The organism is Actinocrinis puniceicyclus (genome assembly GCF_018283645.1).
GTDB classification, from domain to species: Bacteria; Actinomycetota; Actinomycetes; order Streptomycetales; family Catenulisporaceae; genus Actinocrinis; species Actinocrinis puniceicyclus.
Genome location: NZ_JAGSXH010000001.1, coordinates 1 through 167,886 on the forward strand (window position 1 = coordinate 1; position 167,886 = coordinate 167,886).

Annotated in this window: 149 protein-coding genes and 2 pseudogenes; 63 read left to right on the forward strand and 88 right to left on the reverse strand. The window is 71.0% G+C overall.

Annotated elements, in window-relative coordinates:
* The 3 genes from KGA66_RS00005 to KGA66_RS00015 form a co-directional block, all read right to left on the reverse strand.
* Positions 1-1,289 (reverse strand): glycoside hydrolase family 10 protein (locus KGA66_RS00005; protein WP_211463082.1); only part of this gene is annotated, 1,289 nt, incomplete at its 3' end.
* A 403-nt stretch (positions 1,290-1,692) separates the two neighbouring features.
* Positions 1,693-2,403, reverse strand: a complete 711-nt coding sequence (locus KGA66_RS00010) for a hypothetical protein (protein ID WP_211463084.1) — start codon at positions 2,401-2,403, stop codon at positions 1,693-1,695.
* Between the two features lie 40 nt (positions 2,404-2,443).
* Positions 2,444-2,728, reverse strand: a complete 285-nt coding sequence (locus KGA66_RS00015; RefSeq protein ID WP_211463086.1) for a hypothetical protein — start codon at positions 2,726-2,728, stop codon at positions 2,444-2,446.
* Positions 2,729-2,942: 214 nt separating this feature from the next.
* Between KGA66_RS00015 and KGA66_RS00020 the strand changes: the two genes are divergently transcribed.
* Positions 2,943-3,923 (forward strand): quinone oxidoreductase family protein, encoded by a 981-nt coding sequence (locus KGA66_RS00020; protein WP_211463088.1) that lies wholly within the window; start codon positions 2,943-2,945, stop codon positions 3,921-3,923.
* Between the two features lie 26 nt (positions 3,924-3,949).
* On the opposite strand, the gene KGA66_RS00025 is transcribed toward KGA66_RS00020, so the two are convergent.
* Positions 3,950-4,945: a threonine ammonia-lyase gene (locus KGA66_RS00025; protein WP_211463090.1), complete on the reverse strand. Its 996-nt coding sequence runs from the start codon at positions 4,943-4,945 to the stop codon at positions 3,950-3,952.
* Between the two features lie 132 nt (positions 4,946-5,077).
* On the opposite strand from KGA66_RS00025, the gene KGA66_RS00030 reads away from it, so the two are divergent.
* The 3 genes from KGA66_RS00030 to KGA66_RS00040 all read left to right on the forward strand — a co-directional run bounded on the left by KGA66_RS00030 (position 5,078) and on the right by KGA66_RS00040 (position 7,380).
* Positions 5,078-5,434 (forward strand): ArsR/SmtB family transcription factor, encoded by a 357-nt coding sequence (locus KGA66_RS00030; RefSeq protein ID WP_211463091.1) that lies wholly within the window; start codon positions 5,078-5,080, stop codon positions 5,432-5,434.
* Complete coding sequence (locus tag KGA66_RS00035) at positions 5,431-5,961, forward strand: SRPBCC family protein (RefSeq protein ID WP_211463092.1); 531 nt, start codon at positions 5,431-5,433, stop codon at positions 5,959-5,961. Before KGA66_RS00030 ends, KGA66_RS00035 begins: the two co-directional genes overlap by 4 nt.
* Before the next feature lie 261 nt (positions 5,962-6,222).
* Positions 6,223-7,380: an ArsB/NhaD family transporter gene (locus KGA66_RS00040; protein WP_211463093.1), complete on the forward strand. Its 1,158-nt coding sequence runs from the start codon at positions 6,223-6,225 to the stop codon at positions 7,378-7,380.
* Between the two features lie 10 nt (positions 7,381-7,390).
* Here KGA66_RS00040 and KGA66_RS00045 read toward each other — a convergent pair whose 3' ends face one another.
* The 4 genes from KGA66_RS00045 to KGA66_RS00060 form a co-directional block, all read right to left on the reverse strand.
* Positions 7,391-8,383, reverse strand: a complete 993-nt coding sequence (locus tag KGA66_RS00045; RefSeq protein ID WP_211463094.1) for an LLM class F420-dependent oxidoreductase — start codon at positions 8,381-8,383, stop codon at positions 7,391-7,393.
* Between the two features lie 111 nt (positions 8,384-8,494).
* Positions 8,495-9,208 carry a PaeR7I family type II restriction endonuclease gene (locus tag KGA66_RS00050; RefSeq protein WP_211463095.1) on the reverse strand — a complete coding sequence of 238 codons (714 nt, stop codon included), beginning with the start codon at positions 9,206-9,208 and terminating at the stop codon, positions 8,495-8,497.
* Positions 9,209-9,271: 63 nt separating this feature from the next.
* The gene (locus tag KGA66_RS00055; protein ID WP_211463096.1) at positions 9,272-10,948 is read right to left on the reverse strand and encodes an Eco57I restriction-modification methylase domain-containing protein; all 1,677 of its coding nucleotides are present in this window, start codon (positions 10,946-10,948) and stop codon (positions 9,272-9,274) included.
* Between the two features lie 246 nt (positions 10,949-11,194).
* Positions 11,195-12,091: an RCC1 domain-containing protein gene (locus KGA66_RS00060; RefSeq protein WP_211463097.1), complete on the reverse strand. Its 897-nt coding sequence runs from the start codon at positions 12,089-12,091 to the stop codon at positions 11,195-11,197.
* A gap of 580 nt (positions 12,092-12,671) precedes the next feature.
* Between KGA66_RS00060 and KGA66_RS00065 the strand changes: the two genes are divergently transcribed.
* The 7 genes from KGA66_RS00065 to KGA66_RS00095 all read left to right on the forward strand — a co-directional run bounded on the left by KGA66_RS00065 (position 12,672) and on the right by KGA66_RS00095 (position 17,319).
* Entirely contained in the window at positions 12,672-13,154 is a 483-nt protein-coding gene (locus KGA66_RS00065; protein WP_211463098.1) for a Na+/H+ antiporter subunit E, read from the forward strand.
* Entirely contained in the window at positions 13,151-13,414 is a 264-nt protein-coding gene (locus KGA66_RS00070; RefSeq protein WP_312886645.1) for an MrpF/PhaF family protein, read from the forward strand. Before KGA66_RS00065 ends, KGA66_RS00070 begins: the two co-directional genes overlap by 4 nt.
* Before the next feature lie 5 nt (positions 13,415-13,419).
* The gene (gene mnhG / locus KGA66_RS00075; RefSeq protein WP_211463100.1) at positions 13,420-13,779 is read left to right on the forward strand and encodes a monovalent cation/H(+) antiporter subunit G; all 360 of its coding nucleotides are present in this window, start codon (positions 13,420-13,422) and stop codon (positions 13,777-13,779) included.
* On the forward strand, positions 13,776-14,072 hold the full coding sequence (locus KGA66_RS00080; protein ID WP_211463102.1) for a Na(+)/H(+) antiporter subunit B: 297 nt from the start codon (positions 13,776-13,778) through the stop codon (positions 14,070-14,072). The genes mnhG and KGA66_RS00080 overlap by 4 nt, the downstream gene beginning before the upstream one ends.
* The gene (locus tag KGA66_RS00085; protein ID WP_211463104.1) at positions 14,059-15,090 is read left to right on the forward strand and encodes an MnhB domain-containing protein; all 1,032 of its coding nucleotides are present in this window, start codon (positions 14,059-14,061) and stop codon (positions 15,088-15,090) included. The genes KGA66_RS00080 and KGA66_RS00085 overlap by 14 nt, the downstream gene beginning before the upstream one ends.
* Entirely contained in the window at positions 15,087-15,455 is a 369-nt protein-coding gene (locus KGA66_RS00090) for a sodium:proton antiporter (protein ID WP_211463106.1), read from the forward strand. Before KGA66_RS00085 ends, KGA66_RS00090 begins: the two co-directional genes overlap by 4 nt.
* A gap of 88 nt (positions 15,456-15,543) precedes the next feature.
* Positions 15,544-17,319, forward strand: a complete 1,776-nt coding sequence (locus tag KGA66_RS00095; RefSeq protein WP_312886647.1) for a complex I subunit 5 family protein — start codon at positions 15,544-15,546, stop codon at positions 17,317-17,319.
* 120 nt (positions 17,320-17,439) lie between these two features.
* Here KGA66_RS00095 and KGA66_RS00100 read toward each other — a convergent pair whose 3' ends face one another.
* Complete coding sequence (locus tag KGA66_RS00100; RefSeq protein ID WP_211463108.1) at positions 17,440-17,841, reverse strand: hypothetical protein; 402 nt, start codon at positions 17,839-17,841, stop codon at positions 17,440-17,442.
* Positions 17,841-18,809 carry a TIGR03557 family F420-dependent LLM class oxidoreductase gene (locus tag KGA66_RS00105; RefSeq protein WP_211463110.1) on the reverse strand — a complete coding sequence of 323 codons (969 nt, stop codon included), beginning with the start codon at positions 18,807-18,809 and terminating at the stop codon, positions 17,841-17,843. Before KGA66_RS00105 ends, KGA66_RS00100 begins: the two co-directional genes overlap by 1 nt.
* 179 nt (positions 18,810-18,988) lie before the next feature.
* Between KGA66_RS00105 and KGA66_RS00110 the strand changes: the two genes are divergently transcribed.
* Complete coding sequence (locus tag KGA66_RS00110; protein WP_211463112.1) at positions 18,989-19,504, forward strand: DUF1360 domain-containing protein; 516 nt, start codon at positions 18,989-18,991, stop codon at positions 19,502-19,504.
* A gap of 54 nt (positions 19,505-19,558) precedes the next feature.
* Here the strand turns inward: KGA66_RS00110 and KGA66_RS00115 are convergent, their stop codons facing one another.
* The 4 genes from KGA66_RS00115 to KGA66_RS00130 form a co-directional block, all read right to left on the reverse strand.
* Positions 19,559-20,116, reverse strand: coding sequence for a ferritin-like domain-containing protein (locus KGA66_RS00115; RefSeq protein ID WP_246506767.1), 558 nt, complete (start codon positions 20,114-20,116; stop codon positions 19,559-19,561).
* Positions 20,117-20,314: 198 nt separating this feature from the next.
* Entirely contained in the window at positions 20,315-20,836 is a 522-nt protein-coding gene (locus tag KGA66_RS00120) for a DUF5709 domain-containing protein (RefSeq protein ID WP_211463115.1), read from the reverse strand.
* A 5-nt stretch (positions 20,837-20,841) separates the two neighbouring features.
* On the reverse strand, positions 20,842-22,779 hold the full coding sequence (locus KGA66_RS00125) for a transketolase (RefSeq protein WP_211463117.1): 1,938 nt from the start codon (positions 22,777-22,779) through the stop codon (positions 20,842-20,844).
* Between the two features lie 117 nt (positions 22,780-22,896).
* On the reverse strand, positions 22,897-23,514 hold the full coding sequence (locus tag KGA66_RS00130; protein WP_211463119.1) for an endonuclease: 618 nt from the start codon (positions 23,512-23,514) through the stop codon (positions 22,897-22,899).
* Positions 23,515-23,603: 89 nt separating this feature from the next.
* Here KGA66_RS00130 and KGA66_RS00135 point away from each other — a divergent pair, with 89 nt between their 5' ends.
* Together KGA66_RS00135 and KGA66_RS00140 are read left to right on the forward strand one after the other, a co-directional pair.
* The gene (locus KGA66_RS00135; protein WP_211463121.1) at positions 23,604-24,083 is read left to right on the forward strand and encodes a hypothetical protein; all 480 of its coding nucleotides are present in this window, start codon (positions 23,604-23,606) and stop codon (positions 24,081-24,083) included.
* Positions 24,084-24,218: 135 nt separating this feature from the next.
* Positions 24,219-24,500: a hypothetical protein gene (locus KGA66_RS00140; RefSeq protein WP_211463123.1), complete on the forward strand. Its 282-nt coding sequence runs from the start codon at positions 24,219-24,221 to the stop codon at positions 24,498-24,500.
* A gap of 135 nt (positions 24,501-24,635) precedes the next feature.
* Here KGA66_RS00140 and KGA66_RS00145 read toward each other — a convergent pair whose 3' ends face one another.
* From KGA66_RS00145 to KGA66_RS00155, 3 genes are read right to left on the reverse strand one after another with little or no spacing between them, the layout of a single operon-like run.
* Complete coding sequence (locus KGA66_RS00145) at positions 24,636-25,784, reverse strand: enolase C-terminal domain-like protein (RefSeq protein WP_211463125.1); 1,149 nt, start codon at positions 25,782-25,784, stop codon at positions 24,636-24,638.
* Positions 25,781-26,773, reverse strand: a complete 993-nt coding sequence (locus tag KGA66_RS00150) for a sensor histidine kinase (protein WP_211463127.1) — start codon at positions 26,771-26,773, stop codon at positions 25,781-25,783. The genes KGA66_RS00145 and KGA66_RS00150 overlap by 4 nt, the downstream gene beginning before the upstream one ends.
* Positions 26,770-27,153, reverse strand: coding sequence for an STAS domain-containing protein (locus tag KGA66_RS00155; RefSeq protein WP_211463129.1), 384 nt, complete (start codon positions 27,151-27,153; stop codon positions 26,770-26,772). Before KGA66_RS00155 ends, KGA66_RS00150 begins: the two co-directional genes overlap by 4 nt.
* A gap of 277 nt (positions 27,154-27,430) precedes the next feature.
* Here KGA66_RS00155 and KGA66_RS00160 point away from each other — a divergent pair, with 277 nt between their 5' ends.
* On the forward strand, positions 27,431-27,868 hold the full coding sequence (locus KGA66_RS00160; protein WP_211463131.1) for a hypothetical protein: 438 nt from the start codon (positions 27,431-27,433) through the stop codon (positions 27,866-27,868).
* Between the two features lie 57 nt (positions 27,869-27,925).
* Here the strand turns inward: KGA66_RS00160 and KGA66_RS00165 are convergent, their stop codons facing one another.
* On the reverse strand, positions 27,926-28,912 hold the full coding sequence (locus KGA66_RS00165; RefSeq protein ID WP_211463133.1) for an ATP-dependent DNA ligase: 987 nt from the start codon (positions 28,910-28,912) through the stop codon (positions 27,926-27,928).
* 203 nt (positions 28,913-29,115) lie between these two features.
* Between KGA66_RS00165 and KGA66_RS00170 the strand changes: the two genes are divergently transcribed.
* The 3 genes from KGA66_RS00170 to KGA66_RS00180 are packed head-to-tail and all read left to right on the forward strand — an operon-like array spanning position 29,116 to position 30,123.
* Positions 29,116-29,442: a PadR family transcriptional regulator gene (locus KGA66_RS00170; RefSeq protein ID WP_211463135.1), complete on the forward strand. Its 327-nt coding sequence runs from the start codon at positions 29,116-29,118 to the stop codon at positions 29,440-29,442.
* Entirely contained in the window at positions 29,439-29,795 is a 357-nt protein-coding gene (locus tag KGA66_RS00175; RefSeq protein ID WP_211463137.1) for a DUF1048 domain-containing protein, read from the forward strand. The genes KGA66_RS00170 and KGA66_RS00175 overlap by 4 nt, the downstream gene beginning before the upstream one ends.
* Before the next feature lies 1 nt (position 29,796).
* Positions 29,797-30,123, forward strand: a complete 327-nt coding sequence (locus KGA66_RS00180; protein ID WP_211463139.1) for a DUF1048 domain-containing protein — start codon at positions 29,797-29,799, stop codon at positions 30,121-30,123.
* A 229-nt stretch (positions 30,124-30,352) separates the two neighbouring features.
* Here KGA66_RS00180 and KGA66_RS00185 read toward each other — a convergent pair whose 3' ends face one another.
* On the reverse strand, positions 30,353-31,486 hold the full coding sequence (locus tag KGA66_RS00185; RefSeq protein WP_211463141.1) for a glutathione-independent formaldehyde dehydrogenase: 1,134 nt from the start codon (positions 31,484-31,486) through the stop codon (positions 30,353-30,355).
* Between the two features lie 184 nt (positions 31,487-31,670).
* Between KGA66_RS00185 and KGA66_RS00190 the strand changes: the two genes are divergently transcribed.
* Complete coding sequence (locus KGA66_RS00190) at positions 31,671-32,258, forward strand: hemerythrin domain-containing protein (RefSeq protein ID WP_211463142.1); 588 nt, start codon at positions 31,671-31,673, stop codon at positions 32,256-32,258.
* A gap of 154 nt (positions 32,259-32,412) precedes the next feature.
* On the opposite strand, the gene KGA66_RS00195 is transcribed toward KGA66_RS00190, so the two are convergent.
* The 9 genes from KGA66_RS00195 to KGA66_RS00235 form a co-directional block, all read right to left on the reverse strand.
* Entirely contained in the window at positions 32,413-32,964 is a 552-nt protein-coding gene (locus KGA66_RS00195; protein ID WP_211463143.1) for a type 1 glutamine amidotransferase domain-containing protein, read from the reverse strand.
* A gap of 317 nt (positions 32,965-33,281) precedes the next feature.
* Positions 33,282-33,455, reverse strand: coding sequence for a hydrophobic protein (locus KGA66_RS00200; protein ID WP_211463144.1), 174 nt, complete (start codon positions 33,453-33,455; stop codon positions 33,282-33,284).
* Between the two features lie 116 nt (positions 33,456-33,571).
* Complete coding sequence (locus tag KGA66_RS00205) at positions 33,572-33,712, reverse strand: hypothetical protein (RefSeq protein ID WP_211463145.1); 141 nt, start codon at positions 33,710-33,712, stop codon at positions 33,572-33,574.
* Positions 33,709-33,975, reverse strand: coding sequence for a DUF4235 domain-containing protein (locus KGA66_RS00210; RefSeq protein WP_211463146.1), 267 nt, complete (start codon positions 33,973-33,975; stop codon positions 33,709-33,711). Before KGA66_RS00210 ends, KGA66_RS00205 begins: the two co-directional genes overlap by 4 nt.
* 84 nt (positions 33,976-34,059) lie before the next feature.
* Positions 34,060-34,572, reverse strand: a complete 513-nt coding sequence (locus KGA66_RS00215) for a mycothiol transferase (RefSeq protein WP_211463147.1) — start codon at positions 34,570-34,572, stop codon at positions 34,060-34,062.
* A gap of 197 nt (positions 34,573-34,769) precedes the next feature.
* On the reverse strand, positions 34,770-35,810 hold the full coding sequence (locus KGA66_RS00220) for a PfkB family carbohydrate kinase (RefSeq protein WP_211463148.1): 1,041 nt from the start codon (positions 35,808-35,810) through the stop codon (positions 34,770-34,772).
* Positions 35,807-36,217 carry a ChaB family protein gene (locus KGA66_RS00225; RefSeq protein ID WP_211463150.1) on the reverse strand — a complete coding sequence of 137 codons (411 nt, stop codon included), beginning with the start codon at positions 36,215-36,217 and terminating at the stop codon, positions 35,807-35,809. Before KGA66_RS00225 ends, KGA66_RS00220 begins: the two co-directional genes overlap by 4 nt.
* Before the next feature lie 190 nt (positions 36,218-36,407).
* Entirely contained in the window at positions 36,408-36,743 is a 336-nt protein-coding gene (locus KGA66_RS00230; protein ID WP_211463152.1) for a hypothetical protein, read from the reverse strand.
* Between the two features lie 234 nt (positions 36,744-36,977).
* A complete protein-coding gene (locus KGA66_RS00235; protein ID WP_211463154.1) occupies positions 36,978-37,967 on the reverse strand; it encodes a hypothetical protein in 990 nt (329 codons plus the stop codon).
* A 638-nt stretch (positions 37,968-38,605) separates the two neighbouring features.
* Here KGA66_RS00235 and KGA66_RS00240 point away from each other — a divergent pair.
* Positions 38,606-40,552: a putative Ig domain-containing protein gene (locus tag KGA66_RS00240; protein WP_312886648.1), complete on the forward strand. Its 1,947-nt coding sequence runs from the start codon at positions 38,606-38,608 to the stop codon at positions 40,550-40,552.
* A gap of 304 nt (positions 40,553-40,856) precedes the next feature.
* Positions 40,857-42,221: a ricin-type beta-trefoil lectin domain protein gene (locus KGA66_RS00245; protein WP_211463156.1), complete on the forward strand. Its 1,365-nt coding sequence runs from the start codon at positions 40,857-40,859 to the stop codon at positions 42,219-42,221.
* A gap of 182 nt (positions 42,222-42,403) precedes the next feature.
* Here KGA66_RS00245 and KGA66_RS00250 read toward each other — a convergent pair whose 3' ends face one another.
* Positions 42,404-42,904 carry an Lsr2 family DNA-binding protein gene (locus KGA66_RS00250; RefSeq protein ID WP_211463158.1) on the reverse strand — a complete coding sequence of 167 codons (501 nt, stop codon included), beginning with the start codon at positions 42,902-42,904 and terminating at the stop codon, positions 42,404-42,406.
* 558 nt (positions 42,905-43,462) lie between these two features.
* Positions 43,463-43,588 (reverse strand): annotated as a pseudogene (locus KGA66_RS00255) (transposase); the annotation flags it as partial.
* A gap of 145 nt (positions 43,589-43,733) precedes the next feature.
* On the opposite strand from KGA66_RS00255, the gene KGA66_RS31315 reads away from it, so the two are divergent.
* Positions 43,734-44,525 carry an ArsR/SmtB family transcription factor gene (locus tag KGA66_RS31315; RefSeq protein ID WP_211463162.1) on the forward strand — a complete coding sequence of 264 codons (792 nt, stop codon included), beginning with the start codon at positions 43,734-43,736 and terminating at the stop codon, positions 44,523-44,525.
* A 50-nt stretch (positions 44,526-44,575) separates the two neighbouring features.
* Here KGA66_RS31315 and KGA66_RS00265 read toward each other — a convergent pair whose 3' ends face one another.
* From KGA66_RS00265 to KGA66_RS00295, 7 genes are all read right to left on the reverse strand, one after another.
* Positions 44,576-45,919 (reverse strand): glucarate dehydratase family protein, encoded by a 1,344-nt coding sequence (locus KGA66_RS00265; protein WP_312886649.1) that lies wholly within the window; start codon positions 45,917-45,919, stop codon positions 44,576-44,578.
* Positions 45,920-46,205: 286 nt separating this feature from the next.
* Positions 46,206-47,417, reverse strand: coding sequence for a glycoside hydrolase family 3 N-terminal domain-containing protein (locus KGA66_RS00270; protein WP_211463166.1), 1,212 nt, complete (start codon positions 47,415-47,417; stop codon positions 46,206-46,208).
* Positions 47,418-47,514: 97 nt separating this feature from the next.
* Entirely contained in the window at positions 47,515-48,150 is a 636-nt protein-coding gene (locus KGA66_RS00275; RefSeq protein ID WP_246506769.1) for a GTP-binding protein, read from the reverse strand.
* Entirely contained in the window at positions 48,131-48,484 is a 354-nt protein-coding gene (locus KGA66_RS00280) for a DUF742 domain-containing protein (RefSeq protein WP_211463168.1), read from the reverse strand. The genes KGA66_RS00275 and KGA66_RS00280 overlap by 20 nt, the downstream gene beginning before the upstream one ends.
* Positions 48,485-48,635: 151 nt before the next feature.
* Positions 48,636-49,058 carry a roadblock/LC7 domain-containing protein gene (locus KGA66_RS00285; protein WP_246506770.1) on the reverse strand — a complete coding sequence of 141 codons (423 nt, stop codon included), beginning with the start codon at positions 49,056-49,058 and terminating at the stop codon, positions 48,636-48,638.
* A gap of 10 nt (positions 49,059-49,068) precedes the next feature.
* A complete protein-coding gene (locus tag KGA66_RS00290; protein WP_211463170.1) occupies positions 49,069-52,050 on the reverse strand; it encodes a nitrate- and nitrite sensing domain-containing protein in 2,982 nt (993 codons plus the stop codon).
* A gap of 152 nt (positions 52,051-52,202) precedes the next feature.
* Positions 52,203-53,363: a transposase domain-containing protein gene (locus KGA66_RS00295; protein WP_211463172.1), complete on the reverse strand. Its 1,161-nt coding sequence runs from the start codon at positions 53,361-53,363 to the stop codon at positions 52,203-52,205.
* Between the two features lie 142 nt (positions 53,364-53,505).
* Here KGA66_RS00295 and KGA66_RS00300 point away from each other — a divergent pair, with 142 nt between their 5' ends.
* The 3 genes from KGA66_RS00300 (at position 53,506) to KGA66_RS00310 (ending at position 56,339) form a co-directional block, all read left to right on the forward strand.
* On the forward strand, positions 53,506-54,357 hold the full coding sequence (locus KGA66_RS00300) for an ABC transporter ATP-binding protein (protein WP_369015774.1): 852 nt from the start codon (positions 53,506-53,508) through the stop codon (positions 54,355-54,357).
* A complete protein-coding gene (locus tag KGA66_RS00305; RefSeq protein WP_211463174.1) occupies positions 54,332-55,198 on the forward strand; it encodes an ABC transporter permease in 867 nt (288 codons plus the stop codon). The genes KGA66_RS00300 and KGA66_RS00305 overlap by 26 nt, the downstream gene beginning before the upstream one ends.
* A gap of 85 nt (positions 55,199-55,283) precedes the next feature.
* Entirely contained in the window at positions 55,284-56,339 is a 1,056-nt protein-coding gene (locus KGA66_RS00310; RefSeq protein WP_211463176.1) for an ABC transporter substrate-binding protein, read from the forward strand.
* A 109-nt stretch (positions 56,340-56,448) separates the two neighbouring features.
* On the opposite strand, the gene KGA66_RS00315 is transcribed toward KGA66_RS00310, so the two are convergent.
* The 3 genes from KGA66_RS00315 to KGA66_RS00325 all read right to left on the reverse strand — a co-directional run bounded on the left by KGA66_RS00315 (position 56,449) and on the right by KGA66_RS00325 (position 58,093).
* Complete coding sequence (locus KGA66_RS00315) at positions 56,449-57,225, reverse strand: class I SAM-dependent methyltransferase (protein WP_211463178.1); 777 nt, start codon at positions 57,223-57,225, stop codon at positions 56,449-56,451.
* A 68-nt stretch (positions 57,226-57,293) separates the two neighbouring features.
* On the reverse strand, positions 57,294-57,899 hold the full coding sequence (locus tag KGA66_RS00320; RefSeq protein ID WP_211463180.1) for an HAD family hydrolase: 606 nt from the start codon (positions 57,897-57,899) through the stop codon (positions 57,294-57,296).
* Between the two features lie 35 nt (positions 57,900-57,934).
* The gene (locus tag KGA66_RS00325) at positions 57,935-58,093 is read right to left on the reverse strand and encodes an LPXTG cell wall anchor domain-containing protein (RefSeq protein WP_211463182.1); all 159 of its coding nucleotides are present in this window, start codon (positions 58,091-58,093) and stop codon (positions 57,935-57,937) included.
* Between KGA66_RS00325 and KGA66_RS00330 the strand changes: the two genes are divergently transcribed.
* On the forward strand, positions 58,092-58,424 hold the full coding sequence (locus tag KGA66_RS00330) for a hypothetical protein (RefSeq protein WP_211463184.1): 333 nt from the start codon (positions 58,092-58,094) through the stop codon (positions 58,422-58,424). The two genes, KGA66_RS00325 and KGA66_RS00330, sit on opposite strands and share 2 nt — an antisense overlap.
* A gap of 485 nt (positions 58,425-58,909) precedes the next feature.
* Here KGA66_RS00330 and KGA66_RS00335 read toward each other — a convergent pair whose 3' ends face one another.
* Positions 58,910-59,398, reverse strand: coding sequence for a MarR family winged helix-turn-helix transcriptional regulator (locus KGA66_RS00335; protein WP_211463186.1), 489 nt, complete (start codon positions 59,396-59,398; stop codon positions 58,910-58,912).
* A 129-nt stretch (positions 59,399-59,527) separates the two neighbouring features.
* On the opposite strand from KGA66_RS00335, the gene KGA66_RS00340 reads away from it, so the two are divergent.
* A complete protein-coding gene (locus tag KGA66_RS00340; protein ID WP_211463188.1) occupies positions 59,528-59,935 on the forward strand; it encodes an organic hydroperoxide resistance protein in 408 nt (135 codons plus the stop codon).
* Between the two features lie 426 nt (positions 59,936-60,361).
* Entirely contained in the window at positions 60,362-62,596 is a 2,235-nt protein-coding gene (locus KGA66_RS00345; protein WP_246506771.1) for an exo-alpha-sialidase, read from the forward strand.
* A gap of 119 nt (positions 62,597-62,715) precedes the next feature.
* On the opposite strand, the gene KGA66_RS00350 is transcribed toward KGA66_RS00345, so the two are convergent.
* The 3 genes from KGA66_RS00350 to KGA66_RS00360 form a co-directional block, all read right to left on the reverse strand.
* Positions 62,716-63,051 (reverse strand): YnfA family protein, encoded by a 336-nt coding sequence (locus KGA66_RS00350; RefSeq protein ID WP_211463356.1) that lies wholly within the window; start codon positions 63,049-63,051, stop codon positions 62,716-62,718.
* Positions 63,052-63,103: 52 nt separating this feature from the next.
* On the reverse strand, positions 63,104-63,505 hold the full coding sequence (locus KGA66_RS00355; RefSeq protein WP_211463190.1) for an STAS domain-containing protein: 402 nt from the start codon (positions 63,503-63,505) through the stop codon (positions 63,104-63,106).
* A 114-nt stretch (positions 63,506-63,619) separates the two neighbouring features.
* A complete protein-coding gene (locus KGA66_RS00360) occupies positions 63,620-64,063 on the reverse strand; it encodes an Hsp20/alpha crystallin family protein (protein WP_211463192.1) in 444 nt (147 codons plus the stop codon).
* A gap of 112 nt (positions 64,064-64,175) precedes the next feature.
* On the opposite strand from KGA66_RS00360, the gene KGA66_RS00365 reads away from it, so the two are divergent.
* A complete protein-coding gene (locus tag KGA66_RS00365; protein WP_211463194.1) occupies positions 64,176-64,862 on the forward strand; it encodes an HSP18 transcriptional regulator in 687 nt (228 codons plus the stop codon).
* A gap of 70 nt (positions 64,863-64,932) precedes the next feature.
* Here KGA66_RS00365 and KGA66_RS00370 read toward each other — a convergent pair whose 3' ends face one another.
* Positions 64,933-65,766: an SDR family NAD(P)-dependent oxidoreductase gene (locus tag KGA66_RS00370; protein WP_211463196.1), complete on the reverse strand. Its 834-nt coding sequence runs from the start codon at positions 65,764-65,766 to the stop codon at positions 64,933-64,935.
* Positions 65,767-65,896: 130 nt separating this feature from the next.
* On the opposite strand from KGA66_RS00370, the gene KGA66_RS00375 reads away from it, so the two are divergent.
* On the forward strand, positions 65,897-66,733 hold the full coding sequence (locus KGA66_RS00375; protein ID WP_211463199.1) for an SAM-dependent methyltransferase: 837 nt from the start codon (positions 65,897-65,899) through the stop codon (positions 66,731-66,733).
* Positions 66,734-66,810: 77 nt separating this feature from the next.
* Here the strand turns inward: KGA66_RS00375 and KGA66_RS00380 are convergent, their stop codons facing one another.
* Positions 66,811-67,485 carry a hypothetical protein gene (locus KGA66_RS00380; RefSeq protein ID WP_211463201.1) on the reverse strand — a complete coding sequence of 225 codons (675 nt, stop codon included), beginning with the start codon at positions 67,483-67,485 and terminating at the stop codon, positions 66,811-66,813.
* A gap of 486 nt (positions 67,486-67,971) precedes the next feature.
* Positions 67,972-68,826, reverse strand: a complete 855-nt coding sequence (locus KGA66_RS00385) for an NAD(P)-dependent oxidoreductase (RefSeq protein ID WP_211463203.1) — start codon at positions 68,824-68,826, stop codon at positions 67,972-67,974.
* Positions 68,827-68,989: 163 nt separating this feature from the next.
* Here KGA66_RS00385 and KGA66_RS00390 point away from each other — a divergent pair, with 163 nt between their 5' ends.
* The 3 genes from KGA66_RS00390 to KGA66_RS00400 all read left to right on the forward strand — a co-directional run bounded on the left by KGA66_RS00390 (position 68,990) and on the right by KGA66_RS00400 (position 71,197).
* A complete protein-coding gene (locus KGA66_RS00390; protein ID WP_211463205.1) occupies positions 68,990-69,424 on the forward strand; it encodes a helix-turn-helix domain-containing protein in 435 nt (144 codons plus the stop codon).
* A 35-nt stretch (positions 69,425-69,459) separates the two neighbouring features.
* Positions 69,460-69,885, forward strand: coding sequence for a VOC family protein (locus tag KGA66_RS00395; protein ID WP_211463207.1), 426 nt, complete (start codon positions 69,460-69,462; stop codon positions 69,883-69,885).
* A 211-nt stretch (positions 69,886-70,096) separates the two neighbouring features.
* On the forward strand, positions 70,097-71,197 hold the full coding sequence (locus tag KGA66_RS00400) for a pectinesterase family protein (protein WP_211463209.1): 1,101 nt from the start codon (positions 70,097-70,099) through the stop codon (positions 71,195-71,197).
* Positions 71,198-71,310: 113 nt separating this feature from the next.
* Here the strand turns inward: KGA66_RS00400 and KGA66_RS00405 are convergent, their stop codons facing one another.
* The 10 genes from KGA66_RS00405 to KGA66_RS00445 are packed head-to-tail and all read right to left on the reverse strand — an operon-like array spanning position 71,311 to position 79,702.
* Entirely contained in the window at positions 71,311-72,156 is an 846-nt protein-coding gene (locus tag KGA66_RS00405) for a DUF6390 family protein (RefSeq protein WP_211463211.1), read from the reverse strand.
* Positions 72,144-72,425: a HypC/HybG/HupF family hydrogenase formation chaperone gene (locus tag KGA66_RS00410; protein WP_211463213.1), complete on the reverse strand. Its 282-nt coding sequence runs from the start codon at positions 72,423-72,425 to the stop codon at positions 72,144-72,146. The genes KGA66_RS00405 and KGA66_RS00410 overlap by 13 nt, the downstream gene beginning before the upstream one ends.
* Before the next feature lie 29 nt (positions 72,426-72,454).
* Entirely contained in the window at positions 72,455-72,559 is a 105-nt protein-coding gene (locus KGA66_RS32405) for a DUF6893 family small protein (RefSeq protein ID WP_438822009.1), read from the reverse strand.
* A 7-nt stretch (positions 72,560-72,566) separates the two neighbouring features.
* Complete coding sequence (locus tag KGA66_RS00415; RefSeq protein WP_211463215.1) at positions 72,567-73,112, reverse strand: hydrogenase maturation protease; 546 nt, start codon at positions 73,110-73,112, stop codon at positions 72,567-72,569.
* Positions 73,109-74,449: a hypothetical protein gene (locus tag KGA66_RS00420; protein ID WP_211463217.1), complete on the reverse strand. Its 1,341-nt coding sequence runs from the start codon at positions 74,447-74,449 to the stop codon at positions 73,109-73,111. Before KGA66_RS00420 ends, KGA66_RS00415 begins: the two co-directional genes overlap by 4 nt.
* Positions 74,436-75,101 (reverse strand): DUF6084 family protein, encoded by a 666-nt coding sequence (locus KGA66_RS00425; RefSeq protein WP_211463219.1) that lies wholly within the window; start codon positions 75,099-75,101, stop codon positions 74,436-74,438. Before KGA66_RS00425 ends, KGA66_RS00420 begins: the two co-directional genes overlap by 14 nt.
* Positions 75,098-75,883: a DUF5947 family protein gene (locus tag KGA66_RS00430; RefSeq protein ID WP_211463221.1), complete on the reverse strand. Its 786-nt coding sequence runs from the start codon at positions 75,881-75,883 to the stop codon at positions 75,098-75,100. The genes KGA66_RS00425 and KGA66_RS00430 overlap by 4 nt, the downstream gene beginning before the upstream one ends.
* Positions 75,880-76,758: a NifU family protein gene (locus KGA66_RS00435; protein WP_211463222.1), complete on the reverse strand. Its 879-nt coding sequence runs from the start codon at positions 76,756-76,758 to the stop codon at positions 75,880-75,882. Before KGA66_RS00435 ends, KGA66_RS00430 begins: the two co-directional genes overlap by 4 nt.
* Before the next feature lie 52 nt (positions 76,759-76,810).
* Positions 76,811-78,592: a nickel-dependent hydrogenase large subunit gene (locus tag KGA66_RS00440; protein ID WP_369015776.1), complete on the reverse strand. Its 1,782-nt coding sequence runs from the start codon at positions 78,590-78,592 to the stop codon at positions 76,811-76,813.
* Between the two features lie 39 nt (positions 78,593-78,631).
* A complete protein-coding gene (locus KGA66_RS00445; RefSeq protein WP_369015777.1) occupies positions 78,632-79,702 on the reverse strand; it encodes an NADH-quinone oxidoreductase subunit B family protein in 1,071 nt (356 codons plus the stop codon).
* A gap of 547 nt (positions 79,703-80,249) precedes the next feature.
* Between KGA66_RS00445 and KGA66_RS00450 the strand changes: the two genes are divergently transcribed.
* The 9 genes from KGA66_RS00450 (at position 80,250) to KGA66_RS00490 (ending at position 87,691) form a co-directional block, all read left to right on the forward strand.
* Positions 80,250-80,897, forward strand: a complete 648-nt coding sequence (locus KGA66_RS00450) for a YceI family protein (protein ID WP_211463225.1) — start codon at positions 80,250-80,252, stop codon at positions 80,895-80,897.
* Positions 80,894-81,187, forward strand: coding sequence for a muconolactone Delta-isomerase family protein (locus KGA66_RS00455; protein ID WP_211463226.1), 294 nt, complete (start codon positions 80,894-80,896; stop codon positions 81,185-81,187). The genes KGA66_RS00450 and KGA66_RS00455 overlap by 4 nt, the downstream gene beginning before the upstream one ends.
* 86 nt (positions 81,188-81,273) lie before the next feature.
* A complete protein-coding gene (locus tag KGA66_RS00460; protein ID WP_211463227.1) occupies positions 81,274-81,699 on the forward strand; it encodes a hypothetical protein in 426 nt (141 codons plus the stop codon).
* 17 nt (positions 81,700-81,716) lie between these two features.
* Positions 81,717-82,841, forward strand: coding sequence for an extracellular solute-binding protein (locus tag KGA66_RS00465; protein ID WP_211463229.1), 1,125 nt, complete (start codon positions 81,717-81,719; stop codon positions 82,839-82,841).
* A 1-nt stretch (position 82,842) separates the two neighbouring features.
* Positions 82,843-84,813 carry an ABC transporter permease gene (locus KGA66_RS00470; protein WP_211463231.1) on the forward strand — a complete coding sequence of 657 codons (1,971 nt, stop codon included), beginning with the start codon at positions 82,843-82,845 and terminating at the stop codon, positions 84,811-84,813.
* On the forward strand, positions 84,810-85,901 hold the full coding sequence (locus KGA66_RS00475; protein WP_211463233.1) for an ABC transporter ATP-binding protein: 1,092 nt from the start codon (positions 84,810-84,812) through the stop codon (positions 85,899-85,901). Before KGA66_RS00470 ends, KGA66_RS00475 begins: the two co-directional genes overlap by 4 nt.
* A 38-nt stretch (positions 85,902-85,939) precedes the next feature.
* Positions 85,940-86,278 (forward strand): hydrogenase maturation nickel metallochaperone HypA/HybF, encoded by a 339-nt coding sequence (locus KGA66_RS00480; RefSeq protein ID WP_211463235.1) that lies wholly within the window; start codon positions 85,940-85,942, stop codon positions 86,276-86,278.
* The gene (hypB, locus tag KGA66_RS00485; protein WP_211463237.1) at positions 86,271-87,179 is read left to right on the forward strand and encodes a hydrogenase nickel incorporation protein HypB; all 909 of its coding nucleotides are present in this window, start codon (positions 86,271-86,273) and stop codon (positions 87,177-87,179) included. Before KGA66_RS00480 ends, hypB begins: the two co-directional genes overlap by 8 nt.
* Positions 87,180-87,271: 92 nt before the next feature.
* On the forward strand, positions 87,272-87,691 hold the full coding sequence (locus KGA66_RS00490; protein WP_211463240.1) for a nitroreductase/quinone reductase family protein: 420 nt from the start codon (positions 87,272-87,274) through the stop codon (positions 87,689-87,691).
* Positions 87,692-87,755: 64 nt separating this feature from the next.
* Here the strand turns inward: KGA66_RS00490 and KGA66_RS00495 are convergent, their stop codons facing one another.
* Entirely contained in the window at positions 87,756-88,355 is a 600-nt protein-coding gene (locus tag KGA66_RS00495; RefSeq protein WP_211463242.1) for a TetR/AcrR family transcriptional regulator, read from the reverse strand.
* A gap of 94 nt (positions 88,356-88,449) precedes the next feature.
* Between KGA66_RS00495 and KGA66_RS00500 the strand changes: the two genes are divergently transcribed.
* Positions 88,450-89,274, forward strand: coding sequence for a class I SAM-dependent methyltransferase (locus tag KGA66_RS00500; protein WP_211463244.1), 825 nt, complete (start codon positions 88,450-88,452; stop codon positions 89,272-89,274).
* Between the two features lie 255 nt (positions 89,275-89,529).
* Here KGA66_RS00500 and KGA66_RS00505 read toward each other — a convergent pair whose 3' ends face one another.
* Complete coding sequence (locus tag KGA66_RS00505) at positions 89,530-89,937, reverse strand: hypothetical protein (protein WP_211463245.1); 408 nt, start codon at positions 89,935-89,937, stop codon at positions 89,530-89,532.
* A gap of 386 nt (positions 89,938-90,323) precedes the next feature.
* On the opposite strand from KGA66_RS00505, the gene KGA66_RS00510 reads away from it, so the two are divergent.
* From KGA66_RS00510 to KGA66_RS31915, 3 genes and pseudogenes are all read left to right on the forward strand, one after another.
* Positions 90,324-90,818, forward strand: coding sequence for an NUDIX hydrolase (locus KGA66_RS00510; protein WP_211463247.1), 495 nt, complete (start codon positions 90,324-90,326; stop codon positions 90,816-90,818).
* A gap of 165 nt (positions 90,819-90,983) precedes the next feature.
* Entirely contained in the window at positions 90,984-91,799 is an 816-nt protein-coding gene (locus KGA66_RS00515) for a hypothetical protein (protein WP_211463249.1), read from the forward strand.
* 3,467 nt (positions 91,800-95,266) lie between these two features.
* Positions 95,267-96,250 (forward strand): annotated as a pseudogene (locus KGA66_RS31915) (DnaJ C-terminal domain-containing protein); the annotation flags it as partial.
* A gap of 83 nt (positions 96,251-96,333) precedes the next feature.
* On the opposite strand, the gene KGA66_RS00525 reads toward KGA66_RS31915, so the two are convergent.
* The 3 genes from KGA66_RS00525 to pflB form a co-directional block, all read right to left on the reverse strand.
* A complete protein-coding gene (locus KGA66_RS00525) occupies positions 96,334-97,494 on the reverse strand; it encodes a cation:proton antiporter (RefSeq protein WP_211463251.1) in 1,161 nt (386 codons plus the stop codon).
* 117 nt (positions 97,495-97,611) lie between these two features.
* On the reverse strand, positions 97,612-98,436 hold the full coding sequence (gene pflA, locus KGA66_RS00530) for a pyruvate formate-lyase-activating protein (RefSeq protein ID WP_211463253.1): 825 nt from the start codon (positions 98,434-98,436) through the stop codon (positions 97,612-97,614).
* Positions 98,437-98,648: 212 nt separating this feature from the next.
* Positions 98,649-100,925 carry a formate C-acetyltransferase gene (gene pflB / locus KGA66_RS00535; RefSeq protein ID WP_211463255.1) on the reverse strand — a complete coding sequence of 759 codons (2,277 nt, stop codon included), beginning with the start codon at positions 100,923-100,925 and terminating at the stop codon, positions 98,649-98,651.
* 580 nt (positions 100,926-101,505) lie between these two features.
* On the opposite strand from pflB, the gene KGA66_RS00540 reads away from it, so the two are divergent.
* From KGA66_RS00540 to cydD, 4 genes are all read left to right on the forward strand, one after another.
* The gene (locus KGA66_RS00540; protein ID WP_211463257.1) at positions 101,506-102,129 is read left to right on the forward strand and encodes a hypothetical protein; all 624 of its coding nucleotides are present in this window, start codon (positions 101,506-101,508) and stop codon (positions 102,127-102,129) included.
* Between the two features lie 265 nt (positions 102,130-102,394).
* A complete protein-coding gene (locus tag KGA66_RS00545) occupies positions 102,395-103,801 on the forward strand; it encodes a cytochrome ubiquinol oxidase subunit I (RefSeq protein ID WP_211463259.1) in 1,407 nt (468 codons plus the stop codon).
* A 24-nt stretch (positions 103,802-103,825) separates the two neighbouring features.
* Positions 103,826-104,905: a cytochrome d ubiquinol oxidase subunit II gene (gene cydB, locus KGA66_RS00550; RefSeq protein ID WP_211463261.1), complete on the forward strand. Its 1,080-nt coding sequence runs from the start codon at positions 103,826-103,828 to the stop codon at positions 104,903-104,905.
* Positions 104,902-108,507: a thiol reductant ABC exporter subunit CydD gene (cydD, locus tag KGA66_RS00555; protein ID WP_211463264.1), complete on the forward strand. Its 3,606-nt coding sequence runs from the start codon at positions 104,902-104,904 to the stop codon at positions 108,505-108,507. Before cydB ends, cydD begins: the two co-directional genes overlap by 4 nt.
* A gap of 168 nt (positions 108,508-108,675) precedes the next feature.
* Here the strand turns inward: cydD and KGA66_RS00560 are convergent, their stop codons facing one another.
* On the reverse strand, positions 108,676-109,557 hold the full coding sequence (locus KGA66_RS00560) for a universal stress protein (RefSeq protein ID WP_211463266.1): 882 nt from the start codon (positions 109,555-109,557) through the stop codon (positions 108,676-108,678).
* A 173-nt stretch (positions 109,558-109,730) separates the two neighbouring features.
* Positions 109,731-110,633, reverse strand: coding sequence for a universal stress protein (locus tag KGA66_RS00565; RefSeq protein ID WP_211463267.1), 903 nt, complete (start codon positions 110,631-110,633; stop codon positions 109,731-109,733).
* A gap of 256 nt (positions 110,634-110,889) precedes the next feature.
* Here KGA66_RS00565 and KGA66_RS00570 point away from each other — a divergent pair, with 256 nt between their 5' ends.
* Both KGA66_RS00570 and KGA66_RS00575 read left to right on the forward strand, forming a co-directional pair.
* Positions 110,890-111,621: a CBS domain-containing protein gene (locus KGA66_RS00570; protein ID WP_211463268.1), complete on the forward strand. Its 732-nt coding sequence runs from the start codon at positions 110,890-110,892 to the stop codon at positions 111,619-111,621.
* Between the two features lie 27 nt (positions 111,622-111,648).
* The gene (locus tag KGA66_RS00575; protein ID WP_211463269.1) at positions 111,649-112,161 is read left to right on the forward strand and encodes a flavodoxin domain-containing protein; all 513 of its coding nucleotides are present in this window, start codon (positions 111,649-111,651) and stop codon (positions 112,159-112,161) included.
* 44 nt (positions 112,162-112,205) lie between these two features.
* Here KGA66_RS00575 and KGA66_RS00580 read toward each other — a convergent pair whose 3' ends face one another.
* The 6 genes from KGA66_RS00580 to ppdK are packed head-to-tail and all read right to left on the reverse strand — an operon-like array spanning position 112,206 to position 118,238.
* A complete protein-coding gene (locus KGA66_RS00580; RefSeq protein ID WP_211463270.1) occupies positions 112,206-112,424 on the reverse strand; it encodes a HypC/HybG/HupF family hydrogenase formation chaperone in 219 nt (72 codons plus the stop codon).
* Positions 112,425-112,430: 6 nt separating this feature from the next.
* Positions 112,431-113,009 carry a hydrogenase maturation protease gene (locus tag KGA66_RS00585; protein WP_211463271.1) on the reverse strand — a complete coding sequence of 193 codons (579 nt, stop codon included), beginning with the start codon at positions 113,007-113,009 and terminating at the stop codon, positions 112,431-112,433.
* Positions 113,010-113,015: 6 nt separating this feature from the next.
* Complete coding sequence (locus tag KGA66_RS00590; RefSeq protein WP_211463273.1) at positions 113,016-114,380, reverse strand: Ni/Fe hydrogenase subunit alpha; 1,365 nt, start codon at positions 114,378-114,380, stop codon at positions 113,016-113,018.
* Positions 114,377-115,273, reverse strand: a complete 897-nt coding sequence (locus KGA66_RS00595) for an NADH-quinone oxidoreductase subunit B family protein (RefSeq protein ID WP_211463275.1) — start codon at positions 115,271-115,273, stop codon at positions 114,377-114,379. Before KGA66_RS00595 ends, KGA66_RS00590 begins: the two co-directional genes overlap by 4 nt.
* Before the next feature lie 5 nt (positions 115,274-115,278).
* On the reverse strand, positions 115,279-115,437 hold the full coding sequence (locus KGA66_RS00600; RefSeq protein WP_211463277.1) for a hypothetical protein: 159 nt from the start codon (positions 115,435-115,437) through the stop codon (positions 115,279-115,281).
* Positions 115,434-118,238, reverse strand: coding sequence for a pyruvate, phosphate dikinase (gene ppdK / locus KGA66_RS00605; RefSeq protein ID WP_211463279.1), 2,805 nt, complete (start codon positions 118,236-118,238; stop codon positions 115,434-115,436). The genes KGA66_RS00600 and ppdK overlap by 4 nt, the downstream gene beginning before the upstream one ends.
* A 499-nt stretch (positions 118,239-118,737) precedes the next feature.
* Between ppdK and KGA66_RS00610 the strand changes: the two genes are divergently transcribed.
* On the forward strand, positions 118,738-119,151 hold the full coding sequence (locus tag KGA66_RS00610) for a pyridoxamine 5'-phosphate oxidase family protein (protein WP_211463281.1): 414 nt from the start codon (positions 118,738-118,740) through the stop codon (positions 119,149-119,151).
* A gap of 218 nt (positions 119,152-119,369) precedes the next feature.
* Here the strand turns inward: KGA66_RS00610 and KGA66_RS00615 are convergent, their stop codons facing one another.
* From KGA66_RS00615 to KGA66_RS00630, 4 genes are all read right to left on the reverse strand, one after another.
* Positions 119,370-122,027 carry a WD40/YVTN/BNR-like repeat-containing protein gene (locus tag KGA66_RS00615; protein WP_211463283.1) on the reverse strand — a complete coding sequence of 886 codons (2,658 nt, stop codon included), beginning with the start codon at positions 122,025-122,027 and terminating at the stop codon, positions 119,370-119,372.
* A gap of 566 nt (positions 122,028-122,593) precedes the next feature.
* Positions 122,594-123,019 (reverse strand): hypothetical protein, encoded by a 426-nt coding sequence (locus KGA66_RS00620; RefSeq protein WP_211463285.1) that lies wholly within the window; start codon positions 123,017-123,019, stop codon positions 122,594-122,596.
* A gap of 232 nt (positions 123,020-123,251) precedes the next feature.
* Entirely contained in the window at positions 123,252-124,064 is an 813-nt protein-coding gene (locus KGA66_RS00625) for a class I SAM-dependent methyltransferase (protein WP_211463287.1), read from the reverse strand.
* Positions 124,065-124,066: 2 nt separating this feature from the next.
* On the reverse strand, positions 124,067-124,507 hold the full coding sequence (locus KGA66_RS00630) for a hypothetical protein (protein ID WP_211463289.1): 441 nt from the start codon (positions 124,505-124,507) through the stop codon (positions 124,067-124,069).
* Between the two features lie 470 nt (positions 124,508-124,977).
* Between KGA66_RS00630 and KGA66_RS00635 the strand changes: the two genes are divergently transcribed.
* The 5 genes from KGA66_RS00635 to KGA66_RS00655 all read left to right on the forward strand — a co-directional run bounded on the left by KGA66_RS00635 (position 124,978) and on the right by KGA66_RS00655 (position 131,863).
* Positions 124,978-126,009, forward strand: a complete 1,032-nt coding sequence (locus KGA66_RS00635) for an LLM class flavin-dependent oxidoreductase (RefSeq protein ID WP_211463291.1) — start codon at positions 124,978-124,980, stop codon at positions 126,007-126,009.
* A gap of 455 nt (positions 126,010-126,464) precedes the next feature.
* Positions 126,465-127,685 (forward strand): cation:proton antiporter, encoded by a 1,221-nt coding sequence (locus KGA66_RS00640; protein WP_211463293.1) that lies wholly within the window; start codon positions 126,465-126,467, stop codon positions 127,683-127,685.
* A gap of 98 nt (positions 127,686-127,783) precedes the next feature.
* The gene (locus KGA66_RS00645; protein WP_211463295.1) at positions 127,784-128,599 is read left to right on the forward strand and encodes a hypothetical protein; all 816 of its coding nucleotides are present in this window, start codon (positions 127,784-127,786) and stop codon (positions 128,597-128,599) included.
* Between the two features lie 5 nt (positions 128,600-128,604).
* Entirely contained in the window at positions 128,605-129,498 is an 894-nt protein-coding gene (locus KGA66_RS00650) for an ATP-binding protein (RefSeq protein WP_211463297.1), read from the forward strand.
* A gap of 1 nt (position 129,499) precedes the next feature.
* Positions 129,500-131,863: an ATP-binding protein gene (locus KGA66_RS00655; RefSeq protein WP_211463299.1), complete on the forward strand. Its 2,364-nt coding sequence runs from the start codon at positions 129,500-129,502 to the stop codon at positions 131,861-131,863.
* A gap of 78 nt (positions 131,864-131,941) precedes the next feature.
* On the opposite strand, the gene KGA66_RS00660 is transcribed toward KGA66_RS00655, so the two are convergent.
* The 7 genes from KGA66_RS00660 to KGA66_RS00690 all read right to left on the reverse strand — a co-directional run bounded on the left by KGA66_RS00660 (position 131,942) and on the right by KGA66_RS00690 (position 143,388).
* Entirely contained in the window at positions 131,942-132,958 is a 1,017-nt protein-coding gene (locus KGA66_RS00660; RefSeq protein ID WP_211463301.1) for a hypothetical protein, read from the reverse strand.
* A 38-nt stretch (positions 132,959-132,996) separates the two neighbouring features.
* Positions 132,997-136,797 (reverse strand): FxSxx-COOH system tetratricopeptide repeat protein, encoded by a 3,801-nt coding sequence (gene fxsT, locus KGA66_RS00665; protein WP_211463303.1) that lies wholly within the window; start codon positions 136,795-136,797, stop codon positions 132,997-132,999.
* A 38-nt stretch (positions 136,798-136,835) separates the two neighbouring features.
* Complete coding sequence (gene fxsA / locus KGA66_RS00670; protein WP_246506799.1) at positions 136,836-137,084, reverse strand: FxSxx-COOH cyclophane-containing RiPP peptide; 249 nt, start codon at positions 137,082-137,084, stop codon at positions 136,836-136,838.
* An 84-nt stretch (positions 137,085-137,168) separates the two neighbouring features.
* On the reverse strand, positions 137,169-138,560 hold the full coding sequence (locus KGA66_RS00675; protein WP_211463307.1) for an HEXXH motif domain-containing protein: 1,392 nt from the start codon (positions 138,558-138,560) through the stop codon (positions 137,169-137,171).
* Complete coding sequence (locus KGA66_RS00680) at positions 138,557-139,777, reverse strand: FxsB family cyclophane-forming radical SAM/SPASM peptide maturase (RefSeq protein ID WP_211463309.1); 1,221 nt, start codon at positions 139,775-139,777, stop codon at positions 138,557-138,559. Before KGA66_RS00680 ends, KGA66_RS00675 begins: the two co-directional genes overlap by 4 nt.
* A 173-nt stretch (positions 139,778-139,950) precedes the next feature.
* Positions 139,951-141,126, reverse strand: a complete 1,176-nt coding sequence (locus KGA66_RS00685) for a glycosyltransferase family 4 protein (RefSeq protein WP_211463311.1) — start codon at positions 141,124-141,126, stop codon at positions 139,951-139,953.
* Positions 141,127-141,303: 177 nt separating this feature from the next.
* Positions 141,304-143,388 (reverse strand): glycogen debranching N-terminal domain-containing protein, encoded by a 2,085-nt coding sequence (locus tag KGA66_RS00690; protein WP_211463313.1) that lies wholly within the window; start codon positions 143,386-143,388, stop codon positions 141,304-141,306.
* Between the two features lie 284 nt (positions 143,389-143,672).
* Here KGA66_RS00690 and fxsT (KGA66_RS00695) point away from each other — a divergent pair, with 284 nt between their 5' ends.
* Together fxsT (KGA66_RS00695) and KGA66_RS00700 are read left to right on the forward strand one after the other, a co-directional pair.
* On the forward strand, positions 143,673-146,618 hold the full coding sequence (gene fxsT, locus KGA66_RS00695) for an FxSxx-COOH system tetratricopeptide repeat protein (protein WP_211463315.1): 2,946 nt from the start codon (positions 143,673-143,675) through the stop codon (positions 146,616-146,618).
* A gap of 117 nt (positions 146,619-146,735) precedes the next feature.
* Complete coding sequence (locus KGA66_RS00700) at positions 146,736-147,587, forward strand: hypothetical protein (protein WP_211463317.1); 852 nt, start codon at positions 146,736-146,738, stop codon at positions 147,585-147,587.
* Between the two features lie 28 nt (positions 147,588-147,615).
* Here KGA66_RS00700 and KGA66_RS00705 read toward each other — a convergent pair whose 3' ends face one another.
* Both KGA66_RS00705 and KGA66_RS00710 read right to left on the reverse strand, forming a co-directional pair.
* A complete protein-coding gene (locus KGA66_RS00705) occupies positions 147,616-147,870 on the reverse strand; it encodes a hypothetical protein (protein ID WP_211463319.1) in 255 nt (84 codons plus the stop codon).
* Between the two features lie 147 nt (positions 147,871-148,017).
* Positions 148,018-155,853, reverse strand: a complete 7,836-nt coding sequence (locus KGA66_RS00710) for an RHS repeat domain-containing protein (protein ID WP_211463321.1) — start codon at positions 155,851-155,853, stop codon at positions 148,018-148,020.
* Between the two features lie 221 nt (positions 155,854-156,074).
* Between KGA66_RS00710 and KGA66_RS00715 the strand changes: the two genes are divergently transcribed.
* Together KGA66_RS00715 and KGA66_RS00720 are read left to right on the forward strand one after the other, a co-directional pair.
* Positions 156,075-157,049, forward strand: a complete 975-nt coding sequence (locus KGA66_RS00715) for a hypothetical protein (protein WP_211463324.1) — start codon at positions 156,075-156,077, stop codon at positions 157,047-157,049.
* A 134-nt stretch (positions 157,050-157,183) separates the two neighbouring features.
* A complete protein-coding gene (locus KGA66_RS00720; RefSeq protein WP_211463326.1) occupies positions 157,184-157,495 on the forward strand; it encodes a WXG100 family type VII secretion target in 312 nt (103 codons plus the stop codon).
* 117 nt (positions 157,496-157,612) lie between these two features.
* Here KGA66_RS00720 and KGA66_RS00725 read toward each other — a convergent pair whose 3' ends face one another.
* Together KGA66_RS00725 and KGA66_RS00730 are read right to left on the reverse strand one after the other, a co-directional pair.
* Entirely contained in the window at positions 157,613-158,308 is a 696-nt protein-coding gene (locus KGA66_RS00725) for a dienelactone hydrolase family protein (RefSeq protein WP_369015778.1), read from the reverse strand.
* A gap of 291 nt (positions 158,309-158,599) precedes the next feature.
* Positions 158,600-159,004 (reverse strand): hypothetical protein, encoded by a 405-nt coding sequence (locus KGA66_RS00730; RefSeq protein ID WP_211463330.1) that lies wholly within the window; start codon positions 159,002-159,004, stop codon positions 158,600-158,602.
* A 162-nt stretch (positions 159,005-159,166) separates the two neighbouring features.
* Here KGA66_RS00730 and KGA66_RS00735 point away from each other — a divergent pair, with 162 nt between their 5' ends.
* Positions 159,167-159,454: a hypothetical protein gene (locus KGA66_RS00735; protein WP_211463332.1), complete on the forward strand. Its 288-nt coding sequence runs from the start codon at positions 159,167-159,169 to the stop codon at positions 159,452-159,454.
* Between the two features lie 36 nt (positions 159,455-159,490).
* Here KGA66_RS00735 and KGA66_RS00740 read toward each other — a convergent pair whose 3' ends face one another.
* The 3 genes from KGA66_RS00740 to KGA66_RS00750 all read right to left on the reverse strand — a co-directional run.
* Entirely contained in the window at positions 159,491-163,918 is a 4,428-nt protein-coding gene (locus KGA66_RS00740) for an FtsK/SpoIIIE domain-containing protein (RefSeq protein WP_211463333.1), read from the reverse strand.
* A gap of 65 nt (positions 163,919-163,983) precedes the next feature.
* Positions 163,984-165,753 carry a hypothetical protein gene (locus tag KGA66_RS30730; protein WP_211463335.1) on the reverse strand — a complete coding sequence of 590 codons (1,770 nt, stop codon included), beginning with the start codon at positions 165,751-165,753 and terminating at the stop codon, positions 163,984-163,986.
* 24 nt (positions 165,754-165,777) lie between these two features.
* Positions 165,778-167,886 (reverse strand): right-handed parallel beta-helix repeat-containing protein (locus KGA66_RS00750; RefSeq protein WP_211463337.1); only part of this gene is annotated, 2,109 nt, incomplete at its 5' end.

A 167,886-nucleotide genomic window follows, 5' to 3' on the forward strand; every position in this document is an offset into this window, starting at 1 on the left:
AGGGTCAGCTCGTTGGAGGAGTTGTGCGTCCAGGTCTGGTTCGCCGCACCGTTGCAGGTGTAGATCTGCTGCTGGGTGCCCAGCGTCGTGGTGCTGTTCGGGTCGTCCAGGCACTTGCCCGCACCCACCGCGTGCAACGCACCCGTGCTACCGCCGCCGCCACCACCGCCGCCACCACCGCTGGACGAGCCGCCCCACGCGGTGAGGGTGGAGTTGTAGGCGGGCTTGGGCTGGTAGTTGCTGTCGTACATGGTCGCGGCGCCGTACCCGGAGAAGGTGCCCGGGATCCAGGAGTCGGCGTCGCCGACGCCCCATTGCGAGACTCCGACGCAGCGCGAGACGCTCAGGCACCACTTGACGATGTTGCCGTAGTCGGTGGCCTGCTGCTGGAGGTTTCCGCTGGAGGCCGGCAGCGGGATGCGGTCGTCCAGTTCGGTGACCGCCACGTCCAGGCCCAGGGCGGCGAAGCGCTGCATGTTGGCCTGCATGCTGCTGGGCACCTGGCCGACGATGAAGTGGCTCTCCAGGCCGATGCCGCCCAGCGGTACGCCCTGCTGCAGCAGTTGCTGGGCGAGGGTGTACATCGCGTTGCTCTTGGAGTTCTCGCCCTCGATGTTGTAGTCGTTCAGGTACAGCTTGGCGTTGGGGTCGGCGGCGTGCGCGGTCTTGATGGCGTCGGCGATGTACGCCTCGCCGCCGCCGAAGGCGTTGTAGAACACGTCCTGGCGGTAGGAGCCGTCCTCGTTGAGGGGCTCGTTGACCACGTCCCAGGCGTAGATCTTGCCCTTGTAGTGGGTGACCTCGGTGGTGATGTGGGACTCCATCACGCCCTTGACCTGGCTCAGCGGCAGGCTGGAGACCCAGCCGGGCAGCTGGGAGTGCCAGACCAGGTTGTGGCCGCGCACGCGCATGTTGTGCGACTGCGCGAAGTTGACGATGCCGTCGCCGGGCCCGAAGTTGTAGGAGCCGTTGGACGGCTCGGTGGTGTCCCACTTCATCTCGTTGCCGGGGGTGACCATGTCGAACTGGGTGCCGGCCAGGTTGGTGATCGTGGAGTTGTTCACCATGTTGCCGGTCAGCTCGGTACCCATGTACCGGCTCTGCGCCTCGGCCGCCGCACGCAGCGTCGAAGCGGCCGAGGCCGAGCCGGCCAGAGCCACCGCGCCGGCCGTCGTCGCGACCGCGGCGACGGTTCCGGCCGCGTACAGGGCACGCAGCTTGCGCCGCCGACCGGAGGGGCCGGGCTGGGGCCGACTCGCTCCGATACCGGCGCCGATGTCGATATCCATTGGGCTAGTCCCTTTCCGCCCCGGCCGTACGCCGTCCATAGCGCTGACGCGGACGGCTCTCGTGGCTGGCTACGGCCGGCGAACGTCTCGAAATCTTTCGGTATCACGGCAGGCTCGCCGCGACGCGGTGACGTTAGGACCGGGCGTCGGAAACCGTCAAGGCTCTGGTCTCGTTGGCCGAAAGCTTTCAGGGCGTCAGCTGGAAAGTTTCACGCCACGTGATGGGATTACTTCCGGTGTGCCGCGGCGGGAATCGATCGCGCGCGACGAGGCGAAGCGAAGCGGGCGGCGGCGGCGGCGCGCCCCGGCGTAGCCGCCGTGGCATGCACACCGCCGCCGCCCTGCGCTGTCAGGGATCTGTTTCGCGCCTCGGCGCCCGCGACGAGCGCGGTTTCCCCGCGGGTTACTTCAGTTCGGCCCGCACCTTCTTCGCGTCGTCGCGAGCCTGCTTCAGATCCTTGCGCGCACTCTTCGCCGCGTCCACCAGCGGGGTGATGGCGCCACGGATCGCGGTGGCGTCCGCGCCCGGCTGGATCGCCAGCAGCGTGGCCGTCTTCCCCGACTCGGCCTGCTCGGCGTTCTGGACCCGCGTCTGCAGGTCGGCCAGCTGGGCCTGCTCGGCGGCGGTGGCGCCGCCGGGCTGCTTCGCCACCCGCTCGGCCAGCTTGTCGTGCACCTTCCGCAGCGCGGAGACGGCCGCGGCCTCGATATCGAACGCGTCGGTGAGGTGGACCTTCGGCACGACCAGCATGTACACCCGGTACTGGTCCACCATGACGGTCTCGTCCGCGCGCACCGCCGCGACCGCGCTCTCCGCGGCGACCTTGCCGCGCAGCGCGGTCAGGCCACTGACATCAGAGGTCAGCAGGCTGCCGAGCGCGGAGCGGTCGGCGCTGGTCAGGTGTGCCGCGTTGGTCACCGCGAGCTGGAGCGCGCGCAGGGTCTCCAGCCGTCCGTCGATGCGCGCGGTGGCCAGCGCCTTGACCGCGTCGAGGCCCAAGCCGGACCGGGCCGCGGGCGCGGGTGTGCTCTGTGCCTGGGCGGGCAAGGCGATCCCGGCGGCCAGCACCGCCGTGGCGGTGGTCGCCACACCGAGGCGTGTAAGGGTCTTCACGATGGATTCCCGTCTTCGTAACGTCGTGCGGCGGCTTCGGTCAGCCGCCGTCGGAGGGGCTCTGGGTGGCCTGCGCGAGCGCGGAGTCCAGCCCGGAAAGCTGGCCGTCGACCGCGCTGAGGTCGGAGTCGACGCCCGCGCCCGCGGGTGTGGTGCCGTCCGGCGCGCCGGCGGGCACCGCGCCGACGCCGGCCGTGCTCGTGACCGAGCCCGCGGGCTGTGACGCGACGGACTGCGCGCGGCAGCCGGCCAGCACACCCGCCAGCGCCGTGGCGCACAGGACCGACGTGGCCGCCGCAACCGCTCTACCGGTCGCTCGTTTCACCATTCCTCCAACCGAATCGCTCTGGACACCACCGACTATCGCGGGCCGGGTGTAAGAGCCCGGTAAACGCTCCCGGCGCGATGACGGCGCGGTTCTTGCGCCGGGGCTCGCCGCTTATGATCGACAGCACGGCGGACGGCGGACGGCGGCCGGCGAACGTCGGCTGGCCGGCGGCTGGACTGCGGCGGGAGCGGGAGAAGGAGAGGGGCGCGGCATGCGCGCGGTGATGGTCGAGCGATACGGCGGGCCCGAGGTCCTCAAGCCGACCGAGCTGCCCGAGCCGCAACCGCGGCCGGGCCAGGTTTCGATCGAGGTGGCGTACGCGGGAATCAACTACGCGGACGTCATGGCGCGCCGGGACGGCTACCAGGTCTCGGCGCTGCCGTTCGTGCCAGGACTGGAGCTCTCCGGCACGGTGCGCGCCCTCGGGTCCGGTGCGACAGGGTTCCGGCTCGGTCAGCCGGTGGCCGCGTTCGTCCCCTCCGGCGGATACGCGCAAGTCGCGGTCGCCGGCCTCGCGAGCGTGTACCCGCTGCCGGAGGGCACCGATCTGCGCGAGGCGGCGACCTGGCTCGCGGTGCTGCCGACCGCGTACGCGCTGCTGCACCGGATCGGCCGCCTCGCCGCCGGTGAGACAGTGCTCGTACACAGCGCGGCCGGCGGTGTCGGCACCGCGATCGGGCAACTGGCGCGCGCCGCCGGGGCCGCGGCCGTCTACGGCGTCGTGTCCTCGCCCCGGAAGGTGGCCTTCGCGCTCCGCTTCGGCTACGACCGGGTGTTCGTCGGGGACCGGTACGCCGCGGCGCTTGCGGAGGCGACCGGCGGACGCGGCGTCGACCTGATCCTCGACCCGGTCGGCGGCGAGACGCTGCGCACCGGGCTGTCGCTGCTGGCCCGCTTCGGCCGGCTCGTCTCCTACGGCAACGCGGGCGCGCAGGAGCCGTGGCGGGCCGGGCCCGGCGAACTGTACCCGCGCGCGCTGAGCGTGTCAGGGTTCTCGCTGCGCGCGATCAGCCGGGAGGAACCGGCGCTGCTGCGGCAGATCACCGAGAGCGCGATCCGGGCGGCGCGCGCCGCGGCCGTCCAGACCCCGATCACCGGCGAATACGCGCTCGAAGAGGTCGCCGAGGCGCACCGGATGCTCGAATCGCGGGCGACGACGGGCAAGCTCGTCGCGCGTGTCGCAGAGCACTGACGGTCTCGGCCACCGAGGGCCCCGGTTCAGGCCGGCAGCGGGGTGCCGAGCACCGCGGACAGTTCCGCCTCGCTCACGTTGCCGCCGCTGCAGATCAGGCCCACGTTCCTGCCCGCGTACTGTTCGCGGCGGGCCAGCAGCCCGGCCAGCGCGGCGGCACCCGCGCCCTCCGCCATCGTGTGCGCGGCGACGAGCATGAGGCGCTGCGCGGCGCGGATCTCCGTGTCGTCGAGCAGCAGGAAGTCGGCCAGCAGCGCTCGCATGATGCGCTGCGGGAGGTGGAACGCCTCACCGGTGGACAGGCCCTCGATCACGGTCTTGTTCGGCCGTTGCACGGGTGAACCGCCGCGCCAGGACTCGTATGCGGCCGGGGCCTGCGCCGACTGCACGCCGATCACACGGCAGTCCGGCGCGACGGCTCGCGCGCTCAGGCACGCCCCGGCCGCGCCCGTGCCCGAGCCGACCGGCACGAACAATGCGTCGAGCCTGGGCGCGACCTCGAACATTTCCAGCGCCGCGGTCGCCACACCCGCGATCAGCTTCGCTTCGTTGCCGGAGTCGACGTAGCGCGCCCCCGACTCGGCGGCCAGTTGCGCGGCGATCCGGCGGCATTCGTCGAAGTGCTCGCCGCGCAGCACGAGTTCGGCGCCGAGCGCCCGCACCGCCGCGGCCTTGACCGGGTTCGCGCTCTGAGGCATGACGATCGTGCACGGCGCCCCGAACTGCCGCGCGGCGTATGCGACCGACTGGGCGTGGTTGCCGGTGGAGGCCGCGACCACTCCCCCGGCGCGCTGCCCCGGCGAGAGCGAGGCGAGCAGTGTCAGCCCGCCGCGCACCTTGAACGCCCCGACCGGCTGGGCGTTCTCGTGTTTGATCCACACCGTCGCGCCGACGGCCTCGTTCAGAACGGGATACGTCCAGGCGGGCGTGGGCGGCAGATGCGCCGCGAGCACCCGGCGCGCCTCCAGGACGTCGGTGAACGTCGGTTCGTCGGGAAGCGCGGCGCTGTGCGATGTGGTCATGCCGTTCATCCTCTTGAGCGCCGTGAGCGGTTGTCCACCGGTTTCGCGCAGCCCTGGGCAGCCCTGGGACCGCTTTCGCGCGACCTGCGGACCATCCTTGACACGGCCGGGACATTGCATAACCATTTGGTTATGGAAACGGCGACCCTCTCCGAGGTGGAGCTCGACGCGGCGTTCACCGCGCTGGCCGATCCGACCCGCCGGGCGATCATCTCCCGGCTGGCTCGGGGGGAGGCCGGGGTGCTGGAGCTGACCGAGCGGTTCCCGATGAGCCAGCCGGCGATCTCGAAGCACCTGAAGGTGCTGGAGGCGGCCGGGCTGATCTCGCGGCGCAGGCAGGCGCAGCGCCGCCCGTGCCGGCTCGAACCGCTGCGGCTCAAGCAGCTGGCCGACTGGGTCGGCTCGTACCGCGAGTTCTGGGAGGCCGGTTTCCAGCGCCTCGACGATTACCTGGACGATCTGCAACAACAGGAGGAACAACCGCGATGAACGCTCAGCACACGGCGCCACAAACCGCGACGCACACGGCGAGCGCGCACCCCGCCCTCGAACTCGAGATCCCGCCGGGCCTGCCGGTGATCAACTACCGGCGCTTCGTCAAGGCCCCGCCCGACCTCGTCTTCACCGCCTTCACCGATCCGCGGCACCTGCGCAACTGGTGGGGCCCGCGGCGGATGGAGCTGGTGGTGTGCGAGGTCGATCTTCGCGTCGGCGGCGGCTACCGGTTCGTCTCGCGCGCCCCGGACGGACAGGAGTTCGGTTTCCACGGCGAGTACCGCGAGATCGACCGGCCCAACCGACTGGTGAACACTTTCGTGTTCGAAGGCGCCCCGGACCACTACGCCGTGGACACGGCGGTGTTCGAACGGGTCGAGGGCGGCACGCTGATCCGCGGCGAATCGGTGCACGACAGCGTCGAGGCGCGCGACGCACACGTGGCCGCCGGCATGGAGCCGGGCATGATCGAGACCATGGATCGACTCGACGACCTCGTCGCCGCCGCGCAGACGGTATAGCACCGGCCCAGGCCAGACCGGGCACGGGTTTCCGCATCGTCACCGCGGCCGCCACCGCCTCGGTGCATGGCGCCGGGAACGCGGGGCAATAGACGGCGCCCGATCCCGCGATCCCTGACTTGGCGGACGATGAGTGAATCACCGACGGAACGTCAAGGGCCGGTTTCGGTAGAGCCGGCCGCGGTTTCGGTAGAGCCGGACATACGGCGGGATCCTCCGGCCGCTGAGCGCTCCCGCCGTCCTCGCCTGCATCCCCTTGACGTGTTCGCGCTGGCGCTGCTGGTCGCGGGCGCGCTGTGCGTGGCCACCGGCGCCCTCTCCCGGCCCGACACCTCGGCGATCCTGCACCGGATCCTGCCGCTGCTGCTGTTCCTCGGCACGGTGATCATCCTGGCCGAGCTGACCGGCCGAGCGCAGACCTTCGACGTGGTCGCCACCCGGCTGGCGATCGCCGGGCGCGGGCGCTACGGCCTGCTGTTCGCGCTGTGCGTGCTGATGGCCGTGGTCACCACGGTGGGCCTGAACCTGGACACCACCGCCGTGCTGCTGACCCCGATCATGCTGGCGATGGCGGCGCGGGTCGGGCTGCCGCTGCTGCCGCTGGCGATGACCACGGTGCTGCTGGCGAACACCGCGAGCCTGCTGCTGCCGGTCGGGAACCTGACGAACCTGCTGGCCGCGGACCGGGTCACGCTCAACGCGGTGGATTTCGCGGCGCGGATGGCCACCCCCGAGGCCGCGAGTGTCGCGGTGACCATGGCGGTGCTCTGGTTCGGGTACTGGAGCCGGTCCAGGCGCGGCGGGGCGGCGCGCTACGAACTGCCCGAACCGTTCGCGCCGCGCGACCGGGTGCTGTGCGTGGTCGCCGGGGCGGCGTGCATGCTGTTCGTCGGCGCGATCCTGCTGGGCGCGCCGCTCGGCGCCGCCTCCGCCGCGGCCGCGGCCGTCACGGTCGCGGCCTTCGCGCTGCGCGAGCGCGCGGCGCTGCGCTGGTCGCTGCTGCCGTGGCGGCTGCTGGCCACCGTCACCGGGATGTTCCTGGTGGTGCAGACGATCACGGTGCACGGCCTCGGCTCGCTGGTCGCGCACCTGGTCGGCGCATCGAACTCGTTTCCGGGCCAGATGCGCGCCGCCGGCACCGGGGCGCTGCTGGCGAACCTCGTCAACAACCTGCCAGCCTACGTCGCGGGCGAGAGCGCGGTGCCGGCGGCGAACCACGGTCAGTTGCTCGCGTTGCTGATCGGGGTGAACGTCGGCCCGGTGATCACCGCCTGGGCCTCGCTGGCGACGCTGCTCTGGTACGAGCGATGCGCCGCGTTCGGGCTGCGCATCCCGAAGCGGCGCACGCTGGTCAACGGCGTGATCCTCGCGGTCCTCGGCGTGTTCGCGGCCACCGCCGCGCTGGCCGTGACCGGGTGAGCGACGCGGGCTACGAGGCCGGCAGTTCCGGCACGACCTGCTTGACGAACAGTTCGATGCCTGACTTGTCGTAGGCGGCCTCGGCGAAGTTGAGGATCGCGTATGTCATGCCGAAGCCGCGCGCCTCGGTCAGGTTCTCCACGATCTGCTCGGGCGTGCCGACCAGGGGGCCGGTGGTGAAGTTGTTCATCGTCTCGTCCAACTTCTGCTCGTTCAGGAACGGCGCATACCGGCTGCGGATCCAGGCGAGGCGGTCCTGCACGTCCTTCTCGGTCTCGCCGATCACGACGTTGTAGTTACCGGAGCGCACAATCGCGTCGAAGTCGGTGCCGACCTCGCGGCAGTGCTCGGCCAGGATCTGCGACTTGCGCTTGAAGACCTCGGGCGTCGCGTCGAAGTTGGTGTATTGGGCGTACTTGGCGGCGATGCGCAGGGTCTTCTTCTCGCCGCCGCCGGCGATCCACAGCGGGATGCCGCCCTCCTGCAGCGGCAGCGGCCGGCTGATTGCGCCGTCCACCTGGTAGTGCTTGCCGTCCAGGGTCGCGGTGCCCTCGGTCCACAGTTGGCGCATGATCTGCACGCCTTCGTCGAGCATCCCGAGCCGGTCGCCGGCCGTCGGGAAGCCGTAGCCGTAGGCGCGCCACTCGTGCTCGTACCAGCCCCCGCCGATACCCATCTCGGCGCGGCCGCCGGAGATCAGGTCCACCGTCGCGGCGACTTTCGCCAGGTAAGCCGGGTTGCGGTAACCCATGCAGGTGCACATCTGGCCCAGCCGCACTCGGCTGGTCGCGGCGGCGAACGCGGCCATGAGCGTCCACGCCTCGTGCGTGGCCTGGTCAGTAGGCACCGGCACGGTGTGAAAGTGGTCGTATACCCAGATCGATTCGAAGGGGCCGTTCTCGGCGGTGCGGGCGACGTCGAGCATCGCGTTCCACTGCTCGGCGGGGTCGATCCCGGTCAGGTCGAGCCGCCAGCCCTGCGGTACAAAGAGTCCTAAGCGCATGGTCCCAGACTAGTGAGGAAGATCCGGTAAGAGCCACTGCCGCTCCCGGGGATGTCACGCTGTCGTCGTCCCCGGCTTCGCCTGGCGCTCGTCCAGTTGTCAGGGCGCCTCTCAAGGCTGCGGAATCGTGCGCTGCCCGACGACTCGAAGCTGTCGAGGCAGCCCGAGATCCGAGAGATACGAGATGCGCGCGTTGATCGCGGCTGCGAAATGCCGCCAGTCCAGCGAGTCGACAATCTCGTTCGGCGATGGATCTCGCGGCGAAGAGGTGATGTAACACGCTGCGTCATATAGGCCCTCAGCTATAAGGCGCTGACAGAAGATCGCGAATCTCTGCTGATACGACTTCCCGTGCCAGATTTCTTCGACGGGGAACGCGCCGTCTCCGTTGCGCACCGGCGTGCGGGAGCCTTCAGCGTCCTGCATTATGAAGAAGTAGCCAAGCCACGGCCTCTCGCCTGGGTACAGCTCGGCGAGCGCGGCGCGTCGAATGTCTACGGCACTGCCGAGAGCTTCCTCGACCCGGTTGTTGTAGTTGTTGCCGAACGATGGGCCGCCAAGTGCCTTTAGTTCGAAGGCTGCGACGAGGGTGTCGCCGTGCACGACGACTACGTCCCACTGCTTCTGAGGGCGGTAATAGCCTGGCAGCTCGAGACGCTGCTGCGTAGTGACCCGGATGTCCTCGGCCGGGTAGCCCGCTTCCAGGAAGAACTTGGCAAGCAATGCCGCGATCGCGTCGAAGTGCTTGCCGGCGCGCACGGCGGCGGCTGTTCCCGCGGCGACGACATCTTTGATCGCTGAGAGTTGTTGCTGTGTCTCCTTCACTCTCCAGTACGCTGCGACCGCGTTTTCGAAGTCCTCTCGGGTGACTGTCACTCGTCGCCCCTTCTAGTCCGGTAGTTCGTCGAGTCCGTAGACGCGTAGCGCTGCCTCAGTTGCCGCCTTCACATCGCGGCGGTCGAACGCGTCCGCGAGGGCGGCGCGGTCCCGTTCGTCAAGCTGCCCGGGATCGGGCACGCGGATTCTGCGCAGGTACTGAGCTTGGAAACGTAGCGTCCCGCCTCGCATCTTCACCGCGTAGGCGTCGATGAACGCTTCCGCCACGCCGGAGAGCAGCAGGCCGCCGAGCACACGCAGATCCCAGGTCCGCGAGGTGATGTAGTACAGGTTGTGATGCGGGTAGAAACCGCCCTCGTCCAGGACCGGGTGAATTGTCAGCTTCATGTCCGGAAACAGAAGCTTCGCGCGGCCCGTGAGCCGATGATTGACCTTGTCAATGGTTTTGTACCACCGGTCAGGCTGCTTGCCCGCGACATAGCGCTTGGACAGCGCGGGCCGGTGTCGTTCGAAGTACTCGGCAAGCCGTGGATGGTCGCGCAGGTCGACAAGCTGACCGTCGCAGTCCCAAGGGTTGACGAGGTAGGCGCCCTGCCAACGCAGGTAGCCGCTGAGCGTGTCTTGAACCATTGCCAACGGCAGCAGGCGATCCGTCTCGACGAGATCGCCATCACGGGTGATGAAGATCCCGTCCGCGCCCGTGGCGACACCGATGCCGACTTGCGTGCCGGTCGTCTCGTCCTCGAGCAGACGAAAACGGTCGCTGAGGTCTTCGAGCATCGCCAGACGGGCCGGAGAGGCGGCGGGCCAGGAGTCCTCGCCGGGAAACCAGTGCGGCAGGCGCACTGCGTGGAATGCGCTTGCTTCGATGCGTTCCTGCGCGCTTTCCAGCGTCCAGGCCACCAGGCGCTTCGCGTCGTCAGAGCCGAAAGCGCCGCTCGCGGTGGCAGCTACCGCAGTGCCCTGCACGGATTTGCTGATGATCGTGATTGCTGGATACGCCGACACCTGCTCGTGAAACGCGTCGACGCTGTGCATGCTGAGCACGAGGTCGACGCTGTAGCGGCGGGTGACCAGCCGGCGCAGTCCGCGCCCGTACTGGTTACGCATCCACCGATCAGCGCAGATGAACCCGAGCCGGCCGTTTGGCTTGAGAGCGGCCAAACCGACCTCGTAGAAGCCGACGTACACGTCGGCTCTGCCCTCCATCAAGACGCAGGAGCGCCGATAGGCGGCCATGCGTGCGACGGGCACATCTTCCAGGCGGATATAGGGCGGATTGCCGACGATGAAGTCAGCCGGTTTCAGGTCGCGGCCCTGCAACAGGTAGTCGCCTTGACGGACCCACGCCCGTACAAGCTTGCTGACATCGTCCGGGTTCCAACCGTCCCGGGTGAGCACTTCGGCGACCGCGTCTCGGCTCCGCGTGACGTTGTGGTCAAGCAGTTCCAGCGCTTCAACGGCCGATTGAGCGTCGAGTAGAGGTCTGTGGTGCTTGCGACACGACGCGCTCAGGCGCTCGGCGATGGGGCCGAGAAAAGCCCCGCCGCCGCAGGCGGGCTCGACGATCCGCATCGCGGCCAGGTCGCGCTCGACCGTGTAGCCGACGAAATCGAGAATGGTCTCGACCACCCACCGGCGCGTGAAGACCTCGCCGTGCTCGACCGCATCCAGCATAGAGGGTGGCACCGCAAGATCATCGATCGCGAAGAGGGCGTCACCGTGCACGCAGTGACCCTACAACCACGCCACCCACAGCCCGGTGAGTGCTGGAGTGATGCTCCGTCCGCTCTGCCGAAATGATCAGGCGGCGGCGGAAACCGACGCCGCCATCTCCTCTGGCGCTACTCGATCACCTGGACCAGGCCGCGTCCGTGACCGGCCGACCCTCGCCGCGCGACGCGGGAACCGCGGCGCGTGAGCCGACTCGGGCGCAACGCCTGTAAGGACTGGAATCAGAAGAGGTCTCCGGGCTCACGGATGACGGTGTGTCAGTTCACGTTGGTGCGGCCGGGAGGCCTGGGGAAGCTGGACTCCGGACCAGGCATCGACCCCGCACTGTGTGTCGGCGTTGTTCCCTGCGGCCACGACTGTGCCATTGGCGCGCAGGCCAAGGGTGTGCGTTGAACCGGCCGCCACGGCGACAATGTCGTGCCAATCGCCGACTTTGCACTGTCCGTAGCTGTTGTCTCCCGCCGCGAGGACCCTTCCGGACGCGGTGACCCCGATGGTGTGGTAACTGCCCGCGCTGAGCGCCACCACGTCTTCCCACTCGTCGATCTCGCACGCCCCGGTTGTCCGGTCTCCGGTCGCGACGGCCCGTCCGTCGTGCCTGAGGCCGACGGTGTGGAGATACCCGGCCGCAATGGCGGTGAGGTCGCACCATTCCTCAACGGCACACTGCCGTCGTCGGTTGGTCCCCGCAGCCAGTGCTGAACCGTCCGACCGGACACCTACCGAGTGCCAGTCGCCACATGAGAGGGCGACCATCTCGCGCCAGGACTGCACGTCGCACTGTCCTTCTGAACTCCGGCCGACTGCCAGCACGCGGCCATTCGCGAGTAGCCCGAGCGTGCGGCGCCAGCCCGCGGCCACCGCCGTGACTCCTCGCCATCCGGCGACATCACACTGCCCGTCGCCGTTCCAGCCCGTTGCCAGCACGGTGCCGTCCGACCGGAGTCCGACCGTGTGGGACCTTCCGGTGTTCGTCGCGGTGTGGACATTGCCGGCTACGACCGAGACGATGTCTTCCCATCGCTCGACACGACATTCAGCGGCTGTGCTATTGCCTGTGGCGAGAACGGTTCCGTCCCAGCGCCGCCCGACCGAATGACGCCTTCCAGCGGCCAGCGCCGACGGGTTAGCGAGCATTCTGCCTGCCTCGAGTCGACCGACGCCCGGGACAGATCCAGCATGCAGACCGCCGCCCCAGAGACCTCATCCTGATTCCAGTCCTAAGCCACGCATATCAGAACACAGTCAGACAACCGCTTGCCACACCGGCGTCGAGCGGGCGTCAGTAAGGCAGCTGCCGGCGCCCCGACGGAGTACGCAGATCCAGGGGCGCGAGTTCATGCCTTGACGAGCGCCGCTTGTGGATACGGACCCGGCGGCCCTGTTCAGCGGTCTCGATGCGTCGCGTCATCGCATTCGTCTCCTGTTCGAGCGGTTGCGGACGCTTGCATGCCCGGGTACGCGACCCGGAAACCCGTCTGGGGCGTACGGACGGTGTATGGACCGCGTTTGGACCGCATGGCCCATACGGAGCAGGCGCGTGTACACGATCACCGGGAGGGTAGTGGTGCTGACCGGCATGGACAAGTCGAGGTGAGATGAGGCGCGCCGCTGGAGGTGGCCCTTGTATTCGTCGCATCCCCATTCGTCACAGCCCCATACGTCACGACCCGCCGTGCGTTACGCCGGCCGCGTTCTCGCACTCGCCGCCTGGTGCATGATCGTCTGGATCCTGCTGACCTGGACCGTGACGCTCGAACAGTACCTGTTCGGCGTCGGCGTCTCGCTCGCCGTCGCCCTGGCGCTCGCCCCGCTCGGTCCCGTCATCGGCCCGTGGGCCTTGCTCTCCCCTGGCCGCCTGTGGCGGACCCTCGCCCTGCTGGCCACCTCACTTCGCCGCATCGCCACGGCGAACGTCCGGCTGGCCGCGCGGATCTGGGCGCCGAGCCGCCCGCTGCGCAGCGGCATGGTGATCACCCCCACGACGCAGCGGACGGTGTTCGGTCTGACCGTGGTCGGGCTGGTGACTTCGGTGGTGGTGGACACCCAGCTGGTCGACGTCGACCGACGGCGCCGGCAGTTGCAGTACCACGCGGTCGCGGTGCCGCGACCCGGTGAGCAGAACGCCCGCGCGCAGATCAACGGACCGGTCGAGCGATTCCTGCCCGGCGGCCGGCAGGAGAAGGAGGAGCACTCGTGAGTACGTCGCTGTACGGCGTCATCGCCCTCGCCGAGACGGCCATCGGTCTGCTGCTGATGGTGCGGCTCGCCATCGGGCCCACCATCTCGGACCGCATCGTCGCGCTCAACACCCTGTCGACGCAGGCCGCGCTCGCCGTACTGTTCTTCGCGGCCTTCGCCGACCGGACGATCTACCTGGACGTCGCGCTGTGGCTGGCCTCGTTCAGTTACCTCGGCGCGATCGTGTGGGCGCGCTACCTGGAGCGGGGGCTGCTGTGAAGACCGTGGCGTTCCTGGTGACAGCCGGCATCGGACTCGCGTTCTCGCTCTCCGGCGCGGTGGGGATCCTGCGCATGCCGGACCTGTACAGCCGCATCCAGTGCTCGTCGAAAACAGTGACGATGGGCGCACTGCCGGCGCTGATCGCGCTGGTCGTCGGCGAGGGGATCGACAGCGGCTACGCCAGCCGGGCGCTGCTCATCGCGGTGCTGCTGCTCGTGGTGAACCCGACCGCCTCACACGCTCTGGCGCGCGCGGCTTACAAGTCGGGCGTGCCGATGTGGAGCGGTGCGGTCCGTGACGAAGTCGCCGGGCGCGAGGATTCGCAGCGGCGGCGCGAGCAGGATTGCGCAGGCCCCGAGTGACGCTCTTCTGGACTCTCGACTACCTGGTGCTCGCGCTGATCGTGATCGGGACCGTGCTGGTGGTCAGGCTGCGCAACCTCAACGGCGCCGTGATGGCGCTCTCCGCCGTCGGCACCATGCTCTCCCTGATCTTCGTCGTGCTGGGCGCGCCCGACGACGCGCACTCCGAGGTCGTCGTCGGCGCGATCGCGTTGCCGGTGCTGTACCTGGTCGCCATCGGCAAGGCGCGCACCGACGTCGCGGGCGGCGGCGAGATGCAGGAGGAAGGCGAGTCGCACCATGACGGCGACTGACGAACGCGGTCAACCCATCCGCGGGGAGGCCGTCGAAGCCGAGCCGAAGCATCGCATCGTGGTCGGCCTGCTGCTCACCGCGGGCACGGCCGTGGCGCTCGGCGCCGCGCTGCTCGACATCCCGCGGGCGAACGCGCACCTGTCCGAGGTCGCGCGGTACGCGCTCCAGGTCTCGCTGCCGAGCTGGAACCTCACCGAACCGGTCAACGAGGTCGTCTACGGCACCCGTGGCTTCGACACCTTCGGCGAGACCTTCCTGCTGCTGGCGGCTGTTGTCAGCGTCGTGCTGCTCTCCCGCCCGCGGGAGCCGAGGACCGGCTACTTCGGCGAGGACGTCGCGGGAAAGCGCGAGCAGTCCGAGGTCGATCCGTCCGAGAAGCCAGGCGCGGACGAGCGCGAGGCGCGCAGCGCGGAGAGCGGCGAGATGGACGAGGATTCGCCCGCGGCCGGGCGAAGCGGCACGCAGCGGCCGAAGACCCCTGACAACGAACGGGTGGGCGGCCGCGGACCGGAGCGCGCCGAGGCGATGGCGGTCGTGGTGCGCGGCGGGGTGCGCGCCGCGACACCCGTCCTCGCGGTGGCCGGGTGCTACCTGGTGGCCTGGGGCTACTCCCCCGGCGGCGGCTTCCCGGGCGGCGCGGTCGTCCTCGGCGTCGTGCTGCTGGTCTACTCGGCCTTCGGACGGGGGCGGATCGCGAGGGTGATCAAGCCCTCGGTTGTCGAGACCGCCGAAATGGCCGGAGCCGCGCTGATCATCCTGACGGAGGCGCTCGGCCTTGCTCTCAAGGGCTCCTTCACGGCCAACTGGCTGCCGCTGACGCCGCCGGGGACCATCCGCTCCGGGGGCGTCGTGCAGCTGTTCTCCGCCGGGGAGCTCGTCGAGGTCGGCACGGGCCTGATCATCGCGGTGTTCGCGCTGCTGGCGATGAGCCACGACTGGGCCCGCGACACCTCGTCCGGCGAAGAAGGCGACGAAGGCGACGAGGGCGGCGGCCGTGAGGGGGGCGCGAAGCAGTGATCCTAGCCAACTACCTGGTGGCCGGGTTCGTGTTCTGCGCCGGCCTGTACACGGTGCTGACCCGCCGCAACCTGATCAAGATCGTGATGGGCCTCTCGCTGATGGAGGGCTCCACCTACCTGCTGTTCATCTCCATGGCCTACCGGGCCGGGTCGACCGCCCCGGTGCTGGTGAGCCCGCCCGCCGGGCGAAGCGCACACGACCTGGTACGCGGGAACGTCGCGGATCCGGTGCTGCAGAACTTCTGCCTGACCGCGATCGTCATCGGCGTGGCGGTCACCGCGGTGTTCCTCGCCATCGTGGTGCGGATCGCCCAGCACTACCGCACCCTGGACGCCGACAGGATCAGGGAGCTGCGAGGGTGAACCAGGAGCCTGAGAGGGTGGTCGGTCCGGTTTCGGGTCCGCGGTCGCAGGCGCAGGCGCGGTCGCGGTCGGCGCGAGGGGCCCGGCGGTGAGCGTCGGGGTGACCGTGGCGGCCGCCGGATCGCTGCTGCCGGTCCCGGTCGCGCTCCCGCTGACCGGCGCGGTGCTCGCCCCGCTGCTCGCCCGGGTGTTCAAGCGCCTCGCGCTGATCGTCTCGGCGGTCGCGCTGCTCGGCTCGCTGGCCGTGCTGGCACTGATCGCGCCGAAGGTGTACGGCGACGGCGGCGGCGTCCTCGCGCACTACATGGGCGGCTGGGGTCCGGTCCACGGCGCGGTGCTGGGCATCGCGTTCGCCGCCGACCCGTTCGGGATGACCTTCGCGCTCGCCTGCGCCGGAATCAGCACGCTGCTGGTGGTGTACGCGCTCTCCGAGCTCGGCGGCCTCGGCGAGCGCGAACTGGGCGCCTACGCCTGCCTGTTCCAACTCCTCGTCGCCGCGCTGATCGGGTCGGCGCTGACCGCGGACCTGTTCAACCTGTTCGTCTGGTTCGAGGTCGCGGCCCTGGCCAGCTACGGGCTGACCGGGTTCTTCCTGGAGCGGCCGATCGCGCTGGAGGCCGCGTTCAAGATCGCGGTGCTGACCACGATCGCGGCCTTCGCGGTGTTCGTCGGCGCCGGTCTGCTGTACTCGGGCGACGGAGCGCTGAACCTCGCGCAACTGCACGACGCGCTGGCCGCGCACGTCGGCACCGCCGACCTCGTCGCGCTGGGACTGCTGACGGCCGGGTTCGCGACGAAGGCGGGGCTGACGCCTTTCCACGGCTGGCTCGCCGACGCGCACACCGCCGCGCCGGGACCGGTCTCGGCCCTCTTCTCCGGGCTCATGGTCAACCTGGGCGTCGTGGCGGTCGGGCGGCTGGCGTTCCAGGTCTTTCCCACCTCCCGTGTCCCGATCCTGGGCGTGCTCATGGTCATCGGGATCGTCTCCGCGCTGACCGGGGCGACCCTGGCGCTCGCGCAGGACGAACTCAAGCGCCTGCTGGCGTACGACACGGTCTCGCAGACAGGCGTGCTGGCGATCGGTCTGGCGACCCGTTCGGCCTCCGGTATCGCAGGCTCCACATACCACCTGGTCAACCACGCGCTGTTCAAGTCGCTGCTGTTCCTGTGCGCCGGCTCGATCGTGCACCGCACCGGGATCACGAAGCTGTCCGAGCTGGGCGGCCTGCTGCGGCGCTGGCCCGCGGTCGCGGCGGCGTTCATGGTCGGGGCGGCCTCGATCGCGGGCATCCCGCCGCTGGGCGGCTACGTCTCGCTCAGCCTCATCCACCGCGGCTTGACCGAAAGCCATCAGTACGTGCCCCTGGCGCTGATGCTGCTGGCGCAGCTGATCACCATCGCGGCGCTCGGGCGGGCGGCGTGGCTGGCGTTCCTGCGCGAGCGCGAGGAGGACTACGAGCGCGAGCAGCCCCTGCAACCCGGGATGCTGATCGGGCTGAGCGGCCTGGCCGTGTGCTGTTTCGCCTTCGGCGTGCTGCCGGGCGCCGTGATCGACCACGTGATGGCCCCGGCGGCGTCCGGGCTCTTACACGCCCGGCAGTACGCGCACGCCGTGCTCGCCGGATCCGGCCGGCTGCCGCCGGTGAGCGTCGTGTTCGACTACACGGATCTGACGGAACTGACCATCGTCGTGGTCAGCCTCGTGCTCGGCGCGTTGCTCGCGTACGGGTATCTGCTGCGTTCGAAGGAACCGCTGCCCGTGCGGGCCCTGCGCGCCGTGCACACCGGATCGGTGAACGATTACGCGGCCTTCGTTGTGGCCGGGGTGATCGCCGTGATCGCCGCGCTGCGCTGGGCCGGATAGGCCGTGTTGGAGAAGTAGCGTCGGATTAGGCCGCGGCGTCTGGCGCGTGCGTTCGCAAGGCGGCGCAGCATCCTCATACCGGGATGCTTTTCGGCTCTGCGACTCGGGGACCGTTCGCGCCTACGTGTGTGCGTCGTCCGTCATGGAGCCGCTTTCGTCGTCGTCCGGCGCAGGCATCTCGTACCGGTAGTCGCTCCAGACGTGTGTGAGCATGCCGATTATTCCGGTGAGCACGACGATCCCGACGGCGATCCAGATCAGCACCCTGGGTCCGACGGTCAGTCCGACGCCGCCGAGGATGAAACCGGCCACGACGATCCCGCTCGCGATGTACCCCGCCCGTGTGCCGCTGTGCCCCACGCTGTTCTCCCAGGTCTCACCGCCGAGCACGTTGGCGGAATCCGCGAGTTTCTTCTCGTGTCCCTGCGCGCCATGCGCGCGCTGCGCGACATTGTGGATCTCGCGCCCGGTTTCCCCGGCCTGTCCGTAGACGCGCGTGGCTCTGCTCGTATCGTGGCTCATTACGCGCGCATACCCTTCAGCCTCGGCAGGATGCGTTCCGCGTAGAAGTCGAAGAATCCGCGCTGCTCCGGGCCGATCTGGTTGATATACACCTCGTCGTACCCGGCGTCGGCATACTCGGCGAACCGGCGCAGGTGCGCCTCCTCGTCATCGCCGCACACCAGCGCCGAGGCCACCATCTGCGGGGTGACCAGCTGCTGCGCCTGTTCGAAGTGCCTCGGCTGCGGCAGCACCTGCGCCAGCTCGCCGGGCAGCTGCTCGTTCGCCCACCGCTCGTGCGCCGTCTTGACCGCCGCGTCCCGGTCCGGCCCCCAGCACACCTTGTAGCCGCCCTGGGCCGGCTTACCCCGGCCTCCGTGTTCGCGGAACACGCCAAGCAGTCGGGAGTCCGGTTGGGTGCCGACGTATCCGTCGCCGACGCGTCCGGCCATCCGCGCCGACGCGGGACCGAATCCGGAGACGTACACGCGCACGGGTTCCTCCGGCAGCGTGTAGAGCCGAGCCTGGTCGACGGTGTAGTAGGTGCCGCGGTGGTTGACGACGTCCCCCTTCCACAGCTCCCGCATCACCTCTACCGCTTCCTCCAGCATTTCGCGCCGCACCTTCGAGGTCGGCCACGGCCCGCCGAGGATGTGCTCGTTGAGGGCTTCACCGGTCCCGACACCGAGCACGAAGCGCCCGCCGGTGAGCACGGCCGCGGTTGCGGCGGCCTGGGCCACGATCGCCGGGTGCATACGGATGGTGGGGCAGGTGACGGCGGTGGTGATGGGCAGGTCCACGGCCTGCGATAGGGCACCGATGGTGCCCCACACGAAGCTGCTTTGCCCCTGAGCATCGTTCCACGGGTGATAGTGGTCGGAGATCCAGAGCGCTTCGAAACCCGCGTCCTGGGCCATGCGCGCCTGCTCGACCAGTTCGCGCGGACCGAACTCCTCGCTGGACAGGAAGTACCCGATCTTCTTGACCATCGAATTCTCCTTCGATCACCGATGCCTGCCGGAACGTCCCGGCGTCGCCTCGCCCGCGTGTACCCGGGTCCGCGGCGGGTAGTCGGCGCGGCAGTACTTTTCAGCCCGGAAGGCGATCAACCCGAATTCCACGCCGATAACGCCATGTATCGGCGGCGAAGCAACGGAAGGCAGGCGCAATGGCGCAGAAGACGGACCAGGCGGAGCGGGCGGAGCGGGCGCTGCGCGAGGTCGAGCAGGAGTACACGCAGGGAGCGCAATTCCCGCTGCGCAGCTACGTAGGCGCCATGGGCACCTACACGGCGGTCGTGGCCGCGCTCGCGGGGATCGCGCGGGCGACGCGTCGGCCGGTGCCGAACCCGGGCCCCTGGGACGTGGTGTTGCTCACCGGCGCGACCCACCGACTCAGCAGGTTGATCTCCCGCGACCCGGTCACCAGCCCGCTGCGCGCGCCCTTCACCCACCTGCGCGGCACGCAGGGTCCGGCGGAGCTGAAGGAGGAGGTCCGCGGCACCGGCGCGCGCAAAGCCGTCGGCGAACTGCTGACCTGCCCCTTCTGCACCGGCATGTGGATCTCGACCGGTCTGTGCGCGGGCCTGGTCTTCGCACCCGGCGTGACCCGCCTGGCCGCGGGCGGGCTGACCGCGCTGACCGGCTCGGACTTCCTGCACTTCCTGCGCGCCAAGCTGATGTGAGATGTCGTCCGCCGGCCGGCCGCGAGCAGCGCGAGCTGATCGGGCCGGCCCCGCTCAGCTTTGTTCGAGCAGCGAGAGCATGTCCTCGGCGTGCTCCTCCTCGGTGGCCAGGATCTCCTCGAAGACCCGCCGCGTGGTCGGGTCGCCGTCGCCGAGCCAGGCGATGATCTCCGTGTAGGCGGCGACCGCGATGCGCTCCGCGACCAGGTTCTCCTCGATCATCGCGCGCAGTTCGCGCGCGGTGACGTACTGGGAGTGGGCGCGGCCGGTGAGCGTCTGCGGGTTCATGTCCGGCACGCCGCCGAGCTGCACGATGCGCCCCGCGAGCATGTCAGCGTGCTGCTGCTCCTCGTCGGCGTGTTCGAGGAACTCCTGCGCGACCGGGGTCGCGTTCAGGCCGGTGGCGGCGAAGTGGTGCTGCCGGTAGCGCAGCACGCAGACCAGTTCGGTCGCCAGCGACTGGTTCAGCACATCGAGGACCCGGTCGATGTCCGCGCCGTACGCGGCCGTCACCGGGCCCTTGTCCATCTGCTCGCGCGCCTTGGCCCGCAACGTCTCGATATCGCTGAGAAAAGGCTGGGCGGGGTTCATCGTCTCCTGGTCCTCCTGCATGTACGCGATCCTCCTCGGTCGGTTCGGCAACCACCGTCGGCTACCCCCGGCTCCATCGGTCAATCCGCCCATCCGGCTTGCGCGGCCACATCCGCGCACGTGCGCGGATCCGCCGGCAGGCGGCATGGACCCCGGCGAGCGTGCGCAGGTCCGCGCCGGACGGCACGAACAGTCCGGCGCTTCGAGTCGCCGGCGCGCTCACGTGTCACGGGTCAGCGGGTCCTGCCAGCTCTCGGCGGCTTCCGCGTCCCGCTCGCGGGTGTCACGCACGTCCGCGTCGGCGATGTGCATCGCCGCCTCCTCGGCGCTGGCCGCTCCCCCGTCGATGCCCATGTCGCGCGCGAGGTAGTTGGGGCTGCTGACCGTGTGCGCGCCCTCGTCCTCGGCGACCAGACGACCGGCGCGCCGGTCGGGTTCCAGCTGGTCCGGGTCCGGCGGGGCGTCCGATTCCGGCTCCGGCCGGTTGTCCAGCGAGGCGGGCTCGCCGAAGTCCGGCTCCTCCTCGGCCAGGCGCTGGTCCAGCGGCGCGCCGGTGCGCGCCTCGTTGAACGTCACGCCGTACCTCTCGGACGCGGGCCTGCGCTCGGGCGGGCTGATACCGGTGTCCAGCGGGTCGCTCGCCAGGTCGTCGGTCTCAAGGCTGTCGCCGGGCTGCAGGACGCCGTCGTCCTCGGGCACGTCCTGCGGCTCGATCGGGTTCTCGCTCTGGTCCGTTGTCATGGTCCTCACTCACTTCTCGGGGTGGGCTTGCCGCCGGGCCGCTCGTCACGCTCCAGGAATGCGCGCGCAGCCTGGACGATGTGCGCAGCGCTGATCCCGGCGGCGTCCAGTGCCGCGGCGGTCGAGGCGGAGCCGGGCAGCGAGTCGACGGCCAGGTGCGCGAACCGGGCCGCGCCCGGCGCCGTCCCGCGCCGCGCCAGCACGGCGGCGACCGCCTCGCCGATGCCGCCCTCGGGATGGTGGTCCTCGACGACCATCAGCAGCCTGGTCTGCTCGGCGCAGCGGCGCAGGCTCGCCTCATCGAGCGGCTTGACCGAGTACAGATCGACGACACGCGTCGCAATGCCCTGCTGGGACAGTCGCGTCGCGGCCTCCAGGCATTCGTGCAGGGTCACCCCGGCGCCGACCAGTGTCACGACGTCCTGCGGGCTCTCGCCCCAGACCTTGCACCCGCCGACCTGGAACCGCTCGTCCGGGCGGTAGAGGACCGGGTAGGCGCCGCGCGTCGTCCGCAGGTAGCTGATACCGGGCAGGTCCGCCATGGTGAGGGTGAGCGCCGCGGCGCTCGTCGCGTCGGACGGGTAAAGGACCGTCGAACCGTGCACCGACCGCATCATCGCGATGTCCTCCAGCCCCATCTGCGAGGGGCCGTCGGCGCCGATCTCCACCCCGCAGTGCGAGCCGACGACGCACACGTCGGCCTGTGAGATCGAGGCCATGCGCAGGAAGTCGTGCGCGCGCGTCAGGAAGGCCGCGAAGGTGGCGGCGAACGGGCGGTATCCGCGCACCGAGAATCCGACCGCCGTGGCGATCATCTGCTGCTCGGCGATGTACATCTGGAAGTAGCGGTCCGCGTGTTCCTTCTCGAAGTCCTCGCCGTACGTCGAGTTGCCCACCTCGCCGTCGAGGGCGACGACGTCGGGTCGCGCGCCGAGGGCGGCCAGCGCCCGGCCGTACGCCTTGCGGGTGGCGACCTGCTCGCCGAGTTCGAAGCGCGGCGCCTCGATCGGCTGTCGCGGTCGGGCCGCGCCTACCGGTACCCGGGGCGGCGTGACCGCGTCGGGCAGCGGGCCGCGCGCCCGGATCGCGCTGACACCGCCGAGTTCCCCGACCGCGCGCCGTGCCATGTCCTCGGGCAGCGGCTTGCCGTGCCAGCCCGGTTTGTCTTCGATCTCTGCGAACCCGCTGCCCTTGACGGTCCGGGCGATGACGACGGTGGGACGGTCGGCGAGCGTCACGGCCTCGTACGCGGCGGTGATCTCGTCGGCGTCGTGGCCGTCGATGGTCAGCGCGCGGCAGCCGAACGCGGTCACCCGGTGCGCGTACCGCTCGGTGTCCCAGCCGAATTCGGTCGCGCCCGTCTGCCCGAGCCGGTTGACGTCGATGATCGCGGTGAAGTTGGCCAGGCCGTAGTGCGCGGCCTTGTCCAGCGCTTCCCACACCGAGCCTTCGGCCATCTCGCCGTCCCCGCACAGCACCCACACCCGGTAGGGAAGCCGGTCGAGCTTGCGCCCGGCCAGCGCGATGCCGACGCCGTAGCCGATGCCCTGCCCGAGCGAGCCGGTGGCCACGTCCACCCACGGCAACACCGGGGTCGGGTGGCCCTGGAGCCGGCCGGACCGGCGGTAGGTGTCCAGCAGTTCTTCCTCGCTGATCACCCCGGCGGCGCGGTACATCGCGTAGAGCAGCGGCGATGCGTGGCCCTTGGACAGGATCAGGTGATCGTTGGCCGGGTTGTCCGGCTCGTCCCAGTCGTAGCGCAGGTGCCGGGCCATGAGCACCGCCATCAGGTCGGCGGCCGACATGCTGGAGGTGGGGTGCCCGGAGCCGGCGGCGGTGCTGGCCCGCACCGCATCGACGCGCAGTTGACGCCCCAGGGCGTAGAGCGCGGCCCGGTCCGCCGCGGGGCCAACCATCGGCAGGTCGCTTCCGATCGCATTCATGCCGTACCCGCTCTCATGCTCGTCGTCTGTGTTGGGTCCGGTCGCTACCGGTCCGGCGGTACCCGGACGAACCGAAATGATTCGCCCCGGCCGCCCGACTCACGGCTCTTTCATCCTTCAGAGCGTGACGCGCACGAGGGCGGCCGCCAGTCGCGGCAGGTCGCTCTCGGCCACGAGCGCGGCCAGCCGCGCCGGATCGGCGGGCAGCCCGACCGCACCGGCGCCTTGCAGGGCCCGTTTGTCGAAGGTGGGCCGCAGTTCCGGCCACAGTCCCTGCGCCTCGCGGCAGAAGATCTCGGCACCGACCGGACCGATCCGAGGCACCTCTCGCAGCAGGCCGCGGATGCGGCGCGCGTCGTGGCCGGCTTCTGCGCGCAGTTTGCGCAGGTCACCGTGCCAGCGGTCGAGGACGAGCTGCGCGCCCTCGCCCAGGGCCGTCGCGGTGCTCTCGTCGTAGCGGCGGTAGTTCGCGCGGCCGAGCGCGTCAACGCGCTCCTGCCAAGTGGCGTCGAGCATCGCTTTCGGGCTGCGGTAACCGGCCGCGAACAGCTCGCGCGCCGCATCGACCGCGGTCTGCGCGCGGATGCGGATCGCGGACAGCACGCACACCACCAGCAGTTGGTAGAGCGGCGCGGGCGAGTCGTGCAGGCGGACTCCGGCTTCGTCGCAGAACGTCCGTCCGTGTTCCCGCAGCAGTTCGCCGGCTTTACGGCGCTGATCTTCGCTCTCGGGCATCAGTTCCTCCGATCGGGTCGCGCGTGGAGGCCACGCCTCCGGGTACCCGGTCTCGTCCGGCCTGCACGTGTCGGCCGGACGCGTGACGAGTGGAGCGAACGACGATCGAGGAGAACACCGTGCCGGGAGGCGAGAACGCCGTGCCGAATCACGATCGCGCAGGGTCGCAGGAGAAGACGAGCGTGCAGGAGAAGACGAGCGTGCCGGAAGAGACGGCCGCGCCGGAGGAGAACGCCGCGTTCGGCGGGCAGGAGGGTGCCGCACCGGCGGGCGCCGGGTCCGGCGATCAGCTGCCGCCTCTTGAGGACGCGGGCACGCCGGAGGCGAAGTACGGGGCGCACGGGGACACGGACGCGCAGGAGGAGATCCGGGGTGAATGGCGGCGCGCAGGCGAGATGCAGCGCGAGAGCGATCACCTGCGCGAGGTGCTCGATGATGCGCGGGTCGCGGTGCAGAAGGCGGAGGACGCGGACTCGATGGCGTCCGGCGGGCTCGGGGTGCGGCCACAGGACGTGCAGGACGAGGGATCCGGGCGGGCTGACCGGGACGAGCAGGACAAAGAGCGGTAGCGGGCGCGGGCGCGGGCTCCGCTTCGGGGACGGTCCGGAGGAGGGTCACGAGGAGGGTCACGAGGTAACACGAATAGGTGATTTTTCACCCATTCACACGCTTATCGGCCAGGCAGCCGGTGTTGGCGTCGCGCTTTGAGCGCAGGCGCGCTCAAAGCATGCGCGCCAAGCATCGAGCTGCCGACGGATCGGTTACTAGTCCGTCTTGAGCAGTGCGCTTCACGCAACGGACAGACCAGCGGAACGATCACGGCCGGGCCGCCCGGACCGGGCAGCTTCAGTTGCCCGCCCGGCCAGACGATGTACCTGGTCGCGGTCAGCTACTCCGGTCTCAACTTGACCGGTGAGAACGGCGACACGATCCACCCCACACCCGACCCGGTCTCGCTGAGCGGCCTCATGATCAAGATCCAGTGAGCCACACCCGCGCCGAGTGATCAGCGCTCGGCGCACATGGAACTGACTCGCGCCGGCCCTCCCCTCCGCGGGAGGACCGGCGGGATGCGGGTGCGGGGCCCGCTGGCAGGCGGACACTTCAGGCAGGCGACCACTTCAGGCGACCCGGTACCGGTTCGCCACCGCGCTGCGCAGTTCCAGGCCGAGACCGGCGGCGGTGTTGTCGCCGGGACGGATCGCGCCGCCGCCCGGATCGAGCGTCCCGTCAAAGAACATTGATTCGATGCGGGTGTGGTCGTGGAACCACTCGAGGTGGCGCAGGTTGGGCACCGAGGCCGCGACCGCCGCGTGCGCGTGCGGGGCGCAGTGCCCTGAGATCTGGAGTCCCAGCGCCTCCGCGAGCGCCGCGGCGCGCTGCCAGACGGTGATGCCGCCGCACCGGGTCACGTCCGCCTGGAGGCAGTCCACCGCGCCCGCGCTCGCCATCCGCGCGAAGTAAGGCAGGTCGTAGCCGTACTCCCCGGCCGCGACATCCGGGATGATCGCGTCACGGATCTCGCGCAGCCCGGCCAGATCGTCCGAGCTGACCGGCTCCTCGAACCAGGTCACCCCGAGGCCGGCGAGCACGCGGCCGACCCGGATCGCCTGCTTGCGGGTGTAGCCGCCGTTCGCGTCCACGTACAGTTCCACCCCGTCGCCGACGATCCTGCGGGCCTGCTCGGCGCGCGCCAGGTCGCGCCGCTCGTCGCCGCCCCACGACTCCCCGATCTTGATCTTGACCCGCCCGATGGCCTGCTCCTGGGTCCAGTAGCGCAGTTGCTCCTCAAGCTGTTTCTCGCCGTAGGTGGTGAAGCCGCCGCTGCCGTACACAGGTACGTCCGGGCGCGCGGCGCCGAGCAGCCGGACCAGCGGCAGACCGAGAATGCGCGCCTTCAGGTCCCACAACGCGATGTCGACCGCCGAGACCGCCATCGCGACCAGGCCGGGCTTGCCCGCGTTGCGCACGGCCCGGCACATCGCCTCGTTCGCGGCCGGCACGTCCAGGGCGCTGCGTCCGCGCACGACCGCGGCCAGTTTGTCGCTGATCACGTTGGTGATCGCCGCCAGGCCGTAGGTCCAGCCGAATCCGGTGACCCCGGCGGCGGAGGCCCGTGCCATCACCATGGTGGTCGAGTCCCAGGTCAGCGTGCCATCGCCCTCGGGGCTGTCGGTGGGCACGGTGAACGCGGCCGTGCTGATCGCCTCGATCGGGACGTCCGCGGCGACCGGCACGCCGACGCCGTGCGAGGCCGTGGGCGCGGTCATATCCGGCCGGTCCGGGCTTCGATATGCACGCGCACCGTCGTCCCGTCCTGCGCGGTGGACCTGATCCGCACCAGGTCGCACAGCAGGTTCGCGATCCACAGCCCCGCGCCGCCGTCGCTGCGCGGATCGGGTTTGCGGCGGCCCGCGAGCGGATCGGTGATCAGGCCACGGTCGCGCACCTCGCAGATCAGCTCGCCGCGCTCCCGCCACAGGCGCAGCGTGCCGGTGCCGCCTCCGTGCTTGATGCTGTTGCAGGCCAGCTCGTTCGCGACCAGCACCAGGTCGTCCACCCGGTCCGGCGCGACGTGCTCGTGCGCCGCGCAGGCCGCGACGGCCTGGCGGATGCGCGGCAGGTCGTTCATGCCGAAACCGGTCTGGTAGAGGGTGCCGGTCGGCTCGGACCACGGGGTTGTGTACATAGCCGCCTGGGTGAATTGCGCGTTGGGCTGCCGGGCTTCGGCACTGGTCGGGCGCCCGTCGATCATCGCCGGGTGCGTGTGACGGGCCGTGGCGACGACGTCTGGACCGAGGCTGGACACGTCGTACGGGCACACCAGCCACCACGGCGGCCCGTCGTCGAACGCGGTGTTGAGCAACGCCTCGTGCAGGTGGCATTCGGCCAGTTCCGCCTCGCTGCGGCCCCGCCAGATCGGCTCACCCACGCCCCGGAAGGCCCGAGCCGTCCGCGCGTGCCGGGCGGCCCACTCCTGCCAGACCGGGATGATGCGGGCCGGGTTGCGGCCGACCGTTTCCATGTCGACGAACTGCACGCGCCGCGTGTCCGCGCCCAGGGCGTCGCGCAGCATGCCCGCGCGCGGTTCGATCACGGCGACCATGACGGGCTCGTCGGCTGCCAGCGCGTCCCGCACGAACGCCGCGGTGCGCTCGACGAACTGCTCGGCTCCGGCGTACAACAGCGCCTCGTGCCGGAACCGGCCGGGCTGGGGCGCTTCGCCGCCGTGCGTCCGGGAAAGCTGGTCGATGGTCATGTGCTGAACTCCACGTTCGGGGCGGCGGCGTGCAGGTCCAGCAGCGACCAGGCTCGTCGCAGCGTCTCGTTGGCGCCGTTCACGGTGACGGGCGTCCCCAGTCCGCAGGCGGTCCGGGCTATCGCCCTGAGACTCGCCACGTCGATGAAGCTGAGTTCCCCGCAGTCTAGAACGAGGCCGCCGCCGGCTGCGGAGACGCTACGCATCGCGGCCCGCAGCACGGGTTCCGTACTCAGGTCGGCCTGCCCGGACAGGTGCCAGAGGTTGCCCCCGGAGTTCCAGATCCGAAGCCGGGAGACGACGGAGGCGCCATCGCAGTCTTCGGATACCTCTGTGCCGACGGGGCGCGCGCAAGCGCCCTGGGACTTCGAGGGCTGCATGTCCGGACCTCCTGCGTGCAGCGCGTTCTGGGATTCGCCGGCGCTGCGGTTACCCGCATCCCGCCGGAATATGCGGTCGGACTGTGCGGCGGAGCATGCGGCCGGAGTATGCGCCGGAAACCGCGGCCCGCCCGGGGTGCCGCCGAGCGGGGCCGCCGCCGGCGGCGGGAATCAAGCCGCTGTTGCCAGGACGTGGAAAACTGGACGAACCGGGTACCCGCCTGCGCGCTTCCCGTGCCGTGGTGGACGTCGGCGCGCCAGGCGAAAGGAGCGGATCATGGGCCACGGGGCTGATCTGGGCACCGAGTTGGACGCCGACCGCCGGTTGATCGAGCTTGCCGCGGATCGTTGCGAGGCCGAACCCGACCCGGCCCGTCGGCGCGCGCTGGTCGCGCAGTTCGCGGACGCGGTCGGGCAACACGTTCGACTGACGTCGAAGTGCCTGGCCGGAGCGCTGCGCGAGTACGTCCCCGGCGGTGTCGAGCTCTCCCGCCACACCGAGCGCGTGCGCGACCAGGTCGACTGGACGCTCGGCCGCGTGGCCGAGCAGAACGGGCGCGGCGGCGCCGGCGGCGAGCTGGTGCGCACGCTCGCGCTGCAGACCCGCGGGCTGCTCGACGAGGAGCGCAAGCGCCTGCTGCCCGCACTCGAACAGGCGGTGACCTGGCACGTACTGGAGGATCTGGGCGAGAAGGTGCGCGCCGGGCGGCACTGAGGGAACTGAGGGAACTGATGAGGACATCTCCCGGACCCGGGGCCGGTTCGAGATCGATCAGCCGTCGGCCACGGGCTGGAGTTCCGCGGGGGTGAGGTCCGGACGTGTGCGCAGGAAGCGGGCGGGCTGGCGCCAGCGGCCGGCCGAGTCCACGGTGGCGGGGGCGCTGACTTCGACGACCGTGTTCGGATCCACCAGGGTCACCGGATAGGCGGCACCGGGCTCGAAGGCCCGGGTCAGCAGCTGGTCGCGCCACGGGTGCGCGGGACCGGCCCCCGCGAGCTCCGGGGCCAGTTCGGCCGCGGCGGGTGCGTGCAGCGGCACGGTACGGCCGAGGAAGCGCAGTTGCCGATCCGGTCCGGGAAGACCGACCAGGAGCGTGTCGGGGTGTTCCGGTGTGCCGGTGATGGCGCCGATGACGACTTCGATCGAGTCGCGTACCCGGTACTTGCGCCAGGCGCGCCGGCCCGGCAGATACGGCTCGTGCAGAGCCTTGAAACAGATGCCTTCGATACCCAGGCCGGTCCACGCGGTCAGCCAGAGCGCGGCCTCGGCGGGATCGGTGGTCGAGGGGCACAAGGTCCACGGCGGGGTGAGCGCGAACTCGGCGAATAAGCGCTCGAGCTCGCGGCGGCGCACCAGGTACGGCTCGCGCAGGAGCGAGCGATCGCCGAGATAAAGCAGGTCGAAGGCTACATAGTGGGCCGGGTGCCGCGCCGCCAGCGTGCGAACGGCAGCACGGCGCCGGCCCTGACGCTTGAGTAAGAGCTTGAAGTCGAGTCGGCCCTCGTTCCAGATGACCAGCTCGCCGTCGAAGGCGACGTCGCCCAGCCCGGCAGGCAGCGCGAGGGCGGCATCGACGATCTCCGGGAACGACTCTGCCAGGCTCCTGCCACGCCGTGAGACGAGCTGAACCCTTCCGCCGGCGCCGCGGGCGAGCAGGGAGCGGAAACCGTCCCACTTCGGCTCCGCGGCCCACCCGGTCGGCAGCCGGGGGGAGGCGGTGGGAGCGGCCAGCATCGGCTCTCCCGGCAGTTGCGTCACCCTCGACAGCTAACACGAGCCGTATCCGAGCGCACCCCGCCTGCCGCCGTCCGGGCGAAAGTCGGTTCGAGCACCTCAGCGGGCGTTTGCTCTGGGCTCGCGCCTCCGGGCTGGTCGTTCACTGGGCACGGCCATCTACTCGGTGGTACCGTATAGTGGTACTCGGTACTACCGAGTACCACGAGGGTCGAGTTGGAGGCGTGATGGACGACCTGACGGAGATGCTGAAGGGCACGCTCGAAGGCTGCGTGCTCGAAATCATCGGCGGCGAGGAGACCTACGGCTACGCCATCACACGCCGGCTGAACGAGCTCGGCTTCTGCGACGTCATCGAGGGGACGGTCTACACCATCTTGCTGCGGCTGGAGCGCAACGGACTGGTCCAGGTGACGAAACGACCATCCGAGGTGGGCCCGCCGCGCAAGTTCTACGCGCTCAACGACGCCGGACGCGAGGAGCTCGCGAAGTTCTGGGCGAAATGGCAGTACGTCTCATCACGCATCGACAGGCTCAAGGAGGGCGGGAGATGAACTTCTGGGAGACCATCACCGGCAGCGATCTCACCAGGGAATGGAAGTCGTTCGAAGCCCGGGCCGAACCGCTGCCGGAGGACTACCGGGCAGCGTGGGAACAGGTCAAGGGGCACCTGGTCCCCTACGCGGGCTTTGCGGGTCGCAGCCTGATGCCGATCCTCGACGCCGCGCTGGGACTGCTCGAAGAAGCTTCGGCGGACGGGCAGAGCATCCACGAGGTGCTCGGCGACGACATCCCCGGCTTTTGCGCGGCCCTGGCCGGCGCAGAAGGGGCCCGCACCTACCGCGACCGTTGGCGCGAGCAGTTGAACCGGAACGTCGCGAGGAAACTGAGCAGGCTGGGAGGCTGACGTGGGCATCCAGGACATCATCGAGGGCAAGAAACACTGGCGGGCGCACACGGCTCGGGTCAAGGCGCTGCCGCCGGACTACCAGATCGTCTACAAGGAAATGCAGAGGTACCTGTTCAAGGTCGGACCGATCGACCTGCCCGACGGGAACCTGCTGCCCGGAATCGTCGACTTCTTCGAGGAGGGCGCCGCGGCCGGCAAGGGAGTCCTGGAACTGATCGGCAGCGACATCGCCGCCTTCTGCGACGACCTGATCAAGGACTCGCCTACCCACGCGGACGTCTATCAGGCCCAGAAATCCGCGCGGTCGCCTCGCCCCGGCGATTGACGCACGCGGCCTCAGCCCACGTAGCGGCGGGCCGGCGACCGGCGCTGCGGTGGTTCCAGCAGCCGCGGATCGCCGCATGACGAATGACGCATGACGCATGAGGCATGAGGCATGACACATCGGCCGGACCGAGCGGTGCGGTCCGGCCGATGCCGGTCACCTGAATCAGCTGCCTGTCGGCGCTCTGATGACAGTTCCCTGTCAGCCGCCTGTCAGCCGCCTCCCGCGGTCACGGGTGCAGCACCACCTTCGTCCAGCCCTCGTCGCGGTGATCGAAGTGCCGGTAGGCGTCCGGGGCGTCGTCGAGGCCGACGTGGTGCGAGACCAGGAACGACGGCTCCGCGCGCCCGGCGTGGATCAGGTCGCGCAACTGCCGGTTGTACGCCTTCACGTTCGCCTGACCGCTGCCCATCGTCAGGCCCTTCTGGAAGAAGGTGCCCAGGTCGAACGCGACCCGGCCCTGCCTGCCCAGTTCGTCCGGCGAATGCGGGTCGCTCGGCACGTAAACGCCGACCACGCCGATCGTGCCGGTGGCGCGCACCGAGCGCACCACATTGTTGATCACCATGTCCGGGTGCTCGTCGCCGCTCGGGTCGTGCGCCTGCCAGCCGACGCAGTCGCAGCCCTTGTCCGCGCCGCGACCGCCGGTCAGCTCCATGATCCGCTCGACCGGGTCGCCCTCGTTCGCGTCGACCGGCACGGCGCCGATCTTCTCGGCCAGCCGCAGCCGGTCGCGCTGGTGGTCGACCAGCAGGATCTGCGCCGCGCCGCGCAGCGAGGCCGAGTAGGCGGCCATCAGCCCGACCGGGCCCGCACCGAAGATCGCCACCGAATCGCCGGGGCTCACCCGCGCCAGCTCGGTCGCGTGGTAGCCGGTCGGGAAGATGTCCGCGAGCATCACGTAGTCGTCCTGGCGTTCCTGCGCGTCCTCGGGCAGGCGCAGGCAGTTGAAGTCGCCGAACGGCACCCGCAGCAGTTCGGCCTGGCCGCCGTTGTACGGCCCCATCTCGGCGTATCCGTAGGCGCCGCCGGCCATGCCGGGGTTCACCGTCAGGCAGAAGCCGGTCAGGCCGCGCTCACAGTTGCGGCAGAAGCCGCAGGCGATGTTGAAAGGCAGACACACCCAGTCGCCGACCTTGATCCGCACGACCGCCGACCCGACCTCGATCACCTGTCCCAGGTTCTCGTGGCCGAGGATCTTTCCCTCCTCCACGCTCGTGCGGCCCTCGTACATGTGCAGGTCCGAGCCGCAGATGTTGGTGGCCGTGATGCGGACCAGGACGTCCGTGGGCGCTTCGATCCGCGCGTCGGGCACCTGCTCGACCGCGACCTGCCGTTCGCCCTTGTACACCAAAGCCCTCATGCTCACGTCCCTTCGGGGTGGTTGCTTTCGTCGGTTTGTGCTTCGTCAGCCGCCCGGCTGCCCACCGCGATGCGGCACAAACAGGCCAATCCGTCATTTCATCTCATCCACCGCTTCGGACCGTTTGATCCATCAAGGCCGGGTACCCGGCGGGTCGCGAGTACCCCACCAGAGAGGGAGCACTATGAAGCACGCAGAGAGGGAGCGCATGGAAGCCGCGAGGCTGCCCGAGGGCAACATCGTCGGACTCCTGCTCGAACAGCACGCCCGTATCCGCGAGTTGTTCATCGCCGTCAAGGCGTCTACCGGCGATCAGAAGCAGCGCAACTTCGACGAACTGCGCGAACTGCTGGCGGTACACGAGGTCGGCGAGGAAATGATCCTGCGGCCCGTGTCGAAGGACACCGCGGGCAAGGAGGTCACGGACGCGCGCAACCACGAGGAGGACGAGGCGACGCACGTCCTGGCGCGTCTCGAAGGCATGGACGTGCACAGCGCCGAGTTCGACGCGGAGTTCTACCGTTTCGAGCAGGCGGTATCCGACCACGCCGAGCACGAGGAGAACGAGGAGTTCCCGACCCTGCTGGCGCAGCGCACCGAGGCCGAGCTCAAGCGGCTGGGTGACCGGCTGCTGCGGGCCGAGAAGGCGGCCCCGACGCATCCGCACCCGAGCGCCGCAGGCTCTCCCGCCATGGTGAAGGCGGCCGGCCCGTTCGCGGCGATGCTCGACCGCGCCCGCGACGCGGTCAAGAAGAGCTCCGAGGATCACTGACCGGCGGCGGATCGCTGACCGGCGGCCGAGCCGGCGAGCGAGCGCAACACGACACGACCGGGGCCGGTGGCGGGAGATCGCCACCGGCCCCGGTCGTGCGCGCGCGCCGAATTCGCCGAACACCACAGAATGACCGCGCCGCTGTGCTCGGGGCCTACGGGATGCGCTCGAGGTACGCCTCACAGAACGCCTTCAGGTCGTCCGGTTTGCGGCTGGTCACGAGGCTGCTGGGCCGGCTCGTGCAGACCACCACCTCCTGGTCCACCCAGGTCGCGCCCGCGTTGCGCAGGTCGGTCTGGAGGCTCGGCCACGAGGTGAGGGTGCGCCCGTCGAGGGTGCCGGTCTCGATCAGCGTCCAGGGGCCGTGGCAGATCGCCGCCACCGGCTTGCCGGCCTCGACGAACCTGCGCACGAAGGCGACGGCCTCCGGCACGGTGCGCAGCTTGTCCGGGTTCGCCACCCCGCCGGGCAGCACGAGCGCGTCGAACCGGTCGGGATCGGCGGCCGAGAGCGGCTCGTCCACGTCCCACTGCGCGGCCCGGTCGAGATGGTCGAACAGATCGACCTTGCCGGGTCTCGGGGAAACCAGCACGGGAGTCGCCCCGGCGTCGAGCGCCGCCTGCCACGGATCGCGCAACTCGACCCGCTCGGTGCCCTCGTCCGCGACGAGGAAGGCGATGCGGCGACCGGTGAGGTCCTTGGTCATGAGAGTCACTCCGTCCGGTTGGTCGGGATGAAAATGGGACAGACGCGGGCACCGCACGGTTCGCGGTCCCGCGCGGCTACCCGAGCGCCGCGACGGCCAAACCAGGCAATCCGGGCTCTGGTATCCAGGCGCGGACGCGGACGCGCGGCGCCCGTCCGGGAAGCAGCGCTCATTATCGCGGCTCGGGCGCCGAGCGCCGAGCGGCCGTCCGGAAATCCGCCGCATACCGGAATGCATTTCGAAAATTGTGCGCGGGCGCGCGGGAACGGCCGACCCGGAAGACCGGACCGGCCGCGTTTTCCCTACAGCAGGTTTGATTACCAGCGCCCGTACCAGCGGCGGCGGCCACCGGACATCTCGCCGCCCCGGAAGCCGAAGCCCACCAGCCAGGCGACGAAGACGATCAGCGCGATCCACCACAGCACGTGGACCGCAAAGCCGAGGCCGCCGAGAATCAGCGCCAGCAGCAGAACGAGCAGAACGACACCCATCTGAGTTCTCACTCCTTTGATCACGTGCGTGATCGGATCTCTTGTATTGCGCCGTGCCTTCCGCCGCTCGGATAACCACTTCACGCGGAACCAAACAGGTGTGCGTGGGAGCGTTTTCAAAATGCACGCCGCGCGGCGGCGTCCCCGTTACCGGTGGTGGCCGCACCGGCTGCCGCGAGATCGATCATCGGCTGACCGGCTGCCGGCGCCGCGGTATCGCGGGCGATGACGACGTGGAACCCGGCACCGGCGGTCACGCCGGCCAGGTACCGGTCAAGCGGCGCACACCGGCCGCGCCGCCACGGTCCACCGCGGCCCGGACCAGGGCGAAGATCGTGCCCTGCAGCGCGGAGGCGACCAGCACCTCGCGCCAGCCGCGATCCTCGTCGGTGGGTTCCGGGGCCTCGCGCTGGTGGTCGACCAGCCGCCACACCCGCTTGAACACCGCGCCGGCCACCATGCCGCCGCCCATGCCGATGGCCATGCTGAGAGGTTTGTAAGCCGCCTTGCTCAGGTTCACCGCGTTCTCCTCACGTGCCCTATCAGAGACGTCAGGCTCCCCGCGTCACCTCTCGGCGGCCGATCAAACCACCCCTTCGAACCGTCAGGGGCGCCGCTCCAGCACCCCACGGATGAAGGCGGCCTGGCCGGCGTGCTGCAGGGTGTCGGAGACGACGCTGACAAGTCGGACGCCGAGGCTCACCGGCGGATCCCAGGACTCGTCCACGATGCGGTCGAAGTCCCGGTCGGCCAGGCCGCGCACCTGCTCGATCGTCTGCGCGTACACCGCGTCGTAGTAGCCGGTCAGCAGTTGCGCGGACTCGATCCGCACCGCCGCCACGTCCTCGGACTTGTGGCCGTATCCGATCGCGTTCGGTTTGAACGGCAGGTCGAAGCGCTCGTGCCAGCCCTGCGCGGTCCATGCCTGCTCGACGTCGAGGGCGTGCGCGACGTGATCGTCCTGGACCCGGGTCAAGTGCCACAGCAGCCAGCCGATCGAGTTCGCGTCCGGGTCGAGCCGGTGCGCGAGTTGCTGCGCGGTCAGGCCCTCGGCGGCCCTGTGGACGACCTCCTGGACGCGACCGAAGGCGTCGACGATCAACTGCGCACCGTTCACGCTGGCTCCCTCTAAAAGGTGCTTGGCACACGCCGGGCGGTATACCCGGCCGTACTGGTGTGCCGCGCCGGAAATCCGTCAGTGTTCGATCAGAACGTTACCCAATCTCGTCGTCAGAGGCGGAGCGCGCCGGGGGCTTGCGGCGGTGTATCCGCCCTCCGGCCGCGCCCGCGGCGGCGCGTGCCGGAGTGTCCGCGTCATCGGGTGACGGGCGAGACGACGGGCAGCATGGCCAGCCGCGCTTGCAGCGTCTCGGCGGTCATCCGCGGGCGGCCGCCGCTGTGCTGCACGGTGAGCCCGGACGCGGCCACCGCCCAGCGCCCCGCCTCCTGCGGCGGTTCACCGAACGCGAGGGCGCTGGTCAGGGCGGCGACGAAGGAGTCACCGGCGCCGGTCGTGTCCATCGTGTCGGTGTCGTCGAGGGGGTAGAAGACGTGGCCGCCCTCCCAGGCGAACAGGTTGCCCTCACCTTCGACGGCGAGCGCCACCAGTTCTGGGCCGCCGGCGGCGTCCACCAGATCGCCGGCCGCGCGCACGGCGTCTTCCACGCCGTGGATCTGGCGGCCGGTAAGCAGCTCGGCCTCGTGGGCGTCCGCGCGCAGCACGTGCGCGTTTCGCAGCAGGGCCCTGCGGTGCTCGGGACGTGGCGCACCGTCGAGGACGACCCGGCAACCGGACGCGCGGGCCAGCGCGGCGGCGGCGAGGCAGGCCGCGGCGGGCTGCTGAAGCTGGATCACGGCCGAGTCCGCGCCCGTCAGCAGGCGGGCCGCGGCCTCGACGTCGGTCCGGGTCAGCCGCACCGCCTCGGGCAGGTCTTCCAGGTAGCGCCAGCGGTGCTCACAGTCCAGGACCTCGACGATCAGTCCGGTGGCGGTGCCGGTGCGCCGCACGACGCAGGAGACGTCGATGCCGTCGGCGCGCGCCTGCGCCAGCACCTCGTCGCCGGCCCGGTCGTCGCCGAGCACCGCGACCAGCGCCACCGGTACGCCGAGCCGCGCGAAGGACACCGCCTGGTTCGCGCCCTTTCCCCCGAGCACTTCGCGATGCGTATGCACGACCGCGGACGTGCCCGGCTGCGGTAGTTCGTCCACGGGCAGCACCAGGTCCCGCCCGGCCTGACCGAAGACGACCACCTCCGGCTTCGGCTGCGCTTCGCCGTCGGTGGGGTCGGCCTCGGTGGGCTCGGCGTCGGCGTCCGCGGCTGCGGCTGCGGCTGCGGCTGCGGCTGTCCCGGTCAACGCGAACTCGGCTGCTTCGCGCGTGTCTCGCCCCGGTTGGCCTTGCGGATCGCGTCAAGCAGCTCACCGCGGCGCATCGTGGAACGGCCGGAGATGTCGAGCTTCTTGGCGATGTCGTAGAGGTGCCGCTTGCTGGCGTGCTCGTCCACTCCCTCGCCGCTGCGGCCGCCGGCCCGGCGCGGCCTGGCCGACCGCGGATCGGACGGTCCCTTGCGGCCGCCCTCCTTCTGCTCCCAGTGGTCGCCCACCTTCTCGAAGGAGTGCTTGAGCGCCCCGAAGGCGACGCGGTGCGCGCGCTCGCCCTCGCCGTACTGATCGACGGCGCTGTCATGCGCCTCGATCCAGGTGCGCTGCGCCTTCGCCGGAGAGCGGCGCAGCGTCGACGGCAGTTCCCGGCGTCCCGGCATGTCGCTAACCTCCTGTCGATCCTCGGTCGCGGTGGCTGCGCACCGAGACCGGCGGTATCACCCTGATCAGCGCCGAGTGCCCCCTACGTGCGTGCGGAAACCGCCTCCCGGAGACCGCGAAGCGCCCCGCCCGGGCGCCACCGGATGCCTCAGAGGCGCTGGCGCGCGCGGTGCTGTCCGCCGCTGCGCGCTACCGCACGACGATAGTCACCTGCCACTTCGTTCCGTCCGGAAGGGAACTGGCCAATGTCGTGGACCCGGGATGCGCGCCGACGAACACGCCCGGAGTGACGTTCACCGGGGGTGTGAACACTCCCGAGTTCCCGTAGCCGACCACCGCGCTGTCACCGACCGCGATCCGTGCCCAGCGGGTTCCGGCCGCGGCGTTCGCCGGCGCGGTGAGGAAGACGTCCAGGATCTGTCCCGGCGCGAGGCAGAAGGACCCTGAATCGCTCTCGCTCAGGCTGCCGGCGGCGTGTGGCAGGGTCGGTGCTTCAGGCGCCTTACATGAAGGGGCACTCGACACGGCCGCGGATGGCGTAGCAGAGCTCGAACATCCGGCCGCGGCGAGCGTGCCGCATGCGAACAGCAGCAACGAACAGAACCTTGCAGCCGCCGCGCCGATGCGGGGTTGACGATTCGCCATATGAGGTTCCTGAGCTTTCTACCGGCGTCTAAAGGCGCCGGGCGGCGACGTGTGCCGCCGGCCCGGTACTGCGGGCCGGCGGCACACGCTGTGTGGATCGAACCGGGCGGATCGTCAGTGCTGGTTGGTCGCGCTGGTGTAGTAGGTCACGCAGTTGCCGGCGCCGCCGTTGTAGTTGTTGCTGAACTCCGACTGCACGGCGAAGTACGCGCCGTTCATGCCGATGATCGCGGACTTGCCCTGTCCGCTGGAGATCCAGGCGCACTTGTCACCGGTCTCGTAGCCGGCGTTGTCCAGCCAGCCGCTGCCCGCCTGCGGGTCGGTGAGCGTCTCGGCGTACTCGTGGCCGCCGACGATCGTGACGCCCTCGGTCGAGCCGCTCACGCCGTTGCTCGTCGCGACGAAGTTGGCGCCGCAGCCCGAGCCGGCGTCGGTGATGTACGGGAAGTTGGTGTAGGGCACGTCGGCGCCGCTGGAACTGGCGGTCACGTCGTGCCAGGCGCAGTACTGGGTCTTGAAGCCGGAGGGCACCACGCCGTGCGGCGAGTCCACGATGATCTGGATGTTGTCACCGGACACGCCGAAGTGGGACGCGGCACGCTTGGCCTCGGCCGCCAACTGCGAGTCGGAGGGCCGCTTCGGCGCCGAGGACGCGCTGTCCAGCCAGGTGCCGGCGACCGGGTTGCTGGAGGGGTGCCCGACGTGGGTGCCGGAACTGCCGCACTGCGTGGTGCCGACGGACACGCCCTCGCAGTACTGCGTCTGCGAGGTGAAGTAGGTGTCGCCGCTGCCGTAGGCGTGCTGGAAGAACGACAGCTGCAGGGCCGCCTCGCGCGAAGGGTCACTGGTCACCGTCGAACCGGTGCCCCACTGGTTGCCCCAGTACACGATGTAGATCTTCGGGCTGGTCACGACGGTCCCCCCGCCGTACGCCAGCAGGCCGCTGCCGCTGGCCGCCTTGGCGGCGACATGCTGGTGCGCGCTCGCGACGAGCGCGGCCTTGTGGCCGGTGGAGGTGGCTGCCTGGGCCGGAACCGCGAAGGCGGCGAGGGCTGCCGCGGTGGCGGCCAGCCCGACGGCGCCGGTGGATATGCGGTGGCGCATGAGTCTTCTCTCCTTGTCGGAAGACGTGGAACACTGAGGCGATGGCCTCGCGGCCTATCAAAGGTCTGGCTGCGGCTCCCGGCAATGCGTAATTCACCAATAGTTCGCCGCGTCTTGGCAAAGACCTGACAAAGTCGTTGCCCGGGTGCACGTACGGCGATCACAGCCCCACGCGCAGTCGACGTCGGCGCCGCGCCGCGATGACCGTGCGGAAATCCGCTGGAAACCAGTGGTCTGGGACCGAAGGTAAAAGGAACGCCTGTTTCGTCAGGTATCGTTGACCGGCACATGGCGCGGCGCTAATTTCCACCTCAGTGCCCGGCTAAGCCGGTCGCGGCGGTCGTCGCGGCCATACCCACCCACGAGCACTGATTTCTACCGACGACCGCCCCGCAGGGATCCTCCCGAACGGGGCGGCGGCGCACGCCAAGCGGTCGGATCGGGCCCGACTGCACCACACCCACACGTCACTTCCGTCCTCCCCGAGTGTTCCTCCGACGTTGGCACGCGCCAAACCGATCGGGCCGGGTCCCAGGGTCATGCGGTGATCCCGCAGCCCCGGCGACGCGTGCCCGGACTCCCGTGCGGCCGGACGCACCCACATGCGCCGCCGCCACCCGAGATAAGGGGATATGCAGGTGACCCACCCACCGCAGGCCGCTACGCACCGCCGCAGCCTGAGAGTCACGCTGGCCGCTGCAGCCGGCTTCGCCCTGGCCACCGGAATGACGGTGACCGCGCTCGCCCCGGCCGCGTCGGCCGCGACCTCGAGCCCCGCCTCCGCTTCCGCGGTGGCCAATCCGTACTCCCCCGCCTATCAGCACCCGTACCGCCACGGCGTCCTGCCGACCATCGGGCAGCTGGCCAAGATGAAGCAGTATCAGGCCACGCACCCCGCGGCGACCACGGCCACCGGCCCCGAGACGCTGTCCTACGGCGGCGGCATCGACGGCATCGGCGTGCAGAGCGGCCACTCCAAGGTGTACCTGGTCTTCTACGGAAACCAGTGGGGCAGCTCCAGCACGGACTCCAACGGCAACCTGAAGTTCAGCGGCGACGCGGACGGCGCGGCGGGCGCCGCGCAGCAGATGTTCAAGGGCATCGGCACCGGCGGCGAGCTGTGGTCCGCCGACCTCACTCAGTGGTGCGACGGCCCGAACGTCTCGTCCGGCGCGACCAGCTGCCCGAGCAACGCCAGCTTCGTGCCCTACCAGAGCGGCGGCGTGCTGGCCGGCGTCTGGTACGACAACTCCGGCGCCTCGCCGAGCGCGGCCAGCGGCCACCAGCTGGGCCAGGAGGCGGTGAACGCCGCGGCGCACTTCGGCAACACCTCGGCCTCCTCGAACCGCTACGCGTACTACGTGATCCTCTCCCCGCACGGCACGAACCCTGACAGCTACCAGGGCCAGTACTGCGCGTGGCACGACTACAACGGCGACAGCACCCTGACAGGTGGCGCGGTCTCCTCTCCGTACGGGGACATCGCCTTCAGCAACCAGCCGTACAACATGGACTCCGGCGCGGGCTGCGGCGTGGGCTTCGTCAACTCGCCCGGAACCCTGGACGGCTGGACGATGACCCTCGGCCACGAGTGGCACGAGATGATGTCGGACCAGAACCCGGCGGGCGGCTGGACCAACCAGACCGGCGGCTCGTACAACGGCCAGGAGAACTCGGACGAGTGCGCCTGGCTCAGCCCCGGCACCTCCGGCGGCGCCGCGAACATCACCTTCGGCTCCTTCGGCACCTACGCCGAGCAGGCCAGCTGGTCCAACGACACCAACAACTGCGCGATCTCGCACGCGATCCTCACCCACGGCGGCTCCGGCAACACCGTCTCGGTCAGCAACCCCGGTTCGCAGAGCTCGACGGTCGGAACCCCGGTCTCGCTGCAGATCAGCGCCTCGGACTCCGGCGGCGCGAGCCTGACCTACAGCGCCAGCGGCCTGCCCGCCGGCCTGTCGATCAACTCCGGCAGCGGCCTGATCTCCGGCACGCCGACCACCGCGACGAACTACAGCACCACGGTGACCGCCACCGACAGCACCGGCGCCTCCGGCTCCGCCTCGTTCAGCTGGGCGGTCGGCAGTTCCGGCGGCACCGGCGGCTGCACCGCGGCGCAGCTGATCCGCAACCCCGGCTTCGAGACCGGCTCGGCCAGTCCGTGGTCGCTGACCGCGGGGGTGCTCAACAGCAGCAGCTCCGAGCCGGCGCACAGCGGCAGCTGGGACGCCTGGATGGACGGCTACGGCAGCACGCACACCGACAGCGCGGCGCAGTCCGTTTCGATCCCCTCTTCGTGCAAGAGCGCGAGCTTCTCGTTCTTCCTGCACATCGACACCTCGGAGACCACGACCTCGACCGCGTACGACACGCTCAAGGTGCAGGTCCTCAACAGCTCCGGCTCCGTGTTGAGCACGCTGGCCACGTACTCGAACCTCAACCACAACTCCGGCTACACCCAGCACAGCTTCAGCCTGGCCTCGTACATCGGCCAGAGCGTCACCCTGAAGTTCACCGGCAGCGAGGACTCCTCGCTGCAGACCTCCTTCGTGCTCGACGACAACGCGCTGAACGTCTCCTGACGTTCCAGCCGCTCGGTCGCCGGCGTTAGGCGGCAAGGGGCGGGGCGAGACCACGGTCTCGCCCCGCCCCGCGTCTTGTCTTGACGTCCGTTTGTCTTGACGCCCATCTGGTTTAACAGTTTAATCAAAGCGCGAAATAAGCCGCGGACCCGTCGCGCGCGCCAGTTCGGCGCTGCGTGTCCCATCGGGGAGGCGGCCTGGTTCCAGCCGTTCGGCGCGGCGGTCTCTGGATGCACACAGGACAGGGAGCTCGCTTCCCTCTCCGTACCCATACTCACCTCACCCTCCGCAGAAGAGACCTGTCATGCGACTGACTCGCACCAAAGCGGTCCTCGCCGCGCTGCCCGTGGTGGCGGCGGGCGGCGCGCTGCTGTCCTTCACCGGGGCCGCCGAGGCGGCCGGAGCGTCCCTGCCGGCCCATTTCGCCGCCCCCTACCTGCAAGTGAGCACCGGCGACGTCGGCGACATGAGCGCCGACATGAGCGCGACCGGGCTCAAGTACTACACGCTGGCCTTCCTGATCCCGCAGTCCGGCTGCACGCCGATGTGGGAGGACGGAAACTACTCGCTGGGCACCTTCAACTCCCAGATCAGTTCCCTGCAGGCAGCCGGCGGCCAGGTCATCGTCTCCTCCGGCGGGGCGTCCGGCGGCGAGCTGGCGCAGACCTGCACCAGCGTCTCCTCGCTGACCGCCGCGTACGCGAACATCGTCAACACCACCGGCGCGACCCGGCTCGACTTCGACATCGAAGGCAGCACCCTGAGCGACACGGCCGCCACCTCGCGCCGGGACCAGGCGCTGGCCGCGCTACAGCGGCAGAACCCGGCGGTGCAGGTGGACTTCACCCTCGGCGTCGCGCCAGGCGGCCTGCCCACCGGCAGCGGCTCGCAATACGCGCTGCTGCAGGACGCACAGAGCAACGGCGTCAACGTCAGCATCGTCAACATCATGACGATGGACTTCTACGACGGCCAGCCGGTGCTCGGCGACGCCGAGTCGGCCGCGCGCAACACCGCCGGCCAGCTCGCCGGCCTGTACGGCATCTCCACCTCGGCGGCGTACGCGAAGATGGGCCTGACCCCCATCGCGGGCACCAATGACGACGGCGCGTACTTCTCGCAGAGCGACGCGCAGAGCCTGGAGAGCTTCGCCGCGTCCAACGGCGTGGCCGAGCTGGCGTTCTGGGAGGTCGACGGCTACGACAAGCCGACCGGTTACGCCTACTCGCGCATCTTCAACCAGATCACCGGCGGCAGCTCCGGCGGCGGCGGTGGCGGTGGCGGATCCGCCGGTCCCGGCGCGATCACGGGTTATCAGGGCCTGTGCCTGGACGACCGCAGCGCCAGCACCGCGAACTACAACCCGGTCCAGGTGTACACCTGTAACGGCACCAACGCGCAGAGCTGGACGCTCACGTCCGGCAACCAGCTGCAGGTGCTCGGCAAGTGTCTGGACGTTTACGCGGCCGGCACCGCCGACGGCACCCAGGTCGACCTGTACGACTGCAACGGCACCGGAGCACAGACCTGGGTGCACCAGTCAAACGGCGAATATGTGAACCCGAACTCGGGCAAGTGCCTCGACGACACCGGCTGGGGCGGTTCCGGCACCCAGGTTGAGATCTGGACCTGCGCGGACTCGGCGAACCAGCAGTGGAGCCTGCCGTAACGGATCCGCGCCGCGGTCCGTCGGACAACAGCCGAACGAGCGGGGCCCCTCGCCTCGACGTACTGCCGCCGCGAAACACCGCAGGACGCCCGGAGCCGGCGGACACGACGCGGCCGCGCTCCCCGGTCACCGTGCCGGGGATCGCGGCCGCAGTCCGTCGCAGCGGATTGATCCGTCGTCGGCTACTCGTGCGCCAGCGTGTACGCCGAGCGGATCCGGCCGGGGATCGCGCCGCGCTCGCCGATCTCGAAGCCGTTGGCGCGGGCCCACTCCCGGATCTCGGAGGTGCCAGGCACGACCGGCCTGGGCGCGCGCCGCGGCGTCGCCTTCACCCGGCCGCCCTTGACCGCGCTCTTGACCGACGCGGGCCGCCGCCCGTGCCGCGCCGGACGCGGCGCCGCCTGGGGCTGCGCCCACTCGGCCGACTCCGCCGGCTCCTCGCTCTCCGACTCCGCTTCCTCCGACTCGTCAGCATTCTGCGTTTCACCGGATGCGGGCTCCGGCTCGTGCCCGGCGTCCTCGGTCGGATGCCGCGCGGTGATCACCGGGCCGAAGAACTCGCGCAGCTTCTCCACCCCGGCCGGGGCGAGATCGAGCTTGATCGTCTGCCCGGCTATCGTCACATCACAGATCTCCACGTCACGGTCCGTGCCCGTGATGTCGCACACTCGTTTAAGCGCCACCGGCAAATCCTTTCGGTTGTCTAATTCGCATACCTTAACGCGGTCGTCAACCGGCAAGTCATTTCTGACAAGGGTATCCGGTAACAGTTCGGAGCACGCATCGACCCTGCACACCGGCCGAACCGCCGCCGCTTCGCATCCCTCTCGCGTCGTGAGCGCACACAAGGAAAGTCATTCGAAAAGCAGACTTCTGATACCTGGAGCCGAATTGGCTGGTGCCGACGGCGGCGCGGGCTGGGGAAACCCCGTGGACACAGCGGTGGTTAGGCGAAGACTAAGACGAAGAACTCCCGTTCTATCGGCCGCCCGTGCCGCGAAACCGTTGCGCTGCGCATGGACGGCGGCGCGGTGCGCGAAGCTCAGGGGCACAGCGGCGCAGGAGGTCAGGGTCGAGCCGTCGCCGCCTTCAGCAGCGTCGTGCAGGGATCGGCCGCGGCGGCGGGGGCCAAAGCGAGACCGCCGCAAGCTCGACGGAGCTATCAAATCCCTGATGTCACGACGAGCACCGAGCACTGCCACTCAGGTTGAACTCGTGATCTCGTGGTCGGCGAGCGGCCCTCGCCGCACCAGGGACCAGATGCCCTCAACCGGGTTGAGCTGCGGTATGTAGGGCGGCAGGTGGTAGACGGTCAACCAGTCGTGCTCGGCGATGAACCGGCGCATCCCGGCGGTGCGGTGAGTGTGTGTCCGTGCCGCCCGATGACCTTCGGTCATTCAGGCTACGCCCTTGGCAGCCTCCGACCTTGACAGGCAGCCGTCTGGCTGCCTAACTTAAAGGCAGCCCAAAGGCTGCATATCGACAGGCGGCAGCCGTACTACGAGGACGGCCGTGGACGAGGTGTTCAAAGCGTTGGCCGATCCGAGTCGGCGCGCGCTGCTCGACTCGCTCAACGCCCGCAACGGGCAGACGCTGCGCGAGCTGTGCGCCGGACTCGAGATGGCCAGGCAGTCCGTCAGCAAGCACCTCGCGGTGTTGGAGGAGGCCGGGCTCGTCACCACGGTGCGGCGGGGCCGGGAGAAGCTGCACTACCTCAACGCCGCGCCCGTGCACGAGATCGCCCACCGGTGGATCAGCCGCTACGACCGGGCCAGGGTCCAAGCCCTGGCGGACCTGAAACTCGCCCTGGAGGAGACCCCGATGGACGCGCCGACCTTCGTCTACACCACCTATATCCGCACCACCCCGCAAAAGCTCTGGCAGGCGCTGACCGAGCCCGCCTTCACCCGCCGCTACTGGGCCACGGCGTTCAGCACGGACTGGTCCGTCGGCTCGCCGATGACCTGGGACAACCACGGCGTGGTCATCGACGATCCGCAGCAGGTCGTGCTGGAGGCCGAACCCTACAGTCGGCTCTCCTACACCTGGCACGCCGTCACCGCGGAGCTCGCCGAGCGCTTCGGCTGGGACGAGCAGCTGCTCGCCCGGCTGTCCGGCGAGGCTCGCTCAAAGGTCACCTTCACCATCGAGGAGGCCGGGCAGGTGGTGAAGCTCACCGTCGTGCACGACGGCTTCGAGCCCGGATCGGGCCTGGCCGAGATGGTCAGCTATGGCTGGCCGAACGTGGTAGCGAGCCTGAAGACGTTGCTGGAGACCGGCGAGCCCCTGCCGGACGACGCCTGAGTGCTTGGATCATGGAGCGGCGACGCGCACCCTGCCGACGCCGTCGGAGGTCAGAACCGCGGGCGGTGGCCGCTCCAGCCGGGGTGCATCAGTCGCATGTGCGTCAAGTCGTCGCGGCGGCGGATCCCGCAGGTGAGGTACTGCTCGTGCAGGCGGGCCAGCGCGTCGCGGTCGAGTTCGACGCCGAGACCGGGGCCGTCGGGCACGCGCAGCGAGCCGCCCTCGAACCGCAGAGCGCCGGGACGCACCACGTCCTGCGCCTCGTGCGGGCCGCCGCCGAAACCGCGCTGCCACGGCGAATGCGTGTCCAGGGCGTAGGTCAGGTTCGGGGTCGCGGCGGCCAGCTGGGTCATCGCGGCGAGACTGATCCCCAGGTGCGTGTTCGAGTGCATCGACAGCCCGAGGCCGAAGGTCTCGCACAGGCCGGCCAGGCGCTGCGAGGCGCGCAGTCCGCCCCAGAAGTGGTGATCCGAGAGCACGACGCCGACCGCGCCGCGGCGCACCGCCTCCGGGATATCAGCGAACGACGTCACGCACATATTGGTCGCCAGCGGTAGCGCGGTCCCGGCCGCCACCTCGGCCATGCCGGCGATACCCGGCGTCGGGTCCTCCAGGTATTCGAGCTCTCCTTCGAGCTGCTCGGCGACGCTCAGGCTGGTCGCCACGCTCCAGTTCGCGTTGGGGTCGATGCGCAGCGGATGGTCCGGAAAAGCGCGGCGCAGCGCGCGGATCGCCTCGACCTCCTGCTCCGGAGGGAAGACGCCGCCCTTGAGCTTGAGGGAACCGAAGCCGAACTCGTCCACCATGCGCCGCGCCTGCGCGACGATGCCCTCCGGGTCGAGCGCCGCGCCCCAGCCGTCGGGTTCGAAGTCGCAGCCGCCGCCGGCGGGATGCTCGGCCCACTTGTAGAAGAGGTATCCGCTGTAATCGACCCGCTCGCGCACCGCGCCGCCGAGCAGGTCCGCCACCCGCCGCCCGGTCGCCTTGCCCTGCACGTCGAAGCAGGCCACCTCGAAGGCGGCGACGATCTGCGCGACGGTCTTGTCCGCGCCGGTGGGGCCGATCAGCTCGGTGGGGTTGGAGGCGGTGAACGAGCCGAGCGACGCGGCCGCCCTGCGGGTCAGGCCATTGATGTCGAAGACGTCGAGCCCGGTCAGCGCGCGGGCCGCGCGCCCGAGCAGGTCGAGAGTCGGGTCGTCGCCGTATGCCTCGGACAGGCCGGTGATCCCGGCGTCCGTGTGCAACTCGATGATCGAGCGCAGCGCGTAGGGCTGGTGGCAGCCGGAAGCGTTGAGCAGCGGGGGGTCCTTCACCGCGACGGGCGTGACGGTGATGGCGGTGACGGTGAGCCGATCGGCTCGTGCGGCCGCCGGCGTGCTGGTCTCGTCGTGCACTGGCTTACCGTCCCTCGTCCCGTCCGTACGGCCCGACCGGCGGCCCGACCGGCGGCCCGGCCGTGCGCGCATGCGGCCGGGACCCGGCATCCCCACGGCAACGATTCACGTATGTGAATGACGGCCATGTGGATGAATTGATCTGCTCAGGAACATACGCGCGCCCGCGCCCGCCGGTCAAGGCGGGACGAGGGCTGCGGCCGGTCGCGGCCGGCAGCAGGCTGACGAACCGCGCCGGCAGCGACGGGCCAGCGGCCCGGTGCGCGTCCGCGCGGCTCAGCACGGGTCAGAACAGGGCGGCGCGCAGCCAGCCGATGCGCTGCGTCGCGGTGTGGAAGTCGCTCGACTTGAGCGTGCCGTCGCCGAGCGCGGTCGCGAGCGCGTTGCGGGCGCTCTGCCCTTGGGCCACGTCACGCGCCGAGCACAGGATCAGGTCCATTCCGGCGGCCGCGGCCTTCACCGTCCGCTGGGCCGTGGTGCCATATGCGCTCAGCGCGCCCGCCTCGAGCGCGTCCGTGATGGTCACCCCGCGGAAGCCGTTGCGGCCGCGCAGTTCGCCGCCCACGATCGTCGGCGAGAGGCCCGCGGGCAGGTTCGGGTCCAGCGCCGGGTAAAGCGCCCACGAGCACATGACCAGCATGACGCCGGCGCTGATCGCCGCCGGATAGGGCACCTCGTCGGTGGAGCGCAGCTGGGCCTGCGAGACGTTCAGCGTCACCGGTTGCAGATCGGTGTTCTGCGAGGTCGTCGCCGAACCGAGGCCGGGAAAGTGCTTGGCCGTGGCCGCGACCCCGGTCGCCTGCTGCGCGCTGATGAACGCCGAGCCGAGCGCGGCGACAGCGGCCGGATCATTGCTGAAAGAGCGCTGATACTGGTCGATGAAGTCGCCCGCGGAGTAGAACACGTCGAGCACGGGAGCCAGGTTGACGTTCATGCCGACGCCGCGCAGATTGCGCCCGGCCCCCGTCCCGCCCGCACTCGCCGCGGCCACCGGGTCGGCCGCCTGGCCCATCTGCTTGGCCGAGAGCGTCGGCTCCCCGGGCAGCCGGCGCACCAGGCCGCCCTCCTGGTCCGTCATCAGCAGCAGCGGCAGCTTGATCGGTCCGCGGGCGGCGGCCTGCCGCAACTGGGAGATCACCCCGGCGATCTGGCTCTCGCTCTGGATGTTCTCGCCGAAGAAGATCACCCCGCCGACCAGCCCGGCGCTGATGTCGGACAACAGGCTCGCGGGCGGCGTGACCCCGGAATACGAGAAGATCACGCGCTGACCGGCCAGTTGCTGACCGGACAGGCCAGGCGGAAAGCTGACCAGCGCGGCGCTGCCCGGCCGCGCGATCGGGTGGTGCGCCGAGCTGTCCTGGCCGCCCTGGTGCCACCGGCCCAGCACCCCGGCCAGGCCCAGACCCACGGTGCCCGCCAGCACCGCGCGCCTGCCCGGGTTCCCCCCGGGGTCGGCGACATGAGGGCTCTTCGAACGACGGTGGGCCGGTTCGGGCATAGGGTGAGTTTACCGATCGGCCCCGTAATGTCACGAAGCCGACCGGAGGGACGATTCGGATGCGGCCTGGCGCGGGCACGCCTTCGTGCCCGCCCGCTCAGCCGATCCCGCTGCTCACCGCCGAGTTCCCGCTCGCCGAGCGGGAACGGAAGCTGACACTCTGCTGCACCAGCCGGATCAGCGCCGCCTTCACGGATTCCCGGTCGCGCGCGTCGAGCGGCACGACCGGCACGTCCGCGGCGACGGACAGCGCCTCGCGGATGTCCGAGACCTCGTGCGCGAGGACCCCGTCGAAGCGGTTGACGCCGATGATGTACGGCAACCCGAAGTCCTCGAAGTAGTCCACCGCGGAGAAGCTGTCCGCCAGCCGGCGGGTGTCCACCAGCACGATCGCGCCGATCGCGCCTTGGCACAGGTCGTCCCACATGAACCAGAACCGGCTCTGCCCGGGCGTGCCGAACAGGTAGAGCACCAGGTCCTGGTCCAGCGTCACCCGCCCGAAGTCCATCGCCACGGTGGTGGTCCGCTTCTGCGGCACGGCGTGCACGTCGTCCACGCCCTCGGACACCGCGGTCATGACCGCCTCCGTGGTCAGCGGCACGATCTCGGAGACCGCCCCGACGAAGGTGGTCTTCCCGGCCCCGAAACCGCCGGCGATCACGATCTTCACCGGCGTGACGGCGCCGCGGCGCTCGCCGCGACGCCCTTCCGGTTCAGAGGTTGCGAAGCCCAATGAGCACCCTTTCCAATAGCGCCAGGTCAGGCTGGCCGTCCGGGGAGCCGGGCTCCTGCACCGACACCAGTCCGCCCTCCGCCAGGTCCCCGATGATCACTCCGGTGACCCCGAGTGGCATCTTGAGCAGGGCGGCGATCTCGGCCACCGACTTGAACTCGGAGCAAAGGCGGCAGACGTTCTCGTACTCGGGCACGAGCGTGTGCATGACGTTCCACCCCCGGGCGGTCGTCGTCACCAGCGCCTCCATCGCGAGCAACGACTGGGACTGCGTGCGTCCGCCCGTCACGGCATAGGGGCGCACGAAGGGAGAAGCCTCGCCTTCGGAACCCACCTTGCACCTCCCTCAGCCCGCCGGGCCGGAACACCCGGCCTCGCTGCCCGAGCCCCGTGTCAGCATCCGGATCCGCCTTCCGCTCGGCCGCCCGCGGCACTCCGGCCGGCCGCTGGCGTATCCACTGCCTGACGTTCGCCGCGCGTCGCGCTCACTGCGGCAGGGCGTTTTGCAGTTCCTCGCGCAGCGCCGGGGTCAGCACCTCCCCGGTGCGCTCCACGAGCATGGTCATCTCGTAGCCGATCAGACCCATGTCGCTCTCGGTGGAGGCCAGCGTCGCCATCACCGAGCCGTCGCTGATCGCCATCACGTACAGGAAGCCGCGCGCCATCTCCACCACGGTCTGGGTGACGGCGCCGCCCTCGAAGATCCGGGCCGAGCCCTGGGTCAGGCTGGCCAGTCCGCTGGCGACCGCCGCGAGCTGGTCCGCCCGGTCCCGGGTGAGCCCGTCGGAGGCCGCGATCAGCAGCCCGTCCGAGGAGACCACGATCGTATGGGCGACTCCGGGGACCCTTTCGACGAAATTCGAAATCAACCAGTTGAGGCTTTCCGCCTCCTGGCTCAGACCCCTCATGTTCCGATCCTCAACTCTGTTCCGTATCGCCGGCCAACTGCTGCGAGTTGCGGCGGAAGGTCGACAGGCGCTTGCGCACGGCCTCGGCCGTGGTGGTGATGTCCGGCGGCGGAGTCGCCTTGGCCGCGCCGTCGGCGCCGGCCTTGCCCGGTACCAGGTTCGCCTTGGGCACCCGGCGCGGCAGGCCCGTGGGGGTCACCCCGTCGCGGACAGGCTGCGCCAGCGCGGCGGCCGCCTTCCAGGCATCGTCGCCCGGAGAGGACCAGGACCGCGGCTGCTCGGCTTCCGGCTCGGTCATCGTCTGCGCCGGTGCGGACGCCGACTCGAAGCGCGGCGGGGTCGGGCTCTGCGTATCCGTCCCCGTGGCCTGCAGATTCTGTTGCATCGACTGCGCCGCGCTGTTCGCCGCGCGCGTCGTGTCCCACGGCTGCGCCGAACGCGGGCTCCAACCGGAGTGCGGCGGGCGGGTGCCGCGGCGGCGGAACCACTCGGATTCCACGGCCTCGAAGATCGGCAGGCGCTCATTGGTGTCGGTGCCCACCGCCTCAGGTATGCCGGTGGACTGTGCCGGGCCCGGGGACTGTGCCGGGCCCGGGGCGGCCGGAGGCCGGGGCGGCGGAATGTGCGCCCTGGTCTCGGATCGCGGCCCGGGGATCTGCTCGGCGCGCTCCCCCTCGCCGCGGTCGCGCTGCTCGCCCGGCTTGGCTTCGAACCAGGCGTGATCACTCGCGGGCGCGCTCTGCGCCGGGCCGGGGAACGGTGGGGCGCCGGACGGCGGCGCGAACGGGCGCGCCCCGGGGCGCGAACCGTTGGCCGGCTGCTCGCGGCCGTTACGGCCGTCCGGCTGCGGAGGGTTCGGCGGCTCGCCAAGGCGCCTGGTCCGGCCGAAGTCGCCATGTCTGTCGTCGTGAGCGCCGCGTGGCTCCTCGCGGCCGCGGCCCGGTTCCTGGCCGAGCGTGGTGAAACCCTCGCGGGTCAGGCCGGGCACGGTCAGCCGCTGCTGCATGCCGGAGTCGCCCGGCCGGCGCTGCGCCATCTGGCCCAGGTCGATCAGCGAGACCGGCAGGTGGATCGAGGCGGTCACGCCGCCGGCCGGGGACTCCGCGAGGGTGACCCGGATTCCGTAGCGCGCGGCCAGCCGGCCGACCACGAACAAGCCCATCTGCCGGGAGACGCCGACGTCCACCAGCGGCGGGCGGGCCAGCCGCTCGTTCGACTTGGCCAGGTCGGCGACGGTCATCCCGATGCCGACGTCCTCGATGTGCAGGACTACCCCGCCGTCGTCACCGGGACGCGCGGCGACCCACACCTTCGTCTGCGGGGAGGAATAGGTGGTGGCGTTCTCCAGCAGCTCGGCGACCAGGTGCGCCACGTCCGGCGCGGCCTTGCCGACGATCCGGGTGCGCGGGATCTCGCCGAACATGATCCGCTCGTACTGCTCCACCTCGGCGGCCGCGGCGCGGGCCACGTCCACCAGCTGCACCGCCTCGGTCCACCGCCGCGCCGTCTCCTCGCCCGCGAGAACCAGCAGGTTCTCGTTGTTGCGGCGCATGCGGGTGGCCAGGTGGTCGAGCTTGAAGAGCTGGGCCAGCTGCCCCGGGTCCTTCTCGCTGTTCTCCAGCGAGTCGATCAGCAGCAGTTGCCGCTCCACCAGGCCCTGGCTGCGCCGGGAGAGGTTCTTGAACATCGCGTTGACGTTGCCGCGCAGCAGCGCCTGCTCGGTGGCCAGCCGCACCGCGGCGTCATGCACCTCGTCGAACGCGCGGGCGACCTCACCGATCTCGTCGCGCGAACTCACCGGGATCGGCGCGATCCGGGCCATCGCGCCCGGGTCCACGTCGGCGGCGTCGCGCAGTCGGCGGATGACCGCCGGCAGGCCCACGTTGGCGATCTGGTAGGCGCTGGTACGCAGCACCTTGAGCGGTTCGACGATCGAGCGGGCGATCAGCGTGGTAGCGCCGAAAGCCAGCAGCAGCGTCAACACCACGATGCCCGCGTTGACGTACAGCTGCGTGCGCGCCTGGGACTGCAAGAAGGAGGTGCGGTCCGCCGCATCGGCGCCGACCTGGGCCTCGATCTGGCGTATCTGGGTCACCTTCGCGGTCGCCGCGTTGAACGCTCCCACCGGGTCCGCGCCGATGCTGCTGACCGGCCGGGCTTCCAGTGCCGCGTCGACGACCTGCTGCACGAGGCTGTCCGCGGTGCCGGTGTTCTGGCCGCTGACCGTGGTCTGGAACTCGTTCACGGTCGCCGGGTCGGCCTGTGCGGTCAGCGAGACCAGCGCGCCGGTGTACTTGGCCTGCGCCTGGATCAGGGCTTCCTGCTGCACTCGGTTCTGCCCGCCGCCGCCCAGGATGCCGACCAGATAGCCGCGCTCCTGAGAGGTCTGCTCGCCCGCCTGCTCGACCAGCGCCAGGGTGCCCACGAGGGAGCCGAGGTCGTGGTCGGTGGTGCCGGTGGCCAGCTGGTCGCTGAAGTTCAGCAGCGTGCTGACGATAGTGGTGTATGCCTGGAACACCGGCCGCGAGTCGCCGAGGCTTACCACCGACGTGCGCAGCACGGGCAGGTCACCCAGACGCGCGTCCGCCTGCAGGGCCAGTGCCTGCGCGGCGGGCGAGAGGGCGGCGATGCCGCCCGCGTACTGCTTGCGCGCGGCTTCGAACGCCTGTACCTGCGCCGAGGTGCTGCTCTCCGCGGCCGACAGGCTGGTCATGTCCTCAGCACGCTGACCTCCGCTCAGATACCGCGAGATCAGGTCTCGTTCATCCTGCACACTGTGCACGAGCTTTGAGACCGAAAGCGCGACCTGGACCTGACCGGCGAGGTTTCCCTCGGCGGTGATCGCTTCGGTCTCGGTGACGATGCGCGCCGTGCCGAGCGCCACACCGGCGGTCAGCGGCAACAGCACCAACAGCACGAGCCGGTTGCGAAGACGCAGGTCGCGCAGCCCCCGCCGGGTTTTCGGTAAGGCTTCATCCGTGTTCTTAGCCATCGAGCCTCACACGCTCCTCGTTTCGAGCGGGCACGATCTCCGTCCTCTGCTACCGACGTGCGGATTGCGTGGTGAAGCCGACACCCCGTACTTGGGACTGGCGCAATTTGAGCACAGGCGCGCAGCAGGGGCCAAGACTTCACACAACTGACTTAACGGGGGCGCAGCGCGCCCGAATAAGGGCGCTTCGCATGCGTATGGACCTGTCGGGAGCGCACCGGCGGCTGCCGGGCCTCCAGGAGCGTGAAGTCCACCAGTTCGCCGATGGCGTGGTGAACGCACAGCATCGCGTAGAGCTCCTGGCGAACCAGGTCAGGGCTCTTCGAGCGAAGTACGATCCGGTCTCCTCCTTGATAGGCGGTGATGCCGCGAAATCCGTTACCGTGCGCGCGGTTGCGGTCGTGGACGGCGGTGAGCCGGTCGGCCGGAGCCTTGCGATGGTCCAGGATCGAGGTCACCAGCCGGCTGGCGCAGGAACCTCGTTCGATCACCCGTACGATCCGTGCCGCCCCGGCCGCCGCGGGCAGCCGGGAGAGCCCTGATCCGTCAGGCAGCCGGTGGTGCACCGGAAGGGCGGGGCCCTCCGGTACCGGCCACAGCAGCTCGCCGCCGTGGTCGCCCACCGCGGTCCACAACCCGGCCGACAGGGGGCGCTCGTCGTCGAGCACCACCAGCGAGCCCGGAGAGACCGAGGCCAGCAGGCGCCGGTCCCGGCCCCCGTCCGTGCCGCCGCCGACCGAGGCCGCCACCACCCTGTGGGTCAGGTCGTCGGTGAGCAAGGACAGGTACACCCTCGGTCCCGCCGCGGCGCCCGCCGACCCCGTCTCGGAGCCGCGCACCGCGAACTCCGCCCGGTTGGCCAGAGTGTCGGGTACGTCGGCCGCGATCCGGCCCAGCCGCAGTGTCCGCCAGCCGCCGGGCAGCAGCGGATCCGGCCCGTTGAGGACCGCGGCGGGGGCCGCGGCCCGCTCGAAGAGCAGCCGCAGCGGCTCGACGCCGAGCCGCCGGCGCGCCCGTCCGATCGCCGCCGCGCTCGCGGTCTGCGCGCCCGGCGGGTACGTCAGGCCCGGAATACCGCGGACGATCTCGCCGAGCACTTCCTCGTAGGGTAGCTCGCCGAAGATCCACAACGCCAGGGTGAAGTAGACCATCAGCCGGGCCGGCAGCAGCCGATGGCGTTGCTCGCGGCGTCCGAGCACGTCGACGATCTGGTCGACGTGTCCCGGGGGGAACGCGCGGATCAACAGACCCAGCACGACTCGCTGCGGCAACCCTCCGCTCAGCGCGGTGGTCGTCTGGTCGGCCCGTGACATGCGAGCACCCTAGGGCAGCCCAACCAACGGTCACACTGGCAGGACCCTAAGTTGACAGTCCCTTGGGGGGAACGCTTGTTGCCCTTGGCACACAGATGGCATTCTCGTGGCCCAGTCAGGGGTAACCGTCAGGAGTAGACGATTGGAAAGTTCCACAGGGCCCGAAGCTGCGAGTCCTGACAGACTTCCGAAACCGCCTCCGCTGCTTGAGGTGAGGGGCGTCTCCAAGCGCTTCCGCGCACCCGACGGCCGCGCGCGCACCGCACTGGATGACATCACCCTGACCGTGCAGCCGGGCCGTTTCTGTGTCCTGATCGGGCCGACCGGGTGCGGCAAGTCGACCGTGCTGTCGATGATCGCCGGGCTGGTCCGGCCGAGTGAGGGCGCCATCCTGATCGACGGGCAGCCGGTGTCCGGCACCGACCCGCGCACCGGATTCATGTTCCAGAGCGACGCGGTCTTCCCGTGGAAGACGGTGCTGGGCAACGTCGCGGCGGGTCCCCGGTTCCGCGGGACGCCGCGGCGGGAGGCGGCCGAGCTGGCCCGCGACTGGCTGCGCCGGGTGGGCCTGAGCGGATTCGAGCACTACTACCCCTACCAGCTCTCCGGCGGCATGCGTAAGCGTGTCGCGCTGGCTCAGACGCTGATCAACGGTCCGCAGATCCTGCTGATGGACGAGCCTTTCTCCGGCCTGGACGCGCAGACCCGGCAGATCATGTCGGACGAACTGCTGGGGCTGTGGGAGCAGCTGGGCGCCTCGGTGCTGATGGTCACCCACGACCTGGAGGAGGCCATCGCGCTGGCCGACACGGTGGTGGTGCTGACCGCTGGTCCGGCCACGGTGAAGAAGGAGTTCGCCGTGGACCTGCCGCGGCCGCGCAGCGTGCGCGAGGTGCGCTTCCAGCCGCGGTTCGTCGAGCTGCACGAACAGATCTGGTCATGTCTGAGCGAAGAGGTCTCCCTTGCTTATGCACGCGCTACGACCTCGCCGTGAACGCCCGGCGGACGCCGACACGCCGCAGGCCGTCCGGGGCGGACGCGGACGGCGCCGGGTCGCCATCGCCACCGTCCAGGTCGCGCTGCTCGTCGGGGGGCTCGGGCTGTGGCAGGCCCTTGCCTCGTCGCACAGCATCGACGTGTCCTTCTACGGCGACCCGGTCGGCACCTGGCGGCAGCTGCTGGACTGGATCCACCACGGCACCACCGAGGGGCCGCTGTGGCAACAGCTGTGGGTGACTCTGCAGGAGACCTTCTTCGGGTTCGCCATCGGCGTCGTGCTGGGCGTCACCTGCGGGATCGTACTCGGCCGGGTCAAACTGCTCTCGGAGATACTGGCCATCTACATCGGGGCGTTCAACTCGATCCCGCGCCTGGTGCTCGGCTCGATCTTCATCATCTGGTTCGGCCTCGGCATGCCGTCGAAGATCGCGCTGGCGGTGCTGCTGGTGTTCTTCAACGTCTTCTTCAACGCCTTCCAGGGCGCGCGCGAAGTGGACCACGGGCTGATCGCCAACGCCAGGCTGCTGGGCGCGAGCCGGCTCGCGGTCCTCTTCCACGTGGTGGTGCCCTCGGCCTTCAGCTGGCTGATCGCCAGCCTGCGGGTGGCATTCGGCCTGGCCATCACCGGATCGGTCGTCGGCGAGCTGCTCGGCGCGCAGCAGGGCCTGGGAACCCTGATCGCGCAGGCCCAGGGCTACTTCAACCCGGACGGCGTCTACGCGGGGCTGGTGGTCACCACGATCGTGGCGCTCGGCGCGGAAGGTGCGATCACGTTGGCGGAACACCGCTTGCTGCGCTGGCGCCCGCCCCGGCAGACGCTCGAACCGGAGACCTGAGCCGGCCCGCCTCGGGCGGGACCCGGCCCACCATGTCCGCACATCCACGCGGTCACTTCCCCGAACCAAGGAGAGCACAGTAAGTATGTTGCGTCACAAGCTGACTCTCGCGGTCGCCGCTCTTGCCGCGGCCGCAAGCCTCACCTCCTGCTCCAGCTCCGGTTCCGGCTCCGCGGCCCCGGCACAGAACGCCGGCTCGGGCGCCCCCCTGATCACCGTCAAGGTCGCGGTGTCGAACTCCATGGGCCAGGGCTACGTTCCGCTTTTCCTGGCTCAGAAGCTCGGTTTCTTCCGCAAGCAGGGCCTCGACGTGCAGGTCGTGAACGTCTCCAGCGGCGCGCAGACCTTCTCGCTGATGCTCTCCAAGCAGGTGCAGGGCGTCGTCGGGTTCTACGACCACGACATCGACCTGGTGGCGAAGGGCACGAACACCGAGGACGTGGTGCAACTGCTCCAGGCCCCCGGCATGGTCGAGGTGGTGCGCGCGGACGAGGCGGACACCATCACCTCTCCGTCCATGCTGGCGGGCAAGAACGTCGGCATCTCCGGCCGGGGCGGCTCGACCGAGTTCCTCGCCGACTACCTGGCCGCGCACAACGGCGCGGCCAACATCCACCCGGTGGGCGTCGCGTCGGGCGCGACCTTCATCGCGGCGATGCAGCACAAGCAGATCGACGCCGGCGTGACCACGGAGCCGACCATCTCAAAGCTGCTGTCCTCGCATCTGGCCAAGGTCCTGGTGGACATGCGCTCGGTGGCCGGTACCCAGGCCGCGCTCGGCGGGCCGTATCCCGGCACCGCGCTGAGCATGACCACCGAGTACGTGAACAACAACAAGCCCACGGTGCAGAAGCTCGTCAATGGCCTGGTGGAGTCGTTGCGCTGGATCCAGCAGCACTCGGCGCAGCAGATCACCGACGCGATGCCGTCGAGCTTCTACAGCATTACCGGCAAGGACGCCTACGTGCAGGCGCTGGCCAACCAGTTCGGGATGTACAACCCGACCGGCCTGATGCCGACGGACGGCCCGCAGAGCGTCTTCCGCGTGCTCTCCGCGTGGGATCCGGCCGTCAAGGGACGCCAGGTGGATCTGAGCAAGACCTACACGGACGAGTTCGTGAAGAACGTACCAGCGTCCTGATCCGACCGGCCGTTGTTCGAAGGCTGAAACGATCGCTGCCGGGCACCCGGAGGGTGCCCGGCAGGCAGGCCGCGAGAGCAGGCCGGGCGGAGCGCCGGCCGGCCGCTGTTCAGACCTCGCGAGGCTTGCGCACGGCGCGCCAGAAATTGCAGCGCATCGGCACCTCTACCGTCTCCCCGGTACCCAGGCGCTCGTCCCCGTTCAGGTGCTCGGTGATCTGCTGAAGAAGCGCCTCCCTCTTGTCAGCTGACGCGAGCAGGAAAGCGGAGTAGGTGGTCTGCGAGGCACTCAGTTCTTCTCGTGTGAGCGTGGTCGACCACAACAGCGCCGATATCTCGACGTCGGTGAACGGCGCGCCTTCGGGCAACCAGGGATCATTCAGAAAATGCTGGATCCGCGGGTAGACGACGTCGCCACCACCGGTGATACGGCGTCGTAAAGCATCCAGGTCCGAAACCCATGGGACGTTGCGGTCGCTGTGATTCCACACCAGGGCGAGAGTTCCGCCGTCACGCAACACCCGCGCCACTTCCGGAATCGCGCGATCGGGATCAACCCAGTGCCAGGCCGCGGACATCACGACCGCGTCGACACTGGCGTCGGGCAGCGGAATCCGCTCCGCAACACCCTCCATCGCGGTGACGCCCGGGCAATTCTCCGCGAGGACCTCCCGCATCCGCGGGTCGGGTTCGACGGCATAAACCTGCGGTATCCGTGCCAGCAGGTGCCGGGTCATGGCGCCGGTTCCGGCGCCGAGGTCGAGCACCACCTCGCAGGAAGGCGGCAAAATGCGCTCGACGATTTCCGCGGGCGGCCCGACGCGATATCGGTCGTAATCGCGGGCGGCAGCACCGAACGAGGTGGAGAGTGCGGGATCTTGAATCATGCCTGATAGCGTAGTGGCACGGGAATTGTTTCTGTAGAGGTCTGGTCTACTGATTTAAAACCAGAGATCTATGCGGCGAGCAGCGCATCGATCTGCGCCCTCGCGCTGTCGTTGTCCCGATACAGCACCGCGCGCAGACCTGCCTCGCGGGCACCGTCCACACACACCTGCGAGTCGTCGAGCAGGACGCTCTCGGCGGGAAGCACACTCAACCGCGAACAGACCAGCTCGTAGACGCGCGGGTCCGGCTTGCTCAGGCCGACCTCGTGCGAGTACACGAGCTCGTCGACCAGGTCTTCGAACCCGTATGCCGCCTGTTCCCGCTCACGCGCGCCGACGAAGCTGTTGCTCAAGATCCCGGTGCGGTACCGGGTGCGCAGCGCTCGCGCGTACTCGATCAGTTCGGTGTTCGGCGTGCCGAGGTATTCGCGCCATAGATCGTCCACATATGCGGCCAACTGCCGGTCATCGAGCCCGAGGCGGGCGGTGAGCGCCTTGTAGACCTCGGATTCGGGCAGTGTGCCGACGCTGCCGGCGAGCCAGACGTCGCGCATGCGGGTGCTGATCTCACCGGCCGGCAGGCCGAGTTCGGCCTCCCAGTGCCGCTCCGAACCGAGATCCGGGGTGTACTCGAGCACGCCGCCGATGTCGAAGACCACTGCTTTGATCGCCATGAACGACACGCTATCGGTGCCGGGCCGTGTCCGATCTAGTGGCGGCGCAGCGACCCGCGGGCCCGGCGGACAAGGGCGGCGCCGGCGGCCAGTGCGGTGCCACCGAGGGCGAGCCAGCCGCCCGCCGCGCCACCGGTCTGCGCGAGCTTGCCGGGCTTGGCCGCGGATGAACTCTGCTGAGCGCTCGGCGCCATGCTCTCCGGAACGCTCGGCATGGCGCTCGACGTGGCGCTCGACGTGGCGCTCGACGTGGCGCTCGACGTGGCGCTCGACGTGGCGCTGGCCGACGGCGTGCAATTGCAGCTCTCGGTCGGCATCGGGGTGGCCGTGCTCGACGCCGACTCGGACGGCGATTCCGAGACGGTGGCGGACGCCGACGCCGAGGCAGAAGCCGAAGCCGACGCGGACGCCGAGGCAGAAGCCGACGGTGAAGCCGACGGCGACGGCGTGCCGGAGCAGGTCGACCAGAAGACCTTGTGCTTGCCGTTGCCCCACTCACCCTCGTACTTGAAGGTCAGCTTGTAGTGTCCGGCCGGAAGGCTCATGTCGGCGGTGCGGCCGCGACCGTTCGCGCCCAAGTGCAACGTTCCGCTGCTGACTTCGGCAGTACCGGTGGGTGGTTGTTGGTCGATGACCCAGTTGATGGTCTCGAAGGGGTCGTAATTGAACGCGTCGAGGTAGAACACGCAGACGTGGGTGTCGTCACGCGGGTCGTTCACAGGCGTGGTGGACGCGTGGATCTTCACGTCCCCGTTGCTCCCGGGTGGCTGCATCACCAGAGCCGCGGCGGGCGTCGCGGACGCCAACGCCAAGGCTCCGAAGAGCGCCATGACGAGAATGAGCAGACGACTGCGAAGGCTGGATGAGCGCCGCACAATGCTCCCTATGTCTAGGTAGACACGGCTTGATGTGCCTGTGGTGCTTCGAACGCTAAGGGAACATGGCCGCGTCTCGCAGAAGCAATGCTGAGGATGCGTCAGTTTTTCAGGCTATCGGCCCAGCGCCGTTCATCACTTCGGCGGAATCTCGCGTTGCGCGAGCCGCGCGCTGGCGGCGTCCAGCGACTCGGTCAACTGCACCAGGCGCGCCCGCAACCGGTCCCCCTGCGCGGCGTCCAGGTCCACCGATTCGGCGAGGCGCGCCTTCATCTCGATGATGCGCGGCTCGAGTGCCATGCCCGCCGCGGTCGGCCACACGAGCACGGACCGCTCGTCGTCGACGGCGCGCCGCCGTTCAAGAAGGCCGGCCGCCTCCAACCGCTTGAGCAGCGGGGACAGGGTGCCCGAATCCAGCCGCAGCTTGGCCCCGAGGTTCTTCACGCTCAGCTCGCCGTGTTCCCACAGCGCCAGCATCACCAGGTACTGGGGGTAAGTCAGGCCGACCTCGCGCAGCACCACGCGGTAGAGGCCGTCGAATGCGCGCGCGGCGGCGTGCAACGCGAAGCAGAGTTGCGCGTCGATGCGCATCGACTGCTCGACTCGGCCGTCGGTGATGCCCATGAGTCCATGCTACCTCAGTCGCGCGCCGCTCAGTAGCGCACACTTAAGTTGTGCCCAATTTAATTGTGTGCGATCATCACATCGGGGGACGGCGCACCGGCCGCCCCCGGACCTCGAAGGACGGACACGATGAGCATTTACACCGCAGTCGCCACCGCGAACGGCCGCGAGGGCAGGGCGGTCAGCTCCGACGGCCGGCTCGACCTGGCCCTGGCCTTTCCGCCCGCGCTCGGCGGGGACGGCGAGGGCACCAACCCGGAGCAGCTGTTCGCGGCCGGCTACGCGGCCTGCTTCTCCAGCGCGCTCGGCCTGGTCGGGCGGCAGACGAAGGTGGACACCAGCGAGATCTCCGTGACCGCCGAGGTGAGCCTGGACAAGGACGAGACGGGCTACGCGCTCTCGGTGGTGCTTCGCGCCGAACTGCCCGAGTCGCTGGACGAGGAGACCGGCCGCAAGCTGCTGGAGCAGGCGCACGGCGTGTGCCCCTATTCGAAGGCCACGCGCGGCAACATCCCGGTCGAGCTCGTGGTGGAGTAAGAACACGCGCGGCAGGCGCCCCAACCGGGCCTCTCCAGCTCTCTGATACGCACGGTTCAGTTCCCGGATAATCGCGCACCCGCCCACCGACACACCCACCGACACACCCAGTGGCGGCACCGCTTTCACGGCGGTGCCGCCACTGCGTTGTTCCAGGCCGGGCCGGGCTGCGCCGATGCAGGAACGGTTTTCGGCTTGCGCGGCGCGCGCCAGCTGCGCGCTTTGCCTACTCATTGCCAATCGTGACCATCAGGGTACTTGTCGTGACCGCAGTGTGTTGCCACACTGCGCAATCGGTGCCACCCCGCCACCCACTGCTGTCACGGCGGGGTGGCACCGCATCCGGCCCGGACCGCCACAAGCGTGTCCGCGGCGTCCCTCGGATCCTCTCGGGCAACAGCTCGGCTGTAGAAGGGATCTACAACCTTGATACCCACGTCATCCATCCCACGCGCGCGGCGCAGGCTGGCGGTGATCGCGGCCCTCGCGCTGGTGCCGCTGACCGCCGCGCTCTCCCCCGCCGCCGCGGCCACCACGATCACCAACGGCGGTTTCGAGAGCGGAAACCTGAGCGGCTGGACCGCGTCCGGGCCGGCCACCGGCGTGACCACGTCCGGACCGCATTCGGGTACGTATGCCGCGCTGCTCGGCTCCTCCTCCCCGACCAACGGCAGCTCCTCGATCGCCCAGTCGTTCACCGCCCCGAGCGGCGGGGGCACCCTGTCGTTCTGGTACGACGTGTTCTGCCCCGACACGGTGACCTACGACTGGGCCACCGCGACCCTCGCCGACACCACCGCGGGTACGACCAGCACCGTGCTGGGCAAGACCTGCGTGTCCAACTCCGGTTGGAAGCAGGTCTCGAAGACAGTCACCGCGGGGCACAACTACACGCTCACGCTCGTCAACCGCGACGACGACTACCCGGGTGACGCGACGTACACCAAGTACGACGACGTGGTGCTGACGCCCGCCTCGAGCACGAACGACTTCTCGATCTCGGCGAGCCCGGCCGCGGCCTCGGTCAGCCCGGGCGGCTCGGCCACCTCGACGATCTCCACGGCCGTCACCTCGGGAAGCGCGCAGACCGTGGCGCTGAGCGCGGCCGGCCTGCCGTCCGGGGCCTCGGCCTCGTTCAATCCCGCGTCGGTGACGGCGGGTTCGTCCTCGACCCTGACCGTGGCCACCTCCTCGACCACGCCCTCCGGAACCTCGGTGATCACGATCACGGGCACCGGGACCTCGGCGACGCACACGACCACCTTCACGCTGACGGTCGGCTCGTCCGGCGGCATAACCCTGACCAAGGTGAGTTCGGACCCGTACACGGACACGGACGCGCAGCACGCCACCCAGGTCGAGCCGGACACGTACGCCTACGGCAGCACGATCGTCTCCGCGTTCCAGGTCGGCCGGGTCTACGGCGGCGGGTCCTCGGACCTGGGCTGGGCGACCTCGACCGACGGCGGCAGCACCTGGCAGCACGGCTACCTGCCCGGCCTCACGGTCAACCAGGGCGGCTCGTACGCACAGGTCTCGGACGCGGCCGTGGCCTACGACGTGAAGCATGGCGAGTGGATGGTCGTCGGCCTGCCGATCGACTCCTCCGGCAACGCCGCGGGGATCACGGTCAACCGCTCCACCGACGGCGTCAACTGGCAGAACGCGATCCAGGCGGTCGGCTTCGACGGTCAGGGCTATGACAAGCAGTGGGTCGTGTGCGACGACAGCGCCGGCAGCCCCTACTACGGCAACTGCTACATCGAGGTCGACGTGACCTCCTCGGGCAACGCCGAATCGATGTCAGTCTCCAGCGACGGCGGCCAGACCTGGTCCGCGCTCAGGCAGCCCGCCGATGGTCCCTCCGGCCTCGGCGGCCAGCCGCTGGTGCAGCCGAACGGGACCGTCGTGGTGCCCTATTCGGCCAACGGCAGCGCGATCCGCGCCTTCACCTCCGGCAACGGCGGCGCCTCGTGGAACTCCAGCGTCCAGGTCGCCACGGTCAACGCGCACGCGGTGGCCGGAAACCTGCGCGACGGTGAGGGACTGCCGAGCGCGGAGATCGACTCCAGCGGCAAGGTGTACGTGGCCTGGCAGGACTGCCGGTTCCGCTCCGGCTGCCCCGCCAACGACATCGTGTATTCGACCTCGACGAACGGCTCCACGTGGAGTTCGGTGACCCGCGTCCCGATCGACGCGACCACCAGCGGCGTGGACCACTTCATCCCGGGCCTCGGCGTGGACCACGCCACCTCCGGCACGACGGCGAAGCTCGGCCTCTACTACTACTTCTACCCGAACGCCGGCTGCTCGTCCTCGACCTGCCAGCTGGAGGTCGGCTACATCTCCTCGGCCAACGGCGGCTCCACCTGGAGCGCGCCGCAGACCCTCGCCGGGCCGTTCGGCCTCTCGCTGATCGCGAGCACCAGCCAGGGCAGCATGGTCGGGGACTACATCTCGTGCAGCGTGCTCAACGGCAACGCGTACGCGGTGTTCGCGGTCGGCAAGTCGCCGACCAACGGACAGGCGTTCGACGAGGCGATGTACACCGCGGGCGGCCTGACGGTCACCGGCGGGGCGCTGCGTGCGGCGACCGGTCCGATCTTCGGCGCTCCGGGCATCCTGACCAGCCCCGCGCAGCAACTGCGCACCCTGCACTAACCGGCACTAACCGACCGCTGATCGGATGAACACGTGCGGCTCCCGGGCCGTCTCGGCCACTGAACGTCAGAGGTCTGAGATGGTTCGGGAGCCGCGGCGCGTCCGGCCGTCCCGCCGGGTCAGCGCCCGCGCGGGCCGTACATGATGACGCCGACTCCGGCCAGGCAGATCAGCGCGCCGAGGACGTCGGAGCGGTCCGGCCGGTAGCCGTCGGCGATCACGCCCCACAGCAGTGAGCCCGCGACGAAGACCCCGCCGTAGGCGGCCAGGATCCTGCCGAAGTGGCTGTCGGGCTGGAGCGTCGCGACGAAGCCGTACGCGCCGAGGGCGAGCACGCCCGCGCCGATCCAGCCGGGGCCGCGATGCTCGCGCACCCCCTGCCACACCAGCCAGCAGCCGCCGATCTCGAACAGCGCGGCCAGGACGAACAGCGCGACCGAGCGGGCCGGCGTCATCGGGTCCGGCTTCGCGGCACACGCCGGGGGCGCGCCTCGGTCACGTCGCACTTCATGCAGCCGAAGGTACCGCCTGCGCAGCCGCGCGCGCCGCCTCACGGCGCCGCCGCCACTGCGGGAAGGGCGGGCTCGGCTCAATCGGGAACAGTTCGTTCATGCCGGTGGCCTTGAACGCCTTGGCCAGCAGCGGACGCAGACCGCGCAGCGTCGGGGCCTGGCGGTGCTGCCCGGTGGCCTCGCGGTGCAGGGCGAGCAGCGCGCGCAGCGCGGCGCCGTCGAAGAGCATGGCCTCGGACAGGTCCACGACCAGCCGGGGGTGGCGGGCGAACTCGTCGAGCAGCCGCTCGCGGAACCGGTCCGCGCTCGCCAGGTCCACCTCGCCGCGCACGTGCAGCACGGCCGCGCCGTCGGGCGTGTGGGTCAGGTAGAAGGTCGGGGGCGGGGACGAAATCATGGCTGATTCACCTTGCCGTGCCGGTGAACGGCGGCCGCCCGGCCACGCCGGGCGGCCGCGCACGTGACGGGGCCGATTTGCCGCGGACCGCGCGGGACACTCGCTGAGCGGCGGTTACGCGGTGATCTCCTTGTGGTCCGGTTCGCCGGTGCTGATCTCGATCCTGCGCGGCTTGGCCTTCTCGGCCACCGGGATGCGCAGGGTGAGCACTCCCGAGCTGTAGTCGGCGGCGATGTGCTCGGTGTCCAGGGTGTCGCCGAGGAAGAGCTGGCGGGAGAAGACCCCGAGCGGGCGTTCGGAGACCTGCATCTCGACCTTCTCGCCGGTGCGCGCGGGCCGGCGCTCGGCCTTGACGGTCAGCACGTTGCGCTCGACGTCCAGCTCGATCGCGTCCGGCGAGATGCCGGGCAGGTCGAAGCAGACCACGAACTGGTCGCCGTCGCGGTACGCGTCCATCGGCATCGCGTTGGGGCGGCTCCACGTGCCCGTGCCGGGGTTGCCGAGCAACTGCGCGGTCAGCCGGTCCAGTTCCCGGAAGGGGTCGGTGCGCATCAACATGGTGAACACCTCCAGATCGGTTCAACAGTCGACGAGGTCGACGCGCTTGCGATTCCCTTGTAGCATGTCGTCGCAATGATGACAAGTCGAAGCGTCATCGGAAGGATGACATATGGAGGACGTAGCCCGTGCCGCGGGCCCGACTGATCCGGCGGAGTCGCTGGAACGCGTCGCCGCCGCCGTGAAGCATGCGCGGCGTGCCGCGTCTTGCGAGCCGGGCCGGGGCGAGCAGGCGTCGCCCGAGACTGCGGGCGGCTCGGCCCAGTTCCTCGCCGCTCTGGCGCTGCTTCGCGAACTGCGCGCGCAGATCGCGTCCTGGGAGCCGGACCTGATCGACGCGGCGCGGGGCCGGGGGGCGAGCTGGGCCGAGTTGGCCCCGGCGCTGGGGGTGGCCAGCCGGCAGGCTGCGGAGCGCCGCTATCTGCGTCTGCGACCCGCTTCCGGCGCGATGCAGGGGACCGGCGACGAGCGGGTGCGGGCCGAGCGCGACCGGCGCGCCGGGCAGCGCGCGGTGGCGCTGTGGGCTCGCGATCACGCGGCCGACCTGCGTCAGCTGGCCGGGCAGATCACCGCGTTGAGCAACCTGTCGCGCGCGGCGGACGGCGACCTGGCGCAGCTGCGTCTGGCGCTCGGCGGCGACGACGCGGCGCAGTTGCTGGCGCCGCTGGCGGGCACGCACGAGCACCTGGAGGCCGAGCACCCGGCGCTGGCCGCGCGGTTGCGGGAGGTGGCCGCGCACACGGACACGGTGCGGCGCGGCTCCCACGAGCAGAGGCGCGCCGGACGATCAGACCTCTGACGGAACGCGCCCCCGGCTCCGGCCCGACCCGGGTTCGGGCCCTGCCCCAGCCCCGCGCTCAGCCCCGGTCTCAGCTCGCGACTTCGACGCCGTATCTGTCGGCGAGTTCTTGCACGCTCAGGGACCGGCCGGTCAGTCGCAGACGCCCCGGATCGGCCGCGAGCGCCGCGACGGTCCGCCCGACGCCCTCCGGCGACTGCGAGCTCGACAGGTCCAGGTGCTCGGCGAACTGCATGACGCCCTCCGTGCGAACCAGGCCCGGGTGCAGGGCGACGCAGGTGACGCCGTGCTCACGCAGTTGTACCGCGCCGGCCAGCGCCAAGCGGTCGTCCGCGCTCTTGGCCATCGCGTACGCGGCGCCGAAAGCGTGCTGTTCGGCGGTCGGCGTCGCGAAGGAGACGGTGACGGCCAGGCTCGCCGGCGTCGAGATCAGCAGCGGCGCGCACCGGGCCAGCGCGACGTAGTGGGCGCGCACGCCGGCGCCGAACATCGCGTCGAACAGCTCGATCGGCTGGCGCCACAGCGGGGCGTTCCACTCCTGCCAGCCGCCCGCGTTGAGCCGCTCGTAGCCGCCCCAGACGTTGTTGACCAGAAGGTCGAGCCGACCGCACTGCGCGCCGATGCGTTGCGCGACCGCCGCGACCGCCGCATCGTCTCGGTGGTCACACACGATCCCCACGCCCCGGCCCCCGGCGGCGGTGACCGCCTCGGCGCTCTCCTCGACCGTGCCGGGCAGGTGGCTCGTACGCCCGTTCGCGTGCGAGCGCGCCGTGACGTACACCGTCCATCCCGCGCGCCCGAGCGCCACGGCGATACCGCGCCCCACGCCACGGCTGGCACCGGTGACCCACGCGATCCGCGGACTGTCGCGGTCGAACCCTTCATGATCCTGCGCTGCCGACATGCCCCGAGGCTACCCGCCGCCACCGACGAACCGGCGTCCTCGTCCGGCGCACCAGGGTAGGCTCGGCCCATCGCCGAACGCGTAAACCCCGGGCCGTCGCGGCGGTCCGGTGAGCCACCGGAAAGAGCGCATGTCTACCGCCGACTTCGATCGAGCCGCACACCTGCTCGGTGAAGGAGTGCCGCCGTCGCGGATCCACACCGACCAGCCCAGCCCCGCCCGCATCTACGACTACTGGCTCGGCGGCAAGAACTACTACCCGGTGGACCGCGACGTGGCGGAGACCATCCTCGCGATGGCCCCGACCACCCGCGCCGGCATCAAGGAGAACCGCGCGTTCCTGCTGCGCGCGGTAGAGCGCCTGGCCCGGCAGGGGATAGACCAGTTCCTGGACATCGGCTGCGGACTGCCCTTCTCCCCCAATGTGCACGAGGTCGCACAGAGCGTCGCGCCGAACGCCCGCGTCACCTACGTCGACTCGGACCCGATCGTGCGCGCGCACGCGCAGGCGCTCATGCAGAGCGGAGACCCGGAACACATCGCCGTCCTGCACGCCGACGCCCGCCGGCCGCAGGAGATTCTTGAGGCCCCTGACACACGTAGGGTGCTGGACTTCGACCGCCCGGTCGGCGTGCTGCTCGTGGCCGTCCTGCACTTCATCCAGTCGCACGACGATCCGCGCCAGATCGTTCGGACACTGATGAACGCGTTCCCGGCGGGCAGCTGTCTGGTCATCTCGCACGGCACCGCCGACTTCAATCCCGCCGGGGTGCTTGAGGCGACCGGCTCGTACCACGCGACCTCGTCCTACGTGCCGCGCACCGGCGCCGAGATCGAGGAGCTGTTCCTGGGCATGCCCTTGGTCGAACCCGGCCTGGTACCCGTCGCGCAATGGCCTGATATGACCGTACCTTCCCGCGCCGAGCAGTTCGGCCTCTACGCCGGGGTAGCGCGCAAACCGGAGTGACGGTCACCGTGGCCTTCTCGGTGGCGGCGCCCACGTTGCGCATCGCTTGCTCCAACTCGTCATCGTCCAGGTCGAGTTCATTGCTTCAGCGCCCGGCAGGCTCTCGCGAAGTCGTCGGCCGAGCCGCTTCGCAGCGTGACCGCGGCGGTGCCCGCGTCCGCGGTCGAGGTCGTGGTGCGGATCGCGCCGTCCGGGGTGAACGGTTCGGTGAACGAGTTGTCGGTGTCCTCGACGACCAGATTCGGGCCCTGCCAGGTTCCGCCGAACGCCACGACCCAGCCGGCCGGCAGCTTGACCGGGGAACCGCCGTTCAGCAGCAGCATCGTGCGCGCACCGTCCGTGCTCCACCAGGTGTGCACGCTTCCGGTCAACGCCATGTCCTCGGTCGCTCCGTTGCGGCCGCACAGCTTCGCATCGCCGATCAGGTTGCTACAGCCGCCGGTGTGGCCGCAGCGCACCCGCCTGGTCGAGAGCAATCCGCCCCGCAGATGAACGTAGAGCTCGTATTTGCCGCCGTTGGAAGCCTGTACTTCGCCGTAGCCGCTCCATGTCATGTTCGGGGTGAACCGGCCGCCGATGTGCAGGGCCCACGGCTCAAGCCCGACCCCGACCAGTAGCACCGCGGCCAGTGCGAGCACGAGCATTGATCGGGGTCGCAGGCGCCGCCGCCTGCGCACCGGAGCGATCGGTCCGAACGGCGCGTCAGGCCCTCCGGTTCCACCCGGCGTCTTGTCCTGTCCCACGTCGGTCATCTCAGTCCCTCCCATTGTCGACCGCGAAGCCGCCGGGTGCGCGGCGTGGTGAGTCGAATCAGCCTCGCCATCCACCTGTGGCGCCACGTATCGGGTGTGCCGAAAACCCTGGCGCACGCGGCGATGCCACACGAGAAGGCGACCTGATTGAACAGCTCAACACGTGGATCCGCAACCATGGAATGGTGACCTCTGCGGACGGTCGGGCTCTCGTCCCTGCCCTTAAGGGCTCGATGCGCCGCCAGACCGGACCTGGCGCGGCGTGCGACCGAACACCATCAGAGGTCCCTGATCCGCCTCGCAGGCTTCGCCACGTGCGCGTTTTACGGGTATCACCCCTCGGGCGGCCGCACAGCCGCGGGTGTCCGGCGGGCGGTTCACGGACTTCCCCGGCCTGCCCGACGCGGGTCCGCATCGTCGCGGTCGACCGGTGCCTGCCTCAAAGGGCGGTGAAGGCGGCCCGTTGGCGCGCAGCGGCGGCCGCGGTCAGCTGAACGCGCGCACGACCGCGGCAATGTCGTCGGCGCCGTGCCCGGCCTGGTCGGCGGCGTCGAACTGGGCGCGCAGCGCCTGCATCAGCCGGTCGTCGCAGCCCGCCGCCTGCATCGCCTCGATGATCAGCGCCGCGTCCTTCGCCGCGCCGCCCAGGGTGAACGCCGGGGCGAAGTCGCCCGCGATCATCGCCTTGCCCTTCGACTGCGCGTACTCGCAGTCGAGCGGACCGCCCGCGATCGTCTGCAGGAACAGCGCCGGATCCAGCCCCAACTGCCGGGTCAGCGCGACGCCCTGGGCGGTCGCCCCGATCAGCGACAGCACCCAGGAGTTCGCCGCGAGCTTGACCCGGTGGCCCTGCCCGGGCCGCTCGCCGACCCACACCGTGCGGGAGCCGATCGCGTCGAGCACCGGCGCGACCCGCTCCCTCAGTCCCACGGGGCCGGCCGCGAGCACGATCAGCTTTCCCTGCTCGGCCGGCTGCCTGGTGCCGAGCACCGGGGCGTCCACGAAACCGACGTCGTGCCGGTCCGCGAGCCTCGCGAGGCGGGCGGTGGCGTCCAGTCCGACGGTGGCGCACTGCAGCCAGACCGCGTCTGCGTCCATCGCCGGCAGCGCCGGCTTCATGACGTCCTCGACCGCGTCCGCGTCGAACAGCATGGTGAGCGCGACGTGCGCGCCGCGGACCGCGGCAGCCGGATCGCCGGCCGTCTCGACGCCGGCGTCCGCGAGGTCGAGAGCCTTGTCGGGACTGCGGTTCCACGCGGTCACCTGATGTCCCCCGCGGGCCAGGCTGCGCGCGATACCCGAACCCATCAGCCCGGTTCCCAGGACGGTCACCCTCGCCATGACAAGACCTCCATATTCGCCGCGCGGCGGATCGAAGCCCCGCCTACCCCGTCGACGCCCGCGGATGCGTCCCAGGCGCGCTCCGGCGGCCGCGACGGGCCACGCCGCGCCGCTGCGGTCGAGACCCCACCGGGTTGTCGGCGCCCGCGCGTAGGCTCACCCCATGGCCGCGGTTCACCTCGCCAGGCACCTCCTGCGCGCTAAAGACCTGATGGACGCCCGTTACTCCGAGCGGCTGACCGTCGCGGACGCCGCCGAAGCGGCCGGGCTCAGCCGCGCGCACTTCTGCCGCGAGTTCAAGCGGGCTTTCGGGGAGTCCCCGCACGTCTACCTGCTCACGCGGCGCCTGGAGCGCGCGGCCGCGCTGCTGCGCTTCACGGACCGGTCGGTCGCCGAGATCTGCATGAACGTCGGCCTGGAGAGCGTGGGTTCGTTCACCACCAGCTTCACCCGCATGTACGGCGTCCCGCCGACCGGCTACCGGGCCAAGTTCCCCCCTGCGGCGCAATACGCGCGCCTTCCGGCCTGCGTGGTGCGGTTCTACGGACGGCCGCGACATCAGACGTTTCGAGAAGACGACGGCGTGGCGCGCGGCTAGCGTTTGTAAGGCCGTCAACCGCGCAGGAGGCTCCAATGTTCAAGATCGCTACCGTCCAGCTCTGGGTCACCGACCAGGACGCGGCGCTGGATTTCTACACCCGCAAGCTCGGCATGGAGGTGCGCCAGGACGTCACCCTGCCGGAGATGGGCGACTTCCGCTGGCTCACGGTCGGACCGGCCGGGCAGCCCGATGTCGACATCGTGCTGATGCCGATCCCCGGACCGCCGGTCATGGACGAGGCCACGGCCCAGGACGTACGCACGCTGGTCGGCAAGGGTTTCGCCGGCACCGTCTTCCTGACCACCGACGACTGCCACGGCGAGTACCACCGCCTGGTCGAGCGCGGGGTCGAGTTCTCCGAGAAGCCGGAGCAGCGCCCGTACGGCATCGACGCCGCTTTCCGCGACCCGTCGGGCAATCACGTCCGGCTCACCGAGGTGCACATCCCGGGGCATTGACCGGACCCTGAAAGACCCTTCGCGGCAACTTACACGGTCGGCGCGAAGCACACGGGGGTAGGCGGCGGCGCGCTGTTGACGACAGTGCGCCGCCGTTTTAACGTCAGCGGACGCGACCCCGTCGTGTGCGCCGGGTATGAGGGTGTCCGGCACGCGGCACGAAGTCCGATATCAACGCAGCCGTATTTCAGCCCTGATATGGATGGCCGTCATGCCAGTACCCTCCTTCGTCCCCGCCCGCCTCGGCCCGACGCGGGCCGGCCGGCCTCGCCGCGCCCGGATCGCGCTGCCGCTAGCCGCGGCCACCGTCCTGGGCGCGACCGCTTCGCTGTCGGCCGCGCAGCCCGCGCACGCGGCGGTCACGATCACCGTCGCCAAGAGCGGCGGGCAGTACACCAGCGTGCAGGCCGCGGTCAACGCGGTGCCCGACAACTCCTCGACCGCCTACACGATCTCGATCGGCGCCGGCACCTACTCCGAGGTGGTGCGCATCCCGGCCGCCAAGCTGCATCTGACGCTGCTGGGCGCCACCGGCAACGCCGCCGACGTGGTGATTCAGGCTTCGAACTACGCGGGCGAGACCAACCCGGCCACCGGCTCGGCGTACGGGACGCTCGGCTCGGCCACGGTGACCGTGGCGGCGCGTGACTTCACCGCCGAGTACATCACCTTCTCCAACGCCTTCAACAAGAACTACCACCCCGGCGTGACCGGAACCCAGGCGGTCGCGCTGGCCATGCAGGGCGACCGGCAGGTGTACAAGCACGACAAGTTCTGGGGTCACCAGGACACGCTGCTGTCCTGGAGCAACACCGCGAGCACCGACATCCGCCAGTACGTCTACGGTTCGACCGTGGACGGCGATGTGGACTTCATCTTCGGCAACGGCACGCTCGTCATCGACCGCAGCACCATCAACGTGGAGAACGACGGGGTGTACAGCAGCGGAGCGCTGGTCGCTCCGGCCACCTACGGCAGCCAGGCCTACGGCATTCTGATCACCGGCTGCAACGTGGCCTCGTCGCTGGCCGCCAACAGCGTGTACCTGGGCCGTGCCTGGGTTCCGTACAGCGGCGCGGTGCCGCAGGCGGTGATCCGCAACACGTTGCTGCCGGCCGCGATCAACGTGTCGGCGCCGTGGACCGGTATCTCCGGCGCCACCTGGACGCCGGGCCGGTACGGCGAGTACGGGAACAGCGGCGCGGGCGCGACGGTCAATGGCAACCGCCCGCAACTGAGCGGCACCGCCGCCGCGAACTACACCGCGCAGAAGTACCTGGCCGGGAATGACGGCTGGAACCCGGTGGTCTGACCGGTAGGCCGTGCGCACCCGCCGCACCCGCCGCGCCGCCGACGCGTCCCGTTACGGGCGCAGCTGGCGGCGCGGTGGGCGTGCGTGCGGGGTCGCCGGTCGCCGGTCGCGGATCAGTTCGCCAGCACGGTGGCCACGGTGTTGCGCCCGATCGTCCGGTTCGTGATCTCCATCTGCCGCAGCGTGTGGAACCGCAGCGCGCGCAACTGCCGGGCGGTGAGCCGATCGCAGACCCAGTCCCAGTGCAGCGAGACCCAATCGCCCGGCCGGATGCCGCCGAGATACCCGATCCCTGCCATGGAGCGCAGCGCGGTCTCGGTGCGCGGCGGCCCGAGAGCGAGCGCGATCCCGTCCCAGGTGAGCGGGCGGCTGGTCACGGTGATGCGGTCGCCGTCCACCCGCTCGACCCGGCCCCAGCGGATACGGCAGCGTTCGAGCACGTCCAACGCCTGAGGTGCCTTGCGGTCGTCGCCGAGCAGGCCGACCCACGGGTACACGCCGAAGACGTGGAAACTGTGGTGCGGCACCCCCCCGGCCAGCACGCCGTCCAGCAGGTGCGGGAACTGACGGCCGGTGCGCGGCCGGAACCTCTCCTCCATGGACGCGGCCGTCGCGCCGAGGCCCACGTTCGGCAGCAACTCGTTGCCGACCCAATACGCCTCGACCACGCGCCGGTCCAGAGGGTCACGGATCCCGGTCGCCGTCGAGATCAGCTCAAGGTAGGGCCAGGCGCCGTGGAACGCCTGCGCGAGCTGCACGAGTCCCTGGTCCACTTCGCCTGACGCGCCGTACTGCAACAGCGCGCGGCTGTCCGCCGGGCCGCAGTACCCGAGCGCATTGGGTGGATAGGCATACCGGACGAACAATTGCGCGCCGGCCGTCGCCTCAACGTACGGGGGCTCTTCGGGCGCGTTGTGGTCGATGATCGTCGTGTCGGCGATCGTGTTCAGCGTGTCCATTCGGGTTCCCATCCGTCTTTCGGCAGCGCGCTGCCGGCCTCGCGTTCCCGCGCCATCAGTCCCAGCGAGGCGAGCACGTCGTCCACCTCGTCCGCGGGGATGGGGCTGAGCGCGAACCCCATGTGCACCAGCACCCAGTCGCCGGGCGCGACCGGCTGCTCCAGCAGGCCGACGTTGACCGTGCGGCGCACGCCGGCGATCTCGGCGACGGCGAGGTCGGCGTGTCGGTCGTCAGGTGCGACGACGCGCGCCGCCAGGCCCAGACACATCTCGCAGCCTCCTTCGCTCCCCCGATCGGTCACAGCTCGCGCATCTCGATGTACCGCTTGAGATCCGGCAGCATGCTCACGACCGCCGCGGCCACGAGCACGGCGGCGGTCGCCGCCGCCATCTTTCCGATCATCGGTTCCTCATCTCCTCTCCGCCGGTAGCTCGGCGACCAGCCGCTCGATCAGCTCGGCCGCCGCATCCACGGCCGCGGCGACCGGCGGGCTGAGGCCGATCCCCGGCTCGGTGTCCGCGGGTTCGCACACCACGGCCAGGATCCTGCCGACCCGCGCGCCCAGCGAGCCGAGCAGGCCGAGCACGGCGTCCGGGCCGAGGCCGTGCGCGTCGAACGCGGCCATGTCGCCGTCCGGTCCGCCGGGTCCGGGCGTCGCCGGATCGACCTCCAGGAGGGTGACCGTCCCGGGGGTCTCGCCGCGGGCGCTCGCGTCGGCGAGGATCAGCAGCCGGCAGCCGTCGAGCAGGTCGAAGGCCAGGTGTACGGAACGGATCCCGACGTCGCTCACCTCGACGCCCGGGGGCAGCGCCCGGCCGGAGAGCCGCCGGGCCACCTCGACGCCGAAACCGTCGTCGCCGAGCAGGATGTTGCCGATTCCTGCGACCACGGTCCGGCAGTCGGCGGCGGCGCCGTGCGCCGCGCGTTCCATACCCGCGGCGCTGTTCGCAGTCACTGCGCTCCCCCGATCGGCTCGATCTCGTCCGGGGCGAAGTAGAGGTGGCGCCCGTGGCGCTGGTACTGCTGCGCCGCCGGATCGTCCTGCGGTGTCACGGCCAGGTGCACCCGGCCGTCGACGTCGGTGAGCACGGCCTCGATCACGGCCGGACGGCCGGCCAGGAACATGTCCTGCGCGTCGGCGCGGCGCGCGCCCGGGCGCATCAGGACTCTGCTACCCTTGCGCAGCGGTACGCCGCGGACCGTCACCTCGTCGGTCTGCGGGGACACCGACGCGTCGGCCTCCGGGTCCCACCACGGCGGGTCCGGCACCCCGGCGGGCGCGGGTTCGGTGACGGCGCGCAGGTAGCGCACCGTGCCGTGCAGCCGGTCGAGCAGTTCCGGCGGCAGCGCGTCCACTCGCTCGACGATGGCGGCGGCCCGCGGGTCGGTGGCTCGGGCCTGCGCCTTCTCGGCGTCGGTGAGCGCGAGCGTGCGCAGGGTCAGGATCTCGTCGATCTCGGTCGCGTCGTACAGGTCGCCGGGACTCTCCGGCGCCAGCCGCGGGTGGTCGTAGAGGATCACCGGGCTGGAGAGCAGCAGCTGCGCGGTCCCGGGCGGCCCGGCCAGGACCGGCCAGGTGCGCTCGTTGCGGCACGCGGCCGCCTCGGCCGCGGCCCACCGCGGCGGGTCGGTCATCGACACGAAGCGGCATCCGGGTGCTTCGAGCAGCAGGTGCGCGCTGACCAGCGCATATGGGAGCGCGTCGGAGCGCCGCTGCACGGCGGTCGGGGACGGCGGCTCGGTCATATTCTCCAGCACACAGCAAAGCTTCAGCAGCCGGTAGGGTCCTGCGACCCTGTCCGCGTGCACGGTCAACCGTGCGGTCAGCGCCTCGCGGCGGCGGGTGACCGGGCCGCCGGCGGCGGCGCGCTCGTCCCGGCTCACGGCCGTCTCGGGCGTCTCGGGCGCCTCGGCCGCCTCGGATGTCTGCGCCGCGTCGGCCGCGAGGTGGAAGACCACCGGGCCGCGCGCGAGTGCGTCCACGTGAACGGTGCGTTCGTGCTCGTGCTCGACCGCCTCGTCCCAGGACTCGCCGTCGGGCCGGGTGCGGCGCTGGATCTGCAGGAAACGCGCGAAGACACGCACCCCGGCCTCGTCGCCGCACTCCAGCAGGCATTCGGTCCGGCTGGAGGTGTGCTCGGAAGGGTCGAGCCGGGTGTACGCGGGCGGCATCAGGACTCCGAACTGGAACCGTTCGCGGTTCTTCTGTGCCGACGCCCGATACGGGTACAGGACGTAGCCTTCGTACAGGATGGTGTCGGCGACCGCGCGCGCCTGCTCAAGCCCGGTCATCGGCGCGCTCCCCGGCGCGGCGCAGCAGCGCTTCGAGCGTGGCATCCCAGGTGGTGAGCGCCTGCGCGGACTTGAAGCGCTGGAGGGCGTCGAGCGTCTCGCGGCCGGCCCTGATCCAGCCGCCGGCCGGGAAGTGCCGGTCGATCGCCTCGCGCCAGATCTTCACGGGCAGCCGGTAGGCGCACTCCTTGCTCCAGGGCACCTGCTCGACCTGTATCCGCCCGTCCTGTCCGGCGGCCGTGTCGGTCCTGAACACCGTGCCGCTGAACAGGAGCAGCAGCGGGATCTCGCCGTCGTCGAGGGCGTGGAAGTACTTCGCGCAGGCGACATCGAGGTCGTAGTTGCAGGGCAGCGGGAGCACGGTGTCGGTGGCGCCGCGGAACCCGGGCACCACCGCGGTGAGCGTGGCCACCTGTAACGGCTTGAGCGTGTCGGGCCAGCGCGCGGCGTCGCCGAAGAGGTCGTACAGCCGTGCCGCCTCGTCCCGGCCGTAGCGTCGGCGGGTCGGTTCGATGCGGACCTGGCAGCGCAGCGCGACGGCGTCGATCCGCGCGCCGGTGGTCTCGCTGATGCGCAGGAGGATGTCGAGCGCCGGGGCCGCGGAGTACTGCTGGGCGGCGATCCCGGTGCAGTCGAAGGAGAACTCGGTCATCGCGGCCCGCCCGCCGGACTGCTTGCGGGGTCGAACCCGCGGGCCCGCCGGCGCAGCGTGTCGAAGAACTCGTCGATACCGGCGCGGGCCTGCTCGCCGCCGTCGAATCCGCGCCACTGCAAGCGCAGGCGCCCGACCAGTTCGTAACAGACGTCGATCGGCACCAGGTAGCAGTCCCGGTTCCCGGCGTCACAGCGCACGACGATCGCCTCCACGTCGGGGACCGCCTCGGCCAGCAGCGGGTGCTCTTCGCGCAGCCGGTTCCAGGCGTCCAGGTCGAGCAGGCACTCGGTGGCTCCAGCCGGGCCGGGATAGAACGCCGAGACCGTCGTGCGCGCGCCGCCGCCCTCGGCCCGGGTCACGGTCTCGGTCACCGTCTCGGCCTCGGTCACGGTCACGGTCTCGGCCTCGGACGGCGAGGCGGTCGCAGTCAGGAAGAAGGCCACCGCGACGGGGATCTGCAAGCGCTCCCACCCGGCTCGGCTCAGCGGGTGGGCCGGATCGTGCAGCACCCGGTCCGGGATCGCGCGGTACCGGCCGCCGCCGGCTTCCTCCCTGGTGAACAACAGGTAGCAGGCGCGGCAGGTGCAGCGGATCGCGCGCTGTTCGAGATCTGCGATGTGCCCGTGCCTGTCGTCGAGTCGCTCGGCGCACAGTTCACACCGCTCGACCGGCGCGGCCGGCGGCGCCGGTGCGGCAACGTCCGCGATCGGCCCGGGGGCTGATCCGGCGCCGCGCGCGAAGCGGGCCAGGCCGGCCGGGGCGCCGCCGCGCACAGTCATCGCGACACCGCCGCGGGGAGCGCGACGCGCACGCCGCGGCTGTCGCTGACCAGCGGAAGCGGGTCAAGGTGCGGGCCCTGGGGACCATCCGGGCCCGCGCCCGGCCCGGCGACGCAGCGGCCCGCGAGCCGCAGATCGAAGGCCGCGGCGCAACGCGGACAGGTCAGCAAACCCTGCTCCACCGCGGCCTCCCCCAGCGGTGCGTCGCAGACCCCGCATGCGTCTCGGTAGGCGTAGAGCGTGCCGCGCACCGCGCATATCAGGATTCTCATTCCGTCCAGGTCCAGCGCCACCGGGCCCGCGGTCGGCGAGCCGAGCGCGGGCAACTCACGCCACACGGCCGCGTCCCGCGCGCCCTCGTCCGGGCGCGGGCCGATCTGGAGCAGCCGCGGCTCACCGGCGCTCGGGGCGACCACGCCCTCCACCTCCACCCGCAGCACCTCCGGCGCGGCCCGCTCGATCGCGCCCTCGATCGCCGAGCGGACGGTGACCGTCGAGGAGGGGCAGCCGTTGCAGGTGCCGGCGAGCCGAAGGCGCGCGACGCCGTCGTCGTCGACGCCGAGGTACTCCACACCGCCGGCATGCGAACCCAGATACGGCCGCACCCCGTCCAGCGCGCGCTGGACGCGCTCGTCGACGCTCAGCGGATGCAGGCCGTGCACCAGCAGCAGCCCGCCGACCACCTCGTCGCCGGCCAGCTCGGCCAGCGCCTGCGGATCGCGCCGCGCCATCGTGCGCACCGTGCGCTCAAGGCCCTCTCCGTACAGGCCCACCACCAGCCGCACCAGTTCCTCGGCCCGAGCCCGGTCGGCGGCCTGCGCGAAGCCGCCGACCAGCTGTTCCACCCTGATGCCGACCTCGCTCACGTCGGTCACGGCGCCCGCCTCTCCGTCTCGGACCGCTCCATCCCGGTGAAAGCGCCCCCGGCTACAGCGCCGTCGCGGCGGCCAGCGGCGAATGCACCTTGTGCAGGGTGCGGCCCTCGCCGAGGAACATGTGCACGCCGCAGGGAAGGCAGGGGTCGAAGCTGCGCACCGCGCGCATGATGTCGATGCCCTTGAACCGCTCCGGCGGGTTCTCCTCGAAGATCGGGGTGTTCTGCACCGCGTCCTCGTACGGGCCCGGGGTGCCGAAGTGGTCGCGCACGCTGCCGTTCCACGGCGTCGGCGGATACGGGTGGTAGTTGGCGATCTTGCCGCCGCGGATCACCATGTGGTGCGAGAGCACGCCGCGCACCGCCTCGGTGAACCCGACGCTGACCGCCTCGTCCGGCACGGTGAACGGCTCCCAGGTCCTGGTGTTGCCGGCGCGCAGTTCGGCCAGCGCCTGCTCGACGAAGTACAGCGCACTGGCCGCCATGTACGCCTGGAAGTAGGTGCGCGCCCGGTTGCGCTCGATCGCGTTGCTCCAGCGCGGGATCCGCCACTCGAAGGTGGCCTCGGGGCGGCCGGCCGTGCGCGGCAGGTTGATCAGGACGCTGTGTCCGGTGGACTTCACGTAGCCGTGGTCCACCAGGCCGCCGAGCGCGGTCGCCCACAGCCGGGCGATCGGGCCGCCGCCGGTGTCCGCGGCCAGGTAGTTCTCGCCGTCGAACCAGCGCGGCGACATCGTCCAGCTGTACTTGTCGTCGAAGTCGCGCTTCGCCGGGCGCGGGATGGTGTGCTGGTTCCACGGGTGCCTGCGGTCCACCGGGTTGCCCAGCGGGTCGCGCTCGACGAACACCTCCTCGCCGTCCCAGTCCTCGTAGTAGGAGTGGCCGAGCAGGATCCTGATACCCAGGTTGATCTTCACCAGGTCGTTGGTGATCAGCTTGCCGTCCACGATGACGCCGGGGCTGACGAACATCCGCCGGCCCCAGTCGGTCATGTGCTCGTAGCTGAAGTCGCAGTACTCGGGATCGTTGAGGGAGCCCCAGCACACCAGCTGGACGCGGCGGCGGCCCACCTCCTCATAGCCGGGCAGCGCCTGGTAGAAGAAGTCGAACAGGTCGTCGTGCATCGGCACGACCCGCTTCATGAACTCGACGTAGCGCATCAGGCGCGTGAGATAGTCGGTGAACAGCTGGATCGTCGCGACCGTGCCGACGCCGCCCGGGTAGAGCGTGGAGGGGTGCACGTGCCGGCCCTCCATCAGGCAGAACATCTCCCGGGTGGTGCGGCTGACGGCCAGCGCCTCCCGGTAGAACTCGCCCTCCAGCGGATTGAGCGAGCGCATGATGTCGCCGATGGTGCGGTATCCGTGGTCCGCGGCGTGCGGCGCCTCGGTGCGGTTCGCCTGCTCCAGCACGCCGGGGTTGGTCTCGCCGACCATCTTGGCGCAGTAGTCCACGCCGACCAGGTTCTCCTGGAAGATGTTGTGGTCGAACATGTACTCGGCGGCCTCGCCGAGGTTGATGATCCACTCGCCCAGGTGCGGCGGGCGCACCCCGTAGGCCATGTTCTGGTTGTACACCGAGCAGGTCGCGTGGTTGTCGCCGCAGATGCCGCAGATGCGGCTGGTGATGAAGTGGGCGTCGCGCGGATCCTTGCCCTTCATGAAGATGCTGTAGCCGCGGAAGATCGAGGAGGTGCTGTGGCACTCGGTGACCTTCTTCTGCTTGAAGTCGATCTTGGTGTAGATCCCCAGGCTGCCCACGATCCGCGTGATCGGATCCCAGTTCATCTCCACCACGTCGGTGGCGAGCTCGGCGGCGGCCCGCTCTTCGGCCATGGTCATGATTGACTCAGCTCCCTTACTAGGTCTCCGCCGTCACCAGGTCTTCTCGTAGCCGGTGGTCAGCCGCTCGCCCTTGTGCCGCCACTTGGGCTCGATGTCCGCCGTGTGCTGGGTGAACTTGCGCAGCGTGCGGATCGCCGTGCCGTACACGCCGCTGGCGGCCGTCGAGATCCGCGCGCCGGGCGGCTCGTCCATGAAGGGCATGAACTTGTCCGGGAAACCGGGCATCGTGCAGGCGATGCAGATGCCGCCGACGTTGGGGCAGCCGCCGACGCCGTTGATCCAGCCGCGCTTGGGCACGTTGCACTTGACGACCGGTCCCCAGCAGCCGAGCTTGACAAGGCACTGCGGTGAGTCGTACTCCTTGGCGAACTCGCCCTGCTCGTAGTAGCCGCCGCGGTCGCAGCCCTCGTGTACCGTCGCGCCGAACAGCCAGGTGGGTCGCAGTGCCTCGTCCAGCGGGATCATCGGGGCCTGACCGGCGAGTTGGTAGAGCAGGTAGAGGATCGTCTCGGACAGGTTGTCCGGGTGCGTCGGGCAGCCCGGCACGCACACGATCGGCAGCCCGGCCTTCGAGCGCCAGTCCCAGCCGAGGTAGTCCGGCACGCCCATGGCTCCGGTCGGGTTGCCGGCCATCGCGTGGATGCCGCCGTAGGTGGCGCAGGTGCCGGCCGCCAGGATCGCGGTGGCCTTGGGCGCGAGCCGGTCGAGCCATTCGCTGGTGGTCATCGGCTGGCCCGTCATCGGGTTGTTGCCGAAGCCGCACCAGTACCCTTCCGGTTTGATCGCCTCGTTCGGGATGGAGCCCTCGACCACGAGCACGAACGGATCGAGTTCGCCGCGGTCGGCCTTGTGCCACCATTCGATGAAGGTGTCCGCGCCCTGCTCGGGCCCGCATTCGAAGTCGATCAGCGGCCAGTGCACGGCCACCTTCGGCAGGCCGGGCAGCGCACCGAGCACGATCTCCTCGATGGTCGGCTGGGTGGCCGCGGTGAGCGCGACGGAGTCCCCGTCGCAGCCCAGTCCCCCGTTCATCCAGAGTATGTGCACCACCGGCTCGGACGCGGACCGCTCCCGCGCCTCCGGGCTCCGGCCGGACTGCATGGCTGTCGTCACGACGGCCACCTCCTCGCTGCCGCCTGCACCGCTCCAGCACATTCCCTCGGCGGCGTCGTGACGACTCCGAAAAGCCGGTCATAATCGGCGCCGATATCGCACGTTACGCCGGTACTGTCCGGTCGGCAATATGGATCAGGACTGTGCGCGGACAGGCCTGTCCGGGTCCGCGCCTGAGGTCAGGTGGTTGTCTCGCGGCTCGTGACATTCAGGCAGCGCGCGAGTGTTGCCGCACGTCCGGCCGCGTGTCCGGCCAGCTGGGCGGTAGGAACGGCGGGCAGGAACAGCAGGCGGGCAGGAAGGGTGGGCGGGCGTGATGGGCCAGGCGGACGACGGCGAGAGCGTCGCCGAAGACTTTCCTTTGATGGTGTTTTCGCGGATTCCCCCGGCCCGTCCCTCCGTTATTCCGGAATTCCGCGAATTCGTACGCGAAGCGAGCGGCGGCCGTCACCCGCCGCTCGCTTCGCTGGTCCATTCGCGCGCTCCGTGCGCGCCGCGCTGGCGGCGCCCGCCGCGGCGGCCTAGCGTGGGCCTCATGTCCGGCCCTGTACGACTCGGCCCGTCCGACGGCCGCGTCATCCTGCGCACGTACCGCGAGGGGCTCGCCGCGCAGGTGGGCCACGACCTCGTGCTGGAGTTCGCGGCCTGGTCCGCGCTGGCCACCCCGCCCGGTGCCCAAGGCGGTCCGGCGATCGAGGCGAGCATCGAACTGTCCTCGCTGCGGGTCCTGGAGGGCACCGGCGGTGTCAAACCGCTGACGGACCGGGACCGGCGCGACATCGCGGGCAACGCCCGCAAGTCGCTCGACAGCGAGCGCCATCCGCAGGCGGTCTACCGCAGCGCCGCCCTCACGCCGAGCGCCGAGGGCGGGACGTTCGACGGCACGCTGAGCCTGCATGGCGTCGAGCGCCCGTTGCGCCTCGCCGTCACCCGAAAGCCGGAAGGCGGATACCTGGCTCGGGCGACCGTCACGCAGAGCGAGCACGGCATCAAGCCGTACAGCGCCTTCTTCGGGACGCTCAAACTGCGGGACGCCGTCGAGCTCGAGATCGAGATCACCACCGACCTCGCGGCTGCGGCCACAGACGGGCACGGGGACACGGACGGGGACACGGACGGGGACACGGACGGGGACACGGTCGGGGACGGTGCCGGCGGCCCGGAAGCCTCCCGCGAGGCATGAAGTTCCTGGTGCTCTGGCGCGTCGAACTGAGCCTGCTCTCGCGCGAGATGGCGGCGGCGGTCGCCCGGATGCCCGGTTACGCCGCGGCACTGCGGCGCGACGCCAAGCTCGCCGCGCGCTTCCACCTGGTCGGCCAGCACGGCGGCGCGTGGATCTATGACGTTTCCTCGAACGAGGAGCTCGAACGCCTGCTCGGGCTCGCCCCGGTGTACAACTTCGCGCGGTACGAGGTGCTACCGCTGGCAGAAATGTCCGATGAAGACGGTAATGTCGCGGAAGTTGCGGATTGACGGATTCCGGGATTGACGCTGCCGCGGCGGCGGCGCAGACTCGATTCGTCGGCAGGCGCGGCGCGACCTATGGCGGTGGCGGCAGGATGCGGACCGAGCGGCGGACCTTTCCGCGTGAGCGGCACTGGATCTGTGCCCGGCGGTTGCGCGAGCGGCGCGCGGCGCTGGGGCTGACACAGGTCGAGGTATCGCAGGCGCTGCGCGACGCGGGCGTGCCGCTGGGCAATCGGGCGTTGAGCGCCATGGAGCACGGCAACGGACTCGACCTGTGCCGGCTGCCGGAACTGGCCGCGGTCCTGGACTGCACCACGACCTACCTGCTCGGGCTGACCACCGACCCGCACGACTGGACCCCGGACCCGGAAACGTTCGCCGCCGCAAGTGGCCTTCCGACCGGCTCCGCGCGGCAGGACGGCACCAGCGGGGACGGCGCCGGGCAAGACACAATTGTCCCGGCGCGCGGCTGGATCCTCGGTCCGGACGTGCCCGACCGAAACCCCACCGCCGGCTGAGGAACGAGGCGCACCGCATGCGCGCGGTCATCCGCATTCGAAAGCAGCACATCGAACGCCACCACACCGCACACAGCACCCGACACCGCAGCACCGAACAGCACAGGCCGGCCGGTCGCGCCACGCTGTCGATCCTTCTCGCCGCGCTCGGCCTCGTCGCGGCGGCCTGTGGTTCGAACACTGCGACGAACGCCTCCGCGACGACGGGCTCCGCCACGGCCGAGTCACCGGCGCGTACCGGTGCTGCGCTGTCGCTGACGCTCTACACCTCGGTGACGCAGAACACCGTCGATTCGGTCGTGGCCGGCTTCAAGGCCGCGCACCCCGGCTCGAACGTGACCGTCTTCCGAGCCACGACCGGTGCCCTGAACGCGCGACTGGCCGCCGACCAACGCACCGGGGGCGTGCGCGCGGACGTGGTCTGGGGTACCGACCCGCTGTCCATGCAGTCATACGCCGCGCAACAACTGCTGCGCAGCCACCCGATCGCGCTGCCGCCGAATGTCCCGGCGAAGTACGCGACCGACGCGCTGTACCCGACCCGTCTGCTCTACCTCGTCATCGTCGCGCGCAAGGGCCTGACCGCGCTGCCCACCACGTGGAGCGACCTGGCGTCGCCCGCTTATCGCGGCAAGGTCGCCATCCCGGATCCCGCGGCGGCCGGTTCCGCGCTGGCCGCGCTCGGCTACTTCGCCCAGGCGCCCGGATACGGCATGGACTTCTATCGCAGGCTCAAGGCGAACGGCGCGGTCCAGGTGGCGACGATCCCCGAGGTGGTCACCGACGTCGCGCAGGGCCGTTACGCGCTGGGCATCAGCCTCGATTCGCAGGTGCGCAGCGCGCAGTCGGCGGGCTCACCGGTGCAGATCGTCTGGCCGAAGCCGGGGGCGATCACGCTCTACAGCCCGATCGCGGTCACCTCGGCGAGTAAGAACGCGGACGCGGCGGGCGCGTTCCTGCGTTACGTGCTGTCCACCGACGCACAGCGGCGCATCGCCGCGACGGGATGGCAGCCGGTGCTGCCCGGCATCCCCGGACCGCCGATCCCGGCCGGAGCCGGTCAGGTGACCGCGAACTGGCCGAACCTGTTCGGCCACCAGCACGATCTGCTCGGCGAGTACCAGTCGATCTTCGGGCTCTAAGATGCGTGCCCGGCTCGGCTCCGCGCGGTTCGGACCGGCTCGGCCGGGCCCGACCGGGCTCGGCTCGATCCGGCTCGGCTCGATCCGGCTCGGCTCGATCCGGCCGGGCGCCGTGCTCCTGGTCGCCGGACTGCTCGCCGCGCTCGCCGCGGCGCCGCTGTTCGAACTGGCGCACATCGCCTCCGGCGCCGGCTGGGGCCGGGCCGTGGCCGCACTCGGCTCCGGCCGCAACCTCACCGCCGTGCGCAACACCCTGATGGTCGGCGCGGCCGTCACCGTCCTCGCGGTCGCGCTCGGCACCGCCGCCGCGCTGGCGGTGGAGAAGCGACCCGCGCGCGAGCGGCGCCTGCTGCGCCTGGCCGTCGCCGCGCCGCTGCTGCTGCCGGAATTCGTGCTCGGATTCAGCTGGTCCCAGGCATACGGCCCGGCCGGGTACGCGGACCGGTACCTGCACCTGCGGCTGCCCGGCCTGCTCGGACCGACCGGGATCATCAGTGCCCTGACAGCACACGCGCTGCCGCTCGCCTATCTCGCCACCGCCGCGGCCATCGCCGTGCGGCCCTTCGCGCACCTGGAACAGGCGGCGCGCGCCTGCGGCGCCGGCCCGGTCACGGTGCTGCGCACCGTGACTTTCCCGCTGCTGCGCGCGCCGATACTCGCGGCCGCCGCGCTCGTTTTCGTCAACTGCGTCAACAGTTTCGCGATCCCGCAGGTGCTCGGCACGCCCGATGGCTTCGCGACGATGTCCACGCTCGTATACAGCGACCTGAACCTCTCCGCGGACCCCGACTCGTTCCGGCAGCTGGCGGTGGTGGCGCTCGCGATGGCCGCGCTGGTGCTGGTGGTCATCGGGGGCGCCGACCTGCTGCCCGGGGCGGCGGCGGGCTCCGTGCCGGCGAACTCCGCGACGGCCTCGGCCCCCGCGGCGGCGCGCCGGCCGGTGCACCGGGGACGCCTGGCCCGTTTCAGCCCCGCCCGTTTCAGCCCCGTGCGCGTGCTCGTCGCGCTGTACGTCCTGCTGGCCGCGGGAGTGCCGCTGCTCGTGCTCGTCGGGGACGCGATCACTCGCGGACCGGGGCTCAGTCCTACGCCCTCGCACTGGACGCTCGCCAACTTCACCGCCGCGCTGTCCGGCGAGACCGTCCCCGCGTTGCTGCGCAGCCTGATCCTGGCCGTCGCCGCCGCGGTGCTGGTCCCGGTGATGGGCCTGGCGGTGGCCGCGGCCGGCGCGCGGCTGCGGCGCCCGCTCGGCACCGCCGTGACGCTCGCCTACGCGATACCCGGCTCGGCGCTGGCCGTGGGCGTCCTGGTCGCGTACGGGCGGTGGCTCACCGGATCCGCGCTGATCATCCTCATCGCCTATCTGGGCAAACTGTGGGCGCTCGGGCACCGTCCCGTCGCGGCGGCCGTCGAACGGATCGATCCGGCGCTGGCCCGCGCGGCGCGCGCCAGCGGAGCCGGGGGCGTGGCGGCCTGGCGTGACACCACGCTGCCGGCGCTGCGCCCGGCGTTGGCGGTCGGCGCCGCTCTCACCCTGGTCTTCGCGACCCACGAGCTGACCATGTCGAGCATCCTCTACGGACCGGGCACGCAGACACTCGCCGTCGTCGTGCTCGACCAGCAACAACTCGGGCAGGTCGGGGCGACCAGCGCGCTGGCGCTGCTGTTGAGTGTCCCGCCACTGGCGGTCGGGCTGGCGCTGGCCCGTGGACGGCGAGCCGGGAGCCAGGGTCGGCGTGGCACGGTTCGGGCGCCGGGCAGCACACGCGGTGCGGACAGTGCGGACGGCAGGGACAGTGCACACGGCAGAGACAGCAGGGACCGTGAGGACATGCTCGACGCGATGGAAACACCGGAAGACGTGCTCGAAACGGCGGACTCAACGGAGTCGGCGGAGTCGGCGGAGTCGGCGGAGTCGGCAGGCTCAGCGGACTCGGCCGATTCGGCGGGCGCTGTGGTGAGCGCCGGGTGACCGCCTCGTCAGCGGCCCTGGAGTGCCGGGACCTGGCGGTCGGCCGGGACGCGCGCCCGGTCCTGGCCGATGTCGCGCTCGCGGTGCCGCGCGGCGGCCTGCTCGCGCTGCTCGGCGCCTCCGGCAGCGGCAAGACCACACTGCTGGACACGATCGCGGGTTTCATCGCGCCGTTGCGCGGCGAGATCCGGCTGGCCGGCACGCAGGTGTCCGGCCCGGGCCGGCACGAGCCACCGGAGCGGCGCGGCGTCGGCGTCGTCTTCCAGCACTACGCCCTTTGGCCGCACATGCCCGTCGCGGACATCGTCGCGTACCCGATGCGCCGCGCCGGGACCGGCAAGACGGCGGCCCGGACCCAGGCGGCTGCGCTGCTGGAGCGGCTCGGCATCGCCGCCCTGGCCGGCCGCAGGCCCGCCGAACTGTCCGGCGGGGAACAGCAGCGGGTGGCGCTGGCCAGGGCGCTGGCGCGGCAGCCGGCCCTGTTCCTGTTCGACGAACCGACCGCCCACCTCGACGCGCACCTGCGCGCGCTCGTGCTCGACGAGGTCGCCCGCCGCCGGGTCGAGAGCGGCGCCGCGGCCGTGTACGCGACGCATGACGCGGCTGAGGCGCTGGCCATCGCCGACACGGTGGCGGTGCTCGACCGCGGCCGGATCGCGCAGAGCGGGCCGCCGCACGAGGTGTACGAACGCCCGGCCGGCCTCTCGGTCGCGCGGCTCACCGGCCCCGCCTGCGTCCTGCGCGTGCCGACCACCAGCCCGAACGACGGCGCGACCGCGCAGATCACGATCGGTTCAGCCAGCGCGACGGTCCAATACGCATCCGACCGGCCATCACGCCGGGTGCTGGTCAGACCCGACTGGGCGGTGCTCGGCGGCCCGTTCTCCGGCGTCGCCGCTCGGGTGCGCTTCCGCGGCCCGCATACCGACTACAGCCTCGACACGGACGCGGGCCGGCTCGACCTGCGCGTCCCCGGACCACCGCGGCATTCCGCGGGCGAGCGCGTCGACTGGGCGCTGTCCCGCGCATGGCCGCTGCCCGAGCCGAGCGGCGCGAACGACCCGGCGCGTATACCGTCGAACTGCTGAGGAAATCCGGATTGCTGGGTGGTTCCGGGGAGTTCCGGGTGCACGAACTGGCTATCACCGAGAGCATCGTGGAGAGCGTCACGCAGCGCCTCCCCGACGCTCGGGTGGTGTGCGTGCGGCTGGCGATCGGCAGGCTTTCCGGCGTTTCGGTGCCCTCGGTCGAGTTCTGCTTCGGGCCGGCCACCGAGGACACCGGGCTGGCCGGGGCGCGACTGGTGGTGGACGAGCCGGCCGGGCGGATGCGCTGCCGCGCCTGCGCCGCCGAGTTCGCGAGCGACGACCTGTTCGCCGTGTGCGACTGCGGCAGCATGGACGTGGACGTCATAGCCGGGCAGGAACTGCTGATCCGCGCTGTGGAGGTGCGTGGCCATGTGTGACACCTGCGGCTGCGGCGAAGAAGCCACGGTCAGACTCGGTGAAGTGCTCGGCCACGACGCTGTGCACGAATACAGCGGTGGGCATGAACACAGCGGTGGACATGAAAACAGCGGTGGACACGATAGCAGTGGTGCGCACGAGCACGGTGCCGCGCACGAGCACCAGGGCGAGCACGATCGCAGCGCCGCGCATGCCCGCGCCTACGGCCGCGCGGACGAGGCCGCCGAACGCACCGTGGTGCTGGAGCAGCGCGTCCTGGCCAAGAACGACCAGTTGGCCCAGCGCAACCGGGAGCGTCTGGCCGCGCTCGGGGCCACCGCCGTCAACGTGATGGGCTCCCCCGGCGCGGGCAAGACCACGCTGCTCGAACGCACGGTGCGCGCCCTGGGTGGCACGCTGCCGCTCGCGGTCGTCGAGGGCGATCAGGAAACCGTGCTGGACGCCGACCGGATCGCGGCCGCCGGCGGCCGCGTCGTGCAGATCAACACCGGCGCGGGCTGTCATCTCGACGCCGGGATGCTGGCCGGCGCCCTCGACCGGCTCGGGCCCGAGCGCGGCGCTCTGGTCCTGGTGGAGAACGTGGGAAACCTGGTGTGCCCCGCGCTGTTCGACCTCGGCGCCGGCGCGGCCGCGGTGCTCGCCTCGGTCACCGAGGGAGCGGACAAGCCGTCGAAGTACCCGCACATGTTCCGGGCCGCCGACGTCGTGGTGTTGACGAAGACTGACATCCTGCCCTACGTCGAGTTCGACGTGGACGCCTTCATCGCGCGGGTGCGCGCCGTCAATCCCGGTGCCGAGGTCCTGCGTCTGTCCGCCACCGACGGCGACGGACTCGAGGACTGGTTCGCCTGGTTGCGTGATGTGCGTACCGCCGGCGCGGCTGATCGTTTCGTGCTCTGATACCGGCGGCCTGCCGCGCCCCGGGAGCTGCTCGATAAGATGCGTGCCGCTGGTTCCGCGGCGGGACGCGGCGGGCGCGATCGGGGAGCGACATGACGCAGGAGCAGCAGGTTCGCAATCGTCCGGTGGTCGAGGAGTTCAGGGCCAACGGCGGCGTGGTCGGCGGCGCGTTCGAAGGCGTTGCGCTGCTGCTCCTGCACCACAGGGGCGCCAAGTCCGGCGCCGCTCACCTCTCACCGGTCGCTTATCTCCCGGACGGCCCGAACTGGGTCATCGTCGCGGCGAACGGCGGGCGGCCCACGCATCCGGGCTGGTACCACAACCTGCTCGCCCATCCGGAGACCGTGATCGAGGTCGGGACGAGCACCCGCCGGGTCACGGCCCGGGTCGCGGCCGGCGCCGAGCACGACGCACTGACCGGGCGTTTCCTACGCGAATCAAAGTTCTTCGGCGGCTTCGCGCAGACCACCACGCGCACCATCCCGGTATTCGTGCTCGAACCACGGGATTAGTGCCTGGCACGGTCACGATCGGTGACCGAGAGCGGCGGACTTGCGGTCGAGTGGGCGCAGGCCGCTACGCCTCGGCCACCCGGCCGGCCCCGGCCAGAACCGTGGCAACGACGTCGCGCAGCGCGTCGGCGCTCGGCGCGGCTCCCTTCCGGTCCGCGAAGAGCAGATGCCCCGCGCCGATCAGCGTGGCCGCGAGCGTGCCGACGTCGGCGTCCGCGGCGACGCGGCCCAAGTCGCGTTCCGCGGCGAGATAGCTGGCGATCATCCGGGTGCCCTCGCCCAACAGCGGGATCCGCGCCGTACCGGCCTCCCGCAGCCGGGCGCGCAGGCCGTCGCGCGAGATGATCAGCGCGACGATCGCCACCACGACCGCGCCGAACAGCTCGGTCAGCGCGGCGGTGAGGTTTCCGGCGACCGTGCCCGTCCCCGCGCGAGCGCGCAGCGCGGTCGCCTCGACCTCGATCCTCGCGACCCGGTCGAGCACCAGCTCGGTGAGGAAGGCGTCGAAATCGGCGAAATGCCGGTGCAACACGCCCTTGGCGCAGCCGGCCTCCATGGTCACCGCCCGGCTCGTCAGCGCGCTGGGACCGTCGCGCAGCAGTACCCGCTCGGCGGCGGCGAAAAGCTGTTCGCGCGGGTCGCGCAACGCAACCCCGGTCGGCACCGCGTCACTCCTCGATCTCGCTCGGCTGCTCTCGTGGCTCACCGCGGACCTTACCCGATTGACTAATGGGCAATCGCCCATTCATAGTGGGCGGATGACCACTATGACTCCGGAGCCGTCGCCGCCCGCCGGGAACGAGCCGCATCGGGCGCGGGAGATCGCACAGTCCTTCGGGGCGGACGCGGATCGTTATGACCGCGCCAGGCCCGGCTATCCCGACGCCCTGATCAAGCGGATCGTCTCCGCCTGTCCCGGTCGCGACGTCGTCGATGTGGGATGCGGCACCGGTATCGCCGCACGGCAGTTCCACGCCGCCGGCTGCCGGGTGCTCGGCGTGGAGGTCGACGCGCGGATGGCCGATCTGGCGCGGCGGACCGGAACCGAGGTCGAGGTGTCAACGTTCGAAGAATGGGATCCGGCCGGTCGGCGCTTCGACGCGGTCGTCGCCGCCCAGGCGTGGCATTGGGTCGATCCGGTGGCCGGGGCGGGCAGGGCGGCCGAGGCGCTGCGCGAGGGGGGTCGGCTGGCCGCGTTCTGGAACGTCTTCCAGCTGCCGCCCGACCTGGCCAGGGCCTTCGCCGAGACTTATCGGCGGGTACTACCCGAAACGGAGTTCTTCCAGCGGGCCGTTCCCGGGCTGGAGGTGTACGCGCCGATCTTCACCAAGGCCGCCGCGGGTATCGAGCAGACGGGCGCCTTCGACGAACCGGAGCGGTGGAACTTCGCCTGGCAGCGTTCGTACACCCGGGACGAATGGCTCGACCAGGTGCCCACCTTCGGCGGCCACAGCCGCTTTCCAGCGCAGACGCAGCGGGATCTGCTGGCGGGCCTCGGCGCCGCGATCGATTCGGTAGGAGGCAGCTTCCTGATGCAGTACGCGACCGTGGCCGTCACCGCAGCGCGTAAAACAGTCTCCTGACCAACGCTGGGGCTTCCCTCAGCCCGCAGGCCGGCCGCCGGCGGGCGCGATCGCGGTGCGCGGCGCCGCGCTACTTCGTTCGCCGGCGCCGCACTGCGTAATCGGTGCTGGTGGCTCTTGAATGCAGTCCGGCCGGGCACGCGTGCGTAAGCACACGAGAATGGGAGTTCCGCCGAGTACCGGCGACCGGTACTCGGCGGAAGGCTCTCCATATCCGGATATCTGGGCGGACCGGCCCTTACGCGACCGCTTCGATCAGTGTCCGAAGACGTGCGGCCGGTGGCGTCGCCGCGGCGTGGTGGCGGCGACGTCGGTCTGCGTGGCGGTCACCGCGGGGTCGCCCTCATAGCTCCCGGTGTCGCGCAGCCGGTTCGCCATGGCGTCGCGCTCGGCCAGCGCGGCCGCCGTCTGCCGGCGCTGCTCGCGCCGGGAGACCCTGCGCCGCCGAGCCATCGCCGCGCCGCCGCGCATCATCAGCAGCCCAAGGCAGAAGATCAACGCCAGCACGATCCCGGAGATGAAGATCTCCAACGTGTTGAGCGTCCCGAGCGTGTTGCCGAACATGGTCACGGTGTATTCGGGGCCGCCGCTCGCGTTGTACGCGATCAGCAGTCCGGTGAACGCCCCGGCCGCGCCGGCCAGTAGGAGTCCTAGCAGCAGCATTGCCCTCACCTCACAAGGAATCGACGTATCGCGGATAACCGCGCTGACCCGGTCGAAACAGTCCCTCGCGCGCTTTCATGCGGTTTGCGCGGCCACGGCCGCCCGGAACGGCGACGAACCGCGGACGCGCGCTGCGCGGGAGCCGAGCAGTTCGTCACCTCGACCTGCCCCGCGGTCCCATCCGTTGACGGCATGACGGCTGGCCGTGGGCGCGCTCCCGCCGCCGCCGGAGCGTTCGTGTTTCCCGACCAGCGGCTCGGGTTTCTCGACCGGGCCGAAAACACGCGCACCAGGTCCCCGGCATCGGGTTGAATAAGACCCATGCCGACCTCGTGGGATCCGGAGTGTTTGGAGCCGTCACGGCCGCGGACCCGTCTGGAGGAGTCGTGACGATCTTCCGATGGATCAGCGGTGCCCGGCCGACCGACCTGCAAGTGCGCCAGGTGTACGGCTTCTGCTTCGACGAGCGGGGCAGGGTGCTGCTCCGGGTGGACGGCGAGGACTACGGCCTACCCGGTGGCAGGCCGGAACGGGGTGAGGACGCCACCGCGACGCTCGCCCGGGAGTGCATGGAGGAAAGCCAGATCGAGATCGCCCGCCCGCTGTACTTCGGCTACCTGCGCGTCACCGACGACGGCGGCCCGCCCTACGCGCAACTGCGCATGGCGGCCCGCATCACCGCGTTCCTGCCCCGCCACCCAGATCCGGACACCGGACGCACGTACCGCCGCCTGCTCGTGCCACTTTACAAGGCCCCTGCGTTGCTGGGTTGGGGCACGGACGGACTGCTGCAGGCGGCCGGAGCCGTACACGCGGCCGAACTGCTCGGTATCAATCCCGACGCGGCTCACGACGAGGTGTGGCGCGACGAGGCGATCTGACCGGCGGCGACCGCCCGCCGACGGGCGGTGATCACGGCCGGCCGTGCCGCACGAGCTCTGCGAAGCACGAAAAGCTGTGAACCCGCCGCCGCGCGGGCGAATTCGATTACGATGCCGAAGGGCTCTCATACATACGACTGTGCGTAAAACCGAGGTGGTGGCGGCGTGACGCGGATCGTCGGTGTCCACGGGGTCGGCAACCACCTGCCGGACCTCGACCCGGCCGGGGCGGGCGCGCAACTGGCCTCCGCGTGGAAGCAGGCGCTCGCGAAGCGCCAGGGCACAACGGTCGAGGTGCATGTCGCGTATTACGCCCATCTGCTGAATACCGAGGCTGCGCAAGGTCTGAGCGACGACGGTGACCCGACGGCGCCGTCCCTTGACGCCGCGCTCGCCTGGGCTCGCGCGCTCGGTGCGCCGCCGGAGATCGCGCAGGGCCGTCTCACCCGTCCCGTGCGGCAGATCGCGGAGTGGATGGCGACGCGCTACGGCCTTGACAGCAAACTCGTGCGCTGGTTCGTGGCCACCTTCCTCGCGGAGGTGGAGGCGTATCTCGGCGAGCGCGAGGGCGCCGCGCGCCACGAGGCCCGGCTCATCGTGGCACAGGCCGTCGAGCGGCAGTGCCCGGACATCGTGATCGCGCACTCACTCGGCTCGGTCGTCGCGTACGAGGCGCTTTGCACCCTCCCCGCGGGCACGGTCGGTCTCTTCGTCACGATCGGTTCGCCGCTGGCGATGCCGGACGTCGTTTACGACCGGGTGGAAACGGCCGGCGCTCAACCCGCGCCGCGTCCCGCCGCGGTCGAACGGTGGATCAACGTCGCGGACGTCGGCGACCTGGTGGCGGTGCCCTCCCGGCTGGCCGGGCGTTTCGACGTCGACGCGGACCTGTCGGAAACGATCGGCGTGTTCGACTTCCACCGGGCCCGCAAGTACCTGGAGAGCAGGACGGTCGCGGCGATGATCGCGGCGGCGCGATGACCGACACCGACACGCCCGCGTCCCCGCGACGCAGGGCCCTTAGTCTCGGCGTCAGCACGTTCGGCGCGCCGGGACCGGGAGCCGGCGGCGAGCCGCAGCCCGGTGCTCTGCCGAACCTCGGTTTCGTGCCGGCCCGGGTCACGGCGGTCACCGCCGCGCTCACGAAGTTCGGCTACGAATGCTCCTCCCCGAGCCACGCCACGAATCTGACCGGCGCGGCATTGGCCGACTTCATCTGGAACGCCGCGCGCGACCTGGGCCCGGACGGGATCCTGGTCGTGCACATCCTGAGCCATGGACACCTGACCGGCACCGGCACCCTCTACGCGGTGGGCGCCGACGGAAAGCACGACCCGCTCAGCGACGTCGGTGCCTGGCTCAAGCGGATCGCCGAGTTCGACGATCATCCCCGGACCCTGTTTCTGCTCGACCTGTGTTACGCCGGGGCGGTGACACGCATGTCCTGGCAGCTCAAGACCGCCGACGAGAACAACCGGGCGTGGGTCATCGCCGCGTGCGCGCCGTATCAGGAGGCGTTCAACGGCCGCTTCACCGAGGCGGTGGCGAACGTGCTGCGGGATTTCGCGGACAACCGTGTCGACATCGACCGCACCTGGCGGCACATCCCGCTCACCACGGTCGCGCGGGAGATCCGCCGCGAGGTCATCCGGCTGGCGCGGGAACGCGCGGCGCTGCCGCAGGAGGTCACCGGAACGCTGGTCGACATCGCGGCGGATCTGGCCGCGCTGCCGTTCTTCCCCAATCCCCGCTACCGGGACGGGGCGCGCGCGACGGTGCTGCCGAAGGTGGACGTCGCGGTCGCGCCGTTCGTCGACGACGCCGACGAGATCCTGGACGCCGAGCACTTCATCGAGCGCGCCGCGGGCCACGGCGCGGCGCTCCCGGCGAGCGGCGTGGGGTGCTTCAGCGGCCGCCGGCGCGAACTGCGGGAGCTGTCCGCCTGGCTGGACGGGCACGACGCGGACGGGGACGGGGACGGCGCGATCCGGTTGCGCGTGGTGACCGGCAGCCCGGGTGTCGGCAAGTCCGCGCTGCTCGGGGTCCTGGTGTGCGCGGCGCATCCGGTGCTGCGCGAGCCGACGAGCGCGATCTGGCGGCACGTGGACCGCTGGCCGAGCCTCAACCGGAACCTGGCCGCGATCCACGCGAGGCAACGGTCGCTGGACGACATCTGTGCCTCGCTCGCGCGCCAACTGGGGCTGGCGGGCGACGATCTCGCCGGCGGCGTCCCCCAGCTTCTCGACCTGATCTGCGAGCGCGCCGAACCGCCGACCGTGCTCATCGACGCACTCGACGAGGCCGAGAACCATCAGGAGGTGCTCGACGGGCTGCTGTTGCCGCTCACCCGGCGCGACCGCGCGGACGGACGCCCCGCCTGCCGGTTGCTGGTGGCGCTGCGGCCTTGGCCGGAGTTCGACGCGTTCCGCGCGCTCGCAGCGGTGCAGGGCGGGTTGACCGATCTCGACGCGATCCCCGTCGAGACGGTCCGGTACGACCTGGAGAACTACATCAGTGATCTGCTGCGCGGCCACCCGCCTTACAACGAGGTGGAGTACGCCGGGGCGCGGCAGACCTTCGCGGCCGCGGTCGCGTTGACGTTGACGGGCGATCGCGGCCCGAAGGACTCGAAGGACTCGAAGGACTCGAAGGACTCGAAACAGGGTAAGCAGTGGGGCGAGTTCCTCGTCGCCGGGCTCTACGCGCGCCATCTGGTCTCCACGTATCAGCCGATCCAGGATTTGAAGCAGGCTTCTGATCTGGGTAGGCGGGCGCCCGGTTCCCTGCCGGAGCTGCTTGAGCTCGATCTCGCCGCGCGGACCGAGGACCCGTGGCTGCGGCCGATACTCGCGGCGCTCGCGCACGCACGCGGCGAGGGCATGCCCGCGCGCACGGCCGCGCAGGCGGCGCGGGCCTTTCGCCGCGTATGGGAACCAACGAGGCCGGACAAGTCGGGGCAGTCGGAGAATTCGGAGCCGGTGGAGCAGCCATCGCAGCAGCCGGGGGATCAGTGGATCAGCGCGACGCTCGACACCGCGCGGTTCTACCTGCGGCGTTCCGCGGACTGCGACGGGACGACGCTTTACCGGCTCTTCCACCAGGGCCTGGCAGATCACCTGTGCGCTCACCCGGTCGACCGGGACAGCGGCGCCCCGCCGCAGCGTGACATGGTCGAAGCCTTACTCGCACCGCTCGCCGTTCCGGGCGGCGGCGCACGCAGGTGGGACATCGCCGAGCCCTACATGCTGCGGCACGCCGCGCAGCACGCGGTCGAGGCGGACTGCGTCAGCCTGCTGACCGATGACCTCGAATTCCTCGTGTACGCGGATCCGGGCGCGGTGACCGCGTTTCTCGAGACGCATTCGCTTCCCTGGCTCGATGCGGCCGCTTTCGCCGAGCTGACCTCGTCGCCGCAGGCGGCCGCGGAGACCGGTCGGCGTCGTGCCGTCGCGCTGGCGGCCACGCTGCGCGGCGCCGCCGGGATCGCCGCCCGCCTGCTGCGGCCCAGCGGCCGCGCGCCGTTGGCGTGGGAGCCCGTCTGGGCGTGTGGAGCCGAGGCGGCCGACGACGAGGAAGCCACCGACGAGGAGCCGGAAGCCGAACGCGAGGGATACCGGGTCACCGCGATCGCCGCCGCGCAGGACAGCTGCGTCGTCGCGGTGGGCCGTGAAGACGGAACGATCACGCTGCACGACGGCCGCGACGGGACGGTGAACAGCACCCTGAGATCCGATGACCAGGATCCGATCATCGCGCTGGTGCTCGGAAGATTCCTCGGACGCGACGTGGTCGTCTCGCTGACGCTCCGGGGCTCGCTCGGCTTGCGGGACGCCGGGACCGGATCCTGCATCGCGTCGCGGTTGATCGGTGCTCCGCCGGACGGCGCGATGCTGGACTTCGCGGTCGTGGCCGGCAGACCGTGCGTGGTCGTCTCACACGCCGGCCGGTCCACCGTTCTGGACTTGTCCGCGGACCCGGGCGTACCGCCGCCGAGGTGGAAATCGGCGCGCGGCAGCGTCGAGCTCGCCGTGCTCGACGGTGTTCTGGTCAGGGTGCTGGTCGGTCCCGATGGTCCGCGGATCGCCCGGCCCGATGCCGATCACGCTGAGCACACCGATGAGGCCGCTGAGCCCGCCGGAGGCACAGCGCGCATCTCGCGGTGCTTCACGGTGCAGGACAACACGCTGATCGCCGCCGCGACCGACGAGGGAAGCCTGGCGGTCTGGGATGTGGTGTCCGGTGCCCTGCTCGACTCCCTTCCCGCGGGAGGTTCGGTGGATTCGATCGCCGCGACACCTGAAGGCGACCTTCTGGTGCAGGCCGCCGGCAGAGCGGTCCTGTATTCGTACCGTGGCAGCGCGGCCGCGACCACGAGGGTTGATTTCGACGGCTTGGGCGAGCTGTGGCCCGGGCCCGAGAAGGCTCAGATCGAGGGCACCCGGGACGACGAGGTTTTCGTCCCGCCGGAAGGACTTCAGTCGGACCTCGACGCCGGCGGCGAGGCGGCCGGTGCCGAGACGGTGGACGGCGAGACGTCCGGCGACGCCGGCGGGGGCACCGGCTTCGGCGACATCACGGACGCGTTCTTCGGCGGTGCGTCTCGCGGGCCGCGCTCGCGGGTGCGCCGCGGCCGCGACGCGCTGGTGCGGGTCGAGGTGGAGCTGAGCGAGGCGGCCTTCGGCGCGCTGCGCGACATCCAGTTCGACACCGCCATCGCCTGTCCGACGTGCGCCGGCGGCGGCGCGGATCCGGGCACCCCGCCGGTCACCTGCGACCTGTGCCGCGGGCGCGGCGAGGTCTCCCACGTCAGCCGGTCGTCCCTCGGCCAGGTGATGACCTCGCGGCCGTGCCCGCAGTGTCAGGGCTATGGCACGCTCGTGCCCGCGCTGTGCATCGCGTGCGACGGGGTCGGGCGGGTGCGTACCCGCAGGACGCTGACCGTGAAGATCCCGCCGGGCGTGGAAGACGGCACCCGGATCCAGCTGGTCGGCGAGGGCGAGGTCGGCCCGGGCGCGGGCCCGGCCGGTGATCTGACCTTGGAGATCGTCGAGCAGCCGCACCCCGTCTTCCGGCGCCGCGGCTACGACCTGCACTGCACGATCGCCGTCCCGCGGAGACGCGCGTCGCTGGGCACGAGGATCCCGCTGGAGACCCTGGACGGCCCGGTGGATCTCGACATCCGTCCCGGCACCAAGTCCAATCAGGAGTTCACCCTGCTCGGCCGCGGCATCCAGCACCGGCACAGCCCGGGCCGGGGCGACCTGGTGGTGCACATCGAGGTGCATCCCCCGAAGCACATCGACCCGGCGGACGAGCCACTGATACTCACGCTCGCCCGGCAGCAGCACGGCGAGCAGACCCCGGGCAGCACCGCCGGACCGGGTCAGCAGGGGCTCTTCTCCCGGCTGAAGGACGCCTTCAACGGCAACTGAGTCAGCGCACGATCGAATCAGCCACGATGAGGAATCCGGCCGCGTCCCGGCATCTGGACGAGACGAGCGCCGTCACGGCAGCCTCACTCGGCCTGCGGCGCAGCCGGAGCGCGGGCGAGGTCCACCTCACCGCGGGCGCGCGCCGCCGCCCAGCCGGTGGTGGCGATCGTGACGAGCGCCGCCGCGAGGATCGCGCCGCCCTCCGCCGGACCGAGCAGACCCGCGCGCGTACCGATCGTGACCGCGGCGATCGGCACACCGAGCTGCGCCGCCGCGAGCACGGCCAGCAACGCCGGCTGGTGCAGCGCCACGACCGCACCGTGCGCCGCGAGCGTACCGAGCGCCAACGCCCCGGCCAGCGCGATCATCCGCGGATGTCCGGCCACGGCACGCAGGTCCAGCGAAGCTCCGAGCCACACGAAGAACAACGGCCCGAGGAACCCGTCGGTCACCGCGAACAACTGCCGGGCCAGCCGCCGCGGCTCCCCCTCGGCGGCCAGCGCCAGCCCCGCCGCGAACCCGGCCAGCATGATCGACACGCCGAACCGCTGCGCCAGCCCGGCCAGCCCGAAGACCGTGATCAGCTGGACCCGCAGTTCCAGCCCGAAGTTGCGGCGGTGGCTGATCCTGTGCATGCGCTTGAGCCATCCGCGCCTCGCGAACCAGCGCATCACCAGCAGGATCGCCGCCGCGGCGCAGACCACCGCGAGAACGCCGAGCGCCGCCTTTCCCGCGCGCTCGGGCTGCTCGGCCAGCGGCAGCAGCACGATGCAGACCGTGTCCGCGAGCGTCACCTGCACCACGGTCGCGAGCACCGGCGGCGCGCCCAGCCCCGCCTCGTCGATCACTGGCATGACCAGCGCGGCCGAACTCGACGCGAACAGCACCGCGTACAGCAGCGCGTGCCCGGTACCCAGCAGGTCCGCCACACCATAGCCCGCGCCGACCGCGACCGCGCCGGTGAGCAGCGCGAGTTGCGCACCGCGGCGCAGCGCCACGCGCAGCGCAGGGTCACGCAGCGGCACATGGCTGCCCGCCACCAGCATGATCAGGCCGAAACCGGCGGAGCCGAGGAAGGAGAAGACCGGGTCGCCCGGGTCGGTCCACCCGAACCCGGTTCGCCCGGCCACCACCCCGGCAGCGAGTTCTCCGACTGCGACCGGGATGCCCGTGCGCCGCGGTCCCGCCAGCAGCGGCCCGGCCAGTCCGAGAGCCAGGACAAGCGCCAACCCGGCCAGACTCACCGCTGCGCCTCCGCTCCGCCGCCCGCCATGGGACCATCCTGACAGGTACCGGATGTGCGGCGGTGATGGATGCCCGCTGACCGTGCGCGGCCCGAGCCCGGCCGCGCGCCGGTCCGCTCAGAACACTGCCAGCCCTTCGGCAGCGAACAGCTCGCGTGCTTCCCGCACCTGCCGCGCGCTCGGCGGCGCGGTGGTGTCCAGCGGGAACGGCAATCCGAGCGCCGCGTACTTCGCCGCGCCAAGCTTGTGGAACGGCAACACGTCGACCCGCTCGACGTTCCCGAGCGAGGCCGCGAAGCGCGCCACACCCGTGACGTTCTCGGCGGCGTCGGTCAAGCCCGGGACGAGCACGAAGCGCACGTGCACCGGGACCGGAACCGGCAGATCGGCGAGCCGCCGCGCGAAGGCGAGGGTGGGGTGCAGGTCGCGACCGGTCAGCCGCCGGTACAGCGCCCGGTCCCAGGACTTCACGTCCAGCAGCACCAGGTCGGTGGCGGCCAGCAGCGCGGCGTCGGCGCGCGCCCCGAGGAACCCGGAGGTGTCCAGCGCGGTGTGCAGCCCCAGTTCCTTGAAGCCGCGCAGCAGCGCCGCGGTGAACCGCGGTTGCAGCAGCGGCTCGCCGCCGCTGACCGTCGCCCCTCCCCCGGCCGCCCGGATGAAGGGCACATATTTGCCTGCCTCCGCGACGAGCCGCGCGGACTCGACCCGCTGCCCGTCGCGCATCCGCCAGGTCTCCGGGTTGTGGCAGTACAGGCAGCGCAGCGGACAGCCCTGGGTGAAGACCACGAACCGGGTGCCCGGTCCGTCCACGCCTGTGGACAGGTCCCAGGAGTGAACGGAACCGAGTACGGAACCGGGCTCGGAATCAGGGTAACCATCGACGCCTGATTCAACGCCGCGGACGGCGAGTTCAGCGGTCAGGAGGCAGCCGTCAGCACTCATATCAACTCGTACCTTGTCCCAGTCATCCACAGCGATTCGTGCTGTGCCCGATGCCACTCATGGCGACTCGTGCAGTGTTCGATGCCACTCATAGCGACTCGTGCAGTGTTCAATGCCACTCATAGCGACTCGTGCAGTGTTCAATGCCACTCATAGCGACTCGTGCAGTGTTCAATGCCACTCATAGCGACTCGTGCAGTGTTCAATGCCACTCATAGCGACTCGTGGAAGGTCCGGCTGATCACATCGAGCTGCTGCTCGCGGGTCAGGCGCACGAAGTTGACCGCGTATCCGGACACGCGCACGGTCAGCTGCGGGTAGTTCTCAGGGTGCTCCATCGCGTCCTCGAGCGTGGCGCGGTCCAGAACGTTGACGTTCATGTGGTAGCCGCCCGAGCTGAAGTACCCGTCGAGGATCCCGGAGAGGTTCGCGGCCCGCTCCTGCGGCGCGCGGCCGAGACCGGACGGCACGACCGTCGTCGTCAGCGAGATGCCGTCCTCGGCGTGCTCGTACGGCAGCTTCGCCACCGACAGCGCCGCCGCAACCAGGCCATGGCGGTCCCGGCCGTTCATCGGGTTCGCACCCGGGGAGAACGGTGCGCCCGCGCGCCGGCCGTCCGGGGTGTTGCCCGTCTTGTGGCCGTAAACCACGTTCGAGGTGATGGTCAGCACCGACTGGGTGTGCCGCGCGTCCCGGTACGCCGGGTAGCGCCGGATCTTCGCCATGAACCGGTCCACCAGGTCCACGGCGATCGCGTCGGCCCGCTCGTCGTTGTTCCCGTAGACCGGGTACTCACCGCTGGTCTCGAAGTCCGTGGCCAAACCGGCCTCGTCCCGCAGCACCCTGACCCTCGCGTACTTGATCGCCGACAGCGAGTCCGCGGCGACCGCGAGCCCCGCGATACCGCAGGCGAGGGTGCGCTCCACGTCGCGGTCGTGCAACGCCATCTCGATGCGCTCGTACGCGTACTTGTCGTGCATGTAGTGGATCACGTTGAGCGCGTGCACGTACGTCTCGGCCAGCCAGTCGAGCATCTTGTCCAGACGCGCCTCCACCTCGTCATAGTCCAGATACTCGCCGGTGACCGGCGCGAAGCCCGGCGCGACGAGCACGCCGCTGCGCTCGTCCCGGCCGCCGTTGATCGCGTACAGCAGCGCCTTGGCGAGGTTGACCCGGGCGCCGAAGAACTGCATCTGCCGGCCGACCCGCATCGCGGACACGCAGCACGCGATCGCGGTGTCGTCACCGGTGCACTGGCGCGTCAACTCGTCGGACTCGTACTGGATCGAACTGGTGTCGATGGAAACCCGCGCGCAGAACTCCTTGAAACCCTGCGGCAGCCCGCTCGACCACAACACCGTCAGGTTCGGCTCCGGCGCCGGCCCGAGGTTGTAAAGGGTCTGCAGGAAACGGAAACTGGAACGGGTCACCAGCGGCCGACCGTCGACACCGGTGCCGCCGATCGTCTCGGTCACCCAGGTCGGGTCGCCGGAGAAAAGCTCGTCGTACTCCGGGGTGCGCAGGAACCGCACGATCCGCAGCTTGATCACGAAGTCGTCGACCAGTTCCTGCGCGCCGCGCTCGTCGAGCAGCCCGGCGGCCAGGTCCCGCTGCAGGTAGACGTCGAGGAAGGTGGAGACCCGGCCGAGTGACATGGCCGCGCCGTTCTGCTCCTTGACCGCGGCCAGGAAGCCGAAGTAAAGCCACTGAATCGCCTCGCGCGCGTCCGCCGCCGGGCCCGCGATGTCGAACCCGTACGAGGCCGCCATCTGCTTGAGCTCACCCAGGGCCCTGATCTGCTCGGCCAGTTCCTCGCGCAGCCGGATCGTGTCCTCGTCGGCCCAGCGCTCGTCCAGTTCGGCGCGCTCCGCCCGCTTGGCGGCGACCAGCCGGTCCACGCCGTACAGCGCGACGCGGCGATAGTCGCCGATGATCCGGCCACGGCCGTACGCGTCGGGCAGGCCGGTGATGATCCCGGCGCGGCGGGCCGCGAGGATCTGCGGGGTGTACGCGTCGAACACCCCGTCGTTGTGGGTCTTGCGGTACTTGGTGTAGATCTCCGCGATACGCGGGTCCGGCTCGACGCCGTACGCCGCCAAGCCGTTGGCGACCAGCCGCCAGCCGCCGTTGGGCATGATCGCCCGCTTGAGCGGCGCGTCGGTCTGCAACCCGACGATCAGTTCATTGTCACGGTCGATGTAGCCGGGCGCGTGCGCGGTGATACCCGCGGGAGTGTGTACGTCCACGTCGTAGATGCCGCGTTCCTGCTCGACCGGGAACATCGCGGTCAACTGCTTCCACAGCGCGGTGGTGCGTTCGGTGGGGCCGGCCAGGAACGAGCCGTCGCCGTCGTACGGGGTGTAGTTGGCCTGGATGAAGTCGCGCACGTCGATCGTCTCGCGCCAGCAGGCGCCGGCGAAGTTCCGCCAGGCGTTGCGCGCGTCGGGCGCACCGTGCTCTTTGAGGTCCTGGTCCAGGATCGCAGTCATCGTATTTCCTCATCGTCGGGCCGGGGCAGTCACCTGCCACGCCTCCCATGATCCAATGGACATGACCAGCGCAACAGGACCGGCGGGCCCGGGGACTAGGGACAAAAGACCCTCGGCATGCGGCCTGAGCGAAGCCGTATACGTGCACAGAGACAGCCCCGTGGCCGGACGCGCGGAGACGGCTGGGGCGCAAACTCAGCGCGCACAAAGGCGGTGGGCACCGCACGCTGCTGCGGTGCCCACCGGTCCGTGGGGTTCGAGAAACCCACTGGCGGAAAGGTCCGACCCACTTCTCGCGGATCCTGATTGCGCGGTGCGCGGCTCGAAGCCGTTGCTCCGCGTCTCGGTTCTTCGAACCTTCCCGCCGACTCCACGACACCAGATCCGGCGGGCGGTGCCCAGTGCCGAAAGTCCCGAGGTGAGCGCCCACCACCGCGCACCGGCGCGTCGCCGCCAGGGGATGACCATCGGCGCCGCCGATCGGGTCTTTCAGCACACTGCGGCGAAGCCGTGCGCGCACGACACTCGATATCGACAGACGAGAGCGCACCCACAGCGTAAGTGGATCGGAGCGATCCCCATGGCGACACAGCATGGACTACACGGATTCCACGTCGGCGGCCGGTTCAACTGGCACGCCCGCACCGAGATGGCGACGACGGCGCGCGCCGGGACGCAGGCGGCCGTCGGGACGCGCGAGGCGGCGATCGCGACGCTGCGTGTCGGCACCGGATTCATCTTCTTCTGGGCGTTCCTCGACAAGACCTTCGGCTTGGGTTACTCCACCCCGTCCGCGCGCGCCTGGATCCACGGCGGCTCGCCGACCAAGGGCTTCCTGTCGAGCGTGGACGTCGGGCCGTTCCAGTCGATGTTCCACGCCTGGGCCGGCAAGCAGTGGGCCGACTGGCTGTTCATGATCGGGCTGGCCGGCATCGGCGCGGCGCTGATCCTCGGCATCGGGATGCGTATCGCGACGGCCGCCGGCGTGCTCCTGGTCGCGCTGATGTGGTTCGCGGTCTTCCCGCCGGCGCGGCACACCGCCACCGGCACCGCCACCGGGTCGACCAACCCGTTCCTCGACGAGCACGTCCTGGAGGCGCTGGTGCTGGTCGCGCTCGCCGCGTTCGGCGTCGGCAGCCGCCTCGGCCTCGGCTCGATGTGGCAGCGGATCCCCGTCGTCAAGCGGCACCAAGCGCTGCGGTGACGGCGCCGCGACCCGGCGTCAGGCTGCACCGGGAAGCGGCAAAGGACCGGCCGGGCTCAATCCCCTCCGAGCCCGGCCGGTCCGTTGCGCGCGCGACGGACCGGCGGCCCGGGACGGCGCGCCCGCCCGGGAGAGCGGCCCAAACGGGCCGAAACGTGCTTCGGGACCAAAGTCCCGCACCCGCGGGACGGAACGCACTGCCACCCGACGATCAAGCCCACGACGCTTGAACACGACCGCTCAGTCCCTGAAAGGACCGCAAGCCGTGGACGCGTTGCTACTCGCCCGCTGGCAGTTCGGCATCACGACCGTGTACCACTTCATCTTCGTGCCGCTGACCATCGGGCTATCGCTGCTGACCGCCGGACTCCAGACCGCCTGGTTACGCACCGGCCGCGAGCATTACCTGCGGGCCACGAAATTCTGGGGCAAACTCTTCCTGATCAACTTCGCGCTCGGCGTGGCCACCGGCATCGTGCAGGAGTTCCAGTTCGGAATGGCCTGGAGCGAGTACTCGCGGTTCGTCGGCGACGTGTTCGGCGCGCCGCTGGCGATCGAGGGACTGCTGGCGTTCTTCCTGGAATCCACCTTCCTCGGGCTGTGGATCTTCGGCTGGGACCGGCTCTCGCCGCGGGTCCACACCGCCTGCATCTGGCTGGCGGGCATCGGAACCATGCTCTCGGCCTTCTTCATCCTGGCAGCCAACGCCTGGATGCAGCACCCGGTCGGCTTCCAGCTCGACCCGGTCACCCACACCGCGCGGCTGACCAGCATCTGGGCGGTGCTGACGAACTCCACCGCGCTGGTCGCCTTCGCGCACACCATCGCCGCCGCCTTCCTGATGTCCGGACTGCTGTTCGTCACCGTCACCGCCTGGCACCTGCGCCGCGGGCGCAACGCCGACGTGATGCGGCCCTCGCTGCGGCTGGGCCTGTGGACCACCCTCGTCGGGTGCGCGCTGACCGCGGTGACCGGTGACATCGACGGCAAGATCATGACCGATCAGCAGCCGATGAAGATGGCCGCGGCCGAGGCGCTCTACCACACCTCGCAGCCCGCGTCCTTCTCGCTGTTCACCATCGGTTCCCTCGACGGCAGGTCCGAGGTCTGGTCGCTGCGGCTGCCGGGCGTGCTCTCCTTCCTGGCCACCGGCTCGTTCCACGGGCAGGTCCAGGGGATCAACGACGTGCAGGCCGCCGAGATCGCCAAGTACGGTCCCGGCACGTACACCCCGGTGATCCCGGTGACCTACTGGTCGTTCCGGTTGATGATCGGCTTCGGGGTGCTCGCCGGGCTGCTCGCGCTGCTCGGCCTGTGGCTGACCCGGCGCGGGCGCACCCCGGCTCCGTCCCGGCGCTGGTTCTGGCTGGCCGCGCTGGGGTCGGTGGCCCTCGGCCCGCTGGCCTCCAGCTTCGGCTGGATCTTCACCGAGATGGGCCGCCAGCCCTGGTCCGTGTACGGCGTGCTGGCCACCCGCACGTCCGTCTCGCCCACGGTCGGCGCGGGCACCATCCTCACCTCGCTGATCGTGCTGACCGCGCTGTACGCGGTGCTCGCGGTGGTCGAGGTCGGGCTCACGGTGCGCGCGGCGGGGCGCGGACCGGGCGACCCGCCCGGCGCGGACACGGACAGCGCCCACGACGCCGAGCCGGGCCTCGGCTTCGCGTACTGACGACGGAGAATGAGGGTTCCTACGATGTCTCTGCAGAACCTCTGGTTCACGCTCATCGCGGTGCTGTGGTGCGGCTACTTCGTGCTGGAGGGCTTCGACTTCGGCGTCGGGGTGCTGCTGCACGCGATCGGCCGGGACGAACGCGAACGCGGACTGCTGCTGCGCACCATCGGGCCGGTCTGGGACGGCAACGAGGTGTGGCTGCTGGTGGCCGGCGGCGCGACCTTCGCCGCGTTCCCACAGTGGTACGCGACCCTGTTCAGCGGCTTCTACCTCGCGCTGCTGCTGATCCTCGTCGCGCTCATCGTGCGGGTGCTCGCGATCGAATACCGCAACAAGGAGAGCGATCCGGTCTGGCGCAAGCGCTGGGACCTGGTGCACTCCGTCAGCGCCGCGGTGCCCGCGCTGCTGTGGGGCGTCGCGTTCGGCAACATCGTGCGCGGCGTGCCGATCGACGCGGCGCACAACTACACCGGCTCGTTCTTCACCCTGCTCAATCCGTACGCGCTGCTCGGCGGCCTGACGACGCTGACGGTGTTCACGCTGCACGGCGCGGTGTTCCTGGCGCTCAAGACCACCGGCGAGCTTCGTGACCGGGCACGCAAGACGGTGCTGCTGGTCGGGCCCGGCGCGGCGATCTTCGCGGTGGGTTTCCTGACGTGGACCCTGGTCGACCTCGACGGCGCTTCGCACGGTCACATCGCGGCGAGCGCGGTCGCGGCGGTGCTGGCGGCGCTGACGCTGGTCGGCGGGCTGCTGGCCACGTGGAAAGACCGCGACGGCTGGGCCTTCGCCGGGACCGCCGCGGCGATCGTGGCGACGACCGCGGCACTGTTCCTGGCGCTGCACCCGGCGGTGATGCCGTCGACGACCTCCGCGGCGTACAGCCTGACGGTGACCAACGCCTCGTCGAGCCATTACACGCTGACGGTGATGAGCTGGGTGGCCCTGGCCTTCACGCCGCTCGTGCTGCTGTATCAGGCCTGGACGTACTGGGTGTTCCGGGCGCGCGTCACCGGCGACGGTTCGGTGTCCGTGCTGGCCCGCCGCTCGGGCCCCGAGGGCGAACTGCCCGGCCACACACATGAAGGCAGCGCTGCGTGAAACCGGTCGATCCCCGGCTGGTGCGGCGGGCCCGGCCGGTGCGGGCGTTCCTCGCCGCACTGGCCGGGATCGGCACGCTGGACGCGGTACTGCTGGTGGTGCAGGCGACGCTGCTCGCGGACCTGGTCTCGCGGCTGGTGCTGACGCCGGACGCGCGGGATCCGTACGCGCCCGCGGTGATCGGCCTCGTCGCCGCCAGTCTCGGGCGGGCCGCGCTCGCCTGGATGCGGGAGTCCTTCGCGGCGCGGACCTCCACGGCCGTGAAGGCCGCGCTGCGCGCCGATCTGATCAGTTCTCTGATCCGTGGGCCGGCGCGGGCGGCCGACCGGGAACGCACGGGTGAGGCCGCGGTCCTGGCGACGCGCGGCATCGACGCGCTCGACGGCTACTTCTCGCGCTACCTGCCGCAGTTGGCGCTGGCCGCGATCGTGCCGGCCGTGGTGGGCGCGCGGATCCTGGCCGCCGATCCGATCAGCGCCCTGATCATCGCGCTGACCGTGCCGCTCATCCCGGTGTTCATGGTGTTGATCGGGCTGATGACCCGCGACCATCTCGCCCGCCGCTGGAACGCGCTGGAGCGGCTCGGCGGGCACTTCCTGGAGGTGGTCGCCGGGCTGCCGACGCTGGTCGCGTTCGGCCGCGCGGAGGGGCAGCGGGCCGCGATACGCCGCGCCGCCGAGGCGCACCGGCGCGAGACCGGCAGGACGCTGCGCGTCGCCTTCCTCTCCTCGCTGGTGCTGGAACTGATCGCGATGCTCTCCGTCGCGCTGGTGGCCGTCGCGATCGGGCTGCGGCTCGCGGACGGCGGGCTGAGCCTGCGCACCGGGCTGCTGGTGCTGATCTGCGCGCCCGAGGTCTACCTGCCGCTGCGGCTGGTCGGCGCGCGGTACCACGAGGCCGCGGAGGGCCTGGCGGCGACGGAGCGGATCTTCGCACTGACGGACGCCGAGCAGCCGCAGGCCGGACTCGGCACCGCTGCCGGGGCCGCGGGCGACGGCGGGGCCGCGGCCGGGAGCTTCGCGCGCGCGCCGAGGCTCGCGCCGGCGACGATCCGTTTCGAAGGGGTGCGCGTCAACCACGAGGGCCGCGGCGTGCACGTCGTGCCGGACCTGGAAATCCCGCTTGCGGAGGGCCGGGTCACCGCGCTGGTCGGTCCGAGCGGCGCGGGCAAGACCACGCTGCTGCACCTCCTTCTCGGCTTCGACACGTTGTCCGGCGGGCGCATCACGGTCGGCGGCGAGGAACTCACCGCGGCGGACCTGACGGCCTGGCGTCGTCAGTCGGCCTGGCTGCCGCAGCGCCCGCGGCTGACCGGCCGCACGGTCGCGGACGCGATCCGGCTCGGGCGTCCGGACGCCACCGAAGCCGACCTCGCGCGCGCCGCGCGCGCCGCCGGCATCGACTTCCCGCTCGACACCCCGCTCGGCCGCGACGGCACGGCGGTCTCCGGCGGCCAAGCGCGCCGGGTCGCGCTCGCGCGCGCGATCCTGCGGAACGCCGCGCTGGTCCTGCTGGACGAGCCGACCGAGCACTTGGATCCGGAGACCGAGCGCTCGATCACCGCGGCGCTGCGCGCCTGGCTGCCCGGACGCACCGCGCTGCTGATCACGCACCGCCCGGCCTTGCTCGAATTCTGCGACACTATCGTGCGTATCGACGGCCCGCGCGGCGAGTACGCGCAGCAGGCCGCGGCCACGCAGCCGGCCTTGTGCACGCAGACGCTCGCGCCCAGCGCGGCCGCTCGACCACCCGCCGAACCGCCGGCAGAGAGCGACGAGCCGGGCAGCGCCGACAGTTCGAGCAGTGCCGGCGACTCACGCGGCGCCGAAAGTTCAAGCGACACCGACAGTTCGAGCAGTGCCGATGACGCGAGCAGCGCCGACAGCGCCGACAGCATCAGGAGTATCAGGGGGCGTCTTCTCGCGGCGATCGGTCTCGCGGGCGCAGCGGCGCTGTGCAGCGTCGGCCTGGCCGCGGCCTCCGCGTGGCTCATCGCCACCGCCGCGCTGCGGCCGCCCCTGCTCACCCTCCAGGTCGGGATCGCCGCGGTGCAGGCGTTCGGATTCGGCCGGGCGACACTGCGTTACGCCGAACGCCTCGCCGGGCATGACGCGACGCTGCGGCTGCTCGCGGGCCTGCGGGTGGACGTGTACCGCGGGCTGGTGCGCCGCGCCCCGGCCGCCATGGCCGCCGAGCACGGCGGCGACCTGCTGGCGAACCTGACCTCCGACATCGAGGCCGCACAGGACCTGTTCCTCAAGGTTCTGCTTCCCTCGGCCGGGGCCGTGGTCTCCTGCGCGGGCCTGCTGCTGTTCGACCTGCTCGCCCTGCCCGGCAGCGCACTGATCCTGCTGCTCGGGCTCGGCGTCGGCGCGCTGGCCGTCCCGGCGCTCGCCCGGGCGACCGGCCGCGGCGCCGAGCGGCGTACCGCACAGGTTCGCAGCCTGCTGGCGCAGCACACGGTTGACCTGCTCGGCGCGCTGCCGGACCTGGTCGCGTACGGCGCGGCCGAACGACAGGCCGAACTGATCGCCCAGGACGACCGGCGGCTGACCGCGCTGGAACGGCGCGGCGCGCTGGCCGGCGGACTCGGGCAGGCCCTCAACCTGCTGGCCGCCGGGGCGACCTGCGCGGCCCTGGCCGTGATCGCCCTGGACGCGGCCCGCTCCGGCCGGGCCGGCGGACCGGTGCTCGCCGCGGTCGTACTCGCCCCGATCGCGCTGTTCGAACTGCTCGCCGCGCTGCCCGACGCCGCCCGCGGCTACGACCGCGGCCGGGCCGGATGGGAACGGCTGCACCGGATCGCCGACGCGCCCCGGCTCGTGGCCGCGCCCCTCGTCGCGCAGCCGCTGGCCTGGACAGACACCTCCGTGCTCGAATTCGACCGCGTCACCGCCGCGTGGCCCGACCCTGACACGCTCGGCGCCCCCGTCGCGCGGCCGGCAGTACAAGAGGTCTCATTCACCGTGCACGCGGGCGAACACATCGAGCTTTCCGGCCCCAGCGGCGCCGGAAAGTCCACCGTGGCCGCCCTCGCGGCGCGCTACCTGGACCCCGTGCGCGGAGCGGTACGCATCGACGGAACCGACCTGCGCGAAACCGATCCCGACGATGTGCGCGCCCTGGTCGCCGTGTGCGGACAGGACGCACACCTCTTCGACACCAGCATCCGGGAGAACCTGCGGATCGCGGACCCGGCCGCCACCGAGGCGCAACTGTGGCGGGCGCTGGCGGCCGTGCGCCTCGACGACTGGGTGCGCAGCCTGCCGTCGGGATGGGACACCGCTGTCGGCCAACTCGGCGACGCGGTGTCGGGCGGAGAGCGGCAACGCATCGCACTGGCCCGTGCGCTGCTGAGCCCCGCGCCGATCGTCGTGCTCGACGAACCGCTCGCCCACCTGGACGCCGAGACTGCCGCGGCGGTGGAGCAGAACCTGCGCCGGGAACTGAGCGGCCGTACCGTGGTCTGGATCCGGCACGCGGCCGCGGCGGCGCCGCACGGCCAGCCTGGTCAGTCCGGTCAGCCTGGTCATTCCGGCCAGTCCGGCGCACCGGATTCGCCCGTCGAGTCGCGGCGCCGCATCAGCGTCGGCGCGCCCTGACCTGACCTGGCACGCGACGCCGCGTATCGGCGAGCGCTGACACGCCGGCCGGAATCGCGGGACGAAAGGCAGCGGGGAAAGTACCGGCAAAAGTGACGCTGAGCCCTGACGTATCAGGGCTCAGCGTCTCAGCTTCGGGCCCGCGCCGGGGCCCGAAGGGATCTGCGTTCAGCGGATCGGCACCACCGCGACGGGTGCGTGCACGTGGCCGAGCAGGCCGTGGATCACCGGGCCCACGCCCAGCGACAGCGGTGCGAGCCGCCGGTGCGCGCCGACGACGACGAGACGCGCCGAGGTCGAGGCGTCGGCCAGGACCGCCGAGGGGTGGCCGCGCTGCACACTGATGGCCACCGGCACGTCCGGGTACTTCTCCCGCATGGCCTTCAACTGCTCGATCATGCGCTCCGCGGCCTGCCGGGCGAGGATGTCGGTCTCGCTCAGGTAGTCCTGCGCATGCGCCGGGTACGGCGCCCAGGCGTGCACCGCCCGCAGCGCCGCTCCGTAGCGCACCGCCTGTTCGAACGCGAACCGGATCGCCTCATCGGCCTGGTCGTCCTGCATGCCGAGAACGACCTCGCCGGTGCGCTCGTCGTCGTGGTCGTATCCGCGCACCACCACGGTCGCGCAGTGCGCGTGCGCCACAAGCCGCGCGCTGACCGAACCGAGCGGCAGCCCGGCGAATCCACCCCGGCCGCGCGTGCCCACCACGACCAGGTCCGCGTCACCGCTCGCGGTCACCAGCGCGCCGGCCGCGCCGGCACGCACCAACTCGGTGGTGACCTCCAGTTGCGGATGCGTCTCCAGCACGTGATGCGCAACCTGCGCGAGCAGTTTCCCGCCCGCCTCGCCGGCCGTGTGCACGTGCTCGGCGTGTACGCCCGGCTCGTACAACGCCGAGCTCGGATCGGAATCCAGCGCGTGGATGATGTGCAGCGGCAGCCCGCGTTCCTGCGCCTCGGCCGCCGCCCACGTGGCGGCGCGCGCCGCGTGCCCGGAGGCGTCCACTCCGACGACGACACGACGGCTGTGCAGGGTCTCGTCTCTGGTCATGGCTGCCTCCAGGCCCTCGATGCGGCTTCTCCAACGCCGAGTCCAGCATCCCGCCGCCGTGATCGCGCCGACAGAGTCGTTCGTCCCAGCGCCCACCGGGCTTTCGGGCCGGCGCCCGCTGGCTTCGGGCTTCGGGCTTCGGACCGAACTCGGTGCTCTCCGTGAGACCGGGCTCAGTTCTGGGCGCCGTGCGGTGTGATCGGCACGATCGCGACGGGGCACGGTGCGTGGGTCAACAACGCGTGCAGGACCGAGCCGACGCCGATCGACAGTGCCGTGCGATGCCGGTGCGCGCCGAGGACCAGCAGCCGTGCGTCGCGGGCCGCGTCGACGAGCGCGGCGGCCGGGACCGCGCAGACGGCGTCCGCCTGCGCGGGGACCATGTCGTGAGCGCGCAGCGCCGGCTTGAGCAGCGCCTTGAGCAGTTCGTCCGCGGCGGTTGCGAGAACCGAGGGCTCGATGTAGTAGTAGCCGTTGTACGGCGGGACCGGCTGCCAGGCGTGCACCGCGCGCAGCGGCTCGCCCAGTTCCTCGGCCAGCAGGAAACCGAAGTCGATCACCTCGGCAGGCTCGCGCGCCGCGACACCGAGCACGATCCCGTGCCCGGCCCGGTGCTCGGCGGCCGGTTCCTCCTCGGCGGGCACCAGGACCATCGGTCCGTGGCTGTGGGCGGCCAGGCGCAGCCCGACCGAGCCGAGCCGCAGGCCCGGGAAGCCGCCGTGTCCGCGCGTGCCCACGACCGTCAGCGCCGCCTGGCCGCTGGCCGCCACCAGCGCCTCGGCCGGCTCGTCCGCGCAGATCTCGGTGCTGATCCACAATCCCGGGAACTTCTCCAGCAGTTCGGAACGCAGCCGGTCGAGCAGCTCCTCCGCCTGCTTGGTGCGGTTCTGCCGGTATTCCTCGAAGGGCAGGCGGCTGAGCAGCGTGGCCGCGCCGCTCAGGTTGAGCGCGTGCACCAGATGCAGACCGGTGCCGCGGTGCGCCGCCAGAGCGGCGGCCCAGTCCGCCGCCCGAGCAGCGCCACGGGAGCCGTCGACGCCGACGACGATGCGCTGTGACGCTGGATAAGTGTTCATGATCGCGCTCCGGTCTTGCGGGGCGGTCACCGGACGGCGGCCGCCGGTCCTCGATTTCAGCTTCCCGCCCCCGGCCCGCGGCCGCACGGGCCGCGGGTACCGTCTCGCCGGGCCGTTGGTCCCGCCCCCGGCTGCCGTAGCGCCCGGCCGGAGCCGACCTACCGCGGCCGTTCGCCCCACCCGCGGCGGGACCGGCGCCCCTGCCGCCGCGGCCCCGGCGGGACGATGATCGACTGGAGGAATGAGGAGGCCGAAAATGGCGCACCGCACCGTGGAAAGCGTGATGACGCCGGTCGCGCAGGTCGTGTCGGTCCGGCCGGGGACCCCGTACAAGGAAGTCGTCAAGCTGCTGACGCAGCACGCGGTCAGCGCCGTGCCGGTGCTCGGCGAGGCGGGGCACGTCCTGGGCGTGGTTTCCGAAGCCGACCTGCTGTTCAAGGAGACCCGCACGGCCTCGTCCGGCTCGGCCAGGGCGGCGATCTCCCCCAAGCAGGCGCTCTCCAGGCACAAGGCCGAAGGCGCCACCGCGGTCGAGCTGATGACCGCTCCCGCGGTCACCATCCGGCCGGACGAACAGGTCGCCGCGGCGGCACGCAGGCTGGAGGAGCACCGGATCAAGCGGATGCCGGTCGTCGACGGCGAGGGCCGGCTCGTCGGCATCGTCAGCCGCCGCGACCTGCTGCGGGTGTTCCTGCGCACCGACCGGGAAATGGAAGCGGAGCTGCGCTCGCTGCTGGTGGACTCCTTCTGGATCGATCCGAACGGCTGGAGCGCGCGGGTCTCCGAGGGCAGGGTGCTGCTCTCCGGCCGGATGGACCGGCGCAGCACGGTGCGGATCGCCGAGAGCGCGGCCCGCCGGATCGACGGCGTGGTGGCGGTGGACAACGAGCTGACCTACACCGAGGACGACTCGCAGGTTCCGCCGGTCAGGGAGGTGCCGTTCAAGGGCGTGTTCGCCGGCCTGCACCGCTCCGGCGGCCGGCACTGACCGGGACCTCGCGATGAGGTTCCTGAAATGAAGGTTCTGATCTGCGTGGCGAGCAGGCACGAGGCGACCGCGCAGATCGCCGAGGTGCTCGCGCGGACGCTTTCGGACCGCGGCCTGGATGTCAGGACGCTGCAATCTGGCTCGGCCACCGCGGCTGACGTCGATGACTGTGACGCGCTCATCCTCGGCAGCGCGGTGTACCTGGGCCGGTGGATGGCCGAAGCCCGGGACCTGGTGGACCGCGTCGGCGGGCAGCTGAACGGCAAACCGGTCTGGCTGTTCTCCAGCGGGCCGGTCGGCGACCCGCCACAGCCCGCACCGGACGCCGCTCTCGACATGTCGGAACTGATCAGCGCGACGGCGGCGCAGGAGCATCGGCTCTTCGGCGGCAGGCTGGCGCGCAAGCGGCTCGGCGTCGTCGAGCGCACGCTCGTGGCGGTGATGCGCGTGCGCGACAGCGACAACCGGCAGTGGGAGCAGATCAGGGCCTGGGGCGAGCAGATCGCCGGCCGGTTGCGCGCGACTTCCCCGCCCGCCTGATCACGCAGCCGCCTGTTCGCACATCACGATCACGCCTCCACCGATCACAGGGAGCGCAGCAGTTCCAGCGCGGCGAGCGCCTCGGCCTCCGCCATCCTGTCGACGGCGAACCCGACGTGCACGATCACGTATTCGCCCACCGCGGCGTCCGGGACCATCGCGAGACTCACCTGCTTGACTCCGTCGTCGCATTCGACCATCGCCACCGCAAAGGGCTCCGCCTGGCGGACCTCCACGATCCGTCCGGGAACGCTCAGGCACACGGCCGGTCACCCACCCTTCGCGGGCTTGCCGGCGCCCGCCGCCGCAGCGGCGAGAGCGCCGAGCACCTCGCGGCCGATCCTGGCCGCCAACTCGGGCACGGCCTGCGCCACCGGGCCCGAGAGGGGCGCGCCGAGGCGGAAGTCGCGGCCGTGTACAGCGTAGAGGATCAGCCGGCCGGGCAGCCGGTCCATGACGTGGGCGAGCCGCGCGGCGGCGCCGAGCCCGACCGCGTGGCTGGTGCCGCCGGGCTGCGCGCCGAAGTCCCCCACCTCGGGGTCCAGTTCCCTGCGATACACGAAACCGTGGCGTTCCGAGCCGCCGCGCACCGCGTCGAGAACCAGTGCGCACCGGTAGCCCTGCCAGAGGTCGATCATGCGCGCCGGCTCGCCGTCGCAGGCCGCGAGCCGCACCCGGTCGACCACCGCGGGATAGGCGCGCAGCGCCTCGATGACCGCGGCGCCGAAGCCGCCGTCACCGCGCATCTTCATGCCGACGCCGATCACGATGATCGAAGGGCTCGCCGCGCGCGCCGCGCCCGCCGCCGCACGGCCGCCGGGCTTGGCATGGGGAACGGAAGAGGACATGGCCGCTCAACTCCCCGCCGGGTCGAGGTGCCGATGGCGGCGCTCGTCGCGGTGCAGCCGCAGGAAGTGCGTCGAGCAGGAGACACAGGGGTCGTAGTTGCGGATGGCCTGCTCGCAGCGCGCGGTCAGCTGCGCGTCGGTCAGCTGGGCGCCGGCCTGGGCCACCAGCCGCAGGTCCGCCTCCATCGCGGCCTGGTTCTGCGCGGTCGGCGGCACGATCCGGGCCGCCGTGATCACCCCCTGCTCGTCCAGGTCGTAGCGGTGGTAGAGCAGGCCGCGCGGGGCCTCGGTGGCCCCGTAGCCGCGCCCCGCGCGCGGCCGGATCGCCGCTGCGGGCGGATCCGGCGGGGTGTAGGACTCGATGATCGCCCGCGCCTCGGCGACCGCCTGCACCAGTTCCACCGCCCGCACCAGCACGGAGCGGAACGGGTTGCGCTCGACCCGGCCGAGGCCGGCGGAGCGCGCCGCGTCCGCGGCGACCGGCCACAGCCGCGGCCCGGCCAGGTTGTAGCGCGCCAGCGGGCCGGTGAGGTAGGTGCCGACTCCGCGCAGTCGCGCGTGCAGCGCCGTCGAATGCGCCACCTGCGTCTCGCTGACGAAGTGCTCGAAGTCCTCCAGCGGGAAGCCGATCCCCGCCGTGGTGATCACCCCGTCGCCGGCGTCGATCGGATAACGCGGGCCGCCGCCGCTGCGCGCCCCGCCCTTCGGCCCCGGATCGTCGAGCGTGAGCAGCGCGTGCGGGGTCTGGAAGTCGGGGAACTCGAATCCGGCCACCCAGCGCACGGTCAGCACCGCGGCTTCGAGCGCGTCGTCGAGCCGGTTCTTGAAGTCGTCGAGCTCGCTGCGCGGCGGGGCGCGGTGGAAGCCGCCGACCCGCACGTTGACCGGGTGGATCGCCCGGCCGCCGACCAGCTCGACCAGGTCGTTCCCGGTCTTCTTCAGCGCCAGCCCGCGCGCGACCACCGCCCGGTGGTCCTTGGCCAGCTCGGTCGCGTCCGGATAGCCGAGGAAGTCGGGGGCGTGCAGCAGGTGGATGTGCAGCGCGTGGTTCTCGATCCACTCGCCGCAGTACAGCAGCCTTCGCAAGGATCTGACATCCGGCCCCACGCTCACGCCGAAGGCGTCCTCGATCGCCCGGCAGGCGCTGAGCTGGTAGGCGACCGGGCACATCTCGCAGGCCCGCGCGGTGATGTCGGGTACCTCGGTGTACGAGCGGCCGCGCAGGAAGGCCTCGAAGAAGCGCGGCGGTTCGTAGATGTTCAGCCGGGCCTCGGTAACCCGGCCGCGATCCAGCACGAGGTGCAGCGCGCCCTCACCCTCCACCCGGGCGAGCGAACCGACCTCCAGCAGCCGTTCCTGCCGACTTGTCATGGCTCTCGCCTACCTTCCTCGCGTTCGCGGCCGGCGGCTTCGTCCGCCGCGGTGCGCGCCACGGCCAGGCCGGGCGCGCGGTGACCCGGATCCGCCGGGTTCGCCGGGTTCGCCGGGTTCGCCGGCATCAGGGTCCGCAGCAACCGGTCCGGCGCGCAGCCTTCGGCCAACAGCAGCAGGGCCATCGCCTCGGTGCGGGCCTGCCGGGCGGAACCGACGCAGCCGACGCAGCCGCGGTGGAACGCCGGGCAGATCGCCCCGCAGCCGGCCTGGGTGACCGGGCCGAGGCACGGCGCGCCGTACGTGACGGTGACGCACGCCGCGCCGCGCGCCTCGCACTCGTGGCAGACGCTGCGGTCCGGGATCGCGGGACTGCGGCCGGAGAGGAAGGCGGTGATCACTTCGAGCAGTTGGCCGCGGTCCACCGGGCAGCCGCGCAACTCGTAGTCCACCTTCACGTGGTCGCGGACCGGCGCGGAGTACTTGAGGGTACTGAGATACAGCGGGCTCGGGTACGCCGCGCCGACCCGGCCTTGGAAGGCGCCGTCGGCCACGTCGGCCACGTCGGCGTAGTTTCGCAGTGCCTGGATACCGTCGCTGGAGCCGCAGGCTCCGAGCACGACGAGGTACCGGGACCGTGCGCGGACGTCGCGGATGCGCGCGGCGTCCTCGGGCGTGGTGATCGAGCCCTCGACGAGGGAGAGGTCGTACGGGCCGGGCGCCACGCCCCCGGCCGCCTCGGGGACGGAGTCGATGCGCACCCGGCCGGCGACCGCGAGCAGCTCGTCCCGGCAGTCCAGCAGCGCCGGCCGGCAACCGTCGCAGGAGGCGAACTTCCACACGGCCAGGGTGGGCGCCGCGACGGCGCCGGCTGTTTCGGTCGCGGTGGACATGGGCCTCACACCTCCTTGACGGCGAGCAGCGGTACGGCATGCCCGAGGCCGACGCACACCGCGTCGCACGCGGCCGCGATCCGCGCGGCCGGAAGCTGTCCGGCCTGGTCTGCGCGGGTCGCGGCCGGCTTGGAGGGGACAGGTCCCCGCCCAAGCATCGTCATCGCGTGTCACTTCCCACGGCGGCGCCCTGCGCCGCCCGCTCGGCCAACACCGCGGCGCGCCCGGCCTCAAGCCGCGCGACCGGCACCCGGAACGGGGAGCAGGACACGTAGTCGACCCCGGCGTCGTGGAAGAAGTGGATCGACTCGGGATCGCCGCCGTGCTCGCCGCACACGCCGATCTCCAGGTCCGGCCGGGTCGCCCGGCCGCGCTCGACCGCGATGCGCACCAGCGCGCCGACGCCTTCCGCGTCGACCGTTCCGAACGGGGACGCGGCGAACACGCCCTGCTCCAGGTACGCGGGGAAGAACGCGCCCTCGGCGTCGTCGCGGCTCATGCCCCAGGTGGTCTGGGTCAGGTCGTTGGTCCCGAAGGAGAAGAACTCGGCGTGCTTGGCGATCGCGCCCGCGGTCAGCGCCGCGCGCGGCAGCTCGATCATGACGCCGATCGACGCGGTCAGCCGCGGGTCCACCTCGCGCAGCACCCGGATGGCCTCGGCCCGCGCCAGTTCCAGCTCGCGCACCTCCGCCACCAGCGGGATCATCACGTGCGCCACCGGGGCACCGCCGTCGGCCCGCCGCGCGGCCATCGCCTCGGCCAGTGCGCGCACCTGCATCGCGTAGAGACCGGGCACCACCAGACCGAGCCGCACGCCGCGCAGCCCGAGCATCGGGTTCTCCTCGTGCCAGCGGCGCACCGCCGCCAGCAGCCGCCGGCGTTCGGGTTCGACCGGCCGGTGCGTGGCGTCGGCGACCGCGATCTCGACCGACAGCTCGGTCAGGTCGGGCAGGAACTCGTGCAGCGGCGGGTCGAGCAGGCGCACCGTGACCGGCAGCCCGTCCATCGCGGCCAGCAGACCGGTGAAGTCCGCGCGCTGCAACGCGAGCAACTGGTTGAGCGCCCGCGCGCGCTCCTGCGGCGTCTCGGCCAGGATCAGCCGCTCGACGATCGGGCGCCGCTCGCCGAGGAACATGTGCTCGGTGCGGGCCAGCCCGATGCCGTGGGCGCCGAAGCGCCGCGCACGGGCCGCGTCGGCCGGGGTGTCGGCGTTCGCGCGCACCCCGAGCCGGGCGCGCCGGTCGGCAATGGCGAGCAGCCGGGCGACCGCGGCGATGACCGGGTCGGCGCCGCGCACGCTCTGCCCCGACGGGCCCTGCTTCTCCGTCTGCCGGCCCTCGAAGTACTCGACCAGCGGGGAGGGGACGACCGGGATCTCCGAGGCGTACACGGCGCCCTCGGTGCCGTCGATCGAGATCACGTCGCCGCGGTGGATGACCGCTCCGGCGGCCTGGCCGCGCGCCACGGTGGCCGTGCCCGCGTGCTCGTCGATCTCCAGGCTCTCCACGCCGCACACGCAGGTGCGGCCCAGGCCGCGGGCGACCACGGCCGCGTGCGACGTCTTGCCGCCGCGTCCGGTGAGCACGCCGACGGCGGCGATCATGCCGGGCAGGTCGTCCGGGTTGGTCTCGCGGCGCACCAGGATGACGTGCTCGCCCGCGGCGGCGCGCTCCGCCGCGTCCGCGGAGTCGAACACCGCGCGCCCGACCGCGGCACCTGGCGAGGCGGCCACACCGAAGGCCACCGGGGTCACCGCCGCGGCTGCGGTCGGCGCGAAGCACGGGAACATCAGCTGCGCCAACTGGTCGCCGCTCACCCGGGCCAGCGCCTCGTCCTCGTCGATGCGGCCCTCGTCCAGCAGGTCCGCCGCGATGCGGAAGGCCGCGGCCGCGGTGCGCTTGCCCACTCGCGTCTGGAGCATCCACAGCTTGCCGCGCTCGACGGTGAACTCGACGTCGCACAGGTCGTGGTAGTGCTCCTCAAGCCGGGTCATGTGCCCGCGCAGCGCGGCGTGCGAGGCCGGGTCGATCGCGCCGAACTGCTCAAGTGTCAGAGTGTTGCGGACGCCGGAGACGACGTCCTCGCCCTCGGCTTCGGTGAGGTAGTCGCCGTACGCGCCGGGGGCGCCGGTCGCCGGGTCGCGGGTGAAGCCGACCCCGGTGCCCGAGTCCGCGCCGAGGTTCCCGAACACCATCGCCATCACCGTCACCGCGGTGCCCAGGTCCTCCGAGATGTGCTCGCGCCTGCGGTACACGTGCGCCCGCTCGCCGTTCCACGACTCGAAGACCGCGCGCACCGCGCCGGTCAGCTGCTCGCGCGGGTTCTGCGGCACGTCCTGCCCGGTGCATTCGCGCACGGTCTGCTGGTAGTGGCGGGTGAGCGCGCGCAGCGCGTCCGCGTCCAGGTCGGTGTCCGGGGCGTTCGCAGCCAGGCCCTTGCGCACCTTGGCGCGGATCAGGTCCTGCTCGAAGCGCTCGGCCGGGACGCCGAGCACGGTCTTGCCGTACATCTGCACCAGCCGCCGGTAGCAGTCCCACGCGAAACGCTCATCGCCGTACAGCTTCGCCAGACCGTCCACGGTCGCGTCGCACACGCCGATGTTCAGGATGGTGTCCATCATTCCGGGCATCGAGAACTTCGCCCCGGAACGCACCGAGACCAGCAGCGGTTCGTCCAGACCGCCGAGCCTGCGGCCCGTCGCGTCCTCGAGCGTGGCCAGGTGCTCGGCCAGCTGCGCGTTCAGGCCGGCGGGCAGCCGCCCGGAGCGCAGGTAGTAGCGGCACGCCTCGGTGGTGACGGTGAAGCCGGGGGGCACCGGCAGCCCCAGCCGGGTCATCTCGGCCAGGTTCGCGCCCTTGCCGCCGAGCAGGTCGGCCATCGAGGCGCGCCCGTCGGCGAAGTCGTAGATGTAACGATGTGCCGGTTCGATCTGGTGCGGGCTTGGGTGCGTTTCTATCTGTCGCATGGCTGGCCGTTCCCTTCGGCATGCTCCGGGTTCCGCCTTCCAGGCTCCCGCCGGGCGGGTGGCCTGGTCAGTGCCCCCGGTCCCGCCCCCTCCGGGACCAACGGCCCGGGGCCGCGCGGCGCCCGCGGGCGATGACGATTTCGAGCACGGATGAGCACGGCGCGCGCCGCGTCACGCGGGAGTGCGCATCACCCCGGGGCGGCTCTCGCGTGATCGCCAGGGTCTTTGGTCCCATTTCGCCGGGATGCGCGGCCCTGGTCCGCGGAGGGCGGCTCGCAGATGCTTTCGCTTGTGCGCATTCGGAGGTCGTATTCGCGTGCCGCACTCGACGGTGTCGTCACCCGGCCGGATCCATCGCAGGGTTCGGCTTCGAACCGACCGCCCCGGCCAGTCTGAGCGATTTCCGATGAGTGATGAAAGTACGCGGTGGCACGTGATGAAACTCGGGAACGGCGCTGCCGCCGCCCATGAGCCCGACGGCGGGCGGGAGCCGCGGCGGATGACGCAACTGGACCGCTCCGAGGCGCTCGCGCTGTTGGCGAGCGTGTCGCTCGGCCGGATCGTCTTCACCCAGAACGCGCTGCCGACGGTTCGCCCGGTCAACCACGTCATCGACCGCGGGCAGATCGTGCTGCGCACGCACGCGGGCGCGGCGCTGACCCTGCAGACCGGACGCGCCGGAAACGGGGGCGTCGTCGTCGCGTACGAGGCGGACGCGATCGATCCGGTCACTCATCTGGGCTGGAGCGTCATCGTGACCGGTTACGCCCGGCTGGTCGACGATCCCGAGGATCTGGCCCGCTACCACGCGATGCTCGAACCCTGGGTCGCGCAGACCATGGATCACGCGGTGCGCATCCGCCCCGATCTGGTCTCCGGGTTCCGGTTGACCGCGCAACCGCTCGCCGGCTGAGAAGCCCGCGGACGTCGCTTCTCTCGCAGAGCTTTACTGGATGAGGTGGGGTGGGGCGCGGTTCGGTGCCCGGAGACCTTCAACGCAGGTGTCCGGGCACCGAACCGTACTTTCATTGCCGCTGTTCTTTCATTGCCGCCATTACCGTGCGGATGAGGTAGCCGTATCGAGCGGTCGCGCACGGCTGCTCGCCCGTTACGGCCTGGTCACCTCACCCGTCACGGCATGGGCACCGACCAGATTCCGCGGCCGTGCGTGGCGACGTAAAGCGTCTTGCCGTCAGGGCTCGGCGTCAGGTAGACGGCGGCCGCCGTGGGCAGGTTGCCGTTCGCGGTGATGTCCGCCTGGCCCAGACGCTTCCAGTGGCCGAGGCCGTCCGCCTTCACGTCGTCCACGAAGACGCCGAGGTCCGTCGCGACGATGATCGTGCCGTCCGGGGCGACCAGCGTCCGGTTGGCAGGTGCGTCAGGGAACGAATCCGCCGCGGTGCTCGCGCCGCTCACGTCCGTCCAGGTCGCGCCGCCGTCCGTGGTACGCCAGACGTGACCGTAACCGGCGCCCGGCGCCTCATGCCACGCGCGGGAGAAGCCGGAGAAGGTCACGTACGCGGTCGCGCCGCTCGTGTCGGCGGGATCGATGGTGACCCCGGAGATGTACCGGTTCGGGAAGTCGGACGGAAGCGTCAGCTGGTGCCAGGCGCCGCCGTAGTTGGTCAGGACGCCCCGGCCGAAGCTGCCGGACGGGTTGCACGTGCCGCACCAGCCGGCCCAGATCACGTGGTTCCGGCTGGCGATCGCGGTGATGGAGTGGCCCGCACCGGAGTCGGCGAGCTGCTGCCAGTCGGCGCCGGAGGTGGTGCTCCACGTCTTGGTGTCGCCCCAGACGTATTCGCCCGCCGCGACCCAGAAACCGGCGTCCAGGGTGTCCGCTGCGAACGGCGCGATGAAGCGCGGGTTCGGGTCGCTCGGCGCGATGTTGGTGATCGCGGACGGGGTGCCGTCGTTGTTCGCCGTATAGCCGCAGTTGTTCGTCAGCTGCATGGTCAGGCCGACGTACTCGCCGACCGTCTGGCAGCCGTCGGCCGGGTTGACCAGCTGGTCGCCGCCGTCGCCGCCGAACGGCTCGCTCATCTGCCCGGCCGGGTTGAGCTGCTCGCTCACCGGCGTCGCGGTGCCCGGGTACGTGTACGTATATGTCGAGCCCTGCGGGGAGAGGAACGAGACTCCGTTGTCCTGCAATCCGCCCCACAAGGCAGTACCGCCGCTGGACAGGGTTCCGGCGCCCACCGAGTAGTACTGGAGCGTGCGCAGCGTGCCGCTCGCGTTGAGGTTCCGCCAACCGGGCGCGGTCTGGGTGGTCGGCCGCGCGTACACGCCGCCGTCGTTGCCCGCGTAGACCTCCGGCGCGTGGCCCGGCCAGGTGCTGAAGGCGAGCGCGTGCTGGTCCGAGTGCATCACGTTGCCGTCGCAGGTGTTCAGCGAGGGCGTGTAGCTGAAGCAGGGCATGCCGAAGTTCCAGTAGCGTCCGACGGTCTGCCAGCTCGCGCCGCCGTCGCGGGATTCGTAGAGCTCTTCGAGCCCGAGGTACACGTGGCCGGGGTCGGCCGGGTCGACGGCGAGGGACTGGTCGTACCACGCCTGGACACCCGGCTGGTATCCGGGGCCGATGCGTGTGCGCTTCATCGCCGAGCCGCTGTTGGCCAGCACGCTGGAGGTGGCGATCTGGTTGTACGGACCGTTGATGTCGCCCGAAGCGGAGACGTAGACGCCGGCCAGGACCGTGGTGGATCCGGCCTTGTTGAGCAAGGTCGGCGACTCCATCACCGCGTACAGGCGGGTGCCGTCCGCGGAGTACGCGAAGGTGGCGTTGCCGATCTCCTTCGGGTTGATCGCACCGGTCGGGTTCGCCAGGGACCAGGTGTTCCCGCCGTCGCGCGAGTAGTAGAAGCCGTTGTACGCCGCGCCGCTACGCCAAGCCACGTTCGCGACCAGCGACTCGCCCGAGCTGCCGGGCTGTACCGCCACGTCGGACGCGACGTCCGCGAAGTAGCTGCTGACGCCGCAGCCGACGCCGGCGATGCCGATGCCGGCGCACGGGGCGAGCACCGCGGTCCACGTGGTCGCGGAGGATGCCGTCAGGGATCTGCGATAGACCCCGTGCGAGGTCACCGCGAAGACGTAGCCGGCCTGGGGATCGGCCCGCAGTTCGTGGATCGACACCCCGTCGAGCTCGCCGCCGCCCACGCGGTCGGCGGTGGAGAAGGTGCCCGTTGCCGGGTTGACGAGCCGGTAGACGCCGGAGCCCGCGTAGTTGTCCGAGGCCGTGGTGGCCTCGCCGGTGCCGAGCCAGAGCGAGCCGTCCGGCAGGACCGCGAGCGAGCCGACCGAGAGCGCCGGCAGGTGGTCGGCGATCGGCGTCCAGGTCGCGCCGTCGTCCGAGGACCGGAACACTCCGCCGTCCGCCCCGCCCGCGTACAGGACACCGGCGTGCGCGGGATCGACCGCGAGTGCCGCTATCCGGCCGGACGAATAGCCGGCGCCGCCGCCCGAATTGGACGCGTTGCGGTCGCGGTAGTGCAGCGAGTCAGAGTTGTAAGGCTGCGTAGTCGCTTCGGAGAACGTGGAGGTGCTGACCGGCATCTGCGTGACGTGATTCCACGCCGCCGTGTACGCGCCCGCGGTCACGGAACCGTCCGGGGAGAGGCGCGGGTCGTCGTACGCGCCCAGCGCGGCCATCAGGTCGTCGGACTCGTCGCCCGCGGACCCGACGCTCGTGGTCTGACCCCCGCTCGGCGCAGCGCCCGCCGGACCCGCCGCCCAGGCCGTCGCCGCGACGACGGCGCCGAGGGATACCGTGGCAACGGTTGTTCTTATCATCGTTTTTCTTTTCCCGGCGTTGCCGGGTCTCCAGGCCGATCGGCCCATGAGTGCTCCTGTCCGGGCGGGTCCGGGCCTGGTGGGCCTGCCCGCCGCCTCGAAGGGTGGCCCGCCGCCGGCTGCCAGCCGAACCCCCGCCGCGACTACCCACCAATCGCAGCGGGGGCCCGGCCCGTACAGCGGATCCCGCGTCCGTGGTCCGTGTACACGGACGCGTGCTCGGGATCCGCTGTGCGCCCGCGCCGACCGCGGGTCGGCATCGGGCGCAGGCTCCGGTTTCGTCTCCGTCCTGAGCGGGACGCACGAATCGCAGCCGGCCTACGAGCAAAAGGCGCCGCACGCGCTCCGCCCGTTACGCTTCCGGCGCGGGCGAGCGTTCGGGCCGGTCGGGCCGGTCGGGCCGGTCGGGCCGGTCGGGCCGGTCGGGCCGGTCGGGCCGGTCGGGCCGGTTTCGCGGCGGATCGCCGAGAGGCCGAATTCCACGGTGGCGCGGCGCCGGGTCTTTCGCAGGCCGCTCAAGCGGCGCCGGCTGAGGGGCTATCCGCTGAAACCGGCTCAGAAGCCCTCTAAGCGAGGCATTCTGGCAGCCGGCCGCCGCCGTAGGCCGCCATGTCTGCGATCGCGGCGGCCAGGTCTACCGGGCTGCCGGGAGCGCCGCCACGGATTTCGGCGTATGCGCGGTGCAGATTGCCGACCAGCCGCTCGGTGTTGAGCAGCGCCCGGAAGGTGCCGAGGTCCGCGCGCCGGGCGGCCTCCAGCGGGGTGAGGCCGGCGGCGTAGGCGTCCCGGGCCAGGTTCTCCAGCCGCAGCAGGTACTGCTGCGTCGTGTCGATCGCGCTCGCGTCGGTGACCGGGCCGTGTCCGGCCACGATGACGTCCGGCGCGAAGGCGCGCAGCCGGTCGAGCGCCTGTCGGACGTCATCGGGAATTTCAGGACCCCACTGCTTGGCGACTGGGCGACTGGGCGACTGGGCGCGGTGGGACCGGTTCACGGTGATATGGGCCGGCACGCCGCGGTTGCGTGAGGCACTGTCATCCACCGGATTCCCGGTGTCGAAGGCAATGGACTACTACAGCGCGGCGATCGCGCTGCGCTGGAAGAGGTGCCTGCGGCCGGCGGCGTTGGGCCTGCCGGTCGGCTGAAGCAGGGATCGTGCGCCACTCGGCCGAGGCGCTGTGTCCCTGCCGATCAGGCACGTGGTGCCGCTGCTGGGCCGCGATCGGTCAGTGCGTGGCGATCAGGATTCCGCCGAGGCAGCTGATCTGGAAGGCGCCGTGTCGGGCGATAGTGTCGGCGGTGATCTGGGCGGCACGTTCGATCGTCTGGTCAAAGGGGACGCCGCTTTGGTCGGCCCAGGCGCGGTAGGAGGCCATGTGGGCGGTGACGGGGGCGGGGTCGGTGACGGTGATTGTGCCGGGCAGGGTGATGACTCGGATGTCGTGGAAGCGGCGGCCCAGGCAGGCCGGGGCGTCTTCGAGGGTGAAGCGGGCGGAGAGTAATACGCGGGCGGGTCCGTCGTTGACGCCAAGGACGTCGCCTGCGGCGCGGATCCACAACTGGTCGAGTTCGGCTTTGTCGGTGGCGGAGTTGGTGGAGGCGATCAGCATTCCGCCGGGGTGCAGGGCGCGGTGGGCTTCGGCGATGGCCTGGTCGATGTCGGGGACGTGGTAGAGCATGTGCATAGCCAGGACGGCTGCGGCGGCGTGGTCGGCGACGGGTAGGTGTTGGGCGTCGGCGACGACGACGGGGCCGGGGACGCCAGCGAGGATGCCGGGGGCGATGTCCATGCCGAGCACGTGCAAGTCGCTACGGTTTTGGCGCAGGCGGCGGATGAAGGTGCCGTTGCCGCAGCCCATGTCCAAGACCAGGCCGCGCACGAGCGCGAGTTCGTGTTCGACGAGGCCGGGCAGGTCGTACTGGGGCTGCTGGAAGCGGTACAGCGACTGGCGAGCGGCCAGGTCCCGGTCGGTGGCGTAGGCGGAGCCTGCGAGGGTGGCTCGGTTGGTGACGGCGTCGTGCTGCGCGGGTGCGGTCATGTTCACGGCTCCGTCGGGTCGGGTGCTGGCAGCGCCGGGCGCGCGAATGCGTGGATCTCCTCGCGTAGCCCCAGTATCGCGGGCGAGCGGCTGTAGGCGGGCTGCGCCAGGGTAGAGCTCAGGGTGCGCATGCGGGTACGGATGCTGGCGGTGCGCCGCTCGATCGGAGTGGCCAGGACGTAGCCGAGTTTCTCGGCGACGGCGTCGATCTCGCCGCCGTCCAGGTGCGCGGCGGCCAGGTCCAGGTGGGCGGCCAGCAGGTCGCCGGAGGACTGGTCGACGTTCGCCGCGCCCTGATACAGGCGGATCGCCTCGGTGGAGTGCTCTACCGCGCGGCGCAGGTGGGTCTTGCCGCCCAGGGCGAGGTAGGTGGTTCCGGCGTAGACGGCCTGCTTCGCGGCGGGGAAGGTGAACACCCCGGCCAGCTCGTCCGGCGCGCTCATCGCCGCGCGGGCGTCGGCGGCGTCGCCGAGGGCCGCGAGCGCGCGGGGTGCGTCGCCGCTCCTGGCCAGAGCGCGCGCTTCGAGCCCGGCGAGGCGGGCGCCGATGCTGCCGGGGATCGGGTAGCGGCGGCCGGCTCGGGCGTAGTCGGCGGCCTGGTGGTCGTGGTTGTCCCAGTAGGCGATCAGGGACTGGATGGAGAAGACCCAGGCGCGAAGCCCGTGGTGCCCGGCCAGGTGTAGGGCGCGTCTACGCTCGGCGAGGGGGTCACGGTCACGATGGCTCCTGTTGCGATGCCTGCGGGCGAGCGGACGAGCGGACGGGCGGACGTGAGAATCAGATCATGCCGATGGTGGCATGCGTCCCCTCGTTCCGGTGCGCAGTCGGGGCGCAATGGCGGAGAGGAAAGCAAACGGCCCGGCGCGCTGTTGCCTGTAGGGTCAACGCACTGCACCCGGGAAGCGATGAAACGATGGAATACTCCCTGCTCGACGTGGCCTTGGTAGGCGCCGAAGAGAATCCGGCCGCTGCCCTGCACGGCGCGGTCCCGCTCGCGCAGGCCGCCGAGCGCGGCGGCTACCGGCGTGTCTGGTACGCCGAGCACCACAACATGCCGCAGATCGCCTCGGCGGCCACGAGCGTGCTGATCGCGCACGTGGCCGCGCACACCGAGCGCATCCGGCTCGGCGCGGGCGGGGTCATGCTGCCGAATCACGCGCCGCTGGTGATCGCCGAGCAGTTCGGCACGCTGGCCGCCCTGCATCCCGGACGCATCGACCTGGGTCTCGGCCGGGCGCCCGGCACGGACCAGAACACGCTGCGCGCCCTTCGCCGCACTGCGCAGGCCGCCGACGACTTCCCGCAGGACGTGCTCGAACTCCAGGGTTATCTCACCGGCCGCTCCCGCGTCCCGGGGGTGCGCGCCACTCCGGGCGACGGGTCGAACGTACCGCTGTACATCCTCGGCTCCTCGCTCTTCGGCGCCCGCCTGGCCGCGGCGCTCGGGCTGCCGTACGCGTTCGCCTCGCATTTCGCCCCGGCCGCGCTGGACGCGGCCGCCGCGACCTACCGCGCCGAGTTCCAGCCGACCGCGCAGCAGCCCGAGCCGCACCTGATCGTCGCCGCGAACCTGATCGCGGCCGAGTCCGAGCAGGAGGCGGACGCCCAGTTGCAGGCGGCGCTGCGGTGGCGGGCCCGGCGGTTCCTCGCCCCGGACGCGCGGCTGACCGACGCGGAACTCGACGCGCTGCTCGACGCGCCGGCCGGCCGGCAAATACGATCAATGACCAGCTGCACGGCCGCGGGGACGCCCCTCCAGGCGCACGCATACCTCGCGCGACTGGCCGCGCGTACCGCCGCCGACGAGTTGATCCTCTCCCCCGCGGCGCCGCGCCGGGCCGACCGCCTCCGCGCCGTCGAACTCGTCACCGCGCCCGCGCCCCCTTCCGGCACGACGCCGGCGACGACGCCGGGGACTCGGGTATCGACGTCCGCAGTGCTCTGACAACGCTGAGGTTGGGCGCCTGCGGGCATTGAGATCCGGGCGTCGTACCGATCGGATTGCGCCAATCGCGCGAAAGTGGTGGCGAAACTCTGGCGCGCAGCCGCGGACCTTCACACCCCCGGCGAACGGCACGCCGGTTTCGCGCGAGTTTGGACGGGAAGCACCGCCGCGTTTCAGTCGAATATCAGCCGGTTAAGGCGCGTAGGCAGCTGGATCGTACACAACGCCAGCTGGTCCGTGTACGGCGCGCAACGCGGCGGCAATTCACGCTCCGGCGAGCTCCACTTTAGTTGTTTGTTCGATCAATGGTCAGACGATATGAAACTTGCCGACACAGTTGACAGAAAGTCAGCGAATTCATACGCTCAGCATCAGGGCTATGGGGAGGACGACAGGGTGTGAACGGCGTTTCCGGGCTGCGCGGGCGCTCGCGTCACGGCGAAAGCGGCTAGCGCATGAGCACGCCGCCGCAGAGCACGCCGCAGATCGGATCGCATCAGGCGCTGCGCCGCCTGCGCACCATGCTCGCGCTGGCGGCCGCCGGCCTCGGCGCGGCCACGCTGACGAACTCGCTCTCGCCCGGGAGACTGGACCCCGCGCGGCTCGGCCGATCGCAGAGCTATGATTTCGCGGTCCTGCTGCTGCTCGCGGTCGGGCTGTTCGCCAGCTGCCACGACATCTCGCCGCGCCAACTGCGCAGCAACACCCGCGTCGTGCTGGTCGCGATCACCGTCGGCGTGGCCGCCAAGGCCCTACTGACCGGGGCGGTCATGGTCGCGGTCTACCACGACCCGGCGTATCTGCTGCTCGGCATCGCCGTCGCGCAGATCGACCCGCTCTCCGTGGCCGTGATGCTCAGGCACAGCAGAATGTCGCCGCGCGCCAAATCGATCCTCACCGCGTGGGCCTCGTTCGACGACCCGGTCACCGTGCTGCTGACGGCCTACCTGGCCACGCCGCTGCTGCGCGGACGCCACGCACCGCCCACGACGGGCGCGCTGTTCGTCACCGGCGGCCCGCACGCCTACCTGCTGAACCTCGGATACAACGCGCTGCTCGTCCTCGCGGCGCTGGCCGCCCGCGCGGCGCTGCGCAGGACGCCGGACGCGCGCGCACGCCGGGTCGCCGGCCTCGTCCTGCTCGCGGGCTTCCTCATCGTGGCGGCCCGCTTCGACCTGCTGCTGGGCATCGCGGCCGTCGGCCTGGTCTTCCGGCCCGGGATCGACGCCTGGATCGAGCGGGCCGTGAACGGCGCCTTCTGGCTGTCCTCCTTCGTCCTGGGGGTCTTCCTGGTCGGCGGGGCCGACCTGCCGGCCGGCCTGCTGCTGGGCGCGACCGCCTTCGCGGTGCAGATCCTGGTCGGCTCCGCGGTCGGATTCCGCCTGCCGCGCGAGGACCGCACGCATCTGGCGCTCGGTCAGCAGAACGGCATCACGGCGATCACACTCGCGCTCGCGCTGCAGCCGTTCCTGCCGGCCGCGGTGCGGATCATCGGAGTCGCAGTACTCGTCATCAACACGGCATACATCGGCGTGAACGAGGTATGGCACCGGCCGCAGCGCACCCCGGTCCCGGAGACGGCCGGGGACGCCGAAACCGCCTCCGACGAACCGTCCCCGGTCAAGCAGACCGCGGCGGAGATGTCTTATGGGTGCCCCGCGACCCAGCCGGGCTGAGCCCGCGGCGAAGTCGCGAGCGCGCGAAGCGGAACCCGCGCGGCGCGAAAGTGGATCAGATATCGTACATGCAAGGGCTAGTGGAGAGGGTGGGGCCCTTGCGTGTGTTCGGATTCGCCGCGCTGTTCGCGGCCGCGATCGGTTCGATCGTCTTCCTCACCGTGCTGCTCGGCGATTCGGGGAACTCCGCGGCCGACGACGCGCGGGCGGTCTACTGCCTGGCGCCGGCGAACACCTCGGCCCTGGTGCGGGCCGCCGCGGCGCTCGGACTGGCCGGCGCCGACCCGGCCGCGGGCCGCGTCGTCCTGGCGAACAGGCGGCTGACACCCGCGCAGTGGCGCGCGGCGCGCCCGGCCGATTTCGACCGGGCGTGCGCGGCGCTGTCGGCGCCGCAGTTCGCGAAGAACGATTACGGCGGCGGCAACAGCATCACCACGGGGTTGACAGTGCTCGTACAAGTCGGTGGCGGGGCGCTGCTCACGCTGGTGATCGACAACTACCGGATCGCCGCCGAACGCGGCCGCACGGACGCGGCCGGCCTGCGCGACGCCTGGCGCTCCTTCTCCCAGCAGGTCGCCGACTACGCCAAGGCCCGACTGGACGTCGGGCCAATGGGCATTCCGCTGTTCGCACCAGTGGCGCAGCAGCGCGAGGACGTCGAGACCGCCCTGCGGGTGGTGGCCACGCGGCATCCGCGCTGGGGTACGCCGCGACGGCTCGCCGACGAGTTGCGCACCGGACCCCTCGGCGCCGACCTCGAGAGCGCTGGCAAGTGGCCCCCGGACGACGAGGAGCGGCCGACACGCAAGAACACCTTCGACACCGTGAACAAGAGCCTTTCCGACCTCGGCGGCAGCGTGCTGCGGATCGCCGACGCCCTCGAAACCACTATTCGCCTCGGACGCAGACCGTGACCGCCATGGACGCCGACACCCTCGACCACCTGCTCAAGGACCGCTGCTACCCGCTGCGCCCCGCGATCGAAACGCAGGACTACGACCGCTATCTGCCGCTCGACGACATCGAGAACAGATTCACCTATTTCGTCGACACCCACAAGGACAAGGCGCGCTTCCACCGCAGCGGCCACCTGGTCTACGTGACCGGGGGCAGCGGCTCGGGCAAGACCTCGATGATCCACCGCTGCGCCTACCATCTCAAACAACTGCTGGACGAGGTGATCCTGATCGACCTGAGCAGCCAGCGCTGGGTCGAGCGGGACAAGGAACTGCGCATGCGGCGCACCTTCCGCGAGATCCTCGGCCAGCTCAGGCGCATCGTGGACGTCTCCGTGGTGAGCCGGCTGCTCTCCGAACTGGAGGGCGACGTGATCCAGGCGTTCCGGGAACTGAGCAGCACACTGGCGAAACTCACCCCCCAGCGGGTGCTGGTGGTGCTGCTCTCCCCCGAGCCGACCGCCGAGGAACTGGCCATGTTCGCGGCCGCCACCGAGCCGCGCCTGGTGTTCTTCGCGGAACTGTCGGACATCGAGCAGATCAGGCGCAGTCAGACGGAACTGCCCAATTACCAGTCGCCGCAGCGCTCTGTCGTCGAACTCAGGGTCGGCCGGCTCAAGCCCGGCGACGGCAAACTCCTGGTCGACGGGATCGCCCAGTACGAGCAGGGTCTGCCGACCATACCCGACGACATCGTGGAGAAGTGGATCGAGCGCAACGCCCGTTCGATTCTGCTGCTCAAACGGCTCACTCTCGGCGTGCGGTTGCTCGCGCGGGAGCGCAATGCGAGTACGGTCGGGCCCGAGGACGTCCTGGAATATCTGACGCTGATGCTGCATGGGCAGGAGGGACGCTGAGATGAGCCTTCCGGACGAGACGCCCGTGTGGACGCGCCGGCCCAATCCCTTCCCGTTCACCGCACTGGCCCAGGTGTCCGGCGCGCGGGGAGACCTGACGACGATCGTGACGCCCGCCGTACGCCGGGTCCGCGAAGAGGTCGACCGTTATCTGGTCTCCACACAACTGGCCGAGAATCCCGAGCGGGACGGCGGCGTACCGCAGGGCTCGGGCTCCGCGATCGTGATCGCCGGCGAGAACGGAACCGGCAAGACCCACCTGGCCATGGAGATCCTCGCGCACCTGGAGCGTCACACGCGGCGCACCTCGCAGGACGTGCGCCGGATCTACTACGCCGCCGCCGAAGGCACGTTCCTGGAACTCTACGCCAAGCTGATGGACGACAAGTTGGTGCAGCGAGCCGACTTGGTCGACCGAGTACACGAGTTCTACGCCGAGATCGTGGTCGAGACACTCAAGACCCTGGAACTTCCCGAGTCGTTCCTCAACCGGCTCTCCGCGCGCGACATCGACCCGGTCTCCGCGGTCGGCCGGCTGGGGCTCGAGGAGGACGCGCTGCTCGACAGCCTGCGCCGACGGCTTCGGGCCGTCACCGAGAACCGGGATTTCGGCAGCGCACTGGCCCTGCTGATCCAGCCGGAGCTGGAAGACGCCGTGTGGAACTGGCTCTGCGGCGGGCGTCCCGATCAGACCCTGGTCGAGCGCGGCATCAGCAAGCAGATCGACTCCGACCGTTCCGCTCTCGAAGCGCTCGGCGTGATCGCCCTGCTGCACGGCCGCCAGGGCCACCGCTTCGTGCTGGTCATCGACGAGATCCACAACGTCATACTCACCCCGCAGCGTTCCGCGCAGGACATCGCGCTGGCCTTCAAGAAGCTGCTGGAGGTCTTCCGCAACGCGGGCGCGTTCCTGGCCGTGTGCGGGCTGCCCGACATCTTCGCCATCCTGCCGAGGGACACCGGCCGAGTCGAGCCACCGGTGGTGCCCTCCGCGCTGACCGACGAAGACGTGCGCTGGTATATCGAGGAGATGCAGGAGCGGGCGTTCCACGAACGCGTGCTCGCGCCGTTCGACGAGGAGAGCGCCGGGTATCTGGCCGCCCTCGCCGACGGGGTGCCGCGGCACGTGATCCGGCTGTGCTTCCGCGCCTACGAACAGGCCGCCGCGACGGGCAGCGAGGTGACAGCCCTGATGCTGCGCGAGATCGCGCGCACCGAGCTGGTCAACGAGGACGTGGCCGCCGTGCGCGCCGAGGTCGAGCGCATCCTCAAGGAGGACGGCTGGCAGCCCGAGGTCAATCCCGTGTTCGGCGACGACGCGGACGCGGTGCGCGCCGACCTGTGGGTGCCGACCGGGCCGGACGGCGCCGGCTGCGCGGTCATCGTGACCGACGTGCTGCCCGGCTCCGGCGCGGTGCCCGAGCTGGTCGAGCGGGCGGGCGCCATCCGCCGCGGCGACGCACGGCGAGAGGCACTGCTCGTGGTGACCGGGTACCTCAGCCGCGACCTGCGGGCCCGGCTGGCCGGGGCGTACAGCGACCCGCCGCTGGTCTACGACCGGCGCACCTTCAGCGTCGCGCTGCAGGACGCGCTGCGCGGGCTGGCCCAGCCGTCGGCCACGCGGCCCGACTCGCGCGGCGGCCCGGGTCTCCTCGCCGGCGCGGAACTCGACGCCGTGATGCAGCAGATCGAGCGCGTCAGCCGCCAGCACAGCCAGAGCCAACGGCTGATCAGCACCCTGTCTCGCCAGCTGGAAGCGGCTCAGCTCGACTCCGCCGAACAGTTCTCCCAGCTGCGCCGGGACCTGGCCGACCTGCCGCGGACGGAACCGGGCGCGATCGGCGCGCCGGCTCGACGCGCGGCGCACAGCCTGCCGCCGCGGCTGCAGTCGCATTTCGACGGCGCCGCGGAGAAACTCGCGGCGTTCGGCGACATCGGGGCCGTGTGCCGCAGAGTCCTTAGTCCACCTGCCGGGGCCGATTCCGCGCGGCTGACCTTCACCTACCGGCTGCGCACGGCCGGCGTGTTCGCCTCGATCGGCGTCGCACAGCTGCTCAACGCGCTGCTCACGGCGTTCCACGAGGGCGTCGGCGCCTGGCTGGAATCGGTCGGCGCGTCGCCCGGCGGGCCGACGGACGCGCAGCGCGACGCGCTGCGCAACGTGTGCAATACCTACGAGTCCTTATACGGTACGGTGCCGCTCATCCAGCTCGACGGTTTGGCCGAACTCGCCGCGACGGTCGCCGCCCCCGGACCCGGCGCGCAGGCCGCCAACAAGGCGGCCCGCCGCGCCGCGCTCGACAGAGCGCTGAGCGAACTGGGCCAAAGCGTGTTCCGGGACGCGCTGGCGCTTACCGGCGGCTGACAGCTCGCCTCGCGGGCGGATCGCGTCTCGGCCTCGGCCCGCTCGCGGTCCCGTCGGCCGGCCCTTGCCGCCGGCCGCTCAGCACTGCGGCCAGCGGCCGCCCACGCGCCCGCTGAGCCGGCCGAACGCCGCGTCGGCGTCGTCCACGAGCCGCTGTTCGAGGGTGACGCCGAGCAGGATGCCGCCGTCGCGCAGCGGTGTCACGTAGATCGCGCCGAGCGCGACGTCCAGGACCAGCCGCATCACCCGGCCGCCGTCGACGGTGCCGAGGACCTGCTCCAGCCGGTTCTCCTGAAGCCGCAGTTGCCGTGCCACGGCCGCGTATCCGTCGCGCCGGCCTTCCGGCGAGGTCTTCTGGAAGAACTGCGCCAGGTCTGCGGCGTCGAGGATGTCCACGCAGAAGACGGGTTCGCCCTCCCGGAACAGCCCGAGGTAGTGCAGCGCCTTCACGCTCAGGGCGTCGCTCGCGCGACGGGCGATCTCCTCGTCGGCGCGCTCGCGGATCCTGCTGACCAGGTGCGGCTTCGCGGCCGGCTCGACCGGCGGCGCATCGGCCGCGCCTCGGGCGCCGGCCGCGAGTTCGGCGCTCGCCTGGGCGGCCCGGGTGCGGAAGCCGCCCCAGTTGATCGATTGCAGGCCCAGTCCGCCGACCGCGGTCTCCACCACGTCGAAGATCCGAAGGTCTGCGGCCCGGATCGGCTCGACGCTCTCGCCGCGCGCCCAGCCGAAGATGCTCTGGCCGTCCACCTTCAGGTAGTGGAACAGCGCTGCGTGTTCCCCCTGGAGCACGACCCGGATCAGCGCGCCGCTGTCGAGGGTCCCGCAGACCTTCTCCAGCCTGGCCACCGCGAGGTTGAGCTGGCGGCCGCTGCGGTCGAGCCGGTCGTGGTCCTCGGGCTGCGGCGCGCCGCGCCCCGCGGCCGACACGGCGAAATCGAACACCCCGCGGGTGTAATGGGCCAGATACACCAGCGGCTCAGTGTCGCCGACAGCCGCACGGCAGGTCAGCACGATGCCGTCGTAGTTCTGTCGGGCGTGCTCGGCCCGCCGGGTAACCACCCGGCCCGCATCGGCGGGTTCAATCGCGTCCGGCATGGACGTCCTCCTTCGCAGCGGCGCAGCGTGGTCGCCGGTCACATGAAGATCGGCAGGTCGATTTCCAGGTGGTGGCGGCAGGTGTCGGCCGCGTGCCGGGGCGTGTCCGGGTACCGGTCCGCGAGCCTCTCGATCCGGGCGAGGCTCTGCTCGGCGTACTGCACGACCGGATGGGACGTGGCGAGAGTGGCTTTGAGCGCCGTCAGGGCCGGTCGGCCCAGGGCGAGCGCGTCGGCTGGCCGGCGCAGGGTCGCCAGCGTCTCGGCGTGGGCGAGAGCGGCCATGGCCGTCCAGGGATGCTCCCGCCCGAGCCGCTCCTCCAGGCATTCGAGCCCGTAGCGCCCCTGGGCGTCGGCCACGTCCCACTGCTGGGCGTAGCCCGCGTACCGGCCCAGGTTCACCGCGCACACGCCGATGTACGGGTGGTTGTCCGTGAAGACGGCGCGGAAGCCGTCCAGGCACTCGCGCGCCGACTCGACCGCCTCGCCGTGCTTGCCGTCGTGATGATATTGCGCCGCCAGGCCGAGCTCGCAGATCAGGGTCGCGAAGTGGCGCCGGCCGTAGTGCTCGAGCGCGCTCGCGTAGGTCTGGCTCGACAGCCCCGGTTCGACCTCGTCGATCCTTCGCATCGTCGCGGCCAGATTCGCCGCGGCCTGCAGGACCACGATGCTCGGCGCGTTACGCGTCTTTTCGCCTTCCAGCAGCGCCCACTCGTCGCGGGCGTCGAGGAGCCGGTCCCTGGCCTCCGTGTAGGCGCCGAGCTCCCGCAGGCACACACCGATGTGGTCCATCGCGCGGGCGGCCAGGTCAGGGCGCACCGGCGCGAGGGTGCGCGAGTCTTCAAGCAGTTCGTACGACAGATCGAGCGCCTGCTGGGCCTCGCCCATGAGCAGGTGCGAGACGATCAGATTGTTCAGTGCCACGCCGGTCAGCGCGTGGTCGTCGCCGAGCACCTCGCGGAAGGCCAGCCAGGTCGAGTTCTCCTCCAGCAGCGCGTCCTCGAACTGGCCGAGCTGCCTCAAGTCGGCGGCATAGCTGCGCGCGGTCAGCAGGGTGCGGATGTGCTTGATGCCGTGCAGGAGGCGCTGGCGGGCCAGCACGCGCACGTCGAGGTCGTGGGCGAGCTGGAACTCGCCGCGGGAGCGGTGGATGTTGGCCAGCTGGACGTCCAAGGTCAGCGACACCGGTTCCGCCGCGGCCTGGTCCGGCGCGCCGCGCCAGGCCTGCTGCAGCCGCTCGCCGAGCCGCAGCGCCGCATTCCAGGCGCTGGACTCGTCGGTCTGCCAGAGGTAGCGCACCTGGTCGGCCAGCCAGCGCCGCGCCCTGGTCGTCGTGGCCTGCTCCGGGTCGAGGTATTCGACGTGCGGCTGAAGCAGCTCATAGAGCGCGGCGCTTCTCGTGGTCGTCTCGTCCACGCCGAGCGGCGCGAAGGCGGCCAGGATCTCGATGACCGCGCGAGAACGGGCCGCCCGCCGGGCCGGAGGCATCGACTCCCTGATCACATCCATGATCCGCCGGTGTACCCGCACCTCGTCGCGCACCGCCTGGTCCGGCGGCAGGAAGCCGTAGTCGACGAGTTTGAGCAGCACGTTGTGCAGCGTGATCGGATCGCTGAGTCCTGGTTCCACCTCGTGCAGGTCCGCGACGAACGCGGCCGACTGGACCAGCCGCCGGGCGGCGCCCACGGGTGAGAGGCAGGCGAGCGTTTCGAGCAGCCGCAGCGCCGCGGCGCCCCAGTCGTCGTGCGGAAGCTGCTCGAGCAACAGCGTGACCAGATGCGTGAGCAGGTCGCGGCCGCCGGCGCCGTCCGCTCGCGGCCGCATCCGGTCCGCGAGTTGCTCGGTGAACTCGGCCACGGCCTCCCGGGTGGCGTCCAGGTCGGTCAGGCCGGTCAGCCGCACGTCGCGGGCGACCTGCCGGACCCAGGTGGCGGCGAGTTCGACGGTCAGCGGCTGGTCGTCGAGACACTGCGCCAACGCGGCGGCGTCGCCCGAGTCGATGTGCGCGACCAGCGAGCAGATCAGGGCCAGGGTCTCCTGCCGGGCCAGGGCCTCGACCCCGATCGGGACGACGCCGAGCAGATCGGAACGCCGCGTGGTGAGCAGGACGTGCCCGCGGCCGGGCGGCGGCAACGCGTTCTCGACGCTCGCGGGATCGTCCACGCCGTCGTATATCAGTAGCCAGCGTTCGTCGAAGCGCCGGCCGAGGTGTTCAAGCACCGTGGCCGGCGCGTTGCCGCCGCGCGGCGCGCCGACTGGGCCGGCGAGTTCGGCAAGGCCGCGCTGCACCGACTGGGCGCTGTCGCCCGGGATGATCCAGACGAGGTCGTACTGGCTCGCGAAACGGTATGCGTACTCGATCGCCACCAGGCTCTTGCCGATTCCCGCGGGGCCGACGATCGCGCAGGCGAGGCCTTGGCCCGGGTCCCCGGTCAGCTGGTCGCGGATGCGTTCGATCAGTTCGTCGCGTCCCACGAAGCCGGGGTGGCGGACCGGAAGGTTCCAGCTCTCCGCGGGCGAGCGGTGGCGAGGGTAGCGTGGCGCCGCGTTCTGCGCCGACGGGGCGGCCGGCACCGCGTTGGACCAGAAGTACGCCAGCAACTGCGTGCGCGCGCCCTCGCCGTCGGTGCTGTCGAGCCGGAAGCGCGGCAGGTTCTTGTGCCGCTCCGGCAGGGGGGCGTCGCCGATCTCCACGCAGACGACTGCCGCAGCACGCTGTGATGACTGCGCGGCGTGAAAGTCCACGAATTGCGCGAACTCCGGTGATTCCATCGCCGCCGGCGAGAGCACGAGCAGCCTGGATTCGCCGCCGGCCGGGTCGGGCGCGCCCTCGCCCGGCACGCGTCGCGTTTTGGCGGAAAGCCCGCTGCCGCTGAGTACCGCGGCGATCCACTCGGCCCACACCCGGTCGGCGGGGCAGTAGAACACGCTGATGTCCTGGTCGCGCTCCATCCACGGCGGCCGGCTGGCCCGATAGCGCTGCCGGGTGGGTTCCGGGAAGTCGGCGGCGGCGGCCGGCGACGCGAGCCGTTCGGCGGTCAGTTCCTCGGTCAGCCGCAGATAGGCGTTCAGCAGGGCGTCGCGCTGTTCCGAGGGCGCGTCGAGGCCGACCAGGCTTTCATCGAACGAATAGTCGGAGACGTAGGGGATCTCCACGTTTCCCCAGTAGGCGGTCTGGGCCTGGCTGTCGCGGTCGGTCAGCAGCCAGCCGAAGCTGCGCCGCGCGTACATCCGCTGTCGCTCGGCCAAGCCGCCGGTCTTCAGGTCGACCTTCATCGGTACCGGCAGGATACGCAGCGGCCCGCCGCCGCGGTTCTGCACCGCGCGAGCCTGCTGCACGGCGCCGCCGATGGACTGTCCGAACAGGTTGTAGCAGACGACCAGCACGTCCGGCAGGTCCAGGTTCGCCTCGTCCGCGAAGCCGGCGGCTCCCGCCTGGGCGTCGATGAGCACGTAGTCATATCCGCGCCCGAGCAGATCCTCGCGGCGCACCCGATAGGCGGACGGATCCGGCACATGGTCGACCAGCGGTCCGGCCAGATCGACGCGGCCGGACGGCCTGCGGAACACGCACTCCAGCCGCAGCGGCGCGGCGAGCGTCGCCACATCCGGCGCGTCCGGCGCGTCCGCCGCGTCCTGGGGCAGGAACGCGCGCAGATACCGGTATTGACTCGGGGATTCAAGGTCGAGATCGACGACGAGGACCCGCTTACCGACATTGGCGAGGATCATGGCGAGATTGGCCACGGTCCCGCTGCGCCCCACCCCTCCGGAATACGAGTAGAACATGAATACACTCGTCGTATCCTGGAACGCGCGGTCGGTTACGGCAGTGTCCATCGCGATTGCACTCTCCTCTTGGCCGCCGCTGCTGTGCCTCACGACGCGGGCCGGGGGCGCCCACGGCGGCCGGACTCCTCATAGCCCCCTGATGTCCCGGCCGCGATCGAGCTGGCGAATCCGGCCGTCACCAGCTCATCAGAAGTCAATTCCCGGTGAATGCGCCGCAGCGAGCGTTCCAGCACCGACCCGGGAACCAGGGCGAGCGCAGCGAGATCGACTTCACCAAGATCGACTATATCCGAAGGTATTTCGACACTCGGGCAGCACTCGCCGCCGACCTCCATCGCCCCCACAAAGTCCCTCCCAGCGATCGGCCTCCCACCTGGATATTAGCATTGCATATGAGAGCTCGTACGGTCATCGGAGGTTCAACCCGCCGCGGAATTGCGCCCGTTGTCGTATTCCCAACGGGCGCGATGGGTCCGCGCCGCGTCATGCGAAAGTTCCAGCGCGGCCGACGGCAACGCGACCTCACCCAACGCGCGCAGCCGCGTGCTCAGACCGGTGGCGAAGAGCCGCCCGTACTCGGTCAGCCCGGGATGGCCCGCGAGGAAATCGGCGACCTGTCCGGATGCGTCACGCCACCGGGCGAACTGTTCCTGAGCGTCGAGACGGGCCGCGCCTTCGGGCAGCGCGGCGGATTCGTTCAACCAGAACTCCGCGACCCCGCTGTGCGCATAAGCACCCTGCAGCAGCGCTTGCAGGGGCCGCGGGTCCGGACGCCAGGGGGCGTAGTACAGATGCGTGCTCGCCTCGTCGGCCATAGGCATCAGGTCCATCAGCGCGCCGAGCTTTATGTGCTGTACCTCGTGCACGAGGGCGAGGGCCATAGTCAGCGGACCGTCCGGGCGGGTCGCCGCCACGGCCCCCGGCGCCGCCCGCGAACTGGCATTGCGACGGACCCCGGGTGCGGCCGCGATCGGAGAGACCGCGGTCACCAGTGCCGCGACCTCGCGTGCGGCGATCGGGTGGCGCGCGACCAGGATCCGCCACCCCTCGGCGAAAGTCCGGCGCCACCAGGAGAACTCGCGCCGGTCGAGATGACCGGCCAGGTCCACGTGGGACGGGAACCGGTAGGGGTCGACGTCATCGAAAGGCAGGCAGATCGCGTGCGGTCCACGTCGCGCCGCGAGCCGGCGTACCGCCAGCCAAGCGGCGGCGGTGTCGTCGCGGTCGTAGGGCCCGGCGAAACGCGCGGCGCCGGGCAGCCCGGAAACATCGATCGTGCCGGCTGAACAGCTCACGTGCGCGACCGTTTCGTCCACGGACGAAGACGCGGGCGGGAACGAGGGCGCGGGCGCGGGCGCGGGCGCGGGCAACGCCAGCCGACCGAGTGAGGGCAGTTCAAGCGCGCGGTCCTGCCCGTCGACCGGCACGTCGATCTCGAAGTCGATCCGGGCCCTGACGGCGGCCGCGGCGGCGACGGCGGTGATTCTGCCCACTCGGGCCGACTGCGGCGCGGCGCCGCGCAGCGCTCCCAACGCGTCGATGGCCCAGGCACCTACGGCCGGGTACCGCAACAGCGCCGTGACCGCCGCCCGGTCGGCGCGCTCGGCCCTGGCCAGCAGACGGTATCCGGCTTCTGCGATCGCCGCGTGCCGGTGCCCCGCCTCCGACGCCTCCGCGACGACCGCGCGCACGAGCAGTGCCTGCCTGCTGCGCTGCGAGGACGCCAGCAGACGGATCATCTCGCCGTCGCCGCGCCCCTGCGCCAGCGCCGACACGAGCGCGGCGGGAACCCGGTAGACCTGCGGGATCACGCTGCCGCGTCCGACGGCGCCGAGCGAGCGGCCACCGCCGCCGACAGGTCGGCGCGCAGCCGCGCACGCACATGCCTTATCAAGTACTTGAGATCATCGCAGTACACGGACGGGTTGGAGAATCCGGAGCCGCGGCGGTAGCGGTGCGCATAAAGGCCGCCGCCGCAAACACGGTGTTCACCGCAATCGCGGCACACGCCGCACAACGCGGCCACGCCGAGTTGCCGCGCGACGATCCCGGGGGCGAGCAGCACCTCGTCGAAACCCGACGTGGCGACGTTCAGGCCGGTGGCGGCCGCGCCGTGCCGCACCGACTTGAGCACGTCGGACTGTTCGATACCCCCGTCCGTGGCGACCACCACCGTCGCCGACGGCGACAAGCCGATCTGCTCGCTGCGCGACCGCCCGCCCAGCAGAAGGTTGATGACCTCCTCGAGCAGCCGGATTCCCGTATCGCGCCGAGGCGCCCCGTACCAGCGGTCGAACACCGCGCACAACCAGCGACCGTAAGGCGCGGCCTGCGACGCGTCGCGACCGGGCGGCGGCGTCGTCCAGTTGCCGTGCGGGAGCAGCAAATCGATGGCCGGGGGCTGGAATTCCAGCAGCGCCTCATAGGTTTCCACCGGGTCGTTGCGCAGGTCGATCGTGCACAGCAGGCCGGCGAACAGGTGCCGCCATGCCGGGCCGGCGAGCCTGCGGACCGCCGCGGCCACGGCCGCGTGAGACCCGGAGCGGTCGGCGCGCCGGCGGTGGCGGTCGTGCATCGCGGCCGTGCCGTCCATGCTGACGCCCACGGTCACCCCGAGCAGATCGAACAGGCCGAGGTGTTTCTCGTCGAGCCGCAGACCGTTGGTCTGGATCGTCGCGCGCACGCGCGTGTCGGGCACGGCCGCCCGGATCCGCGTCACCGCGTACGCGAGCAGCTCGGCGCCTGCGAGTAAGGGCTCTCCCCCGTGCAGGATCAGCTCGATCGAATCCTGCCGGTTCCTCTCAACGTGCTGGGCGATACGACGCGCGGTCTGGTCGACCGTGTGCAGGGACATACGGCGCGGCTGTTCCCGCCAGCTTTGATCGGCGTGCTCGTATATGTAGCAGTAATCGCAGCGCAAGTCGCACCGGCTGTGCACCTTGAGGATGAACTGGCGGAAGGGCACCGGGCGCAGGCCGGCGGCCGCGAGCGCGGCTGCCGCGTCGACATCCTCCGGCCACTCGGCCATCCCGGCCTCCCAGGGGATCGCGTCCAGTCGGGCGCGCCGCCCGACACGCGCGACCCGCGGAATAAGATCACAGTACCCTGTTATCGCTGGATCCGGCAGGGCGCCGGGATGGACCGGGCGGCGCTCGGTCGGGGCCCGGGGCGCGCGGTACTACGGCCTCTCCAATCTCAGGCTTATACATCTGCGGCGCGGTAGAGCTCGACCATGCGGTCCACATAGGCGTCCAGCGCGAACTTGCGGCGGACCATGGCGCGGCCCGCACGGCCCATCCGGCGGGCGCGGCGGGGATGGGTGAGCAGCGTGCGCACCCGGTTCGTGAGCGCGTCGAGGTCCCCGGGCGGCACGACGTAACCGGTGCGGCGGTGGCGCACCGTCTCGGGTAGGCCGCCGATCCGGGTGACCACCGCGGGCCGCCCCGCCGCGGCCGCCTCCAGCGGGGCCAGTCCGAGCGGCTCCGGGTAGGTGGAGGGATATATCACGACGTTGGCCTGGGCATAGAGCTGCGGCATCTGCCCGAACCCCACCGAGCGGAAATCCACGTGCCCGGTCAGGCCCAGATCCGCGATCGTCTCCTTGAGCCGCTGGCCGAAGGGCTCTGATTCCTGGTCCCAGTCCACCGTCTGCTCCGGTCCGGTGAGGATCAACCGCACGCTCAGGCCCTCGTCGCGCAGCCGGCGCAGCATACGGACCGCGGCTTGCGCGCCCTTCTCGGGAAACAGCCTCGCCGGCAACAGGATCACCTGCTCCCCGGACGCAGACGGCGAGTCGATGTGCCGATATCTGTCCTCCGCGACACCGAGATAGACCGGGATGGTGGGAACCGAAAGCCCCTGCGCGCACAGCCCGCTGAGAAATCGGGAGACCGCGTGCTGCTCGGGCCAGTTCCGGCAGTGCTCGACGATGTGCAGATCCGTGTCCCAGACGCTGTGGTACGTGTGATAGACGCGAACTCCGATGTCCTGCTCCAGCAGGCGCAGCGCCATCGCCGGCACCGGCGTGAAGTGGTGCAGATTGTGTCCGTGCACGACCCTGATACCGCGCCGCGTGATCTCCGCGCGCATCGTCTCGGCCAACTGTTTCGCCAGTTCCTTGTCGCTGGCCTCCATCCGCCGCTCGCGGTACCAGTCGAGGTTCAGCAGATCACAGGGCACCGTCTCGACCCGCGGCCCGGCCTGCACCAGCCCCTGGCCGGCGAACAGCGTGACGTGGTGGCCGCGCTCAGCAAGCAGCCTGGAGAAGTCGGCCAGATGCGTCTCGACACCCCCGGCGATGGGCGGGAGCGCCCAGTGGACGTGCGCGACGGCGATCGTCTGCCGCGTCCGAGGCAGCGGCGCACCCTCGCGTGGCATCCGATTCCCTGCTGTTCGACGGGTCCGGTCCGGCCGCCGGCGGCAGCCTGCGTGCGGTGCGCCGATCGGTCCCAGGGCTGTGAGTACCCTGCGAAACATCGTGCCGCCGGGTCGTGCTCGTGTCGAGCCTGCGCGGGGGCTTGATCCCGGCGCGGCACCGATCGCGCGCGCCGCCGGTCAGGAGATCAGCCTGAGCGCCTCGACCAGCGCAACGCCCGCGGCCGCCGACCACGCCTGCGGTCGGCACGCCGCCGGGAACGGCAGCGGGGCGATGTCGCCGGAATCGCGCGAGCCGCCGGAGAACACCTCGGGCAGCCGGTAGCCGAAGGCCGCGCCCGCATCGATCAACCCGCCCGCGAGCCTGCGCGCGGCTCGGGCGCAGTCCTCGGCGTATCCGCGCTCGCCGACGCCGCGCGCCTCCCGCGCGGCCAGGGCCAGACCCCTGATCGCGATCGCGGTGTCGTGCGCCCAGACCGCGCCGCCGTGATAGCTGAAAGGGCTGAAGCGCGGGTGCTGCGAGCCGCGGGTGCGCAGACCCCAGCCCGAGAAAAGCTGCTGCGACACCAGATGCTGTGCGGTCCACGAGGACTGTTCCGGATCCAACAGACCGGTACCGAGCAGATGCCCTATGTTCGAGGTCAGACCTCGGACCGCAACTCCGTCGCCGTCGAGCGCCATCGCGAAGTAGGGCAACTCCTGCGGGCCGTCCGTCACAAGGAACCGCCGCCGAAACCGCGTCCGCAGCGCATCGGCCCACCCCCGCAGCTCATAAGCCTCCTGCTTGGCCCGGCCATCGGGGTGCAGCGCGTCGAGCAGCCCCGCGAAGCCCACGGCCGCCTGATACGCATAGGCCTGAACCTCGGCGAGGGCGATCGGCCCTTGGGCGACACGGCCGTCCGGGCCGACCACCGCGTCGCTGGAGTCCTTCCAGCCGTGGTTGAAAAGCGCGCCGTTGCCGGCCGTGGCGTAGCGCACGAAGCCGTCCCGCTCGTCCTCCTCGGTGCGCTCGCGCATCCACGCCAGCGCGGCGCGCGCGCTGTCGAGCAGCGGGCTGTCCGGCGTGATCGCGGCCGCCGAGCAGGAAGCGACCTCGGTGAGCAGCACCACGAACAGCGCGGTGGCGTCCATCGAGCCGTAGTACACGGGCGGCAGCACCTCGCCCTGCTGGTGCGTCGTGGTGCGGCGGCGCAGCTCGTGCAGGATCTTGCCGGGCTGCTCGTCCGTCTGCGGGTCGTACCCGCGGCCCTGCATCCGGGCCAGCACCCCCAGGGTGCCGAGCGCGAGTTCGCAACCCTGGTCGACTGGCAGCAGCAGGCGCGCCGTCCACAGGCTGTCGCGGCCGAACAGCGTCAGGTACCAGGGCGCGCCGGCCGCGGCGAACAGCCGGCGGCGATCGTCCTGCGGGGCCAACAGCAGCGCGTCGAGATCGAGCAGACTCTGCTTGACCAGGGCGTCGAGATGCCGGTCCGGGCCGGGTCCGGGAACCCTCCACCCCAACGAACGGCGGGCGGCCGCCAACGGGAGCCTGGTCTTCGCGGCGGTGCTGGTGGTCAGCAGGATCTCGGTGCGCCATTCCTTGCCTTCGTTGATCCGCACCGTCCACCGCAGTACGGCGGCCGCGTCGCCTTCGCGTTCGATGACGGTGGGCACGCTGGTGCGCACTCGCAGCGAAGCGACGGTGCCGTCGGACCGGTCGTGCCACTCCAGCAGATCCCGCTCGCCCGCCGGGCACACCAGCTGCGCGTGGTTGCCCGGCGCGCCCCGGCGCACCTCCGAGACGTCTGCCAGGTCCGCGGCGACCCGCAGTTGCACGGTCAGATCGCGGCGCTTGCCGTCGTGATTGCGGATGCTGATGGTCTCGCCGTGGCCGGCGCGATGGACGCGCTCGACGACGATCACCGGATCCGGAGTCGGGTCCTCGTACGTGCGCACCATGCACACGTGCTTCGAGGTGTCGGCGCCGACGAGCCGGTCACCGAGGTATTCGGGCGCGACCTCGTTCACCCTCAGCTCGCAGAGGCTGAGCACTCGGCGGTCCTGCTGGTAGTGGCCGTGCGCCGAGCTGAAGCCGTCGTCGCCGCGCGGCCGGATCTGCCCGTCGCGCGCGCAGATCGCCACCGCCGGAGCCCGGACCGTGACCACCGACTCGACGAGCACCGGTTCACGCGAGCGCGCGTCCCGGTTGGCCCAGGCCGGCCTCGCGCCCGGAGCCTGCCGGTCCCGCGGCTGCGGATGCTCGGCGTCGGCGGTGTCGTCGGTCATGGATTCCCTGACTGTGGCGGAGCGGATCGCGGCCGTCCGCATGAATCGGGTCGCGGTCCGTGCGGCAGGTACCGAAGTGACCAAATATTAGTCAGCTGTGGCCGGTGGGGCTCGACCGAAGCGCCGATTCGTACGTCTCCCGGGTGAAGTGCACGCCGCAGTGGGTCCCGTCCCGCGAGGCCAGCCTATAGCAGGTTGACAGAGCCCTGCCGAGGGAATGAGGAAAGCCACCACGCGACCGTGACGGGGAGCGGGCAGGGGTCGGTCTGGGGGAGGAACCGCAATTGCGGTGGTTCATGCAGCTCGGGTGGCGCCGGCAGGCGGCGCTCGGGACGGTGGTCGCGGCGCTGGTCGCGGCGCTCTGGCTCACCCGGCTCGGGCATGAGGTGGCCGCCACCGCGCTCGGCGTCATCAGCACCGTCGCCGCACTCGCCGGCGCCTACGACCAGCTGGCCGGCCGGGAGGGCCGCGGGCGCAAGCAGCAGGACCGCGCGAGCCTGGTCGTGGTCTTCCACCTGCGCGAGGACCTGCGCTGGGCGCTGTGGCTCGAGGACCGGCTGAACGCGGCCGGCTTCCTCTCCCGGCTCCAGCAGGTGCCCGGCGGGCGGGAGACCGGGTCCGCGCAGGATTGGGCCGAACGAACCACCGCCGACGCGGGCTGCGTGCTGGTCGTCCTTTCCGGCCGCATGCGGGAGGCGGACGAGGGTGCCTCGTCCCGGGTCGCCGCGCTCGCCGCGCTCCGGCGTGCCCGCAACCGGCTGATCTGCGTCGACACCGACGGCTTGGGAGCGCCGCCGGCGCTGGCCTCGGCGGCGTGCCTGTCCATAGCCGGCATTCACCAGCACACCCTTGCCTGGCAGCCGATCGACGATGCGCTGCGGGAGCGCGGCGCACGCTCCGACTCGCGCCGCGCGGACACCTTCGGCGCTCTCAGCGCCCCGTTCCCCGGCATGGGCGTGATCAATGCCAGCCTGCCGGTGGCCAACCCGAACTTCGTCGGGCGGGCCGCCGAACTCACCCGGCTCAGGGCGGAACTGGTGGACGCGCCGGGAGACGTCACCGCCCGTTCGGTGGTGATCCACGCGATGAGCGGGATGGGCAAGACCCAGCTGGCCGCCCGCTTCGCCACCGGGCTGCGCGAACTGGACATCGTCTGGTGGATCCACGCGCACCAGCCCTCCGCCATCTACGACGATCTGACGTCCCTGGCGAGGAAACTGCAGCTGCCGAACTTCCAGGACCAGAACGAGATGCTGCGCCAGCTCTGGGAGCGGCTGCGCACCTACGAGGGTCGCTGGCTACTGATCTACGACAACGCCGAATCCGAGGACAAGCTGCACGACCTGATCCCCTCCTACGGCGACGGCTCGCTGCTGATTACGTCGCAGAGCCCGAATTGGGCGACCCGTGTGCGCCGCCGGATCGAGCTGAAGCCGATGTCCGAGGCGGACTCGGTGGAACTGCTGCGCCGCCGGGTTCCGGTGCGCGACGACTCGGTGCTGGTGCAGATCGCGGACAGGCTGGGCTGGCTGCCGCTGTCGCTGGAGCAGGCGGCCTCGTACATGCGCGAGGCGCAGTGCAGTCCGGCCGGCTACCTGCGGCAGCTGACCGTGCGCTTCAGCGAGACGCTCGCCCGCGGAACCCAGGCGTACTACGACAGGTCCGCGACGACGACCTACCGCATCGCGCGCGAGCAGACGACCCGGGTCGAGCCGTTGTCCGGGGTGCTGCTTGAGCTGTGTTGCTTCTTCTCGCCGGACGCGATCCCCCGCGATCTGTTCGAGGATCCGCGGCTGGCCGAGGCGTTGCCCGAGGTGCTGCGCAGTGCGCTGTCCGAGAGCCTGCCTTACAACGCGGCGATCTCCGCCGCTCGCAAGTTCTCGCTGCTCGGGGTCACCCCGCAGAGCTTCACGATGCACAGGGTCGTACAGCGGCTGATACGCGACGAGCTCACGCCGAAGGTGCGCGACGAGCGGCTGGGCGCCGCGGTACGCCTGCTGTCGCGGGCCTTTCCGCAGGATCCGAACGACCCGCGCACCTGGGATGTGTGTGGCTCGCTGCAATCGCACTGCGTGACCGTGCTCGACGAGGTCGAGATGCACGACCTGGTCTCGCCCGAGAGCATCGGGCTCAGCCGCCGGATCGGCGAGTATCAGTTGGTGCGCGGCGCGTTCGACGCCGCGCTTCGCAGGCTGACCAGGACGCTGGCGCAGCTGCGCGGTCACGGTGACGACCCCGCGCAGCTGGCCGCCGCGCAACTGGCGCTCAGCCGGGTGCATTACCGCCAGGCCGACCTGCACCGGGCGAGGGAACACGCCGAGGTGGCGCTGCGGCTCAACGAGTCGGCGGTCGGGCCGGCGGACCGCACCACGGCGGCGATCCTGCTGGAGCTGGCGAAGATACAGCTGGAGCTGACGGAGTTCGAGGCCGCCAGGTCCAGCGCCACCCGCTCGCTGGCGATCCACCAGGCCCTGGACGGCTCGCCGGGCGACCTGGTGGGCCTGAGTCTGGAGACGCTCGGCATCGTGCGGTGGCGGCTGGGCGAGTGGCCGCGGGCCGCGGCCGAGCTGCGGGAGTCGGTCTCGTTGCTGGCCGGGGCGCTGGGCGCGCAGAGCGGGGTGACGGCGCGGGCCCGCACCTGCTGGGGGCTGGTGCTGCGGGACGCCGCGCGGCATGACGCAGCCGGGCTCGGCGCGGCCGAGACCCAACTACAGCTCGCTTACACGGCGTTGCGGAACGCGCACGGCGCCGACCATCCGGACACCTGTTCGGCGGCAGTCCACCTTGCCGACACCCGGCACCGGCTTGCCCGAGCCATGTTCCTGCGCGGCGACCCGGAACGACTACGCGGCGAGTACGAGCGGATCGCGGGGGACTTCGAGCAGATCATGCAATGTCTGCCGATGAAGACGCAGAAGCCCGGCCGAGCCTGCGGGCTGGTACGCCAGGGCCATCTGCTCAACAACTACGGGGAACGCGAGCGCGCCCGCGAACTCGTGCACGAGGCGCGCGGGATCTACATCCAGAGTTACGGCCCCGAGCATCCGTACGTGGCCGAAGCGCTGACGCGCCTGATCGGGATCGAATACGACCTCGGCGACGTCGAGCGGTCCGTCCAGTACGCGCACGAGGCCCGGCAGATCTACGCGGGGACGTACGGCGCAGCGCATCCTTACGTGCATCAGATCGACGAGTTCCTGGCGGATCCCGCGCACGCAGGCCGGGACTGATGCCGACACGACGCCCCGCGCCTTGAAGGGCGGGCGCATCCCTGATGGAATCAACCGGCACAGGCGGGAAGCGCGGTAACCGCGGTGCCACAGCACACCGACCGTCGGGAGCGTCTGATGAAGTCGTCACCGGTGCGCAAGCCCGGAGGTTCGCGGCCCGCACCCCGGCCGGCCGCGCCTCCGCAGTCCTTGGCGCAGCAGGCCCTGGCACAGCAGGCAGATCAGGTCACTGACGAGCAGTCGCAGGACACTGACCGGCGCGGCGCGCTCGTCGTCGTGGCCTGTATCGCGGCGGCGATCGTTCTCGCGGGCGCCGGGGCGACGGTGCTCTCGCTCCAGTCGCACGGCCCGGGCCGGGCCAGGGGCGAGCAGATCGCCGACGCGGGCGAGTCGAGCGCCGCCGCTGCGCCGGCGACCTCCGCCGCGGCCGCACCGTCCCCGTCGCCTTCACTCACCCGCTCGCCCTCGCCCCCGCCGTCGCCCTCGACGGCGCCGGCCACCTCCGCGCCGGCCAGCGCCGCGGCCGGCGGCCCGTCCGCGCCCTCGCCGTCACCGGGCCTCGGGGCCCTGGTCACCGGGACCTACACGCTCAACCGGACGATCACGGCCACCTCGAACCTGGCCCTGACGCTGACGCTGATCACGGTCGCGCCGGGCGGAACCGTCACGATCGACGTGTCCTACCACAACAACACCGCGTCGCCGCTCATGCTCAGCTGCGGCGGCGCGCTGGACAGCGCGGCGGTCAACGTGTTGACCCGTTCCGACGGCAAGACGTACAAGGCGACGCACTCGTACTGCTCGGACAACCCGGGCGCGGCGTTCGTGCTCAGCGCGAACGGTTCGGCCCAGAGCACGAGCCAGAGCTACGCCGTGTTCAGCGGGGTCACCGGTCAGAACGACGGATTCATGTTCACCTGGCAGTCCGGGCAGAGCCTCACCGGGACCGTGCGGGGCATCATCTTGTAAGGGCCTTGAGCGCGTGCGGACATGGTGCTCACTTTCGCGGGCCGCGACCGGTCGGGCCCTGCGCGCCGCGAGCGCGCCGCGCGGCCAGCAGCGCGAGCCCGAGCAGCGTCATGACGCTTCCGCCCGCCACGCACCAGATCCACAGCACGGTGCGCAGCCACCACTGCGGGCCGTCGAGCAGTCCGCGCACGCCGAGCGCGAGCAGGATCGGGCCGGCGATCAGCGATCTGATGATAACGCTCAGGCTGACTGCCGACGGCCGGCCGACCCTACTGCGCTGCATGTTCATCACGGTACCGCGGCGCAGGGCTGTTGACCCTCCTGGGCCGAGTGCCGTACCCCCGCAGTGCTCTGACCCGGACTGGGCCGCCCGGGGCCACCCTGACCCGGACTGGCCCGCCCCGCACTGCTCCGCCTCGGCTTGAGTGTCCTATGGGTGGCTCCCCTGCGTCTGACCGTTGCCCGGTGCGGTGACGGGTGCCGGCGGTTCGGGCTTGAGGTGGGCCGCCGGGTTGAGTAGCACGTCCTGCAGATACTTCTCCAGCAGTTTCTCGCCGAACTGCAGGGTGATGTCGGCCAGGCCGCCGTTGTGGAAGAGCCGGCCGGACGACATCTGATGCGCCAGCGTCCTGGCCGCGCCCACGGTGAGGTTGTCGAGCAGTCCCGCGGCGAGGCCGAGCCCGCCGTCCTTGAGCGCCTCGACGCCCGAGACCTTGACATGGTTCGGACCCACGCCGAACGCGGCGGCGGTCATCGCCGTGGACACGAAGTTGCCCAGGGCGCCCACGGCGACCGTGCCGACCCAGTAGTCGTAAGTACCGGCACGCCAACGCTGCGGGTTCTCGTTGCCCGCCCACTCGTTGTCCGCGTGCTTGTCGTGGTTGTACGGGTTGCGGTTCCAGTCCTTGCCGCCGTCGACGTTGCGCAGACCGTCGCGGGTGCCCTTGAGCCAGGTCTCGCTGATCACGCCGTACCCGGACTTGACGCCGCTCTTGACCGCGGCACCGGCGAATATCTTGCCCCAGTCGTCCGCGGTGAAGTTCCAGTTGTTCACCGCGCCGGTGATGATGATGTTGGCGGCCACGTCGATCGTGTAGTCCTGGATGAAGTCGAGCACCACCTTCTGCGCGAGCATGCTCTTGTCGCCGAGGAACGAGCCTGATGCCCCGTCGCCGACCACGAACTCGCGCCGGTTGGTCTCGCGCACGCGGCGGTTGGCGCCGCGCAGATCCGTCATCCAGCCCTTGCGCTCGATCTCGGAGCCGACCTGCTTCCAGGTGGTGCCGAGGTACCAGCGGCCGGTCGCGTTGCGCTCCCACACCCGGCCGGACGCGCCACGGAACCTCAACAGGTTGCCGTTCACATCGGTCATCCGCCACTGCTTCTGGAAGCTCTCCTTCTCCAGGTAGATGCCGGAGCCCGGGGCGGTCTCGGTGCGTTCCCGCCAGACGCCGCCGTGGTCGAACTCCTTCCACACGTTGGCGTTGGTGTACTCACGCACCCGGCCGTCGATCAGTTCGCGCACTGTCACGCCGCCGCCGTCCAGGTCGCGCCAGCGCACTGCTTCGGTGCCCGGCGGGCGCGCGTTGCCCCACGTGCCGTCGGCCTGGCGCCACTGCCGGGCGGCGTCGGTGCCGGGCACCGGGTCGCCGTGCGCGTCGAACTTCTGCGAGCGCCAGGCCCCCGCCGCGTCCGGCTCGGCCTTCAGCGAGGTGCCCTTGTCCAGCGCCCGGAAGTCGCGGACCTGCTCGGTGCCCGCGTTGGTGACGCGGAAGTCGCGGTAGGAGTCGTCCCAGGACCCGGTCCAGCGGGTGTTGCGACCGTTGAGCCGGAACCCGCTGCCGCCGTCGCTGCCGCGCCAGTTCCACCGCCCCACGTGCTCGTCGCCGCGACCCGCGATCCGCACCGGGTTCGGGTGCGGGGCGCCGCCGGCGATGTCGCCCCAGCGGTCGTTGCGGCCGACGATCTGGCCCATGCTGTTGCGCGTGACCGAGATCGACGCGCCCGGGTTGGCGACGCGGGCGCCGGGCGGATTGTTCGGGTGGTACCGGGGCTTGTCCGTGCCGAGATAGTGCACGACGTCGCCGTTGAGGTCGGTGTGCCGCTCGACCCGCTGCACTCCCCCGGCGTCGGTGAACGAGTCGATCCAGTGCTTGCCGTCGAAGGTGCGGGTGCCCTGCGCGACCACGTTCTTCCCGCTGTCCAGTTCGCGCCAGTTGAGCGTGCGCTGCGCCGGGACGCCGCCGTGCCCGCCGAGGGCGAAGGTGTCCCACCTGCCCTGGGCGTCCCGGCCGATCTCCACGGTGTGCCCGTCGTCCAGCTTGATCGTGCCGCGCACGAACACCCCGTCGCCGGCGAAGTCGGACACCGAGCCCTCGGGCGTCACGGTCCTGACTCCCTCGGAGACGACCGCGTGGTTGGCCGGGTCGTGCTCCACCCACTTGAACACCTGGAAGCGCGAGTCGCCCATCCAGAAGCCCCCGTGCGGGAAGTCGACCGCGCCGTACTTGCCGCCCAGGACGAAGGCGCCCGCTTTCGACAGCGGGTCGTCCAGGCTCTGCGGGGTCTTCCACAGGAAGTCCGGCGGCCGCTGCTCGGCGTACCGGGTGAAGGTCAGGGTGTGGCCGTTGCTCAGGGTCTCCAGGCTGCCGGTGTCCTTGGCCTGCGGCGAGAGTTCCTTGTAGCTGGTCTTGACCTGCATGACGCCGTGCGCGTCGACGCCCAGGCCGTATTCGCGGTAGTGCTTGGCGTGCGGCAGCCCGTTGAGCGTGTTCCACTTCTGCTGCACCACGTGCGTCCGGCCGTTCGCCGAGTAGGTGTCGGTCCAGCCTGTCAGGGTATTGTCGCGTCGGCCGTCGAGCAGCTTGCCGCCCTGGGCGTCGAACCGGGTCCAGGTGAACCCGTTGCCGCCGCGCTCGGCCCGGATCAGGCCGCCGTCCGCGGTGATCCGGTACTCGCGCACCACCTGGCCCCACTTGCCCAGGTCCCAGGAGGTGACGCCGTCGCTCTCGGTGGAGTAGTGCCGCACCCCGCCGCCGACGCGCCCGGCTGCGTCCCACTCGTGCCAGTAGCGGTGACCGCTCTCGCTGCGCAACAGTTCCAGTTCGTTGCCGTTGCCGAGGGTCTCGCGCGAGTAGAACGGGGTCTTGTCCGGGCCGGTCAGGTGCAGTGTGCCGTCGCCGCGGCGCACGGCCGCGCCGCCGCCGGTGTAGGCCGAGGGCAGCCGCGGGTCGTGTGCGCCGACCGCGCCGGCGGCGTCGTTGCGGGTCCACCGCGGACCGCCGCCCGCCCGGTAGTCGACGGAGATGAACTGGCCGGTGGGTTTCCCGTTGGGTTTGAGGATGTTGATGCGCTCGGAGACCGGGGCTCCGGCCGCGTCGAAGACCCGCTCGTTGCCGGCGTGCGCGCCGCGCGTGTCGGTGAGGTGGAATCCGCCGGCCGCGTCGCGGGAGACGGTGAAATGGCCGAGTGTCGCGCCGGTCCGGTCCGTACGAACCGCGAGCGCCGGGTGCGGGCCGGTGAAGTCCGCGTGGATGTGCGTGCCGAGGTTGTCGGTCAGGTTGATCCGCTGGGTGCGCACGCCGCCGCTGAAGCGGTCGTAACCGGTGAAGTTACCGTGTGCCGGACCGGCGGTGGTGTCCGTGACGGTGAAGTGACCGTCGGGACCGCGCACCGCGTCGAGGTGCGCGACCGGTGCTCCGCCGCCGTCGTGTACTGCGATCGTCGGGGCCGCGGGGTTGCGGTAGTCGGCGCGCAGGTGGTTGCCGGTCAACGCCCCGGTCAGGTCGCGCAAGTCCACGTGCTGCGCGACGAGGTGGCCGTTGGCGTCGAAGCTGAGCAGGTCGTTGCCGTGTGCGCGGGTCAGGTCGAAGCCGCCGCCCGGGGTGTGCGCGATGTCCCACTGCGCGCGGGCGCCGCGCGGGCCGGTGGTGGTGAACGCGTGGCCGGCCGCGTAGTCGAACTCGATGTGCCCGAATGCCGAGTTGTCGTGGTTCAGTGCGCTGATGTCCCGGCCGGTCAGCCGGCCGGTCGCGTCGAACTGCCGCCAGGTGCCGTCGGCCGGGTGGTCCAGCCGGAAGCCGTGCGCGTTCGGGGTGTACCTCCAGCGCGTGCCGTCCCCGCCGACGTAATGCGCGTCACCGTTGACGTGGTCGATCTGCAGGTGGGTCTGGTTCGCGCCGGTGTGGTCGGTCAGGTGGACGTCCTCGTGGGTGAGCGCGCCCCCCGCGTCGAACTGCCGCCAACGACCGTCCCCGGCCGCCGCGTGGTCGAGCCGGAAGCCGCCCTGCGGCGCGCGCGCGAAGGTCCAGTGTGTGCCGTCCCCGCCGAGGTAGGTCGCGATCGGCGGCTGTCCGCGGTGGTCGACGAGCAGGTGGTCCGGGTTCGCGGCGCCCGGTGTCTGTACACGTACTCCCTCGTCGGTGAGATGCCCGTTGGCGTCGAACTCGCGCCAGTTCCCGTTGGCCGGATGGTCGATACGCAGCGCCGCGTCGTTGGGCGGGTTGAGGTTGTACGTCCAGCGCGTGTTGTCGCCGGCGTAGCTGACCTGCCGGTTCTGGTAGTCGAAGACCAGGTGGTCGGGGTTGGCCTGGCCGCCGGAGCCGTATACGCGCACGTCCTGCGCGGTGATCTGGCCGTGGCCGTCGAACCGGCGCCAGGTGCCGTCGGTGGGGTGGTCGATCCGGAAGCCGCCCTGCGGCGTGCGCGCGAAGGTCCAGTGCGTGCCGTCGCCGCCCGGGTGGGTCGCGGTGGGGTGTGCTCCGGTGTGGTCTACCAGCAGGTGGCCCGGGTTCGCGCCGCCCGGCGCCGCGTGGACGGCGATGTTCTCGCCGGTGATGCGTCGATCCGCGCCGAATTCGCGCCAGCCGCCGTCGGTGGGGTGGTCGATCCGGAACGCGGCGCCGCCGGGCGGGTTGTGCGTGCAGGTCCAGGGCGTGCGCGCCGGGTCGCCGCCGAGGTGGGCACGACCATGCGCGTAGTCGATCTCGATGTGGGTGTGAGCCGAACCGTCGTGTTCGATCGTTGCGATGTTCTGGTGTGTCAGTGCACCGTTGTCGTCGAAGCGCTGCCAGGTGCCGTCCGGGGCGCGCAGCTCGTGGCCGGCGCCCTGCCCGGCGTGGTAGGTGAACGCGGTCGCGGTCCCGCCCGGGTGGTGGATCGTCGCCTGGCCGGCGGCCGGCCGGATCTCGACGGTGCCGAGGGGGTTTCCCGCGTGATCGGTCAGTGCGAAGCCCCGGACTTGGAGCGCGCCGGCGTCGCTGTACTCGTGGAACGCGCCGGTGCCGGGGTCGGTGAGGCGGAAACCGTGGTTGCCCACCTCGGTCAGGCGGCCCTCGAAGAGGGTGTCGCCGGTGCGCACGTCGACCAGGGCGGCGTTCTCATGCGCGGGACCGCGCGAAAGATCGATGTTGAGCTGGTGGTTCGCGCCGACCGGGCGGGTGGCGGCGAGGGGGGTGCCGTCGTCGGCGGCCCGGGTGATGTGGTCGGTGGCGCGCGAGCCGCCGAGCAGCCGGGGGCGTTCGAGCAGGGACTGACCCAGGGCGAGGTGTTCGAGGGCTTGCAGGCGTTCGGGCTGGATGTCCAGCAGCCGTAGCGCGTCCGCGGCGTTGTTGAGGTCGGCTGCCGCGGTGTGCAGGCCGGCGCTCGCCTCGGCCTGCGCCGCGCTCTGCGGGGCCTTGCCCTTGATGCGGGCGTCGGCCATCGCGGAGGATTCCGCGCCGTGTATGTCAGGCTGCGGATGCACCGCGTTGTAGTGATCGAGTGCCTGCGTGTATTCGTGCTGCGCGGCCTTGAAATCGGTCCACGGCACGGCGACGCGCTCGCTCGGCAGACCGAACAGCCCGGGCACGCCGGCGTCGTCGTGGGCGGGCTGCGCGACGTGCTCAAGGCTGGAGGCGGCCGGTTCGGCGGCGCCGGAGACGTTTTCGGGGTGCGGCGAAGCGTGCCCGGTGCCGGCCGCGCCCTTGGCGGGCGCGATCGATGTGGCGGGCAGGGAGACGGTCACGCGGTCTATTCCGGCGGCGTCGATGCCCTGGAGGCTCGCCAGGCGGCCTTGGACGGACTCGACGGAGTCGGCGGAGAGCGCCACGTGATCCACGGAGGCGAGCTTGCCGAGGCCGACCGCCCCGGCGCCGGCTGTGCCCGTGGCCGCGGCGTTGATGCTCAGTGGTTTGACCTCAGTTGCGTGCACGGAGACGCTCCCGAGGTCCCCGGTGTGCGACCCGGTCGTACCGAGGTTCTCCATGTGCGTGCCGGTCGCACCCAAGCCAGAGGTGTGCGCACCGGTCGCGCCCAAGCCCGAGGTGTGCGCACCGTTCGTACCGAGGTTCCCCGTGTGCACGCCGACGCTGCCCGCATCGGCCGTGTGTACGCCGACGCTGCCGATTTCAGCCGTATGGGCCGCGGCCGGCTGGATGTTCACGGCGTGGGCGCCGAGTCCCGTGCCGGCCTCGCCCACCGAGGGCATGCCCGCATCCTTGATCACGATCGAGAAGTCGTCGAGGTGCGTGACCACGGCGCTGCCGTGGTAGACGTTGTTGATCTCGGTGGGAGTGCGCAGGTCCAGCACGCTGCCCGCGTGGCTCTGGGCGGTGTGCGAGAAGGTGGTGATCGAGCCGAGGTCGAGCTTGGTGGCCGTAGGCGTGATGACGCTCAGATGACTGAGATCGTGCGTGCCGAGCGAACCCAGGGCGCTGACGGTGCCGACCGATCCCGAGTGCCCCAGGACGCCGAGCGAGTTGAGGTTCGTCGTCGGTGTGGAGACGTCGTGGGTCAGGCCCGTGAATCCGAGCCCGAGGTCGCCGGTGAAGCCGTGCGCGACGTTCGTCGTCAGCACCTGCGTCGCCGGCGCGGGAAGGCCGTGGGCGGCGTCGGTGGTCAGCGCGTGCGTCGTCGGGGTCAGCAGCGTCGGGCCGGTCGTGAGCGTGGTGTGGACGGTGGTCAGGCCGGAGCCCGGCAGCGCGGCCGGGTCCGCGTGCAGGCCCAGCGTCAGGTCCGGGCGCGCGCCCTGGAGGCTGACCGGGGTGATCAGCCCGCCGTGCCCGGGGTCGGCGGCGAAGTGGACGTCCGAGGAGACGGACCACAGCTTCAGGCCGCCGGCGCCGCCCTCCTTGAGCCCGTTGGCGGCGACCATCTTCAACGCGAGCACCGGATCGGCGGACAGGCCGAATCCGCGTTCCAGGACGCCGACGCGGAACGCGCCGCCGAGCCCGAGATTCGCCACCTCGGTGCCCTTGACCGGAAGCACCAGCCGCACCCAGGCCCCGGTCTTGAGGTCCTGCACGATGCCGGTGCCGACCTTGCCCAGGAAGTCGCCGAGCGCCTTTCCGGTGACCAGCGCGCCGTTGGCCAGCAGGCTGGGCAGGTCCTGGATGCCGTGCATGACCCAGACCCCTGCGGTGTACACGAACTTGCCGATGGCCAGCAGCGTGTCCACGGTGAAGATGCTGGAGAAGTTGAAGCCCTTGGCCAGGCCCATCAGGTCGGCGATGGTGCCGCGGACGAACAGCGCCCCGTCCTTGGCCGCACTGCCGATCCCCTTGATCAGGGCGGGCAGCAGCTCGGCCAGGTTCAGCCCCTCGGTGGTCGGCGCGATGATGCCGAGGAACGCCAGCAGGAACTGCCCGAAGCCGATCTTGCCCTGCCCGAAGTCCACGGCCGCCTTGACGAACAGCACCAGGTTGACCGCGAAGGCCATCAGCGCCAGCGGGCCGCCGACGATGATCGCCGGGATCAGCAGGAGCAGCGCGATCCAGCCCAGCACCTCCCAGAACATGTCCCAGCCCGAGATCGGCTGCGTACCGCTGGAGACCGCGTCCACGGAGCCGGCCGCCGTGTTCGAGGCCGTCGTCAGGTCCGTGCCCGCCTGCGTGGCCTGGTGTGCCCATGCCTGAACCTGCGGGTCGTCGGACTTCAGGCCGGAGGACTGCGCCTTGGACAGGGCGTCGCCGGCTATCTGCTGTTGCGTGAGCATCGCCGCGTGGTAGGTGCTGACCGCGGTGTGCGCGGTGGCGAACGCGTTGCTCGCGTCGCGCATGAAGTTGATGAAGCGGCCTGAGATCTGCCCCGCCATGGCCGTCGAGGTCTGACCCACGAAGTTGCCGCTGCTGGCCGTGCCCAGCACCCGCTGCAGGGCGGTCTCGATCGTGCCGGTGGCCTGGGCCACCTGGTTCAGGTAGTCCACCACCTGCTGAAGTTCGTCCACATCGCCCGGAGTCGGGTCACCCGACAATCCCAGGGCGGACCAGTCCGACGGTCGGGAAGCCATGTCGCGGCCGCATCCTTCCTTCGTGCGCGCGGGCTCGGCGGTACGGTCCGTGTTCGTCCAATGGTCGGCGGCCGTACAGCGCCGCGACGAGGACACGTCGAGTCCGAGGTTTGTCATAGTCATCGAACACGTTGTTGTTGTCCGCCAGTTGGCGCGCACATGAAATCGCTGGATGACGATGAACTGCGATGCGATGCGTGCCCTGCGATGGGAGAGGACGCATGGCAGACCTCGTCATCGACTACCAGCTTCTGCACGACGCGGCCGGGCAGCTCGATTCGCTCAAGACGCAGATCGACGACATCAACAACGCGGACACCATCGACGGCTACGTCCCGATCGCCAACAACGGACAGGTGGACACGGGCGACCTCGGCCCGGGCAACCTGCCCACCTCGCTGTGGAACTTCTACTCGAACTGGCAGAGCCCGCTGTCCAACGCCACCAAGCAGGTGCAGCAGCTGGCCGCGACGTTCCGCGGGGTGGCGCAGACCTTCTTCGATGCGGACGCCTCGCAGGTCGCCGCGGTCAACTCCGGGCTGGCGCAGTCGGCGGTGCGTAACTACCCGTCCGAGTACGCGGCCTACCAGAAGCAGCTGGCCGAGTGGGAGAAACTGCCGGACCCGAACCACGTGCAGTACTACGACGAGAACGGGAACCTGGTCACCACGTCGGTGCCGCGGCCCACCGCGCCGACGAACCCCGGCACGACGTACGGCGGCTCGGCGGGCGTGACCACGAACGTCACCACGAGCGGCACGGACGGCTCCGGCAACCCGCTGGTCACCTCGGAGACCAGCACGTACACCGTGGACGGGATGACCTACACGGAGACCACGACCTTCGGTCCGGACAAGGGCGACGTCAACGGCCACCCGACGCAGGACTCGACGCAGACGATCCACCACCAGGACGGTTCGACCGACGTCATCACCACGACGAACAACCTGGACGGCTCGTCGCACTCCACGGACGTGAACACGGCCAGCGGCCAGACGACGACCACGACGACGGACACGACCGTCACGAACCACCCGGACGGCTCGTCCACGACGGTGTCGACGACGGACAACGCCGACGGCTCGACGACGACGCTCACCATCGAGACCGACAAGTACGGCAAGGCGACCACGACGACGACGAACACGCCCGCCCCGCCGGACCCGAGCACTTACGACTACTACCCGACCTACTGACGGGCCGGGTTCACCGGCAGGCGGCCGGCGCACGCGGCGACCGCCGCCCGCAGGCCGATGCCCGCGGGCCGCCGCACAGCAGACCACCCGGACGGGAACGATCCGGGGGCACCAGCGAACCAGGGAGCAACTCCATGCCCGACGTGAACATCAGCTACGACGCGGTCAAGGGCGTCACCGCTCAGCTGAACAACGCGGTCACCAACATCGTGCCGCAGCTGACCAGCCTGCAGACTCAGGTCAACTCCATGCTCTCGCAGGGCGGTTCGCTGTGGATGAACGCCACCAGCCCGGCGCTGCAGAACTCCTACCAGCAGTTCAACACCTCGCTGACGCAGGCGGTCAACGGGATCAACGACTTCGCCAACCAGTTCAACTCGATCATCGGTCAGATGCAGAGCATGGACTCGCAGATGGCGAACTCGATCAACAACCCCGGGCACTGACGCTCCGGGCGGCCGGTTCGGCTCAGGACCCGATCACGAGCGCCCGAAGACAGGCGTACGAGCACAAGCGCCCGCGTCCGGCACCGCGGCCTTCGCCCGGTGCCGGACGCGGGCGCGTCACATATCAAGCCCTTGTTCTCCAGGTCGCAGGAACCAGTCGCGCGCCTTGAGCGCGGCCCGTTGGAGCGTGTCGCCCTCGGCGAACAGGTGGGTCGCGCCGGGAACCACCTCGACGCGGTGCGGCGCGCTCAGCAGCCCGGCGGCCTGACGGTTGAGCTCAAGCACCTGCTGGTCCCGCCCGCCGACGATCAGCAGGACGGGAGCGCGCACCCGGGCCAGGGCCTCGCCGGCCAGATCGGGCCGGCCCCCGCGGCTGACCACGGCGGTCACCCGGCCCGGGCGCTCGGCGGCGGCGATCAACGCGGCGGCCGCGCCCGTGCTCGCGCCGAACAGCCCGAGGGGCAGGCCCGCGGTCTGCGGGTACGCCTCCAGCCAGTCGATCGCGGCCGTCACGCGCCGTCCCAGCAACGGGATGTCGAAACGGTATTCGGCGGTGACCTCGTCGACCCGCTCCTCGCCGCGGGTGAGCAGGTCCAGCAGCAGTGTGCCGAGGCCGCCGCGTTGCAGCGCCCGGGCGACGGCCCGGTTGCGCGGGCTGAACCGGGAACTGCCGCTGCCGTGCGCGAAGAGCACCACCCGGTCCGCGTGTTCGGGCAGGATCAGATCGCCGTCCAGCCGGGTGGCCCCGGTGAGCGGGACGTACACGGTCGTTTCGGTCGTCTCGCCCGTAGTGTCCTGGTGCCGTGCGTCCATGGCGTACTCCGCAGCGCACTCGCTCGGACCGCCGGCGCCGCGCGCGTACAGCGCCGCGGTCATGGATCTCCACCTGGTTGATTCCCGTTTTACGGTGATAGACGCGGGCAGAGGGCGTTTGTGGCGAGGGACGACAATTCACGCGTGGACATCCGCACTGGCCGCCTCGTTCTGCTCACGCGACCCGATCCGCCCTGGAATGCACCCGAGTACAGGCCTCAATTCGTGATCTGAGGTGGGCGTTCTGGTGCCGAGGCGCAAACGATAGGCGTAGCCTGCCGCCTGAGCTGATCACCACCACTTGCGCCGCAGTTGCAGCCCATCGACCTCGGTGTTTCGGCGGACCTTCTCGATGCGCGCCTGCTCGGTCCGCGCGATGGAGATTCCCTTGCGTGCCCGTACCGCCAGCGTGCTCGCCACATACAGGCCGAGTTGGGTGTCGGGGAACTTGCGCCACCGGCTGCCGCGCCGAGCACGCGTGAGGCGCTCATCGAAACCGGCTTCCACGACCTCGTCGACCGGCCCGAGCGCGGCAGACAGCTGCTGTTGCTCGCGATGCCGATCCGAGCGGTGCTGGTTGCGCTTGTTGCGCGCGATGTTCCTGCGGGAACTCTTGTCGTTCTCGCCGTAGGTATTGCGGCGATCCTTGCTGTACGACAGGCGCTTCTTCTCCTGCGGAGACCTGCGCTTCTTCATCGCCGCACCTCCCGCTGACCGACGCAACCCAACGACGGTACGGCCAACGCGTCGGCACCGTCCACGAGTTTCCGGCCCACAACCACCAGGCGCCCCGCAACGGAACAGCAGAGGCGAACCCTACTATCTTGTCACTCGATTCGCGCACACTAAGATCACGGCGTGAACAAGACCGTCGCGGACTTCATCGGCGCGTACCTGCACGTCGAGGTGGCGTACGAGGACCTCGGGCCGACGCGCGAGCTGATCGCGGCGCTCAGCCCCGAGTACGCCGGCTCGCTCGAGGAGGGCTTCGAGCGGTTGCTGCGCAGCCGCGGGCTGGCCGCCGCCGACTACGACGGCATGACGCACATCGAGTTCGAATCCGATGACGCGCTCTACCGGTACCTGCAGGGCGTGTACGACTACTTGTTCCGCGGCGCCGGAGCCCAGCCGCGTCCGCCGCGCTGATCGTGTGCTGACTCGCGCACGCCCCCGGCGGCGCCGCTACTCCTTCAGCACCGTCAGCGGCAGCGCGATCGCCGCCAGGCCGCCGGTGACCGGGTCCGCGGTGTAGGCGCGGCCGGGGCGGATCGGCTTACGCAGCAGGCTGACCGGGATGCGGGCGCCGACCAGGTCGCCCTCGGCGACCGACTGCGGGCTGAGCAGCACCCCCTGGCGCGAGCGGCGCGCCTCCCCGATCCAGCCGATCAGGGCGCTGACGAAAGTCTCGCTGGTGCCCGCGCAGGCCAGAGCGAGGCCGCGGTCGCGCCCCGTGGCGATCAGCTCGCGCAGGAACGGCTCCAGCGGCGGCATCTGCGCCATCAGGTCCGCGTCGTCGAGCAGCACCACGGCCGGACCGCCGCCGAGTTCCTCCAGCGCGGCGCGGGCGTCCTCGGGGGTGGCCAGCACCGAGGTCAGCACCCTGGCACGCGGATGCGCGGCCAGGCGGCGCAGCGGGGACTCGCGCGCGGCCACCGCCAGCACCGCCGTGTCCGCGGCCAGCGCCGAGACCGCGAAGGTGGACAGGACCGTGGAGCGACCGGAGCCGGGCGGCCCGACCACCATGAAGACGTTCCCGCGCCCGGCGAAGTCCACCATGACCGGCCCGGTGTCGTCGCCGCCGATCCCGAGCAGTGCGAGCAGCGGGCGGCGCTCGGTCACCAGCGCGTAGGCGTCCGCGAAGTCGAGCTCCGACGGCAACGAGCCGATCGCCAGCGGACGCGAGCCCACGCCCACGTGCTCGTCGCGCTTTCGCGCGCGCTCGCCGATCGCGCGCAGCGCCTCGGCCTGCGCCTGCCCGGAGGGGTCCGCGGCGAGCAGCGCGATCTGCGCCTCGGTCAGGCTCCCGGACAGCCAGGCGCGCCCCGGCGGCACCACCGTCGGCAGTTCGGCGAAAGCCAGGCCGATCAGCATGTAGTCGCTGCGGTCGGTCATCCGCAGCAGCAGCCGGTTCTCGTTGAGACTGCCCATCCGCCCGGACAGCAGCACCCTGTCACCGGCGATCACCAGATGGATCCCGGCCGCCGCTCCCTCCCGCAACAGCCGCGTGACCTCGTCCACAAGCCGGCCGTTGTCGTACTCGTTGACCGCTGCGTACAGGGCCTCCCAGCCGTCGATGAACAGCAGCGTGTGCGCGGGCCGCGGCCCGGGCGGCATGGTCGCGCGCAGTTCGGCCAGGTTGGTGCTGTCGTGCTCGGCCAGCAGACTCTGCCGGCGGGTCAGCTCCAGCCCGAGCCGGGTGAGCAGCCGGTCCACCCGATCCAGGTCGGCGCGCTGCGCGACGGCCCCGGTGTGCGGCAACTCGGTCAGGACGCTCAGCGCTCCGCCCGCCGCATCGATCCCGTACATGTGCACATCACTGGTCGAATGCCGCTCGGCGAGCGCGCCGGCGATACTGCGGATCGTCTGCGAGCGGCCGGAGCGGGTCGCGCCGACCACGTAGAGGTGCGAGAAGGTCTCCAGGTCCAGCGCGAGCGGCCGGCGGGCCTGCTCGGCCGGCAGGTCTTCGAGCCCGTACACGACGGGCGCCAGGCTCCTGCCGGGCGCGGCGCCGAGGCGGGGCAGTTCGCCGAGCGTGATCACGTCCGGGAGGGCGGGCAGCCACGGAGCCTGCTGCGGCTCGATCTCCAACTGCCGCGCGGCCTCGCGCACCGCCCGCACCAGCGCCGCCAGGTCGGTGTGGTCCCCGCCGTCGGCGACGGTCTCGGTCTCAGGAGGCTGAAAGGCCCGGCCGAGTTTGGGCCAGGGCACCGCGACCGCCCAGGTGTCGGGCCGCGGCGGGGTCGCGACACCGGCCGAGCCATCCTCGGTCCGCTCCCGCGGCGCCCCCGCGTAGCCGGTCTGGAACGGCGCGACGGCGCGGTGCGCGAGGCGGACCAGCGCGCGGCCGGGCACGCTCGGCGGGATGGCGGCGGCGTCGTTGGTGTCGATCACGTCGTGGCTCTCGACCGGGTCGGTGACGCGCAGCGCGATCCGCAGGTTCGTGTTGGCCTTGATATCGGCCGAGACGACCCCGGCCGGCCGCTGCGTGGCCAGCACGAGGTGCAGGCCGAGGGAGCGGCCGCGCTGGGCGATGGACACCACGCCGGCCACGAAGGCGGGCACCTCGCGCACCAGCGTGGCGAACTCGTCCACCACCAGCACCAGCCGCGGCAGCGGCGGCAGGGCCGGGTCGCGGCGCCGGGCCGCCTGATACTCCGGATGGTCCTTCACGCCGTGCTCGGCCAGCAGCTTCTCGCGCCGGCGCAGCTCGGCGGCCAGCGATTCCAGGGCGCGTTCGACCAGGTGCCCGTCCAGGTCGGTGACCATGCCGAGGGTGTGCGGCAGCTCGACGCAGTCCCGGAACGCGCTGCCGCCCTTGTAGTCGACCAGCAGGAAGGTCAGCTCGTCCGGGCGGTTGGCCACCGCCAGCGACGCCACCAGGGTCTGCAGAAGTTCGGATTTGCCGGATCCGGTCGTGCCGGCGATCAGGGCGTGCGGCCCGTCGCGGACCAGGTCGACCGCGAGCGTGCCGTCGTATCCGGTGCCGATGACCGCCGCGGTGGACGCGGGCCGGCGCACCCAGCGCGCCGCGATCTGCTCGCCGTCCGGGTCGGACAGCTCCAGCAGGTCCAGCAGGCGCACCGCGGAGGGCAGCGCGCCGCCGTCGACCGGGGAGACGTCCCGCAGCGGGGCGAGCGAGCGCGCCACCCGCTCGGCCCAGGCGCAGTCCACCAGGTCGGGGCGGATCTCGGTCACCTCCGGCTGGTCCTTCTGGCGCAGCGTCAGCCCGGCCGGCTCGTCCACGACGACGACGCCGGCCTCCTCCGGCAGCAGCCTGACTTCGCGGTCCAGGCAGATCGAGAAGACCCGCACGGCCGGGCCCTCGGCGAGCACCTGCACCAGGCCGGGCACCTCGCGCAGCCGCCGCGCCCCGTCGACGAGCACGACGACGTCCGGGTCGGCGAACATCGCGGCGCTCAGCGAGGCGCCGCGCGCCTGAATACGGCGCTTGACCACGGAGACGAGCTCTGAGACGCGGTGCGCGACGGTCTCCGGGTCGTTGCCGACCATCGCGGGCGGGGAGCCGATCGGCGAGCGCGCGTGCGGCAGCCAGCGGATCCATTCCCAGTCCTGCGCGGCGCCGGCGTCGGTGAGCACCACGAAGCGAACGTCGCGCGGGCTGTGCAGAACCGCGGTCTGGGCCAGCAGCCACCAGGCGAGCGGGCGGGCTCGGCCCGGTTCCGCGGCGACGCCGACCACGCCGACGTCGGGCAGCGCGATGCCGATCGGGATCGAGGGCACGTTCCAGCGGGTGTCGCGGCGCAGCGGATCGGTCTGGTTCGGGTCGTCGACGTCGAGCAGCGAGGGCTGGTCCACCGTGCCGATGCGCAGCACCAGATGGTCGGCGTCGCAGCGGCGCCGCTCCCACAGCCGCCGGCCCGGCCCGGCGGCGGTCAGCAGCGCGGCCGCGGGGTCCGGGGCGACGGCGGCGCGCACCGCCCGCTCGCCGGCCACGGCCGCGGTGATCTCCTCGATCGTCTCGGCGTGGGCCACCGCGTACTGCGCGGAGCGGCGCCGGTAGTCCTTGCGGCCGGTGCGCATGTCGTTGAACCAGTTGACGACCGCGAACATCGGCGTGAAGAGGACGAAGAACAGGTAGTACTTGGAGTGCAGCAGGAACACCATGCCGACGCCCATGAGGACCGGCAGGATGAGCAGCACGGTCGGGAAGGGGCGCCGGCCTGGCGGGTTGGGCCGCTGCGGCAGCCGGAAGCGGGTGCGCGGCAGCGGTTCCAGGATCCGCGGCGGGCGGTTGAAGTCGATCCCTGATCCGTCCGGCGCGGGCTGGACGGCGGCGTCCGCCACGCTCGGCGCGGTCCACCGCAGCAGCGAGTCGGCGACAGCGAGGTCCGCGTGCTCCTCCCAGTACTCGGCGGCGGCGGTCTTGTCCTGTGCGTCGCCGTCGCCGGGCGCGCCCGCCGGCTGTGGCGGTACGACCCGCACCAGCCTGGTCTGCTCGTACGGTGTGACGACGACGCAGCCGTCCGCCGCGACGGTGAGGGTGGCGGCGTGCGCGGGCGCGCCCTCGACGCGGACGACACAGCGCTCTGATGAACCGATCGGGTAGGAGCCGAGTGCGAGCGCGGCCACCGTTCCGGCGCCGGGTCCGGAGACGATGTGCAGTTCGATCAGCGCGGGTCCGTCGCCGGGCCGGGCGCCGGGCTCGGGGCCGGGCGCGCCGAGACCGAGGACCGTTCCCTCGCGCAGGCCGGTCGCGGCCAGCTCGCCGCGCGGGTCGAGCCGCCGGCCGCCGAGGAACAGCTCGTGCGCGCTCTCCCCGGCGGCCTCGGCGATCCGCTCGGCGACCTCGGCGATCGGCGCGTCCGGGGCCGCGCCGAGGACGACCTGGTGCCGGGCCCGCTGCCCGATCGCGGTGACCGACAGGCGCATCTTGGATCCTCACCCACTGGCTGGCTGGTACTCGAACTCTTCTTCGCTTGCGGACATCGCGCCTGTCAGGCACTTGATATGGCGATGTCGTCCCACTCGTCGGGCTCTTGCGGCGGCGGCACGGATAGGTGCGGCTGCTGCGGTTGCGCTTGCGGTTGCTGCGGCGGCGGCACTTGTCCGGCCGGCGCCGGCACGCGTTCGGGCCCTGACGCAGGCGCCGGCATAGGTGTCGGTGTCGGTGTCGGTGTCGGGGCCGGGGTCGGGGTCGGCGTGCCCGAACGGGTCGGAGGCGGCACTGAAGCTTGCGGCTGCGCCGAACGCGGGGTCGCCGTGTCCGGCAGCGGGGTGAAGACGACCGGCAAACCGTGTAGCAGTACCGTGCCGCGGGCATCGACCGGCAGTTCCCAGTGCGGATACGGCGGCGCCGCGCCGGCGAGCATTTCACCGCCCTCCAACTGCTCGGCCAACGCGGAACGCACCCGTTCGGCCTGAACCGGGTCGCCGGAGAACAGCAACGTGCCATGCGAGCGCGCGACGTCCATGACCACGACGGCCTCGCCGCGTACGCCGAGCACCGCGGGGCACACCTCGGCCGCGTCACCGGTGGGTTCGGTGAGTTCAGCGGGTTCGGTGAATTCAGCGGGTTCGGCGGATTCGGCGCGGGCTTCGAGCTCTGAGCGCCGCAGGATCCACGTGCGCTGATCCGTCCCGGCGGTCCACGGGCGGCGCGGCTGCGGCACGTCGAGCCCTGCGATGCGCACCTCGATCTCCTCCGTGCCGACCAGCGCGGCGTACGGCCACCAGTGCGCGCCCCGCCCGGCCAGTTCAAGCGCCCGAGCACCGAGGGCGGGCACGTTGGGGTCGGCGAGCAGCAACTGTGCCGGAGTCGGATCCTTGCGTCGCCGCAAACGAGCACCGACCGTGCCCGTGATCCGCGGCGCGCGCCGGAACGCACCGCCCTGCGCGGACACCGCCGCTCGAACCGGCGCGTCAACCGCCGCGTCAACCGCAACCGGCGCCGGCACCGTACGGGGCGAAGCGGCCTGAGAAGCGGGCTCCCGCGCGCCTTCGCGGCCGACCCCGGCGGGCGCCGGCGGCGGCGTGCCGTCCACCGGAGCCCGGCGGCGTCCGAGCCGCGACCACGCCAGCGCGGCCACGATGATCAGAACGATCGCGCCGCCGCCGACAGCCAGCCCGGCCGGCGAAACCCCGGAGTTCGCGGCGCGCGATCGCGACGCCGAGTCCGCCCGCGCGGTGGTCGCGGCGCCACCCGTACCAGCGCCCGTACCAGCGCCCTTACCCGTGCCCGAACCCGTACTCGTGCGCCCGCCTGCGTTCGTGCCCTTAGTCGCGCCGCCACCCGCCGGGGTCACCTTCCGCGGGACCGGCGACGGTCCGATTCCGGCGCAGTTCTCCAGCCCGGCTACCGACGTGGGCGGCACCAGGTCCGGCGGCGGATTCCAGCGCACCGAAACGCCGTAGTCGCTGCCCTTCGCCGCGCACGGCAGCACCAGGTACCAACCGGTCTCGATCAGCGTCGGATCGGTCAGCCGGTCGCCGTTGGGCTGCCGGCGGCCCTTGTTCAGGTCAAAGATCTTCGAGTACTGATTGCCGTCGCCGAGTAGCTGCTGTGCGAGCTGGTAGAGGAAGACCTGATCGGTGGCCGGCACCACGTAGTACGGCACGTGGGCGGGAGTGACGTACTCGACCTGTGCCGTCGGCGTCGGCGTCGGCGTCGCCGCGGCTGCGACCGGCGGTCCCGCGACCAGTACCACGGCCACAGCGCTGAGCGCCGCCACGGCGGCGGGACGCACGGAGCGCAAACGCGTCTTCATCCTTGCCTGTCTTCTCTTTCGCCGTCACGGGGACGGGACGTCCTGGGGCAGCAGGGTCGTCAGCTGCTGTGTGCTCGGATCGGCGAGTGCGCAGATGCGTTGCGCGTGCCGCTCCGTCAAGGTCTGGAACAGCTGCCGGGCCGAGCGGCCGTTGCCGAAGCCCTCGCTGCGGTCGAGCGTCTCGAAGTAGCGCAGCAGCGCCTGCGCGGTTCCCGGCCCGAGGGTGTAGCGGTGCTCCCGGCTTTGCAGGTCCACGATCGAGACCAGTTCCTCCGGCAGGTAGTCCTCGAACGTCAGGGTCCTGGTGAAGCGGGAGGCCAGGCCGGGGTTGGAGTCGATGAACCGGTGCATGTCCCCGGGGTAGCCGGCGACGATCACCACGGCCTGGTCGCGGTGGTCCTCCATCAGCTTGACCAGGGTCGAGATCGCCTCCTGGCCGAAGTCGTTGCCGCCGCCGAACGGAACGAGCGAATACGCCTCGTCGATGAACAGCACGCCGCCGAGTGCCCTGCGGAAGACCGCCGTGGTCTTCGGCGCGGTGTGCCCGACGTACTCGCCGACCAGCGCGCCGCGGTCGCTCTCCACGAGATGCCCGCTTTCCAGCATGCCCAGGGCGTGCAGGATGCGTCCGTAGAGCCGGGCGACCGTGGTCTTGCCGGTACCGGGGTTTCCGGCGAACACCAGGTGCCGGCTGGTCGGCGGCGGCGGCAGCCCGGCCTCGACCCGCCGGCGGACCAGGCGCATCAGCGAGACCAGGGCGTTGATGTCGCGCTTGACCGAGGCGAGCCCGACCAGTCCCTCGATCTGCGCGATCAACTCATCGACGCTCTCCCCCACGGCGCTCGCCCCGGTCACGGTGGCCGCGGCGGAAAACGGGGCCGCGGGCGTGGCTGCCGCGGGCGCCGCCGTCGCGGCGGGTCCGGTGGCCGGGCCCGGTGTCTCGGCCACGCCCGCTCCCGTGGCGCCGGGCGGCGTGGAAGGTCCGGCTCCGGGACGCTCGGCCTCGCGCATCGCCTCCAGCGGCAGCGTGACGACTTTCGCGCCGGAGACCTCGACGCCCTCGATGACCGTCTTCGCCGTCGAGGCTATGTTCGCGTCCTGCTCCACGTCGCGGATCGAGACCCGGCGCAGCACCACGTCCGCGCCGATGTCGGCGTGCACGGCGGGGAAGGCCGTCTCCCGGACCTCGCAGTCCTCGAAGACGGCGTGCGCCCACTCCCCCACCAGCAGCCCGTTCTTGCCCGCGGCGCTGACGCGCACCCCACCGGCCCGCAGCTTCGCCCTGGTCGACACGATCACGCCGGTGCCCTCGACGTCGCTGATCCGGCAGCGCTCGACCCGCGCGTCGGTCGGTTCCGCCAACGCGATGCCGGCGCGTGCGACCCGGCTGATGCGCGTGTCGCTGACGATCAGCCGCCCGGAGGTCTGCGCGACCAGGCCGCTCATCCCGCAGTCGGTGATCGAGCCGCCGTCCACCCGCAGCGAGGCGGCCTCGGTGACCCGCACCCCGTGCTCGGCGCTGCGGCGCACCGTGCAGGCTTCGAGTTCCACGTCGGCGCGACCGGCCAGGTGCACGGCGCTGAAGGCGGTGTCCGACAGGGTGCTGTCGACCAGTACCACCCGTGCGTCTCCGGCCGCGTGCAGACCGTTGCCGCCGGACCCGTCCACGATGAGCCGCAGGGCGTTGACGGTGGCACCGGCACGTGCGCCCAGCCCGGTGGACGCGGCCGCCAGCACCCGGCTGTCTTCGACCTCGAGCACCGCGCCGGCGCCAACGATCAGCCCGGCGCCGGAGAGCACCAGCCCGCGCAGGACGGCGTGCGACCGGACCGCCAGGGGCTTGTCCAGCTCGATCACCACGGACTGCGGCCCGTCCGCGGCGACGAGTACGACCGGCCGCGTCAGGTCCAGCCGCTCCCGGTACGTGCCGGCGGGCAGGTACACCACCGCGTCCTGAGGGGTCTCGGCGATCAGCCGCGCGATCGTTCCGCCGCGCTCCGCCTCGACCGGCGCGGACTGGCGGCCGTGGGCGGGGCCGTCGACGTGGCCGTGGGCGGGGACCGGGACCGGGCCGGGGACTGCGACTTGAGCGGGAGCGGGAACGGGGGCTTGAGCGGGAACGGGGGCTTGAGC

Bases quoted from the DNA above. Each gene is read 5' to 3' on its own strand.
- KGA66_RS00390 (WP_211463205.1), top strand. From the start codon at position 68,990: ATGGCCGCGGTTCACCTCGCCAGGCACCTCCTGCGCGCTAAAGACCTG.
- KGA66_RS00270 (WP_211463166.1), bottom strand. From the start codon at position 47,417: ATGCCCGAACCGGCCCACCGTCGTTCGAAGAGCCCTCATGTCGCCGAC.
- KGA66_RS00500 (WP_211463244.1), top strand. From the start codon at position 88,450: ATGACCACTATGACTCCGGAGCCGTCGCCGCCCGCCGGGAACGAGCCG.
- KGA66_RS00505 (WP_211463245.1), bottom strand. From the start codon at position 89,937: ATGCTGCTGCTAGGACTCCTACTGGCCGGCGCGGCCGGGGCGTTCACC.
- KGA66_RS00460 (WP_211463227.1), top strand. From the start codon at position 81,274: ATGCGGACCGAGCGGCGGACCTTTCCGCGTGAGCGGCACTGGATCTGT.
- KGA66_RS00175 (WP_211463137.1), top strand. From the start codon at position 29,439: ATGAACTTCTGGGAGACCATCACCGGCAGCGATCTCACCAGGGAATGG.
- KGA66_RS00130 (WP_211463119.1), bottom strand. From the start codon at position 23,514: ATGCCCGAGAGCGAAGATCAGCGCCGTAAAGCCGGCGAACTGCTGCGG.
- KGA66_RS00350 (WP_211463356.1), bottom strand. From the start codon at position 63,051: ATGACGCCGGCCCGCTCGGTCGCGCTGTTCGTCCTGGCCGCGCTGTTC.
- KGA66_RS00560 (WP_211463266.1), bottom strand. From the start codon at position 109,557: ATGACCAGAGACGAGACCCTGCACAGCCGTCGTGTCGTCGTCGGAGTG.
- KGA66_RS00635 (WP_211463291.1), top strand. From the start codon at position 124,978: ATGGAATACTCCCTGCTCGACGTGGCCTTGGTAGGCGCCGAAGAGAAT.
- KGA66_RS00455 (WP_211463226.1), top strand. From the start codon at position 80,894: ATGAAGTTCCTGGTGCTCTGGCGCGTCGAACTGAGCCTGCTCTCGCGC.
- KGA66_RS00400 (WP_211463209.1), top strand. From the start codon at position 70,097: ATGCCAGTACCCTCCTTCGTCCCCGCCCGCCTCGGCCCGACGCGGGCC.
- KGA66_RS00385 (WP_211463203.1), bottom strand. From the start codon at position 68,826: ATGGCGAGGGTGACCGTCCTGGGAACCGGGCTGATGGGTTCGGGTATC.
- KGA66_RS00100 (WP_211463108.1), bottom strand. From the start codon at position 17,841: ATGAGCCACGATACGAGCAGAGCCACGCGCGTCTACGGACAGGCCGGG.
- KGA66_RS00320 (WP_211463180.1), bottom strand. From the start codon at position 57,899: ATGGCGATCAAAGCAGTGGTCTTCGACATCGGCGGCGTGCTCGAGTAC.
- KGA66_RS00155 (WP_211463129.1), bottom strand. From the start codon at position 27,153: ATGCAGCCCTCGAAGTCCCAGGGCGCTTGCGCGCGCCCCGTCGGCACA.
- KGA66_RS00640 (WP_211463293.1), top strand. From the start codon at position 126,465: ATGAGCACGCCGCCGCAGAGCACGCCGCAGATCGGATCGCATCAGGCG.
- KGA66_RS00655 (WP_211463299.1), top strand. From the start codon at position 129,500: ATGAGCCTTCCGGACGAGACGCCCGTGTGGACGCGCCGGCCCAATCCC.
- KGA66_RS00105 (WP_211463110.1), bottom strand. From the start codon at position 18,809: ATGGTCAAGAAGATCGGGTACTTCCTGTCCAGCGAGGAGTTCGGTCCG.
- KGA66_RS00365 (WP_211463194.1), top strand. From the start codon at position 64,176: ATGGAGGACGTAGCCCGTGCCGCGGGCCCGACTGATCCGGCGGAGTCG.
- KGA66_RS00595 (WP_211463275.1), bottom strand. From the start codon at position 115,273: ATGTCCACCGCGACCGAAACAGCCGGCGCCGTCGCGGCGCCCACCCTG.
- KGA66_RS00355 (WP_211463190.1), bottom strand. From the start codon at position 63,505: ATGATTTCGTCCCCGCCCCCGACCTTCTACCTGACCCACACGCCCGAC.
- KGA66_RS00045 (WP_211463094.1), bottom strand. From the start codon at position 8,383: ATGCGCTTAGGACTCTTTGTACCGCAGGGCTGGCGGCTCGACCTGACC.
- KGA66_RS00020 (WP_211463088.1), top strand. From the start codon at position 2,943: ATGCGCGCGGTGATGGTCGAGCGATACGGCGGGCCCGAGGTCCTCAAG.
- KGA66_RS00290 (WP_211463170.1), bottom strand. From the start codon at position 52,050: ATGGCTAAGAACACGGATGAAGCCTTACCGAAAACCCGGCGGGGGCTG.
- KGA66_RS00315 (WP_211463178.1), bottom strand. From the start codon at position 57,225: ATGATTCAAGATCCCGCACTCTCCACCTCGTTCGGTGCTGCCGCCCGC.
- KGA66_RS00405 (WP_211463211.1), bottom strand. From the start codon at position 72,156: ATGGACACGCTGAACACGATCGCCGACACGACGATCATCGACCACAAC.
- KGA66_RS00440 (WP_369015776.1), bottom strand. From the start codon at position 78,592: ATGGCCGAAGAGCGGGCCGCCGCCGAGCTCGCCACCGACGTGGTGGAG.
- KGA66_RS00680 (WP_211463309.1), bottom strand. From the start codon at position 139,777: ATGGCCGAGTGGCCGGAGGATGTCGACGCGGCAGCCGCGCTCGCGGCC.
- KGA66_RS00190 (WP_211463142.1), top strand. From the start codon at position 31,671: ATGAAGCACGCAGAGAGGGAGCGCATGGAAGCCGCGAGGCTGCCCGAG.
- fxsT (WP_211463303.1), bottom strand. From the start codon at position 136,797: ATGGACACTGCCGTAACCGACCGCGCGTTCCAGGATACGACGAGTGTA.
- KGA66_RS00615 (WP_211463283.1), bottom strand. From the start codon at position 122,027: ATGATAAGAACAACCGTTGCCACGGTATCCCTCGGCGCCGTCGTCGCG.
- pflB (WP_211463255.1), bottom strand. From the start codon at position 100,925: ATGACTGCGATCCTGGACCAGGACCTCAAAGAGCACGGTGCGCCCGAC.
- KGA66_RS00585 (WP_211463271.1), bottom strand. From the start codon at position 113,009: ATGTCCTCTTCCGTTCCCCATGCCAAGCCCGGCGGCCGTGCGGCGGCG.
- KGA66_RS00430 (WP_211463221.1), bottom strand. From the start codon at position 75,883: ATGACTGTGCGCGGCGGCGCCCCGGCCGGCCTGGCCCGCTTCGCGCGC.
- KGA66_RS00600 (WP_211463277.1), bottom strand. From the start codon at position 115,437: ATGACGATGCTTGGGCGGGGACCTGTCCCCTCCAAGCCGGCCGCGACC.
- KGA66_RS00420 (WP_211463217.1), bottom strand. From the start codon at position 74,449: ATGACCGGGCTTGAGCAGGCGCGCGCGGTCGCCGACACCATCCTGTAC.
- KGA66_RS00285 (WP_246506770.1), bottom strand. From the start codon at position 49,058: ATGAGGGGTCTGAGCCAGGAGGCGGAAAGCCTCAACTGGTTGATTTCG.
- KGA66_RS00330 (WP_211463184.1), top strand. From the start codon at position 58,092: ATGCTCTCCGGAACGCTCGGCATGGCGCTCGACGTGGCGCTCGACGTG.
- KGA66_RS00235 (WP_211463154.1), bottom strand. From the start codon at position 37,967: ATGCGCCACCGCATATCCACCGGCGCCGTCGGGCTGGCCGCCACCGCG.
- KGA66_RS00370 (WP_211463196.1), bottom strand. From the start codon at position 65,766: ATGTCGGCAGCGCAGGATCATGAAGGGTTCGACCGCGACAGTCCGCGG.
- KGA66_RS00310 (WP_211463176.1), top strand. From the start codon at position 55,284: ATGTTGCGTCACAAGCTGACTCTCGCGGTCGCCGCTCTTGCCGCGGCC.
- KGA66_RS00225 (WP_211463150.1), bottom strand. From the start codon at position 36,217: ATGCCGGGACGCCGGGAACTGCCGTCGACGCTGCGCCGCTCTCCGGCG.
- KGA66_RS00195 (WP_211463143.1), bottom strand. From the start codon at position 32,964: ATGACCAAGGACCTCACCGGTCGCCGCATCGCCTTCCTCGTCGCGGAC.
- KGA66_RS00425 (WP_211463219.1), bottom strand. From the start codon at position 75,101: ATGACCGAGTTCTCCTTCGACTGCACCGGGATCGCCGCCCAGCAGTAC.
- KGA66_RS32405 (WP_438822009.1), bottom strand. From the start codon at position 72,559: ATGATCGGAAAGATGGCGGCGGCGACCGCCGCCGTGCTCGTGGCCGCG.
- KGA66_RS00335 (WP_211463186.1), bottom strand. From the start codon at position 59,398: ATGGGCATCACCGACGGCCGAGTCGAGCAGTCGATGCGCATCGACGCG.
- fxsA (WP_246506799.1), bottom strand. From the start codon at position 137,084: ATGGAGGTCGGCGGCGAGTGCTGCCCGAGTGTCGAAATACCTTCGGAT.
- KGA66_RS00060 (WP_211463097.1), bottom strand. From the start codon at position 12,091: ATGCTCGCTAACCCGTCGGCGCTGGCCGCTGGAAGGCGTCATTCGGTC.
- cydB (WP_211463261.1), top strand. From the start codon at position 103,826: ATGTCTCTGCAGAACCTCTGGTTCACGCTCATCGCGGTGCTGTGGTGC.
- KGA66_RS00725 (WP_369015778.1), bottom strand. From the start codon at position 158,308: ATGGACGCACGGCACCAGGACACTACGGGCGAGACGACCGAAACGACC.
- KGA66_RS00445 (WP_369015777.1), bottom strand. From the start codon at position 79,702: ATGCAGTCCGGCCGGAGCCCGGAGGCGCGGGAGCGGTCCGCGTCCGAG.
- KGA66_RS00490 (WP_211463240.1), top strand. From the start codon at position 87,272: ATGACGCAGGAGCAGCAGGTTCGCAATCGTCCGGTGGTCGAGGAGTTC.
- KGA66_RS00360 (WP_211463192.1), bottom strand. From the start codon at position 64,063: ATGTTGATGCGCACCGACCCCTTCCGGGAACTGGACCGGCTGACCGCG.
- KGA66_RS00565 (WP_211463267.1), bottom strand. From the start codon at position 110,633: ATGAACACTTATCCAGCGTCACAGCGCATCGTCGTCGGCGTCGACGGC.
- KGA66_RS00570 (WP_211463268.1), top strand. From the start codon at position 110,890: ATGGCGCACCGCACCGTGGAAAGCGTGATGACGCCGGTCGCGCAGGTC.
- KGA66_RS00470 (WP_211463231.1), top strand. From the start codon at position 82,843: ATGCGTGCCCGGCTCGGCTCCGCGCGGTTCGGACCGGCTCGGCCGGGC.
- KGA66_RS00305 (WP_211463174.1), top strand. From the start codon at position 54,332: ATGCACGCGCTACGACCTCGCCGTGAACGCCCGGCGGACGCCGACACG.
- KGA66_RS00690 (WP_211463313.1), bottom strand. From the start codon at position 143,388: ATGACCGACGACACCGCCGACGCCGAGCATCCGCAGCCGCGGGACCGG.
- KGA66_RS00245 (WP_211463156.1), top strand. From the start codon at position 40,857: ATGCGACTGACTCGCACCAAAGCGGTCCTCGCCGCGCTGCCCGTGGTG.
- KGA66_RS00685 (WP_211463311.1), bottom strand. From the start codon at position 141,126: ATGCCACGCGAGGGTGCGCCGCTGCCTCGGACGCGGCAGACGATCGCC.
- KGA66_RS00540 (WP_211463257.1), top strand. From the start codon at position 101,506: ATGGCGACACAGCATGGACTACACGGATTCCACGTCGGCGGCCGGTTC.
- KGA66_RS00340 (WP_211463188.1), top strand. From the start codon at position 59,528: ATGAGCATTTACACCGCAGTCGCCACCGCGAACGGCCGCGAGGGCAGG.
- KGA66_RS00120 (WP_211463115.1), bottom strand. From the start codon at position 20,836: ATGACAACGGACCAGAGCGAGAACCCGATCGAGCCGCAGGACGTGCCC.
- KGA66_RS00115 (WP_246506767.1), bottom strand. From the start codon at position 20,116: ATGCAGGAGGACCAGGAGACGATGAACCCCGCCCAGCCTTTTCTCAGC.
- KGA66_RS00025 (WP_211463090.1), bottom strand. From the start codon at position 4,945: ATGACCACATCGCACAGCGCCGCGCTTCCCGACGAACCGACGTTCACC.
- ppdK (WP_211463279.1), bottom strand. From the start codon at position 118,238: ATGCGACAGATAGAAACGCACCCAAGCCCGCACCAGATCGAACCGGCA.
- KGA66_RS00630 (WP_211463289.1), bottom strand. From the start codon at position 124,507: ATGAGCGCGCCGGACGAGCTGGCCGGGGTGTTCACCTTCCCCGCCGCG.
- KGA66_RS00465 (WP_211463229.1), top strand. From the start codon at position 81,717: ATGCGCGCGGTCATCCGCATTCGAAAGCAGCACATCGAACGCCACCAC.
- KGA66_RS00035 (WP_211463092.1), top strand. From the start codon at position 5,431: ATGAACGCTCAGCACACGGCGCCACAAACCGCGACGCACACGGCGAGC.
- KGA66_RS00325 (WP_211463182.1), bottom strand. From the start codon at position 58,093: ATGGCGCCGAGCGCTCAGCAGAGTTCATCCGCGGCCAAGCCCGGCAAG.
- KGA66_RS00715 (WP_211463324.1), top strand. From the start codon at position 156,075: ATGGCAGACCTCGTCATCGACTACCAGCTTCTGCACGACGCGGCCGGG.
- KGA66_RS00660 (WP_211463301.1), bottom strand. From the start codon at position 132,958: ATGCCGGACGCGATTGAACCCGCCGATGCGGGCCGGGTGGTTACCCGG.
- KGA66_RS00650 (WP_211463297.1), top strand. From the start codon at position 128,605: ATGGACGCCGACACCCTCGACCACCTGCTCAAGGACCGCTGCTACCCG.
- KGA66_RS00375 (WP_211463199.1), top strand. From the start codon at position 65,897: ATGTCTACCGCCGACTTCGATCGAGCCGCACACCTGCTCGGTGAAGGA.
- KGA66_RS00625 (WP_211463287.1), bottom strand. From the start codon at position 124,064: ATGACCGCACCCGCGCAGCACGACGCCGTCACCAACCGAGCCACCCTC.
- KGA66_RS00065 (WP_211463098.1), top strand. From the start codon at position 12,672: ATGATCGTCTGGATCCTGCTGACCTGGACCGTGACGCTCGAACAGTAC.
- KGA66_RS00110 (WP_211463112.1), top strand. From the start codon at position 18,989: ATGGCGCAGAAGACGGACCAGGCGGAGCGGGCGGAGCGGGCGCTGCGC.
- KGA66_RS00160 (WP_211463131.1), top strand. From the start codon at position 27,431: ATGGGCCACGGGGCTGATCTGGGCACCGAGTTGGACGCCGACCGCCGG.
- KGA66_RS00730 (WP_211463330.1), bottom strand. From the start codon at position 159,004: ATGAAGAAGCGCAGGTCTCCGCAGGAGAAGAAGCGCCTGTCGTACAGC.
- KGA66_RS00380 (WP_211463201.1), bottom strand. From the start codon at position 67,485: ATGACCGACGTGGGACAGGACAAGACGCCGGGTGGAACCGGAGGGCCT.
- KGA66_RS00125 (WP_211463117.1), bottom strand. From the start codon at position 22,779: ATGAATGCGATCGGAAGCGACCTGCCGATGGTTGGCCCCGCGGCGGAC.
- KGA66_RS00575 (WP_211463269.1), top strand. From the start codon at position 111,649: ATGAAGGTTCTGATCTGCGTGGCGAGCAGGCACGAGGCGACCGCGCAG.
- KGA66_RS00030 (WP_211463091.1), top strand. From the start codon at position 5,078: ATGGAAACGGCGACCCTCTCCGAGGTGGAGCTCGACGCGGCGTTCACC.
- KGA66_RS00185 (WP_211463141.1), bottom strand. From the start codon at position 31,486: ATGAGGGCTTTGGTGTACAAGGGCGAACGGCAGGTCGCGGTCGAGCAG.
- hypB (WP_211463237.1), top strand. From the start codon at position 86,271: ATGTGTGACACCTGCGGCTGCGGCGAAGAAGCCACGGTCAGACTCGGT.
- KGA66_RS30730 (WP_211463335.1), bottom strand. From the start codon at position 165,753: ATGAAGACGCGTTTGCGCTCCGTGCGTCCCGCCGCCGTGGCGGCGCTC.
- KGA66_RS00150 (WP_211463127.1), bottom strand. From the start codon at position 26,773: ATGACCATCGACCAGCTTTCCCGGACGCACGGCGGCGAAGCGCCCCAG.
- KGA66_RS00295 (WP_211463172.1), bottom strand. From the start codon at position 53,363: ATGTCACGGGCCGACCAGACGACCACCGCGCTGAGCGGAGGGTTGCCG.
- KGA66_RS00395 (WP_211463207.1), top strand. From the start codon at position 69,460: ATGTTCAAGATCGCTACCGTCCAGCTCTGGGTCACCGACCAGGACGCG.
- KGA66_RS00450 (WP_211463225.1), top strand. From the start codon at position 80,250: ATGTCCGGCCCTGTACGACTCGGCCCGTCCGACGGCCGCGTCATCCTG.
- KGA66_RS00145 (WP_211463125.1), bottom strand. From the start codon at position 25,784: ATGACCGCGCCCACGGCCTCGCACGGCGTCGGCGTGCCGGTCGCCGCG.
- KGA66_RS00610 (WP_211463281.1), top strand. From the start codon at position 118,738: ATGACGCAACTGGACCGCTCCGAGGCGCTCGCGCTGTTGGCGAGCGTG.
- KGA66_RS00710 (WP_211463321.1), bottom strand. From the start codon at position 155,853: ATGGCTTCCCGACCGTCGGACTGGTCCGCCCTGGGATTGTCGGGTGAC.
- KGA66_RS00200 (WP_211463144.1), bottom strand. From the start codon at position 33,455: ATGGGTGTCGTTCTGCTCGTTCTGCTGCTGGCGCTGATTCTCGGCGGC.
- KGA66_RS00720 (WP_211463326.1), top strand. From the start codon at position 157,184: ATGCCCGACGTGAACATCAGCTACGACGCGGTCAAGGGCGTCACCGCT.
- KGA66_RS00700 (WP_211463317.1), top strand. From the start codon at position 146,736: ATGAAGTCGTCACCGGTGCGCAAGCCCGGAGGTTCGCGGCCCGCACCC.
- KGA66_RS00740 (WP_211463333.1), bottom strand. From the start codon at position 163,918: ATGCGCCTGTCGGTCACCGCGATCGGGCAGCGGGCCCGGCACCAGGTC.
- KGA66_RS00085 (WP_211463104.1), top strand. From the start codon at position 14,059: ATGACGGCGACTGACGAACGCGGTCAACCCATCCGCGGGGAGGCCGTC.
- KGA66_RS00410 (WP_211463213.1), bottom strand. From the start codon at position 72,425: ATGTGTCTGGGCCTGGCGGCGCGCGTCGTCGCACCTGACGACCGACAC.
- pflA (WP_211463253.1), bottom strand. From the start codon at position 98,436: ATGAGTGCTGACGGCTGCCTCCTGACCGCTGAACTCGCCGTCCGCGGC.
- KGA66_RS00705 (WP_211463319.1), bottom strand. From the start codon at position 147,870: ATGCAGCGCAGTAGGGTCGGCCGGCCGTCGGCAGTCAGCCTGAGCGTT.
- KGA66_RS00590 (WP_211463273.1), bottom strand. From the start codon at position 114,380: ATGACAAGTCGGCAGGAACGGCTGCTGGAGGTCGGTTCGCTCGCCCGG.
- KGA66_RS00170 (WP_211463135.1), top strand. From the start codon at position 29,116: ATGGACGACCTGACGGAGATGCTGAAGGGCACGCTCGAAGGCTGCGTG.